The organism is Rheinheimera oceanensis, assembly GCF_018831085.1.
GTDB lineage: Bacteria > Pseudomonadota > Gammaproteobacteria > Enterobacterales > Alteromonadaceae > Alishewanella > Alishewanella oceanensis.
On sequence record NZ_JAGPNM010000002.1, the window covers coordinates 115,344 to 346,029 of the forward strand.

Genomic DNA, 230,686 nt, shown 5'->3' on the forward strand with positions numbered 1-230,686 from the left:
GCTGTTGGTTGTATGCCTCAAGGTTAGATGATGCACTGCTGTAATCGGTATCAGAGTAAAACACCTGGCCGCCCAGGCTCACACCATCCAGCGTAAAATACGGGTTAGTGTAAGTTGTGCTGATTGATTTCTGGTATTTATTGGTACTTAAGCTGATACCGGCACTATTACCACTACCGAAGAAGTTCTCCTGCTGCACACCAATCTGAAATGACATGCCCATGTCGTTGCCATAAGAGATACCGGCATTAAAACTGCCTGATGGTTGCTCTTTAATCGTAAAGCCAATATCAACCTGATCATCAATACCGGCTACCGGTGCTGTAGCAAAATCAACAGATTCAATATAGGGCAAACGCTGAATACGTTGCTTAGACAATTCAAGAGCATCATTGGATAACCAGGCTCCTTCCATTTGCCGCAGCTCACGGCGCAGTACTTCATCTTTAGTGCTGCTGTTGCCTGACATATTAATACGGCGTACATATACACGCTTGCCAGGATCAACACTGATAGTTAATTCAACTTCTTTGGTATCGTCATTGATATCCGGAATAGTGCGGACTTTAGAATTGGCATAGCCAAAACGCGCCAGCAGCTTGGCAATACTTTCTTCGGTATAGGTAACCAGAGCACCATTATATAGCTGCCCTTGTTTTAACGGCATGATCTGACGGATAAATTCATCCTGGCCAATTAAATCGCCGACAAACCTGACACCACTAATGGTGTATTTTTCCCCCTCAGTGACATTCAGCGTTACATACACAGATTCTTTATCCGGGCTAACCGATACCTGTGAAGAATCAATATTAAAGCGCAGATAACCGCGGTCCAGATAGTAACTGTTAATCTTTTCGATATCGCCCTGCAGGGTTTGCTTTTGGTAGCGGTCTGACGATAAAAAGCGCCACCAGGGTAGGTCCTGCTTTGATTCAATATCGCTGAGTAATTCTTCATCAGAGAACAGTTTATTACCCACCACATTGATTTGGCGGATAGAGGCAGCGTCACCTTCATCAAACTTGATCTTCAGATTAACCCGGTTACGCGGTAAATAAGTGACTTCAATTTCAACAGTAGCCTGATATTTACCTACACCGTGGTAAAACTCAGTAAGACCATTCTCAATGTTCTTCAGAATCGTTTTATCCAGCGGCTCACCGACTTCAATGCGGTTACCTGCCAGGCTCTCACTCAGCTGCTCTTCTTTGATGTCTTTATTACCATCAAATTCTATCGCGTTAATGGTTGGCCGCTCACGCAAACGATAGATAACCGTATTACCATCACGCAGCACCTGAATATCATCGAAATGCCCGGCGCTGTACAGCGTGCGGATACTGCGTGACAAGTTATACTCTGTCACGGTATCGCCAACGTTAAAAGGCAGATTATTCAGCGCAGCACCCAGCGCTACACGTTGCAAACCTTCAACTTGAATATCCTGAACCGTAAATGATTCTTCAGCGAGCACCGAGTTGCTTGCCGAAGCAAGAAACATCGCAGCTACTAATCGTTTAATTGTCATTATTTGAACTACTTATGATTAGTTATTTACAAACGAGAAATATCGTTGAGCAGCGCAATTCCCATCAACATCAGCAGGATCAGCGCTCCGAACCGGAAACCTGTTTCCTGCGTCTTTTCAGAGACAGGTTTGCCTCGTATTAGTTCCACCAGCATATACATTAAGTGGCCACCATCCAGCACCGGCAATGGCAGCAAATTGATAACGCCTAAGTTAACACTTATCAGGGCTAAAAACGATAGAAATGCTACTAAACCGAGGCTTGCCGTTGTACCTGCGCCTTGCGCAATCGAGATAGGGCCGCTCAAATGTTTGACAGAAACATCGCCTGTTAGCAGCTTGCCAATCATCGATACACTCAGGCGGATAAATTGCCAGGTATGGGCCGCACCGGCGCTAAAAGCGTCAATAACACCATACTGCCGGGTATAAAGCACTCCTTCCGGCCACTCGCTTACTTTAGGTGTAATACCCAGCACACCCTGAGAAAAACCATCAGCAGTAATAACAAGTGTCGGTGTAACATCAATGCTAAGTACTGTGCCGCCGCGTTCTACTTCAACAGCCAATGATTGTTCAGCCGCATTACTGATTAACGTTTGTAGCTGCATCCATTGCGTAATATCCGAGCCGTCAATCCGTATAATCTTATCGTTTACCTGCAGGCCTGCCTGCTCTGCGGCCGAGCCTGGTGCTACCCGGGCAATTTCTGTCAAAAGCTGTGGCCGGGCTAAATTCAGCCCAAGGCTGTCAAAAACGCTTTGTTTTTCCGGGTCGAACTGCCAGTCAGTCGTATTCAGTGTTACCGAACGCTGCTGCTGCGTAATAACGTCCTGCAAACCCAGCGTAATGCTGCGGCTGCCAATTTGCTCTACCAACAGCAAATTCACGCTGTTGGCATCAGTTGCCGTATGCTGATTAACTGAAATAATTTGTTGCTGTGGCGTAATACCCGCCTGGGCTGCAATAGATTGCGGCGCCACACTGGCTATCACCGGGCGCATAGTTTGCACACCGAGCAAATACATCAGCCACAGGGCAAATATAGCGAAGATAAAGTTGGCAGCAGGGCCGGCGGCGATAATAGCCATACGCTGCCACACGGTTTTATGGTTAAACGCCAGATCTTTAAACTGCGGCAGCACCGGATCGACCCGTTCGTCCAGCATGCGTACATAACCACCGAGCGGAATAGCCGCAATAACAAATTCTGTGCCTTGCTTATCACGCCAGCTTAACAACGCTTTGCCAAACCCGATGGAGAAACGCTTAACCAGCACGCCATTTTTACGCGCGACCCAGAAATGGCCAAACTCATGTACGGTAATTAATACGCCCAGCGCGACGATAAACGACAGCAAATTCCAAATCGCACCCGACATCAAGTTAGTTTCCTCAGTAGTGCCTGCGCATAATGGCGGGCTTCATTGTCCAGCGCCAATATATCATCCAGCGTACTGACACGAAAGTCAGCAAAATGTTCAAGGCCCAGCTCATTAACACGCGCTATATCGGTAAAACGAATTTTTTGCGCTAAAAAAGCGGCTACTGCTAGCTCATTTGTCGCATTCAGCGCTGTTGTTGCCCCTTGTCCACAGCCGCAGGCGGCCATAGCCAGATACAAATTCGGGTAGCGTGCTTTATCAGGTTCGGTAAAGGTAAAATCACGCATCTGCTTAAAACTAAGCGGCGCTACCGGGCTGGCAATACGTTTTGGAAACGCCAGTGCATGGGCTATTGGCGTGCGCATATCCGGCTGGCCTAATTGTGCCAGCACAGAGCCATCTGTGTATTGCACCATGGAGTGAATAATGCTTTGTGGATGAATAACCACTTCTATATCTGCCGCCTGGCAATTAAATAACCAGCGCGCTTCAATAAACTCCAGGCCCTTATTCATCATGGTAGCACTATCAACGGAAATCTTGTGTCCCATACTCCAGTTTGGGTGTGCTACGGCCTGCGCCGGCGTAATACTGTCAAATTCAGTTAAAGGTGTCGTCAGGAAAGGCCCGCCACTACCGGTTAGTAATAGCTTACTGATACCAAAATCAGCAATTTGCTGATCATGGGTATGCTGTTGTAAGGGCGCGGGTAAACATTGAAATATTGCATTGTGTTCGCTGTCTATCGGCAGCAACGTGGCACCATGGTGTTTCACTTTGCTGATAAACAACTCACCACTCATCACCAGCGCTTCTTTATTAGCAAGCAGTACCGTTTTACCCTGCTCTACTGCGGCCAGTGTTGGCAGCAACCCGGCAGAGCCCACGATAGCCGCCATCACGATATCGGCGTCAGGGTGCGCCGCCAGCTGGCATAAGGCATCAATGCCGCTTAGCACTTCTGTACGGCTACCAGCCAATTTTAATTCTGCTGCCAGCGCACTGGCAGCAGAATTGTCGAGCATAGCAGCATAACGTGGCTTTACTGCCAGACATTGCTCTAACAGCTTACCGGTTTGACTGGCAGCGGTAAGTGCCAGCACCTGATAATCCTCCGGATGAGCAGCCAGCACAGACAGCGTGCTGATACCAATAGAGCCGGTTGAGCCGAGGATCACCACATTACGCATTAATAAAAACCGCCGTAAATGGCCACAATAATGGCAAACAGTGGTGCTGTGGCAGTTAAGCTGTCAATACGGTCTAAAATACCGCCGTGGCCGGGCAAAAACGCGCCACTGTCTTTTTTGCCGGCAACGCGCTTAAACATGCTCTCAGTTAAATCACCAAATACCGACAGAATTGTCAGTAAAAATGCCGCGATATACCAAATACCTACCTGCGGCGGCCAATCCTGTAATTGCGCCACAACAGTAACGACTACAGCTACTAACGCCAGGCCACCCAGCATACCTTCTATGGTTTTACCTGGGCTGACTTTAGGCAGCAACTTATGCTTGCCAAAGGGTTTGCCTACAATATAGCCGCCAATATCTGCCGCCCAAACCAGCAACAGTAAGCAACAAATCAGCCAGGCACCGGTAAACGTGGAAGCGGCATAATCGGTAGAGCGGATAAACATTACGGCAGCCCAGGCTGGTATTAATGTCAGCCAACCCATTAAGGCTTTGCCCCAGTCGCTTTGGGCCCATAATTTCTGGCTGCGCGGATAGGTAAGCACTAATACCACCGCCAGCAGCCACCAGGCATTACCGGCAAGCAGCAAGCTGGTTAATAAGGTATTAGCCTCTACTGGCCAGTTAGTTTGTACCGGCAGTTGCCAGTATAGTAACGCCAGGATCAGTGCCGTTAAAACTACATAAACCCAACGCATAGCTTTAGTTGCCAGGCCGCAAAAACCGCTCCACTCCCAGGCTCCCAATAAAAATGCCGCAGAAATAAATACCGCAAAGCCAGGCAGAGGCAGAAAAAATACAGCCATTAACGCTAATGGCGCTAGTATCAGCGCAGTAATAACCCGTTGTTTAAACAATCTCGTTATCCTTTACCCAACATCGCCAGCTGCCGGATTTGTTCTCCGGTACAGCCAAAACGACGCTCTCGGTTGACAAAGGCGGCAATCGCTTCTGAGAAAACCTGCTGATCAAAGTCTGGCCAGAGTGTTTCAGTAAACCAGAATTCGGCGTAAGCGGCCTGCCACAATAAAAAATTACTGATGCGTAAATCACCACCAGTACGGATGAGTAAATCCAGCTCTGGCTGCTCGTGCATCTGCACCTGCTGAGCAAATACCTGCTCGTTAATCTGATCTACAGCAAGAGTACCTTGCTGTACTTGTGTTGCCAGCGCCCGGGCAGCATTTACCATATCCCAGCGCCCGCCGTAATTGGCGGCGATATTCAGTGTTAAAGCCGTGTTCGCTGCTGTCAACTGTTCAGCTTTATCAATGCTGGCTCTTAGCTTGTCACTAAAGGCAGATAAATCTCCAACTATCTTTAGCCGGACATTATGCTTGTGCAAGGTCTTCACCTCGCTTTGCAGCACCATCAGAAACAGCTGCATCAGTGTGGAGACTTCATCTTCCGGCCGGCGCCAGTTTTCACTGCTAAAAGCAAACAAAGTTAACGATTTAATACCCAGCTCACGGCAAAAACTTACGCTACGCCGTACTGCTTCCACACCTCTCTTATGGCCCCACACCCGTGGCTTACCCTGGCGTTGTGCCCAACGGCCATTGCCATCCATAATAATTGCCACATGCTGAGGTAAGCTGTGCGGTTTGAGCTGCGACTCTGCAGTCATACAGTGCGACCTGTCCTTAAACTTTGTGATAACCAGTCTGCTGCTGATTTACTGAATTATGTTGTGACTAAAAAATCGGCCAAATAGAAAAAAGCGCCGTAATGCCCAAGCGTCACGACGCTGTAATGTTAACAGAAGGCCGAATCAGACTTCCATTAATTCCTTTTCTTTATCAGCCAGTACTTCGTCAATTTTCTTGACGAAAAGATCAGTGATTTTCTGAATTTCCTCAGCAGCACGGCGCTCATCATCTTCACTGATTTCTTTATCTTTTTGCAGTGCTTTTAAATCAGCGTTGGCATCACGGCGAATATTACGCACCGCAACACGGCCGTTCTCGGCCTCACCACGCACCAGCTTAACCAGGCTTTTACGCCGCTCTTCAGTTAAAGCTGGCAGCGGCACACGAATAATAGTGCCGGCAGACATTGGGTTTAAGCCCAGATCAGACGCCATAATGGCTTTCTCTACGGCTGCAGTCATACTTTTATCAAACACGGTAATAGCCAGCGTACGGGCATCATCAATAGATACGTTGGCAACCTGGCGCAGCGGTGTGTCGGCACCATAGTAAGATACGGAAATACCATCTAATAAGCTTGGGTGCGCGCGGCCGGTGCGCACTTTGGTTAATTGCACTTTAAGCGCTTCAACGCTTTTTTCCATCCGTACTTTGCTGTCTGTAATAATGTCGTTAATCACGATCGGTATCCTTTTTATTCATTGCCTGTCTTCAACACAGCGGCTCTAAAGGCGCTAGTTTACTGTAAATTTTCGGCGTGGTCGATGACTGTGCCTTCCGGCTCGCCCATAATTACCCGCTTTAACGCGCCTGCGGTGTTCATATTAAACACTCGAATTTGCAGATTATGATCCCGCGCCAGCGTAAAGGCAGCTAAATCCATCACTTTAAGTTCTTTATCCAGCACTTCATTATAAGTCAGCTGGCTGTATAGCGTAGCGCTAGGATCTTTTACCGGATCGGCTGAAAACACCCCATCAACTTTGGTGGCTTTTAATACCGCATCGGCTTCAATTTCAATGCCGCGTAAACAGGCTGCAGAATCAGTGGTAAAAAACGGGTTACCGGTACCGGCAGAGAAAATCACCACCCGGCCTGACTTTAACAGGCTGATTGCCTCCGCCCAGCTGTAATTGTCACACACGCCATTTAACGGAATAGCACTCATCATACGGGCATTTACATAAGCACGGTGCAGCGCATCGCGCATGGCCAGCCCATTCATTACCGTAGCCAGCATACCCATATGGTCGCCTACTACCCGGTTCATACCGGCTTTGGCCAGGCCTTCACCACGGAAGATATTACCGCCGCCGATCACAATGCCAACCTGCACGCCCAATTCAACCAGTTCTTTAATTTCCTGCGCCATCCGGTCAAGCACTTTGGGATCAATACCAAAGCCCTCATCACCCATCAGTGCTTCGCCACTGAGTTTTAATAAGATCCTGCGGTAAGTTGGTTTTGGATTCGTGCTCATGAGATCCCCATAGTGCGTGGTTAATTAGGATTATTACGGGTAAAAAAAACCGCGACTCAAGCCTTGTCAGACTCAAAGTCGCGGTTATTCTAGCGGGTTTTGCCAGTTTGCAGAAGAATAAATTACTTCTTGGCCGCCGCGATTTGGGCTGCAACTTCAGCTGCGAAGTCTTCTTCTTTCTTCTCGATACCTTCGCCTACTTCTAAGCGAATGAAAGAAACTGCTTTAGCACTGTTTTGTTTCAGGAAATCGCCAACAGAAACTGATGGGTCCTTCACGAATGGCTGACCGGTTAAGCTCACTTCACCAGTGAACTTGCTCATACGGCCTGCAACCATTTTCTCAGCGATTTCCTGTGGCTTACCAGAGTTAACTGCGATATCGATTTGAATAACACGCTCACGCTCAACAACATCAGCCGGTACGTCGTCAGGTGTTAAGAAGCCTGGGTTATTCGCAGCAACGTGCATAGCAACATCTTTAGCGATATCTTCGTTACCGCCTTCCAGTACGGCTAATACACCGATACGGCCAGAGTGCACGTAAGAACCAATTACAGCGCCTTCAACTACTGCTGCACGGCGTACGTTGATGTTCTCGCCGATTTTAGCAACTAAAGTTGCACGGGTGTCTTCAACTGAAGTGCCGTTTAAATCAGCTGCTAAAATGGCTTCAGCAGTGAACAGCTTGTTAGCATGGGCTAAATCAGCAACAGCGTTAGCAAACGCCAGGAAACTGGCATCACGTGCTACGAAGTCAGTTTCACAGTTAAACTCGATAGCTAAACCGTAACCATTAGCTACGCGGGTTAAAATAGTACCTTCAGCGGCAATACGGCCTGCTTTCTTGGCAGCTTTGGCCAGACCACTTTTGCGCATCGCATCAATTGCAGCTTCGATATCACCTGCAGTTTCTTCCAATGCTTTTTTACAATCCATCATGCCAGCGCCGGTGCGCTCGCGAAGTTCTTTTACTAAAGCGGCAGTTACAGCCATGGGAGCTTCCTCGTAATAATTCGGGTTGGACAAACAGGGGCCGGGGCCCCTGTCGCAATTTTGCACTGTGTTAGCGCAAGCTTAACCTGCGCTAATGACAGAGAAATTACTCTGCTTCAACAACGAAGGCTTCGGCTTCAGCCTGTACTTCGATGTTTTTGTCACGACCTTCCAGGATAGCCTGACCTACAGCAGCCAGATATAACTGGATAGCGCGAATAGCGTCATCGTTACCTGGTACTACAAAGTCAACGCCTTTTGGATCAGAGTTGGTATCAACGATAGATACAACCGGAATACCCAGGTTGTTAGCTTCTTTGATCGCAATATGTTCATGGTCAGCGTCGATCACGAACAGCACGTCTGGCAAGCCGCCCATGTCTTTAATACCGCCTAAGCTCTTTTCCAGCTTTTCCATTTCACGGGTACGGTCTAAAGCTTCTTTCTTGGTCAGCTTGTCGAAAGTACCGTCCTGGCTTTGCGCTTCCAGATCTTTTAAACGCTTGATTGACTGACGAACAGTTTTCCAGTTAGTCAGCATGCCACCTAACCAGCGGTGGTTTACATAGAACTGATCAACTTTGCTTGCCGCTTCTTTGATTGCTTCAGAAGCCGCACGCTTAGTACCAACGAACAGGATTTTGCCCTTTTTCGCTGCTACCTGCTGAATGAATGCCAGTGCATCGTTCATCATAGGAACAGTTTGTTCCAGATTGATGATATGTACTTTGTTACGCGCACCGAAAATGAATGGCTTCATTTTTGGGTTCCAGTAACGGGTTTGGTGACCGAAGTGCACGCCCGCCTGGAGCATGTCGCGCATAGAAACTTTTGCCATGATTTATTTTCCTGTAAAAGGGGTTAAGCCTCCATGTATCCCATATGCCGACTCTGGTCTGGCTGTTGTTCAGCGCAAAGCAAAGCACCCCGGAATATGTGTCGATACATGTGTGTTTTGGTTAAATTCCGCCTATCAGCCCGCATTTATCTCTATCTAAGAACAAAAGGTTCTGCAATAAAAGACAAAGCGATTTGCTAATTTGCGGCGCGCTTTATACCATAGGCACCTTACAAACACAATAAAATGTGTATTTTTGCAGCAGTACAACGGGCCGCAATGCCCTTTGGTACCAAAGAGAGAACAGGCATGACAGCAACCATCAAAACCCCGGCCGAAATTGAAAAAATGCGTGTCGCCGGCCGCCTCGCCGCCGACGTGCTGGAAATGATTGAGCCTTACGTAAAAGCCGGTGTTACCACCGATGAGCTGAACACTATCTGCCACAACTATATCGTTAACGAGCAACAGGCAATACCGGCACCGCTGAACTACCACGGTTTTCCCAAATCTATCTGCACCTCGGTTAATCAGGTAATTTGCCATGGCATACCTGGCGACAAAAAACTTAAAGAAGGCGATATTGTTAATATCGACATTACTGTCATTAAAGATGGCTACCACGGCGATACATCAAAAATGTTTGTCGTCGGCAAGCCCAGCATAATGGCCGAGCGGCTTATCCGGGTTACACAAGAATGTATGTACCTTGGCTTAAAGAAAGTAAAAGACGGTGTGCGTTTAGGCGATATCGGCCATGTTATTCAGCAACACGCTGAAAAACACAGTTACTCAGTGGTGCGCGAATACTGCGGCCACGGCATCGGGGCAGTATTTCATGAAGACCCGCAAGTACTACATTACGGCAAGCCTGGTACCGGCGAAGTATTAAAAAGCGGTATGTGTTTAACTATAGAGCCGATGATTAATGCCGGTGCCCGCCACAGCAAGTTATTAGCCGACGGTTGGACAGTAGTCACCAAAGATCGTAGTTTGTCTGCCCAGTTTGAACATACTATTTTGGTTACCGATACCGGTTGTGAAATTTTAACGCTGCGCAGTGACGATACCATAGAGCGCATTCTGACTGCCGAGTAAGCTCGCCCGCTATATAGGAGTAAGCGACATGCCCCAGACCGTAACCTTTAGCAAAGCGCTGCCTGACAGTTACAGTCTGGAGAGCTACAAAAAACATTTCGCCGACTTTCATGACTGGCTTAGCCGCAGCTTCTCACAACACCCGGTGAATACACTTGTCAAAGCCCGGGCGCATTTTATTGACGAAATACTGGTGCAGCTGTGGCACAAATATGAGCTGCATAAAAGCAAAGAGTTAAGCCTGATTGCCGTAGGTGGCTATGGCCGCGGCGAACTGCACCCCAGCTCTGATATCGACTTACTGATCCTGGCTGATGGCCGTTTATCAGTGGCCCAACAAGAGGCTATTGCCCAGTTTATTACCACATTGTGGGACTTACGCCTTGAAGTTGGCCACAGCGTACGCACGGTAAAAGAGTCAGTTAAACTGGGTAAAGACGATATCACCATCGCCACTAACCTGCTGGAAATGCGTTTGTTAGCCGGTAATAAGCTGTTGTTTGAACAGCTGCAGCTTGAAGTCAGCAAAGACAGCTTCTGGACTAGCCAGGCTTTTTTTCAGGCCAAACGGCATGAACAACAACAGCGCCATGCCCAGTATCATGGCACCGCTTACAACCTTGAACCCAACTTAAAAGCTAATCCGGGCGGCCTGCGCGATATTCAAACCATCGGCTGGGTAGCCAAACGCCATTTTCAAACCCGCACTATGCGTGAGCTGGTGGCCTATCAGTACCTGACCGAAGATGAGTATCAGGAACTGATGGAGTGTGAAGCTTATTTGTGGCAAATGCGCTTTGCGCTGCATATGGAAGCCGGGCGCAACGAAAACCGTATTTTGTTTGATTACCAACCGGCAGTGGCAGAACGGCTGGGCTTTGGCGCTGATGGCAAAGCCTCGGTTGAACGGATGATGAAGCGGTTTTTCCGCACTGTGCAGCGCGTAAGCGAACTGAACGAAATGCTGCTGCAACACTTTGATGGCAGCATTTTAAACCATAAAGAAAAAGTTAAGACACTGATCCTGGATGACTACTTTGAGCTGCAGGGCCATTTGATCGTCGCCCGCGACAACGCCGTGTTTGCCAGGCGCGACAACCTGCTGCGCCTGTTCTGGCACATTGCCAATAACTCCAATATTACCGGTGTGCATTCTTCGACTATGCGGCTAATTCGCCAGGTACGGCGCCGCTTAATGGGCGATTTACAGGACTATGAAGCCTGCAGGCAACTGTTTTTAGCCATTATCCGCCATCCGCGCGGCATGGATAAAGCCATTACCTTAATGCACCGCTACGGTGTGCTGGCGGCGTATTTGCCACAGTGGCGTAATATTGTCGGCCAGATGCAGTTTGACTTGTTCCATGCTTACACTGTGGATGAACACACCCACCGCCTGCTGAAAAACCTGTATAAGTACACGCTAAGCGAACATGAAAGCGAGTTTCCGCTGTGCAGTGATATCGTCAGAAAAATGGAAAAACCGGAACTACTGTATTTAGCCGGTATCTTCCACGATATTGCCAAAGGCCGCGGTGGTGATCACTCAGAGCTTGGTGCTATGGATGTGCGTGAATTCGCCAAGCTGCATAAACTCAGTGAGTTTGACAGCAAACTGATTGCCTGGCTGGTAGAGCATCATCTGCTAATGTCGGTCACGGCACAGCGCCGTGATATTCACGACCCGGCAGTAGTGGCCGAATTTGCCGAAAAAGTGCGCGACGAAACCAGGCTGAATTATCTGTACTGCCTGACTCTGGCCGATATCCGCGCCACTAACGATAATTTATGGAATGACTGGAAAGGCTCCTTACTGCGTGAGCTGTTTTTAGCTACGCAAAAAGCCTTTCGCCGCGGGTTGGAAAAGCCGATGGACCTGCGCGATCTTATTCGCGAAAACCAAAGCGAAGCCATGCCGCTGCTACTGAAGCAAACCTTTAGTGAAAGTGAAATTCTGCAGCTATGGAGCCGGATTAAGGCCGATTACTTTGCCCGCTACAGCGCACGGCAAATTGCCTGGCACTGCGAGCATATTTTACGGCATAAAAACCCGGACGAACCGCTGGTGCTGATCAGCAAAGCGCCGATCCGTGGCGGCACTCAGGTATTTATTTACACTAAAGATCAGCCCAAATTGTTTGCCCGTTTAGTAGCGGCGCTGGACAGCAAAAAAGTAAATATTTTTGATGCCCAGATCATGACCAATAAAGACGGCTATGCCATGGATACTTTTGTTATTCTGGAACAAAACGGCGAGCCGGTTAATTCCCCCTCGCGCCAGCAAAGTATTAAACGTGCGCTAGAGCTGTATATTCTGGACAAACCCGACTTGTCACGGCAAAAAACCAAATTATCGCGCCAGATGCGCCAGTTTAATGTGCCACCCAAAGTGGTATTTTTACCCGGCAATACCAGTAAACGCACTATGATTGAATTAGCTGCACTGGACACGCCGGGTTTGCTGGCCAATATCGGCGAGGTGTTTCAGCGCTGCGATGTTAATATTCACGCGGCTAAAATCACCACTATCGGCGAGCGGGCAGAAGACTTTTTTATGATTTCAAATAGCGACGATCAGGCCCTTAGCAGTGAACAGCAAAGTGCACTGAAGCGGGCACTGATCGAGCAACTATCACAGCAAACAGAAGGCTAACAAAGACAATGTCAGAGTTAAAAAACATTATCGAACAGGCATTTGAACAACGTGCCGATATCACCCCAGGCACGGTATCAGCAGAAGTGAAACAGGCCGTAGAAACGGTAATTACTATGCTGGATAACGGTAGTGCCCGGGTGGCAGAAAAAATTGCCGGGGAATGGGTAGTGCATCAGTGGCTGAAAAAAGCCGTATTGCTATCGTTTCGTATTAACGACAACCAGGTAATGGACGGCGCCGAAAACCGCTTTTTTGATAAAGTGCCAATGAAGTATGCCAGCTACACTGATGCACAATTCCGTGCTGACGGTGTACGCGTAGTACCACCAGCTGCCGTACGTCGTGGTAGTTATGTGGCAAAAAATGTGGTGCTGATGCCCTCTTATGTAAACATTGGCGCCTATGTTGGCGAAGGCACTATGGTAGATACCTGGGCCACGGTAGGCAGCTGTGCACAAATTGGTAAAAACGTGCATTTATCCGGCGGTGTCGGCATTGGTGGCGTGTTAGAGCCATTGCAGGCTAATCCAACCATTATTGAAGATAACTGCTTTATCGGTGCCCGCTCTGAAGTGGTAGAAGGCGTTATCGTTGAAGAAGGTGCAGTACTGTCGATGGGCGTATACATTAGCCAGAGCACCCGTATTTATGATCGTGAAACCGGTGAAATCAGCTATGGCCGGGTACCTGCCGGCGCCGTTGTCGTGCCAGGCTCAATTCCGGCAAAAGATGGCAGCCACAGCTTATATGCCGCTATCATTGTGAAAAAAGTCGATGCACAAACCCGTGCTAAAGTGGGTATTAACGCCCTGCTGCGCAGCGTCGAATAATTTACGGTTATAAAAGTAAAACGGCAGGTTGTTCCTGCCGTTTTTTATTGCTCAGCAACCACTTTAGCCGATATACAGCATTACCGCAAAACTGACTAAGCCCACTGCAGCAAAGATGCTATATTCGAGGCGCTTTTCAAATTGCTTCTCTGCGCCCTCTGCCGCAGGTACCAACAAGGCCGAAATAAGACAGGTTAACCCTGCCAGTAAGCACAGTGTGGTTACCCCAAATACCAATGCAGAACCTAACATCGCCATATATCACCCTTAGTTGCTGTCAAAAGTTGCTGTTAAAACCGGTTAAACCGCGCCGCGGCAAAAAACAGCGCGCATTCTAGCATAAAAACCCTGCCGACACGCCAGCTCTGTGTTACAGCGTTATATTCTGTTACCAAAAAACCTGAGCCAGTACAGCAGAATTAAGGCCAGACACCTTATACTGCCAGCATAGCGGTTACCGGTATTTTAACTGAGGTTTTAATGTACTACTTTTTTCGTGGTTTAACTTTGATCCATACCAAAGGTTTGAAGCGTTTTGTATTGATCCCACTGCTGATTAATCTGCTGCTGTTCTCTTTAGCGTTTTATGTTTTATTACAGCAAGTCAGTGCTATGGTGGCCGCTGTGCAACAGTACCTGCCCGACTGGCTGCATTGGCTGGAATATTTATTAATCCCGCTTGGTGTAATGTCGCTGGTAATAGGCCTGGCCTACAGCTTTACCATGATGGCTAACTTTATTGCCGCACCTTTTAATGGTCTGCTAAGCGAGAAAGTAGAAGCGCATTTATCCGGCAGAACAATACCTGACACCGGCCTGGCCGGTTTTATTAAAGATATACCGCGTATGCTGGCGCGCGAATGGCAAAAGTTTATTTACGCCCTGCCTCGTGCCATTGTGTTGTTTGTGCTGTTCTTGTTTTTACCTTTTATCGGCCCAATCCTGTGGTTTTTATTTACCAGCTGGTTGCTGGCGATACAGTATTGCGACTACCCATACGACAATCATAAAATCGATTTTCGCACTATGCGCGCACAATTGCGCACTCAGCCCGGCAACAGCTTTGCCTTTGGCATTACAGTAAATATTGCCTGCATGATCCCGCTGTTTAATCTGTTTGTGATGCCAATTGCAGTATGTGGAGCTACCGCCATGTGGGTAGACAAACTGGCAGCACAAAACGACCCGGCATTAAAAGCTCCGGGTGCTAAGGCTTATAACAAACTGGATAAATATTGCTGATACGTATTGTTGATAAGTACTGTTAGCTTTAGGCACTAAGATGTTGTTTAAGCCACGGCAAGGCAACACTTTCCGGCTCCAGTGTTTCTCCGGCATCGATGCGCAACATCGGCACAATTTCCGTACCCTGAATTTCCAGTAACAACTCGCGAAACTTCTCCCCGGCAGCACAAAAGGTATCATAGCTGCTGTCTCCCAACGCAATAACCGCAAACTTTTTGCCGGTTAACAGCGGAAAACGGTTTTGTACATCAAGGTAAAACGGAAACACATTGTCAGGTATGTCACCCTGGCCGGTAGTGGAGCTTACTACCAGCCAGATATCGGCATTAAAGCTCAGCACATCATCCAGCTTAGCTTCATCATAAAGCGCTACCTCATGCCCAAGGCCGGTTAATAATGGTAGTGCTTCTTCTGCAACATATTGGGCAGCGCCATAGACGGTGCCGACAATCAGGGCTATTTTTGCCATTTTTTCTCCATAAAAAGTTCTGCAAATTGTTGCTGATAATAAGCGTCATCTACCGGCCAGCCAAATTGACCAAATAACGGTTCAAGCCCGTTCAGACCAGCACTGAGCTGCAAAGTTTCCGCCGTAACCGGATGCGGCAACTGTAACTGCTTGGCAACCAGCAATAAACGGCGGCAATTGAAATGCTGTTTAAACAGCGCATTATGCTTACCGTCACCGTGACTGGTGTCACCCACTATCGGATGGCGTAAATGTGCCAGATGGCGGCGCAGCTGGTGTTTACGCCCGGTTAAGGGTTGCAACGCCACTAAGGAGTAACGTGCAGCCGGGTATTTACTTACCGGTATTGGCAGTTCTACCTGCTGCAACGGCTGATAACGGCTAATGGCCTGCTGCGGCGCTTTATCATTACGGCTGAATTTGTCGGCAATTTTATCCAGTTCTTCTTTGAGCGGGTAATCCAGCTCACCGCCCTGCGGTAAAAAACCGCGCACTACTGCCAGATAATACTTACGCCACTGTTGTTTTTCCTGCTGCGCCCCTAACAACCGTGCAACCTCGCCGGATAAGGCAAACACCAACACGCCGGACGTTGGCCGGTCTAACCGGTGTACCGGGAACACATGGCGACCGAGCTGGTCGCGCAGAGTTTGCATAACAAATACGGTTTCGTGTTTATCAAGAAACGAGCGGTGTACCAGCATACCACTGGGTTTATCTATCGCTACTATATGCTCGTCCTGATATAAAATACGCAGTGGCGCATTCAGCACAAAAGGCTCGGCTGCACTCATTTCGCACCTGACAAAGTGCTATCTATACGTGCAATAATACTTAGTAATGGCGCCACACGTACGCCATGTGCTTTAAATGCCTCGATTGCAACCGGCAGCACACTGATTTTATTGGGCAAAGCTGATTTTGCATCCAGCAATGCCTGCATCCGTGGTAAAAAGATAAATTGTAACCACTGTTCAAGCGCCATAGTGTCGTAGCAAAACGGTACTGTGCTGGCCATGGCAGCAGGTTGCGGCGCTACTGCACTCCAAAGCTGCTGCTGTTTAAGCTCGTTTTCCAGTTCAATAAGCAGGGTTTTAACCACGTCTGACATAACTACCTCATAATAAGCGGCACAGTTTAACATAAGCTAAAGCTGCAGCCAGCCCTTGTAAAAAGCGTGATGAATCAGCATTATCTGCCAATACTTTCGGGAGTTATCTATGGGTCCAGTATTACTACTGTTGATAATCAGCAGTATTTGTTATGCCTTCTGGCTGCAACGTAAACAAGATGAACGCGCCGTAGTAGTGGCGCGTCAGCTTTGTCAGCAACAGCAACTGCAAATGCTTGACTGTGGCCGCAGTGGCCATAGTTTTCGTAAGATAAATGGCCGTTTACGCTTTATTACTTCTTATCAGGTAGATTTCAGCGGTGACGGCGAAAGCCGTTATCAGGCAGAATTGTTACTTAGCGGTATGCGGCTGGCAGAATTTAACCTGCCGGCCTACCGTATCAACTAACCAGATTTAACCGGTAGCTTGTGTTTTAGCTGGCCGGTTAAAAAATCTTTAAACATTACCCAGTCAGCCGCCAGGCTGTAAAACGGGTATTGGAAGGTGGCAGGCTTATTGTGCTCGAACAAAAAATGCCCCAACCAGGCAAAGCCGTAACCAATCACCGGTAACAGCCATAGCCAGACCCACTGCTGCGTAAACAGCACATACAACAGCACTGCAATGACTAAAGTGCTGCCTATATAATGCAGCACACGGCACACCGGGTTTTGGTGTTCGCTTAAATAATACGGGTAAAACTCTGCGAAACTGCTGAATTTATTCATCGGCGTTCTCCCCTGCTAAACTACCCGGCCAGCTGTTGCCGTGGTCTAAACATCAGGGTACCACTTACGGTATTAAACGCCAGCTCGGTCACTGGCTGATATTTATCATCGGCAAAAAATGCCTGATATTTTTCCAGCGTAACAAAGACACCAATGCCAGCAGATTGTTGATCTTTATCCACTATCGAATCCACCGCATGAATAAGGTAATGTCCCAACCCGAGGTGTTGCTGCCTGGGGGCAACGGCAATAAACGCCAGCATATGGTACCGCTCTGCCGGCATGGCGGCATGAATTTTTTGCTCTTTCTCCAGCAACTGTTTAGTAGAAACATAGCCAGCAGTCAGCAACATTTTAAGCCGCCAGTGCCACAACCGGCTGGCACCAATACCTGAATCCGGCGTGATAACACAGGCTACCCCCAGCAACTGCTCAGCAGAAAACAAACCAATTATTGGCTGCTTTGCCTGCCAGAAGGTATTTAACTCTTCACGGATAGCAGCGCGCAGGCGTTGCTCGTAATCCGCCTTGTCGGCACGGAAGATTTCCATAAACAACGGATCATCATGATAAGACTGATACAGCAAGGATGCCGCCAGTTTTAATTCATCAGCACTGAGCAAAATTGCTTTTAGCCGGTCCAGCTCTACCGTATTCAATTCAGCCAACATACATACCCCGTCTGTTATTGTTGATTTTTTATCCATTTTTTATCCACAATAGCAGCAAGGCTTTGCATTGCCAAGCAGCGGTTTTACAGCACAACCCGCTGTACCGCAAAACTACTTTCTAACGAAATATTGTGCAAAGGGCTATGCTGTATAAATTACTATATCGACGAGGCTAAGTTATGGACACATCACAACATGATCTGCACACTTTGTTTGCGCAGCTGGGGTTAGATAATGATGAACAAGCTATCCGCCGGTTTGTCAGCCAACATAAACTGCCTGCCAATACAACTATACAGGATGCACCATACTGGAATCAGGCCCAGGCCAGCTTTTTACGTGAGTCACTTAAACAAGATGCTGAATGGTGTGAAGTTATTGATGAGCTAAACACCTTGCTACATTAACGCCGCATGATAACTGCAGCTTGGCTGTGTAACAGATAAAACAAAGCCACCTAGCGGTGGCTTTGATTCTTTACCTGATAACAAGGTAACAGTCAGTCATTACTGGCCTTTAATTTCGCTGCGGCCTTTGTACGGCGCTTTGCTGCCCAGCTCCTGCTCAATACGCAGTAACTGGTTGTATTTAGATACGCGGTCAGAGCGGCAAAGTGAGCCGGTTTTGATTTGACCTGCAGCAGTGCCTACCGCTAAGTCGGCAATAAAGGCATCTTCGGTTTCGCCACTGCGGTGCGAAATAACAGCAGTAAAGCCAGCATCTTTGGCCATTTTAATCGCGGCCAGAGTTTCGGTTAACGAACCAATCTGGTTAAACTTGATCAGGATAGAATTACCAATGCCCTGTTCGATGCCGCGGGTTAAGATTTTGGTGTTAGTAACAAATAAATCATCACCTACCAGCTGTACTTTGTTGCCGATTTTGTTGGTTAAATCTTTCCAGCCATCCCAGTCGCTCTCATCCAGACCATCTTCGATCGACACTATAGGATAACGCTGGCTTAAGCCGGCCAGGTAGTCGTTAAAGCCGTAAGAATCAAAGCTCTTGTTCTCGCCGCTTAGTACATACTTACCGTCTTTATAGAATTCAGACGCCGCACAGTCCAGCGCCAGGGTAACGTCTTTGTCCATCTGATAGCCAGCGGCTTTTACTGCTTCAACGATCACAGATAAGGCTTCTTCATTTGATTTTAAATCCGGCGCAAAGCCGCCTTCATCGCCCACGGCGGTATTTAAGCCACGCTTTTGCAGCTCTTTTTTCAGGCTGTGGAAAATCTCGGCGCCCATACGCAGTGCTTCGGCAAAGGTTTTGGCGCCGACCGGCTGTACCATAAACTCCTGAATATCAACGTTATTATCAGCGTGCTCGCCACCGTTGATAATATTCATCATCGGCACAGGCATGCTGTACACGCCAGAGGTACCGTTTAAATCAGCAATATGCTGGTATAAAGGGATTTTTTTATCGGCAGCGGCTGCACGGGCTACCGCTAATGACACAGCCAGAATAGCATTTGCACCCAGCTTGCTCTTGGTTTCAGTGCCGTCTAAATCGATCATGATCTGGTCGACTTGTGCCTGGTTATACGCGTTTTTACCTTTTAACGCCGCCTGAATTGCGCCGTCGATATTCGCTACTGCTTTAGTTACACCCTTACCTAAATAACGGCTTTTATCACCGTCTCGCAGTTCTAACGCTTCGCGCGAACCGGTAGAGGCTCCGGACGGGGCGCAACCGCGGCCCATGGCGCCGCTGGCTAAGTACACATCAGCTTCTACTGTTGGGTTACCGCGTGAATCCATAATTTCGCGGGCGATAATTTTTACAATCTCAGACATGCTTTGAATCCCCTGTTCTAAAACGAAAAAGCCGTGTTAACTGACACGGCTTAGCACAAGTTATACGCGTTGCTGTTTCTGCGCTTTGTACGCGGCTGCGACAAAGGCCTGAAACAACGGGTGACCATCCCGTGGTGTCGAGTTAAATTCCGGGTGGAATTGCCCGGCAACAAAAAACGGGTGTGATGGTATTTCTATCATCTCTACCAGTTGGTTGTCGGCAGACAAACCTGATACCACTAATCCTGCCTCTTCTAATTGCGGCCGTAAGTTGTTATTCACTTCATAGCGGTGACGATGCCGCTCCTGAATAACCGCTTTGCCGTAAATTTCGCGGGCTTTAGTATTGTCTATAAGGTTACAGTTCTGGCTGCCAAGACGCATGGTGCCACCCAAATCAGACTTGTCTGAGCGGGTTTCCACTGAGCCGTCAGCATCGCGCCATTCGGTAATTAAACCCACTACCGGGTAAGGTGTGTCTTTGTTAAATTCAGTAGAGTGCGCATGGCTCATACCCACTACGTTACGGGCAAACTCAATCAGTGCTACCTGCATACCTAAACAGATACCCAGATACGGAACTTTGTGCTCGCGGGCATATTGCGCAGCCAAAATCTTACCTTCGACACCGCGCTCGCCAAAGCCACCCGGCACTAAAATACCATCCAAGCCAGCTAAAATGCCAACGCCTTTACTTTCAACATCTTGCGAGTCGATATATTTAATATGCACGCTAACACGGTTTTTCAGCCCGGCATGGCCCAGCGCTTCGTTAACCGATTTATACGCATCCGGCAGTTCAACGTACTTACCTACCATACCAATGGTAATTTCGCCGGTTGGGTTTGACTCCTGGTACAGCACCTGTTCCCACTCAACTAAATCAGCCTCTGGCGCTTCAATATAAAAACGGCGGCAAACTAAATCGTCCAGGCCCTGTGATTTTAACAGCGCCGGAATTTGATAAATACTGGACACGTCTTTTAACGAAATAACGGCTTTTTCTTCAACATTAGTAAACAGGGCAATTTTGGCGCGCTCGTTCGATGGAATAGCACGATCTGAACGGCACACCAGTATATCCGGCTGAATACCGATAGAGCGCAGCTCTTTTACCGAGTGCTGGGTAGGTTTGGTTTTAATCTCGCCGGCGGTGCCTAAATACGGCACCAGCGTCAGGTGCATATACAAAGTACGCTCGCGGCCTACTTCGGTGCCTAACTGGCGGATGGCCTCTAAAAACGGCAGCGACTCAATATCACCGACAGTACCGCCAATTTCAACGATGGCAATATCGTAGCCTTCGGCACCGGCGACTACACGGCTTTTAATTTCGTTGGTAATGTGCGGAATAACCTGAATAGTGGCGCCCAGGTAATCACCACGGCGCTCACGGCGCAGCACATCGGCGTAAATACGTCCCTGAGTAAAGTTATTGCGCTTGGTCATTTTGGTGCGGATAAAGCGCTCGTAGTGGCCAAGGTCAAGATCAGTTTCTGCACCGTCTTCGGTAACAAATACTTCGCCGTGCTGAATAGGGCTCATGGTACCCGGGTCAACGTTAATGTAGGGGTCAAGTTTGAGGATGGTGACCTTAAGGCCACGCGCTTCCAGAATAGCTGCCAGTGATGCTGCAGCAATGCCTTTACCTAAGGAGGAAACCACGCCACCCGTCACAAAGATATATCTTGTAGTCATGAGACCCCTGAGACAATGTTAATCAATAGATGAATACCAAAACAGAAAAACACCAAGCGCCCGGTGCGTAAACACTGGGGTACAACGGTTGTTCAAGAATTGGTATCAGGACGGGAGGAAAGTATAGCAAAGCGCGCAACGGCACTCAACGTAAAGCTGCTGGCTAATGTGATTTAGTTAGTTAATCAGTCTCTTCGATACGAACCGGTTTGCTCACACCAACACGCCGTAAACCCGTCCCTGGGGGCTCGATTATAAACTTCATCCATGAAGTTTATCCTGCGGACCAGCTTTGCTGTTCAAATTCGTTCCGGACGAATTTGTCAGCACATCCTGGCCTGCAACGGTTGGCTTAGAGCAAACCGGTTCTCACTCTATTTGCACTCAACAAACACCTGCCTTACAGCAAAAGTTTTTAATTCATTCCCCCTTGTGTGTAGCGCTCAGAGTCTCCAGATAAGTAATAGCAATGGAAACCATCCGACAGCGGCGGGGTCTGTAAATTGTGTACCCCGCTAAAGAGTCAACAACAGGAGTAGCCTATGCAAATTCAAATTAATACAGACCGTAATATCCAGGCCGACGAGCGGCTGGCTGAGTTTGTTCGTGATGCATTGTACAGCAAGCTCAATCGCTTTACTGATCACGTAACCCGGATTGAAGTGCATTTAAGTGACGAAAACGGCAGCACAAAACATGAAGGCCATGATAAGCGGTGCTTACTTGAAGCGCGCCTGGAAGGGCTGGATCCTGTAGCAATTACAGAGCATGCTGCTACTGTTGGCCAGGCCATTACCGGCGCTGCAGATAAACTGCAGCGTAAACTCAGCTCATTAGTGGGAAAATTACGCGATAAACACATCCGCTCCGGTAGCCCGGACTTTGCTGAACCGGACGAAGCTATTCAATAGCAGCTGTTTAATATAAGTTGTTTAATATCTGAAAAAACCGGGGCGTAAATTTCGCCCCTTACTTCCCTTGAGTTTTAACCTGTTGCCACAGCGCTTCCATTTCAGCCAGGTTAGATTGCTGTGCTGTTTTACCTTCTGCCGCTAATGCCTGTTCTACTTTGCGAAAACGCATTTCAAATTTACTATTGGCGGCACGCAGCACTGCTTCCGGGTCCAGTTTATGTTTACGCACTACATTAACCACAGCAAACATTAAATCACCCAGTTCTTCGGCCAGTTCTTCACTATCAGCCTGCGTTTGCTCTACTTCAAGAATTTCTTCTTTTACTTTATCCCAACAGCCGTCAACATCGGGCCAGTCAAAACCGACATTAGCGCAGCGTTTTTGTAGCTTGTAAGCCCGGCTTAACGCCGGCATTGCCTGAGGAATATTATCCAACACACTGTGCTGGCCGTTATCTTTACGCTCGTTACTTTTCAGCGCTTCCCAGTTTTGCAGCACTTTTTCTGCATTGAGGGTATCAGTAGCATCAGCACTTAGGTTGCCAAACACATGCGGATGGCGCCGCTCCAGTTTGTCGCAAATCGCCGCTACGCAATCATCAAATTCAAAGCGGCCTTCTTCTTTGGCGATTTGGGCATAAAACACCACCTGAAACAGTAAATCGCCCAGTTCATCTTTTAACTCGTCAAAGCTCTCACGCGCTATGGCGTCGGCCACTTCGTAAGCTTCTTCCAGCGTGTACGGCACTATAGTGGCGTAGCTTTGTTTTAAATCCCACGGGCAGCCGCGTTGCGGGTCGCGCAAGCGGCTCATAATGTTTAACAGCCGGGTAATATTATCTGACACGCTAATCTCTTTATATTTTTTACCGCTACGGATTAATGATGGAAGCGCTTGGCTTCTACCACATCATCTATCTGACTGATTTTACTTAATAACTTATTAAGTGAATCAAGATTATACAGCTCCATTGTCATATTAATTACCGCGGTTTGCGCTTTAATATCCGAGCTGCTGCTCATCTTGGTAACGTTGGCTTTTTCATTGGCTAAAATGCTGGTGATGTCCCGCAGCAAACCATTGCGATCGTGCGCTACGATACGGATATCCACCTCATAGCCGGAGGCGTATTTATCGCCCCAGGTGGCATCTACCACCCGCTCGGGGTGGCTGTCTTGCAGGGTTTTAAACTGGTCGCAATCATCACGGTGAATAGCAATACCGCGGCCCTGGGTAATGTAGCCGATAATGGCATCGCCCGGCAGCGGATGGCAACAACCGGCCATATGCGTCAGCAGGTTACCCACGCCCTGCACTACCACATCGCTTTTCGCTTTAGTTGCAGGCAGTGGCCTGGTAATTAAACGCGGATCAATTTCCGGCTCTTCCGGCTTGGCATATTGGCTTTGAATAAAATGCACCACCTGGGTCACTTTAATTTCGCCGCCGCCAATGCCCACCAGCAGCTCATCCATACTGTTAACGTTAAACCGGGTCAGTACTTTAGCCGGGTACTCCATCACCAGGTTCAGCCGCGTCAGTTCAGTATCCAATAACTCTTTACCGGCAGCCAGGTTTTTGTCTCTGTCCTGCAGGCGAAACCAGTACTGCACTTTTGACCGGGCGCGGCTGGATTTTAAATAACCCAAATGCGGGTTTAACCAATCACGGCTGGGGTTAGGTTCGCGCCCGGTAAGTATTTCTACCTGATCGCCGGTTTTTAGCTGATAGGTAAAGGGCACAATACGGCCGGACACCTTGGCGCCGATACAGCGATGGCCCACGTTAGAATGCACATAATAGGCAAAATCCAGCGGTGTTGAACCCATCGGTAAATCGACGATATCACCTTTGGGGGTAAAGACATAAACGCGATCTTCAATCACCTGATTACGCAGCTCTTCAGCTAAATCGCTGCTATCGACCACATCTTCCTGCCATTGCAGTAATTTACGCAACCAGCCAATTTTCTCATCATTGGCACCGTCTTTACCGGCCACAGCGCCCTCTTTATAACGCCAGTGTGCCGCTACACCCAGTTCTGAGTCTTCATGCATCTGCCGGGTGCGGATCTGAATCTCTACCGCCCGGCCCTGCGGCCCCAGCACCACAGTATGAATAGACTGGTAGCCATTTTGCTTAGGTGTGGCGATATAATCATCAAACTCTTTTGGTAAATGCCGCCAGCTGGTATGCACTATGCCCAGCGCACCGTAGCAATCCTGTACTTTGTCAGTCACAATGCGCACTGCACGGATATCGTACAGCTGATCAAAAGCCAACTGCTTTTTCTGCATTTTTTTCCAGATACTGAAAATATGCTTCGGCCGGCCATACACTTCTACGGCCAGATTAGCATCGGCCATTTTTTGCCGCACGGCAGCGACGAAGTCTTGCATATACTGTTCGCGATCAAGGCGTTTTTCTTCCAGCAAACTGGCAATTTGTTTGTACAATTGCGGATGCAAATACCGAAACGCAAAGTCTTCCAGTTCCCACTTAATTTGGCCGATCCCTAAACGGTTGGCCAGCGGGGCAAAAATAGCGTTGGTTTCTTTGGCAGCCAGTACCCGGGTTTCTTCGTCGGCGTTTTTAACCTCACGCAGGTAGCAAATTTGTGCGGCCAGTTTAATCACCACAGCACGTACATCTTCTACCATAGCCAGCAGCATACGGCGCAGGTTATCGGCCTGCTGCGGGTTAACACTCTGATTAGGGCCGGTAGGAATACTACGGATAGCCTCCATCTGCTGTACTGCACGCAGCATGGTTAATACATGAGACGGAAAAGCTGATTCCAGTTGCTCCAGACTAACCAGTTCTGCTTCCAGTAGCGGAAACAGCAAAGCAGCCAGTAAAGAGTCGCTATCCATCCGCAGCTCTGCCAGAATTTCGACCATTTCCCAGCCGGTACGAACAGCCAGTATGGGTTCTACCAACTGATGCTGTTTCAACCACTCGGCCGCGGTCATTAAACTGCTGATTTTCTTTTCAGTCAGCCCCAGTGAGCATAACCATTCCAGCGTTTCACCACTGTTGTAATCAGTGCTGTGCGACTGGCGAACCCTAACCATGTGCTGTTCCCTCTTTTTTACTACCGGCTGAACAACGCCATTAATTCAAGATGGCTGGTATGCGCAAACATATCAACACCACCTATTTTATCCAGCTTGTAGCCGCTTTGCAGTAACACTCTGGCATCACGGGCGAAGGTGGCGGCATTGCACGACACGTACAATATCTGTGCCGGTTTTAGCTTTGCTATCTGCTCTGTGGCCCCCTGCGCGCCGGCACGGGCCGGATCTAGTAGTACTTTGGTATATACCGGCTTGTTCCATTGCGCTTTTGGCCAGGCCAGGTGCAAATCGGCCTGATACGCTTCTACGTTGCTAAGACCGTTTAACTTAGCATTGGTTGCCAGTTGTTGCACCATTTTGGCAACACCTTCTACTGCCCGCACTGTTTTGGCACGCTGTGCCAGTGCCAGAGTAAAATTACCAATGCCGGAATATAAATCCAGTACGGTGTCATTAGCCGAGATATTCAACCAGTTAACAGCTTGTGTCACCATCTGCTGGTTTAGTGCAGCATTAACCTGAATAAAATCATCTGGTGCAAACTGCAGGCTAAGCTGCTGCTCTGTCAACTGATATTGCGGTACCACAGGCTGCTGCCAATAGTTGAATATACCCGGCTCAGCTTCCCCCAACCAAACAGCCTCCGGCCAGGCATCAACAAACAATTGTTGTTCAGCATCAGTAAGTGCTTTGATATGCCGCAGTATTACAAAAGCCTTGCCGTCAGCTTCAAGCACTTCAGCATGGGTTACCGCGGTTGGATCTTTCAGCTGGCTTAACACTTTATTCAGCACTGTAAATACTGGTGCCAGCAGCGGTGACAACACCATACAGCTGTCTATCGCTACAATTTGCTTATCAGCACTCTGGCGAAAACCTACGTTAAAACGGCGCAGCTTTTTGTCATACCAAATGCCAATGCGGGCACGGCGGCGATAACCGCTATCAGAGGCCGTTAACATAGGCTGCCACGGCAAAGATTTTAAACCGGTTTGATGGCAGATCAGCTTATCAATGCCCTGCTGCTTTAACTCACGCTGGCTGGCAATACTGATATGCTGCAACTGGCAACCGCCACATTGCGCCGCAAACTGGCAAGGCGGTGTAATACGAAGCGTCGAAGCCTGCAACACTTTCACCGTACTGGCTTTAAGAAAACCGGCTTTATCTTCCAATACCTTAGCCTGTACTTTTTCACCCGGTAGCGCAGCACTGACAAAAGCAATTTTTTGCTCATGCTTGCTGATGCCATGCACCTCATAATCACTGTCATCTATGTGAAAGGTAAAGGTTTTGCCCAGTAAACTGGCTTTAGGTCTGGCTTTATATACGTTAAGCATGGGTTCTCTATCGGGTTATAGGCAAGCGCGACGTCTTATGTCATTATCGCAGCAAGAGTCTTTACTAAACAGCCTGCATAGATGACGAAAATGGGTTTGCGTTCCTGGTTACTGCTCTGCAGTTTGCTGCCAGCTGTACTGGTAAGTGTATTCTGCGTCGGCTATTTTAGCTATGTTCGCTATCATGAGTTAGCACTTTCTTTAGCTGACCGCGCCAGACATATCGCCCTGCCACTGGCTATCAGCAGTCAAGATTTACTCAGCCGTGACAACACTGCCGCATTGCAGCAATTACTGGACAGCAGCCATAGGCTAAACTCGCCGCTAATCAGCAACATCAGCCTGATTAACAGCGATAACCAATTGATATTCAGTACCAATCCGCAGCATTTTAATAAGAGCCAGCTTCTGGCAGCCCCAACATTACTCAACAACACGGATATGGTGATATCTGATGGCAACAGCTTACTGTTATACCAACCGTTAGCCACAGGTACCCTGCCGGGGCAACCGCGTGATACTGCCTATCTGCTGGTGCAGCTACAGCAATCTCAGTTGCAGTTGCAACAGCAGGCGGTGCGCTTTACTGCTTTACTGTTACTGCTGGCATGTCTGCTGGTGGCAGCTATACCAGTATGGTATTTACTGCGCTGTATTCACAGACCTGTTCGTCAGTTACAGGCACATTTGCAGCAACTGCTCAGTGGCAATACCGCGCCGCGTAGCATAGTTATGGTACAGGAGCTGGCCCAACTGCAACAGGGGTTAAACCAGTTAGGTCATTTTCTGGCCAGCCAGGAACAGGATATGCAGCAGCAAATTGAGCAGGTTACCAGCGATTTGCAGCAAAGTATGGAGCAACTGGAAGTACAGAATATTCAACTTGATTTTGCCAAACGCAAAGCACAGGAAGAAAACCGACAAAAATCTGAATTTTTAGCCAAAATGAGCCATGAACTGCGCACGCCGTTAAATGGTGTAATTGGTTTTACCCGTCAGTTACTAAAAACCCAATTATCCAGCAGCCAGCACGATTACCTCACCACTATTCAAAAATCAGCCAATAGTTTGCTGCATCTGGTAAATGATGTGCTGGACTTCTCCAAGCTGGAAGAAGGCCGCTTATCTGTTAACCCTGAGCCCTTCTCACTGCGTGATGTGCTGAACGATGCCACTGAATTGCTCGCTGCCAATGCCTTTGATAAGCATCTGGAGCTGGTGCTGATGATTGAACCAGACTGCCCGGACGATTTAATTGCGGATCCGGGGCGTTTCGTGCAGGTACTGATGAACATCGCCGGTAACGCCATTAAATTTACTGATCACGGCAGTATTGTTATTCGTGTATCGGGCACCTTACTTAACGAAGATCAGCTTATCCTGCACTGCTCTGTGCAGGATACCGGCCGCGGTATCAGTACCGAGCAACAGCAGCTATTATTTCAGGGTTTTACCAGCAAAGACCCACGCAGCCATCAAAGTGGCTCAGGCCTGGGTCTGATGATCTCACAGCGCTTAGTGCAGGCCATGGGCGGCAACCTTGGCTTTGAAAGCAAACAGGCCGAAGGCTCAACCTTCTGGTTTACCATTAAATGCCAGCGCCATCATTTGTCGGTTGCAGACAGCCTGCCGCTTGATGTCCTGGACAACAAACAGCTGCTGTATTTTGAACCCCAGCAACACTCCCGTGAAGCTACATTAAGTTTGCTGCATCACTGGGGGCTGCAGGTTACTGCCTGCGCTACCAAAGGCCAGTTGCAGCAAGCTCTTGCGCATCAACAACATTATGATATAGGCCTGATTGGCCGTACTATTGCTATTAATCAGGTAAATCAGGTGCTGGATCTGATCCACCAGGTAAAACTGCAGTGCGATAATACCTATTTGCTGGTTAACACTCTGTCACCACACCTGCGCGAAACGCTGCTTAGCTCAGGTGCCAATGCCTGTTTGTCTAAACCACCACATATCCGCAAACTGGCGCTGACACTGGCACAGCCTTATTTGCAGCAGTACAGTACGATATTGCCGCAAGCAAAACAGAAAAAAGTGAGCCTTAAAGTACTAACCGTTGACGATAACGACGCCAACCTGAAGTTAATTAATACCCTGCTGGCTGAGCATGTTGATCATATTGATTCTGCCCGCGACGGTGCCGAAGCATGGCACAAAGCCACCCAGCATGCTTACGACATTATTTTTATGGATATTAATATGCCGGTAATGGACGGTGTAACCGCCTGCCAGCGTATCAGGCAAAGCTCACTGAATGAACATACTCCGGTGATTGCCGTAACGGCACAGGCAGTTGAAGGTGAACGGGATCGTTTGTTAACGCTGGGTTTTGACGATTTTTTAAGTAAACCGCTGGACGAAACCATGCTGCATTGCAGCTTGCAGGAGTTTTGCCCCGCCAGTCGTTTACAACAAAGCCACCCGGCATGGCCCAGCAGCAAACTGATACACTGGCCCACTGCCATAGAGCGGGCCGCAGGCAAGCACGATTTAATGAAAGAGATGCTGCAAATGCTGATTGCCAGCATTACACCTACCCGCAATGCGCTGCAGCAGGCACTGGCACTACATGATGAAAACCAGGTATTGCAGCAGGTGCATAAATTACATGGTGCCTGCTGTTATACCGGTGTACCGCGGCTAAAAAATCTGGCAGAGCTGTTGGAAACCCAGCTAAAGCAAGGAAAAAGCCTGGCTGAACTGGAACCCGAATTGCTTGAACTGGATGACGTATTGCAGGCGCTGTGGCAGGAAAGCCAGCAATGGCCTGACTGGTAAAACCGTTATTGCCGCTCCAGAATAACTGTTGCGGCAGCATAAGCCTGTTCATCAGTAATCGACAACCAGATATGACTGACGCCCATAGCCGCTGCCAGTTCGCTGGCATAATCCGTTAAGGCCAGCCTGGGTGCCCCATCGGCATTGTTGCTGATGCTGATATGCTGAAACGACACCCCGCGGCCAATCCCGGTGCCCAGCGCTTTAGCTGCAGCTTCTTTAGCAGCAAAGCGTTTGGCAAAATAGCGGGCAGCATTAGCCGGGTGGTTTTCTGCCAAACCAGCATAAATAGCCTGCTCTTCTGATGTCAGCACCCGCTTTACCAGTGCCGGGCTGCGGGCCAGGCTCTGCTCAATGCGGGCAATTTCAACAATATCAGTGCCAAGGCCAACAATTGCCATTTAGCTGCGCGCCTCAATCATTAAACGTTTCATTTCGCGTACCGCAGCATCCAGGCCACTGAAAACCGCACGGGCCACAATGGCATGGCCAATGTTCAGCTCATGCATTTGCGGTATAGCGGCAACAGGTTGCACATTATGGTAGTGCAAACCATGGCCGGCATTGACAATTAAACCTAAAGACGAGGCAAACTCAGCCGCCTCGCGAATGCGCGCAAGCTCTGCAGCCTGCACTGCAGCATCTTTAGTCTCGGCATATTTGCCGGTATGTATTTCAATATAAGGTGCACCGGCTTTGGCGGCTGCTTCAATCTGGCGGTGATCCGCATCAATAAACAATGACACCAGAATGTCCTGCTCATGCATCCGGCTTACCGCCTCGGTAATACGGCTTAACTGGCCCGCTACTTCAAGCCCGCCTTCAGTCGTAAGCTCCTGGCGTTTTTCCGGTACAAAACAGGCAAAGTGTGGTTTAAGTTCGGTGGCAATAGCTAACATTTCGTCGGTCACTGCCATTTCAAAATTCAGCCGGGTAGCAATAGTCTGGCGCAATATAAATACATCGCGGTCAACAATATGCCGGCGGTCTTCGCGCAAGTGCACGGTAATGCCGTCAGCACCGGCCTGCTCTGCCATTAAGGCCGCATGTACCGGCTCAGGGTAGTAGGTACCGCGGGCCTGACGCAACGTAGCTACGTGGTCAATATTGACACCAAGAAAAACAGGATTAAACATACCAGACTCCGGACGATAAAAAGAAAAATCAACCGCCTTCAAACAGCGCTCTGCTGGCCAGTGGTTTACTGCCAAGTAAAGGAGCCAGAATTTGCCGGCTTAACTGTTTGGCACAGCGGCGGGTGTCAGCACTTTGCCACTGGCCATTGCCAATATTTAACAAGTGCATGCCTGCAAAGCCATTAGCTGCAGCAACAAAACCCTGCTCATGTTGCCACTGATAACACCAGGCTGTATTCAATGGGTTACCGTCAGCATCCTGTTGCCAGTCAATCGGCTGACCAAGCTCCGTGAGCAGCGCAAACTCAAATTCACGCAAACAGGGTTCAAGCTCACCGCTACCCTGCTGTACCAGCATCAGTTGTTGCAGGCTGTGCTGATAAACATTAAACAGTTGTTCAGCCGCCAGGTTATCCGGCCATAAACGGCATATCAGTTCATTAAGATAAATGCCGCTATAGAGCACCTTGCCGCTAAATAAAAAAGCCGCTGCGGCTTCGTCAATGCTTTTTACCGTTTTTAGCTCAGTACGGCCGCTAAGCTGTAGCATAAACGGCTGAAACGGCTGTAACGCCAGGCGCTGCTTGCCCTGGCGTTTGCGTACCACAGCAGAAACACGGCCCTGCTCTGGCAGCAATAATTGTAAAATCAGCTTGTCTTCACCAAGCGGGCGGCTGTGTAAAATAAAAGCAGGCCAAAGTTCAGCGTGCATACCGCTTTAATCTTCGCCGTAACCCAGGCTACGCAAGGCCCGCTCATCGTCAGCCCAGCCAGATTTCACTTTAACCCATACCTGTAAAAATACCGGCTGCTCAAGCATCGCAGCCATATCAATACGGGCTTCGGTGGCAATGGTTTTTATCCGCTCGCCTTTATTACCGATAACCATGCGTTTTTGGCTTTCGCGCTCAACCAGTACCAGTGCTGCTATGTGGTAATGCTTTTCTTCCCACTTAAAGCGTTCAATTTCTACTGTAACCGAATACGGCAATTCGTCGCCTAAAAAGCGCATCAGTTTTTCCCGCACAATCTCTGCAGCCATAAAACGCATAGAGCGGTCAGTTACGTAATCATCTGGGAAAAAGAATTCACATGGCGGTAAATGCTGTTGCACCACGGCCCGCAGCGCCTCTACGTTGTCGCCGGTTTCTGCTGACAACGGCACCACATCAACAAAATTAAGCTGTGCACCCAACCATTGCAAATGCGGCAACAGGGTATCTTTATCACGAAACAAATCCACTTTATTGACAACCAGGATCACCGGCTTTTTCGCGGCAATCAGCCGGTTTAGTACCATCTGATCATCATCGGTCCAACGGGTGCCTTCAACAACAAACAGCACAAACTCCACATCTAAAATAGAACTGGCAGCGGCTTTGTTCATCAGCCGGTTAATAGCACGTTTCTCCTCGCTGTGCAGGCCAGGAGTGTCTACATACACCGTTTGATAATTGTCGCGGGTATCAATACCAACGATACGATGACGGGTAGTTTGTGGCTTTTTTGAGGTAATACTGACTTTCTGCCCTACCAGCTTGTTCAGTAATGTCGATTTACCCACATTAGGCCGCCCCACAATCGCCACCAAAGCAGCATAGGTTGGCGTTTGAGTGTTATCTGTCATGCTTGATTTTTTCCAGCGCCATATGAGCGGCGTCTTGCTCTGCCTTGCGGCGTGAACTGCCGGTAGCGGTAAAAGGTGCCATGCCAGCGATAGTACAGCGCACGGTAAAGGTTTGCTGATGTGCTTCGCCAGCGGTTGCTACCACATCGTATTGCGGTAATGCTAAGCGTAGCCCTTGCAGGTGTTCCTGCAACAGCGTTTTAGAGTCTTTCTGTTCACCAGGTGTAATAGTATTAAGGCGTGAGCCAAACCAAAACAGAATGCGCTCTTTACAGGCAGCCATACCACTGTCAAGGTAAATAGCCCCCAAAATGGCTTCAACAGCGTCAGCTAAAATAGATTCACGGCGAAAACCACCGCTTTTAAGCTCACCCGGCCCAAGCCGTAAATGGTCTGACAACCGCAGTTCCTGAGCAATTTCAGCCAACGTCACGCCCTTTACCAACGCTGCGCGCATACGGGTTAAATCGCCTTCGCGCGCTTTAGGGAAGTTATCGTATAAAGTTTCTGCAATCACCAGGCTTAGTATTGCGTCGCCAAGAAACTCCAGCCGTTCATTATGCTGACCTTTGCAACTGCGGTGGGTAAGCGCTTGCTCCAGCAGCGCCGGTTGGTGAAACTGATAGCCCAAACGGGCCATCAGTGGTGTTAACGATTTTTGCATGCTTGTCTCTTAGTGCTGGCTGTACCGCTTAGTGAATAGGGCCAAGCCGGTCAAAACGCACACCCGTTGGCACCCAACCCGGTAACCAGCTGTTGGGGTCCTCATTGAACTCAAAACTCATCCAGATAAATACCGCTTTACCAACCATATTGTCTTCTGGCACAAAGCCCCAGAACCGGCCATCGCGGCTGTTATCGCGGTTATCGCCAAGCACAAAATAGTGGCCTTCCGGCACGACAAACTCATCAATTGCGGTACCGCGCTGTTTAAAGAAAAACTCGGTATGCTCACGCCGCGCCGGTGTTTGCAGAATATCATGCGTAACTTTACCAAGTTGTTCAGTGTAACGCCGCTGCGGGCTTTGATCATGGTAAAACTCGCCCTCGTTTTTCAGGCTCAACTCTACAATTTCCAGCTTGCCGCAGTCTGCCTGCTCTGCGCCGGTACAGGCTTTTTCAATAAACAGTTGTTTATTACGATAAATAACTCTGTCGCCCGGCACACCGATAACCCGTTTAATATAGTCGATAGTAGGTTGCTCCGGGTATTTAAACACCGCCACATCACCACGCTGCGGCTTGTTGTTACTGTATAAGGTTTTGCGCCACACCGGGTCTTTAACATCGTAAGAGAATTTCTCCACCAGAATAAAGTCACCTACCAGCAGCGTTGGCATCATTGAGCCTGACGGGATCTGAAACGGCTCATAGATAAAAGAGCGGAAAATAGTGATAAGAGCTATAACAGGAAAAATAGATTTTGCTGTTTCTACCAGTTGCGGCTCTTTAAGCAACTCTTCACCGGCTTCAAGCGGCAATTCACCGCCAGCAGCGGTTTGAGCGCTAACCAGTTTTTGCTGGCGTTTTGGCGCCAGCACTAAAGCATCCAGCAACCAGATTAAACCGCTGGCCAGTGTCAATAACACCAGAAAGATTGCAAAATAGCCTGCCATGTAAATCCCTTATTTATTTACCCACTTTCAGAATGGCGAGGAAGGCTTCCTGTGGAACTTCCACATTACCTACCTGCTTCATGCGTTTTTTACCTTCTTTTTGCTTTTGCAGCAGTTTTTTCTTCCGGCTGATGTCACCACCATAACATTTCGCCAATACGTTTTTACGCATCTGCTTAACGGTAGTACGGGCAATAACGTGGTTACCTATGGCTGCCTGAATAGCAATATCAAACATTTGGCGTGGGATCAGCTCTTTTAGTTTTTCCGCCAGTTGCCGACCACGGCTTTGGGCAAAATCAATATGGCTGATAATAGCCAGCGCATCTACCCGCTCGCCGTTAATCAAAATATCTACCCGCTGCATATTCGAGGCCTGGAAGCGTTTAAAACTGTAATCCAGAGAGGCATAGCCGCGGCTGGTTGATTTTAAACGGTCAAAGAAGTCCATTACCACTTCAGCCATCGGCAGCTCATATACCACGGCCACCTGACGGCCGTGGTAACTCATATTTACCTGCACACCGCGTTTTTCAATACACAAGGTAATAACATTACCCAGGTATTCCTGTGGCACCAGAATATGGGCTTCTACTATAGGTTCGCGAATTTCATCAATATCGTTTACGGCAGGTAACACACTGGGGTTATCTACCATTACAATATCGCCGTTCTTTTTCAGCACTTCGTACACTACGGTAGGGGCAGTGGTGATAAGGTCCAGATCATATTCACGTTCCAGCCGCTCCTGAATAATTTCCATGTGCAACATGCCAAGGAAACCAATACGGAAGCCAAAACCCAGTGCACCGGAGTTTTCCGGCTCATAAAACAGCGACGAATCATTCAGGCTAAGCTTGGCCAGCGCATCACGGAAGTCTTCGTAATCATCACTGGATACCGGAAATACTCCGGCATAAACCTGGGGCTTAATACGCTTAAAACCCGGCAGTGCTTTTTCGGCGCTGTTTTTCGCCAGCGTTAAAGTATCACCTACCGGAGCACCTTTAATCTCTTTAATACCGGCAATCACAAAGCCTACCTCACCGGTTTTTAACTCGCCGGTGTTAGTGGCTTTGGGGCTGAATACCCCCACTTTGTCTACTTCATAGCTTTGGCCGGTAGACATGACTTTAATTTTATCTTTGGCTTTAATACTGCCGTGCTTCACCCGTACCAGTGACACAACGCCCTGGTAAGAGTCAAACCAGGAGTCAATAATCAGGGCCTGCGTTGGCTGCTCAGGTTCACCTTCCGGTGGCGGGATTTTCTTAACAATGGTTTCCAGCACATCTTTAATGCCCAAACCGGTTTTAGCCGAGCACTGCACAGCACCTAAAGCTTCAATACCGATAATATCTTCGATTTCTTCTGACACCCGGTCTGGCTCAGCCTGCGGCAAATCAATTTTATTCAGTACCGGCAACACTTCTAAATTCATATCCAGCGCAGTGTAGCAGTTAGCTACTGTTTGCGCCTCTACGCCCTGGCCGGCATCAACTACCAGCAACGCGCCTTCACAGGCGGCCAGTGACCGGCTTACCTCATAGGTAAAATCGACGTGGCCTGGCGTATCGATAAAGTTCAGCTGATAAGTTTCACCATCGTCTGCTTTGTAATACAGCGTAACACTCTGCGCTTTAATGGTAATGCCGCGCTCACGCTCCAGATCCATTGAGTCCAGTACCTGTTGCTGCATTTCACGATCAGATAAACCGCCACAATACTGAATTAAACGATCAGACAGCGTAGATTTACCATGGTCGATATGGGCAATAATAGAAAAGTTTCTGATGTGATTTAGTTTAGGCATGTTGTCCGCAAAACTGAGGGCGTAACGCTAAGCGGCAAACTCGATATGGGCAAGTTGCAACCTCCTGCGCTGACGCGGGTTATTCCGAAAATTAGCGCGAATTGTACTCTATCCGGCGGCAGCTTGCTATGTGTTATTAACGGCGTGTTGTTGTACACCAAGTGATGGCAGCACGCCGAGGATAACAATACGGCTATGTTTTTCCTGCAGCTGACCATAGCGCCGTGCCAGCATAAAACCGCTTGCAGTACCGCCCAGCGCCAGCAGCATAACCCAGCCTTCCGCTAAACCCGCGGCATTGCCAAGCAGGGCCAGCAGCATTAGCAGCACTAAAGGTAATAAATATACCATCAGCGCGGCCATGATCAGGCTTTGTTCGTTCAGGCCAATTTTAACCTGCTCTCCGGGCAATAATGGTAAAGCGGTAGGAACAAAAAAACGTTGTTGTCGGGGTGTCATGGTTTTAGCGACTATGCCGGTACCGCAGTCATCGCTTACATTACAGGCATTGCAACTGGCAACAGGTGTTGTGGTTAACCAAACCCCATCGCCCTCACAAAATACCACAGTAGCAATTTCTTCTACCATCAGTGCACTGCTGCTGCCAGTTGACGTGCAGTGTCAATACTCACCGGCCCGATAACGGTCACTTCAAGCTGATTACTGGTTTGCACATAAATAGTCGTGGCGCCATCGCGGTAAGCCTGGGTAGGTAATTGTTGTGAGTTCTGTACAAAAACCGATACCTGATGCAAGCCATCACTTAACAGCCAATAGCTCAACAAACTGTTTTCAAGCTGCGGAATACCCACCGGGTCAACAACAGGCTCATATCCTTGTGGCACCCAGGTTAGTTTATGCCGGGCTTGCGGCGCAGCCTTAGTAGCGCTATCTGTCGGTTGCGGTAATTCTGCTGCCATCAGCGCATTTAAGTTTTCTGGCAGTTCAGGGCTGATTTGCATATGAGTAACCAGCCAACGCTCCAGCGCAGTTTGCTGATCAGATAAGGTGTCAATGCGCAGTGGAAAACCGGTTTCATCGTCCAGCCATAACCAGTAACTGTAACGGCCGGCATCTTTAGCAGTCAGGCGCAATAATTGTGCACTGCGGCCAGACATAACCAAACTGCTGCCGGCTACAGCATTGTATAAACGGCTGATATTATCTTTTGCTTCAAACAGTAATGCCGGTAATTCAGGAATACTGCTGCCCTGAGTGACAAAAGCCGGCCGGTCAGTCAGCAGATAATAAATTTGGTTATTGCGGCGCAAAATATCTACGCCATTAGTGTCCAGCGGAATAAGGTGTTCAATTTCCTGCTCAGCGGTGCGGCCATGTATCCAGCGGTAAGTGTCAACTTTACTGCCCTTTAACACCACAAAAGAGGTATCAAAATTATACTGTTTTACCGCATTTTGTACTTTGTCGAACAAGGCCCATGCCGACTGCTCTGCCTGAACCAGCCCGGATACTACAACCAATACTATGGCACTGCAAAAGCCAGCAAATCGCATCATTGTTGCTCGTTTTGATCTTTTCCATCAGCGTTGTTGCTATTGTGATTAGCCTGCTGAGACTGCTCCATCACACGAACCTGTTGGCGATGCGCATTTAACAGCGCCTGCAGGCGTTTTTGTTGCTCCAGCATTGCCTGCTGTTCCTGCTCGGCAAAACGGTCGTTAACAGTGGTCTGGCTTAAGCTTACCGGCGTGGCAAAGCCTGCTATCGGCTGGGTTTGTAACACCGGCAATGGCGCAAAAGCGTCCTGCTGTGGTGACTGTTGATACTGCTGTACACCAAATACAGCCATTAATGCGACACCAGCAGCGATAGCCCCTTGAGCTACCGGCTGTAACCAGCGGCCATTCGCAGCCACAGACACAGTATTACGTAACCGCTTTAACAGGCTACGATCAGATTGCAGCTGATACACCGGTTCATCGGCCAACCGGGCAGCAAAGTTATCGGCAAAATCAGCCGTTAGCGGGCTTTGCGGTTCACGGCGAAGCACAGCACCGATCAAGTGATAGCGTTCAAGCTGGTGTTGCGACTGAGCATTATTAAGCAAACTGTCCAGTTGTGCTTTACTCAGTGGCTGATTATCACTGGCAGCAGAGAGCCAATCCTGATTTTCTGACGACATAATGTTTCCTGTCTTAAAATTACTGGTTTTTGCCCTGACTGCTAGCTTATTAACGGCTTAAGCTGCATATCAATTGCCTCACGCGCCCGGAAAATACGGCTTCTTACGGTGCCTATCGGGCAGCCCATTACTTCCGCAATTTCTTCATAGCTTAACCCTTCAAGTTCACGCAGCGTAATAGCAGTGCGAAGTTCGTCGGGCAATTTTTCTATGGTGCTGAACACCACATTACGAATTTCATCGGACAATAACAACTTTTCCGGTGAATCTTGTTCCTTTAATGCATCGCTGCCTTCAAAGTATTCAGCATCTTCTGCATCAACGTCTGTTGCCGGTGGCTTACGGCCATTAGCAACCAGATAATTCTTGGCACTGTTTACCGCAATGCGGTAAAGCCAGGTATAAAACGCGCTTTCGCCACGAAAGCCAGGGATAGCCCTGTACGCTTTAATAAAGGCTTCCTGCGCCACATCAGCTACGTCTCCGTGATTAGAGACATAACGGGAAATTAAGTTCGCGATCCGGTGCTGATATTTTCGCACCAATACATTAAACGCCGCTTTATCGCCTTGTTGTACACGCTGGACAATCTGCCAGTCCAATTCTTGCTCGCTCATATCCGAGCTAATCCCCTGTAATACTAATCGTTCTATTAACTGGCGCTGGTCTAGCGTGTTGCTATGACTCTGCTGCACAGAAATAGTTCTGCTAAGTTTGGCAAAAAAGCTACAATAGCCCGACATTGACTGATGGCAAGTGTATCGCATGACGCAAGCAAAAGAATATCTCTGTGATGTATTAATTATCGGCAGCGGTGCTGCCGGGTTATCACTGGCGCTGCAACTGGCAGATAAAGCCCGCGTACTGGTACTGAGTAAAGGCCCGCTACGTGAAGGTTCTACTCTCTATGCTCAGGGTGGCATAGCTGCTGTTTTCGATGAAAACGACAGCATTGCATCGCATGTTGATGACACCCTGATAGCCGGAGCCGGCCTGTGTGACGAAGCCGCAGTGCAGTTTACCGCCGGTAATGCCAAGGCCGCGATGGAATGGCTGATTGCGCAAGGCGTACCCTTTGATCAGTATAAAGATGAAGACGGCAGCCTGAAGTACCACCTTACCCGCGAAGGTGGTCACAGCCACCGGCGTATTTTGCATGCGGCCGACGCCACCGGCCAGGCTGTACAAATCACGTTGGTAGATAGGGTTAAAACTCACCCGAATATTCAATTACTGGAAAACTACAACGCCATCGATTTAATTAACGGCCGTAAAATTGGCCGCGATGCAAAACGCTGCTATGGCGCCTATGTCTGGAATAAAGCCGCAGCCAAAGTTGAACTGGTGCGGGCCCGCTTTATTGCCCTGGCTACCGGCGGCGCCAGCAAGGTGTATCTGTACACCAGCAACCCTGATGTTGCCAGCGGCGATGGTATTGCCATGGCATGGCGTGCTGGCTGTCGGGTAGCGAACATGGAATTTAACCAGTTTCACCCCACCAGTTTATACCACCCGGATGCGCCTAATTTTTTAATTACCGAAGCTATGCGCGGTGAAGGTGCCTATTTAAAACGGCCCGATGGTAGCCGCTTTATGCCGGATTTTGACGAACGTGCCGAATTGGCCCCGCGCGATATCGTCGCCCGCGCGATTGATTATGAAATGAAACGCCTTGGTGCCAACTGCGTTTATCTGGATATCAGCCATAAACCAAAAGACTTTGTTATTGAGCACTTCCCCACCATTTACGCCAAATGCTTAAGCGTAGGTATTGATATTACCCGCCAGCCTATTCCGGTGGTGCCGGCCGCACATTACACCTGCGGTGGCGTAATGACCAACTTAAATGGCCAAACCGATATCAGCAACCTGTATGCTATTGGCGAAGTGGCCTATACCGGCTTACACGGTGCTAACCGTATGGCAAGTAATTCGCTGCTCGAATGCGTAGTGTTTGCTCAGGCCGCAGCCAGTCATATACTGGCAGAATTAGACAGCAACAGCGAGCTGCCGGTATTGCCGCCGTGGGATGACAGCCGGGTCAGCGATTCAGACGAAGAAGTCGTCATTACCCATAACTGGCATGAGCTGCGCTTATTTATGTGGGATTACGTTGGCATAGTGCGTACCAACAAACGGCTGGAACGCGCATTGCATCGGGTAGAATTATTACAACGCGAAATTCAGGAGTATTACAGCCATTTTCGTGTCAGCCATAATTTGCTGGAGCTGCGTAATCTGGTGCAGGTAGCAGAACTGATTATCCGCTGTGCGCTGCAGCGTAAAGAAAGCCGCGGCCTGCATTACAACCTGGATTACCCGGACACCCACCCTGACAGCAAACCAACGGTACTTGCGCCCAAAGCCAGTGTTTAATACTGCGCCTTAGCTACACGCCAGAGCCCGACTGCCAGTTTTGCTGGCTGATGGCTCTGGCCAGCGCCCGAAACTGCATCTCAGAACATTGGTCGGCAAAAATCCACTTGCGGTAACAGCGCTGATCGGTATCGGCCTGCCACTGCAAACGCAGCATATGCTGGCTAACCAAGCCGCCGGGTAATAACCGGCCAGGTGGTAAATTACTGTTAAACCAGTGTAGTTGGCTATTATCGGTTATTGTCAGCGCCGCGTTTTGCTGCAACTGTTGCAAAACACCGTACCAGTGCCAATAAAATAGCGGTAATACCACAGCAACCAGAACAACGCCGGTTATGCCCAGCGGCGTAACCGCCAATACCGGCACCGGCCATGCCGCCAGCAGTAACATGCCACGCTGACACCAGCGGCTGGGCGACAAGTTGCAGTTATACGCGGACACGATCCAGAATAACCTGGATCAATGCCTGAATAGCCGCATCAGGCGATTTGGCATGGCCCATAAACCAGGCAAACAGATCCGGATCATCACACGCCAGTAAACGCTCAAAATCCTGTTTTTGCTGCAGTGTCAGCCCGTCATAACCGTCTTCAACAAAAGGAGCCAGCAGTACATCCAGTTCCAGCATGCCGCGACGGCATGCCCAGCGTAACCTTGGTTTAATCATTAACTCTGCCATATTGTTCCTTTGTAAATAGTTTTCCAGTGCAAAAGGGCGTTTGAAATATCGAACCCGACAGGATAGCTGCTGATTCTAACAAAAATTAGCGAACGGGGTTGAGCTTTTCCGGCTTTCCCCCAATGATAGCAATATTCGTTATAATACTGAGCTTCGCTACGGCACACTATGCACACATCCTGGTTAACAGCAGAACAATACGCCGCATTATCCACTCAGGTTCAGGGCGCTTTTATTTCACCGCTACCGGCATTTGAAAGCCTGCTGATAAGCGGGCCTGACAACCGTAAATATTTGCAGGGGCAAACTACCTGCGATTTAGATCAGTTAAACGACAATAATTTTCTGCACGGTGCCCATTGTGACGCCAAAGGTAAAATGTGGTCGCAGTTTTATCTGGTCAGTCAGGCTGAGCAGCTGATCAGCATTGCCTTCAGAGATGAACTTAACGCCTCAGCCATACAGTGGAAAAAATTTGGCGTGTTTTCTAAAGTTAGTTTTGAAGCAGGCCAGCAACACTTTGCCGTATTTGGCCTGGGTGGCGAAAACGTTGTGACACTGGTTACGCAACTGGGCTTTGCTCTACCGCAACGTGGCGAACTGGCACGGCACAACAATGCTTTATTGCTGGCACTGGCCGACGACCATTTTATACTGCTAATGCCGGTAGCAGAAGCACGGCAGCTAATGCAGCAAACACTGCCCTTTGCCGCCCCTAATGTCTGGCTGGCACAGCACATTCAGCATGGTTTTAGTTACCTTGAGCAGGGTTTAATTGGCGAGTTTGTGCCGCAAATGCTTAACTTACAGGCACTGAATGCCATTAGTTTTACCAAAGGTTGTTATATCGGCCAGGAAACAGTAGCCCGGCTGAAATACCGTGGCGGCAATAAAAGAGCCGCGTACATTTTAACCGCCAACACAGACGAAGTGCCAAAAGCAGGCACTGATATAGAAATTCAACTAGGTGAGAACTGGCGCCGGAGTGGCCAGGTTGTCAATGCCGCAAACATACATAACCAATTATGGTTAATTGCGGTATTACCTAACGACATAACACCGGCAGACACGTTACGGCTTAACAGCGACAGTGCCCCGGCACTTCGCATAGTGCCGTTACCTTACTCGTTAAATTAAAGAGGTTTTCATGACCATATCTCAGGACAAAGTTGTCGCCATGCACTACACCGTTACCGATCCACAGGGTAACGAACTGGATTCTTCCGTTGGCGGCGAGCCTTTAGTCTTCTTATTTGGCCACGGTTCACTTATTCCGGGTTTAGAGCAGGCATTAGCCGGCAAAGCCACAGGTGACAAGTTTAAAGCCGATATCGCCGCAGCTGACGCTTATGGCGAGCGCCATGATGCGCTGACGCAAGCCGTGCCAAAAACCATGTTTGACGGTATGGACGTTGCCGTGGGCATGCGTTTTCGTGCTGCGGGCCCGGATGGCCGCGAACAATCGGTTATTGTGCTGGAAGTAACAGAAGATGAAGTGGTAGTTGACGGTAACCATCCGTTATCCGGTATTGATCTAAGCTTTGATGTTGAAGTACTGCTGGTACGTGATGCTACTGAAGAAGAGCTCAGCCACGGCCATGTACATGGCATAGATGGCCACGCCGGTCACTAATAAGCTCCACCGGAGAGCCGGCCCGGCAAGGCCGGCTCTGCCCCTAGCCATTATTTTTTTCTTTCGCCTGTAGCCTGCCCGACAGTAAAAAAACTAATTCAGATCAAGCCCTACTTTGGCGCATAGCATTTTTCCGGTTAGTAACAGCTTATTAGCAGCCGCAGTAAATTCTTGACACTGAGCGCAAAGCCACATATTTTTACCCACTGTCAGAATTTTTTCCATTGAGAGCGACCGGCCTGAATGAAAGATCGTATTATCATTTCTGTCTCAACTATCAATGGGACCCGCCATTTTAACGTCAGTAAACTGTTTAAACGCAACGCCGTTATTGCAATGTGGGCCATGCTGTTTGGCCTGATCATTACTGCCGCCGTTATAGATTACCTGCTACGTACTGTTGATAAAAGCCAACATCAGCGCACAGCGCTTACCGAACAGGCCGCCAGCCTGCGTGCCGAAATTGAAATACTGAACAACAGCAAACAGCAGTTAGAGCAGGAGTTAAGCACCAAACAGGATGAAATGCTGCAGATAGTAAACCGCGTTGGCGAAATTGAACTGGCGCTGGGGCTGGAACAGCAATATCCACAAAATTTAGAAAACCGGCTTGATACTGCCAGCATAAACTCAGCGGCCCGTCAGGCCATGCTGCAACTGGTACCTAATGGCTCGCCGCTGGAGTTCCGCCGCCGCTCGTCACGCTTTGGTGTGCGCGAACACCCTATTATTGGCAAGCAGCAACACCACAAAGGGGTAGACTTATCCGCCAGCCGCGGCACACCTATATACGCACCGGCAGACGGCGTAGTTGAAGTTGTCCGGCCAAACAAACAAGGCTACGGTAATTTGTTAAAAATCCGCCATGCGTTTGGTTTTTCAACACTTTATGCGCACCTGGACTCTTTTAAGGTAAAAAGTGGCCACTTTGTGCATAAAGGCGAGCTGATAGCCACCTCAGGTAATACCGGTTTATCCACTGCACCGCATTTACATTACGAAGTACATTTCCTTGATCGGGCACTTAATCCGCAAAGCTTTATGGACTGGGATGCCACTAATTTCGATCTGGTGTTTGAGAAGGAAAGGAGCATTAAATGGGATTCTTTAGTCAGCATGCTGGAAACCAAGGCAAGCACGCAGTTACAACTGTCATTGCACAAGGATGCACAGTTAACGGCAGTCTCCGACTAAACTGTGATATGCAGGTAGACGGTTATATAGAAGGCAAAATTGTCAGCGAAAAAACCTTAGTGATCAGTGGCACCGGCCGCATAAAAGGCGAGCTTACTGCCGACAAAGTGATTATTAACGGTTTGTTTGAAGGCGATTGCTTTGCCAATACAGTAGAAATACTGCCGCAGGGCAAAGCGCACGGCGTGATCCATTGCGACGATTTAAGTATTGAGCGCGGCGGCAGTTTTATTGGTAAAACCATGCCAACCTCCACCGAGCAGGTTATAAGCCTGCCTAAAACTGAGCCTGCCGAGCGTAATACGCCCTCGCTGCAGAGCAAAACCGAAACCGGTTAATACCGCCCTGCTATAGCCATTGGTCGCAAAGGCTGGAGTTTTTTTCATAGCACCGTTAAGTTGATAACGTCTTTAAAACTTAACGGCGGTATAACAATGAAAAAAACGCTTCTGGCCAGTTTACTTTGCTTTAGCAGCCTCAGTGCTGTTGCGGCAACCTCCTTAGCTGAACAAATTAAGCAAGATTACCAGCAACATCTGGGGGCGCTGTTTACCCATTTCCACCAACACCCTGAACTGTCACATATGGAAATCCAAACCGCTAAGCGTCTGGCAAAAGAGCTGCGTGATGCCGGTTTTGACGTTACCGAAGGCGTAGGCAAAACCGGTGTGGTAGCCATGCTGAAAAACGGCCCCGGCCCGCTGGTAATGATGCGTGCCGATATGGATGGCCTGCCGGTAGAAGAAAAATCCGGCCTGGCTTATGCCTCTAAAGCAAAACAAACCGACTGGGACGGCAACGAAGTATATGTTATGCATGCCTGTGGCCACGACGTACATATTACCAGCCTGGTAGGCACAGCAAGGCGTATGGCCGCGATGAAAGATCAATGGTCCGGCACCCTGATGCTGGTAGGCCAACCGGCTGAAGAAAGGGTTGGCGGCGCCAAAGGCATGATGCAGGACAATATCTGGGGCCGCTTTGGCCAACCCGATTACGCACTGGCGTTTCATGTTTCATCTGAAATTGAAACCGGCAAAATTGTGGCAGTAGAAGGCTCGCCATACTCTGGCGTAGACAGCGTGGATATTATTGTGCACGGCGTGGGGGCCCACGGTGCCAGCCCGCACCGCGGTAAAGACCCTATAGTGCTCGGCGCACAAATTGTGCTGGCACTGCAAACTATCGTCAGCCGTGAAGTGGCACCAAAAGAGCCGGCATTAATTACCGTAGGTGCTTTTCACAGCGGCACCAAGCACAATATTATTTCTGACAAAGCCCATTTACAGCTAACCGTGCGTAACGACAACTGGGAAACGCGGGAATATTTAATCGCCGCCATTAAGCGGGTTGCTGAAAACCTGGGCCGGGCAGCCGGTCTGCCGGAAGATAAACTGCCAGAAGTACGTATTACCGACGAGCCCACCCCACCTACTGTAAACGATATTCCGCTGACACAACGGCTGAAAAAAGCCTGGGCGGCCAAAATGGGCGAGCCGGTGTTTGATGAAAACTACAAACGCTTAGGCATGGGCGCAGAAGACTTCCCGTTTTTTACCACTAAGCCGTATATCCCCAGCACTTACTTTGCCGTAGGCGGCACACCGGCTGAAGCTTTTGCAGCCGAGAAAGCTGGTGGCCCGGCAGTACCCAGCCACCACAGCCCGCTGTTTAAAATCAGCCCTGAGCCAGCGGTAACCAAAGGGGTAGAAGCCACTGTGATCGCCTTGCTGGATTTAATGCCAAAGCAATGATGTCATTAAAAGACACATCGCAGGTTATATCCGAACAGAGCAGAATCGGTTTGCTCTAAGCTAACCGTTGAAGGCATGGATGCCTGAGTCGAGCCCCCATGGATGGGTTCACGGCGTGTTAGCGTGAACAAACCGATGGCAGCGAGTTACATCATCAGGCTTAGCTGCTTTTTTCACCATCAAACTAATGCAAAGCCGCACCATTCTGCTACAATGCCGCCCCTTTTGCAGGCCAAGGCCCGCAGTTTTTTATTTTGCGGAGCACCAGCATGAGCAACACCTGTTTTTCCAGCCTGAATTTACCCGACGCCTTAGTCAGTAATCTTAACGATTTAGGCTACAGCAGCATGACAGCCATACAGGCGCAGGCTCTGCCGGCAATTTTGGCCGGGCAGGATGTTATCGGCCAGGCAAAAACCGGTTCAGGCAAAACGGCCGCCTTTGGTTTAGGCCTGCTGGCTAAATTAGATGTTAAGTATTTCCGTGTGCAAACACTGGTACTCTGCCCCACGCGCGAGCTGGCCGACCAGGTGGCGGCAGAGCTGCGTAAACTTGCGCGCAGTATTCACAATATTAAAATTCTTACCCTGTGCGGTGGTGTGCCTGTTGGCCCGCAAATCGGCTCACTGGAGCACGGCGCCCATATTATTGTCGGTACGCCGGGCCGGGTGGTTGATCATTTAGACAAAGGCCGGCTAAAGCTGGACGACTTAACCACGCTGGTGCTGGACGAAGCCGACCGCATGCTGGAAATGGGCTTTCAAACCGATTTAGATAATATTATTGCCAAAGCTCCGGCTAAACGCCAGACACTGTTATTCAGCGCCACCTATCCTACTGCTATTGCCAGGCTAAGTGAGCGCCTGCTAACTAACCCGCTGCAGGTAACGGTAGCAGAGCAGCACAACACCAGCAGCATACAGCAGCAGTTTTTTCAGGTGGCCGACAACAGCGCCCGCTTAAGTGCACTGCGTGCCTTATTACTGCAGTATCAGGGCCAAAGCAGTATGGTGTTTTGTAATACCAAGCGCGAAACACAAGACGTTGCCGATACCCTGCTCGGTTACGGTTTTAGCGTACTGGCACTACATGGCGATATGGAGCAAAAAGACCGCGATCAAACTCTGGTGCAGTTTGCCAATGGCAGTGCCTGTATTTTAGTGGCAACCGACGTGGCCGCCCGTGGCCTGGATATCAGCAGTGTAGATGCGGTATTCAACTACCAGCTGGCGCACGATGCCGACACCCATATCCACCGTATTGGCCGCACCGGCCGCGCAGGCCAAAGTGGTATTGCGCTGAGTTTATTTACCGCCGCTGATGCCGGTAAACTGATCCCGCTGGAAGATGGCTTAGGTATTAAAATTGACACCGCTGAACTGCCGGTTGTCGATATCGCCGCGTTAAAACCAGCCAAACCATTAATGGCCACGCTGCAACTGGATGGTGGTAAAAAACATAAAATCCGTGCCGGTGACATAGTCGGCGCCCTCACCGCCAGCAAGCAACTGACTAATGATGACTTAGGTAAAATTCAACTGCACGATATCTGGAGCTTTGTTGCGGTAAAACGCACAGCCGTAAAGCTGGCACTGCAGTTAATCCAACAGGGCAAAATTAAAGGTAAAAGTATCCGCGCCCGGGCGCTGTAATAACGACGCCATTGCCGCCGGAGTAAGAACCGGTTTGCCCTAAGCGAACCGTTGAAGGCATGGATGCCTGAATCGAGCCTACAGGGAGGTATTTACGGCGTGTTTGCGTGGGCTAACCGGTTCGCGCATAAACCTCTCACCGTTCTGCACACTAGATCTGCGGTTTCCCCTGGCGCAAAGCCTTAGTAGCACCACGCTGCTTTTTATGTTCCAGCCGCCGCTGCTGGCTGCCATAGGTAGCTTTGGTAGCAATACGTTTTTTTGCTACCCTGGCGGCTGACTGCACCAGCTCAATAAACTGCGCCAGGGCCTGCTCGCGGTTCATCTCCTGGCTGCGGCTTTGCTGGCATTTAATAATAATTTTGCCACTTTGCGTAATGCGGTGATCTGATTTTGCCAACAGCTTATCTTTGTAAAACTGCGGCAAACTACTGGCATTAATATCAAAAATAAGCTGCGCCGCCGTAGACACCTTATTCACATGCTGGCCCCCGGCACCACTGGAGCGGATAAACTGCCATTCCAGCTCATGATCATTAAGAACCACACTACCTGAAATCTGAATTGCCATGCTATTGCTACAGGTTGCTGCGTTAATACTCCGATCAGACCACAAGCACCGCCGTGACACAAGTTTAACGGCCTACGCCTAAAGTCTATGCACCTTAAGTCTAAGTTCGTTAACTGCAATTTTTAGCTACAGTAATGCCATTGTCGTTACCACTACCGACGTAAGGATACCAACATGGCCAGTACCAGCCCCTATCACAATGAATATCAACGTGCTATTAACGCCCCTGAAGCGTTCTGGCAGCAGCAGGCCGCTAAACTAAACTGGTATAAAACACCGCGTACTATTTTACGGCAACAAGATACGCATCATTACCAGTGGTTCAGCGATGGCGTGCTTAATACCGCTTATCTGGCGCTGGACACCCACATTGAGCAAGGCCGTGGTGAACAAACCGCACTGATTTACGACTCGCCGGTAACTAACAGCAAGCAGCAATTCAGCTACCGCGAACTGCGCGATGAAGTGGCCCGCTTTGCCGGGGTATTAAAAGCGTTGGGCGTGAGCAAAGGCGATCGCGTAGTAATTTATATGCCAATGATCCCACAAGCTGCTATTGCCATGCTGGCAGTAGCACGTTTAGGTGCCATACATTCGGTGGTGTTTGGTGGTTTTTCAGCCCATGAGCTGGCCATGCGGATAGACGATGCCACACCCAAAGTCGTGGTAAGCGCATCCTGCGGTATAGAAATCAGTAAACTTATCGCCTACAAACCCCTGCTGGATGACGCCATCAGCAAAGCCGTGCACAAACCACAACACTGTATTATTTATCAGCGGCCACAACTGCTGGCTAGCCTGCAGGACGGCCGCGATCTGGACTGGCGCCAGGCCATGGCCGCAGCAGAAAGCGCACCCTGCGTACCGGTAAAAGCTACCGATCCGTTATATGTGTTGTACACCTCCGGCACCACCGGCAAACCCAAAGGCGTAGTGCGCGACAACGGCGGCCATGCGGTGGCGCTTAATTACAGTATGCAGGCGGTATATAACGCCAAACCGGGCGATGTATTCTGGGCCGCGTCTGACGTTGGCTGGGTAGTGGGCCACTCTTATATTGTTTATGCACCGCTTATTGCCGGTTGCACCAGCGTATTGTATGAAGGCAAACCAGTGTTTACCCCCGATGCCGGTGCCTTCTGGCGGGTATGCGCCGAGTATAAGGTTAATGTTTTATTTGCCGCACCTACTGCGTTTCGGGCCATTCGCAAAGAAGACCCTGAAGCGGCACTGCAGCGCTACGATTTATCGGCCCTGCGCGCCGTGTTTGTTGCCGGAGAGCGGCTGGACCCGGCCACTTACCAGTGGGTAGCTGAAAAACTGCAAAAACCGGTGATTGACCACTGGTGGCAAACTGAAACCGGTTGGCCCATTGCCGCCAACCCGGCCGGGTTGGAGTTAATGCATGCCAAACCCGGCTCTGCTACTGTGCCGGTGCCGGGCTTTAACGTACAAATACTGGACGACAACGGCAAAGCCCTGCGCGCGAATGAACAGGGTTTTATTGCCCTGGCTCTGCCACTGCCACCGGGCTGTTTAACCACTATCTGGGGTAACGACGAGCGTTTTGTTGCCGGTTATCTGGACAGTTTTCCCGGTTACTACGCCAGCGGCGATGGCGGTTATATCGACGAAGACGGCTATCTGTTTGTTATGGGCCGCACAGATGATGTGATCAACGTTGCCGGGCACCGCTTATCTACCGGCGAAATGGAACAAATTGTTGCTAACCATCCGGCAATTGCCGAATGCTGTGTGATTGGTATTTACGAGGCCATTAAAGGCCAGCAACCGCTGGCGCTGGTATTGCTGAAAAATGGTATTGATATTGATGAAACCATACTCGAAGCTGAGCTGGTTGCCATGGTACGGCAGGAAATAGGTGCCCTGGCCTGCTTTAAAAAAGCCATAGTAGTAAAACGCCTGCCCAAAACCCGCAGCGGCAAAATTCTACGTAAATTACTGCGGCAAATTGCACAAGGCAGCGAATACAGCATACCGTCTACCATAGACGATCCGGCCAGCATTGCTGAAATTGCCCAGCTTATGGCATTCAAGGGCCTGATTAGCCAGGCCTGATCCGTCAAGCCAGCGCAGCCATGCTCAATCTGCGCTGGCAATTAAGCGGCTAAACAGCTTATGCTACACCGTCTGAATTAGGTTGAATTTGCGCCGCCCCGGCGGGCAGTAAGGAGCGGTTGCCCGGATGATTTCGCCAGTAAACCTGATGCACAAAACCATTACCTTTATGCAGCGCTGGCCGGGTTTAATGGCAATATTGGCCTTTGCCGGTGGTGTAGCCAGCTATATTCTGGTTGAACGCAAAGAATCACTGGCCCAGCTGATAGCGGTATTTTTATTGCTAAGCTGGTTGTGGCTGTTGCTGGACAACTGGCTGCGCGAGCGCATAGAGCAACGTTTTGGCATCACCTTATCACCTGTTCTGGTACGTTTTGCCCTGCAAACCGTGCACCAGGAAAGCCTGTTTTTCGCCCTGCCGTTTTTTCTTGCCGTTACCAGTTGGCACCACGGCCAGGCAGCCTTTACCGTACTGATTATTTTTTGTGCGCTGGTATCAGTGGTAGACCCGCTGTACTACAAAAAGCTGGCTCCACATCGCACAGTGTTTGTGGTGTTCCATGCTTTTGCGCTGTTTGTGGTGCTGTTAATTGTGCTGCCGGTGTTAATGCAGCTTACCACCAGCCAAAGTATGGCTGCCGCCTTGGGTATTGCCGTATTACTGAGTTTACCCAGCCTGGGCGCAATAATGCCGGCTGGCCGCTGGTGGCGGGTGCCGTTTTTACTCTGTTTACTTACCGTACTTAGCGCCGGTTTATGGCAACTACGCAGTTGGGTGCCCCCGGCAGCACTGCGCCTTAACGCTATAACCCTGTCGCACGAAATGGATTACGAGCAACGCAAGCCCGGCAACAATATCAGCCAGATCAGCAACCACGATTTACAGCAGCAAGGCTTATACAGCTTTACCGCAGTAACCGTGCCCCGTGGCCTTAACGAGCAAATATTTCATGTCTGGCTGCACAATGGCAAAGAGGTAGATCGTATTAAACTGAATATCACCGGCGGCAGCACCAGCGGTTATCGTGCCTGGAGCCACAAGCTGAATTTTCCGGCCAACGCTGAAGGTAAATGGCGGGTAGAAGTAGTAACAGAATCAGAACAGCTTATCGGCCTGGCCCGCTTTACAGTAACGGCTGCTGCACCGGCGCTACAACCGCAGGCGGGTTTTTAACCGGCTTGCGGCAATGTTGTTTTAGTAACTGCTCAAGCTCCTTCAGCCGCGCCTGCAACTGCTGGCCATGATCAGGGTTATAAGGCTGGCGCAACTGCCTGCGGATCTCAAGCCGCTGTTCATTTAGCATCTGGCATTCCGCCTGGGTAAATTGTGGCGTGGCCTGGGCCATGCCAATGGGTAGCAATAATAAGCAATATAAAAACAGCCGCATCGTTGTGCCCCCGGTTAATATAATAGTATTCTGCCGATAGCATTACGTATAACCACGCTGTATGCAAACAGATGTTGGTTATTTACCTTTGCCAAAGTAAATTGATCGCCCCCAAAGACTAAAGCCACCATTCTTTTAAGCCATAAAATTATTTAACCCAGCTTGTGCTTTAAACCCATCGAATTCGACGGGTTTAAAATTTGGGTTACTACAGATTGGCCAATGCGTTTCAATCCACGCACCTGCGTTAGGCGCGACGTAACAGGTACAAATAGAAAAGTATTTTCCGACAGTTGACGGCCACACCGGCATTACAGTAATTTAGCCTCTGTTTTGCACTGTGATGTGCTGCGGGTGTAGTTCAATGGTAGAACGAAAGCTTCCCAAGCTTTAGACACGGGTTCGATTCCCGCCACCCGCTCCAGTGGCCGCCTGCAGGCGGCCAACTGCAAAACATCAGGCTAATTTACGCAACCGCAGTATGTCCCGCACTACTTCCCACAGCGGAAACATGGCAGTGATCACCAGACCGGTAACAGCAACGCGTTCCAGTTGCTCTAGCTGCAATACGCCTTGCCACACTTCAGGTTCCAGTTTTAACAACGGGTCGCTGGCAGCAAGCATCAATATTACTGCGACAAAAGCGCCGTTCAGTACAATATTACCCAGCAACATGGTTTGGCTCCAAAATCGCTTACGCAACTGCCACAAGCTGCTTGCAATACCCAGCAGCGCCAGTGGGCTAGCCCATTTTAATAGTTGATGCGCATTGTCGGTAAACAAAAAACTGCTGTTGGCCAATTGCTCCGGCGACAACCATAGCGGATACCAGATCACGATCAGTAAAAATACATAGGTTGCCAGATCGGTAAAGATGTCCTGCAGTGAAATATGCTGCCAGCTGTGCCCCGCATCCGGTAATTGCTGCGGCTGCCAGTTATCGTTTTGCGAGGTAGTGGCCTTAGCGGTATCAACTGACATCAGCGCAAAGGTAATAGTGATCGCAGTAAAAGCAAAGCAACCATCTTTAAGAAAACCGCTGGCGACACTTTTAAGGTACAACAACAAGCCAAAATCACCTGCCAGCCAGGCACTGGTACTGCCAACTATCTGCAGCACAAATAAAATGCCCAGTACCATAAACAAGGTGTAACGATATACCGGCATATAGTGCAGGCTAATCAGTGGCTGCGGCGGTACAAACTGCTGCGCTACCTCACGCGGGTGGCCCATTTGCTTTAATACTGCGGCAATATCAGTGTCTGCCAGCCCGCCTTGCTGCTCAGACAACATATCCAGTTGATCCATAATATTGGCGTTTAACTCGCGGCCAATTTCGTCGCGCTTTACTTCGGGTAATTCACGCTGCACTGCAGCGATATAACGCTTAACCAGTTCCATTATTTTGTCTCCTGTGATGCCGTGCCCAGCAAATTGCTAAGGGAATTATTAAGTTGCTGCCACTCGTCCGTTAGCTGGCTAAGCAGTTGTGTGCCCAGCTCTGATAACTGATAGTAGCGCCGCTCGCGTCCCTCCCCTTGCTGCCATTCGCTGTCGAGCAGGCCTTGCTCGGCCAGACGGCGGATTAACGGGTATAAAGTGCCTTCATCAATATCAATGCCGCCATCCTGCAGCTGCTTACGCAACGAATAGCCGTAATGTGGCTGCTTTAACGATGCTAATACCGCCAGCACCAGCACGCCGCGGCGCAGTTCCAGCCGCATTTTATCCAGTTGTGCAGTTGTCATAACCTTTGCTTCCTATACTGTGCACCACATACTGTGCGACACACAGCAATATACTAGGTGCCACACAGTATAAAAGCAAGCCATTAACGCAAAGAAAAATTGCATAAAAAATAAGCTGATTATTTTCAGTTAGTTGGGGGAGTTTAGTATCAGAAAGCTGAGCTAAAGCAAGCTATGGCTATGGCAGAGGTATAGCTAACTGTTTTATCGTCCAGCAGTGTTAACCAATTTGGCGCTATATCCAGGTGGCTGGCAATAATTTTCAGGCATACCAGCAGCAGAACAGCGATCAATACCCCTACTTGTTGAACAGACCAAGAGCATCGTGGCCCCAACCCACAAAATATAACCAATTCGCATTGACATGTATTACACAATATGGTGGCATACGCATAATTGATAATAACAATTGGTAATACTAAAAGGGGATTTATACGATGTTCCAGATTCTATTAAGTATCTTGTTACTGATAGCCCTGCTGCTAAATGCCCGTGGCTTACAGGCTGAGGAATTTCAACCGGTTCAGTACCCGGATGGTTACAAGGCTCAGCTCAATCAGGTATATGTTGAAATAAATAACTGGCAAGGATTAATGGACCTGTATCTGCCGCCGCGCGGTGAAGCACCGACACCGGTGGTGATCAATATTCACGGCGGTGGTTGGAATAAAGGCCGCAAGGAATCCCAAAGAGGCTTCGGTTCCTTCTTTCGTCGTGGCTATGCGGTAGCCAACATTAGCTACCGCCTGGTTCAGGTGGCTCCAGCGCCAGCCGCCGTTGAAGACGTGCGCTGTGCGCTGATTTACCTGATCAACAATGCTCCTGATCTGAATATTGATACCCAAAAAATTGTCTTTACCGGCAGCTCTGCCGGTGGTCACCTGGCTTTGATGGGCGGCTTGTTGGGTAACGACCGACGTTTTGACGGCAACTGTCCTGCTGTGGAACAGGAAATTCGCGTGGCCGCCATCATTAACAAATATGGTATTGCAGATGTGGGGGACTGGGCACACGGCAAACACACCAGCCGGTCGGCGGTGATGTGGTTGGGTGAAGGCGTAGACGATCTGGCGTTTCGTCGCTCAGTTTCGCCGATCACGCATATCAAACCTGACAGCCCGCCAGTGTTTACTGTGCACGGAGATGCCGACCCGATAGTGCCATACCAGCAATCTGTGGATTTACATAAGAAGCTGGATGAGATGGGGGTGAGAAATCAGTTTGTCACAGTTGAAGGTGGTGCCCATGGCCGCTTTCCTAAAGACAGAAACCGGGAAGTCACCAACATGTCCATGCAATTTCTCGACTCCTTGGGGCTTTAACACATAATACACAATAGATAGCTTACCAAATCAACAAACAATGTAATACCAATACTGATAAATTGGTTGACAATTAAATCTGCAAGGCCTACTTTAATAGCCAACCATGTCATATCTGGTGTTTAACCATTTAGTGAGTTTGCCAATAACCTGTTTTAATCACTCGACTACTAACGTTTGATAACTGTTTGGCAACAACAGACATAAACATGAAACCAGTGCATATCGCTATAAGATTGCTGAGCTTGATCAACGAGAGGTAATACAATGTCGCCATTTGAGTGGAGTTTCCCAACTAAGCTAATATACGGCCCAGGCCGGTTGAAGGAAGTCGGTAAAATTGCCGCCGAATACGGTAAGAAGGCCATGATAGCTACCTATGAAAAAGGCAGTCCGTTAGATCCCGTTATTGAAACGGTATCAGCCTCACTGAAAGCTGCAGGCTTAGACGTTGTGCTATTTACCGGTATCGAGCCTAACCCTCGCGCTCAAACCATTGATAAAGCAATTGAAATATTCAACGCCGAAAAATGCGATCTGGTTATTGCCTTAGGAGGCGGCAGTGTTATAGATGGTTCAAAATACATTGCAGCCACCGCCTTCTCTGGTGGTAAGTCCTGGGATTATGTCGTGCTGGGTGAAAGAACACCCCGCGAATATACCGGAGCTTTCCCGATTATTTCAATCCCAACTATTTCAGCAGCTGGCTCTGAAAGCAATGCCGGTGGAGTAATTCAAAACGCTGAAACTAATGAAAAAAGTTTCTCCCGCTCCCCTTATCGTTTACCAAAAGTCGCCATTGTTGATCCAGAGATCCTAAAATCGGTACCACGCCGCTTAACACAGGACAGCTGCTTAGATATCTTCTCGCATTTAATTGAACATTACTTATCTAGTCCAGATGAATCAGACTTTGCCGACCGCATGACCGAGGCGATGATTTTATGCTTAATCGACAATCTGGATAAAATATTGGAGGATTTAAGCAACTTAGAAGTCAGAATGCAGTTAGCACTATGCTCACAATTTGGCTGGTCAGGCTTACAAGCCTTAGGCCGCTTAGGTTCTATCCCGATGCATTCAATCGAAATGCCGCTAAGCGCGCACTATGATTTACCGCATGGCAAAGGCATGGTAATAGTTATGCCGGCTTACTTAGAATATATGTCAGATGCCCTGCCACACCGCTGGGCAAAACTGGCCCGGCGCTGTTTTGGTGTAACCGAACAGGATGATGCAATTGCAGCTAAGTTATTACCAGTTAAAGTAAAAGAGTGGTTTAAGCGCACAGGCTCTTACCTAACCTTAACCGATGTGGGTATTCCAAACGACAAGTTTGAGCAAATGGCTGAAGATGTTGTCCGCATGTTTCCAATAAAAGGTACTGAAACCACAGCCGGTGCCAGACCCATCAACAAAGAAGATGTAATTAACATGTACAAGTTAATGGCTTAACGGTGCAACCTGTTCTAAAGAGGTTGTATGTAAGCAACAGCGGGAGGCCGTTCTTCGACAGGGCCTCCTAAAAGCCATGCCGCCAGCCTGCAGTTATTGTGCGGTGTGTTTTACCAGATTAGTGATCGAATATAAACCGCGTTTTTCGTTGTTTTTGCGTCGAATTTCTTCCAGTGCTCTGGCTTCAGTTGCATCAAATAACGTATTGATAAGCCGATTAAAGTGATTGTGCATTGCTACCCTGGCTTCTGCCGGGTTACGCGCTTTTAACGCATTATAGATGGCAGTGTGCTCTTCTAAGGTCAGATGACTATCTTTGCTACAGACACTGGCATAATCATCAATAATAGCGGCCGTCGACTCGCGCAATGACCATAACTGACTTACCGACAGGATCATAGCGCCATTGCGCGTTGCACCGGCAATAATGCTGTGAAATAGCCGATCCGCTTCTTCGGTATCACCACGCTCCTGCATCATTACTAAGGTGTCATGCAAGCGTGTTAACTCATCATCAGTAATGCTCACTGCAGCTAACGCCGCAACCTCACCTTCAACCAAGGCTCGGGCTTGGGTTAACTCAAAGGCATTAACAACAGGCTGTTTCGCGCCTTTCAGCGCTCCTTCTAATACATAAACACCTGAACCCGTTTTTACTTCAACCTTTTCCCGCACTTCCAATGCAATGATCGCTTCACGGATCGTAGGCCGACTGACATCAAATTTTTCGGCCAACTCGCGTTCTGGGGGCAAGCGGCTTCCTACCGCAAAATTACCATTATCAATTAACGCTTCTATTTCATCTACGATGCGCCAAAACATTCGTCGGCTTTTCATAACGGCTCTCTCACATTGTCTAACCAATATCGTGCATTAGTATCGTGCATTTATATACGATGCATATTAGCGACTAAAAAAGTCGTAAGCAAAAACAAAATCACTATTTTGTAGCGAAGAGCTACACATCACTTCAACGCTGGCAGCCCCGCTCAAACTGGTAATAACAAAAGGCAAACATAAGCCAGATATTGGTAATACATCTTGGTTGACATAAAATGAGATATTGGTTAGATTCTACTCAACGCATGATGGTTAAAACTAAAGCGATTAAATCGCAATATATAAAAACCGGGGATAGACATGAAGCTAAGTAAATTAAGTATAGGGATCTGTGCCGCAAGTCGTGGCATCCGTACCACACAATGGGTTGTCTGTTCGACTCTGCTGGCAACACTCGCTATGCCAGCTGTGGCACAAGAGACTCCAGAGCCAACACCTGCAGTCAATGGCCAGCAACAAACTGAAGATGTTGATGTAGAGATTATTCAGGTATCAGGTATGCGTGCCACTATGACACGCTCGTTAGCGCTGAAGAAAAACACCGAAGCGATCACCGATTCTATTGCTGCTTCGGATTTCGGCGATTTACCCGGTTTATCTATTTCGGATGTTATCGAAAACATCACCAGCGTATCTGGCCACCGTGGTAAAGGTAGTGCGTCTGAAATGTCTATCCGCGGGTTGGGCCCCTTCTTAGGTTACAATACGTTTAATGGCAGAACGATAACCAGTGCCGGCTATAGCCGGGCGGTAAACTTCAAAAAATTCCCTTCTGAGTTTTCTGACAAAGTAGTGGTATATAAATCACAGCAAGCTGATTTAGTTGAAGGTGGCGTTGCCGGTACTATCAATATCGACTCTCTGCGCCCGTTGGATTTCGGCAAAGATCGCGTTTCACTTGAATTACAGGGGATCTACAACAATCATACAGCCCACACTAAGGGCGAAAATGGCTTGGGTAATCAGATCACCGCCTCTTTTGTCAAACAACTGAATAACAACGCCTTAGGAAACTTTGCTATTACGGCCGGTTATCAACGTACTGATTCCTCTAACCCGGAAGAAAGTATGCTGACCAGTTCGACCATGTATTCTTGTGCAACCCGATTAGCCGACGGCACGGCGCTGCGCACTGTTAATGATTGTAACAGCAACAGCAGTGGCACAAACACTAACGTGACACGTGAAAATATTGGCGATTATGATCGCAGCTCAGTCTTTCTAACACCATCAAGCTGGACTTACCGCAACCAGGAAGAACAAGATCAGCGTGATGCTTACGTCGGCGCCTTTCAATGGCAGCCTAACGATGCCTGGAACATTAACTTCGATATTGCCTACTCTAACAACCGTTATACTGAAGATCGGCACGATTTTGTCATCACTAGTGCCCGCCGCAACCTACGTAATCATGTAATAGATGACGAATTTAACCTGTTGTACCGCGAAGGTGACTCCAGAATGGAAACGCAGGGGTTATTTCGTAGTGAGGATGAAACCTATACGGGCTGGGGTTTAAATATTGAGCATAACTTAACGGACAATTTAAAACTTTCAACGGATATTTCTTACTCTAAATCATTCCGGAACCGCACCGACTGGCAATCACGCGTGATAACCAACGGCTACTGGAAATATAGCCTTGATAATCGTGAGCACCGGTTAACTGAGCTAACCTTTTTAGATGCAAATTGGAACAGCCCGGAAGATGTGGGATATGACAGCAGCACCGCCTTCGATCCAACTAATCTGGCCTCCTGGAGTGCACCGTTAAATAATAACGTTGGCCCAGAAGCGAGATATAGGCGCTTGATGGAAGAGCGCGATGATCGCTTATCTGCCATTCGCTTTGATTTAGAATACTATTTAGGCGGTGAAATATTCTCTAGCCTGCAAACCGGTGTTCGATATTCTAAAGAGAAATTATTCTCCGATTTAGATGCCACCCGGGCAATTAACCCCCTCACCGGTGCCGAAGTGAGTGAGTTTGCCACGCGTGATACAACCTTAGTTAATGGGGTAGTTAACAACTGCTTTATTGACTGGAACAATCCCAAATGGTTGAGCAGTGAATCCGGTAATGGCTTTCAGGGCGGTCAGTTTGCGCAATTAGACGGCCGCTGCGGCTTCGGTGCGTTGTCGGGGGTAAATGCAGATGGCTCCTTTACTGATATCGGACCTTATGCCGACCGGCGCAGTACCGGTGACATTGATATTGTTGAATCTATTACTGCCGCTTATATGATGGCCAGATTACAAACTGAGCTATTTGGACTACCTGTTTCAGGTAATGTTGGTTTACGCGTAGTACAAACCAAAATCGATTCCAACGGTATACGTTCTGGCTACCATATCGTATCTAGTAGTACAGGTTCATTGACTCTTGAGCCTACTGGCGATCTCGAAGAGTTTAATATCAAAAACGATACTATCGACCTCCTGCCCAGTGCCAATATTACCTTTCATTACACTGATACTTTTTTGATCCGCACCGCGGTTTATCGCGCACTATCCAGACCACAGTTACTGGAAATGAGTGCAGGCCGTAATATCAATGTCAATAATGAAGAAACCATTACCAATCCTGATGATTTGATTCGACAGGTGAGTGGTGGCAATCCTTATCAAACGCCTCTAATGTCAAATAATGTTGATTTATCGTTTGAATGGTATCCATCAAGAGATACGGCCATGTCAATTGCCTTTTATGGCAAGCAATTTGAAGCTAATTTCCGTGATGTCATGCTTGAAGAAACGTTGGTAATAGATGGTCAACCGATCAATGTACAATTAGCTACCGGCAGTTATACAGACGATCGCAGCTACTTGCGGGGCTTCGAAATCAGTGCTCAGCATAACTTTATTAAATTACCCGCACCTTTTGACGGTTTAGGTGTGAAATTATCTTATAACTATGCGAATTCGTCATTTGAAAACCAGGACGGTACCTTTGGTGACGTTTATGATGAGAATGGCGTACTGGTACAGAATGGTTTTGTTGAACCAGCCAACGTCTTTGGTTTATCTAAAGATGTGTTCTCCGGTTCAATTTACTGGGAGGGCAAAAGGCTCTCTTTGCGAGCACTGTACAAATATCGCTCACAATATTTCCAGCCCAATACCGGATCGGCATCCAACCGTTATGTTGAGCCATTCAACTATGTTGACCTCAGCGCGAAATATAAGCTAACAAGAAACACCTCCATCTCGCTCCAGGTATTAAATGTTACAGATGAACCGCAATATATGATACGCGGTGCCAGCAACACCCCAACATTAATTTCCAGTTCGGGGCCTAAGTACTTCCTAAGCCTGAAAACGGTGTTCTAAATACATGACGGTATCAGCACCCATTACGCCCCTAATAGGTGCTTTTTTCTTAAATCACAGCATATGGTTAATATGAAAAATACAAAGTTAAGATACCTCATTGGCATGCTCCTTGGCTGGTGCAGCCTGTTCTCCGCCACGGCAGCAGAGCATCTGGTTGCCAACAAAGCGGAATTTGATCAAGCGGTCAGTGCGGCCAGGCCTGGCGACACCATCATTTTAAAAAATGGTGTGTGGCGTGATGTTGAAATTATTTTCACTGGCGAAGGCACAGCTGCAGCGCCTATTACCTTAACGGCACAAACTAAAGGTAAGGTGATTTTATCCGGCCAGTCTAACCTGCGCTTAGCAGGAAACTATCTTGTTGTTTCCGGCCTGGTGTTTAAAGACGGTTATACCCCCAGCAACGAAGTTATCTCATTTCGCCGTAACAAACACCACCTGGCCAACCACTCCAGAGTTACCGAGGTGGTGATCGACAATTACAGCAACCCGGATCGGCATGAAAGTGACTATTGGGTTGCGCTGTATGGCAAAAATAATCGGTTTGACCATAACTACTTAGTGGGAAAACACAATAAAGGCGTCACACTGGCGGTTCGACTGGATAGTGAACAAAGCCAGCAAAATCAGCATCGGATTGACTACAATTACTTTGGCCATCGCCCACCGCTAGGCTCAAATGGCGCTGAGACTATCCGTATAGGTACCAGCCATTACTCGATGAGTGACTCCAATACCCTGATTGAAAACAATTATTTTGACCGCTGTAACGGTGAAGTTGAGATTATCTCGGTTAAGTCGGGTAAGAATACGCTACGCAACAATACGTTCTTTGCTTCACGCGGCACACTCACGCTGCGACATGGCAATGGTAACATTGTTGAAGACAACGTGTTTTTTGGAAATGGTGAACCCCATACCGGCGGCATCCGGGTAATTAACCGCGACCAGGTAATTCGCAATAACTATATGGAAAGCCTAACCGGTTATCGTTTTGGTAGCGGCTTTACTATTATGAACGGTGTACCGGACTCGCCACTTAATCGCTATCATCAGGTGGTAAATGCACAAATCAGCCAAAACAGCTTTATCAATGTCGATAATATCTATCTTGCTGCTGGTAGCGATGCAGAACGCAGTGCTGTACCTATCGACAGTAGCGTACGGGGAAATTTATTTTTCCAGCAAAATCAGCGATCTCCTTTCACTATTCTTGATGATATCAGTGGCCTGGCCTTTAGCAACAATGTAACTAACCCGCTGACGCAAGGCGAACCACTTAAAGGCATTCAGGCCACGCCGATTACCTTACAGCGCGCTGCCAATGGCCTACTTTATCCAACTGATCCCACCTTAGCCCGTTTTGGCGTATCAGCGGGGCTGGTACCGGTTAGCAAGGAAGCGACAGGCCCCGCCTGGTACGACAAACCTACCGCCATCACACCTTTTGACTCCGGCAACATCATATCCGTGGTGCCGGGTGATAACGTTCTCACTAAGGCTATTGCAGCAGCACAAGATGGTGATGTACTGGAACTGCAAAGTGGCAACTACTCAGTTAACAGCGTGCTGCAGATTGCAACCACCCTGACCATTAAAGCCGCAGCCAATGCGCAGGTAACCCTATATCCGGAACGAAGCAGCTTATTTGAGATTACAAACGGCGGCAGCTTAAAATTAGACCGGTTACATATTAACGGTAAATCTGCTCCGGATGCAGCCGGTAATACCCTAATCCGTACTAGCAAATCTGGTATGTTGCGTAATTATCGTTTTGTTATGCAGCACTGTCAGATTGAGCAATTAAATATCAATCATTCTTTTCATTTCTTTGACGCCGGTAGCCATTCGTTCGCCGACGAAATTACCCTTCGCCATAACCGCTTTGCCAACATCAGTGGCGACCTATTTCGTTTAGATAAAGAAACCGACGATTTAGGCATCTACAACGTTGAGTATTTCACCGCAGCGCAAAATCAGTTTAGCGATGTAGGCGGCGCATTGCTCAAAGTATACCGGGGAGGTACCGATGAAAGCACCTTTGGCCCGCAAGTCTATTTCAGTGAAAATAAACTACACAATACCAGCTTAAGTAGCCGCAATAGCCAGCAAGCCAGCCTCTGGCTGCATGGTGCCCAGGTATCTGAAATTAAAAATAATACTTTTATAGATTCAGCCAAAGTGGCTGTCGTGGAAACACTTGGCGAGCCCATCACCCGTTTGCGCGCTAACCGCTTTACAAACACCCCGCAACCACAAGTTATCTCTGCAAAGGTACCCAAAAAATGATTAACGTTAATCTGACAGCACTTAGCACCGTCTGGCGGCAGGTTTGCCAACTGACAGCCTTGCTGCTGATAGTTGCTATGCTGTGCTGGACTAATGCGGCAGCCGCCCGACCCCATCCTAATTTAGTGTTAACCGAAGCTGATATCGTTGAGATGCGGGCGGCCATTAAAACACCGGGCCTATTTAGCCGCACCTTTGAAAAAACCAAAAACCGTATTGATCAGCAATTAACCTTCAATATTGACGTGCCGTTACCCAAGGATGCCGGCGGGGGCTATACCCACGAACGGCACAAGAAGAATGCCATGTTAATGTATGACGCCGCCATTGTGTTTCAATTAACCAAGCAAGCGCGCTATGCCGGCTATGTACGCGATATGCTGCTGCAATATGCCGAGCTTTATCCAACGTTGCCACAGCACCCCATGCGTAGAAGCAGTAATGTCGGTAAGTTATTCTGGCAAGGGTTAAATGAAGCGGTGTGGTTGGTCTATACCATTCAGGCTTATGATCTTATTTATAACGCACTAAGTGCCGATGAACGCCACACGATTGAACAGGGCATTATCCGCCCGGTGGCCAGGTTTTTATCGGTTGAGTCACCGCAAACCTTCAACAAAGTTCACAATCACGGTACCTGGGCAACCGCGGCTGTCGGCATGACGGGCTATGTACTGTCTGAGCCAGAGTGGGTTGAAATGGCCCTACTGGATCTGAACAAATCAGGCAAAGGCGGGTTTTTACGTCAACTACAGGTACTGTTTTCCCCGCAAGGTTATTATAACGAGGGTCCCTATTACCAACGTTATGCTCTGCTGCCTTTTGTTACCTTCGCCAAAGCTATTCAGGTGAACCAACCGGAATTGGATATTTTTGGCTATCGTGATGGTGTGTTGTTAAAAGCCATTGATACCACAATCCAGTTAAGCTACAACGGCCTGTTCTTTCCGCTGAATGATGCCCTTAAAGATAAAGGTATCGACACTATCGAATTAGTAACCGGTGTGGCTATGGCATATGCTTTAACCGGTGACACCAGCCTGTTAGATATCGCACAGCGCCAAAATACCATCTTGTTAACCGGTGATGGCCTGAAAGTCGCACGCGACCTGAGCAACAACAAAGCCACCTCTTACCGCTTTAACAGTGTTGCTTATGGCGATGGCCCGGCAGGGAATGAAGGTGCCTTAGTGGTGATGCGCAGCGCCACCCCCAAACCGGCCGCGTTAGTATTTAAGGCTACAGCGCAGGGTTTGGGTCATGGCCATTTTGACAAGCTGAACTGGCAATTTTACGATGCCGGTGCCGAGATTGTTACCGACTATGGCGCGGCACGTTTTCTGAACGTGGAAGCCAAAAACGGTGGCCGTTATCTGGATGAAAACGAAAGCTGGGCTAAGCAAACCGTCGCGCACAATACCTTGGTGGTGAATGAACAAAGTCATTTTAATGGCAATACCGCCACCGGTAATAAACATCATCCAACCTTACACTTCTTTGCCAAAAATGTGCATGGCAGTATCGCTTCGGCCAGTATTGATACTGCCTATGAAGATGCCAGCTTTACCCGGACCATAGCACTGCTCACCCTGCCAGACAGCAGCCTACCCTTGGTGGTCGACATTCTGACCGCCCAGGCACAAAGCGACAAGCAATTTGATTTACCGGTACATTATAACGGTCAGTTAATTGAAACTAACTTTGCCCGTGACACAGCACTGCAACAGATGCAGGCACTGGGCAAGGCCAATGGCTATCAGCATCTGTGGCTAACTGCCACCGGTAAGCCTGATGCTGAATTAGCGAAGATCACCTGGCTCAATGATAATGGCCGCTTTTATACCTTAAACACATTAAACCGCACCAATTTACAGGTGTTGTTCACCCAATTAGGGGCAAATGATCCAAACAATAACCTGCGTAACGAACGGGCCTTTATTTTACGCAGCAACGGCAGCCATGAGCAGCGTTTTATCAGTGTGTTAGAACCGCACGGCGAATATAACCCGTCGCAGGAATTTACCTTAGATGCCAACAGTAAATTACTGGCCATTCACACTACCAGCATAAAAAACATCGAGATCATTGATTTACAGTTTGTTGATCAGCGCCGCTTCCTGCTGGCCTATCGCACAGATAGCGTTAAGGATTCAACTAACAGCCAGTTCACGCTAAATGGCAAGCGTTATAGCTTCAGTGGCCGCTTTGCGCTACTGCAAGCAACAGAGTAAACAGGAGATCAGTATGAAACAGTCTGCACATTTTTCATTTGGTGAAGAAAGTGAAATAAAAGACCTGGGCGGCGGTTTAAAACGGCAAATGCTCGGTTTTAACGAAGAATTAATGGCGGTCAAAATCTGGTTTGATAAAGGTGCTGAAGGCTATGTGCATGCCCATCGCCATTCTCAGGTGTCATACGTGGTAGAGGGCGAGTTCCATGTTAATGTCGGCGGGGTGATTAAGGTACTAACAGCCGGTGACAGCTTCTTTATACCGCCTTTTGTTGAGCACGGCGCCGTTTGTCCTACTGGCGGTATTTTGATTGATACCTTCAGCCCACCGCGGGAAGACTTTTTAGAGGTAGCAGAATGATAGTTAAACATTTACGTTGGATTATTGTTTCTTTAGTCGCCCTGGCCACTGTGATTAATTATATTGACCGCTCTGCGCTGGCAGTAATGTGGCCGGGTATTGCAGAAGATTTAGGGCTGAATAAAAGCGATTACGCCAATATTATTACCGTATTTATGATCGCCTATGCGATAGGGCAATCGTTATTTGGTAAAATTTTTGACGCTATCGGTACCCGCTTTGGTTTTTTGCTGTCTATTATGGTCTGGTCGGCATCAATAGCTCTGCATGCGGTGGCTACTACCGTTCTGTCTTTTAGCATCTTCCGGGCGCTGCTTGGCTTAGGGGAAGCAGGCAACTGGCCAGGTGCCACCAAAGCCAACGCGGAGTGGTTTCCGGCACGTGAACGCGCCCTGGCACAAGGCATTTTTAATGCCGGAGCCTCTTTGGGTTCGATAATAGCGCCCCCTTTTATTGCCATGCTTTATGCCTTCCTGGGCTGGCAAGCCACCTTCATTGTAATTGGTGTACTCGGTTTTTTATGGATAATTCCCTGGTTAATTATTTACAAATCAGCGCCTGATACCCACCCCTGGATCACACCTGAAGAAAGAGCTCATATCCTCAGTGGCCAACCACACAAAATCGCCGAGGACGTAATACCAGAATATGTACCAACCATGCGGGAGCTATTACAACATCGCCAATCCTGGGGCGTTATTAGCGCACGCTTTTTTGTAGACCCCATTTGGTGGCTGTTCGTCGCCTGGCTACCACTGTATCTAAATGAAAAGTTTGGCTTTGATATTCAACAAATTGGGGCCTTTGCCTGGGTACCCTATGTTGGCGCAGCTATAGGTGCAATCTTTGGCGGCTGGTTCAGTGGTCACCTGTTAAAACGTGGCTACTCAGTTAACTTTGCCAGAAAAACCGCCATTGCGCTCGGTTGTGGCATCATGCTACCGGCTCTGCTGTTTAGCGCCGTAGCCGCAACACCGATGCTGGCCATGCTGTTAATTGCAGTCATTCTTTTTGGTTTTCAAACCACTATTGGCAATATACAAACATTACCAAGTGATTATTTCTCCGGTAAAACTGTCGGAACACTGGCCGGCATTAGCGGTACCTCGGCAGTGGTGAGTGTGATTATCACTATCCAACTGGTGCCAATGATGACCGAAGGTGGCAACTATGTACCATTCTTTATTTTAGGCGCACTATTATGTCCGCTGGCTCTGGCCGCTATCTGGTTTGCCGGCCCGATCACCCCTGTGCTAAGGAAGCCATAAACCGTGAACAAAGTATTCGTGATAGGTGAATGCATGATCGAGCTGCAGCGTTTAGCAGACGGCCAGATCCGGCAGGGCTTTGCCGGTGATGTATTTAATACCGCTGTTTATTTAAAACGCGCGTTTCCCGAAATCGAGTTGCAGCTTATTACGGCTATCGGTGTGGATAGTTTTAGTGATGATATGCTGCAGTTTTTCGGGCAGGAAAGTCTGGGCACAGCTAACGTTTTTCGTTCACAAACAAAGGTGCCTGGTTTGTATGCAATTCAAACAGATAATAAAGGTGAGCGCAGCTTCACCTATTGGCGCGAAAACTCGGCGGCGCGCCACATGATGCAATTTATTGATCAGGCGCTGCTCAGCCAGTTTAGCAAAGGCGATATGCTAGTGTTCTCGGGCATTTCGCTGGCAATTATACCCGCAGCACAGCGCCCTGCCCTGTGGCAATTATTAAACGCACTAAAAGCAGCCGGAGTCGTGATGGTGTTTGACCCTAATTATCGGCCGCGACTATGGCAGAATGCTGAAGACGCCAAACAGCAATTCGCCCTCGCCTGGCAGATAGCAGATATTGCCCTCCCCGGTATTGATGACTTTGCCCAGTTGTATCAGTTAACATCCCTTGAAACCGTACAACAGTTTTGTGCGCCATTTAACATCACGGAGCTAGTAATTAAAGATGGCAAAAACACCGTTTACTGCCTGGCTGAGCAACAAGTCACGCCGGTAACTATTACCCCGGTAAGCAAGGTGGTAGACACCACCTCGGCCGGAGATGCGTTTAACGGAGTTTACCTGGGCGCCCGCTTAACAGGGAGCAGTATCACCGAGGCAGTTACGTTGGCCTCAATAGCCGCTGGCGAAGTGATCCGGCATAAAGGAGCTATTACGCCACGCGCCAGCTTTGAAGCACTGATGACAACTGAGAAAAGCAAGCTAGCCTATACAGCCAAACAATTTCGGGATGCCGATTTCAGCAGGAGATAAAAACCAACAGGAGTCGGCAGACACTTCCGCTACTGCGCCCCAGATCCAGCCCCGGATAAACATCCAGATCACCGGCAGCAGTGGGTTTATATTAAAACGTTTTCCCAGCACTAACGGTGTAATAAGCTGTGATTCAATGATATTCAGCGGCAAAAGTAAAAGGTGTAGGCAAGTGCCAATGCAGCTAACAGCTGCATTGCATTGGTAGAAGCGTAATGCCGCAACCTGGTGGGGCTTAACGGCGGTTCAGCCATACAGTGCTACTAAAGCCACTTTGTTATCCAGCGAAAGCCAACAATACTGCGCAGCAGTTTTACCGCGCTGTTATGCCGTAGCTGAAATAAACAACCAACGCTAAAGCTAAGCATTAAGCCGGGAGCCGAACCGATAAAAGATTTAGCACGCTGACCAAGCAGCCAGCTCTCAGCCAGCAACAGCTTTTGTTGCTGCCGCCCTTGCTCTGCCAGGTCAGCCACCTTCATTCGCTGCTTTATCAGTAACTGATCAATCAGCATTTTTATCTTCCTCTTCAGCTGCAAAAAATAAACGGCGTATTTGTTGCCAGGTATGTGAAAAGCCCACCTGCAACAACACATGGCCCAAACTGCGCCAACACCAGAACAACAACGCAAACTGCAACAATAGTAATGCTGCTGCGGTAATAAAAACTGAGCTGGTAAGCTGCAACAACACATAACCCAGCAACAGCAAAATGCTGCCCCAGAGTAAAATCATGCCAGCACCAAAGCACACCACCAGTGCTGCAGCAACCGTCAGGCTGCGCGCAGTTAACTGCCATTCTGCTTTAGCCGTTTTACCGGCCAGTTTTACCTGGCCAATATAACGTTGCTTCACCGACAAACTCAGGGCTGCCATTTCTGCCAGTTGGTCCAGTGTTTGTTCGGCCAGTGGCTTTTGCGGTTTAGTTGGCTCTGATGTGGCCTGCTGTTGCTCAGCAGCGTGGCCTGGCGCCCCTGAAGGCGCCCCGGAAGCTTCGCGGCTTTGCATGCGACAACCTTAAGAGCGACGTAGCAAGGCTGTAACCAGCATACCGGCAACAAAAGCAATACCAGCAGTTGCTATCGGGTTTTGCGCTGCAAACTCGTGCGCTTTGCTGTAGGTACTTTGCAGTTGCTGTTTAATTTCTTCCTGCTTATGCGCCAGAGTTTCCTGCGAGCTGGCTGCGGTTTTACGCAGCGTATCTTCTGCCACTGCGGCTTTTACCGCCATGGCATCAACTGCGTGATGCGCGGCTTCACTGGCTTTGGTTGTTACCGGTGAATTTAAACCGCTGTTGGTAGTACCAGAAGTCTGGGCTGTAGCGCTTTGTGAAGTAGCCATAATATGTCTCCTTGGTTAACACGAGGAAAGCAGCAAAATGCTGCAATATGCCAATAAGGTAAATGCAATGGCCATACCAGTATAGAATAAAATAATTAAAACAGATGCTTATTAGATTTTTATTGTTTTTTCAGCGTGGCAAAACAGCAGCATAAACTGTAGAAGTTACCCACTATCAGTAATCTTTACCGGGTATCAGAATGCAAAAGCCAGGCATCAGCCTGGCTTTTTCATCAGTTGAAAGAGTTACTTGTCGTGGTGCAAACGCATATGCGGGAACAGAATAACGTCGCGGATTGAGGCGGCGTCGGCCAGTAACATTACCAGACGGTCGATACCGATACCCTGACCTGCCGTTGGCGGTAAGCCGTGCTCTAACGCCGTTACAAAGTCTTCATCGTAGAACATGGCTTCATCGTCACCGGCGTCTTTTTGCGCGACTTGTTCACGGAAACGCTCAGCCTGATCTTCAGCATCATTCAGCTCGCTAAAACCGTTACCCAGCTCGCGCCCGCCGATAAAGAATTCAAAGCGGTCGGTAATTTCCGGGTTGTGGTCGTTACGGCGTGCCAGTGGCGACACTTCTGCCGGGTATTCGGTAATAAAAGTTGGGTGGCGCAGCTTGGTTTCTACCAGCTCGTCAAACACTTCCATTAAAATACGGCCGTGGCCGTAGTTGGCTTTTACTTCAATACCCAGTGATTTAGCAAGCTCTGCTACCGCTTCACGTGTTGCCAGTTGCTCTTTAGTAATCTCTGGGTTGTAGTGCAGAATCGATTCGGTAACCGACATACGCGCAAACGGCTTGCCAAAGTCGAACACTTCGCCCTGATACGGCACTTCAGTGCTGCCCAGCACATGCTGCGCCAGGCCGCGGAATAACTTTTCAGTTAAGTCTATTAAGTCATTGTAATCGGCGTAAGCCCAGTAGAATTCCAGCATAGTAAATTCCGGGTTGTGGCGGGTTGATACGCCCTCGTTACGGAAGTTACGGTTAAGCTCGAACACTTTTTCAAAACCACCAACCACTAAACGCTTTAAATACAGCTCGGGGGCAATACGTAAAAACATCTGCATATCCAACGCATTGTGATGCGTTTCAAACGGCCGCGCTGAAGCGCCGCCCGGAATAGCCTGCAGCATGGGCGTTTCTACTTCTAAAAAGCCTTCTTCATTAAAGAACTTACGGATATAGGCCACGGTTTTACTGCGTACTAAAAACGTATGGCGCGACTGCTCGTTAGAGATAAGATCCAGGTAACGCTGGCGGTAACGCGCTTCGTTATCGGTAAGGCCGTGGAATTTATCCGGCAGCGGGCGCAGGGCTTTGGTCAGCAGGCGGATATCGCTTAGCCATACCGTTAGCTCGCCGGTCTGGGTTTTAAATAAATGGCCGGTAGCGCCGATAATGTCGCCCAAATCCCATTTTTTAAACTGGTCGTTGTATACGCCCTCGGCCAGGCTGTCGCGCGCGACATACAGCTGAATTTTGCCGCCCATATCCGAGATAGTAACAAAGCTGGCTTTACCCATAATGCGGCGTGTCATAATACGGCCGCCTAAGCTTACGGTAATTTTCTGTGCTTCCAGTTCTTCTTTGCTTAAATGGTCATATTTGGCAATCACTTCGCTGGAGATGCTGTCACGGCGAAAGTCGTTCGGAAACATAAAACCGTCTTCACGTAATTGCGCCAGCTTGTGTTTTCGCTCAGCAATCAGTTTATTTACGTCCTGAATTTCTTCTTGTGGTTGCTGTTGGTCAGACATAGTGTGTTTCCTGATTGAAGTCGAAGTTTTAGTTAATTAACAATTACAGCCCGGCTTTTAAGCTGGCTTCAATAAATTTGTCCAGATCGCCGTCTAACACCGACTGGGTGTTACGGGTTTCGATACCGGTACGTAAATCTTTAATGCGCGAGTCATCCAGCACGTAAGAGCGAATTTGGCTGCCCCAGCCGATATCCGATTTGGTATCTTCCAGTGCTTGCTTCTCGGCATTTTGCTTTTGCAATTCAAACTCGTACAGCTTGGCACGCAGTTGCTTATAGGCGTTGTCGCGGTTTTTATGCTGCGAGCGGTCGTTCTGGCACTGCACCACGATATTGGTGGGTAAGTGAGTAATACGCACAGCAGAGTCGGTACGGTTAACGTGCTGACCACCGGCACCTGAGGCGCGGTAGGTATCAATGCGTAAATCGGCCGGGTTGATATCAATTTCGATATCGTCGTCAATTTCCGGCGACACAAACACCGAAGCAAAAGAGGTATGACGGCGGTTGCCGGAATCGAACGGGCTTTTACGTACCAGCCGGTGCACGCCGGTTTCAGTACGCAGCCAGCCGTAGGCGTATTCGCCGCTAAATTTAATGGTACAGCCTTTAATACCGGCCACATCGCCGTCGGTTACTTCATATAGTTCAGGTTTAAAGCCTTTATCTTCTCCCCAGCGCAGGTACATACGCATTAACATGCTGGCCCAGTCTTGCGCTTCAGTACCACCGGAACCGGCCTGAATGTCCAGGTAGCAATCGTTTTGGTCATGTTTACCGGAAAACATACGGCGAAATTCCAGCAGGCTCAGCTGTTTGTCTAAGTCGGCAAGCTCGGTTTTGGCTTCTTCGAAGGTTTCTTCGTCTTCTGCCTCTACTGCCAGCTCAACTAAGCCTTTAACGTCTTCCAGGCCTTGGTCCAGCTTGTCGATGGTGCCAACTACCTGTTCCAGTGCCGACCGCTCTTTACCCAGTGCCTGAGCTTTGTCCGGCGTATTCCAGATAGCCGAATCTTCCAGCTCGCGTGAGACTTCTTCTAAGCGTTCTTTTTTGCCATCGTAGTCAAAGATACCCCCGAAGCACGTTAGTGCGTTCAGTCAGATCTTTAATGCTGTTGTACACCGGATTAACTTCAAACATGCTGTTAGCCGTAACCTTGAATATTGGGAGAAAAAACAGGCGGCGATTGTAGCAAATTTATCGCAGGCAGTGCAGTCATCTGTAGTGGATTTTTCCGGCAGCATAAATTACGCCGGAATTTGTCGCTGTTAACTTGCCTGCAACAGAGTTAAGCCGCTATGCTGTTTGGCAAAAGCTCAGCAGGGACACTGTATATTGCGCTCCTACCTCACCATACAGCAGTATCTGTTCTTCATAATGCTGATTAGTGCCCTGCGCTGTGCTGCCGAGCCGGTGATTTACTCCTGGCCTGCTACTATGCTGGACGATCCACGCGGTCATTATCCGATAGCTTTACTGCATTTGGCACTGGAAAAGTCCGGCAGCCATTACCAGCCGGTACCCAGCAAGCGCGATCAGGCGCAGTGGCGTACTTTGCGTCAGTTGGAAAGCGGTAATGGTATGGATGTGGTATGGACTTTTGCATCAGCAGAACGTGAGCAGAATCTGCTGCCGGTGCGGATCCCGATAGACCGGGGTTTATTGGGCTGGCGTTTGCTGTTGATACGCCAACAAGATAAGGCCAGTTTTGCCAGCATTACCACTGCTGCGCAATTACAAGCACTGCGCGCGGTGCAAGGCCACGATTGGCCAGACTTGCCGATACTGCAGCATAATCAATTTAATGTTACTCCCAGCACCTATTACCACGGCATGTTTGCCATGCTACAACTGGGGCGGGTTGATTATTTTCCCAGATCACTCAGCGAAATACAGTCTGAGTTGCAAACAAAGGCCGGGCACCATTTAGCTATCGCAGACAATCTGGTGCTGTATTACCCGGCACCGCTGTATTATTTTGTTAACCCCAACCGACCACAGCTGGCCCAGGCGATTGAACAAGGCCTGCGTTCTGCTCTGCACGATGGCAGCATGCGGCAGTTATTTCTGCAGCATTTTGCCGGCACTATTGCACAGGCTGAGCTAGCCAAACGCCGGGTTATCCGCCTTAATAATCCGTTTTTGCACCCGGATACGCCACTGCAGGATGACAACCTGTGGTTTAACCCGGAGCTTGGATACTAATGCCCTACAGCTTACCCTCACAGCCGCTGCACCATCACCTGGCTACCAGAGTGGTTATTACTATGGTGCTGGCAGCTTTGCTGCTTTCAATCTTACTGACAGCTGGTTTAAGTTACAGCCTTTACCGCCATGAAATGGCCACCGTACAGCAGCAGTTTGACAATATTGAAAAAAGCTATCTGCCAAGCCTGGCTGCAGGTCTGTGGGAGGTTGATATCCACCGTATTCATACCTTGCTGGACGGTATTGCCCAACTGGAGCATGTCGGTGCAGTCAGCCTGAAAGATGAGTTACAACAACAGATCAACCGGCAACATCCGCAGTTCAGCACCACTCTGGTTAGCAAACATTACCCGATTTACTATCAGATTGATGGTGAACAACACCCGGTCGGAACACTGCAGGTACAGTTAATGGCCGATGGTATTGTGCAGCATTTATGGCAGCAAAGCCGCAATATTGCTTTGGTTACGGTCAGTGCTTTATTGCTCAGTACAGGGCTGATGTTACTGATTTTTCGCTTTGCTGTTAGCCGTCACCTGCGCTCTATGGCGCAGTTTGCCAGCCATCTGGACCTGAACCGGCTGGAACACCCGTTGCAATTACGACGGCCGGTGCGACACGACGAACTGGACCAGGTGGTTGACGCCATTAACCGGCTGCAACATCGTATTAAGCATGAACTAGCCAGGCGTAATGAAATAGAACTACAACTAAACAACAATACCGCTCAGTTAGAGCAGCAGGTGGCGCGGCGTACCACCGATTTGCAGCATAAAAACAGTTTACTGCAGCAACAATCGGCAGAGTTAGCCAGACAAAATGAAGAACTCGATGCCTATGCTCATACCGTGGCACACGATTTAAAACATCCGTTAACCAGCCTGATAGGTATGAGCCGCTTACTTAATGCCACCTTTATCGAGCTGTCGGAAGAACAAAAACACGCCGCCCTGACTACCATTGATACCACCTCCCGCAAAATGAATGACATTATCAATGCCCTGTTGTTATTGGCCAGCATGCGCGAACAGCAGAATGTCACACTGCAACCACTGGATATGGCGCAACTGGTCAACAACGCGCTGCAGCGCTTAGAAAACTTTGCCCGCCAACATCAGGCCGCTATCGAAGTGGCCAGCAGCTGGCCGATAGCAACCGGTTATCCGCAGTGGGTAGAAGAAGTCTGGATAAACTACCTGTCTAACGCAATTAAATACGGCGGCCAGCCACCGGTTATCCGGCTGAGTGCTGATACTACGCCGGACGGTATGGTGATCTTCTGGATCCGCGACAACGGTGTGCCGCTCAGTGCACAACAACAAGCAGGCTTATTCAGTACTTTCCAGCGCTTCTCACCCAAAAGTGCCGATGGCCATGGTTTAGGCTTATCTATCGTAAAACGTATTGTCACCCGTTTGGGTGGCGAGGTTGGCTACCGTGTAGCAGAAGAAGGCGGTAGCCTGTTCTGGTTTAGTTTACCTCAGGCATCTGCGGCCGCTTTGCCTGACCAAAGCGGAAAATCAACATAAAAACAGGCGCCTGCACCGGTGCTGGAGCTAAAACCAATACTGCCATGCATGGATTCTGTCAGTTGTTTTGACAACGCCAGCCCAAGGCCGGTACCACCTTTTTGCCGCGTGTCGCTGCTGTCAGCCTGCGAAAAACGCTGAAAAATTGCCGCTTTAAAAGCATCAGCTATACCCGGCCCGATATCAGTAACACTGATCCGTACATGCTGGTGTTGTTGCTCTATCTGCACCAACACGGTGGCAGCATCAGGTGAGAATTTAATAGCATTGGACAACAAGTTAGCCATTACCTGGGAAAAGCGCAGGCTGTCGACATTAATTAACAACTGCTCATCACAACCTGTTTGCAGCTGTAACTGAATGTTCCTGTCCCTGCCGTACGGGCTGTTATCAACCACACTTTGCCGCACCAATGCCACTACCGGTTGCGGTTGCAATACTATCTGCATCATGCCGGCAGATAACTTTTCTATATCCAGTAAGTCGTTAATCAGGCTGGTAAGGCGCTGGCAATTATTGTTGGCCAATTGTAGCAACTGCGCCACCTGGTCTGGTAACTCACCGACGCAGCCAGACATTACCAGTGCCAGAGCACCGTTAATCGACGTTAGTGGTGTGCGCAACTCGTGGCTGACTGTAGAGACAAACTCATTTTTTATCCGCTCCAGTTGCAAACGTTCGGTAATGTCCTGCGCCGAGGCATATAACTTGTCACTGGCGGGGTCGAGCACCGAAGACCATTGCAAGGTAATATAGTGACCGTTTTTGTGCCGGTAGCGGTTACAAAAGCCAGAGGTTACCCGCCCCTGTTGCTGCTCGTTTACTTCAGCATCGGTGCTGATTAAATCATCCGGATGAATAAAGTCGGTGTAGGGCCGGCTTAGCAGCTCGGTTTCGCTATAGCCTGTTATCCGGCTAAAAGCAGCGTTAACCCGCTCAAAATAATTTTGCTTATTGGCAATGCAAAGAATGTCGCGTGACAATGAGAAAAACTGCTGCAGTTCACAGCGGGTTTGTTGCTGTTGGGTAATATCCTGTACTGAGCCTATCAGCCTTGCCGGTTCAGAACCCTGCGGCGAGGTCCATTTTGCCACTTCATGTACCCAGCGCATACTGCCATCCGGCAGCACTATCCGATGCACTACATTCTGTTCACCCAGTAGCTGTGCTTGTAACTCACTCTGCTGCACCATGGCCCTGTCATCCGGATGTACCAGCTGATAAAACAGCTCCACGCTGGGGGAGAACTGCTGTGGGTCAACACCAAAGATGTCGTACACCATTGGTGACCACCACAGTTCGCCATTACTGACGCTGGCCTCCCAAAAACCAATGCGGGCATTGCGGCTGGCCATGTCCTGACGCTCCAGCACTAACTGATATTCGCGCTGCAGCTGTAAGTGCAGGCTAAAGGTGTGTACGGTGCTGGCCATCGATGCCATAGCGGCAATAAAATGCTGTTCATCTACCGACCAGCAGCGCCGGCTGCTCACCTGCTCGACACAGATCACGCCGCTAAGCCCCTGCTCAGACTGAATAACAGCATCTAACATTGAGCGGATACCGGCAGTTTGCAAATAACCATCATTAAACTCGGCCATCGCAGGATGGCTGGCCGCATCCGACGCCGCGATCAGCGCATGTTGCTGTAAGGCGCTAAAGTATTTCGGATAGTTACTGCGCTGCAAACATACGTCGCTGCTGTGGCTGTTAAGCTTGTACTGGTATAAATCGATGCACTGTAGCACATCGCTTTGACTAAACAGCCAAATACTAACGCGGTCGGCGTACAATGCCTTGCTGATTTGTTTAGTAAGAAATTGCCAGGCCAGGTTGGTGTCACTGGAAAACAATAACGGTGAGGCCAATATTCTGGCCTGCAGTGCGAGCAATTGCTGCCCCTGCCGCGCAGTAGCAGCAGAGGTGTTTGCAGCTGATGTCGAGTCCATTACTACTTCCTGAGCAATTTCCTTATATTCAGCTTAAGGTTTAGCAGGGCACTTGGGTTACAGCAAGGCTTTTGCTCTGGCCGGTTAAACTGCAACCATATGCCGCACGATTAACTGCAAACTTTGCTTGTCACGGTATTCGTTAATATCCAGCTGATAGGCCAGCTGTACTTTTTGTACGTTAACATCCGGCCAGGCTTTATTGTCGGCATTAAACCAGATGGCATCTATCAGCTTGCCATCAGCAGTTTGCAGCATCATTTTTAAATGCCGGTCAGCCAGCATTTTTTGGCTTACCAGGTTAAATTCGCCATCAAATACCGGTTCAGGAAACGCCTGGCCCCAGGGGCCGGCACTTTGCAGCAACCGGGCAAAGCCAAGATCAAAACACTCTGCCGGCAGTTCGCCATCGCTGTAAATCACTGCTGTAAGCTGCTCTGCTGTCAGGTATTTTTTTGCTGTTAAGCTAAGCGCCAGTTTAAACGTATCTAAACGATCTACACTGATGGTTAAGCCTGCCGCCATGGCATGGCCACCGAATTTTTTAATTAAACCAGGGTATTGGCTGGAAATTTCCTCCAGCAGATCGCGGATATGCAGCCCGCTTATTGAACGCGCCGAACCTTTAAGCTCGCCCTCATCGCCCTGGGCAAATACGATAGTAGGCCGGTGAAACTGCTCTTTAATACGCCCGGCTAAAATACCAATCACGCCCTGGTGCCAGTCGTGCCGGTATAAGCACAATGCCTCAGGCAGTTCGGTGCCATCAAATGACAACTGGCTTAAAAACGCCTGCGCTTCTGTCTGCATACTTTGCTCTATCGCCCGGCGCTCAACATTTAAGCTGTCCAGCTCAGCAGCATACTGGCGGGCTAAGCCTAAATCATTCGCCAGCAGGCAACTTATACCCAGTGACATATCATCCAGCCGGCCGGCGGCATTTAACCGTGGGGCTAAGGCAAAGCCAAAGTCGCTGGCGGTCAGTTTAGCCGCATTACGGTTGGCGACATCAATTAACGCCTGAATACCGGGGCGGCATTTGCCACTACGAATACGCATTAACCCCTGATGCACCAAAATGCGGTTGTTGCTGTCCAGCGGCACCACATCGGCCACCGTGCCCAGCGCAACTAAATCCAGCAATTCTGCCAGGTTGGGCTCGCTCAGCTGACGTCCGGTAAAATACTGTTGCTCGCGCAGTGCGGCGCGTAGTGCCAGCAGCAAATAAAAGGCAACACCAACACCTGCCAGCGCTTTGCTCGGGAAGCTGCAGTCTGGCTGATTCGGGTTTACAATAGCATCTGCGTTGGGCAACTCGTTGCCAGCCAGGTGATGATCGGTTACCAGTACCTTAACACCGGCTTTTTTTGCCAGTGCAACACCTTCGATAGCCGATATACCATTGTCCACAGTTACTATCAGCTCGGCGCCCTGCGCTACGGCAAGCCCGGCCATTTCAGGGGTTAAACCATAGCCGTATTCAAAACGGTTAGGCACCAGATATTCCAGTGATTTAAAGCCAAAAGCACGCAAGCCACTCATAAGCACCGCTGTACTGGTAGCGCCATCGGCATCAAAATCACCAACAATGACAATATGTTGCTGCTGTTGCAGAGCGTTAATTAATAACGCTGTGGCGGCATCTATGCCTTTGAGTTGCTGAAACGGCAATAAACAGCCCGCGCCACGCTCAAGCTCATCGGCATGCTTTACCCCGCGACAGGCATACAATTGCTTAAGCACAGGGTGGGTGTTATCAGGTAAGTCAGGTAATACGCCGGGCATAACCCGGCGTTGAATAAAACGCTTTACTGCAGACATAGGCGGCTGTTATTCCGCCTGCAGTTGGGCTAACAATGCCTGAGCAGGCTGATAACCAGGAATTAAGCGCCCGTTTGGCATAATAATGGCCGGTGTACCGCTGATACCAAAAGACTGGCCTAATTCATACTGCGTTTTTACCGGGTTATTACACATAGCGGGTTTAACATTTTTACCCTCTTTTGCTGCGTTCATCGCGCCCCGGCTGTCTTTTGTGCACCAGATGTGCTGCATTTGCAGATAGGTTTCAGATGTCAGGCCACCGCGCGGAAATGCCATATAGCGTACTGTAATGCCAGCGTCGTTATAGTCTTTCATTTCGTTGTGTAACTTGCGGCAATAACCGCAGCTGGGATCGGTAAATACGTTAATAACGTATTTTTCGTTTTTGGCTTTGTATTCGATAGTGCCGCTTTTATTTGCCGCAACCTGTTGCTGAATATAAGGCCGCATTTGTTCATCGTTAACCAGCACTTTGTTGGTTAAGTCGTAAATATTACCTTCAATAAAATACTGGCCGTCTTTTGAGGTAAAAAACAGGCCTCTGTTGGTAAATACCTGCAACAACCCATCCAGCGGCGCCTCAGAGATGGCATTCACTGATAAATTCAGCATCGCAAACTGTTGCTTAACCAGGTTATGCTGCGCATCAATATCAGTGCTTTGCGCACTGGCTGCGGTAATAAATCCAAGGCTACATAACGCTAATACAAACTTTTTCATACTGTTTCCTGTTTTCCGCCTAAGGGCGCGGATGATGTTGCTGATGCAGGCTTTGTAACCGCGCCTGCGCGACATGGGTATAAATTTGTGTGGTAGATAAGTCGCTGTGGCCCAGCAACATTTGTACTACACGCAAATCTGCGCCATGGTTCAGTAAATGGGTGGCAAATGCGTGGCGCAGCGTATGCGGCGACAGCTCTGCCTGAATGTGCGCTACTTTGGCATAAAACTTAATACGGTGCCAGAAGGTTTGCCGTGTCATCTGCTGCGCCCGGTTGCTTGGAAATACCACATCCAGCATTTGTCCGCCAAGTAACTGTACCCGGGCCTCGCGTAAATAGCGTGTCAGCCAGTGTGCGGCCTCTTCGCCCATAGGTACCAGCCGTTCTTTCTGGCCTTTGCCCGTTACCCTTACCAGACCGTGCTGCAGGTTAAGTTGTTGCATCGACAGCCCAACTAATTCAGACACCCGCAAACCGCTGGCGTACAAAAGCTCCAGCATGGCTTTATCACGAAACTGAATAAGATCCGTTAAATCCGGTGCATTAAGCAGCGCCTCTACGTCTTGCTCCGACAGGCTTTTAGGCAGGCTGCGGCCCAGTTTAGGGTTTAGCAACTGCGTTAGCGGGTTGTCGGCTATTTTACCGCTTTGATGCACATAGGCGTAAAAACGGCGCAAACTGCTTAACGCGCGTGAGGTGCTGCGCGGGCTGTATTGCTTGTCGTAACGCTGTGCCAGATAGCGGTTTACCAGCATGCTGTCGGTGCTGAGTAAATGCCGGTTTTGCCCGGCGATAAAAGCGGCGAACTTTTTTAAATCGGTGCCGTAAGCGCTCAGTGTATGCTCACTGACACCTTTATCCAGCCACAGCTGGTCAAGAAACTGACTGATCAGCTGCAGATCTGTTGCATCAGGTTGTACTGCTGTTGTTGCCATCGCTGCCTACTCTGAAAACTCAAACTATGTTAGCGCATGGCGGCTTTGGCGCAAAGCCGGGATTTTGAAGGTAGCATGATTCTGTTACACTGCGCGTCTTTGCTGCTGGCGCTATGGTGTAATAAGACAGACATGAAAATCGGTTTATTTTACGGCTCAACTACCTGCTATACCGAAATGGTCGCGGAGAAAATTCAAGCATTAATTGGTGCCGACACAGTAGAGCTGCACAATATTAAACAGGTGCCATTAAGCCAAATGGCCAACTACGATATTCTCATTCTTGGCTTGTCGACCTGGGATTTTGGCGAAATTCAGGAAGACTGGGAAGCGCACTGGGATGACATTAGCAGCGTAGATTTAAACGGCAAAATTGTCGCCATTTACGGTATGGGCGATCAGCTTGGTTATGCTGAGTGGTTTATTGACGCCGTGGGTATGCTGCACGACGCCATAGCACCGCAAAACCCGAAGCGCATTGGTTACTGGCCTGCAGCCGGCTACGACTTTATTGCCTCTAAAGCCCTGACAGCAGACGGCGGGCTGTTTTATGGCCTGGCACTGGACGATGAAAACCAGTACGACTTAACCGATGCACGTTTAAACGACTGGGTAAGCCAGATTTTGCAGGAAATTGCCAGCCAGCTGTAAATAAGCCTGGCTAAAACTTCAGATAAAAATCTCGTAATAACGCTTTGTACTGCGCGCTGTAGTCACCACCGGCCTGATGAATAGTCAGGCTGGTATGTTCGGTATCCGCCGGATAACGGCTTAAACATAACAACAACCGCAACACAGGTTTAGTGTCGCTGCTGCGCACTGCACAATATTGCGTGACAAACCAGCCCTGCGTCTGTGCCAGTGCTAACAGGTTTTGCGCACTGCCAGGCGGTAATATCAGTGCAAAAACACCTTCGCTGTGTAATAGCTCAGCTGCTTTTTGCAACAACGCAGCAAAAGGTAACCTGTCGTTGTGGCGCGCCTGGTGCCGCTTTGCATCTGTGGCGCTGAGCGCCTGCTGAAAAAAAGGTGGGTTAGACACAATTAAACGGTAACGTTCGCCGGGCTGATACGTTAGAATATCGCCCTTTATCAGCCGTATAGTGTCGGGCCAGCAGCTAAGTGCCACATTTTCGCAGGCTTGCTCTGCGGCGTCGCTGTCCAGTTCAATTGCGGTAATAGGTAAAGCTCCGTTACTGCGCTGTGCCAGCATCAGGCTGATAAGGCCACTGCCGCTGCCAATATCCAGAATATTGCCTGCTGCAGGCACTGGTGCCCAGGCGCCAAGCAATAAACCGTCGGTGCCTACTTTCATCGCGCACCGATCATGAGCGACATAAAATTTTTTACATTGAAATCCGGCTGACATCAGCACCTCCGCCGCCAGTTTACGGCGAAGCAGGCGTAGTGTCACCGGGCAGGCAACCATGCTGAGGACAAAATGACAACATTCGCAGATTTTCAACTGGACGATGATATTAACCGCGCTATTAGCATGCGTGGTTTCGAGGCGCCCACGCTGATCCAGGAAATGGCGATCCCATTAGCATTGGAAGGTAAAGACTTGCTGGCCAGCGCCCCTACCGGCACCGGTAAAACTCTGGCGTTTGTGCTGCCTGCCATTCAGTACCTGCTCGACTTTGGCCGCAAAGATCCGGGCTTTGCCCGCGTACTGGTGATGACACCAACCCGTGAGCTGGCGTATCAGGTATATGACGAATTTAAACACTTTACCCAGTTTACCGAGCTTAATGTTGGCGTGATCACCGGTGGTATTAACTACGGCAGCCACAAAGATACGCTGGAAAAAAACAACGATATTCTTATCGCCACGCCCGGCCGGTTAACCGAATACCTGGATGAAGAAAGCTTTCAGGCTGATGAAGTAGAACTGCTTATTCTGGATGAAGCCGACCGCATGCTGGACATGGGCTTTATTGGCGAGATGAACCGCATAGTATTGGAAGCCCGTCGTCGCCGGCAGACATTTTTATTCTCAGCCACGCTGGAGGGCGCTAATTTAGAACGTTTTGCCGCTCGCGCGTTAAAAGAGCCGGAACGTATTGAAGCCATACCATCGCGTAAAGAAAATGCCAAAATTCTGCAATGGGTACATTTAGCTGACGACGCCCAGCATAAACTGGCACTGCTTATTCATCTGCTAAAACAACCGGATGTAACCAAAACCATAGTGTTTATTAAAACCCGCGAGCGCCTGGCAAGCCTTACCGGCCAGCTGGAAACTGCCGGTTTGCGCTGCGGCTGGTTACAGGGCGAAATGCCGCAGGATAAACGTATGCAGGCGGTTGAGCGTTTCAGCTCTGGCCGGGTAAATATTTTACTGGCAACCGATATTGCCGCCCGCGGCCTGGATATTGATGATGTAAGCCACGTGATTAACTTTGATATGCCACGCAGTGCCGACGTGTACCTGCACCGCATTGGCCGCACCGGCCGCGCAGGCAAAAAAGGCACCGCGATATCACTGATTGAAGCGCACGATATGGCCATTCTGGCTAAAGTAGAACGCTATGTAGAACAAAAACTAAAACGCCGGGTGATAGAAGCGCTAAGGCCGAAAAACAAAGAAGCCAGAGTGCCGGTAAAAAAGAAAAAGCCCACCAAGGCCGCAGCGAAAAAAGCCGCTAAAAACACAAAGAAATAAGCTTAACCACCGGCAACCGCCGCTCGCAAAAACAGCGGCGGCTATCGCATTTTTGCTGTGCAATCTTGGAATTATTTAGTTAAGCTGCTATTGGTAGTTTGAATAAATTATTAGCCCAGTGAATTGATAGCCAGTGGAGTTGCTTAATGGACAAAAGACAATTTATAAAAAGCTGTGCCCTGACCGCCGCCCTGTTACCGCTGGCCGGTTGCAGCAGTGTATTGGCCGCACCTACAGGCGGTAATAACAAGCGCCTGTTACCACTGGCGTTAAACAAAGGCGATACCGTCGCCCTGGTTAGCCCCTCTAAAGCCACCGATGAAGCCCTGGATTTACAGATTGCACAGGAGGTGATGCTGGCGCTTGGTTTTAAGGTAAAAACCGGCAAACACCTTGCCGCCCGCCGTGGCCATTTGGCCGGTACCGACGCAGAGCGTGCTGCCGACATTAATGCCATGTTTGCCGACAAAGAGGTAAAAGCCATTATCTGCCTGCGCGGTGGCTCAGGTGCAGCCCGTTTACTGCCTTTGCTGGACTACAAGCTTATTCGCAACAACCCCAAGGTTTTACTGGGTTATTCCGACATTACTGCGCTGCATAATGCTATTCATGCCCAAACCGGTTTAGTCAGCTTCCATGGCCCTAATGGCACCGGTAGCTGGAACAGCTTTAATGCTGATCAGTTTCAGCGGGTATTTTTCGATCGCGAGTTAATGCAGTACCAAAATGTGCTGGACGCCAAAGACGAGCTGGTAGCCCGGCAAAACCGTACGGTAACCATTACCGGCGGTAAAGTGCAGGGTGAACTGGTAGGGGGTAACCTTACGGTGTTAACCGCACTGGCAGGCTCACCTTATTTGCCTGATTTCAGCGGTAAAATTTTGTTTTTAGAAGATGTAGAAGAAGCCCCCTACCGCGTAGATCGCATGCTAAGCACACTAAAACTGATGGGCGCACTGGATAAAATTGCCGGTTTTATTTTCGGTGAATGCACCGCCTGCCGCCCCAGCGGTGGCTACGGCTGGCTGACAATGGATCAGATTTTTGACGATCATATTAAACCGCTGAATATACCGGCCTACCGTGGCGCCATGATTGGCCACATACGCCAGCAGTTTATTGTGCCGGTAGGTGGCCGCGTTGAGCTGGATGCCGATGCCGGCAGCTTCCGTTTATTGGAAAGCGTGTTTCAGAGTTAATGCTGACCAGTAGAGGATTCGGATTACTCTAAGCCGACCGTTGCAGGCCAGGATGCTGACAAATTCGCCGGGAGCGAATTTGAACAGCTGTGCTGGTCCGCAGGATAAACTTCATGGATGAAGTTTATAATCGAGCCTACAGGGAAGTATTTACGGCGTGTCGGTGTGAGTAATGCGGATCCTCCTACTACTGAACGTCTAAGCTGGAAATCCCGCTATGCTCGCCACTGCAACTATGATGGGCAATCCTGCCCATCCCCCTTCGGGCCAGCTAACGCTGTTTAAATTCTTTCCCTAAGAATTTGTCGCAAGCCATCCTTGGCTTGCTCAGACACTCTGTGGCTGCGCTATCGGGACACCAGCTTAGCGCGTTGCGCAGCGTCACCACTGCATCATGCCTGAATGATTATCTCTCCCAGTAAGCCTCTTCCAGGCTGTCTTCCCGCTCAGGTAAGCCCTTGGATAAACGCGGTGCATTTTGTACCAGAATTTCATAGCTAACCCGGTTAGCGTACTTACAGATCTGTGCAAATGAGGAATACGCCAGATACGGCTGCTCATGCTTGCCTGACAACGGCTGCACCTGCTTGTGAAAATGATTTGCCGCCATATCATGTAATATTGCCGACAGCGCCCCATCGCCAGCGCCGTTAGTGTTTTTAATCCGCTCCGGCCCGCCTAAATACGGGTCGATATGCGAATATACTTTTAGTGGCTTGACACAGTTGGCATGCAGCATCGGCCGGCTGAACTCATACTGGTTAAAATCGGCCAGGCTGGCCGATTTAATCGGGTTACTGCTTTCACGTTTTACATTGTCGTCGGTATGGCCACACAGGTACAAGCCCTCAGGCCCGGCAGTGATCAGCACCATATCTGTGTGATCCAATATTGCCTCGGCGGCTTTAAGCGGATCGGCAAAACCGGTTAAGGCTTCAGCCTCCAGTTCGTTCATTGCCAGTACGTTAACGTAATCTTTAATGGTGAGCAGAATTTGCCCGCGGTTTTCTTCTACCAAATGCCGGGTGCCCAGGCTCATTACCACCGGCACATTATGCGCTTTGGCATCCTGCAGGGCTTTTAACATCGCCTGCTGAATGGGCTGATCTTTAGCGCGTAGCGGGTAAGCACTAACCACAAAGGCCGCAGCCCCGGCAATGATCTCAGTAGGAATGTAATCCGGGCTTAGCTCGTCCATATCGCTGGGGTCAATAACAAAGGTACGCTCGCCGTCCGGTGTTATCATGGTAATACCCCGGCCAATATCACCGGCCACGCCCTGTAAATGGTTCATATCTACTTTCGAGCTGGTGTGGCAAACATAGTGATACGCCGGTGAGCCCAGCGCAATATTGGCCGACATAACCCCCAGCAGCACTGATTTATCATCAGCCAGTACAGAATAATTGTGAATAGTATTGCCGATAGTACCACCGGCGAAATGATCTGATATGGCCTGCTGCGCTACCAGTTCCTGATAAATAAGGTTGGCTTTACCGTGCTCAACAAGGTTAGATAAACCTTTGCGGATATTATACTTTTGCAGAAATTCATCGCTAACGCTGGCAACTACATCAACAATAGTTTGATCCAGGCCAACGATATAAGTATCCAGCTCCGGCCGCACTTCAAAGCTGGGTAGCTGAGGTTTGGGCTGGGACACCGGGAAATAATGTTTAATTTTACGCAGGCCGGGAAATTTCATTTGTTACAACACCACTGGCACGCCGTTACCGGCAAAGAGCGGCATTGTAACAAAAAAACGGTTGAACGTAATGTTGAATCAGTCAGCAGAACCGGCTTGTTCCACAGATAAAAACTATTCTGTGCTGTGGCGTAAAAATACCGGTTCGTCAGCGCTTGATTGCTCAGCACTATATTGATATCCCGCTAAATCAAAGCCTTTCAGTTGTTCTGCTGTAGTCAGACGCTTTTCAATGATATAGCGCGCCATCAGGCCGCGGGCTTTTTTGGCAAAAAAGCTGATAATTTTATACTGGCCGTTTTTAAAATCTTTAAACACCGGTGATATCAACCGGCTCTGCAGCAGCTTAGGTTTGACCGCCTTAAAATACTCTTGCGACGCCAGGTTAACCACTACCTCAGTTTGCAATGTACTAAGCTGCTGGTTTAACTGTTCAGTAATACTGTTTTGCCAAAACGCATATAAGTCTTTACCATGTGGGTTTGCCAGTTTGGTGCCCATTTCCAGCCGGTAAGGTTGCATTAAATCCAGTGGCCGCAGTACACCATATAAGCCACTTAAAATACGCAAATGCTGCTGGGCAAAGGCAATGTCGTCTGCAGTTAAACTGGCAGCATCCAGCCCCTGATACACGTCACCGTTAAAGGCAAATAAGGCTGCTTTGGCATTGTCTTCTGTAAAAGGCAATTGCCACTGCGCAAAACGGGCAGCATTTAAGCCCGCCAGTTTATCGCTGATATGCATCAGTGAGGATAAATCAGCCGGAGTCAGGGTTTTACAAATTTCGGCCAGTTGCTGGCTTTGTGCCAGCATATCCGGCTGGGTAACAGGCAGTGGCTTTGCCAGCGGCTGAAAATCAAGATCCTTTGCAGGAGATATAAGCAACAACATAGATAATTCCGGTATTCTTCAAGCTCTATTAATCGGGGTACTGTTAATCAAACCTGTGCAATCAGGCTGGTTAATCAAGCTGCCTAATCAAGGTACAGCTCTGGCAACTGCGGCAACAGCTGAGCCAGACGCTGCTGGTTAGCATGGGTTAAAGCAGTGTTTTCCAACGCACTGAGCACTGCCTTAGCCAAAGGCAACAAGGCTTTATGTGCCGGCAACTGGCCTAGTACCTGTAGCAGGTTAAGTGCCAGCCCGGCATTACACGGCATCAGCAAAAACGCCTGGCGTAGTTTTACCAGTGCGGCTTTTACATTACCTTTTTGCACAGCGTCCATACCGGCCTGGTTTAAATCGCGCAGTTGCGCTCTGAGTTCTGTTTCACGCAGCACAGCTTGTTTGGCTAGTAAACGCTGGCAACAACCCGACAGATCATCCGCAGCAAAATCAGCACTTTTTAGCACGGCAAGGTGCGCTTCAGCCTGTTTAGTATCGCCCAGAGCAAAAGCCAGACGGGCTTTGTCCAACTCGGCGCCAACATGCACAGGTTTGCTGGCAACGGTAACAAGGTTTAATTGCTGTCTGGCATCGGCCACATTGCCCTGCAATAAACTGATACGCGCCCGTAGTACAGCTATTTCGGGCTCTATAATATCTGTGACCAGCTTTTGTGGCATATTCGCCAGGGCTTCACTGCTTTTTTTCAGTGCGCCGGTAAAGGCAGCCAACTCGGTGTATTGTGCCTGCTCCAGTAATAAGCGGCTTAATTGCAGATAGCAATCAGGTGCGTCAAAAGCGGAAAAACGAAACTGCTGAACCAGTTTTTGTAAATATTTACTGCTATCTTCCTGCTGGCCGTTAAGCTGTAATACATCTGCCAGGGCGTAATGTGCCGCCATATTGGTAGGTTGTAGTTTTAGCAGTTCGGTTAGTTGTTCCTGTGCTTTGGCTAAGTCAGCCTGCAACAAATAACACCGGGCCAGCCACTCTATAGCTTCAGGGCGAATATCATCCTGCTCCGCCAGCTGCAGTAATAACTGCTCAGCATTGTCCCATTGCTGTAGTTTTACCATGGTGGCGGCAGCACCCAGGCGGGCCCAGCTAAAATCGCGTTGTTGCTTAATTTTGCTGTACAGCTGTGCTGCAGCGTTATATTCGCCTTGTGCCAGCAGCAGTTCGCCTTTTAAGCGCAGGGCCTGCAAGGGGTTTGCTGAACCGGCTTTTAGGGCTTCATCCAATTCCAGCAAGGCGTTGGCTAAATCGGCCTGCTTGATGGCCTGATAAACCTTACGCAGTGCAGTGCGGTTTTGCCAGGCTTTAGCCAGCCGTTTTTCCAGCTCTACATAGGAGAACGGCTTTAATACAAAATGATCGGGGGTACCCTGCAATACACCAAACATTGGTAAACGTTGTGGCTCGGTACTCATCAGAACAAAACAGCAAGCGGTTTTAATCGCCCCAAGTGCAGATAACTCGTTAAACAACTGCAGTGCGTCTTTACCGTCGCCCAGATTAAAATCAGCCAGAATAAAGTCAAAGCTGTGCCGTCTGGCCGGAGATATAGCCTGCATTGCGTCGGCAACAGCGGTAATATCATCGAAACCTATTTGCTGTAACATGCCCTTAATAGAGGCACGCACCGGCTCACAGTCTTCGATTAACAGAAGTTTTTTACTTTTATAAAAGCTGGTTTGGAAGATCATCGAGATCCTGTGCTAATTTACACCGAAACAGACTATGGACTTTTAAGCCCGGCAAAAACAGGCAATATAGTAACTTACTTTACGTCACGCAACGCTAATGTAGTTAAAATCCGGTTAGCACCGAACTTTGTTGTAATATTCCTACATTAATTGCTTATTAAACGCTACATCACTAGAATGTGATCAAAAATACGGTAATAAAACAATATGAGCGACTTACTTACCCAGCTAAAAGCAGTGACCACCGTAGTGGTCGACAGCGGCGATTTGACCGCCATTGAGCAGTTCCGTCCGGTAGATACTACCACTAATCCCAGCTTATTGTTAAATGCCAGCCAACTGGAATTTGCCAAGCCTGTGTTAGCCGGTGCGGTGGCCTATGCCAAAAGTAAAGCCAGCACGGCTGAAGCCCGGCTTAGCCTGGCATCAGACAAATTTGCCGTTGATATTGGCACAGCCATCAGTAAGCTGGTGCCGGGCCGGGTATCTACCGAAGTTGATGCCCGCTTGTCTTTTGATACTGATGCCACCATAGCTAAAGCCCGCCAATTAGTTGCGTTGTACAAAGAAAACGGCATAGGCACTGAGCGCATTCTGATAAAAATTGCCTCTACCTGGGAAGGTATTCAGGCTGCACGCCAGTTGGAGCAGGAAGGTATTCAATGTAACCTGACGCTGCTGTTTCATATGGCTCAGGCCCGCGCCTGTGCTGAAGCCGGTGTCTATTTAATTTCACCTTTTGTGGGCCGCATTCTGGATTGGTACAAAGCCAGCACTGGCCAGGATTACACCAGCGAAACGGATCCCGGCGTAATATCAGTACGTGAAATTTACCGTTTTTACAAACAACATGGTTTTAAAACCGTGGTGATGGGCGCCAGCTTCCGTAACGTAGGCGAAGTATTAGCTCTGGCCGGTTGTGACCGCTTAACCATCAGCCCCGGCTTACTGGCTGAACTAAGCCAGCAGCAAGGCAAGCTGACCGTGCATTTAACCGATAACGGCGCCTCCAGCCCTGCACCGGAACAACTGAGCCAAAGCCAGTTCCGCTGGGCATTAAATGAAGATGCTATGGCCACAGAAAAACTGGCTGAAGGTATTCGCAAGTTTGCTATTGACCAACGTAAGCTGGAGCAACTGATCCAGCAGGCACTTTAATCACACATTTTTCAGGGGAGTAGAGTATGTCAGGTTCCACATTGTCTGGTCTTAAACAGCTGGCAGCAAAACACTTTTCGTTACGCCAGGCGTTTAATACCGATCCCGGCCGGGCCAGCCGTTTTAGCACTGAAGCTTGTGGTATTACCCTTGATTACTCGAAAAACCTGATTGATGACCAAAGCTGGCAGGCGCTGCAACAACTGGCGGCACAAAGTAATATTAAGCCAGTGCTGCAGGCAATGCTGGCGGGCGACAAAATTAACAACACCGAACAGCGCACAGTATGGCATACCATGCTGCGAAAAACTGATGTGACAGGGCTTGAGCTTGATGGCGAAGATATCGGTAGCGCTATCGCCGATTGCCGCGCCAGAATGACAGCGCTGGTCAGCCAGTTACACCGGGGTGAATATAAAGGTTACAGCGGCAAAGCCATAACTGATCTGATCTGGGTTGGCATTGGTGGCTCGTTACTTGGCCCGCAAATGGCGGTAGAAGCATTAACACCTTATCACTGCAGCCCGGTTAAACTGCATTTTGCCGGTAATATTGATGGCGCTGTAGTATCCGATGTGGTGAAACACCTCGATCCGGCTACTACCCTGGTGTTTGTTGCGTCTAAATCATTCGGCACTGAAGAAACCAAGCAAAACGCGCTGGCAGTGCGCCAATGGTTTAAAGACAATGGTGCAGATGCCGCTGCTATTGCACGGCATTTCTGGGCTACGTCGTCTAATATTGCCGCAGCCGCAGAGTTTGGTATTGTCGAGCAAAATATTCTGCCGATGTGGGATTGGGTTGGCGGGCGTTACTCGTTATGGTCAGCCATTGGCTTGCCGGTAGCACTGATGATTGGCAACGAACATTTTGCCCGGTTGCTTAACGGCGCTGAAGCCATGGACGAGCACTTTATCAACGCGCCGCAGGCTGAGAATATGCCACTGACACTGGCACTGCTGGGCATTTGGTACATTAACGGCTTTGGCTGCCAGGCGCAGGCTTTACTGCCGTACAGTCATTATCTGCGCTTGCTGCCCTCTTATGTGCAACAACTGGACATGGAGTCTAATGGCAAGAGCGTTGATACTAACGGCCAGCCATTAACTGACGCTACCGCACCGGTAATCTGGGGCGACGCCGGTACTAACGGCCAGCATGCCTACCATCAGTTATTGCACCAAAGCGCGCTGGCTGTGCCGGCCGATTTTATTTTGCCACTGAAACCGGCGCATAGCTTAACCGATCACCACCAGCGTTTGGCGGCGCATTGTTTTGCCCAGACACAGGCATTAATGCAGGGTAAAACACTGCAGGAAGCCACAGACGAATGCCTGGCAGCAGGTATGACGGCCCAACAGGCTGCAGAGTTAGCGCCGCATAAAGTATCACCGGGTAATAAGCCCAGCAATACTCTGCTATTGCCGGAATTATCGCCTTACTATGTTGGCGCTTTAATCGCGTTGTATGAGCATAAAGTATTTTGCCAGGGCGTGTTATGGCGCCTTAATTCGTTTGATCAGTGGGGGGTGGAGCTGGGCAAACAGCTGTCCGGCCCGATTTATCAGGCATTAAGCGGAGCTGATGCCACTAAACTGGACAGTTCGACCCAGGCATTAGTTAAGGCATTTTTACAATCTAAGTAAGCTAAATAATCTGGGCCTGTCATAGTGTTGTCACTTAGTTGTTTTATTTTGATGCAAAATGTGGTAAATCATTTGTTGAAAATAACAACAACTATCGAACAACTATCAGAGAGGCCAAACTATGGAAAGCTTCGAAGACTTACTGAATATGTTGGAACGCCCCGCCGCGAAACCGCGTACGGTAAAGCGTAAGTGGCGTGAAATTGAACAGCTCAAAGAGCGCCAGCGCCTGAAAAGGGAACTGAGCGATATTGACTGGACCATTGAACCTGAATTAGCTGATATCGAATTGTAAAAAAACGCCCACTGGCAACAGCGGGCGTTTTTTGCTTTTGAGCCAGATTGGATTACAGCTGCCAGTTAACCGGGGTTTTACCTTGCTTAACCAGTAGCTCATTTGCCAGTTTAAAGTGGCCACAACCTAAAAAGCCGCGATGAGCAGACAGCGGTGACGGATGCGGTGCTTCCAGCACAAAATGGCGTTGCCGGTCGATCAGGCGGCCTTTTCTCTGCGCGTGTGAACCCCAAAGCAGAAATACAATACCTTGGCACTGTGCACTGATTTGGGCAATCACCTTATCGGTAAATTGCTCCCAACCTAAGTGACGGTGTGAATTAGGCTCAGTTGCCACCACAGTAAGCACGGTATTAAGCAGCAATACCCCTTGCCGCGCCCAGCTTTCCAGACAGCCATGCTGCGGGATCTGAAAATCGGCATATTCCAGTGCCAGCTCTTTATACATATTTTGCAGTGATGGTGGCACCCGAACGCCCTGGCGCACAGAAAACGCCAGGCCATGCGCCTGGTTCGGTCCGTGATAAGGATCCTGCCCCAGGATCACCACTTTAAGGTTATCCGGCTCGGTTAGTTTAAAGGCATTAAATACATCACTTTCAGGCGGATATATCACCTGTCCGGCCTGACGCGCCTGTTTTACCTGCTCCAGCGTAGCAATAAAATAAGGTTGGGTTTTCTCCTGCCCTAACAGCTGTTGCCACGGCATCAGACTTGCTCCAGCTTTAACAGCTCTTGCTGCAACACGGTAAAATCTGCCGGAATGTCTTTACTCAGCCCCTGCTCTGAGGCACAGCGCGCCAACACTTCCGGCAAGGCTATCGGGGTACCCAGAATATTTTCAACCTGCTCTTTAAACTTAGCCGGATGAGCAGTACCGAGGAAAATACCGTATTCGCCTTGCTGCAGGCTGCGTTTTAATGCTTTAAAAGCCACCGCGGCATGCGGCTCGCTTAAATAGCCAAGCTGAGATAATTGCCGCACACCAAATACGGTGTCATCTTCGTCTACCATTACCGCCTCAATATCAGTGCGTTTAATGACGCCTTGTGCCAGTAATGCCTCTACTCTTGGCCAGTTGTTTGGTGCCGCAACATCCATCGCATTTGACAGTGTGGCAACGGTTGTTTTTGGCTGCCAGTTACCACTGCGCCAATAACGCGGCACGGTGTCATTCGCATTAGTCGCCGCAACCATACGTTTAATGGGTAAGCCCAGCGCTTTGGCAATTAAACCGGCAGTTAAATTACCAAAGTTACCACTGGGCACCGCAATCACTATCTGGCTACGCTTATCGGCAGGCACTTGTGCTACCGCTTCAAAGTAATAGCAAATTTGGGCAAATAAACGGCTGATATTAATAGAATTAGCCGAGTTAATACTGAGTTTTTCTACCAGTGCTTTGTGATCAAACACCTGTTTCACCAGTGCCTGACACTGATCAAAATCGCCCTCTACCGCCAGCGTGGTGATATTTTCACCCAGCGTGGTAAACAGCTTTTCCTGTAACGGGCTGATTTTACCTTTAGGGAATAAAATCACCACCTGCACACCACTCTGGCGGTAAAAAGCATGCGCCACGGCCGCGCCGGTATCGCCCGACGTTGCCGTAACAATAGTGGTTTTCTTTCCGCCCTGCGCCTTTGCCAGCGCCTGCGCCATAAAGCGGCCGCCAAAATCTTTAAATGCCAGAGTCGGGCCGTGAAACAACTCAAGGCAACTTACGTCGTCGGTTACCGGCACCAGTGGCGCAGGAAAAGTAAAAGCACTGCTAACCATCTGCGCAACTTCTGCCTGGCTTAATTCGTCACCGATTAACGCCTGTAAAATAACGCTACTGCGTTCAACTAAAGGCATATCCAGCAGTTTATCAATATCCAGTTCAGGCCAACTGGTGGGGAAAAATAAACCTTGCTGTTGCCCCAGCCCCTGGCGTACTGCCTGTAAAAAACTCACCTGCTCAGCAGGTACTTTAATATTTGTTAACATCGTTATTCTTTCCTACAGCGTCCGTGCGCCAGCCAATGATAAGCGACAAATTTGTGTAGTCGCGTCCTGATTCTTTTCATAATGCCGCGATAAATAGCCAGCAGCAAGCTGAGCCTGCGCTTCATTGCGGCATAATGCAAATAAGGTAGGGCCAGCCCCTGAGATACCCACATGCAACACCCCTTCAGCCATTAACGCGGCTCTTAGCGAAGGCAGTTCAGGTATCAGCGGTGTGCGCGCAGGCTCAGCCACCAAATCCTGCAAGGCTGCACCGGCGTCTGTTTCATCCCCAGCATACAGCGCACTGACAAAACGGCTTAACATACCGGCAAAAGCAATGCTGTGGGGCAAACTTAACTGCTGTGGCAATACTGCGCGTGCAGCCTTGGTCGATAGCACCGTGCCGGGGTAACTCAGTACCACCCGCCAGTGTTCAAACCAGGGTAAAGCACGACAAATATGCGGGCTTTGCGGCAACATCAGTTGCAGTCCCCCCAAATACGATGGTGCGACATTATCATAATGCACGCTGCCACTGACACCGCCTTCCGCCTGCGCCATCAGTTGCAACAATTCAGCTTCAGATAACGGTTTACCAAAGTATTCATTAAATGCATAACAAGCTACAACTATTGAACAGGCACTTGAACCCAGGCCACTTCCCACCGGCAGGTTTTTATGCAACCGCAGCGCCAGGCGCGGTAAGGTACGCCCCAGCTTTTGTTCAAAGGCATAAAAGCAGCTGAGTACCAGATTATCCGTAGTGTTTGCCGGTAACTGATGCAGATACCGGCCAACAATATCTAAGCTCAGCTCTGCCTGCTCAGCGCAAATATCCAGTACATCGCCAAATAATTCACCATTTACCGGCTCAAAAGCAGCACCTAACAGGTCAAAACCAACCGAGAAATTACCGGTAGAGGCCGGGGCGTAATAACGCTTTACATAAGAAAACTGCTGCATCGTTATTACACCTGTTGTTGCCAGCCGAGGGTACGCATAATATCGCTGAATACCCCTGCTGATGTTACCGCCGCACCGGCACCATAACCACGCAGTACAAACGGAATAGGCTGGTAATAACGGGTATGAATAGCCAGCGCATTTTCACCGTCTTTCACTTTGGCCAGCGGATGGTCTGCCGCCAGCGCCTTAATCGCTACCCGGCATTTGCCGTCTGCAATTTCGCCGATGTACCTCAGTACTTTACCTTCGGCTTTGGCGGCGTCAATCCGTTTGGCAAAGTTGTTATCAAGCTGCGGTAAGGCAGCGATAAAATCATCTGTGCTGGCACCTGCAGCAAAATCTGCCGGCAATACCGATTCTACCTCAACATCGCTAAGCTCCAGCGCCATGCCAGCTTCACGCGCCAGAATTAACAGCTTGCGCGCAACATCCATGCCGGATAAGTCATCGCGCGGATCCGGCTCGGTAAAGCCCATTGCCCGGGCTTTTTTAGTGACATCAGACAGGCTGACACCAGCCTCAAGCTCGCCAAAAATATAAGATAACGAGCCTGATAATATCCCTTCAAAGGCCAGCAATTCGTCACCGGCATTGAGTAACCCCTGTAAAGTATCAATAACCGGTAAACCGGCACCAACTGTGGTTTCATACAAAAACCGGCGCCGATGTTGCTGTGCCAGCTGTCGCAGTTGCTGGTAATAAGCATAAGAAGCCGTATTGGCTTTTTTATTTGGGGTTACTACATGAAAGCCCGCAGCAATAAAATCTGCGTACTGCGCAGCCACCTGCTCTGAGCTGGTGCAATCTACCAATACCGGATTAGTCAGATGATGTTGCCGGGCAAACTGGTTCAGTGTATCCAGAGAAAACGCCTGTTTCGCCTCTGCCAGCTGTGGCTGCCACTGCGATAAATCAATACCGTCACTGTGCAACAACACCGCCTTGCTATTGGCTATGCCGTACACCGTTACTTTAACCTGGCGGCTATGCAAAAAAGCCTGCTGGCGCTGAATTTGCTGCAGCAGCTCGCTACCTACCACACCGCAGCCAACCAGAAACACATCAATACTGGGGATATGGCTGAAAAAGTTTTCATGGCACACTTTTACCGCGTTTTTACAGGCTGCCTGCTCAATAACCGCCGAAATAGAACGCTCGCTGCTATCCTGCGCTATAGCAACAACATTAACCCGCGCCTGCGCCAGCGAAGCAAAAAACTTCGCTGCAACACCACGGTGCTGGCGCATACCGTCACCAACCAGGCTGACAATGGCCATGTCAGACAAAATACTCAGCGGGCGCAGCAAACCGGTTTGCAATTCTAATTCAAACTCTTGTTGCAGGGCATTTTTGGCTGCCGTTAAATGCAACTGCGGCACGCAAAAGCTGATGCTGAATTCTGATGATGACTGAGTGATCAGGCTGACAGAAATATGCGCCCGAGCCATTGAAGCAAATACCCGGCTCGCCATTCCCACCACACCTTTTAAACCCGGGCCCGATACCGTAACCAGCGCCAGATGCTCAAGGCTGGAAATACCTTTAACCAAGGCATCACCTTCACCGTTATTATCTATACAGGTGCCTGGCGCTGATGGATTAAGGGTGTTTTTAATAAAACAGGTAATATTGTACCGCGCCAGTGGGCCTATAGTTTTCGGGTGTAATACCTTGGCACCAAAATATGATAACTCCATTGCTTCGTCGTAAGACAATCGGTCAATTAGCTTGGCATTTTTGACCTGGCGTGGATCAGCGCTATAGACACCATCTACGTCGGTCCAAATCTCGCAGGCGCTGGCGCGGATACTGGCGGCAACAATAGCACCGGAGTAATCAGAGCCGTTACGCCCCAGCAAGCATGTTTCGCCCTGTGCATTACTGGAAACAAAACCGGCAATCACGTACACCTGTGCACTCTGGCTGGCAATAGCATGTTGTAACGTCAGTTCTGATGCAGCAATATCTGCCGTGGCGTTTAAATAATCACCGCTGCTTTTCACCAGTTTTACACCATCCAGTGCAACCACCTGCAGCTGTTTAGCACTTAAGAGCGCAGTCATCAGGGCAACGCTGAATTGCTCGCCCAACCCCAGAATTTGCGCTTTAATATGGTCCGGACAATGTCTGAGTAACTGAATACCGGTAAGCTGGGCCTGCAATTGCTTATGTTGCTGGCTGATAACCTCTTTTAAACCGCTTAATTCCGCTGTGGGAAATAACGCCAGAGCTTCGCTGGCCAGCGCCTGATAGCGCTGCTGCAACTGCAGCAATAACGGGCTGAAATCCGACCCCAAATAAGCTAAATCGGTTAGCTCAACCAGCGTATTGGTTACGCCCTGCGGCGCTGATAACACCAGACAAATACTGTCTGTTGCCGTTTGCTGTTGCGCTATCTGTGCAACCCCGGCAAAACGGCTTACTGACGCCAGTGACGATCCGCCAAACTTGAGCACCCTCATTTTAAACTCCTTCGCTTAATTTACTGTTATTGTCAGTTATCGCGAGACCTGGTTATTCGGCAACAGCTCCGCATAACAGAGCCAAAAAAAAGACCCGTGACATTTGAGGTCACGGGTCTTTTTTACAGACAACACACCGCCGACCTCCTACCCCGAAGGGTTGGTGGTAATAATAATGGTGGTGAGTGTCGTGGTTTTTATTTTCATGGCTTCACTATGCACAGACTTGTAGACGTCTGTCAACGGCTAATTTTTAGCTGTGATTATTTTACCTTTTTAAGGTACCCTTCCAGCTCAGGCTGGTAAACAACCGCTCTGTTGCGTCCCTGACGTTTGGCACAGTACAGCGCTGTGTCGGCGCGCCGGATCAGCTCATCAATGCTTTGGTCAAAATAAGACACCACACCAATACTGATTGTGGCTTTAAGTGTCTGCTGGTTGTACAACATTTTATGCCGGGCGACAGTGTCGCAAATCCGGTTAGCCACTTGCAATGCACCTGTCATGCCGGTATCAGGTAAGATAACGCCAAATTCCTCGCCGCCATAACGGCCGAATAAATCTGTGTCTCTGAGTAATGAACCAATTAAACGGGACAATTCAACCAACACAAAATCGCCGCCCTGGTGACCATATTGATCATTAATATCTTTAAATTTATCCAGGTCAAACAACAACAAAGATAGCGGATGCTGATAACGCCCGGCACGCTGAATTTCATATCCCAGCTGCTGCTGCCAGTAGCGGCGGTTATACACCCCGGTTAAACCGTCGGTGCGGTTAGCGTGTTCCAGTTGCATGACACTTTGCTGCAATTGCTGCTGATACACATAAGCGTCGGTAGCATCTTCAATCAACAAACAAATGTAGCGCGATACGCCATCAGGCGCAGTAAGAGGCAGCATACTGCAGTTCTGCGCCATATACTGGCTGTCACTGCTAAGGGGCCGCAGGTGGGCAAGTTTAATAATGTACTGTCGCTGCTCCCAACTGCTAAACGCCGGTACCTGCAAATGCAATACGCTGTCCAGTTTGCGCTTGAGCCAGGCTATCGGTAAATCTGCAAACACATCTTCCAGTAAGTTACCCTGTACTTTAGCCAGATCAAGCTCAGCACGCCGGGCAATAAACTGGTTAAAAAATACCACCCGGTATTGCGCATCCAATACCAGCACACCGGTATTAAGCTGAGTGAGTAAAGGTTGCAGAAGCCAGTCCAGTTGCATCAAAATTCTGCCAGAATGTTATCCAGCGTCTGACGCAGCCGCAATACCGCCTCTCCGGGAATAAGCAGAATCATGTCGCAGTTGAAACTGTAATCGGTTAACTGATAACGGATATCAACCTGCAGTGCCAATTGCCACTGCTCAGCCGTGTAGGCCAGTTTGTCAGCAAAATACTGATCGCGGCTTGATAAAATACGGGGCGCAGCGTAAGAAAAACTATTTTCCAGTTGCTCTGCCAGCCCGCTTAAAAAGGTGGTTGTCAGCACTGAGCTGATATCGGTCAACATTTCAGCTTCAGAAACGGCATCATCGCTGTAACCCAGCAAGCGGGCAATAACCCCGGCATTGGCCAGCTGGTACAGCATAATGGTTTCACCGCGCAGCCCCTGATCACCAAAAAAACCCAGGCTTACCAATGTTGCGCTTTGTTGCTGATAGCGGTTGGCAAAATGCTGCGATAACAGTGTGGCCTCTACCAGAGCAATAGACGGCACCTGCAAATGCACAAAAGTACCGAGGTAACGCGCCAGCTTGTCACTGGCCTGCCCCATAGCCACATTGACCAACTCTTGCAGGCAATCACGCTGTACATCACTGAAATGCAGTTCTGTCATATCAAACCGTACTTGTGCATAACAGCAGCAAGTTTATCGGCTGTGGCCGGTTTCTGTACAAATGCCAGCGCGCCAAGCTCCATAACGCGTTTTTGCATTTCCGGCTGAATATCAGCAGAAACCACAATAACCAGACAGTCCATAGCCTCAGCTTTGATGGCCTCCAGCACTCCCACCCCGTCAAGCTCCGGCATCGTTAAATCAAGAAATACCAGCCCAACTTCACGTGTTCTCAGGATAGTAAGGGCTTCTACTCCGTTACCGGCGGTAAGAATGTCGGCATCAAAAACTGATGGCAGAGATTTTTTCAGTTGATTCCGGGCAAGCAGGGAATCGTCACAGATAAGTGCGGTTAAAGCCATTTACAGCAGCCTGTATTATTATAATGAATTGGCGTAAACAGGTTAAAAAATATATACAGGGTGCCGCTATAAAGCAATATCTGAGCTATAAATAGCTGACATAAGCTGCAACAACTAACCGTATCCCACTGTAATGCTATTTTCAAAGTTCAGGTTATTGGTTATGGTAGCGGTATAATACTAATAATGTTTCGTTACTCAAGGTTAATTCATGCAACATAAAAGCTTATCCCGTAAGCTCCTGACTAAGGTGTTGTCAGTTTATTTTATCCTGACATTTGTAGTAACACTGGGACAAATTGTTGCGGAGTATTTTAATACTAAGAATCATATCAACGGCGAACTTGAAACCCTGCAACAAACCTTCTCTGGCAGCCTGACGCGTGCAATATGGGAGCTGAATACCCAGCAGGCATTGATTATTGCCGATGGTTTACTGGCAATACCGGCAATAGAAGGCATTATCGTACGGGATGACAGCGGCGCAGTCATCACTCAACTGGGCCGTTATATTGATATAAAAGAGCGTTTTAGTACCCAGTTGGTCAGGGAAGGCGTACGCCTTACCGAGCAGCAATCCGGTATTTTTGGCTATACTTTCCCACTTATTTTTGAATTTTCCGGCCGGGCAACCCAGGTAGGCGATGTCACGCTGTTTTCCAGCCGCGCTGTGGTGATCGACAGAATAAAAGTGGGTATTTATTTCCTGATCGGTAATGCGATGCTTAAAACCACTTTTCTTATTATATTGTTTTTACTGGCGTTTCGCAGACAACTTACTGTACCACTAACAGAGCTGACACAACAGATTGAAGATTTAGAACTGGACCAGCTTGATGGTGCCAAAGTCGAAATACAACATGGCGACACGTCAGAATTAAGTGTTATGGCAGATGCTTTTAACCGTTTGATTGGCCGGGTACAAGACTACAAACATCAGTTAGAAACCACACAAAAACAGCTGATGCTGTCAAATGAGAAGCTGGACCAGCAAAACCTGATGTTAGAGCAGGAAGTTGCGCGTAAAACCTCAGGCCTGAGCCAGGCAATGATGGACTTGCAACAACAAAAACAAGAGCTGGAAGTAAAGCAACAAAGCCTGCGTGAAGAAATAGAGCGCCGCCGCCATACTGAAGATGCACTGCGCAGTAAGCAAACCGAGCTGGAAAAAATTGTCGATAATTTAAAACAGGCGCAAGACAGGCTGGTACAGTCAGAAAAAATGGCTGCGCTTGGCGGCCTGGTCGCTGGTATTACCCATGAAGTGAATACTCCTGTTGGCATAGGCGTTACTGCAACCAGTTTCCTGGCTGAGAAAATTCATGCGCTGGAACTGGCATATCATGACAAAACCTTGTCGCCCAAAGCACTGGAGCATTTTATCGAAGAGGCCAAGCAAGGCTCTGAACTGCTGCAATCAAACCTGATCCGTGCCTCAGAACTGATTGCCAGCTTTAAGCAAATTGCCGTAGATCAAACCAGCGAAGCCATACGAACGATAAATCTGGCTGAATACCTGCACGAAGTTATCCGGTCCTTGCAGCCTAACTTTAAAAAGACCCACCACCACATCGAAGTAAACTGCCCGGACAACATTATGCTGAATTGCCCGGCTGGCGCAATTTCGCAAATTTTTACCAACTTACTGATGAACTCCCTGATCCATGGTTTTGAAGATATGGACAATGGTCTGATCCGCATTACCGTGCTGGACGAAGATGACAATGTGGACATTAAGTACAGTGACAATGGTAAAGGCTTGCCCCCGGAGCAACTGGAAAAACTGTTTCATCCTTTCTTTACCACCAAACGTGATCAAGGCGGCAGTGGCTTAGGTACCCATATCACTTACAACCTGGTACGCCAGACATTGGGCGGCAGTATTCAGGTAGACAGTGAACCGGGCAAAGGTTTGCACTACCATATCTGCTTTCCAAAAAACCTGAAAATCTCAGGCTGATCCACGTTATACTGCCGCTCCGGATTTATTGTTCAGAGTGAATTATGTGGTTTAAGAATGTTCGTGTTTATAAGCTCAGTGCACCACTGAGTACTGATGTTGCTGAGTGGGAGCAAGCCCTTACTGAATTCAAATTTACCCCGCTCACCGCGCAGGAAGCGGTCAGAACGGGGTTTAGTTTTCCGCTGCACCATAGCATTAAACAATACTGTCATCAGTGCGAGCACTTAGTATTTTTTGCAGTAAAACGGCAGGAAAAAATACTGCCGGCAGCGGTAATAAACGAAGAAATGCAGCCTAAACTGGAGGCGCTGGAACAGGAAAAAGGCCGGCCACTCAGCCGCAAAGAAAAACAAAGCCTGAAAGAAGAGTTGCAGCTGAGCTTGTTACCAAGAGCCTTTAGCCGCTCTTCTTTAACACAGGGCTACTATGACCCACAAAACCAGTGGCTGGTGATCAACACCAGCAGTGCCGGCAAAGCAGAAGATGTATTGGCATTGTTACGTAAAGCACTGGGTTCGCTGCCTGCGTTACCATGGCTTGATAACCATAAGCTAAATGCCAGTTTACAACTGTGGTTGCAAAATCAGGCATTACCGCAAGGTTTTGTGCAAGGTAGCGATGCTGAACTTAAAGCACCCGATGAAGAAGGTGCCAAAGTTAAATTCAGTAATCATCTGTTGACTGCTGATGAAGTGCAAAGCCACTTACAGGATAAACTGGTAACCAGCATCAGCCTGGAACAAAGCGAAGGCTTGTCACTGCAAATCACCGATGACGGTGCAATAAAACGGATCAAATTCCACGATTTGCTAACCAGCCAGAACGATGAACTGGGCTGGGAAGATCTGCCAGCAAGGCTGGATGCCGATCTGATGTTAATGGCTGCAGCGCTGAATAAAGCATTACTGAACATCAGCCAGCAACTCAGCACGGCTGAATAGCGGTTCAGCCTAACTGAAAACAGCACGCACATCCTGATATACTGCTTGTATATCAGGATGTTGCATAAAATCTTGCTGGGGTACCATCTGCATCGTCATATAATACCGCAGTAAACGCTGCTGCAGCTCTTTATCTGCATAGCCATCTCTGGCAATTACCGCCAAACGGATAAAATCAGTGTACCCAGGCCCTGGTTTGTCTGGCTGCAGTTTTTGCCAGCTTGATGCCATCTGCTGAAATGGTTCAGCGAAAGCCCAGGCATACATGATCCGAAGACTGACATCAGCAGACAAACTGGTTGCCAGATGCAGTAAGAAACGCGGATCACCAAGTAGTGCTTCCTGCCGCTCTGCTTCGGCAACGATAGGCAAAGCGCCAATATTGTGCACCAACGCCATTAATGTCAGTACGTCTTTATTTAAACCGGTACGCGCCTCACGGCTATTGTAGTAAGACAAACACGCCACTGCGACACTGGCTACCTGTACACTGCTTTGCCACAATGCATCCAGTTGTTGCTGCACTTGTTTATGTTTAGATACAAATACCTGCTCCAGTGCCATAGCAATGGCAATATTACGGATCTGGCTAAGCCCAATGCGCGTGACAGCCTGATTCAGCGTAGAAACCTTGATCGAACGGCCCATAAAAGCACTATTAGCCACTTTTATCATCCGGGCTGCCAGTGCCGGGTCTTGCGCTATAACATCTGCCATCTCCTGCAGGCTGACATTTGGCTCAGTGGCCCTGCGCCGTACTGTCAATGCAACATCCGGTAATGTCGGCAATATCAGCTGATCTTGTTGTATTTTACGTTCAAGGATCTGAAGCAACTGCTGCTGTGCTGGCATAAAAAGGCTCCGGATTAGTAGGCAAAGACAGAATTAACTGCCTGATCAATATGTTGTACTATCAGCTCAGTATAGGTGCCATGGTTCACTTTGCACTCTATAAACGCTGGCAGGTGGTTATTGTGCGCCAATTGTGGGGCATATGTAAAATTATCAGACATCAGAAACGGTGTTATTCTCATTATCTGCCTGAATATTCACTAGTATCTGTGTCAGCAGTTGCCGGCATTCGTCCTGCTGTTGCCTGTTGGCCGCCACTTCAAGTTCGCCAGCCAGCCGGGTAAGCTGCGGATATCCCATACTACCCGCACTGCCTTTAAGGCTGTGAGCTGCAAATGCCAGCTCACGCCACTGTGTGGTGTTAAAGTACTGTTCCAGCTCTTGATACAATTGCGGTAACTGGTTAGCAAACTGGCACTTTAACGCTTGCATTTGCGGATCCTGTGCCAATTGCTGTTCCAGGCTGTTTAAAGCTGATATCGTCTGGTTAGTATACTTTGCCAACAGTGCCATAAGCTCTTTATGGTTAACCGGTTTTGCCAGCAAGCTTTGGCAACCCGCCCGCTTGTAGCGCTCAAGATCTTCGGTCATCACATTTGCTGTTACAGCAATTACCGGCGTATCAATACCGGCATGACGGATTAACTGCGTTGCTTCTTCGCCGCCCATTAACGGCATTTGCATATCCATAAAAATCAGATCAAAATCTTCCGCCAAAGCTCGCTCTACTGCCTTATGGCCGTTATCTACCAGTACGCAGCTGGTATTGGCTTTTTCCAGCATTAGCTGCAGTAGTAGCTGATTGTCCGGGTTATCTTCGGCCACTAATATATGCAGTTGCTGCACCGCAACGGTTTGGGCATTTTGCGAAGCTACCTGAGTCTCTCTTGAAAAAGACTGCACCAGCTCAGTTAACTGGCCTGAACAGTCAAATTGCAGCTCAAAACAGCTACCAATACCTTTTACACTTTCAACCTGTATATCACCACGCATTTGCTGCATCAGTTTTTTTGAAATACACAAGCCAAGCCCGGTACCGCCGAAATGACGGGTTACCGTGGCATCTGCCTGCACAAAAGGCTGGAAAATGCGGCCCTGCTCTTCTGCAGACATTCCGATCCCGGTATCTTTTACTTTAATTGACAGCTGTTGCTGAATGGCGTCGAAAGACACACTGATAACTATTTTGCCTTTTTGGGTAAACTTGACAGCGTTACTGGTTAAGTTTAACAACACCTGCCGAAAGCGTAATACGTCGTTATACAGCATCAGCGGTAACGGAAATTGCAAGTCTAGCTGACAGGTCAGCCCTTTCGCTTCGCCCTGACTACGGGTTAACTGAAAAACATCATCAATCAATGCTAAGCAGTTAAAATGCTCGTGCAACAGCTCCAGTTTTTCTGCTTCTATCTTAGATAAGTCCAGAATATCATTAATTAATCCAAGCAAGTGATCACCGCTTTTCAGTACCCGCTGCAAATAATTTTGCCGCCTGTCGTTATCAGGTTCGGTCTGCGCTTGCTCTGAGAAGCCAATAATGGCAGTAAGCGGAGTACGGATCTCATGGCTCATATTAGCCAGAAACACGCTTTTCAGCCGGTTAGCCTGTTCGGCTGTTTCACGGGCCAGGATCAATTCCTGGTTCGCTGCGGCTAAGTCATCATTGGCGCGGGCTAAATCCTGCGTACGGCGCAGTACTTTGTCTTCCAACTGCTGTTTATAAGCACGTTCCCGTTCGCGATACACCCGTAGCTGACGGACCATAACATTAAAAGCAGCGAACATGTCGCCCAGTTCATCCTGCTTGGTCACTTCCAGTAAAGTAGACAGATCTCCCCGCCCTACTGCTGTTTTCGCCGCTGTCAGTTGTTTAATCGGTTCAAATACATTGCGGATCAATAGCCAGTACACCAGCAAGGGCAACATAAGGCAAACCAGCAATGTCATCAGCACCAGTACCAGCGACAGCATTTTCTGCTGGCGGTACAGTTCGCTCTCATCCAGGCCATATAACAGCTGAAAAGAGCCCGGCAGGCTTTTGCCCAGCAATAGCCGTGTTTGCCCAAGCAAGATCACCGGCTTGAACTTATCAGCATCAATACTTTGCTGGATAGCGCGAAAATTAGTCGGCGCAAAAGCACTGCCAATTAATGCCGGTGTGTTGGCATACGTCACTGTGGCGCTTTTACTGATCAATAAGGTAACGCTGTTAGGCGTATGTTGATACTTAACAATATCAGACAGCAGTTGCGGTTTGACAGCAACCACCAGATATCCCCACAACCGGCGGGACTCACTAACTGAGCCGGCATACAGCTTATGCGCAAAAAACAGCTGCAGGTTTTTGCTGTCGTTGTCACGGGCTAAAAAATAGCCTGATTCATCTACCATAGCCTGCAGTGACGAGAAGTATTCATTACGAAACCGGTTGGGGATACCGGACACTTCGGCTTTGGCTGGTAACTGGGTTTCGTACTCACCGTTCAGGTTCACCAGCTTAAGGGCCACAATATGCTGATCAGCCATTACATATTGATTAAACTGCTGCTCTAACGGTGTCAGTGTAGTATTGCTACGTTGCACGATATGCTGCTGTAGCAGGGGGCTTTGTGCCAGCATGGCAAGCCGGGTTTGTTGCTGCAACAAAAACTGCGTTAGCTCGGTTTGTTGTCTGAACAACGCCTGCTCTGCTTTAAAATAAGCTTCCTGTTGTAAATGTTGCTTGCTGAACTGGTACGCCAGATAGCCAAAAGCCATTACCGGTAATACCAGCAATGGCAACATATAAGCAACGAGCGTTTCGCGTAACCTCATCCCTGTCCTGGCTCACAGGCAAAGCCTTACCGGCTTTGCATATTTTTCATCGCTACAGCATAACCAGCATATGACAACGCCACAAGCGCTAGTTTACATCGGCATGATACAAGGTTTTGATCCAGCGCTCTTCGGTAATAAAGTTCCAGTGCCAGCCTTGCCATTGCTCGCCCAGCCCCTTGTCTACCGCCTGCTGCTCGGTCATACCGGCTGCTTTATACCCTTGCACCACTGCCAGCGTGGCTTCCATCATATCCAGAGAACGTTGCACACCGGCTTTGTCTGTTAACCGGCCATGGCCGGGGATAACTTTAGTCTGCTCGTTTAGCATGCCGATAAGCGTGCGGGTATTGTCAATATAACCTTTAACCGAACCGCCGTTGCTGACATCAATAAACGGAAACCGGCCTTCAAACAACAAATCACCGAAATGTACCGCATTGGCTTGTTCAAACCAGACCACAATATCACCGTCAGTATGGCTTGGCGGCATGTAGTCCAGCCTGACTGTCTGGCCGTTTAACTGTAAGCTAAGCTGGTCACTAAAGGTGATTTTCGGCAAACCATTGCGCGGAAATTTTGCATCCTGTGTTAAACGGCTTAATACGTTGCTATGGGCAATAATATCAATATTGGCTGCAAGTACACTGTTACCGCCGACATGATCACCATGCAGATGAGTATTAATGAGGGTTGTCAGGGGTTTATTTGCGCTTAACTGCAATAACTTAGTTTGAATTTTACCCGCTAATTCAGCATATTGCGTATCGACCAGCAACACCTTATCACCGGCAATTAAGGTAGCCATATTGCCACCGGCACCAGACAACATGTACAGGTTGTCTGCCAGTTTCGTTTCTTCTATCTGTATATCTTTAAAACGGTCAGCCTGTAACGGTAAAGCCGCTAGCAGCAATAGCAGTGTAGTAGTAACTAAGCTAAGTTTCATTGCTTATTATCCCCAGATAAATTTGGCCAGAAATATCAGTGCCAGTATCCAGACACTGAGTGTAGTTTGCTGTAACTTACCAGTAACTAAACATAACACAGCATAACTGATAAACCCCATACCGATACCATCTGAAATAGAGAACGTCAGCGGCATCATAATTAACACAACGCACACCGGCACGGCTTGGATCATATCGTCCCACTCTACATGCTTCAGGCTGCCAAGCATTAAAGTAGCCACATACAGCAAGGCACCGGCTGTAGCGTAAGATGGCACCATAGCGGCCAAGGGTGAAAACCACAATGTGGCCAGAAATAGCAAACCAGTCACTACTGCCATAAGCCCGGTACGGCCACCTGCTGCTACCCCACTGGTACTCTCTACATAGCTGGTGGTGGTGGAGGTACCAAACAGTGCGCCGGCAATGGTAGCACTGCTGTCTGCAATCAGCGCTTTGTTCAGATCCGGTACTGTGCCGTTTTTTTGCATTAAACCCGCTTTATGGCTTACCGCGACCAGAGTGCCGGAGGTATCAAATAAATCCAGAAACAGCAGGCTTAAAATAACCGGTAACATACTCAACTTAAGGGCTGCGGCAAAGTCCAGTTGCATAAAAGTAGGGGCTATTGATGGCGGTAGCGCGACTATACCGGTAAACCGGGTATCACCAAGCCACCATGCAGCAGCAGTTACCAGCAAAATACTGATTAACACCGCACTGTGCCACCCCCGGTGTGCCAGAGCAAAAATAATAAAAAAACCTGCCACGGCTAATAATACTTGTGGGCTGTGTAAATCTCCCAGGGTTACCAGCGTAGCCGGGCTGGCCACAATAATATTGGCGGTTTTAAGCGCTATCAGCGCCAGAAACATACCAATACCGGCAGCTATGCCCATCTTCAGCGGCAACGGTATACTGTTGATAATCCACTCACGGATTTTGAAAATACTCAGCAGCAAAAACAAACAACCGGAGAAAAATACACACGCCAGTGCGGTTTGCCAGCTATGCCCCTGCTCAATCACTATCACATAAGTGAAAAAGGCATTCAGCCCCATACCCGGTGCCAACGCTACCGGCAAGTTGGCCAGCAGGCCCATTAACAGGCAACCTAAGGCAGCAGCCAAACAGGTAGCAACAAAGACTGCCGCCTGATCCATACCAGTTTGTGCCAGCATGGACGGGTTAACAAACAACACATATGACATAGCCATAAAGGTCGTTAAACCCGCTACGGCCTCACGTTTAACCGATGTGCCGCGGGCACTAAGTGCAAAGAGTCTGTCCAGCAAGGTGCTCTTCCTCTAATGTAAAAAGCTGGCAAGATGCCAGCTTTAGTAAAAACGGATAAAATAATTTGCTCAGATAATTTTATTCTGCTGCCAGAATTTTTCTTTATCCAGCCGCTGTTGCCGTTTTTCGCAAGGTTTATCGCAGTCACAGGCTTTTTCTATACCTACTGCGCCCAGGCCACCACAGCTACCGGCAATTGTTTTACGCTGTAACAGATAACCAACGGCCATAGCGATCATCACCAGCAAAAACAAACCAAAAGTTAATAAAAAAATAGTCATAACCACTCCGCTATTGTTTTAAATAAGGCTCAAAAGCTTCAGAGCTAAGCTCTGTATAGCCATCGTCTGTTTTAACCACCAGTAAAACCGCAATACCATGCTGGTTGGCAAAAGCCAGTGCCTCTTGCGAATCCATGACATTAAGCGCTGTAGCATAGCCGTCTGCTGTCATACAGGACGGGTGTAATACCGTAACCGATACGGTACGGTTGTTAATTGGTTTGCCAGTACGCGGATCGAGTAAATGCGAATAACGTATGCCATTCTCTTCAAAGTAATTCCGGTAGTCACCGGAGGTTGCCACACCGATATCGCCAGGTACTAAAATACGTTGCACGGCACGGTCGTTATTAACGGGCTTTTCAATCGCAATTTTCCACGGCTGTTGCTCAGGCTTAACGCCCTTTAAACGCATTTCGCCACCAATTTCTACCAGATAATTAGTAATACCGTTTTGTTCCAGTATCGCCGCTACCTGATCTACACCAAAACCTTTTGCTATGGTAGATAAATCAACGGCAAGTTCAGGTACAGTTTTTTGCAAACCTTGAGCTGTAAGCGCCAACTTATCATAGCCAACCGCAGCACGGGTTTGTTCTATTACCGCATCATCCGGAGCATGCTCTATACGGCCTCTGGCACCAAAGCCCCATAGCTCTACCAAGGGGCCAACTGTCACATCCAACACGCCCTGTGTCTGCTGTGCAATACGTAGCGCTTCTGCCACTACAGTGTGGGTTTGTGGCGACAGCGGAAAAACGCTGCCGTCGCGGTGGCGGTTAAAACGCATTAGCTCCGATTCAGGCCGGTAGGTAGACATTAAGTCGTTTACCAGTTCCAGTTCAATATCAATCTGCTGTTGCAAGGCCGTTTTATCAACTGCAGTGTCGGAATAAAATTTCACCACATAGTAAGTGCCCATCGTGTTACCGTTTAACTGATATTGCTCAGTCGGCGGAGTTGACGGGCTGCATGAAACTAAAATGGCCAGCCCGATAAGAGCCAGCCAGTTTTTCAGCAAAGAAACACGGGACATAAAGGTTCCTGATAGCAGAAGGGGCAACCTGTTACGGTGCCCCTGCTGGTTTTACTTAACTGTTAACCACCGAAGTCGTCTAACAGAATGTTTTCATCTTCTACGCCAAGATCTTTAAGCATATTGATAACCGCTTTATTCATCATCGGCGGGCCGCACATATAGAACTCACAATCTTCCGGCGCTTTATGATTTTTCAGATAGTTTTCATAAATAACATTATGAATAAAACCTGTATAACCGGTCCAGTTATCTTCTGGTTGTGGATCTGATAACGCTACATGCCACTCGAAGTTGTCATTTTCTGCCGCCAGCATATCGAAATCTTCTACGTAGAACATTTCACGCTTAGAGCGGGCACCATACCAGAAGGTAATTTTACGTTTCGATTTTAACCGGCGTAGCTGGTCAAAAATGTGCGAGCGCATTGGCGCCATACCGGCACCACCACCGATAAACACCATTTCTGCTTCAGTTTCTTTGGCAAAGAACTCACCAAAGGGGCCAGAAATAGTCACTTTATCGCCTTCTTTCAGGCTCCAGATATAAGATGACATCTTACCGCACGGTAACGTTAGATTATTTGGCGGCGGCGTAGCAATACGCACGTTCAGCATAATAATGCCTTCTTCTTCCGGATAGTTCGCCATTGAGTATGCACGAATAGTTTCGTCGTCTACTTTTGACTCCAGGCTGAAGAACTTAAAGCGTTCCCAGTCACCACGGTATTGCTCAGGGATGTCAAAATCCTTGTACTTTACATGGTGGGCCGGCGCTTCAATCTGAATATAACCACCGGCGCGGAACGGCACAGACTCGCCATCCGGGATCTGCAGTTTCAGCTCTTTAATAAAAGTGGCCTTGTTATCATTAGAAATAACAGTACAGTCCCATTTTTTGATACCGAAGATTTCCTCTTCAACTTCAATTTCCATGTCAGATTTTACATTCACCTGACAGGACAAACGGCAACCTTCGCGGGCTTCACCTTTAGTAATGTGGCCAAGTTCAGTGGGCAGAATTTCACCGCCACCGGCTTTTACGTGCACCCGGCACTGACCACAAGAACCACCACCACCACAGGCAGATGACAAGAAAATACCGTTATCTGCCAGTGCTCCCAGCAATTTGCCGCCAGCTTTGGTTTTTATCGCTTTACTTGGGTCGCCATTAATACTGATGGTAATGTCACCTGAGGCTACCAGCTTGGATTTAGCTACCAGTATGATAACCACCAAGGCCAGAACCACCAGAGTAAACATGGCAACGCCAAGAATAATATCTAAGTTTTCCATCTTGTGTTCCCTTACCCCTTACAGTGATACGCCAGAGAATGACATAAAGCCAAAGCCCATCAAACCCACTACTAAGAAAGTAATACCCAGACCACGTAAACCATGTGGAATATCTGCGTACTTTAACTTCTCACGAATACCTGCCAGCAGTGTAATAGCCAACATCCAGCCAATCCCGCTACCCAGGCCAAACACTACGCTTTCACCGAAGTTGTAATCACGCTCAACCATAAAGGCTACCGCACCGAAAATAGCGCAGTTAACGGTGATTAACGGCAGGAAGATACCTAAGGCGTTGTACAATGCCGGGAAAAACTTATCCAACGTCATTTCCAGAATTTGTACCAACGCAGCAATAACACCGATATAAGTTAAAAAGCCCAGGAAACTTAAATCAGCCTCCGGGAAACCAGCCCAGGCTAATGCACCCGGAGCCAGCAGATTTTGATACACCAGGTTATTGACCGGTACCGAAATACCTAAAACCACAACCACTGCCACACCCAAGCCAAAAGATGTGGTGATTTTTTTCGATACGGCAATAAAGGTACACATACCAAGGAAGAACGACAACGCCAGGTTTTCAATAAACACTGCGCGGATAAATAAGCTTATATAATGTTCCATCTACAGCTCCTTATGCCTTCTCGACTTGTTCAGTGCGGAAGGTGCGCAGTACCCAGATAAACGCCGCGATAATAATAAAGGCACTTGGTGGCATTAACAGCAAGCCCATTGGCTGATACCAGCCGCCATCTTTTACCAGTGGCATAACTTCGATACCAAATACCGTACCTGAACCACCTAATTCGCGGATAAAAGCTACTGTCATCAGCACCACGCTGTAACCTAAACCATTACCGATACCGTCAAGGAAGCTGATACCTGGCTTGCTCTTCATTGCAAAGGCTTCAGCCCGACCCATAACGATACAGTTGGTAATGATAAGACCAACAAATACCGATAGTTCTTTGGCCACATCGTAAGCAAAAGCTTTTAACAGCTGGTCTACTACGATTACCAGAGATGCAATAATGGTCATCTGCACGATAATGCGCACGCTGGACGGTATATGATTACGAATTAACGAGATAAAAAAGTTAGAAAAAGCCGTTACCAGCGTAAGTGCAATACACATTACCAGGGCTTTATCCATTTTTGTGGTTACCGCCAGTGCAGAACAGATACCCAGTACCTGTAGTGCAATGGGGTTATTAGCAAATACCGGTCCAAAAAGAACGGTTTTAATCTCTTTTGCATTAGCCATTGTTTAATGCTCCATCACGAACTTTGGCCAGGAAAGGCGCAAAACCTTTGGAACCTGCCCAGAAATCGAAAGTGTTCTGTACACCATTAGCCGTTAACGTTGCGCCTGATAAGCCGTCAACTTCATAGGTTGAGTCAGGGCTGGCATTACCCGGTTTGCGAACTTTAATGGCAGGTGAACCAGAGGCATCTAACAGTTTTTTACCTTCAAACTGCTTGACCCAGTTTGGGTTTTGCACTTCGCCACCCAAGCCGGCGGTTTCACCCTGCTCATAGTAGTTAAGGCCTTGTATAGTCGCGCCATCCGGAGCCAGAGCCAGGAAAGCATGCATAGTAGACCATAAACCGTAGCCATGAATTGGCAATACAATTGACGTTAACTCACCAGAGTCAACACCGTTTTCATAGGCCAGGTACACAGGTGCGATATTTGCCCGGGTTTTGATCGAGGCTAAGTCATCCTGCCCTACCAGGCGCGTGCTTTCTTTCGGGTCTTTCATAAACTTGCGGTAATCATAATTTGCTGGCTTTTCAACAAAATCGCCGCTGTCCAGATCAACAAAACGCTCAACAATGTGTTTGCTGTAAAGCTCAGCAACATTGCTACCCGTCAGCAAACCGGTCACTGCCAACACGTTTTTTTGTGAATCGAGCAGTTTATTTGCTGTTTGCTGCGGGCGTAGTTGAACCGCTGCAGTGGATACCACAACCGCACAGACTAAACATAGAGAGATGACTACGATCAGCGTTTTGCTGATGCTATCGTTATTACTAGACATTACGTGCCAGCCTCCGCTTGATATTGGCCTGAGCCACGAAGAAATCGAATAATGGCGCAAACAGGTTCGCGAACAATATGGCTAACATCATACCTTCAGGGTATGCCGGGTTAGCTACACGGATCATCACCACCATAAAGCCAATTAAAATACCGTACGCCCATTTACCCTGATCGGTAAAAGAGGCTGATACCGGATCGGTTGCCATAAAGAACATACCAATAGCAAAACCACCCAGTACTAAGTGCCAGTGCCACGGCATAGCAAACATGGCATTAGATTCAGAGCCAATAGCATTGAACAAGTACGCTGTTAACACCATACCGACCATTACACCAGCAACAATGCGCCAGGAGGCAATGCGGAAGTAAATCAGGGCTAAACCACCAATTAACAGTGCTAATACTGAGGTTTCACCGACAGATCCCGGAATAAAACCATAGAAAGCGTCCCACCAAAGTTGCATATTGGCAGAGTAATCTAAATCACCTGAAGCCGCTTTACTTAACCAGGTCGCACCTGAGTAACCATCAGCGACTGTCCACACTGCATCACCGGAAATTTGCGCCGGGTAAGCAAAGAACAGGAAAGCACGGCCTGCTAAGGCAGGGTTTAAGAAGTTACGGCCAGTACCACCAAACACTTCTTTGGCTACCACAACACCGAAAGTAATACCCAGTGCTACCTGCCACAGCGGAATGGTTGCCGGTAGGATCAGGGCAAACAGGATAGAACTAACAAAGAAGCCTTCGTTCACTTCATGCTTACGCACTGAAGCAAACAATACTTCCCAAAAACCACCAACAATAAAGGTTACGGCATAAATAGGCAGGAACCAAACGGCACCATACCACATTTTACTGCCCCAGCCTGACTGTGCTGTCAACTCACCACCTAAGGCCTGATAAATAGCAACCTGCCAGGTATCTGGTGTACCAAAACCAGCCTGCAGAGCGATAACTGCCTGATGACCAATATTGTACATACCAAAAAACAGCGCCGGGAATAACGCCAGCCAGACAAAGATCATGATGCGTTTTAAATCGATACTGTCACGCACGTGAGTACCGTTTTTCGTAACAAGACCCGGAGTATAAAGGACAGTGGCAATAGCTTCATACAGCGCATACCACTTTTCATATTTACCGCCTTTCTCAAAAGACGGCTCAATGCGCTCTAAAAAATGCTTCAAACTCATGATTAGCCTTCCTTCTGAATGGTCGTCAGGCAACTACGCAAAATGGTGCCATAGTCATACTTACCCGGACACACAAAGGTACACAACGCCAGATCTTCTTCGTCTAATTCCAGACAACCTAAGGATACTGCACCGTCAGTGTCACCCGACACCATATCACGCAGCAGCAGCGTAGGCAGAATATCCAGTGGCATCACACGTTCATAGTTACCAATCGGTACCATGGCACGGGCTGAACCATTCGTGGTAGTAGTCATATTGAACAACCGCTTCGGATTCAGATGCGACAAATAAGCACGGGTTACTGAAAACTTCGTTGCGCCCGGAGCAATCCAGCCCAGGAACTCTTTCTCAGTACCTTCAGCCAGCACAGAAAGCTGGGTATGGTAACGGCCAACATAGCCATGCACGCCATGTGCCGTGGAACCGGCTAACACTGAACCGGAAATAATACGGTTCTGGCCATCTGCCAGTTCACCTGCCGTCAGTTCGCTGGTTGAAGCCCCCAGTACGGTTTTAACCAAACGCGGGTTTTTCACAACCGGGCCGGCAATGGCGATGACGCGCTCACTGTTTAGCTCACCGGTGGTAAATAACTTGCCGATCGCAATAACGTCCTGATAACCGATGTGCCACACTATCTTTTTCGCACTTACCGGGTCCAGCAAGTGAATATGTGTTCCTACCAGACCTGCAGGGTGCGGGCCATCAAACTCTGCAACTTCAGCTTTGCTGATAGTGGGTACTGTAGCGCCGGCTTTCTTACACAGGTATAGCTTACCGCCTGTCAGCGTGGCTAACAGGGTTAAACCCTGGGTAAATGCGTCGCTGTCAGCAGCAATAACTACCGCAGGATCAGCTGCCAGAGGATTGGTATCCATGGCATTGACAAAAATCGCACGCGGAGTACTTTCAATAGCGGGGGTCTGGCTAAACGGGCGGGTGCGAAATGCTACCCACAGTCCTGAGTCCACCAGATTTTGCACCACTTGCTCACGGCTTAACCCAGCGAGCTGATCGGCAGAATATTTGGCAAACTCAACGGCATCATTACCTGCTGCAGCAATCACTACAGATTGTAATACCCGCTTAGCACCACGGTTGATCTCTTTGACGGTGCCCGCTAACGGTGCAGTAAACTTAACACCCGGATTTTTCTTATCTTCGAAAAGTACCTGGCCTTTCTTTACTGTATCGCCAACTTCAACCGACATGGTTGGACGCATACCAATATACTCTTCGCCTAATACAGCGACAGTTTTAATGGTATTGCCCGCACTGATCTCTTGTTTAGGACTGCCCGCGAGGGGAATGTCCAAGCCTTTTTTGAGTTTTATCATACGTACTTGCACTACTATTTTGGGAAGAAACAGGGCCTAGTTTTTCAGCTGCTCACCGCGCAGCGCATCCGGAGTTATTTATCAGGGTTTCCCACTGTTTATTTTTAAACCAGATACACGTATTAAAGTCGCGGATTCTAGCACTAATACAGCTGCCTATCTATGCTGTTACGCAAATTTTCCGGTAAACCAACCGGGCTATATGGCCGTTGGTCTACCTTGGCAGCGCCGCGACATTAGCGTTTTACTGCTGCAAATTCTAGTCAACTTTAGTCCATTTGCGCATAAACAAAAGCCGCCCGTAGGCGGCCTGGTAAAATTAACCGGCAATGTTTTGCAGTGGTACCATGGGTGAGACATCTGCATCATAATCAACATGGCTGTAGCCAAAGCCAAATAGCCTCAAGAATTCATTATGATAGCCTTTGTAATCAGTCAATGTATCAATACTGTCTGTTGTTACCTGGCCCCATAACTCTTTTACTGCCTGTTGAATATGTGCGCTAAGCTCTTTACCGTCCATACGTAAACGGCCGGCCTCGTCCATTACAGGTGTATCACTGTACAACCCCTGACGGAATAAACCATCAATCTGCTCAATACAACCCTCATGTGTGCCTTCTTCTTTCATGACACGATACAGCAGAGAGATATACAACGGCATAATAGGAATAGCAGAACTGGCCTGAGTAACCAGCGCTTTTAATGACGCTACGTACGCCTTACCTTTCTTACCGGCTAACCGAGCAGTAATGGCCGCAGCAGCACGATCTAAATCTTCTTTCGCTTTGCCGATAGTGGCTTTACCATAAATAGGCCAGGTCAGCTCTTTACCAATATAGGTGTAAGCTACTGTCTGGCAGTTATCTGCCAGTACGCCGGCGGCATCCAGTTGATTTAACCAGCGCTCCCAGTCTTCACCACCCATTACTTTTACTGTCTGATAAATTTCATCGTCGTTTGCCGGCTCAACTGACACCTCTTCAATTTCACGCTTGCTGGTATTGAGCGTTCTGGCGGTGTACGACTGACCAATAGGTTTTAATACTGAACTGAATATTTCGCCACTGACCGGGTCTTTGCGCCGCGGGGCAGCCAGGCTGTACACCACCAGATCGATTTTACCCATTTCATTGCGGATAATATCAATGGCCTGTGCTTTTAACTCGTCAGTAAATGCATCACCATTAATATGTTTATTCCACAGCCCCTCAGCCTGAGCGGCTTGTTCAAATGCGGCCGTGTTATACCAACCGGCAGAGGCCGTTTTGCTCTCTGTGGGTTCCTTTTCAAAAAATATACCCAGGGTTTTAGCACCAGAGCCAAAAGCTGCTGTAATACGTGAAGCCAGGCCGTAACCGGTAGAGGCGCCAATCACCAGCACATTTTTCGGCCCGTTGGCTACAGGGCCGGCTTTTTTTACATACTCGATTTGTTCTTTTACATGCTCGGCACAGCCGACAGGATGGGCGTTAGTACAGATAAAACCACGAATTTTCGGTTGAATAACCATGACAGCTCCTGCTGTTGTCTCGACAAAATTGACGCTAGTGTAAAACTTTACCGCAGAAAACAGGTCTGATCAGCACGTTTTACCTGCCAGATTAAAATTAATATACGCCGGACAGAAAAAAAGCGTCATACCGACGCTTTTTCAGTTTTATTGCCACCATAGCATCGTGGCGACACCGGTGGTTTTTCGGCGTAGTATTCGTACCACTCAGACGGTGTGTACGTATGTAACGCCAATGCATGTATCTTCTCTGCCAATTCCTCTGCCACTATGGCATTAACTGCCCGGTGGCGTTGTAACAAGCGCATACCATTAAAAGCCGGTGTTACAATAACCACTTTAAAATGCGATTCAGACCCCTGAGGCACATTATGCAGGTGGCTTTCATTCACCACATCAAGGAACACAGGATCAAATGCACTAAGTAACTTCTGCTCAATAGCTGTATGAATCAACATAGCCCTAATCCTTTTTTATTCCTTTAATTAACTCTAGATGCCTGCGCTAAACTTGCCAGCAGGTTTTGCTGTCAAGTTAAATAATCCGAACTAACGGGCTGGTGGCGTTACTAAAAATAAATTTGTCTAAACCTTTGGCGCAATATAACGAAAGGTCAGGTTTAGCCTTGCCTCCGTTACCCGACTTTGCTTTGGCAAGCGGTGCAACCAGTGCTGCTGGCAGCCCCGGCCCATCAGCAGCAAACTACCGGGCGTTAAATCCAGCGCCAGTTGCCAATGCTGCCGGCGGTGTTTTAACTCAAAACGCCGCGCAGCGCCAAGACTGACAGAGGCGATAACAGGATCATCGCCCAGTTCAGCTTCATTGTCAGCATGCCAACCCATATGTTGCTGACCGTTTGCATATAAATTCAGCAATACGCAGTTAAGCGGCTGCTGCAAAAACCGGCTTACCTCGTCAGTAAGTTGCTTTACCGCCGGATGCCAGGGCGCTGGCATAAAAGTAGTGCCTGAATAACGATAACTGCAGTGACTGTCGCCCATCCATACCTGTTGGCGCGGTATTTTTACTTTTTTACCAAACATCATAATGCTGTCCTGCGCCCAGACTAACTGAGTACCCAGTTCAGCTTGTAGCGCCACACTTTCAGTGGCATTTAGCCAGCCCGGCCATAATATCACTTGCGCATCAGGTAACTGAAATACTTGCCCGGGGTATTGCTGGTTGTCGGTCTGGCGTGGCCGTGTCAAAATACTCATCTTATTTCATCACTCGTGTTTCTATGAATACCACTTTTGTGCATTCTCAAGGCAGCCTGCAATTGCACCGCTGGCCGCTTAACCAACCTAATAACAGCTTACAGGCATGGGATGCAGCTGACGAGTTGTTGATCCTGCACGCACAGGAAGCCATTGCTCAATTTACAGCGCAACATCAACGCCAGCCTGCTTTGTTGCTTATTAATGACAGTTTCGGTGCATTATCCTGTGCACTGTCTGGCTGCCCGCAGGTTCAGGTAAATGACTCTGTACTGGCAGCAAAAGGCACTTTATATAACCGCCGGCAAAACAATATTGCAGATAGCGGCCTGCAGCAACTCTCCAGCCTGGCGCCCTACCCCGCACGGCCAGACATAGTGCTGCTAAAGCTTCCCAATAATCACAGTTATCTGCAATATGTATTGCAACAGCTTGCCGGTGTAGTTACGCCGCAAAGTATCATTCTGGCCAGCGCCAAAGCAAAAGATATCAGCCGTAATGTGCTGGCAATGTTTAACAGTACGCTGGGCCCGGCCACAGCGTCGCTCACAGTAAAGAAGTGCCGGCTGATCCAATGCAGCTTTAGCGCGCCGCTGCCGGGAGCGGCAGCAGTAGAGTTTCCGTTAGCCTGGCCGCTGGAGCAGACCGGGTTTACCGTGATAAACCATGCAAATGTGTTTTCCCGGGAAAAACTCGATCAGGGTGCACGGTTCTTTTTACAGCATTTGCCCGAAATTAAAGGCGCCCAGCGTGTTATAGACTTAGGCTGTGGCAATGGCGTATTGGGGCTTGCACTGTTAAATCAGCACAATGATTTTCAACTGCTGTGTTGTGATGAATCTTATATGGCGGTTGATTCGGCCCGGCAAACCGTAGCAAACAACTTGCCAGACAAATTATCGCGCTGTGAGTTTGTTGTAGATGACTGTCTGAGTCTGCAGGCAGACAAATCGGCCGATATTGTGCTGTGCAACCCGCCTTTTCATCAGCAACACGCCGTTACCAGCCATATTGCCAGCCAGATGTTTACTGATGCCAAAAGGGTGCTAAAACAAGGCGGCCGCTTGCGCATAGTAGCAAATCGTCATCTGGGGTATGCTGATGTACTTAAGCGTTTATTCGGCAATTGCCAACAGCTGGCGGCCGACCCTAAATTTATTATTTTAGAAGCCATAAAAAGGAGCTGAACATGCGCTACATACTTTTAACTTTGCTGTTGCTTGCCGGTTGCAGCGCCCCAACACCCAAATTTATTCTGTCGCCGCAAGTATTCTGGCCGCAATCCAATCAACTGCAACAAGCAAGGTTCGCTTTTGCCGTGTCTGATGAACGCGGCAGACCATATTCATTGCGGATCCAAAAAGGCTCTGACATACAGCAGATTAATGCCAGCAACAATATCAGTGCTGACATACAAAACACTATGGCACAAGCGCTGACAGAGCAGGCGGCGATACTTGACCAAAACAGCAATACCCAAATGACCATAAGAATAACCCTGCTACAGGCCCTGGTAGATCAGCGCTCGCTGGAGCACGCTGTTACTAATCAGGTTTCGTTAACTGTGTTTGTACAGAACGATCAGGGAACCTTTAGCAAAACTTATTCCGGCGACAGTAGCTATACAGCACCATTTCGCATGGATGTAGCTGCAGTTGAACGCGAATTACGTGTATTAACAGAACAAGTGCTTGGCCAAATTCTGCAAGACAGCAGCTGGCACCAGGCCGTTCGGGGGTAATATGCGTAGCTGGATCACATTAACGCTGCTGTTGTTTACTCTGCTAACGAGCAAAACTGAGGCCGGACAATTTATCCAGCCTAATAATTTATATCCCAAAGTAAAACTGATGACATCGCATGGTGATATTATTGTTGAGCTGGATCGCAGCCGTGCTCCGCTTAGCGTCAATAATTTTCTCAGTTACGTTAAAAAGAAAAGTTACGACAACACACTGTTTCACCGGCTGGAACCTGAATTTGTCTTGCAGGGCGGCGGTTATGATGCAAACTATAAACCGGTAGAAGAACAAAAACCGGTGTTCAACGAATCAGGCAACGGCATGAAAAACCAGCTGGGCACTATTGCCATGGCACGCCTGACTGATCCGCACAGTGCCACCAGCCAGTTTTTCTTTAATCTGCAGGATAATCCACACCTGGATCCCGGCCGCAACTGGGGTTATGCAGTATTTGGCTACATTATTGAAGGTAATGATGTGATTGAGAAAATCAAAGCGGTGGCCACAGACACATCAGCAGAACTTGGTTGGCCAAACGTGCCGGTAGAAAAGGTGTTGTTAAAAACTGCTATTGTACTGCCAGAGCAATAAAAGCGGCTATACTTTGCCTTAACAGTCTTGTCAGTAAGAGGCCGCTGTTAAGGCAATATATGTTAAACCACTTTATTGAACAAAAATCGCAACAGCTGATTTTCTACATTTCCCGTTACTTTCGTGGCCGCTTACCACACAGCGAGCTGCACCTGTTTATTTGGGATACATTGGAAGAATGGGCACAACTCAGTGCCTCTTTGCAGCAACCATGCAGCAGCCGGGAACGTGTGTTCTGGCACTTAATTCATCAGTTAGAATTCTGGCCCGATAGCATACTGCAGGAAGACAAACTATTACGCCGTAATATTCAGGATTGCCTCTGTTACCTTAAGGGCTATGGTGTGGCACCACCAGATTGTGTTGGTATCAGGCCCTAGACCGGATACTCTTGCGCAGTTTACAGAGCTTGACCAGAATAATCCGCACTGTAAGCTAGGCCTACAAGCGTGTTTTAGCGGATGTCCGTTTTGCCTAATTACCTAGCCTGGCTATCTGGCCTGAGTATCTATTTCCAACGTCGTGTACTGAGTATCTTTATACTGGGCTTTTCCAGTGGTCTGCCGCTAATGCTGGTGTTTGGTGTACTGTCTTTTTGGTTACGTGAAGCGCAGGTATCGCGTTCCGATATTGGTTATTTCAGCTGGGTAGCAATGGCATACGCCATAAAATGGCTGTGGTCACCGCTGGCTGATCATCTTAAAATTCCGATTTTACATCAAAAACTGGGCAGAAGGCGCAGCTGGCTGCTGCTATCCCAGCTTAGCGTAATGATTGCAATTTGCTGTATGGCATTAACCGACCCGCAGCAGGATTTAGCCCTGATGGCTGCTTTTGCTGTCGTGCTGGCTTTTGCATCAGCAACCCAGGATATTAATGTTGATGCCTTTCGTATTGAAAGTGCACCTGAAAAACTGCAGGCTGCGCTGGCGGCCGCCTACCTTGCCGGCTACCGGCTGGCAATGATTATGGCATCAGCGGGTACCTTGTGGCTGGCTGCTATCTTCTCCAATGGAAGTGCTTATGATTTAACCGGTTGGCAACAGGCCTATTTGGTTATGGGGCTATGTATGCTGCCGGGCATCATCACCACCTTACTTAGCAAAGAGCCTGTCAGTGGCCTGCAACAGCAACAGTATACCAATGGCACCTTATTACAGCGTACTCTGTCCTGGCTAAAACAAGCTGTGGTAGCGCCCTTTATTGACTTCTTCAGCCGCTATAAATGGCATGCTTTACTGATCCTGTCGCTGATTGCGTGTTACCGCCTTAGCGACGTTGTAATGGGCGTGATGGCAAATGCGTTTTATGTTGATATGGGCTACAGCAAAGAAGAGGTTGCCAGCGTATCGAAAATTTATGGTGTTATTATGACGTTGCTCGGCGCTGCCCTCGGCGGAGTACTGATTAATAAGTTTGGCGTAATTAAAATTCTGTTTATTGGTGCGCTGCTAAGTGCAGTAACTAATTTGTTGTTTTCTGCATTAAGCCAGATTGGCTATGATCTGGTATGGTTAACCTTAGTGATCTCAGCAGATAATTTAAGCGCAGGCATCGCTACCAGTGCCTTTCTTGCTTATTTGGCTTCTTTAGTTAATCTGGCGTTTACCGCCACCCAATATGCGATATTCAGCTCGCTGATGTTGTTGCTGCCTAAATTTACCGGTGGCTTTTCCGGGGTATGGGTAGAGCAGCTGGGCTATAGCCAGTTTTTTGTTATGACGGCGCTGATGGGAATACCGGCATTAGTACTAATTGTATTGTTGGCGCGTGCTGAGCGCTTAAAACAGAACGCCGCACAGTAGCGCGGCGTTGCTGACATAGCTAAATGGATCAGGCTGATAATACTTGTTTTAATCCTTCCGTGGGATCAACGTCCAGTGCCTGGCAGTAACGTACGTATTCAATTACATCTAAACGCCGTTCCTGGTTTTCTACTTTACCTATAAAAGAGTGCGGTGTACCCAAAATTTCAGACAGGCTGCGCATAGTATGACCTTTTTCCTGACGCTGCCGTTTTAACCAGACACACAGACGCTTATTTTCATCAGAAATTACGCTTTTTGTACCTTTCATGTTTTTTTCTTCTCCCAGCGTGTTACGCTTTTATTATGTCAAAAATACTTCCTGCAAAAATCAAAACCCTATTGCAAACGCAATAAGCAATAAAAATCGGTTAATTAAACCACAGGATGCGACAAGCGTACAGCCACAACTGTTAAAATATGTATTACGACTTTACAATCGTCAGAACTGGCGTAATTTTCAGCAACAGAGTAACGCAAACCCAGGCAAAGCCATGCCAGGTATCTAACAGAGATCAAGATGATAAAATTATTTTATTTAATGCCAATACTGATGTGTGCACTTTGGTACTGGTACCTAAAGCAATCAGGCTGGACTATCCGCCAGGGTAAAAAAGGCTTTGCTTACATTATTGCTTTTAATGGCTGCATTGCGCTGGCATTGTGGGGCATCATGCTGCTGACTCAACGCTGAGCCAGCAACATACTTAACATAAGGATGTGTAGTTTTTATTTTACAAAAACAACTGCCGCTTATACTGAAAAAGACGAGCCACAACCGCAAGTTGTCGTCGCGTTGGGGTTTTGTACAATAAAACGGCTGCCTTGCAAACCTTCGGTATAATCTACCACACCACCCATCAGATACTGCAGGCTCATAGGGTCTACGACCATGGCAACACCCTGTTTCTCTACAACGAAATCGCCATCATTCACTTTCTCGTCGAAGGTAAAGCCATACTGAAAACCAGAACAGCCACCACCAGTAATATACACCCGTAGCTTTAACTCAGGGTTTTCCTCTTCACTGACCAGCAATGCTACTTTGCGTGCTGCCGCTTCAGTAAATTCAATTGGTACAGCTGGTTCTGACATAACAACTCCACAGGTTTAGCTAAGGGGCAAATTATCTAATACCTGACTAATTTATTCAAGTATTAGCCCTGTTCAGCGCAGATTAGTTATCCCCTTCGATAATTAAGCCGAGTTCTCAGCAACTTATGTTAAACTCTGTATTAACTATTACGGGTGTTATGGCTTATGCAGCGCTGGCAGATCTGGCTTCCGTCTTTACAACGTCGTTTAGCTTTACCGCAAACCTCCTTGCAACTCTGTGTACTGGGGGTGTTGGGCGGGCTGGCGGCCTCCATTCTGATTATTTTATTCCGCTTAGCCATTATTGGCCTGCAAAGCTTTTTTTTAGATCGTACCGACGACTTTTCTACTGTTGGTACAGATATTCGCTGGATGCTCCCGCTTGGCGCTGCGGTATTAATTGGCATTATCGCCTGGATCACCGGCTATAAACATTACCGTCTCGGCATTCCCTTTGTTATTCATAGAATAAAGCTCAAATACGGCATGATGCCAACCCGCAATACCCTAAACCAGTTTTTTGGCGGCATACTGGCACTGGCAGGTGGCTTTTCTGTTGGCCGGGAAGGCCCATCGGTACATTTAGGTGCTTATGGTGCCAGCACCCTGGGTAAGTATCTGCAATTGCCATACAACAGCATTCGTATTCTGGCAGGCTGCGGTATTGCCGCTGGTATTTCAGCCTCTTTTAATACTCCGTTGGCTGCAGTTATTTTTGTAATGGAAGTAGTGCTGCGTGAATACCGCGTGCATGTATTTATTCCTATTATGCTGTCATCCGTAGTGGGTGCTCTGGTGACACAAACCGTTTTTGGCAGCGACAGAGAGCTGGCACTACTGAATATAGTGTCTATCAGCGGCTGGCATATACCCTATCTGGTGCTGTGTGGCGTTGTGTTCGGTGCAATCGCTTTTGTGTTTAACAAAAACATGATGCGTCTGATCAAACTGTTTAAAAGCTGGCCTTTGATATTGCGTTTATGCCTCGCCGCTGTGCTTACTGCGGCTGTGGGTTATGTTATTCCGCATGCAATGGGTTCTGAAACAGGTGCTATTTACTACGCTGTAAATGCCCCCAATGACATAGCCCTGTTGCTGACCATTTTTATCGGTAAAATGCTGCTAACTTTGTTTGCCCTGGGCTTAGGTGTACCCGGCGGTGTTATTGGCCCGGTGTTTGGTATCGGCATTGTGCTGGGTACTTTGCTGGCTATTGTTCCGTCTGCCATTATTGGTGATAACAGTATTGCCGGTACTTATGCGGTGCTGGGCATGGCCGGGTTGATGGCAGCCACTATGCATGCACCACTGGCTGCCCTGGTAGCCGTAATGGAGCTGGCACATAATCCCGGCATTATTGTGCCCGCCATGGTGGTAATAACCACGGCTTATATTACCGGTGTGCAGTTTTTTAATAACAAATCTATTTTTTTACTGCAGCTCGACTTTTTACAAATGCCTTATAAGCTGTCTCCTGCTGACGATGTATTACAAAAAGTAGGTGTGCTGGCACTTTTGGACAATCAGTATCAGCTGCTTGATAACCCCGACGAGTCACAAGTGCTGCAGGCTCTGGATAAGCTGGAACCGCCGCATCAATTACTGGTAAAACGTGATTCAGGCGCTCAGAGCACCTTTTTGCTGGCAAGTTATGATGTGCAGCTGTCAATGACAGGTGCCAGTGCCGTGCAGTACTTGCCGCTAAAGGGCTTAACGCATCAGGCTACTATGGCCGAGGTGTTTGCCATTTTAGAAGATAAGCGCGAAGGCGCAGTATATATATATCGCGAAGAAGAACCACAACAGCTGATCGGCATTATCCGCTGGGATCAGGTGCGCAGTTTATTGGTAAAACAGAACAACTTACTATGACAATTATACTTGTATACAAAGCCTTACATGTGTTTTTTATGGTTGCCTGGTTTGCCGGCATCTTTTATTTACCACGCTTGTTTGTTTATCACGCTGGCACAACCAGCCCCGACTGCGATGCCGAGTTTAAGGTGATGGAGCGCCGCTTACTCTACTTTGTCACACCTTTTGCCTTACTTACACTGGTATTTGGCTTACTACTTATTCACAGTTATGGCGCGGCCTGGTTTAAGGCCAGCCAATGGCTGCACTATAAACTGCTGTTGGTGATGTTGCTGTATGGGTATCACGCTTTTTGTTTTAAATTACTGGCTGATTTTAAACACAACCGTAACCGGCGCAGCCCGCGTTTTTACCGTATTTTTAATGAAGTGCCGGTACTGGTTTTGTTGGCTATTATCCTGCTGGCGTACTTAAAACCTATGTAGCAACGTATTCGCTTTTAGCCGGTGGTTTCGCGTATAATGCCGCCGTTTATTGCCGGTGCCGGGCCAGCTCCGGCCCGGGTTAATTCTTAGTGAAAAGAGCACTGACTATGAGCTTTAAAGGCGAACACATCCTCTCGGTAAACCAGTTTGACCGTGACACCATTCAGCACGTTTTTCAGATAGCCCGCAACATGCAGCCTTATGCCAGCCGGCAAAAACGTACCAAGGTACTTGAAGGCGCTATTTTAGGTAACCTGTTTTTTGAGCCCAGCACCCGTACCCGGGTGAGTTTTGGCTGTGCATTTAACTTACTTGGCGGTGAAGTACGCGAAACTACCGGTATGGAGTCGTCAGCGTTATCTAAAGGCGAATCGTTATTTGATACTGCAAGGGTGATCAGCAGCTACAGCGATGTTATTGCTATGCGCCACCCACAGGCAGGCTCGGTTGCCGAATTTGCTCTGGGTAGCCGGGTACCGGTATTAAATGGCGGAGATGGCGCCAATGAGCACCCTACTCAGGCCCTGCTGGATTTATTCACTATTGAGCGTGAGCTGGCATCTTCAGGCCAAAGCATCGATGGCATGCATATCGCTATGGTGGGCGACTTAAAATTTGGCCGCACCGTGCACTCGTTATCCAAACTGTTAAAACTGTATAAAAATCTGCGCTTTACGCTTATTTCACCCAAAGAACTGGCCATGCCGGATGATATTGTCAGCGCTATTGAAAATGCCGGCCATCAGGTAAATGTTACAGATGTGCTGGAAGGCAACCTGAATGCAGATATTGTTTACCAGACCCGTATTCAGGAAGAGCGTTTTCCGTCAAAAACAGAAGCCAATTTATATCGTGGAAAATTCCGCTTAAACCAGGAAATTTATACCCGCTACTGTAAATCCAACACCGTGATTATGCATCCGCTGCCGCGTGATTCACGCATTGAGGCCAATGAATTGGATAACGATTTAAACCTGAACCCCAACCTGGCTATTTTCCGCCAGGCAGATAACGGTATTCTGGTGCGAATGGCCTTATTTGCCTTAACGCTGGGCGTTGAAGGAATTATTACCAACTACGAATGCACTGTGCCCTGGTATAGCAATAAACACAGTGGCTAGTACAGCATATAGCTGTTTCAACTTATTTATCGGAAACTGATTTATGTCTTTATCTGCAGAACTGTTTCAACGTGCCCAGCACACCATACCCGGCGGTGTAAACTCACCTGTGCGGGCTTTTAAAAGTGTCGGGGGTACACCGGTATTTATCGACCGTGCCGACGGTGCTTACCTGTTTGATGTGGATGGCAAACGTTATATTGATTATATCGGCTCCTGGGGCCCAATGCTGTTGGGCCATAACCACCCGGCTATCCGTAATGCCGTTATTGAAGCTGCCGCCAAGGGCTTAAGTTTTGGTGCGCCCTGCCCGGCAGAGGTAACCATGGCTGAGCTGGTAAGCAAACTGGTACCATCAATGGAAATGGTGCGGATGGTTAGCTCAGGTACAGAAGCCACTATGAGCGCCATTCGCTTAGCGCGTGGCTATACCGGCCGCAATACCATAGTTAAATTTGAAGGCTGCTACCATGGCCATGCTGACTCATTGCTGGTAAAAGCCGGTTCAGGCGCACTGACGCTTGGCGTACCAAACTCACCTGGTGTGCCAACCGATTTTGCCAAATACACGCTCACCAGCGAATTTAACAACCTGTCACAGTTAGAGCAGTTATTCGCACAGCACGGCGACGATATCGCCTGTATTATTGTCGAGCCTGTAGCTGGCAACATGAACTGCATTCCGCCCGCCCCCGGCTTTTTACAAGGCCTGCGCCAGTTGTGCGATCAATATGGTGCTGTACTGATATTTGACGAGGTAATGACAGGTTTTCGTGTAGCACTGGGTGGAGCTCAGGCCGTATATAACGTTAAGCCGGATTTAACGACACTGGGTAAAATTATCGGTGGCGGTATGCCGGTTGGTGCCTTTGGCGGTAAACGCGAGATTATGCAGCATATTGCTCCGCTGGGACCGGTGTATCAGGCCGGCACATTGTCGGGCAATCCTATTGCGATGGCTGCAGGCCTGGCTGCATTAACTGAGATCAGCAAAGCTGGCGTTTATCAGGCTTTAACAGCTAAAACGACACAGCTCATTAATGGTATCAGCGCAGCTGCGGCAAAACACGGCGTGCCACTGGCAACCAATCAGGTGGGCGGTATGTTTGGTTTTTTCTTTACAGCTGAACCCACTGTAACTAACTTCATTCAGGCAACACAGTGTGACGTTGAAGCATTTAAACGCTTCTTCCACCTGATGTTACAACAAGGTATTTACCTGGCACCTTCAGCCTATGAAGCCGGTTTTTTATCGCTGGCACACAGTGAAGAAGATCTGGCACAAACTATTTTTGCGGCAGAGCACAGCTTTAAACAACTTTAACGACGGTTTTGCAGCCAGACAATATCGGTATCGTACGGCCGTTGCCGTACGATATAGCCAAGACCATCGCCATCGCTGTATATTGCCACCGGCATTTCCTGTTCTGCTACCAGTACTGCATTCACTTGCTGTGATAACCAGTCAAAACGATAAACCGTGATATTGTCATCTGCCAGCCAATAAATACCGGTGTTGTCAGTAAACCATTGTTCGCCAGTGCTGCTACGCCAGTTAATTTGCACCGGCAAGCTGATTAGCTCCTGTGCCGGCGTGAATAAAGCCAGGTTTACAGTATCAGAAAATTGCAGCACTAAACTCTGCTCTGGGCCACAACGCACATCTGTAACGCCTGGCATAATACTCTCAGGCATAGCACCTTTTTCTGTCATTAAAACCCAGCCATCTGCTGTAAGAGCTGTCCAGTATAACTTGCCGTGGCAACTGGCGTACCGCCCTGCTGATGCTACATTGTGATACTGCAGTAGCTGGCCTGATGCTAAATCAAGCTGATACAGGCTGGTGTTAATTAATACCAGTAATTGCTGCTGATGCCATAACATTTGCTGTACATGCTGTTGTTCAGTAAAGCGGGTGATTTGCATACTATCGCGCTGTTGCGCCAGCCAGATTTGGCTAAGCCCGGCACGCTCTGATACAAATGCGGCCTGGCCAGTACCGCTCACGGCCAGCAGGCGCTCGCTACGGTTACTGACATGCCATGGCAGCAACTTAATGCCACCGGTTACTGCCGGGCCATTCTCCACCCTGAGGATATCTGTGGTGTAGTCTAAAAACTGTGTTGCCAGCACCTGGCCCGGATACCTTGATGCCTGGGTCAAGTCACGTGTCAGTGGCCCCAGCCCCTGCCTGCTGTTTGATTTTAGCGAGACAATTTGTAGCTCCTGCTGCCCGGCAGATAACAATAACTGCCGCTCATCCCACCAGCTAAACTGGGTAATAACATAAGGAAAATCCAATAATTGCTCAAATTCACCGTCTGGCAGTGTTAACTTCAGCAAAACTGACTGATTGGGCGTTTGCTGAGCAACAAAGTACAGGGTGTCATTACGAATTAACATATGCGAAATATCGCGCCAGTGATTATCCTGTGACAGCAACAGCTCAGCGGCTTGTCCGGGCAATGCACTCCAGAGCTGCAGCTGATTAGTAGCAGCATCGGTATCCAGCCACAGCAACTTCTGCTGCCACATTGCAGCCCCCTGAGGCAGCACTTTCTGACAGGGCCAGAGTAATTCAGGCTGAGTTGCCGGTTTTACATGCTGACGATAAAAGTAACAACCATTGTCTTGATGTTCGCCACGAAAAATGATGCGCTCCGGGTCCAGCCACAACGCCTGAGACAACTGGCGGTATTTTTGTGGCATATGCTCAACCCTGAGATCTGTCAGGTTCTGCAAGCTCCAGTTAAATAAAGTACTGTCTACAGCTTTATGCTGATACAACACATGAGCACCATCAGGTGTTAATACCGGCCAGTATTCCTGCCCGCTTAACGCACTTATAGGGGTAATGGTATCAGGTAACTTTATCAACGGCGTTGAGGTATAGGTTGCCAGTACGTATGCCAGGCTGGCACAGCCAATAATCACCGCTACCGCAGTACCGGCAATAAAGCGCCAGGCTGGTCGTGGCTTTTCATCAGTATCAATGTCGATCGCTGCTGTTGTTACAGCAGTATCCGCTGTAACAACAGCTATATCCTGTAATTTGGCCGGTTTAATAGTCGCCAGCCAGCGATAACCTTTTTTTGATGCCGTCTCTATATAGCTTGGCGCACGTACATCGTCGCCAAGCACTTTGCGTAATGCGCCAACAGCACGCATAACTGCAGCATCAGTACCTTCATCTGCAGGCCAGACTTTTTCAATCAGTGTGTCTTTGGCCAGCAAAACACCGGGGTGTAGTAAAAAGTAATTCAGCAGGCTGTGTAAACGGGGCTCCAGCCGGACCATATCGTCTGCACTAGTGGCATCAACCGGCCACAGCTGACCATAGATCACCTGATAATACCAGTTTCCAATTTGTACCACGGGGTCAAGATTTGACATTAAGGTCCGCCCGACAATTGATTGTCTGGGCGGATTATACCTTAACTATAAGAAATGTTTAGCGTTGTTAATTAAGGGACGTTTAAGCCAGTTTCAACTTATCGCTGCTGGTATCTTCGGCTTTATCTTTACTATCTTTTATCGTCATCGGCGAATAATTATCGGGTACGGTACAAATCGGATAAAAAAAACAAGCATAGAGTTGCTGATCATTTGCGCCTGAGGTATTGAGAATATCTGTTTTTTTTGCAGCAATGCCGGTAGCGCCCAGCAAAACGACAAACATAATTGTAAGTGTAGTTTTCATTTCCAGCTCCTGAGTTATTGTTGGCTTACAGGCCAACCATAGGAGCATCAACTCGTTATAACTCGATGACTTTCAGATAAATTCTTTATAAAACATCGACGTCGCTGTCAATTATGGCAATATCCATATCACCAAAATCATATTCCAGCATAAAAATAAATTTTTCGTCAGCACTGATACTAAAGCGGCCAAATTGGATCGGCTCCAGCACGTTGATAATTTCATCTGTGGCAAAATCAAGATAATTCAGCCGGTAGTTGAGCTCATCAACAAGATAAGAGTAATAAATACCTGTTTTTCGCAGCTCAAATTTCAGCATAACTTGTGTTTCGGGCAATTCTATTTTTAGTTTTTCCGGCTGTTCACCAGGCCACTGTATGTAAAATTGTTTATCTCTGCTGCTACGCCAGAAGGCATAGCCGGCATAATAACTTTCATAATAATACTCTTTGTCATTGGCAAAAATTTCGCGTTTGCCAAGATCATTAATATCACGTTGTATAACCTGCCAGCGTCCTTGCCGGGCCTCAGAATAAAACAGTGATTTACCATCTCTGGACCAACTGGGCGAAGCCAGCACAGCACCTTTCTCGCCGGCTATTTTTAGTGGGTTACCCTCAATATCAAATAGCCATAACTCGTCATTTAGCTGCACCATTAACCTGCTGCCATCCGGTGAAAACATTAAACTGCGAATACGCTGATCATCATTAAAATTTGTTAGCTGTTTTTGGCGGCCATCATTATAAAACAGCCATACCTGCTGCGAGCCGGAACGCCTTGATACAACCGCCGTTGGGCTATTATCTAAAGGATTGGCCTCGACAAACGTTTCATTGCGGTTAGAGCTAAATACCGCTTCATTATGAGCTTCATTATTTTTTATGCGGTTTGCCACTTTTTTAGGATTGATTCTGGAGAAATTACCGATAGATGCAACAATTTTGCCTGAGGTTGTAACTTGCAGCTCGCTGGCATAAGCGTCCGTGTAGGCGAGAATAGTAGGTTCGCCTTTATCAAGCCATACCCGGCCAAGCGCATTCGATGCCGATGGATAAATAACAGAGCGGTCTGTTAAATCCCAGTCTACATTACCTGGAACAGTATCAGGTATTTTTGTTAATAACCGTGTTGATCTGTCGGCAAGGTTAAGCAACCAGATTTGTGCAGAGCCAGCTGCTTCTCTTAAAAAAACCAGCTTATCCCCCGAGCGGGAATAACGCGCGGCATAGTCACCAAAACTGCTTGAAGGCGGTACCGTCAGCACTTCGGAGATAGTGTTATCAACCGATGTCATCTGTAAAACCAGCTGCTTTTTTACTTCATCCATATTTGGGTAAACAATATAGCGGCCATCCGGTGACCAGGTAATTCTGATCGATACCGATTTTTCACCACAGTGTTTGAGCAGGTTATCTTCCTGCACCTGCATTTTATCCGCGCTAAGTGACATTAGCCGGATTTCGCATTTCTCATTCGGATAATAACGCTGGTAAGCTATTTTAGTTCCATCAGGGCTAAATACTGCACCCAAACTGTTGTATGATTTATCAGTTAGCTGCACCCTTTTATGTTCCTGTAAATCCTGCAGCATCAGTACAGAACCAACAGTAGCATCAGGCGCTGCATAGCTGTAAACCAGATATCGTTCATCCACAGACACATTATGATAAAACTCCAGGCCATCCAGTGAGGTGACAGGGGTATAACGCCACATAGGGATGGTACCGGCGCTATCATCAGTTGCGGTATGATCTGCCGGCCATAGCCACCAGATAACAGCCATTACCAGCAATGCCGCCAGAGCAAATATGCTAATGAGTATCGGTTTTGATTTTAGTGGGGTGGTATCGGTGCGCGCCGCACTAAATACAAGCTCGGTATCTTCTTTAGCGGCCAGTGGCACTATTTCAGATACGGGTGCGATAAAGCGATAACCGCGCTTAGGAATAGTTTCAATATAACGGGGCTCTCGGGTGTCATCACCCAGCGCGACCCTTAATACCCTTATAACACGGGTTACCCTGCCGTCAGACACATCGCGGATACCCCATACATCAAGCAGCAGCTCATCTTTTGTAACCAGCTTGCCTGCGTTGACAATAAAGTAGTTTGCGACCTTCTGACACAGGTTATCTAAATCTGCGGTAATACTCAGCCTACCCTCTGCATCAAACTTCATCAGCTTGTCCTGCTCAGGTATATACTGCCATTCACCAACCTGTAACAGCTGGTTTGGTTTTATCGCCATAGGTTCAGACAATCGTTGTTATTCTTCTATACATTCGGTTGGTAATGGCATTTCAACTGAAATCGCAGGCAATAACAATACGTTAAGGCAATTTTGTGGCTGCGGATAGCCAGTTTTTACAGAGAATGCCTGTAAAGATACCTGTTCAGGCATGGCTCTGAGTAGTGAATTCACGCCTTGCAACGTAAAATAGCGGCTAAAAACATTTAACGCTCCGCTAGCCCCGGTTAGCCCTATAGCTTTATTATCATCCCGGCCTAACCACACTGTCATCAGCGTTTGCTGATCAAAACCGCTAAACCAGCTGTCCCGGTAATCGCTGGATGTCCCTGTTTTACCCGCCAGAATTTCACCGGGAAACACCGAACTCAAAGCCCGGGCCGTACCTGTTTTTGCTGCCTGGATCAGCGCATACTGCAGTAAATACACTTCTTGCTCATTATAGCGCCGCGTAAGTTGGTGATCGCGCAGATGCAGTGGGTGGCCGTTTGCATCAGTTACTGCATATAAGGTGCTAAGCTGCTGATGCATACCATTGTTGGCCAGCGTCTGGTACAGCTGTGTTACCTCCAGCGGGCTTAGCTCAACAGCCCCTAACAAGGCCGCCGGATGCAGTTTTACTCTACGCTTTAATCCCAGCTTACGTAAACCGTCACTGACAGCAGGCAGGCCAAGCTGCAATCCCAGCCTTACTGTGGGAATATTTAATGAATTAACCAGTGCATCCAGCAAGCTTACCTGGCCTCTGAATTTTTTATCAAAATTCTGCGGCTGCCAATCCTGATCGTTGCTACGTAAGCGGATCGGGCTATCGTCCAGCGGTGTGGCTAACGTATAGCGGCCACGTTGAGCCAAAGCTTCAAGAAAAATAACCGGCTTTACAATGCTGCCAATCTGGCGTCTGGCATCGGTAGCACGGTTAAAACCGCCCTGTACCGCCACTTTACTTCCTACCATAGCGTTAATTTCTGCCTGCCGGTAGTCTACTACTACAGCAGCAGCCTGTAATTCCGGGTCCAGCGGGGCAAGCTGGCTGCTAACAGCCTGCTCAATTGCAGCCTGGGCCTGAGTATCAAGATAAGTAAATACTTTGATGCCTTTGTCACGGTACTGCTCGTCAATACTCAACTGGCGCAGCTCTTTTTTTACCGCATCCAGATAAGAAGCAAAACCGGTATTCATATACTGGTTGCGCGAAATCACGGCTACCGGCTGCTCTACCGCCTGCTCGTATTGCTTACGGTCAAGAAATTTTTGCTCAAACATCAACCGCAAAACCAAATCACGCCGCTCTTTAGCCCGTGCCGGAAAACGGCGGGGATCAAAGTACGACGGCCCCTTTAAAATACCGATCATCAAGGCGTATTCTGCTGTCGTTAATTCAGTCAGCGGCTTGCCAAAGTAAAACCGGCTACCCAGGCCAACGCCATGCACGGCATTGGCATAATTTTGCCCGACAAACACTTCATTCAGATAGGCTTCAAGAATTTGATCTTTGTTAAAGCGATAATCCAGCACCAGCGCGATCATGGCCTCATTGATCTTACGCCACAAGGTGCGATCGCTGCTAAGGTACATATTCTTTGCCAATTGCTGTGTCAGCGTTGATCCCCCCTGCACAGTGCGCCCGGCTGTAATATTTACCCACAGCGCCCGCAGTACTGCCAGCGGCGACACCCCATGGTGGTGATAAAAATCACGATCTTCAACCAATAGCAAGGTATCTTTAAATATCTCAGGCACTTGCTGCAGCTGCACCAGTTCGCGGTCTTCCTGCTGTGCAGATACCAGGTGGTCAATCAACTGAGGTTCAAGCCGGGCAAAGTTCAGCGCTTCTTTTTGCTGGCGCTGAGTAATGCGGTTAATGCCACCCCGGTTAAACTCGACACTAAACTGCTGCGCCGCCTCATAGCCTTCGACATACATAAAGGGGCGCCGGTAAACTGAAACATGATTGCGCGACACGCTATATTGGCCGGCGCCCGATAACGCCGGATTACGCTGATACTGCAGTGAGTTCAGTTGCTGAATAAACTGCTGCTGTGTCAGAATTTTGCCCGGATACAGCTCTATACTCTTGGCATAAATTTGTGCCGGAACCTGCCATTTCTGGCCACTAAACTTTTTACTTATTTTGCTATCCAGATACAGAAAATAAAAAGCCAGCAGCACTAGCAGCAACACCACCACTTTAGCCAACAGCCACAATGGCTTATGCCACCAGACTGTACGCAGCACACCGGGCGCAGCACGTTTTTTACTGCTGCGCCCGGAGCTGGTTTTTTTACTGCTCATCGTAACATAGCCTTTTTAGTTTTCGTTGTCGGCATGGCCTGCGCCGGATCTTCCGGCCAATAATGTTTAGGGTAGCGTCCGCGCATTTCTTTTCTGGCCTCCTGCCAGGCATTTTGCCAGAAACTGGCTAAATTCTGCGTTACCTGCAGGGGTTGTCTGGAGGGTGACAACAGCTCTACCGTGACCGTTATTTTGCCCTGCAATAATGTTGGCGACTGCATCTGACCATACATTTCCTGAACCCGCACTGAAAGTCTGGGGCCGCCCTCAGCCAGATAATTAATACTCAGCCTTGAACCGGTGGGTGCCTGCCAGTGTGTGGGTAATAACTGGTTCAATAGCTGTTGTTGCTGATAACTTAAACATTGCAGCAGCGCCTCATACAGTGGGATCTGCGCTAAAGCCGTGCTTTTACTGATTTGTGCCAGATAACTGCCAAGCCATACCGGTAAAGCGGCCAGTAAAGCATCATCAGAAAAATCCGGCCAGCCAGCATCGCTCTGCTGTTGCTGCAGTAACATAACTCTTGCGCGCAGCTGTAATGCAGTGTCGGTCCAGTTCAGGCAACTCAGGCCTTTATTACTAATATAGGTTTGCCACGCCAACTGCTTTTGCTCTGCAGTTAACTGTAAAGCCGCAGGTTTAGCCGCCAGTAAACACTGACCAAACTTTAGTTGTTGTTCGGTAAAAAAGCTGCCGCTTTTATCATCCCAGAAGGTTTGAATTTGCCAGCTAAGCTCAGCCTGCCAGTCAGATAACACCGCATCAGGGCTGATACTGACCGCATGGTAAATGCGGTTTTCGCGGCCAAACTGCTGCATATGTAATACTACCAGCCAGGGCTGGCCGCTAAGACTGTGATTGTCCTGCAGCACTGCGCCGATGCCATTAGCTAACTGATATCCCTGGCCCCGGCGTTTGGCCAGCCGGTCCGGAAAGGCCCGCAGAGCCAGTACTGGCAGTAATTCCAGCGGTAATATTTCGCTTAGCTGACAACCAAGCAAACGGGCAAAATTTTGCGCCTGCTGCCATTGTTGCGGCAGTGTCTGCTTAACACGGCCTGGCAGGCTGTATATATCGCCCTGCAGCACGCGCGTATCTTCAAGTATTGCCGCCAGTATACAAGCCAGTGCTTGTGCATGTTGACTCCCTTGCAGCTCCAGGTGCTGCGCATGCAGCAACATAGCGGCTAATCTGGGATCCGTACCCAGCTTGTGCGCCTGGCGGCCGCTGGTAGTAATAATACCTTTATTGTCCATAAAACTCAGTTGCAGCAACAACTGCTCTGCCACAGCTACATTTGCGGCCGGTGGCGGTGTTAGCCAGTGTAAATCGTTTACCTGACAACCCCAGGCCGCAACTTCCAGCCGCAGGGCGGTTAAATCGCTTATTTCTATCTCGGGGGCGTCAAACCGGGCGCGGCGCTGCCATTTTTCTGCGGTGTCCAGCCGGTAGCAATGGCCGGGAGACAAACGCCCGGCGCGCCCGGAACGCTGCGTGGCGGCGGCCTGGCTAATAGCGGCAGTTTCCAGCACAGTTAACCCCTGGCGCGGGTTAAACCGGCTTTGCCGGCACAGGCCGCTGTCTATCACCACGCTAATGCCATCTATGGTTAAGCTGGTTTCTGCCAGATTAGTTGACAATACAACTTTGCGCACACCTGCTGGCGGCGGTGCAATAGCGGCCTGCTGCTGCGCCAGTGTCAGGCTACCCAATAAACGGTGCAGTTGCACATTAGCAGCTAACCCCTGCTGCTCCAGCAGTTGGGCACTTTGGTTAATTTCAGCCTGGCCAGGTAAAAACACCAGAATATTGCCGTTATGTTTATTCAACGCCTGCTGCACTAAAGCAGCAATCTGCTGTGCCAGAGGTTGACTCCCCGGCAGGGCATATTCCACCGTTACCGGGTAACTACGCCCCTCACTGGCTATTACCGGTGCATCAAGTTTATTCGCCAGCTGCGCCATATCCAACGTGGCCGACATAATTAATAACTGCAGTTCAGGCCGTAATTGTTGTACTTCCAGGCATAGTGCCAGTGCTAAATCAGCATGTAGTGAACGCTCGTGGAATTCATCAAACAGCAAAAGATCCACAGCTGTCAGTTCAGGATCTTGCTGTAATTTGCGCGTGAGTACGCCTTCAGTAACAATAAGCAACCGGGTTTTACTGCTGTATTTTTGCTCCTGACGGATCTGATAACCGACGGTTTCGCCGACAGCTTCACCCAGTTGTGTCGCCAGGTAAGCAGCAATACTCTTGGCCGCCAGGCGGCGCGGCTCCAGCATTAACAGCTTTTTATCTGAAAAATCAGCATGCTGTAATAAGTACAACGGCAGATACGTCGATTTGCCAGCCCCGGGCGGGGCTGACAAAATCACTTTATTATGTTGCTGCAACAGTGACAGCAATTGCGGAAAAATTTCAGCGACAGGTAACACAACTTAACCCGGAAAAACCCTATTGGCGTCAGTTTACCCTGTTTTAGGCTGACGCCCCATACTTGTTAAGATGTTGGGTTAAACTTCCTTGTTAAACTTCAGGCTTCGCCAAGTAAGGTCGCACTGATGGTACGAATACCCTGCCCGGTAGCACCGGCGGCCCAATAAGCATTGTTGTTGTTATTAAAAGCGGCCGCCAAATCAAAGTGCAACCAGCCTTTGCCTTCGTCAGGCACAAAGCGGCTTAAAAAACCGGCTGCGTTGCTGGCACCACCGGCGCCCCCACCTTTTACCGGCCGGCTGTTGGCCGTATCGGCATAAGCTGACGGGCACTGTTGTTGATGCCACAGTTCCAACGGTAACTGCCAGGTAAGCTCCTGCACTTGCTCAGCATAAGCCAGGGCTTTTTGCGCTAACGCTTTATCCAATGCAAACAGCGCATTATATTCTGCGCCAACCGCTGTCATAGCTGCACCGGTTAACGTAGCAGCATCAATAATAAGCCCGGCACCACTTTGTGCTGCGCACATCAGGCCATCGGCCAATACTAAGCGGCCTTCGGCGTCGGTATTGACAATTTCAACGGTAGTACCGTTTTTGTAGGTAATAATATCGCCCAGTTTATAGGCATTGCTGCTGATCAGGTTTTCCGCACAGCATAAAATCAGCTGTACGCGTTTATTCAGGCCCTGCAATATCGCCAGTGCCAATGCTGCGGTAACAGTAGCCGCGCCGCCCATATCACATTTCATTGTCAGCATGCTTTCGGTGGCTTTAATTGAGTAACCGCCGCTATCAAAGGTGATCCCCTTACCCACCAGCGCAGCGCTGACCGGTGCGTCGACATGGCCTGTCGGGTTATAGTCCAATACCAGCATTGCCGGTTTGCGGGCACTGCCGCGCCCTACAGCATGTAAGCCATTCCAGCCTTGTTCTAACAACTGCTCATCCAACAAGATATGGCTGCTAACCGTGCCTTCAGGGGCAATATCTTTAATAAAAGCTGCCGCCTGTTTTGCCAGTTGCTCAGGGTATAATTCATCCGGCGTTTGGTTTATCAGTTGTTTGGCCCAGCTAAAACACTGTGCCAGTTGTTCCAGTTGAGTCTGCGCGGCATCACTGTTAAACAACACTCCACCTTGTTTTTTGGCGTTGCAGAAGCCCTGATAAAATGCCCATTGCAGTTCCAAAGTCCAGTTATCACCGGTTAACTGCACCTGTGTCAAACCCAAATTATCTAAACTGCGCGCCGCCTTTTGCACACTGCGCTGTGCGTCTTTGGTATTAAAATGGATCTGAAAACCATTTTCGGTGGGCGTCAGTAAAGCTTTACCCCATTTGCTTGCTACTGCAGTTGCCTGTAGCTGAATTTGCACAACGTCTGTCATCTGTCACCCTTTTCATCAGTGCTGGTTTGCGTTAAATGCGATGCCGGTCAGTGTATCACAAGGCTTTACCAGCGAAACCCAGCCTCGTTATTCTGCAGCTGCGTTAAGCTAAAGTGACCGTTAAATTGGCGTAAATTAAATAAGATGACGATATGCCCGTCAGTCTGTATACTTCTGCGTCTTTTTAAATCTGATTGCGATGCCAGCAATATTCTGCTATCTATAGCCGCCATATTTTTTGCTTGGCATTATACAGGAGATGATTATGCCAGAAGGCAATACTACCAAAACGCTGGGCTTACTTGCCCTTGCAGGCGTAGCGCCATATCAGGAAGCTGTCGGGGAAGAGTATATGAACCCGAAGCAACTGGAACATTTCCGCCGCATTCTCGACGCCTGGCGTCAGCAGCTGCGCGAAGAAGTTGATCGCACCAAGAACCATATGGCAGATGAAGCTGCTAATTTCCCGGACCCGGTAGACCGTGCCGCTCAGGAAGAAGAATTCAGTTTAGAACTACGCGCCCGTGACCGTGAGCGTAAGCTGCTGAAAAAGATTGAAAAAACCTTGCAGAAAATCGAAGATGAAGACTTTGGTTACTGCGATACCTGCGGTATTGAAATTGGTATCAAACGCCTGGAAGCCCGTCCAACGGCTGACATGTGTATCGATTGCAAAACCTTAGCTGAAATTAAGGAAAAGCAGCTGGGCGGCTAAAGTGCCCGCTACAATGCCAGTTTCCAGCCCCGCTTATATCGGCCGGTTTGCGCCTTCGCCTTCCGGCCCACTTCATTTCGGTTCTCTTGTTGCTGCAGTTGGCAGCTATCTGCAGGCAAAAAGCCAGCATGGTCAGTGGCTGGTACGAATGGAAGACATCGACACGCCTCGCATGGTGCCAGGCATCGACAGTGATATTCTGCGCACACTGGAGCAATTTGGTTTACTGTGGGATGGTGGGGTGCTGTATCAAAGCCAACGTCTTGCGCGCTACAGTGAAGTTTTTAACCAGTTACAGCAGCAGCAACTAATTTATGCCTGCCAGTGCAGCCGCAAGCAAATCAGTGCTATGGGGGGTACTTACGACAATCGCTGTGCCACAAAGAATTTAAGCAGTAACAACCTGGCCTGGCGTCTGCGCAGCAACAATGTCAGTACCCACTTTACCGATCTGCTATATGGCCCGCAGCAGATAACAAGCCAACTGGCACAGGAAGATTATATTATTAAACGCCGCGATGGCTTATTTGCTTATCAACTGGTGGTAGTAGTGGATGATATCGACCAGGGTATCACCGAAGTGATCCGCGGTGCTGATTTACTGCAGATGACACCACGGCAACAAGCATTATTTAATTTGCTTGGCGCTGTACAGCCCGGATACGGCCACTTGCCACTGGCGGTGCTGGAGCCCGGATTTAAGCTCAGCAAACAAAATCACGCTGCCGCGATCAGCCAATGGCCCAAAGCACAGGTAATGAGTAAAGTATTGTGTTTTCTTGGCCACCCGCTACCAGCAGAGTTAGAGCAAGCCCCGGTTACGGAACAGTTAGGCTGGGCTATTAGCAACTGGCAGCTTGCCAACGTGCCGCGGCAAATGGAAATAAGCAATACAGAATTTCGTTAAGCCGGCCCGGTTTAATTCTTTTTTCGTTTCGGCTGCGGTATTATTAGCCGTTTTTAAAACAATGCAGCTCGGGGCTGTCTTTAGTCAGGAGAATTATCATTATTTCGCGAGTGTTAGATTTTTGCCGCCGCACTTTTGGCGGCAAGGCCACTAAGGCAAACAGCCAGAAAACCAAAACTGCAAGCAAAGTTCAACAGGCGCCCCGCCCGGCTCCGGGCGCCAGCATGCTACCTGCAGTGCAGCGTTTAAGCCGCGATCAGCATGCTATTTCACGTAAAGATATCAGCCCAAATGCACTTAAAGTGCTGTACCGGCTTAAAGACGCTGGTTTTGATGCTTATCTGGTTGGCGGCTGTATCCGCGATTTATTGCTCGGCCTTAAACCAAAAGATTTTGATGTGGTCACCAATGCCAAACCCGAGCAGGTAAAACAGGTGTTTCGTAACTGCCGTCTGATTGGCCGCCGTTTTCGTTTAGCCCATGTTGTATTTGGCCGTGAAGTGATTGAAGTTGCCACCTTCCGCGGCCACCACAGTGGCGCCGATGACGAAGCCGACACCGCACCTAAGTTAAAAACAGCCAGTTTAAGCGATCATGGCCAAATTTTACGTGACAACGTATACGGCACTATTGAAGAAGACGCTGAGCGGCGCGATTTTACCGTTAACGCATTGTACTACTCGGTAAATGATTTCTGTGTTTATGACTTTGCCAATGGCATACAGGCTATAACCGAACGAAAAATCGAACTGATTGGCGATCCGGAAACTCGTTATCGCGAAGATCCGGTGCGCATTTTGCGGGCGATCCGCTTTGCTACCAAGCTGAATATGCAAATTGCCCCAGCCAGCGCAGAGCCAATAGCACAACTGGCAGTATTATTGAAAAATATCCCGCCACCGCGTTTGTTCGACGAGCTGGTAAAGCTGCTACTAGCCGGTAAAGCCTTTGATAACTTTATGCTGATGCGCGACAGCAAAGTATTAAAGCAGTTGCTGCCGCAACTGGATAAACTGTTAAAACAGGAACCGGAAGGCAAGGCGTTTCAGTTAGCCACTAAAGCTCTGCAAAACACCGATGAGCGGGTTGAAGCTGATAAACCTGTCACACCAGCCTTTATTTTTGCCGCCCTGTTATGGTACCCGGTAGAGCTGCGCAGCCAAATGCTGATAACCGACGGTTTAAGTGAAATTGATGCAATGAATATCGCCATGACCGAAGTGCTGGACGATATTCAGCGCACTATTGCTATCCCTAAGCGTTTTACACTGTCAATGCGCGATATCTGGGCGCTGCAAAGCCGTTTAACCAAACGCGCCGGGCGCCGGGCCTTTAAACTGCTGGAACAACCTAAGTTTCGTGGTGCCTTTGACTTTCTGCAATTACGTGCCGAAGCCGAAGGCGGCAGCTTAGTTGAGCTGGCATTATGGTGGGAAAGATTTCAGTTTGCTGACGAAACCGACCGCCTGCAGCTGATCAACCAGCTGGGTAAAGAAGGCATCGACAAAGGCCCCCGTCGCCGTCGCAGCTATAAACGTAAACCCACGGTAGAATGATGACTCCGCTTCGCTGTTATATTGGTTTAGGTGCTAATCTGGACGAACCCGTGGCGCAATTGCAACAAGCGGTACAGGCACTGAAGCAGTTAGCCGGTAGTAAGTTGGTTGCTGTGTCTGGCTTTTACGGCTCTAAACCTATGGGGCCGCAAGACCAACCCGATTACGTCAATGCCGTAGCCGCGATAGACACCACACTAACGGCAGAGCAGCTACTCGATGCGCTGCAACAGATAGAACAGCAGCAGGGCCGTAAACGTAAAGCCGAGCGGTGGGGCCCACGCACACTGGATTTAGACATTCTGCTGTACGGCAATCAGGTTATCGCCACTGAACGCTTAACCGTGCCGCACTATGGCTTGCGTGTACGTGAGTTTGTACTGTATCCCCTTTACGAAATTGCACCCCAGCTTAACCTGCCGGACGGTACTGTATTATCCTCTTTACTGGCGCAGGTATCACAAAATGGCCTGCAAAAACTTCACAGCAGTTGCAGCTGATCGCACTTTGTGCGATCTTGCGCGTCCTGCGTTAATGGTCGGATGAGAAGATTATGGCTAAGATCACCACTGCCGTATTACAGAAAATGAAGCAGCAAAGCGACAAGATCACTATGCTGACAGCCTATGATGCCAGCTTCGCTAAATTATTTGCCGAACAAGGCGTAGAGGTACTGCTGATTGGCGATTCCTTAGGTATGGTGCTGCAAGGCCACGGCGATACATTGCCGGTTACCGTTAACGACATTGCTTACCATACCCGCGCCGTGCGAGCCGGTGCACCGGATGCGTTTGTCATCGCCGATATGCCGTTTATGAGCTATGGTACTCTGGAGCAAGCATTACAAAGCGTAGTGCCGCTGATGCAGGCCGGTGCCAATATGGTGAAACTCGAAGGCGGCGACTTTTTGCTGCCCACCGTAAAAGCCTTAACCGAGCGCGGCGTGCCGGTATGTGGCCATTTAGGTTTAACACCGCAGTCGGTGCATATCTTTGGTGGTTATAAAGTGCAGGGTAAAACCGATGCTGCTGCCAATACCATGGTTGCGCAAGCCAAAGCCCTGCAAGACGCTGGCGCCCAGTTGCTGGTGTTAGAATGCATTCCTACCGCCTTAGCTAAACGCATTACCGAAGCGCTGAGCATTCCGGTTATCGGCATTGGCGCCGGTAATGTTACCGATGGCCAGGTGCTGGTAATGCATGATTTACTTGGCATTAGCAGTGGCTATATCCCCAAATTCTCCAAGAATTATCTGGCACAAACCGGCGAGATCAGAAGCGCTATTGCCGCTTATGTCAGCGAAGTAAAAAGCCAGACTTTTCCTGCCAGCGAACACAGTTTTTAAGCCAGATGAAAATACTCAACTCTATTGCTGCGCTACGGGCACAAATCAGTGCCTGGCGCCAAAACGGCGAGCGTATCGCCTTTGTGCCCACGATGGGCAACCTGCATAATGGCCACTTAAAACTGGTTGATGTCGCCAAAAGCCACGCCGACCGGGTGATTGTCAGCATCTTTGTTAACCCGATGCAGTTTGGCAAAAATGAAGATCTCGATAGCTACCCGCGTACGCTGGAAGCAGATTGTGCCGGGCTAACCACCCATGGTACCGATGCGGTGTTTACTCCCACTCCGGATATCATGTACCCGCGCGGCCTCGATGTACAAACCTTTGTTGAAGTGCCTATGCTTGGCGATTTACACTGTGGTGCCAGCCGCGCCGGCCATTTCCGTGGTGTGTCGACTATTGTTTGTAAGCTGTTTAATCTGGTGCAGCCGGATATTGCCTGTTTTGGCCAGAAGGATTACCAGCAACTGGCCATTATCCGCCAGATGGTAACCGATTTATCCTTACCCATTGAGATTATCGGTGTGCCCACCGAACGGGCAGAAAATGGCCTGGCGCTGAGCTCGCGCAATGGTTATTTAACGCCAGAGCAATTGGCTACAGCCCCTCAGCTATATCAAGTGTTGCAACAACTGCGCGCACAAATTCTGGCCGGTAACCATGATTACCGCAGTCTGGAGTTGCAAACTAAACAACAACTGAGCGCTGCCGGTTTTACACCGGACTATATTGATATCTCTGATCAAACCGATCTAACGCTGGCAACCACTGCAGAGCAGGCTAAAGTGATTCTGGCCGCAGCCTGGCTGGGCAGTACCCGGTTAATTGACAACCTGGAAGTGTAAAAAACCTGCAGCAGATCAATACCCGTCACGTTATGTGCCTATACTCTAGCCTTATTGGCAACAGGAAGGCACTATATGTTCAAAGCGTTAGCGGGCGTAGCCCGACTTAATTTCCTTACCTTAACCGTGACTTGTATTGCGCTGGCAGCCGGGGCAAGCTGGCAGGCCGGGCACGCTTTACATCCGGGCACACTTGCACTGGTAACAGCAGTAGGATTAAGCGCTCATATCAGCGTAAATGCTTTTAATGAGTACTTCGACTTTAAATCCGGATTGGATTTTCTCACCGAGCGTACACCGTTCAGCGGTGGCAGCGGCACCCTTGTCCGCTACCCGACAGCCAGTACCTCCGCTTTAACATTGGCAATTGTCAGCCTGCTGCTCACCATTTGCGGCGGCCTGTACCTCAGCTATCAATTAAACTGGCTACCCTTAATGCTTGGCATGCCGGGCGTAGTACTTATTTATGCGTACACTCAATATGTTAACCGTTGGCCACTGCTGTGCCTGCTGGCACCCGGCATCGGTTTTGGCGTTTTTATGACACTGGGCAGCTACTGGGTATTGGCCGGCAGCGTCAGTGCCGCGGCCTGGGTGCTGGCGGTTATTCTACTGTTACTGATCAGTAATTTGTTGCTGCTGAACCAGTTTCCGGATGTCGATGCAGACCGGCGCGTGGGCCGGCGCCACTTACCTATTGTTATCGGCCGGCGGCGCAGTGCCATCGTTTACACCCTGCTGCTGTTGCTAAGTTACCTGGTGTTGTTAGCCGCGGTGGCAGGCGGCATTTTGCCCCGCCAGTGCCTGTTAGCACTACTTAGCCTGCCACTGCTGATAAAGCTGCTGCCGGGCCTGTTCCGCTACGCCGATCAACCCAAACAACTCACGCCCTACCTGGGCCTGAATGTACTACTATGCCACCTGTATCCGCTGCTGTTGCTGGCAGGGCTGATTTGGGCCGGTATTGGCCATAAGGCACTTTGATGCAAATACTGCAAACCGACATTATTGTGGTTGGTGGCGGTGGCGCCGGTTTACGCGCCGCCATTGCCGCAGCTGAGGCCGCACCGCAGCTAAGTATTACTTTGCTGTCAAAAGTCTATCCAATGCGTTCGCACACAGTGGCTGCCGAAGGAGGCGCAGCGGCGGTAACCTTAAGTAGCGACAGTGCAGCCGCGCATTTTCACGATACCATTAGCGGCGGTGACTGGCTGGCCGATCAGCCGGTGGTGGAATTCTTTGTGAAGCAGGCTTATAACGAGCTGGTACAACTGGAACACTGGGGTTGCCCCTGGAGCCGCCAGCAAGATGGCAACGTTGCCGTACGCCGTTTTGGCGGCATGAAAACCGAACGCACCTGGTTTGCCGCCGATAAAACCGGCTTTCATATTTTGCATACCTTATTTCAAACCAGCCTGAAATACCCGGCCATTAAGCGGCTGGATGAATACTTTGTGCTGGATTTACTGCGGTTAGGCGAGCAGGTAGTGGGAGTATTAGCTCTGGCACTGAACAGCGGCGAGCTGGTGCAAATTCAGGCTAAAAGTGTCATTTTTGCTACCGGCGGCGCCGGCCGGGTGTTTCATTACAATACCAATGGCGGCATTGTTACCGGTGATGGTATGGCACTGGCCTATCGCCACGGTGTGGCACTGCGTGATATGGAGTTTATGCAATATCACCCCACCGGTTTACCGGGATCCGGTATTTTAATTACCGAAGCCTGTCGTGGCGAAGGTGCGGTATTACTGAATAAACACGGCAAACGGTATTTACAAGACTATGGTCTGGGGCCGGAAACACCGTTAGGCCAGCCACAAAATAAACAAATGGAGCTGGGCCCGCGCGATAAACTCTCGCAGGCATTCTGGCATGAACAACAAGCCGGCCGCTGCGGCGACTATAACGGCCATGCGGTGGTGTATCTGGATTTACGCCACTTAAGCCGCGCGCATTTACAGCAGCGGCTGCCGTTTATCTGTGAGCTGGCTAAAGCCTATGTTGATATTGACCCGGCGCTGGAAGCCATTCCCATCCGCCCGGCGGTGCATTACACCATGGGCGGTATTGCTACCGACATCAACTGCCAAACCTCACTGCCGGGTTTATATGCCGTGGGCGAATGCGCCTCGGTCGGCTTGCATGGTGCTAACCGGCTGGGATCAAACTCGTTAACAGAACTGCTGGTATTTGGCCGTGTTGCCGGTGAGCAGGCAGCGCACTATGCCAGCCAATGTCCGCCGGCAGACAGCAAAGCACTGGGTGTACAAAGCGAAATGACACAGCGCTGGCTTAACCGTCGTTTTGGCACTAACACTACGGATTCGGTGGCACAACTACGCCGGGATATGACACTGGCCATGGAGCAAGGCTGCGGTATTTACCGCACCGGTGAGGGCCTGGCGCACTGTCAGCAACAGTTGCAGGCGCTGCAACAGCGTTATCAGCAGCTTAAAGTTACCGACCGCAGTAAGGTGTTTAACTCTGAGCTGATGCAATATCTGGAACTGGGCTTTGGCCTGGACGTGGCGCTGGCTATTTGCAGCGCAGCCATGGCCCGCACCGAATCACGCGGTGCGCATCAGCGGCTGGACAGCGGTATGACTACGCGCAACGACGCCGGGTTTCTGTGCCATTCGCAGCTGTATTATAAGGCGAACAGCTTACCCCATCTTAGCTGGCAAGCCGTGCAGATCAGCAGCCTGCCACCGGCACTGCGCAGCTATGGAGCGGATAATGCGATTGCAGAAAATAGTACTGATAGCACACAAGGAACACAGCCATGACTGAATATCAACTGTTGGTCCAGCGCTATGACCCGGAGCATGACAGCAAGCCGCAGCGGCAGCATTATACTGTACCGGGCGATCACACCACCTCAGTGCTCGATGCGCTGCTGTATGTGCAGCATCAGCTGGACCCGACACTGGGTTTACGCTGGTCATGCCGGATGGCCATTTGCGGCTCATGTGGTGTTATGGTTAACGGTATACCCAAACTGGGATGCAAAACCTTTTTACGTGACTATCACACAGACATCATTATCGAACCGCTGGCCCACTTTGCGGTAGAGAAAGATCTGATAGTTGATATGACACAGTTTCTGGCACATTTATCAGCTATCAAGCCCTATCTGATGAACGATTACAGCGGCACTGCGGTACACAAGCAAACACCGGCGCAACTGGCAAAGTACCAGCAGTTTTCTAACTGCATTAATTGCGGCCTGTGCTATTCGGCCTGCCCGCAATTTGGCTTAAACCCGGAATTTTTAGGCCCGGCAGCTATTACGCTGGCTCAGCGCTATAACCTCGATAGCCGTGACAACGGCAAAGCCGCACGTATGCCACAGTTAAACAGTAAAAACGGCGCCTGGGGTTGCACCTTTGTTGGTTTTTGCTCAGATGTTTGCCCTAAACAGCTCGATCCGGCCGCAGCGGTGAATCAGACCAAAGTGGAATCGGCAAAAGACTTTATTATCAGCATGTTTAAACCTTAAGGAACACGGCGATGAATATACCTGACAGCGCACGCAAACCTTATCAGAGCGAACTGAGCCGCTGGTGGTGGTTAAAGCACCGCGACTACCGGCTGTATATGCTGCGCGAAGCCACTGTGCTGCCGCTGCTGTTTTTTATCGGTTGTTTACTCTATGGCCTGTACTGCTTAACGCAAGGGTCAGCCTACTGGCAGAGCTTTCAGCTATTTATGCAACAGGGCTGGGTAATAGCGCTTAATCTGCTGGCTTTTGCGGCCAGCCTGTTTCACGCCAAAACCTTTTTTGCCTTGTTCCCGCGGGTTATGCCGCTGGCACCGGCAGCTCTGATGATCAGCGGCCAATGGCTGGCAACATTGCTGATAGCTACTGGCGTATTCCTGCTGTTTGGTGGTTGGCTATGAACAGTCCGAAACGTTCAGATGAACCTATCTGGTGGGCACTGTTTAGCGCCGGTGGCGTGTGCTTTGCGGTATTTCTGCCGGGGTTAATACTGGCACTTGGGATCCTGTGGCCGCTGGGGCTGCTTAATTCGTCCGTTCTGCAATATGCTCAGCTGCTGTCATTATTGCAAAGCGGCTACGGTTTAACCGGGCTGGCGTTTACCGGCGCGGTAATTTGCTTACCGCTGTTTCATGCGGCACACCGTATTCACCATGGCTTACATGATTTAAAGTGCGGTTATCGCAAGTCCAGCAAGCTGTTATGTTATGGCACAGCAGCTGCGCTTAGTATGCTGGCATTGTATTTAACCTTCCATCTGATACTAGCTGACTAAAAACTGCTGCCGGTTAATTTCAGCCTGTCGCTAATCAGCAACAGACCATGTATTTGATTTATAAAAATAAAATATCAGTACCAGGTTAAGTGACGCCGATTTGCGACAACCTGGCCTTGTCACTTCGCCAAACACCTGGCAAAATCAGGTTAACTTACTGTATTTTATTGTTTTTTTTATTTCTGGCACGGCATCTGCTATGGCTATAGTAAGGTTGCAAACAAGCCGGAGACGGAAAATGAAAAAAGCCCTTATTACTGCCCTGTTGTTACTAAGCGCGAATCTGGTACTGGCAAACGAATTTCTGAATAAAGTGAATCAGCAAGCTCAGCCACAAACAGCGATGATGTCTGAGGCTGAATTGGCGGCTCAGGAAGAACTTACTGCTGCATTATTTGCAAATGCAGAATTGCCTTAAAAAAGGCGGGAGGTAAGCCAACCGTTCGGCTAAAAACCGCTTCTGAATTTGGCTGCATCGATAATGGCCCAAAGATGAACAATAACCGCAATAATGCCGGGTATCACCAAAAACCACAGTGCATAGCCCACTACACATACCAGAAAAAACATAATTGCAGCAAGTATACGGCCCTGCACTAACTGACCTAAGCCCGGAATAAACACGTTACATAGTGCGGCAATAACATTGCCACCTGAACCCTGACCTGCCATAACCTTCCCCTATCTGTTGCTGTTTAATATATTGCTGCTTCAATACTGTGACGCATTGCTGTAACCGTGTAATAACGTTAAGCATATTGTCAATTAATAGCCTGTCGTAACGCTTAGAGCAACCCCCGGTGTCAGGCGGCAAGCTCTTTGGCCAGTTGCAGCAGCTTGGGGTAAAACTCTTTGTCTAACTGCGCCAGCTGATCCTGCTCTACCAGTACATCATGCAGAATTTGCTCGGTGGTGAGCGGGTTAGCCAGCACCACCCGGAATACGATCGTTTCCTGGCGCTGATACCGTGCCGGAGTTAACCGCGTACGCGAGACAAAAGACTTACCCTCTTCGCGTTGGCGTTTCTGAATAAACTTTGTCAGGCCGTTTAGCAACTCGTTAAAGCGCTGCAGTTGCTCCGCGCTGGCGGTAGCCATGGCTTTTTGCACCTGTGCCGGTACGTAACGGTAGGTTAGCAAACACAGCTCGGGTTCAGTGATCAGCTCAAAATCAATATTGTGTGCAATTAAGGTGGCAAAATAACGCGCTTTTTCCAGGCTACGGTTGATCAGAATTTCATAACCATCGCGGCCAATGACCTGCAAACAGGCATGCACCAGCATCGCCATGCCGGGGCGTGAGCCTTCCAGCGTTTGGCTGCCTAAATCTTTTGAGCCTTTACGCAGGATATATTCAGCGTGGTGCTCAATAGCATGCGCAGCTGAAGGGTGCTTAAACACCACCATGCCAGCGCCCATTGGTACATACATTTGTTTGTGTGCATCTATGGTAACTGAATCAGCGCGCTCTATACCGGCCAGTAAATAACGGTATTTGTTGGATAACAAAGTCGCACCACCCCAGGCGGCATCAACATGAAAATGGCATTGATACTGCTCGGCTAAATCGGCCAACTGGTGTAATGGATCAACATTACCGGTTTCGGTAGTACCTGCCACGCCAACAATAGCCAGTACGCGGATATTAGCCGCACTGAGCTCAGCCATTTTTTCGGCCAGCAAGGCAGTATCAATTTTATTATTGGCGTCAGTTTTAACCGCGATCAGTGATTCACGGCCTATACCCAAGACATCGGCGGCTTTACCTAATGAGTAATGGCCGCGCTCAGACACCAGGATCGCCAGGCCATCATAGCCATAGTGCTTCATCGCCTTATACAAGCCTTCGCGGGCGATACCTTTAAAGTCGCCGTCAGCTTTTAGCAGGCGGTTACGCGCTATCCACAACGCTGTAATGTTGGCGATAGTACCGCCAGAGCAAAACGCTCCCAGCGAATGGTTGGCACTGTGCATCCACTTTTTATAAAAGCCATCACCTTCGCCGTACACCAGGTGATGCATCATGCCCAGCACCTGGCGCTCCATCGGCGTAAAGGCTTTGGAAGTTTCAATTTTTACCAGGTTCTGGTTCAGCCCTACCATCATTTTCGACAGCGACAATACAAAGTAAGGCAGTGCCGACGTCATATGGCCGATAAAGCTCGGCGCTGCGGTATGTACCGAGTGCGCTACCAGCTTTTGCATCAGGCTTTCGGCGTAATCCGACACAAAGTTCGGCATTTGCGGGATTTGATGGGCTTGAAAATCGCGCTCTATTTGCCACAGCGGTTTTTCTACCGCCACAATACTTTCACGCAAAAAGCCCGCCAGATTCTGCGACAGGTTTTGCTCAATAATACTCAGCGTTGAGTCTGGCGCTTCCGGCACCGTAAAGATGCGCCATAAAGCTTCTTCAGAAGCGGTTGCCTGGCGTTTACTGGATTCTGTCATGCGCTTGCTACTCTGCATACGGTTTCAGCGGTTACTAAAACAGCCGGAAAATGGCGCTCACTTTACTGCAAGCGCCGAAAAATGTCTGCAAAAAAGTGGCGGCTTAGCTTCGCAGGCCAATGCCACGGTTAATCAGGTACATGGCATAGCTAAACAGCACGACAATAAAGCCCACCACTACAGCCAGCGCCAGCCACAGGCTCACGTCAGTTACGCCCAAAAAGCCATAACGAAACGCATTAACCATATATACCACCGGGTTTAACGCCGCCACATGCTGCCAAAAACCGGGCAGTAAGGTTAACGAGTAAAACACACCGCCTAAATAAGTAAGAGGCGTCAGCACAAAGGTAGGAATAATACTGATATCGTCAAAGGTTTTTGCATACACAGCGTTAATCAGGCCGCCCAAAGAAAACAGCATCGAGGTTAGCGTAACGGTAACGATAATTACCGCCAGATTATGAATTTGAATAGTAACGAAAAACAGCGACAGAATAGTGACTATCAGCCCCACCAGCATACCACGAGCCATACCGCCGCCAACAAAACCGAGCACAATAATGTAGTTTGGTACCGGCGCTACCAGCAGCTCTTCCACATTGCGCTGAAACTTGGCACTGAAAAACGACGACGCCACATTAGCGTAAGAGTTGGTAATCACCGACATCATAATCAGGCCGGGTACAATAAACTCCATATAAGTAAAGCCGCCCATATCGCCGATGCGCGAGCCGATTAAACTGCCGAAGATAACAAAATACAGTGTCATGGTAATAGCCGGTGGCACCAGAGTTTGCACCCAAATGCGCAAAAAGCGGTTGGTTTCTTTATCCCAGATACTTTTTAACGCTACCAGATAATTGGCTTTGCTCATTTTGCACCTCCGCGGCCGTTTTCTACCAGCGACACAAACAACTCCTCCAGCCGGTTGGCTTTATTACGCATTGATAACACTTTAATATTCTGGGTGCTAAGCTGGGCAAAAATGGTATTTAAGCCCTGTGCTTTTTCTACATCAACTTCAATACTGTTGCCATCCAGCGAGCGCCAGTTAACACCTTCCAGTTGAATTGCTGCCGGCATCGTCGCCAGATCCAGCACGAAGGTTTCCCGCGTCAGTTTAGCCAGCAAGGCTTTCATAGTGGTATTTTCTATTATCTGCCCTTTGTCGATAATGGCGATATTGCGACACAAGGTTTCAGCTTCTTCCAGATAATGGGTAGTTAGAATGATCGTAACGCCCTGCTGGTTAATTTTGCGCAAAAACTCCCACATTGAGCGGCGCAATTCGATATCGACACCCGCTGTCGGTTCATCCAGAATCAGCAGTTTTGGCTCATGCATTAAAGCGCGGGCTATCATTAAACGCCGTTTCATACCGCCGGATAATTCGCGGGCGCGTGCTGTGCGTTTTTCCCACAAACCCAACTGGCCGAGGTATTTCTCAGCACGTTCAAGCGCCAGCTTTTTTGGCACACCGTAATAACCGGCCTGATTCACCACTATCTGCAATACGGTTTCAAACTGGTTAAAGTTAAATTCCTGCGGCACTAAACCAAGCTGGCTTTTTGCCGCTTCAAGCTGGGTATCAATATCGTAATCAAATACTTTAACGCTGCCGTGCGACTTATTTACCAATGAACTGATAATACCAATAGTGGTACTTTTGCCGGCGCCGTTCGGGCCTAACAGTGCAAAAAAGTCGCCTTGTTTTACCTGTAAGTCGATACCGCTTAATGCCACAGTACCGCTTTTATAAACTTTATGCAGCTCTTTAATATCTAACGCTAAACTCAATGCTGTTCTCCTGCTTTTGTCGCATCACCACTGTAGCCCCACCGGTTAAGCAACTGATGTGGCAATTTAAGATGGTCTAAAATGCGCGCTACCATAAAATCGACTAAATCACTGATCTGCTTCGGCTGATGATAAAAGCCCGGCGCCGCAGGCATAATAGTCACGCCCAAACGCGCCAGCTTAAGTAAGTTTTCCAGGTGAATGGCACTAAGCGGGCTTTCACGCGGCACTAAGATCAGCTGGCCGCCTTCTTTGATCACTACATCCGCGGCGCGCTCGATCAGGTTATCGCTGGCACCGGTGGCAATGGCTGATACGGTACCGGTAGAACAGGGGCAAATCACCATTTGCTGCGGTGCAGCCGAGCCCGATGCCACCGGTGAGAACCAGTCATCTTTGCCGTACACTTTAAGCAAACCAGCATCACAGGCAAAATGCTGCTGCAGCATCTGGCCGCATTTGTCCGGTGCGGCCGGCAGTTTAATATCATGCTCGGTGGCAAATACTACCCGCGCTGCGCTTGATACCAGCAAGTGTACTTTAACGCCCTGTGCCAGTAATAACTCAAGTAAACGCCAACCATAAGGTGCGCCCGAAGCACCGCTAAAAGCCAGTGTGATCTCTTTTGCAGTTGTCATTAGCCTTCCCATTTGCGTTTTAGTGCGCTAATCAGCTTATCGTGAATGCCACCAAAACCGCCGTTACTCATAATTACAATACTGTCGCCCTGCTCTGCCTGCTCAGATAACAGACTGACCAAAGCATCAATGTCTTGCGTTAATGTTGCTTTGGGTGTCAGCGCGCGGGTTAAGGCATCCAGCGACCAGTTAGCGTTGGCCGGTTCATATAAAAAAATCAGATCAGCCAGTGCCAGCGACAAGGGCAGCGCCGCCTGATGCACGCCCATACGCATGGTATTAGAGCGTGGCTCCAGTACGGCCAGCAGCCGGTTTTGGCCTACTTTATTACGAATGCCCTGCAAGGTGGTGCTGATAGCAGTAGGATGATGAGCAAAATCGTCATATACCTTAATACCAGCCACATCGGCTTTTAGCTCCATCCGCCGTTTCGGGGCAACAAAGCGCGTTAAAGCTTCCAGTGCCACGTCAACCGGTACGCCGGCATGACGTGCTGCAGCAATAGCCATTACTGCGTTATCAACATTATGCTGGCCACTGAGTTGCCAGTTTAGCTCACCGAGCGGTTTGCCCTGATAATATAAGGCAAAGTGGCTGCCATCATTGCTAATCAGCTCTGCGCGCCAGTCAGTACCATAACTTTGCCGCTCACTCCAGCAGCCCATATCCAGCGTTTGTTTAACGGCTGGTGTATCTTCCGGCGACAGCACCAAACCATTAGCCGGCACCATGCGCAGCAAATGATGGAACTGGCGCTGAATGGCTGCTAAGTCAGGAAAAATATCGGCGTGATCATATTCCAGGTTATTAATCACCACAGTGCGTGGCCGGTAATGCACAAACTTAGATCGTTTATCAAAAAAAGCCGTGTCGTACTCATCGGCTTCAATAACAAAAAACGGCGACTCGCCTAAGCGGGCCGAGCAATCAAAGTTCTGCGGGATACCGCCGATTAAAAAGCCCGGTTTTAACCCGGCACACTCTAAAATCCAGGCCAGCATAGTGCTGGTAGTAGTTTTACCATGGGTACCGGATACAGCCAGCACCCAGCGGTCAAATAGCACCTGTTCTGCCAGCCACTGCGGGCCTGAGGTATAGCGTAAATTCGTATTTAATACATACTCTACCGCCGGGTTACCACGCGACAAGGCATTGCCGATAATTACCATATCCGGCGCTGGCTCCAGCTGTGCCGGGTCCCAGCCCTGGGTTAATTCAATGCCCAGTTGCTGCAGTTGGGTACTCATTGGCGGGTAGACGTTAGCATCAGAGCCAGTCACTTTGTGGCCCATTGCTTTGGCAATAGCAGCAATACCGCCCATAAAGGTGCCACAAATACCGAGAATATGAATATGCATAAGTTATCCTGAAAATTAACCGCAGCCATTGTAGCAAATGCGGACGCGGCACAGCCGAAAATAGAATTTGGGGTGCAACACCTGCAATTTGCACAGAAATTCTTTAAAATACGCCAGCCTCTATCGCATTAGCAAAAATAATTACTGAGAAGGAACCACCAGCATGCGCCGCATCTCGCCAGTATTGCAACAGGACGGAGTCGACAGCGACCTGATTTCACTGATTAAAACCATACTGGCAGCCTGCCGGGAAATATCCTTCCGCGTAAGTCAAGGCGAACTGGCTGGGGTATTAGGTTCTACCCTGGGGGAGAATATTCAAGGGGAAACACAGAAAAAACTCGACATTATTGCCAATGAATTACTAAAAGAAGTGATTCTGGAAACCGGCGTAGTAAAAGCCATTAGTTCAGAAGAGGAAGATAACACCGTAGCCGGTAATCCAAATGGTAAGTACTTAGTTACCTTCGACCCGCTGGATGGCTCATCTAACACTGATATCAACAGTTTAATTGGCACTATTTTTTCTGTTTTACCAGCGCAAGCCGATAAGGCCGCCGATGATGCCAGTCAGTTTTTACAGCCCGGCACAGCACAAGTTGCGGCAGGTTATGTGCTGTATGGCCCGTCTACCATGTTGGCCTTAACCACCGGCAAAGGTACACGGATTTATACACTAGACAAAACCTATGGCGGCTTTCTGCTTACCGAAGAGCAGGCTGCTATTCCGAAATACACCGCCGAGTTTGCCATTAACATGTCCAACCAGCGCTACTGGCAGCCGGCCATGCAGGCCTATATCGCTGATCTGCTTAAAGGCAAAGAGGGCCCGCGTGGTAAGAACTACAATATGCGCTGGATAGCCGCCATGGTAGGTGATGTGCACCGCGTATTATGCCGCGGCGGTATTTTTGCTTACCCGCGTGACACCAAAGATGCCAACAAGCCGGATAAACTGCGGCTAATGTATGAAGCTAACCCAATGAGTTTTTTGGTAGAACAGGCCGGTGGTGCAAGTTCTACCGGTTATGAGCGGATTATGGACATAGTGCCTGCCGATATTCACCAGCGTGTTGCGGTGATACTCGGCTCAAAACATGAAGTGGAAAGCTGCATTGCCTATCATCAGCGATAGCCATTTTTATTGCCGGCGCTATAATAAGTGCCACTTTTAACCAAGCTTTTTATCATTTAAGGACCAGGCCATGAGCTTAAGCGATGTTGCAGCAGGTAAAAACCTGCCAGAAGAAATTAACGTTATTATTGAAATTCCGGCCAATGCCGATCCAATCAAATACGAAGTTGATAAAGACACCGGTACTGTGTGGGTAGACCGCTTTATGGCCACGCCAATGTTTTATCCGTGCAACTACGGCTTTGTAAACCAAACCTTGTCACTGGATGGTGATCCGGTAGACGTATTAGTACCAACGCCCTACCCGCTGGTACCCGGCGCAGTAATTAAATGCCGCCCGGTGGGCGTATTGTTTATGTCAGATGAGTCTGGTGAAGATGCCAAAGTTATCGCCGTGCCGGTAAGCAAGCTAACCAAGCTGTATGACCATATTAAAGACATCAACGACGTTGATGAGTTGCTGAAAAAGCAAATCCAGCACTTCTTTGAGCGCTACAAAGAATTAGAAGCCGGTAAGTGGGTTAAAGTAAACGGCTGGGGCGATGCAGCTGCCGCCAAAGCTGAAATCGTTAGCTCGTTTGAACGGGCGAAGAAATAACGCTCTGCTTTTTGTAGTCAAGCCCGACACCGTTCGGGCTTTTTCATAGCTTGTACCCGACAAACATAACCACAAGCATTTGCTTAAATAAAGCACTATACTGCGCGTAAATCTATTCTAATAATAATTAACAAATTTACAGAGGCCTGCAGTATGGATGTGTTACGACGCCTGTCTATATCAAAGAAAATCTACCTGATACCTTTTATCGGCACCCTGAGTTTTATCATTTACCTTATTCTTGCCAGCAACACTGCGCTGAACAACGTTAAAACACTGGAGCAAACCCGTGATGTACAGTTCCCGGTATTGCAATCGGCTCAAAGCTCGCTGGTATTGCTGGAACGGATAAAAGACTCGCTGGCCAGTGCAGTAACCACAGGCGATGAGGAAGCGCTGGCCGCTGCTGCGGGGTTTAGCCGCCAGCTGACTCAGGGCTTAAATGACATTTCCCGGCTAAACCGTGACTATGCCCGTGATGTCAGCAATATTCAGCAAAGCTACGACGCTTATTATCAGGTAGCTTATAAAGTGTCGCAGGAAATGATTAATAACACTGCCGATTTCAGTACTTTGGCCCAGCGCTCAGAAAAAATGAATGCCGATTATGACACCACTGCCCTGCTGCTAAGCCAGTTCCGTGATGTGCGGCTACAGGAATTCACCTCAGCAATTGACGACGCCAGTGAACAGGCCGGTACCCTTATCACCGTTGGTATTATTATGGGCGTGATTACCACGCTGGTGCTGTTTGGCACTGCGTTTCCGGTTGCACGTGGTATTCAAAGCAGCCTGGGCAATATGATTAACTCGTTACAGGATTTGGCCAAAGAAAACGGCGATTTAACTGCCCGCATTAATACCAATAGCAAAGACGAGCTGGGCGACCTGGCATATTGGTTTAATACCTTTATGCAAAAGCTGCAGCACGTAGTAAAAGACATTGTTAATACTGCTGTACCGCTGTCAGCACTGGCAAAAGACTTACACGAACTCACCGACGATACTAATAAAACTATAGCGCAGCAACGTAAGGCGGCTAATCAGGCCAAACATGCTGTAGATGATATGAGTGCCAGCGTAGTGGCTGAAGTTAGCAGTGCTAACGAGGCAGCAACTGCGGCCAATCAATCCAGCGAAGCAGCAGATCAGGGGCAGCACACCGTAATTGCAACAGTACAGAACATTCAGCAGTTGGCGGGCAATGTACAGGATGCTTCTGATGTGATTACCCAACTGGAGAAAGATGCCAATCAGGTAGGCACTGTACTAAGTGTGATTAAAGGTATTGCAGAACAAACTAACCTATTGGCACTAAATGCGGCTATTGAAGCGGCACGGGCAGGTGAACAGGGCCGGGGTTTTGCGGTGGTAGCCGATGAAGTTCGTACGCTGGCATCACGCACGCAAAAATCGACCGAAGAAATTCAGCGTACCATCGAACAATTGCAAACAGCAGCGCGGCTGGCAGTGCAGAAAATGCAGCAGAGTACCTCGCAGGCAGAGCATAGTGTGCAATCGGCCAATAAAGCCGGTGACGCTTTGCAACTGATCACTAAAAGCATTGCGCAAATACGGCTGATGAACCAGCAAATTGCCGATGCTACGGATGATCAACAAAAAATGGCCACTGATATCGTTGGCCATGTAGACGCTATTTTCAAAAATACAGAGCATAGCTCAGAAAGTGCCGGTCATATTGCTAAAGCCAGCAGTGAGCTGGCGTCGCTGGCACAGAATCTGGAAAGCATTACCAAATTATTCAGAGTGTAAAAGTTGCCTGACCACAAGCCCGGAACACTCCGGCTTGTGGTTAGCTATCAGCTCTTTTGCTGTTGCAAAAAAGCCAGTAACTCTGCTGGCGGCATAGGCCTGGCATACATAAAGCCCTGCACTTCGTCACAGCCCATAGCTACAATAACCTGCTCTTGTGCCTGAGTTTCCACGCCTTCAGCAATAGTGGCTAAATTCAGCCTTTTACCCAGGTTAATAATGGTTTCAGCTATTACTTCACCTGCTGGCTTATCAATATCACGAATAAAAGCACGATCTACTTTTATCCGATCCAATGGCAGTTGCTGCAGATAATTCAGGGATGAAAAACCAATACCAAAGTCATCTATCGCCACCTTGATACCAAAATTCTTCAGTTTTTGCAGTGCGTCTATCACTATCTTCGGCTCGTCCATCACTACCGACTCGGTAATTTCCAGTTCAAGCAACTGCGGATCTATTTGTTGTGCTGTAACACAATCAATAACCGACTGCACAAAACCGTGGCTTCTGAACTGTGGCATCGACACATTAACAGCAATACGCAAGCCAGTGTAGCCTTGCTTTTGCAACTGCTTAATCTGCAGACAAGCCTGATCCATTACCCAGTAACCTATTTCCACAATCAGGCCGGAATACTCTGCCAGCGGAATAAACACCGCAGGTGAAATAAACTGCCCGTTTGGTTGCGGCCAGCGTAACAACGCCTCCATTCCCACCACCTGTTTTGTGGTTAAAGAAACCTGAGGCTGATACCACAGCTGCAATTTATCGTTGGCAAAGTCCTGACGTAACATACGTAGTAACGCCAGCCGTTCAGCCATTTCATCCTCCATCTCTGCCTGATAATACTGAAAATTCTGGCCGAGATGCTTTTTGGCTTTATTCAGCGCAATGTAGACGTGCTTAAGGATTGTCAGCCCCTGTTCGGCGGTGTCTGTTAAGTGGCAAAAACCAAAGGTGGCACTGATTTGCAACGAATGCTCTGATGCTTTAAACGGCTCGTCAAATACTGCCTGTAAACGCTCTGGCGTCAGCTCTGTGTCTGGCCCCACCAGACCAAATACGTCAGCGCCAATACGGCCCAGCTGGGCGTATGTACCAAACTCCTCAATTAATCTGAACGTGACTGCGATCAGTAGCTCATTACCAACGTCCTGGCCTAAGCCATCGTTAACATCAGAGAAGTGATCAATATCAATTAATACCGCAACATTGTGCTCGGCCTCATAGCGACGGGTATCCTGCAAAATCTGGATAAACTCGTTGCGGTTTGGCGTTTTGGTAAGTGGATCTATATAGGCTGCATGCTTAAGCTGCTGAAACAAAGTAACATTTTCGTAGCCAATAGAAATATTACTTAAAAATACTTCTATCAGTTGGCGATCGAAATTCTCTATCGGCCGGTTAGTTTCAATATATACCGCAGCGCTGTGGATTTCGTTGCCTAAATACAACACTGTTTCCTGATCGGTAAAAATATGTTCATGTGTACGTAAGCAATTCGTAATTTGCTGCACAATACGGGGGTTGTCCAGCTGTCGAGCTGACATTTAATGTAAGGAGCGTAGTTACCGGCTGCTCCCAGTACATAAATTGTTTCGCTGGCACTGCCGTCATCTTCTATCTGGGCACACAGCACCCCTTCGGCATGCAAACCAATTAATGAAGATATCTGTGTAACAACACCTTCGGAGAACTCATGTAATGAGTGCTGCTCCAGCAGATTTGCTCCGGCATTGATAATTTTTTGCAAACCCAGCCGGTTCTGATTAATAGTACGGATCTGCTGATAAGAACGCAGAGAAGAAATGATCGATGTAACCAGTTTACTACGGGTCAGTTCCGTTTTGGTTTTATAATCATTGATATCATATTCTTTTATAACACTTTCTTCTGGCGCATAGCCTGGCTGCCCGGTGCGTAACACAATACGGATCTCATCCATGCCAAGCTCGTCACGGATTTGTTTCACAACCTTAAGACCGGCGTCATCCGATTCCATCACCACATCAAGCAGCACAAGTGCCACATCAGGGTATCGAGTTAAAAAAGCAATGGCCTCTTTACCAGAATATGCATGATGAAATTTCAGTTGCTTACCTAAAACCGTAAGATCACTCAGTGCCAGCTTGGTCACTGTGTGGATCTCTTCATCATCATCAACAATCAACAGGTGCCACTCACCCAATGTGTGCTCCTGCTCCTGCACCGGCTCCGGTTCGTCTTCTGCTAAAAACAGAAAATCTTCATCTGTTTCTTTTGGCACCATTATTCAGCCTTATTTAATGATTCCATTTAAATATACATGTTTAATCTGTTAAATAGTAAGGTATAACAGATTTTATTTTACACAAATAACATAGCTTTACTTGCCGCACATTGCAGCAGATGCCAAGATAACTTATGTTCCACTTTCGGCTGCCAGGCTGTTGTTATGGTTAAAATTAGTGCATTAAACAGCCAACAGCGTTTGCTGCAATTGGCTAAATCTCAGCTGGGTAGCATAAACAGTGTCAGCCCGGTCACTGAAAGCGAGCCCTCTGAACAACAAGGTAACTTTAGCGATAAACATCATCTTCTGGCGGCCCGCTCCGGTGCGGCAAGTTCAGCCGCGCTGACTTTAGCGCAACGGGCAGAGCGCAGGCTACAAATGCAGCGGGAGCGGCAACAGTATAATCTTGAAAGTATTATGACTCTGGCACTGGAGTACTGCACCGATCAGGTTTCAACTCAGGATGTTGATCCAGACTGGTTCCAACAATTCTGTGAACTGGTGCTGGAGATCTCGAATAAAAGCATGCAACAGCTATGGGCTAAAATTCTGGCCGGAGAAATCGCCAGCCCGGGGAGGTTTTCGCTAAAAACCCTGCATACGCTAAAACGTATGAGCTACAAAGAAGCTCTGGCATTGCAGCAGGCAGTAAATCTGAGTTGTAAAACCCGGCAGGATCCCAGTGCCAGAATTTACTTTGGTTATATCCGTAAACCCTCACTGTGGCGTGTACTGACAGGAAAAAGCCGTGCTGTACTTAACCTGAACCAGTTTGGCTTATCTTACCCGCAAATACTCAGCCTGATAGACATCGGCCTGTTGCACAGCTCCGAAATTGAAAGTGGTGAATTACCAACAGGCCAGGTGCTTAACTGGCAATACCAGCAATTACACCTCAATGGCACTATCAACGGTAAGGGTGTAGTACTGCAGTATTACAAATATACCGCCAGCGGTGCGGAGCTGCTGCCATTACTTAGCAGCCAGCCGAATCAGGCTTATATCAGTGCGTTAAAACAGTTACTGACCGGCATTATCAGTTTTAACTGACGAGCACCAGTGCAATATTTGCTGCAGTTTGTTTACCTCCAATGGTTTAAAAATCACATCATTCATACCCGCAGCTTTAAAACTGGCCACTTCATCAGCCAGAGCATGAGCGGTAAATGCCAGTATCGGCGTTAGCTGGTATGCCTGCATTTGCCGCAATTGTCTGGCAACCTCAGTGCCATGCAGATCTGGCAGCTGAATGTCTAATAAGATCACATCAAATTGCTGTAAAGCGCATAACTGCAGCGCTTGTTGCGCACAATTTGCAGTGGTCAGTTCCAGTGGCTGCAATTTCAGCAGCATCTGAATAAATGCCAGATTAGTTGGGTTATCATCAACCACTAAAAGCTTTGGTAGTTTAGCTGTATCAGCTGTTTCTAACTGCTGCAATTCTGCCAGGCAAAACGGCTCTGCTGCTATTACGACACCCAATGCCTCACGCCACATCTGAATACAATCGGCCTCAGCGTAACATAACACTTTGGTTTTCTCTTTCAGCGTTTGGATCAGCTCAAGCCATACTGCCAGCTCGGTAGGTTCCGGTAAGAAAATTAACGCCGCATCATAATGATACTGTTTAGCTTTACGTTGTAGCTCAGCCAAATCAGAAGACTGCGCCACATTAGCAACCAAACTGCCCAGCGCTGCTTTGCGCTCGGATAACCGGGGTAGCTGCTGCTCGAATAGCAACAGATGATTTAACCGCTTAACCTGCACCGGCTGACAATCCGCAACAGAGATGCGCACCGAAACAGTGCTGCCAAGCCCGTCGAGGGATTGCACTTCAATACCAGCATTAAGTTTAGTGGCTATCAGCGTAACAATCTGGCTATCAATGTCCTGCCAGTCTGTACTGTGCAGGCCTGGGTTAACTAACTGCTGCTTAACAGAGGCCAACAAGCCGTCGCCATTGCCTGTTACACTGAGCAATAAACTGCCTGTAGTGCCGGTAACACTAAGCTGCATATTCAGCGTCAGCTCTGTGATCCCATCAGAATGGCTGCTTACGCGTAACAAAGCTGTCAGCAGCGTTGTTAGTAAACTCTCAGGTAATGCCAGTTGATACACCGCATTGGCTGCAGCCTCATTTAGCTGTAAAGTCAGATTTTGCGTAACCAGTATATTGCGGTAATGCGGCAGTTGCCGGGCAACATATTCAGTTAATACCAGCGGTTTCAGTGGTTCAGGCTCGCTTGCCAGTGTTAACTCTGCCAGCGTTAACTGGCTGCGAAGTACCTGCTGCAGCAGTTTGTCCGGTATGGCTGCCTGCTGTTGCGTCAGTTGCCTTAGCTGTAAAATCTGTTGCTGCTGTTGTTGTTTGCTCTGTTCATATAACCTTTGTAACTGTGCAGATTGCTGTTTCTCGCTGACAAGCAATTGGTTTAATTCGGTTATCTGCTGTTTAAGCTGGTTTTTTTCTGTGTCCTCACGGGAACGGTTGTTTAGTTGTTGGCCGGCAAGTTCGTTCAGTGCTAATTTTAATGGCGCCAACTCTGATACCAGCTCTTCATCTAACCGGCTGTTTAACTGGCCCTGCTTTAACTGACTGAGTTTATGCACCAGCAAACTGATATCGGTTTGCTGGCGCTGTGATACCCGGCCAATAGCGCTATGCATTACCAGTATGGCTCCCCAGCCTAACATGGCCACTACCAGCACTGGCACTAACCAGACACTGTAGTTACCCGGCGCATCAAGCTGTACCACAACATAGTAATTATCGTTCTGTCCTGCCATAACGTCGTCATAGCCGCTGCTGGCTGCAGACGACGACATTGGTTGTACCGCAATTAATGTACCGGCCTCATGCACTAAATGAAACTCATGTTGCATTTGCTCAGGCTGGAACCGGGGTAGCAAGGCAGCTTTATCTGTACCACTTATTAACCTGCCGGTATCGCTGTACACGGCAATAGCACTAACAGGCAGCACACTGGCGTACCGTAAATGATTCAGCTGGGCTTTGAGTAGATCAGGATTTTTGTTGGCAAGCAAAGGCCGGATACTAAATTGCAGACTAGAGGTATATTGCTGCACCTGTGCACGCTGCATAATTTTGCTTTCGTAGTGGTACCACAACGCCGTAAATAACAGCATCAGGCTAAGTGCAATAAGCCAGGGCAGAGTTAACTGTCTGAAGTAATTTGTCAAAACTTAGCCTACCCGGACAATGCGTGAAATAACTATAAAACGATTTACCAGACCCCACAAGGCAAGCCTGGTAAATGCCGGCCAACTGCGGCAGCCAGCATGTATCACTGTGTTTAAAAATGCAGTTCTACACCGGCAAAGATACCTTTAAAGTCGAGATCGGCATGTAAATTGTCAACATCATCCAGCCGCAGGTTCATGGCTCTGTATCCCAGTTTCAGCCGCATATTCACCGCCAGATTATCCAGCACGGCATAAGCTACACCAGCCTGAACATCATAGATACGATTGCTGTCCAGCGACACATAACTCCCCTGGGTAAACACATCCAGCCCGGTCAGCGGTAAGCCAACCTTAGCAGACGCATACAACATAGGAATAAGCTGTGATGCCCGTTGCGACGCCGCCATGCCGTTCGCATCAGTTTCAGCAACAGCAACGGTACCATTAATGTATTTACCGTTTATGCCCAGATCCAGGCTGATCAGATCATTATCCAGAATTTCGTAGTACAACACATAGTCAGTGTTAGTCAGCTCGGTTTGGTTTTGTAGCTCAGTGCCCGCAGCAAAGGTGGTACCGGCAAAGCTGAAACCGGTACTCAGACTGGTTGAGCCTGAAGACTCTAACTGGTTATGCTGCAGCCGGATATTCGGGATAAAAGGTAACGGATGTTCCAGCGCAACATAGTAAGATTTCTGCGTTTTGTCAGAGAAATTAAAACTTTGTAACTGGCTGCTATTAGCAAAGCCACCATCTGCAGAAGTGCGCCAGCCGTCTGCGCCAATGTATAGCCCAAGCAGCGTATCTGCCTGTACAGGTACGGTAAATAAGAAGCCGCTAACAGATAAGATTAATGCGGTTTTTTTCATGCTGTAACTACCCTTGTGATAACAATTCAGAGAGATCAATTAACGCGGCATTAGCGCGGGAGATATAATTTGCCATGACCAGACTGTGGTTTGCCATCAAGCCGAAACCACTACCGTTGAGCACCATAGGGCTCCATATTGGCTGTTGTGTTGCTTCAAGTTCACGGATAATTTGCCGTAAACTGATCATGGCATTTTTACGTTGTAATACGTCATTAAAATCAGTTTCTATGGCTTTTAGAAAATGCAGTAAAGCCCAGGCAGCGCCACGGGCTTCGTAAAACTCATCATCTATTTTCCACCAGCTGGTTTTGATATTCCGCTGCGCCGGCGTTTCTGTTGACTGGCGTGCAGACGCATCTCCGGCCAGATCAGTGTTAATGCGTTCCTGCCCCACGCTGGCGCTTAAACGCTGTGAGTAACTGCCAAGCCGCTTTTCTACCGCTTTTAACCAATCACGCAGATTATCCGCGCGGGCGTAAAACTGGCTGTCTGGTTTGGCGGGATCTAACAGCTCAGCACGATACAAATATAGTTGCTCTATCGCCTTGGCATACTCGGCTTCAGCACTGGGGATTGCCCAGCTTTTGTGATCAATATTAAAACGCGGCTGGGCTACTTTCAGAAATACATTTTCTGTTGACTGTGACTGAGAGCGGCTAAATTCTTTGCGCAAGGCCAATGCCAGATCGCGTGACATCTCCAGCACACCTAACTCCCAGGCGGGCATATTATCAAGCAGGCTGAACGGCGGCATAATATCATTTGCCAGATAACCACCGCTTTTATACAGCAAAGTTTCACTGACACGGATTAACGCAGTAGTGGTGCTATAACCGGTTATAGCGTCATCCCCTAACTTGCGCTGCTCTTGTTTAATTTCTGCTATCAGCATGGCAGGTTCGCGGCTTACCCACCAGGCAGTACCATACATAAGCAGCAGTATTGCTAATACTGCTGTACTGATTAGTTTAGTATTAACCATAAAGCTGCCCTCAGCGTTTAGGTGTGGCAACTACCGGCACCGTCAACATCAGCTGCTGCCCGTCAGCAAACTCTAAAGTTAGCGGTATTTGCTGGCCAATTTCCAGTGTGTCTGTAGGTTCAAACAACATCAAGTGCAAACCACCCGGTTCAAATGCAACGCTGCCACCGGCATCAATATTAATTTCACTGATTTGTTCCATGCGCATCATACCGTCTTTATGGGTATGCTGATGTAACTCAACCCGCGCAAACTGGCTGCTGCTGGCTGCAACAAGTTTAGCCGCTTCTGCAGAACGATTATATAACGTCAGATAACCTGCTGTTACCGTGCGCCCCGGCATCGGCTGACGGATCTGGCTATCTTCGACACTGAATACAGGATCAGCCTTGGCAAACATAGCGCAGCTTAACATCAACATAGCAGCAAAAAACCATCGCATCTTGTTTCTCCTTTATAGTCACGGCCTTATCTTACACCAGTTTCAACCAGTTAACAGCCCGTAACTTACCAGGAACAGTGTCAACGGTTTGGTAGCACCACCGCTGCGACCAGATAGGCCAGTATTGCGGCAACGGGAAACATTACTAATAATATCACCGCCAGCAGGCGGATCAGCCAGCGTGGTTGCTGATAATAACCGGCAAAACCTGCACAAACGCCAGCAATTTTGCGATAGGCCCGGGCACAATACCAACGATCAGTGTCATAAGTTGCCATTTGTCTGTACTCCATCAAGGTGTTTTTTATTTATCTGACTCAGCTGTGCTAACAGCAGTAAAGCCACAAAAACAGCAAAAGCGCTCAGTTCTATTGTTACCCAACTCATATCTGCATTCCTTTTCTGCAACTTGTCTGTTTGCTACAACATGCCTGACGCTTTGTGCCCCAAACCAAACAGTGGCATCAGCCAATGCCACAGCAGCACAACAGGAATGATGCTTAGCACCGGGCTGAGAAACAGCAGCAGTAACCAACCGGATGACAGCAACATAACTTACTCTGCTACCACTGCAGCGGTGTGCACTGCCTGATATGCCAGTAATGCCGTTGCAGCGTCCTGTTCAGCGGTTTGCCGGGCCAGCAGCTCCAGCGCAGTTTTATGCAGTGCAATTCTGGCCTGTTGCTGATTGAGGCTATGCAGCTCCTGCAATTGCTGTTGGGCCGCACCACGAATTTGATCCGTCAATTCATCAGCCATTGCATTGTTAGCCAGCAAAGCTCCGGCAAAAGCTGCAGTTAAAGTTAAAGCAGTCAGTGTGTTCATTATCGTCTCCTTGAAAGTGGTTAGTCTGTACTACACAACCGGTATTTCAAGTGCTATGCCAAGTCAGCGAAATAGCATAACTAACTGATATTGATACATAAAATAATAAAGGCGGGTAACCTTCGTTATACCCGCCTTTTATTGAAAACCAAAAAATGGTGAAATTAACTAATCAGGTGGTTAAATCTGCTACAGGTGCTACTTTTGCCAGTGCCTGCAGCATTAGCTCTGGTGTGGCATCAGCAAAATGGCCCCGCTCGCTTAACAAACGCCGCCATTGTCTGGCACCCGGCATACCCTGAAATAGCCCCAGCATATGGCGGGCAATATGCCAAAACCGCGCGCCCTGCTGCATTTGCCGCTCAATATAAGGCAGCATATCCAGCACCACCTGATGCGGGCTGCGGCTGTAACCGGCTTTACCATATATCAGCCCATCAACACTGCTTAGCAACATAGGGTTTGAATACGCTTCGCGCCCCACCATTACGCCATCCAGGTACTGCAACTGTGCTTTGGCTTGCTCAAGTGTTTTAACACCGCCATTGATGCTGATATTAAGCTGCTCAAATTCGCGCTTTAACTGGTATACCCGCTCGTAATTCAGTGGTGGCACTTCACGGTTTTCTTTCGGGCTTAAGCCTTTAAGCCAGGCTTTGCGGGCGTGGATAATCAATTGCTGGCAACCGGCATCGGCTACTGTTGCGACAAAATCCTGCAAAAACTGATAATCGTCGGAATCGTCAATACCAATGCGGGTTTTCACTGTTACCGGAATGCTGACCACATCCTGCATTGCTTTAACACAGTCGGCTACCAACTGAGGCTGTGCCATCAGGCAGGCACCAAACATGCCGTTTTGCACCCGATCAGACGGGCAGCCAACATTAATATTTACTGCATCATAGCCGCGCTGCTCTGCCAGCTTAGCGCAGTGCGCCATATCAGCCGGGTTAGAGCCGCCAAGCTGCAGCACCACAGGATGCTCTTCTTCATTAAAAGCTAAATAATCACCGCTACCATGAATAATAGCGCCGGTGGTGACCATTTCGGTGTACAGCACGGCATGCTGACTCAGCAGGCGGTGAAAGTAGCGACAATGCTTATCTGTCCAGTCCAGCATAGGGGCAATGGAAAACTTATGGTCGATAAGCATAGTCATTAGTTACTTCATATCCGGCAGGTTGCGACCGTAGAAAATTTCGCGCATTTCGCGGAACACTTTCTTGCTGATTGTCTTTTGCTCTTCCGGCGTCATTGAATCTTTGCCCATACCAAACAGGTAATTATTCAAATCGGCTTCTTTTAGCATCATCTTGGTGTGAAACAGGTTTTCCTGATACACGTTAACATCAATCATCTGGAAGGCACGTTTGGTGTCTTCGTCCATAAAGTTCTGAATAGAACTTATAGGGTGATCGATATAATGCTTGGTGCCACTGATATCGCGGGTAAAACCACGCACACGATAGTCGATAGTAACAATGTCAGATTCAAAGCTATGGATCAGGAAGTTCAGTGCTTTCAGTGGCGATATAATACCGCAGGTAGAAACCTCAATATCGGCACGGAAAGTACAGATGCCATCATGCGGGTGAATTTCCGGGTAGGTATGCACGCAAATGTGGCTTTTATCCAGGTGTGCTACTACCGCATCTGGCCGGGGGCCAGGATTCTCTGAGTTGTCCGGATCAACCAGTACCGGCTCTTCACTTACCAGTATAGTAACGCTGGCGCCTTGCGGATCATAATCCTGGCGCGCCACATTCAGAATGTTAGCACCGATAATATCAGTGACTTCAGTCAGAATATCCGTCAACCGGTCGGCATTATATTGCTCGTCGATATATTCGATGTATTCCTGCCGGTGTTGCTCAGTTTTGGCATAACAAATGTCATAAAGGCTGAAACTCAGGCTTTTTGTCAGGTTATTAAAACCGTGTAGTTTCAATTTTTCAAAAGGCTTAACCACTTAACATTGTCTCCGCTAAAAAACCGGTTACCGGTTTTGACTAATTTACTGCTGTTATTCTGCTGCTGGCGTGAACTCAGCAGCTATAACACTGAATGAATGTGTTACGGCTACACTGCCGGATAACATAATGGATACCGAACAATATTTATCTGCCGACAGCTGCACTGCCCGCTCTACCTGCTTTTCACTGAGATTAAAGCCGGTTACAACAAAATGCAGATGTAATTTGGTAAATACTTTAGGTACGGTGTCGGCGCGCTCGGCACTTAGCTTAACTTCGCAATCCAGCACCTGCTGGCGGGATTTCTTTAAAATACTGACAACATCAACAGATGAGCAGGCACCTGCGGCCATCAGTACCATCTCCATCGGGCTGGGGGCAGTGCTGTCATCTTTATTGCCGTCAAAGACCACTGCATGACCACTGCCAGAGCGGCCTATAAAGGTATTGTTGTCGTGCCATTTAACCGTTGCTTCCATCACAAACCCCAGCCAGAAAAAGAAGGCCGATATTCTACGTAAAAGCTGCTCAGGTATCTAGCACATTTGCAGTAAGGTGTGGTGTTAATCCATCAGATCGGCGATAGCCGTATCGAACAGGTTTTTGATTAACAGAGAGATTTCATTGATAAGTTCAGCCTGCTGGCGGGTGGCTTTTTTATCCAGCACACTGGCCAGTACTTCCTGAAAGTCGTACATGATGCCGTCAACTTCGCGGATAATCATGCTGCGGTGGTTCATCTCCAGCTCGGTATGCTGGGTGCAAAGCGTGATAATCTGCTCTGCGATAGACTCTTCCAGTAAGGCACCAATAGTTTTATCTGCATCACCCGAGCCGGTTTGCTCAAACAGCGACAAATGCTCTGTCAGAAACTGGATCAAATGCTCGTATCCGGGTTTATCTGTGACCATAAGCTGTTTTACACCTGACTGTTGGCAAGAGATGCATTAAGTATGCGTTATTTAAGCAAATACTGCAGCAGAAAACAAATCGGGGCGCCAGCCCCGATAAGATTTATTTACTGCCAGACTTAAAAAGCCAGGCCCGGCGATAATTGCTCTGGCAATACTACCTGCTCAAGCTCCACAGACGCCACCGGATAAGCGCAGTAATCTGCGGCATAAAATGCACTGGCCCGGTGATTGCCGCTTGACCCCACACCACCAAAAGGTGCGGCCGAACTGGCGCCGGTAATCGGCCGGTTCCAGTTAACAATACCGGCACGGATGCGGCGGAAGAAATGCTGATATAACTCAGCGCTGTCACTTAACAGCCCGGCAGATAAACCAAACTGGGTGTTATTGGCCGCATCAATCGCCTGATCAAAATCAGTAAAACGAAACACCTTCAACAGCGGGCCAAAATGCTCGTCATCCGGATAGTCAGTTACATTGCTGCATTCGATAATACCCGGGCTCACCAGCGCTGTATTGACATCAATATGCTGCATTTCAAGCAGCACTTTACCACCGAGCTCAACTAACTGCTGCTGCACAGCCAGCATACCTTTAGCTGCGGCAACAGAAATCATTGAACCCATAAAAGGCTGTTCGGCGGCGTCGTACACACCTACCTTGATATTGCGGGTGACTTCAAGCAGGCGCGCCAGAATCGCATCGCCCTGTGCATTAGCCGGTAAAAACAATTTACGGGCGCAGGTACAGCGCTGGCCGGCAGAAATAAAAGCCGACTGAATAATATCGTGCACTGCAGCATCAATATTACTGACATCCTGTACAATCAGCGGGTTATTGCCGCCCATTTCCAGCGCCAGAATTTTATCAGGCCGGCCGGCAAACTGCTGGTGCAGGTAATGGCCGGTGCGTGAACTGCCGGTAAAGAAAATACCATCGATACCATTGTGGCCTGCAATGGCCTTACCGGTATCAACTTCGCCTTGCAGTAAAGCAATAACGCCAGCTGGCAAACCGGCCTGCTGCCACAGTTTTACAGTTTCTTCAGCCACTTTCGGCGTTAACTCAGACGGCTTAAATATTACGCTATTACCTGCCAGCAAGGCCGGTACTATATGGCCATTTGGTAAGTGGCCGGGGAAATTATAAGGCCCGAATACCGCGACTACGCCATGCGGTTTATGCCGTACAAAAGCCCGCCCTTGTGGCATCGGGTTTTCTTTGGTTCCGGTACGTTCCTGATAAGCCCGCACAGAAATATCAATTTTGCCAATCATCGCCGCCACTTCGGTGCGGGCTTCCCATAGTGCCTTACCGGTTTCAGTGGCAATAGTCAGCGCCATGGCTTCTTTATTATTGCTAAGCTGCTCAGCAAACTTTTTTACCACAGCTACACGCTCATCAAAGCTTAAGCCTGCCCAGTCATATTGCGCTTTACGCGCGACCTGCACGGCAGTATCTACCTGCGCAGCAGTTGCCGCCTGGCCTTGCCATACTTGCGTGTTCTTTACCGGGTCCAGTGAGGTAAATGCTTTACCTTCACCACTAAGCCATTGATTATTAATAAACTGTACTGCGTTATTCATATCTCTCCCCTGATTAAATTCTCGTAACCCGAACCCAGTCGCCCGCGCTTACCCGTAGCGCCGCAGCAACATCAGCCGGCAGGGTTACCTCTGCGCTGTGTTCATTTACGTCAAGTACCAGCCAGGTAGCACGAAAGTCTGCAACGCTGGTATTACATATCAGATAAGGCAGGCCGTTACTGACATCGCCCAGCCGTACCTGCAAGCGCTGGCTGTTTCGCACTGAACGGATATGCTCCACTCTGGCTTCTACGGTAGGGCCGGCATCAAAAATATCGACATAACCACGATGCGAAAACCCTTCAGATTGCAGCAACGCCAGCGCAGGTTTGGTTTTATCATGTACCTGGCCAATTACTGCCTGTGCCTGTTTGCTTAGCAGGCTGACATAAATCGGATATTTAGGCATCAGTTCTGCGATAAACACCTTCTGGCCTATGCCAGTCAGATAATCTGCGGTAGGAAAATCCAGTGAGAAAAAATGTTCCTGCAACCACTGCCAGAATGGCGAACTGCCGTCGGTATTGGAAATACCCCGCATTTCGGCGATCACTCTGTCGGAAAAACGCTGCGGAAATTCAGCCATAAACAAAAAGCGCATTTTTGACAGCAAACGGCCATTGTTTTTCTCACGGCGGCTTTCACGCAAAAATAACGTGCATAACTCACTCACGCCGGTGTAATCATTACACAGGGTTAATATGTCGGCTGTTTTATATACCCCGAGTGAGCGCGAGCTGTGTACCACCTTGCCCAGGTGGTAATGATAAAACGCATCATCCAGCCCCACGGCCGCTTCCAATGCGCTGGTGCCGCATACCTCACCGGTAAGCGTATCCTCCAGCACAAACAGATAGCCTTCATCACCCGGCGAACTGACCTGTTTATTAAATGATTGCTCAGAGCGGCTTATTTTGCGCATCAAGAGTTCATCATTTACCGGTAACGAGGTAAAACCGTGCCCCGATTCAACCGCAATGCTATACAGCGCCGGGTAATCATCCGCACGGATTGGGCGAATCACCATCATCGTCGCTACTCCACTTTTACGTTATTGTTTTCGGGGCTCTGAGGCCCCTTAGCTTCATTTTTGCAGTCTTGGTGCTGCTTTATAGTAGTGAGCAGTGTCAGGCATTAACTACCTGTTTTACTGCCTGTTCAAAACGCTGCATTCCTGCCGTAATATCTTCCGGTGTAATAACCAGTGAAGGCGCAAACCGCACTACATCGGGGCCTGCTACCAGTGCCAGTAAACCTTGATCTGCCGCAGCCAGAAAAAACTCGCGCGAACGGCCTTTGTATTTTTCATTTAATACCGCCCCCAGTAGCATACCTTTGCCGCGTACTTCGCTAAATACCTGGTATTTTTCATTAATGGCAGCAAGCTGTTGGCGGAATAACTGCTCATTACTGAGTACCTGCGCCATAACTTCCGGCTGGTTTACCGTTTCCAGCACGGCTTCTGCTACCGCACACGCCAGCGGGTTACCACCATAAGTGCTGCCATGAGTACCTACTTTCAGGTGCGATGCTATATCGTCAGTGGTAAGCATAGCGCCAATAGGGAAACCTCCGCCTAATGATTTTGCACTGGTAAGAATGTCCGGCGTGACACCATAGTGCATATACGCATACAGCTTACCGGTACGGCCTACGCCGGTTTGCACTTCGTCCATAATTAACAACGCATTGTGTTGGTTACATAGCTCACGTACCCCCTGTAGAAATTCAGCAGTGGCAGGAATAATCCCGCCCTCGCCCTGAACAGGCTCCAACACAACTGCGCAGGTATTGTCAGAAATTAACGCTTTAACGCTATCAAGGTTATTAAACTCGCCGTGCAATACTGCACCGGGCTTAGGGCCAAAACCATCAGAGTATGCCGCCTGGCCACCTACCGTTACGGTGAAAAAAGTACGGCCGTGAAAGCTTTTATGAAAAGAAATGATCTGATCTTTATGCGCACCGAATTTTTCCAATGCATAACGCCGCGCCAGTTTAAAAGCGGCTTCGTTAGCCTCAGCACCTGAATTAGCAAAATAGACTTTGTCAGCAAACGTAGCATCGACCAGCTTTTTCGCCAGCCGCAGCGCCGGTTCATTAGTCATCACATTGCTTAAATGCCACAGCTTGTCGGCCTGCAGTTTTAATGCATTAACCAGCGCCGGGTGGCAATGCCCCAGGCTACTTACGGCAATGCCTCCGGCAAAATCAATGTATTCGCGCCCTTGCTGATCCCATACCCGAGAACCTGCCCCCTTTACCGGAATAATATTGGCAGGCGCGTAATTGGGCACCATCACTTCATCGAACAGAGCACGGTTTACTTGCATTTGGCCAGTCATTTTATTTTCCTTTTTATTCCGCTTAGGTTAGCCCGCTACACAACCAGCACATAGCTGGCGGTGATATAAGTTTGTCGCATTATTGCAGATTTAACAGCCCTTGTCTTGCATGCAGACCGCAAGCAAACCCAGAAAACACAAGGGCTACAGATAGATTTGCATAGGATGTGAATAAGTAAGCACTGTACAGCGGCCTGCTAAAATAACGCTGATTTTGCCGCCAGACTTTACAACAAGCGCTGGCTTAAGCACTGGCGGTAAAAATATCAGCTTTATTGCATTGCATGTTTATGGCCGTTTTTTTTATTACAGCTTCGCACTTACAATTCAATACCTAAACGCTTAAGGTTGGTTCTTGCCAGAATATCCAGGCTGTCGCTGTTTAATTGTACTGCCGCAAACCACTCGCTGGTTTCCTGCTCAGATATCTGTTGGTTTTTGCGCAATGTTTGCCATTGCACATAAGTTTGTGCCTGCAATACCAGCCGGGCCAGAGGGCTGCATCCGGCAAAACCGGCACCTTCCGCCAGTTGATCCAGCGTCTGGCATAGTGGTAATGTACGTAACTGCCAGCGCGAAGTGATGTCTGCACTTAATACCGCAGCGAACTCGGCAAGGCTTTCACATAAAAAACTGGCATCAGCTTCAAGCTGATCCAGTGCATTGGTAAGCTGGGTATCGCGGTTTTCTCTGGCATGCAATAGCTGCTGCTGGCGTACCTGCAGGTAAGTACGCAGGTAGTTGCGGGTAACTACGGTATGACCGGTGGTATGAAACAAGCCGGCACAAAATGCGTTATAAGGATGCTCGGCGCTATTTTCTGCCAGCGCACGCGCAGCAATGGCAACGGCCAGTGTGTAGTCCCACAACCGGCTTTTTAACGGCGTAAAAGGGTCGGTTGAATGCGGTATCATCCGGCGCATAGCGTATACCGGGATAATCAGCTGTAAACTTTCAACGCCTAAAAAACGTAACGCCGTTTTAATATCTTTGATCATCGCACCCGATGCGGTACGGTTACGGTACTGCGGCTGATTAACCAGGCGTAATAGTTCTTCTTTTAACCATGGCACTTTTGATACCAGCGGGTCGAGCTTGTTAACCGTTACCACTTTTTCACTAAGTACATCCAGCACCGGAAAAAACGCTTCGCCCGGGTCAAATAACGACGCCATTACCTGTTCAATATTGTGCAATTTGCGTAGCAGCTCATCGGCCACTTCATCATGCAAATGCGCCTGAGCAAACTCAGTAAACTGGGCTTTAGCCTGCTCGCCGGCCTCGCGCAATTGCTGAGCCTGGGCCTCAACGGCCAGCAAGGTGCGCTGCGTATCTGCCTGCCCCGCCCGGATTTGGTAGCCAAGGCGTTTCTTTTGCGGGTTCACTCCAACTAACTGGTCAAAAAAGCGCTGCACCATCACATCTGCAAAGGCCACTAAATGCTCCATCTGAATTCGGTGACAGTTATCATCTGCACTGCCTGCTGCCAATACTGCAACCGGACTCTGGCAGAGTCAAGCCAGCAGGCTTAGCCAGGTTTGGTCAAGGTTAAAAAATTATCTAACAGCTGTTTACCCTGCTGGCTAAGAATAGCCTCCGGATGAAACTGCACTCCGTGCAATGCCAGCTCTGGGTGCATTAAACCCATAATGTCGGCTGTTTCCTGGCTGGCATCATCTGTCCAGGCCGTTTGCACCAGCTCGCCGGGCAGGCTGTGTTTATCTACCACTAAAGAATGATAGCGTGTTACATCCAGCGGATTAGCCAGGCCATGAAATACCGATTGATTATTGTGCCGTACCAGCGAATTTTTACCATGCATGACCTGACGGGCCCGTACCACGCGGCCACCAAATACCTGCGCAATAGCCTGATGGCCCAGACAAACCCCCAGCATAGGAATTTTGCCGGCAAACTGCTCAATAGCCGCCAACGACACCCCGGCATCATCCGGGGTTTTCGGCCCGGGTGAAATAACCAGATACTGCGGCGCCAGTGTGGCTATCTGCGCCACATTAATATCATCGTTGCGCCGCACCATAACCTGCTGGCCTAGTGCAGCAAAATACTGCACCAGGTTATAAGTAAAAGAGTCGTAATTATCGATTATCAGCAGCATTCGGCCGTCTCTGTTTTGTAAGCCCATAACGAATAACGGGCTATTTTGCCACAAGCAACTGTTTTTTGCTGCGCTGCTAAATAGCAGCGGTCAGCTTTGGATATTTTTACAGCAGTTGATTGACAGCCTATTAATCATACAATAGGATGATTAATAGTTCGTACAATAGCACGAATAATAAAAACACATAAAAAAACGCCTCCATTGTCAGTTTTCTCTGGCCAGGAAGGCAGTAACATAAGTGACAAGGGGAGTTATGCTCATGTTTAAACCTTCGGTTTTAAGCAGTGCTGTCGCCATGGCGATAACATTGTCTGCCCATCCGTTATACGCTCAGCAAAGCAGTGACGACACCACAGTATCGCCAGATGAGGTTGAAGTTATTCTGGTAAAAGGTATTCGTGGTAGCCTGGCCCGTTCAGTTGATCTGAAGCGGGAAAATATGCAAATCGTCGATTCAATTATCTCAGAAGATATCGGCAAATTTCCCGATAACAACGTAGTAGAAGCCCTGCAACGCTTATCCGGCGTACAGGTAACAGACCGTGGCGCCGGTGAGGTTAGCACTGTGTCTATCCGCGGCTTAAATGACGTAACCACCACCGTTAATGGCCGCAATATTTTTACAGCCTCGGGCCGCTCAGTGGCACTGGCAGATATTCCCGCCAGCTTGCTAAACCGGGTAGATGTGTATAAAACCCGCTCTGCCAGCCTGATAGAAACCGGTATCGCCGGCCAGATTGATATTCATACTCAGCGCCCGTTCGATTTTGACAGCAGCAAGCTGGTCGTGGCTGGCCGGGGTATTCACTCAGATCAGGCCGATAAAACTGACCCGAATATCAGCGCTTTATTCAGCAATAACTGGGATATTGGCGATAGCCGCTTTGGCGCGCTGATTAACCTGTCTTATGCGCAAACGCATTATCGCGATCAAAGCGTTACTGCCGGCGCTATGATGCCATTTGCCACCAATAATCCACCGGCCGGCTGGGCTCCGTATGAAATTATCCGCAGCACCGATGGCCGGGCTAGCGAAAACCCGATCTGGCAACCGGGCCTGGAAGCCGGTTTGCCCTTTGCCCCCGGCTCGACCATAGATGTTAATGGTGTACCAACAGAATACTTGCTGTCACGTGATGCGGTGTTTGCCAGCGATCTGACCGGTAAACGCGAGCGCCCGGCAGTAAATGTGGCTTTTCAGTTTGCCCCAAACGACTCTTCTGAATATATCTTTGAAGCATTTTACAATGGCTTTCGTGACGACTCTTATAACTCGTTGTTGTTTTCCTTTGTCGACTGGTGGGGCAACTTAGGCGACAACCCGGACATCAGCCTGTTCGAAGGCACCAACATTATTAAATCCCGCACTGTGGGCTCGCCGTATATGTTTACCAGTGGCGATTTGCGTAGCGGCAAAACCGATAGCTATGTGTATGCACTGGGCGGAAAATGGCTGATTGGCGACAACCTGCAACTGCGCTCTGAAGTGGTGTATCAGGACAGCCAGTACGATGAAAGCTTTTTTGCTATGCGTACTGAGCGGGTAGCAGACAGCATCACGGTCGACTTTAACAGCGGCGGCGGTCTCCCGGCTTTCCAGTTTGGGCCGGCAACCGATTTAACCGCCCCGGATCAGTGGGCTATGGCCCAGCTTTATGATCAGGCCTATAGCCGTGACGGAGATGCACTGACCTTTACCTTAGATGCCGACTACACCCTGAATAAGAGTATTATTACCAATATCAGCTTTGGTGGCCGTTATGACAAACGCAAAGCCTCCGAAGCCCAGCTGTTACAGGACGCAGGTTTGTGTAACTCTGGCAACGCGGCGTGTCAGTTAGCCACCTATGAGGGGCTGCTGCATACCAACAACGGTTTCTTTGATGGCGAATCGGATGTGCCTACATCATGGTTAGCAGCCAATGGTTATTATATCCGCGATAACGCCGATATGTTCCGCACTATATACAACACTGAAACCGGATCTAATCTTGCTGTTGGTGAGCAACGTGTGCTGGCACAAACCTTTGAAGTGACCGAAACAACCACTGCGCTGTATGCGCAGGCAGATTTTGAAACTGAACTGGGTGGGCGTTTGTTCGATGGCCAATTTGGCTTACGCTACGTTGATGTTGATACTGATATGGCGTTTGCCGGCAATACGGCCTCAACCAGTGCCAGCAAGGTATTACCCAGCCTGATGTTGCGTTACAACCTGACCGACGATTTGCTGGCCCGCTTTAGCTACGGCGAAACGCTGCGCCGGCCGGGCTTTGCCCAGCTAAACCCCACTATTAACTATGTGCGCGATGTGACCAATATTGGTTATGGTACAGCCAGCGGTGGCAACCCTGAGCTAAAACCAACCGAATCTAAAAACTACGATCTGTCGCTGGAATGGTATTTTGCTGAAGGCAGTGCACTGTACGCCACCGCCTTTAAACGTGACATTGAAGGCTTTGTCGTCGATTTTCGCCGCAGAGTTATCCATGATGATGGTCAGGGTGAGTATCCCTACATTCTGAACCAGCCGGATAATGCCTCAAACGGTAAACTGGATGGTTATGAATTAGGTGTAGTGTACTTCCCTAAAGGGTTACCGGATTTACTGGACGGCATTGGTATACAAGCCAGTTACACTATACTGGATTCTTCGCAGGATATTCCGATCACCAACAGTGAAGGTATTGTAGTGGGTACTGATACCACACCATTATTCGGCGTATCGGATTCATCTTACAGCGTGGTACTGGCCTATGAGAAAGAACGTTTCGATATGCGGTTGTCCTATGTCTGGCGTGAAGACTTCCTGAATAACTACGAAGCGGCGCAATTTGCCAACCCGCTGGGTATATACCGTAACCCGGAAAAAAGCCTGGATTTTCAGTTAAGTTACCATGTAACCGACAACCTGATGCTGACGTTTGATGCCACTAACCTGACTAACGAAATTTTCCAGAGTTACTACGAGTACCCCTCCACGCATAACTTTGGCTCGTCATTGTTTAGCCGAACCTTTGCGCTGGGGTTCCGGTACAGCCTGTAATCTGGCTACACTAATACAAAGCCCCTGCAAGTCAGGGGCTTTTGTTTATGTTAAAAAAACCATGTCAGTTGTACCCTAACTCAACCTGCTGCTCCAGTTCAGCTTGCGGCTCAGCCGCAGGTTGTTCTGCTTCAGAGGCCGGGGCAGCAGCGTCTGGTATAGATGAAGCTGTCATTTTTATTCACCTGTGATCTGGCAGCAGAGCCCAAAGCGGCTCTGCTGCCGGGGGTTAGTTGATGGCGCGGATATGAAAACGCTGACAAAAGCTGTCTGCTGCCAATGGTGCCTGTTTTAATTCAGTATCATCCGCCAGGGCACAGGCCGGCACTTCCAGCACCGCTTTACTATGCGCCGACACTAACCGCATACTGCCGTACGCGTTAGGCTGCAGCAGCCAGTGGCTGGCTTTGGCATCGCAACTGGCCATCACCACAGGCGCCCCTGCTGCCAGAGACTCTGCTTCTACTGCCATACAAAGCTCAGCATTACTCGCATTACGCAGTTGCAACGTACCTTGCTGCGTCTGGCTAAACTGCCAGTGTTGATCGGGCCGGTTTTGCCAGCCTGTCTGGCTGACTTTGGCCGTGCCGGCAGGCTGCCCGGTTGCCACTGATAACACCTTACCACTTTGGCTGCTGCTGAGCGCCACCTTGCCCGCCGGCAGTAACTGCCAGTCGCTACACCCTTGCTCTGTATTACACCCCGGTATTTGCAACGCTGTATCACCGGCTTTATTGATTAATTGCCAGGTAGTTGTCTCAGTAGCCGCAAAACGCCACTGCTGGCGTACTTTATTGCGCCATGGCCCGGCTTCAGCCGCACCATTAAGCCCAAGGCCAATATACTGGCCCTGCCGGGTGACTAAACGGTAATATTCACCCATGGTCGGGTCTATTTTTAAAACACTCTGTGCAGAGCAATTAACAGCCGCCGGTGCACCATCAACCACGCTCAGACATTGGCCCTGGCCGTTACGCAGTAACCAGTCAGCCCCTTGCGGCACTGCCGTTACAGGGCCGTTTTCGCCGGACGGTGCCGCTATTACCTGGCCTTCCGGTACCGGCTGGCCAAAATTTGGCGTACCGTCATCATGCCAGCTAAACGGCTGAGCCCGTAACGAACGGGTTGCACTGCAGCCGTCGGTTTCTTTATTGTTACCATGGTAAACCAGCCAGTCTTCGCTGTTATCCGGCGATTTAAAAAAGCCATTATGGCCAGGCCCGTAAACACCATTGGCGCGTTCAAATACCGGTTTGTCGTATTTTGTCCAGTCTGCCGGGTTCAGCGGGTCATCGCCGGTCAGTTCCAGCAAACCCAGTTTGTAATCGGGCGTGTCGCAAAAGCTGGCGGAATACACCACAAAGGTGCGGCCGCTACGTTTCAGCACTTCAGCACCTTCATTCACTTTACGGCCGGATATTTCCCACGGTAGCTCTGGCCGCGAGAGCACCACTCTGGGCCCGGTAATGGTCCAGGGGTTAACCATTTCGGCAATCCAGTTCAGTTGCTCATCGCCCTGCCACTCTGACCACAACAAATATAATTTGCCGTTGTGCTGCAGGTAATTACCGTCAATATTCCAGCTATCCGGCATTGGTGAGCCTTTAAACTGATAAGGCCCCATAGGATCATCACCGGCGCTTTCCAGTACCGACAAATGCTGGCCATCGAGGTTTTCCTGCTTACCGGAGGTAAACATCATGTACCAACGATAACCATCCGGCCCTTTGAGGCGGTGAAACTCATAGGCCCAGAAATTACAGCAACGGGCCGGCTCAGTTTCTGACCATAAATAAACCGGCGTTGCCTCTGCCAGCCCGGCCAGCGTAGGTGCTTTGCGCATAACTAACTGCGAGGTCCAGGTGGTGGTGGTCAGGTAATAATTGCCGTCAAAATATTCCAGCCAGGGATCGGCGCCATTGTTATACAGCGGGTTGGTAAAGCTCTGACCTTCATAGGCATCACTGATCAGGGTCTTATTGGCATCATTTGCCTGCTCCAGCGACTGCTGGCAGCCACTTAGTGACAGCACTATGGCGCTGGCCAGTAATGCCGGTTTAAGTATTGGTTTAATATTATGCATCTTCTATCCCCGTTTTTATTTGTCGCGTTATCCACGCTATTTTTGCTTTGCCGGCAGTAATACGCTGCGATAATCGCTCAGCACACGGTCACTCAGCAGTGGCCATTTGGCGTCATCCCAGTTTATTTCGGCTATTTTTAGTTTTTGTAAGCCATTATCGGCCGCTTCATAGGCATGAAACACCAGATAGTCTTTACCATTAAAGGTGTAGGCACTGTTATGGCCCAGGCCCGGCCAGTCGCGGTTACCTTTAAGGAGCACAGTGCCGCCGCCTTCGTTTAGCGACTTACCGTCTTTATCCAGATAGGGCCCGGTAACATTTTTTGCGCGACCAACAACCAGATGATAGGTACTGTCGGCACCACGGCAGCATTTACCGTACGAGACAAACAGATAGTAATAACCATGCTGTTTAAAGATAAAAGGCGCTTCGAGCTCGCCCGGGCCTGGCTCGGCGTCATCAATAAAGGCCGGGCGCTGTGCTTTGGCAATGGTATGCCACTGCTGCGGCTGTGCCAGTGATACCAGGTCATCTGCCAGTTTGACCAGTTTTAACCCACCCCAGAATGAGCCAAAGCTCATCCAGATATCGCCGTTATCATCGGCAATAATGTTCGGATCTATCGCGTTCCATAAATCGCGCTGCGGCACCGACTGCAGCACTATACCTTGGTCCTGCCACTGATAATCCGGGCTGCTTTTATCCAGCGTTTTATTAACGGTAACGCCAATGGCCGAGGTGTTTTTGCCAAAAGCCGACACCGAGTAATACAAATAGAACTTACCCTTGTGCTGATAAATATCCGGCGCCCAGATATGGCCATCAAAGCCTGGCGCCACCTGTTTAGCCCACTGGGGTTCATCAGCAAATACACGACCGGCCAGTTGCCACTGCAACATATCGTCAGAGCGATAATAAGTAATACCCGGCCCGGTACTGAATAAATAGAAGCGGCCATCTTGCTGTGCCATCACCGGATCATGGATACTGAGTTGTGGCAGTGCTTGCTGTTCATCTGCGCAGGCGGTTTGCCCGGTTAATAACAGGGCCAGCGCTGAAACCCTGCCCACGCCAGCCAGCCATTTTGTTGTCGTTACCCCGTTTAACATCTGCGCCTCCTTAAGGCTGCAGACCCCACCCTCTATAGGGGTAGATATCTGCTTTCATTTTGGTAGTATTGTATTACTATTTATCATATATTATTCGGCAGTGCAAAACTCAGCCAGGCAAACTGTGGCAGTTTTGCGAATAAAAAATATAAAAACCGGCGCTATGCAGGAATAATCACAGGCTTGAACCTGCCGCACAGTACCGGGAACGACAGGGAACTTTATGCAAACTCACAAACTTTCTGTACTGGAGAAAGTCGGCTTTGGCGCCGGCGATATGGCGGTCAATGTGGTGATGTCATCTATGATGCTGATCATCACGTTTTTCTACACCGATATTTTTGGCTTAAAGCCGGCCGACTTAGCAGTGCTGTTTTTAGTGGTGCGGCTGGTAGACGCAGTTACCGATCCGCTAATGGGCATGATTACCGACCGTTTTACCAGCCGCTGGGGCCGCTACCGGCCCTACTTCCTGTTTTTAGCGGTACCCTTTGGTATTGCGGTATACCTTACCTTCAGCACGCCCGACTGGGATTACAACAGTAAACTGGTGTGGGCCTATGCTACCTATATTCTGGTCACGGTGATTTTTACTGCGGTGACCATTCCGTATATCTCTATTATTGGCGTACTGACTGATAACCCGAAAGAACGCTTATCCGCCAACGGCTACCGGTTATTTTTTGCCAAAATAGCGGCTTTTCTGGTGACTATTATTGTGCCTATTCTGGCAAAGCATTGGGGCGGAGAAAACCTGGCCAGCGGTTATCAGTCAGCAATGGGTGTAATGGCATTAATGGCCACACTGCTGTTTTTATTCTGTTTTTTCACCACGACCGAACGTATCCAGCATACCGTAGAAACGCTGCCGTTTTTGCAACAGCTAAAATACCTGCTGAAAAATGATCAATGGCTGGTGCTGTGCGCCGTTTGTGTAACCGGCACCATTGGCTATGTAGTGCGCGGCTCTGTCGCCGCCTACTACGCCAAATACTACCTTGGTGGTGACGCCGCTATGCTGTCAGCGTTTTTATCTACCGGTGTTGCCGCAGCGATATTAGCCATGGTGGCGTCAACCTGGATCACCAAGCATTATTGCAAGGTAAAACTGTTCCGCTACAGCCAGATCTTAGTGGCAATATTAAGTGTGCTGCTATATGTGCTGGTAAACCCCGGTGATGTGATGCTGGCCTTTGTGTTGTATTTTTTGCTGTCATTTGTCGTCGATTTGCACGCCCCGGTATTCTGGTCAGCTATTCCGGAGGCCGTTGATTATGGCGCCGATAAAACCGGCCAGCGTGTGTCCGGCCTGGCTTTTGGCGGTATCTCTTTTTGCCAGAAAGCCGGTATGGGTGTTGCCGGTTTTTTAGTTGGTACCCTGCTGGCCGGTTTTAACTATGTACCGGATCAACAACAAAGTGCGCTGGCGTTAACCGGCATTGCCTTAATGCTGTCGGTTATTCCGGGCGTGTTTCATTTGCTAATGGGCTTGCTGATGTTCCGCTACCGCATTACCGATAGCTATTACCAACAGCTGGTCGGGAAAACCAGCGTCGTTAAGCCCACTACTATCTGAGGAGTTTATTGTGAGATTACAGCAGCCATTAATTGAACAGCGCGCCGATCCGTGCATTTATAAACACAGTGACGGCTTTTACTATTTTACTGCATCGGTGCCGGCTTATAACTTAATTGAACTGCGCCGCGCCAGCACAATAAATGAACTGGCCAGCGCCCCGGCGGTAGCGGTATGGCATAAGCCCGACAGCGGCCCCTGCTCTGAGCTGATCTGGGCACCGGAGATCCATTTTAATCAGGGTGCCTGGTATATTTATTTTGCCGCTGCACCCAGCCGCGAAATTAAAGATAAGCTGTTTCAGCACCGGATGTATGTACTGCGCTGCACTGACGCCAATCCGGTTGGTGGCCAATGGCAGTTTGTCGGCCAGCTCGACAGCGGCATAGACACCTTTTGTCTGGATGCCACCACTTTTAGCCACCATGACCAGCTGTACTATGTCTGGGCCCAGAAAGACAACGCCATCGAAGGCAACAGCAATTTATATATCGCGACGATGGACACACCAGACAAGTTAAGCGGTACGCCGGTTATGCTGAGCAAACCTGAGCTGGAGTGGGAAACACGCGGTTTTTGGGTTAATGAAGGCCCGGCAGTACTTAAGCGTAATGGTAAAATCTTTTTAACTTACTCAGCCAGTGCCACCAACGAAAACTACTGTATTGGCCTGTTGTGGGCCGCTGAAAATGCCGACCTGTTAAACCCCGCCAGCTGGCATAAATCGCCACAGCCGGTATTGCAAAGCTGCTTTGAACATGGTGTTTATGGCCCGGGCCATAACAGCTTTACCGTATCAGAAGATGGCCGGCTCGATATGCTGGTGTATCACGCCCGCACTTACACCGAAATAGTCGGTGATCCGTTATGGGACCCAAACCGCCATACTTATGTGAAAGCCATACGCTGGGATGACAATGGCATGCCGCTATTTGGCAAAGCGTCTGAGGCCTGAAGCTTAACCCTGAGTGAGGAAGCAAGATGAAAGCTTGGCTTAGCCTGTGTATGTTGCTGCTGGTACTGCCGGTCAGTGCCGCTATAGACACTTTTGCGCTTAATCAGGTTCGGCTGCACAGCGGGCCTTTTTATCAGGCGCAGCAAACCAATATCGGCTACCTGATGGCGATGAACCCGGACCGTCTGCTGGCGCCCTACCGGCGCGAAGCAGGCCTGCCGCCACTGGCCGATCCTTACCCGAACTGGGAAAGCTCTGGCCTGGATGGCCATATTGGCGGCCACTACCTTAGTGCACTGGCATTAATGTACAGTGCCAGCGGTGAGCCGCAACTGCTCGAACGGCTGAATTACATGATTAACCAGTTGCACAGTTACCAGCAACAACACGGCGATGGCTACCTGGGCGGTATTCCAGGCGGCAAAGCCAGCTGGCAGCAAATCAGCCGGGGCCAGATAGACGCTGATTTATTTGTGTTAAACAAGCAATGGGTGCCCTGGTATAACCTGCATAAAACCTTTGCCGGTTTGCATGATGCTTATGTTTACGCCGGTAATCAGCAGGCTAAGCAGATGTTGCTGCAACTGAGCGACTGGGCGCTTAAATTAACCAGCCAGCTAAGCGATCAACAACTGCAGCAAATGCTGATCACTGAATATGGCGGCATGAACGATATTCTGGCCAAAGTGGCCGAACTTAGCGGCGACGACAAATACCTGCAACTGGCGCTGCGCTTTTCTGAACTGCGTATTATGCAGCCGCTGTTGCAACAACAAGACGTACTGGATGGCCTGCATGCCAATACCCAGATCCCGAAAATTATTGGCATGGCGCAGATAGCTGGCCAAACGAATAACAACAGTTGGTACCAGGCCGCCGATTTTTTCTGGCAACAAGTAGTGAATAAACGCAGTGTCGCCATAGGTGGCAACAGCGTGCGCGAACATTTTCACCCGTCAGACGATTTCAGCAGCATGCTAACTGATGTAGAAGGGCCGGAAACCTGCAACACCTACAATATGTTAAAGCTAACCAAGCTGCTATATCAGCGCACGCCAGAACCGCGCTATATGGAGTATTACGAACGGGCGCTGTATAACCATATTTTATCATCGCAGCACCCGGAGCATGGCGGCCTGGTGTATTTTACGCCCATGCGGCCCAATCACTACCGTGTCTATTCATCGCCAGAGCACACCATGTGGTGCTGCGTTGGCTCCGGCATTGAAAACCACGCTAAATATGGCGAAATGATTTATGCCCATAAAGGCGACCAGCTGTATGTGAATTTGTTTGTCGATTCCAGCCTGAACTGGAGCCAACAGAGAGTAAAAATTCGCCAGACTACCACCTTTCCCGATCACGGCAGCAGCCTGATCACGATAGAACAAGGCGGTAAATTCGGCCTGAATATCCGTGAGCCGCAGTGGGCCGCCGGTAAAATGCAACTGACACTAAACGGCAAAGCGGTGAAATTCACATCAACCACTCCAGGCTATTTAAGCCTGCAGCGCCAGTGGCGTAAAGGCGATAAGCTGGCGATCACTCTACCGATGCAAACCACGCTGCAGCAACTGCCGGATAACAGCAAGCACTATGCTATTTTGCATGGCCCTATAGTGCTGGCCGCGCGCAGCCAATGGCAGGACAAACTTAATTTTATTGCCGACAGCAGCCGTATGGGCCATATCGCCAGTGGCGAGCAATGCCCGGTCGATCAAACGCCTACCTTTATCAGTGAGAATGCAGATTTTGTCCGCCATATTAAACCGGTGGCCGGTAAGCCATTAACCTTTACCACGGGGGATGCAGTACTGGCCGGTGTTGAGGGGCCGTTAGAGCTGGTGCCGTTTTTCCGGCTGCACGACAGCCGCTACACGCTGTATTTCCCGCACAGTAACGCCGGCCAGTGGCAACACCAACAACAGTTATTGCGCCAGCAAAGCCAACTTGACAGCCTGCTGGCAGCTAAAACCATCGATATGATCCGCCCCGGCGAGCAACAGCCGGAAGCCGATCATCAGTTTGCCGGCGAACAAACAGAAGCCGGGGTGCACCAGGGCCGGCACTGGCGCCATGCTGCCGGCTGGTTTAGCTACCGCTTAAACACTGGCGGGCAACACGCGCTACAGCTGCGACTGACTTATTTTGGCGCCGACAGCAACCGGCATTTTCAAATTTTGCTGAATAACCAGTTACTGACCAATGTCAGCCTGACAGGTGAGCGGGGCGATAACTTTTACCATGTCGATTACCCGATCCCGGCCCGGCTGTTAAACACGGGCGATAGTATAGAACTGAAATTTGTTGCTGCTCCGGGCTCTGTGGCCGGTGGCATTTATGAAGTGCGTTTAATGCAGATTGATTAATATTACTCAGCTGAAAAAAGCCAGTCCGGCTGCCGGACTGGCTTTTTACTTACTACGGCAGTTTACTGCCCCATACTGAAACACCCTGTGCCGACTGAGCGCTAAAGGTCACGACAAACTGCGCCGGTGTTTCGTGCCACTGGCGTGATAATACGCCTTCGTACAGGTCAGTATCACCGAGGTTTAGCGTGATCTGCTGCTCAGTGCCAAAATGCCAGCTGCCACTGATATTGCCCGCACCGCTGCTAACGCTGCCATCAGCAGCTAAGGTAATCAGCTGCGAGTTTTTAATGGTGGCAGAGATATCTTTACCGTGATTAATAAACTTATACTGGCCAGCAACCTCGTCTTCGCTAATGGTCGCGTTCAGTTCAGTTGAGGCGGTGCTCAGCGGTGCATAGCGATGCGGCGCCACCACCGGCCAGCCGTCTTTATTAATAAAAAACTGGTGCACCCTCAGCTGATGTTGCTCGCCCAGCCCAGGAAAACGGGTATGAAACAGCAAAAAGTACTGGCCGCTGGCCGAGTCAAAATAGGCTGAATTATGCCCCGGTGACACATAGCCACTACCCGCCCCCGTGCCTGGCTCACCGGCGCCGCGGACAAACAAATGGTTACCCATAATTTTCTGGCCAAAAGGTGCGATAGAGGCATCATCAAACAGCGGCAGCGCCGGGTCTGATTTTACCGCCGCCATATCGTTACCCAGCGCATCCAGATAAGGGCCATCCGGCGCACTGGAACGCGCCACCCGCATATTGTAAGCGCCGTTGGCATCCAGGCCGCCAAAAGAGCTGAACAGATAATAATAATCGCTATCCGGGCTGTACAACACATAGGCGCCTTCAATCCGGCTGTGGTTGCCGCCCATCAGATGCTTGCCATAGCCCTGCCCCGGCAGCGTCAGGCCAGTCGCCTGATCCATTTCCAGGATAAACAGGCCGCCGGAATAAGAGCCATACACCAGCCATAATTTACCGTTTTTATCAAAAAAAGCTTGAGGGTCAACTACATTAGGGTGAATTTGCGCGTTGTAGATAGTGCCGTCTTCACTGATTTCATCCCACATACCGGATTTCAGCAAAATTTGTTTATTAACATAAGGCCCTTCTATATTATCAGCCACCGCCACACCCAGTGCCGAGCGCGGCGAGTCACCCTTACAGGCGTTGTAATACATATAGAACTTGCCATCAGCCAGTTGAATCACATCAGCAGCCCACAGGGTGTCGGTTTGCGCCCACTCAAACGTTTCTTGTAGCTCAGCCAGCACATCATCAAATAGCGGGTTATTGCTGTTTACGCCATCGGCGACTTGTTGCCAATGCATCAGATCGGTCGACTTTGCCGCGGCCAGATGCGAGCCAAACACATAATAGGTGTCGGCCACTTTAATCACTGACGGGTCGTGTACACCAACATTCGTAAACGTCGGGCCACCTTGCTCTGCTGGCGGCGGTACTGGCGGAGCTGCTGATACCGGTGGATAAGCCACAGCCGCCGGTGGTGAGTTATTGCTGTCGTTACAACCACTGAGCAGCAGCGCCGTGGTAATAAGGCTTAACGAAAAAAAGCTGGCATTACGTTGTTTCATATCGTACCCCTGTCGTCTGTTGTTATGGCGGGTAAGTTCTGTTGTTGCTATAACCTCCAACAATGCGGCTAAAACAACGTAATTTGGCTGCACTGGTGACAGAATCACCCTTTTCTCACTAATATTATTGTATTACTTTTTAAATTTAAGCGAAAAACTCCGCTTAAACCGCGATTACAGCGCGGCTATTGTGTTACTACTTACAGCGAATTAATCCGGTAGATGATCGTTAAATAACGGTAAGCCAGCGGCTGACCAGTGTATTTGCCGCCAGCGGGTATGGCGGTTACCGTCGGTTAGCGGCGAGCCTTGCAGTTGCAAAGTGTCGCGGGCATGGTAAAACATCAGATCTTCACCGTTATCACCAACCACAAAGCTGTTATGGCCGGGGCCATAGCGGTTAAATTCCGGCCGGGTCTGAAATACCGGCTCAGGCGCTTTATGCCAGCTTTGCGGGTCAAGCAAATTGGCATTTTCATCGGCCCACAACAGCCCCATGGCATAGCGGTGATCAGTCGCACTGGCTGAATACGCGATAAAGATTTTGCCATGGCGGATCAGTACCGCGGCACCTTCATTGACTTTATAGCCCTGCTGCTCCCAACTGAATTCCGGCTGGCTGATAATTACTTCAGGCGCCTCCAGCCGGGTTGGCGTGGCCATTTTTGCCAGCACTAACGCACTGTTATAGCTGCGCGCGGCATCCTGCTGCGCCCACACCATATAATGCTGGCCGCGATGGCTAAATACGGTGGCATCCAGGGAAAAACTGTCCAACGCGCTTTGCATCTGGCCCAGCTCTTGCCACTGCCCCTGCATGGGATCGGCGGCGCTATTGGCCAGCACATACATCCGGATCTGAAATGGCCGTTCAGCCTCGCCGGCAGCAACATATAAATACCAGACGCCATCTATCCGGTGTAGCTCTGGCGCCCAGATATTGGCGCTCATCGGCCCACTGGCTTTTTTGCGCCATACGGTTTTCGCCTGCGCGTTGGCCAGGCCGGCGATATCGGGGCTAAACCGCAGCTCTATCCGGTCAAACTCCGGCACCGAAGCGGTAAAGTAATAACCGTTGTCGGCTTTATACACCCAGGGATCAGCCCGGCGCGGAATAAAAGCCGCAGAAACCGCGTTATTTACTGCCACAGGCTGTGTTGCTGTTAAGTTGCCAGTTGTCATGTTAACAGGCTGGCAGCCGTTTAGCCCCGCCATGCCTGCGATTACTACTAACCATGGTAAAACCCTCATTCAGCACCTCCGTGATAGCGCTTTGCCAATTGCTGCCACGGCATTACCGCCAGTTGTGGCTCGGTCAGGCCCTGGTGCGGGTACTGATAAACCAGTAAATTCCCTGCCTGTGGTTGCTGGCTAAGCTGCTCAGCGCTTAATCCCTCTGTCGCAGTAGTCACAAATAAAATATCCAGCTTGTCGCCACCGAGCGCTACACAAGTAGGTTGTGATACCGGTAAGGAATACAGCGCCGCCAGGCTGCCATCGGCTGCATAGCGGGCCAGTGCACTGCCGCCCCATAAGGCACATAGCAGGTGATCATCAGCATCAATAATGGCGCCATCCGGCTCGCTGCCTTGCGGCACTGTCGCAAACCGCTCAGCCCTGCCAATATCACCGCTGGCCGCATCAAACCGGTAGCGGTTAATTTGCTGCAGTGGTGAATCAGCGTGGTACATCACTCTGCTGTCGCGGTTCCAGCATAGCGCATTAGGAATACGCAGGCCGCTCAGTATTTGTTGACAACCGTGTTGGTCTAGCCGGTACAGGCTGCCGCTGGCAGCGGTATCTTCTGTTGATTGTTCTACCATAGTGCCGGCCCAGAACCGGCCCTGCCGGTCGACCCGGCCATCGTTAAAGCGGTTGCCGCTTAATTGCTGCTGCGGTTTTGCCAGCCACAAGGTAGCGCCGCTATCGGGGTTATACAGTGCAAAGCCGCTGGCAAAGGTCACCAGCAAGGGGTAGCGGCTTGCCATCGGATCAGCCGCATTTAACAACGTAAAGCAGCTGATACGCTCGGGCAGTGGCCACTGGCGCAGGGTTTGCTCAGGCCAGCGCAGTTGAAATAACGCTTTACCGTGAATATCAGTCCACCACACGCTACTGCTGGCAGCATGCCAGAAAATACCTTCGCCCAGGCGGTTTTTTACGCTGATACTGGCTAATAGTTGCAGGTTTTCGCTGTTAGCCATGAGCAGTACTCCCTGCCGCTGCTGTTAATGCAGTACGCCGGCTGAGTACTTTTTGCAGCACAATAAAGCCGAACAACAGCAAGCCGATAACAATTTTGGTCCACCAGCTGCTTAAGCTGCCGTCAAAAATAATATAAGTCTGGATCACGCCCATCAGCAGCACCCCCAGCACGGTACCGATAACAAAGCCGCTACCGCCGGTCAGTAAGGTGCCGCCAATTACCACCGCGGCAATCGCATCCAGCTCCATGCCAACACCAGCCAGGGCATAGCCGGAGAAGGTATAAAAGGTAAACACTATGCCAGCCAACGCCGCCAGCACACTGCTCAGCGCGTAGATAGCAATAGTCGTACTTGCCACCGGCACGCCCATCAGCTGTGCCGACTGGCTGTTACCGCCAATGGCATAAACACAGGCACCAAAACGGCTGTAGTGCATCAGCATAATTACCAGCACCAGCACCACCATAAAGATCAGCGTGGAGCTGCCGATCCAGCCGCCACCGGGCAGCGCAATACCAAATTCGGCGACGGCATCGTAAAAGCTGTGGTCAATAGCTATAGATTCTTCACTGAGTGTAGTTGCCAGACCACGTGCCAGAAACATCCCTGCCAGGGTGACAATAAACGGCTGCAGTTTGTACACGTGGATCAACACCCCCATTAGCGCGCCAAACAATGCCGCAGCCGGCACAATAAGCGCAAAGGCCAGCAGCGGGTGCCACTGGTACTGGCTAATCAGCAAACCGGCTGCCACGCCACTGAGCGCAATCACTGCACCGACCGATAAATCAATGCCGCCGGAGATAATCACCAGCGTCATACCCAGCGCGACAATCAGTAAAAAGGCGTTGTCACTAAACAAATTGCTCACCACCGCCAGCGAGGCAAAGCCGTCAAATTGCCAGCCACCTATGCCAAACAGCAGGCACAGTAATGCTGCGGTGATCCATAAAGGTAAGTAGCGTAGCGACATCATGCCTGGCCTCCTTTACGCCACTTTCGCAACTTGGGTAACCAGCTGCTTAGCTGGCGGCGAAACTTATCTGACTGCAACAACAGCACCAGCAGCACCACCAGGGCTTTAATCAGTAAGTTAAATTTGGCTGGCAAACCGCTGACAATAATAGTGGTGCTTAAACTTTGAATAATCAGCACGCCAATCACCGACAGCAACAATGAGAAACGTCCGCCGCTGAGCGCTGCGCCACCAATTACCACGGCTAAAATTGCATCCAGCTCCAGCCATAAACCGGCGTTGTTGGCGTCAGAGCCCTGAATATCGGCAGCACTGATCATACCGGCCAGCGCCGCGCAAAAGCCGGCAAAGGCATAAACAAACAGCTTTATCGCTTTATCGTTGATCCCTAAATAACGGCTGGCGGTAGCATTACAACCTACCGCCTCAATAAACAGGCCCAGCGCGGTGCGCCGCAGTAACAACTGGCTTAAGCCAAACATCGCTATTACCAGCCATACCGGCACCGGTACCCCCAGCCAGCTGCCGCTGCCAAGCCAGGCAAAATCGGGCCGCAAAAAAGTGACAATCTGGCCCTGATTAATTAGCTGGGCCACGCCGCGCCCCGCCACCATCAGCAATAAGGTTGCCACAATCGGCTGAATTCTCAGATAACTGACCAGAGTGCCATTAATCAGCCCGGCAGCAATACCGGTGGCCAGCCCGGCTGTAATTACCAGTACCAACGGCAAGTCGGCCTGCAGTAATAAGTTCGCGCATATGCTACCTGCGATAGCCATCACGGCCCCGACCGACAAATCTATACCGCCGGTAGCAATTACCAGGCTCATCCCTATTGCCAGCAATGCTACCGGCGCACTGCGGTTTAAAATATCAATTAACGAGCCATACAAACGGCCATCCTGGAAACTCAGCTGAAAAAAGCTGGCATCCAGCAGCAGGTTAGCCGCCAGTAACAGGATTAACGCTGCCAGTGGCCACAGATAGCGCGCGGATGCCTTTGTACTGCCGGGGCTGTAACGTGCCAGCCGGGCCTGTTGTAAGCTGTCGGCGCAAGGTTGAGTCTGTTTCATTTATCCCTCTGCAATTGCCTGCATAATATGCTGGGCTGTCATGTTATCGCCGCTTAATTCCGTTACTTTTTGCCGGTCACGCAACACCACCACTTTACCGGCAAAAGCAACCAGCTCTTCAAGCTCAGACGAGGTGACCAGCAGCGACATACCTTGCTGACACAGGCTTTTGATCAGTAATACAATTTCGGCATGGGCGCCGATATCAATGCCGCGGGTGGGTTCGTCCAGAATAAGTAATTGCGGATTAATGGCCAACCAGCGCGCCAGGATCACCTTTTGCTGGTTGCCGCCGCTCAGCTGCTCAATAGGTTTGTCGGCATCCGGCGTGGCAATTTGCAGCTTGTCGATGTAAAACGCTGCCAGTTGCTGCTGTTGTTTAACCGGCAAATAGCGCCACCAGCCACGGCGTGCCTGCAGCGCCAGCATAATATTTTCCCGGATAGACAACGGGCCGATAATGCCCTCGGTTTTGCGCTCTTCCGGGCACAATGCAATACCGGCTTTTATTGCATCAGCAGGCTGCTGCAATATCAGCGTTTTACCGCCAAACTGTATTTCACCGCCGCTTAACACATCTACACCATACACCGCGCGGCACACTTCTGTGCGGCCAGAGCCGAGCAAACCTGCCAGCCCCACGGCCTGGCCTTTGGCCACCGTAAGCGAAATATCACTTAGCGAACCTTTTACCGAAATCTGCTGCAGTACCAGCAAGGGTTCAGCCTGTTTTGCCACGGCTGTTGCAGCCTGCTGTTGGGTCAGCTGTTGCAATTCTTTACCAAGCATGGCTTCAATCAGCTGCGAACGCGGTAAGTCTGCTGTCAGATACTCGCCAACTTTACTGCCATTGCGCAGCACAGTAATGCGATCACTGATTTGATACACCTGCTCAAGAAAGTGGGTAATAAACACTATCGCCACGCCCTGCTCACGCAGCTGACGCATCACATCGAACAGCATCTGCACTTCACTGCTATCGAGGCTGGCAGTCGGTTCGTCCAGCACCAGCACTTTGGCTGACATTGCCACGCCGCGGGCAATGGCGATCAGCTGCTGCACGGCAACAGAATATTGCGCTAATGGCGCGGTAACATCGATATTAAGCTTAAAACGCAGCAATAACTGCTGTGCCTGCTGTTGCATTTTTTTATGCTGAATTAAACCGAAGCGGCGTGGCTCGTGGCCCAAAAACAGGTTTTGTGCCACGCTAAGGTTGGGCAATAAATTAACTTCCTGATATACCGTACTGATCCCCGCGCGTTGTGCTGCCGCCGGGCTGGCAAAGTGGCACTGCTGGCCGTTAAAGTAAATGTCACCGCTGCTTTTGGCTAAAGCACCGGTCATTACTTTTATCAGCGTCGATTTACCGGCACCGTTTTCGCCGAGCAGCGCGTGTACTTCACCGGCAAATAAACGTAAATCAACATTTTGCAGCGCCTTAACACCGGGAAAATGCTTGCAGACCTGTTTCAGCTCTAATACCAGAGATGGCGTAGTCATAAATGGCTCCTGTACATAGCGACAGCGCCGGCATTAACCGGCCTGCCGGCAGTCAGTTATTTATTAGTCCGCTTTTGGTATTCGGCTGCTGCAGTATCCTGGCTGAATAGCTCGCCGGTGTTATTAATGTATTTAGAGATGTCTTTATCTCCCCGCAGGTAGGCGGCTATTACATCGAAAGCCGGGCCGCCCAGGTGCGGATCAAGCTCTACGGTGGCATTGGCTTCACCGTCAGCCATGGCTTTGAAGTAATCCGGCACGCCGTCTACCGCCACGACCAGAATATCCTGGCCCGGTTTTAAGCCGGCTTCTTTAATTGCCTGAATAGCCCCCAGAGCCATTTCATCGTTGTGAGCCCACAAAGCACAGATGTTCCGGCCGCCCTGCTCGGCTTTAAGAAAGCTTTCCATCACTTCTTTGCCTTTACTGCGGGTAAATTCAGCGGTTTGGCTGCGGATAATTTTGGCGTTGGGGTAAGCAGACAATACCTCGTTAAAGCCTTTAGCGCGGTCGATTGCAGCGGTGGCACCCACGGTGCCCTGCAATTCAACTATGTTGCATTTACCATCGGTTTTTTGCATCAGCCAGTTAGCAATTTTGCGGCCTTCCTCGGTAAAGTCTGAGGCAATGCGGGTTAAATATAATGAGTCGTCATTAACCTGAACATTGCGATCGACAATGACTACCGGAATACGGGCACGTTTGGCTTCACGCAGTACCGGTGCCCAGCCGGTTTCGACCACCGGCGCAATAATAATGGCATCCACGCGCTGGGCAATAAAACCGCGTACTGCCCGGATCTGGTTTTCCTGTTTTTGCTGCGCATCAGCAAATTTCAAATCAATATTGCGTGCAGCAGCTTCGCGTTTTACTGACTCGCTGAAACTACTGCGCCAGCCGCTTTCTGAGCCGACCTGCGAAAAGCCAATAGTAGTAGCCCTTGCCAAAGAAGATAGTGCCAGTGAAGAAGACAGCGCCAACATAGCTGTGGCGCCTAAAAGACGTTTAATGTTCATATCTTGCCCCCGTTGGCCGGGTTGCCCCGGCGCTATTATTTGTTATGCGATGCCTCTTTATGCAGTGCATCGCGTTGCGACGCGGGGTCTGTGCCCCGTTGCTTTCGCCAGTAGCTGTTTAGCCAGACCTCTTTGTATAAAAACAATAAATAGTGCGCTGCCGGTAAGGCTGCGCCGGTGAAATTAAAACCGATGGAAACTGCGGCAGATTTACGGCGTTAGGGTAATCGTGCGTTTCCAGACATAGCCCGGCAAATTTAGTAAGTGGCACACCATCGGCGCCATTAAGACTGCCATCGAGAAAATTACCGCTGTAAAACTGCATACCGGCCTCGGTGGTCAGTATTTCCATCACCCTGCCTGAGCTCGGATCAGACAGCACCGCCGCCAGTTGCGGTTGCTGTTTACCGGCATTGCTCTGCACAACATGGCTCGGCACAACATGGCTTTGCGCAAAATCGTTCAGTACAAAAAAGTGATCATACCCATTGGCCAGTTGTCTGATATCGCGGCCTATGGTTTTGGCCTGCTGAAAATCAAAGGCTGTACCGGCCACCGCCAGCAAGTTACCGTTAGGCACTAACTGCTGATTAACCTCTAAGGTATGGCCGGCGTTAAGCCATAACGTATGCGCCAGCACATCAGCACCGGGTTTAGCGGCCAGATTCCAGTAACAATGGTTAGTTAACGATAGCGGCGTAAGCTTATCGGTAGTGGCGTAATAGTCGATGCTAAGCTCGTTATCGCGGTTAAGCCGGTAGCAAACTTCCAGCGCCACATTACCTGGATAGCCCTGATCGCCATCGGCACTTTGGCAGCTGAAGATCACCGCCACACTGTCGGCCTGTTGCTCAGTGCGGTATTGCCAAAAGCGGCTACCCAGCCCCTGTGGCCCGCCGTGTAACTGGTTACGGCCCTCGTTGGCGGCAAGCTTGACCTGCTTGCCATCAAGCTCAAACGCCGCATTCGCAATGCGGTTAGCAACCCGGCCGATGCTGACGCCAAAATAATACCGGTTAGTGGCCCACTGCGCCGGGTCCTGATAGTTCAGCACCAGTTCGGCCGCTGTACCGCTTTCATCAAGCTGGGTAACCGACCAGATGCCGGCACCCAGCGTCGACAGCGTAGCTGTTAAGCCATTGCCATTATCCAGCGTGATCAGCTGTACCGGTTGTGCCAGGGCAGGATGCACCAGGCTGCGGCTACTGACTGACATTAGCGCTGCCATTATCCGGCGCCCGCCAACGCGGCTTCTACCGCAGCCGTGGTGCGTACACCATTGACCAGCCGTGAGATTTGCAGCGGGTTGCTATCCTGCAGCTCTTGCGGTAACAGTGCCTGTGGGTAGTTTTGGAAACATATTGGCCGGATAAAACGGGCAATTGACGCTGTACCTACCGAGGTAAAACGGGCATCGGTTGCTGCCGGGAAAGGTCCGCCATGCATCATGGCATCGCACACTTCCACCCCGGTAGGGAAGTTATTGATCACCAACCGGCCCACTTTACTGCGCAGTAATTGCACCAGTGCGCTTTGCTGCGCCAGTTCTGCCTCAGTGCAATGAATAGTGCCGGTAAGCTGGCCTTTAAGGCTGCTAACTACCTGTAACAGCTGCTTCTGGTCGTCACAGACCACCACCACCGAGGTATGGCCAAACACTTCTTCCTGTAAATGCGGGTTCGCCAGAAAGGTCGCGGCATCAACCTGAAATAATTTGGCCTGGGTATAAAAGCCCTGCTCAGCGGTGACACTGGCACCACAGCCCGCTAAAGATACCCCGGCTTGTGCTGCAAGATGCGCAGTGCCTTTATCGTAGGCGTCGGCAATATTATCATTCAACATTACGCCAGCCGGAATTTTCGCCAACGCTTCGCCAGCGCTTTGCATAAAGCTATCCAGCTCTGGCCCGGCTATCGCTACGGCTACGCCGGGGTTAACACAAAACTGGCCACTGCCCAGGGTTAACGAGGCCACATAGCCCTGCGCCAGTGCCGTCGCTGACTGCTGCAGCGCCTGTGGCAAAAATACCACCGGGTTAACACTGCCCATTTCAGCAAATAACGGTATTGGCTCTGGCCGGTTATTCGCCAGTTTAAACAGCGCCATGCCACCGGCCAGAGAACCGGTAAAACCCACGGCTTTCACGGCCGGGGCAACCACCAGATCAGAGCCGATTTCCCGGCCCGAGCCCATTAATAAAGAGAATACACCAGCGGGTAGCCCACAGGCTTTTACCGCATTATCCAGCGCCTGTGCTACCAGCTCACAGCTGCCGGGGTGCGAATTATGGCCTTTTACCAACACCGGGCAACCTGCTGCCAGCGCTGCAGCGGTATCGCCACCGGCGACAGAAAACGCCAGTGGAAAATTGCTGGCGCCAAATACCACTACCGGCCCCAGCGGCTGGTTCATAAAGCGGATATCAGGCCGTGGCAATGGCTGACGCTCTGGTAACGCTGTATCAATGCGGATATCAAGATAATCGCCGGTGCGGATCGAGCTGGCAAACAAGCGCAGCTGATGGCAAATACGGCCACGCTCACCTTCCACCCGGCCACGCGGGTAGCCGGTTTCCTGCATTACCCGTTCAATAAGTTCATCACCCAACGCCATTACTTCTTCCGCACAGCGCTGTAAAAACTCTGCCCGCTGTGCCGCGCTGGTATTGGCATACAGCGGCGCCGCAGCTTCTGCGGCTGCTACAGCCGCCGCCACCTGCGCCTTGCTGGCATAGCTTAATAGCGGCGCTATTTTCTGGCCGGTAGCCGGATTAATGGCCTGATATTGCCCTGCCTCACCTGCCAGCCATTGGCCGTTGATCAGTTGTTTGCCGGTAATACGCATAATCTGTGTCCTGTTAAGTTAGCGCTGCTGGTTAAATCCAGCCGCCGTCTACAATAAAATTTTGTGCGGTGCACAGTTTGCTGTCGTCAGAGGCCAGAAACAGCGCCATCGCTGCTACATCTTCTGGCATCACGCTGTCTTTAAGGCACTGGTTTTTTTCAATGTCTTTTGCTGTTTCAGCGGTAACCCAGTGGGTTAACTGGCGCTCTGTCATTACCCAACCCGGCGTCAGCGTATTAACACGGATTTTATCCGGGCCTAAATCCCGTGCTAAGCCACGGGTTAACCCCAGTACCGCCGCTTTGGCGCTGGTGTAGCCTGGCATGCCCCCCTGGCTCTCGTACCAGCTCATTGAGCCAAGGTTGATAATTGAACCACCACCCAGTTGTTTCATTTGCGGATACACCGCCTGAATAGCAAAAAACTGATGCCGCAGGTTTATCTGCATGCGCTGATCCCAGTACTCCTCGGTTACGTCCAAAAAGTGATGGCGGGTATCACTGGCGGCGTTGTTGATCAGTACGGCAATGGCCCCTAAATCCTGCTCAGTCTGGCTGATAACCTGCTTTAACCGGTCGATATCAGTTAAGTCACACGAATAAAAACGCAGCGCACCGTATTGCTGCCCGCTAGCTGGCAATGCCTGTAACCGGCTAACCAATGCCTGGGATTCAGCTTCGAGAATATCGACAAACGCCACTTTGGCACCCTGACGATAAAAGGCTTCAACCAGGCAGGCACCAATGCCCGAACCTCCGCCGGAGATAAATACGGTTTTATCCCGCAAGCTGGGATAGTTGTTGCTTAATGTCATAGCTAACCCTGTTTAAGCGCCTGCGGCCACAGGCGCGGTTTTATTTAATGTGAATGTGCCGGTACCGCAGCGCCACGACAGCCCACCAGAAAGTCAAAGTCGCAGCCTTCATCAGCCTGCAATACCCGCTCGCGGTACATTTCCATATAACCGCCGGTGCGCAAAATAACCTGAGTGGATTTTAATTTTTCCAGCCTTGCCGCCAGCTCAGCATCGGACACCTCCAGTTGCAACAGGCCGTTTTCAGCGTCCAGCTGAATATAATCACCTTCCTGCACTGCCGCTAACGGGCCCAGCTCCATCGCTTCGGGTGTTACATGCAGTACCACGGTACCAAAGGCCGTGCCGCTCATCCGCGCATCAGATATGCGAACCATATCTTTAATGCCCTTTTTCAGCACCTTGGGCGGCAGGCCCATATTGCCCACTTCTGCCATGCCGGGGTAGCCTTTGGGGCCACAGTTTTTCAGTACCATGACGCTGTTTTCGTCAATATCCAGCTCAGGATCGTTAATCCGCGCTTTGTATTGATCGAAGTTTTCAAATACTACCGCTTTACCCCGGTGTTTCATCAGGTGCGGGCTGGCAGCAGAAGGCTTTAATACTGCGCCACGTGGTGCCAGATTGCCGCGCAAAATGCAAATGCCGCCGTTAGCCACCAGCGGGTTATCCAGCGAGCGAATGACATCATCGTTATGACACTGCGCATCTTTGACGTTATCCCAGATGGTTTTGCCGTTTACTGTCAACGCGTCTTTCGTCAGCATGCCCAGCTCCGCCAGCCGGCGATGCACTGCCGGTAAACCACCAGCGTAATAGAATTCTTCCATCAGATATTTACCGGATGGCTGCAAATTAACTATGGTTGGCACACCGCGGCCATGCTGCCAGTCGTCCAGGCTTAAATCGACGCCGATGCGCCCGGCGATGGCTTTTAAATGAATCACGGCGTTAGTAGAACCACCAATGGCGGCATTGGTGCGGATGGCATTTAAAAATGCGTCTTTGGTTAACACTTTTGACAGCCGCAAGTCTTCATGCACCATTTCAACAATGCGCATGCCAGACAGATGCGCCAGCACATAGCGGCGCGAATCTACCGCCGGAATAGCCGCATTATGTGGCAGGCTGGTACCGAGCGATTCAGCCATACAGGCCATAGTCGAAGCAGTACCCATGGTATTACAGGTACCGGCAGAGCGTGACATACCAGCTTCAGCACTTAAAAACTCGTTCATATCAATATTGCCGGCTTTTAAATCTTCGTGCATGCGCCACACCAAAGTGCCGGAGCCGACATCCTGGCCTTTATGTTTACCATTTAACATAGGGCCGCCGGTAACCACGATAGTAGGTAAATCGCAGCTGGCAGCCCCCATCAGCAACGCTGGTGTGGTTTTATCACAGCCCACCAGCAGCACCACGCCGTCTATCGGATTACCGCGGATAGACTCTTCAGTATCCATCGCAGCCAGGTTACGGGTTAACATTGCCGTTGGCCGTAAGTTCGATTCACCATTAGAAAACACCGGAAACTCAACCGGAATACCACCGGCTTCACGGATACCATTTTTTACCCGCTCGGCAATTTGCCGAAAGTGTGCATTGCACGGCGTTAATTCTGACCAGGTATTACAGACACCAATAACAGGTCGTCCCTGAAAGTGGTGATCCGGAATACCCTGATTTTTCATCCAGCTACGATACATAAAACCGTTTTTGTCATTAGTGCCGAACCAGCTTGCTGATCGTAACACTGTCTTGTTGTCACTCTTTTTGTCGTCGTTATCTGCCATGGTTGCATCTCGCAATAGCTTAATTTAATATTATTGTATTACTAATACTAAAACCTTGGAACGGTTACAAGTGATTTTTTCTCCGGCAGCAAAATCTGCAGTTTGCTAATGGGGTAAAACTGCTGTCAAAGCAGTATATTAGTAATACTATAATTCAAATATGGCAATTACAAATACCGACAGGGGACTTATGAAAAAACTACTACTGCTAGTTGGCTTGTGCTGGGCACTGGCCGCCAGCGCTAACCCTATTTTTAAGGATGTGCGTACCGCCGACCCGGCTGCGATAGTGCATAACGGTACCGTATACTTGTACACCGGCCATGACGAAGCGCCAGACAACAAAGGCTTTTTTGTTATGCATGACTGGCTGATATTTTCTTCCACCGACATGCTGAACTGGCAACGCCATGGGCCAGGGCTTAGCACCAAAGACTTTAAATGGGCCAAAGGCGATGCCTGGGCTTCTCATGTAATAGAAAAAAACGGCAAGTTTTACTGGTACGTTACTGTGCGCCACGCCAGTATTAACGGTTTTGCGATTGGCGTGGCGGTATCTGACACACCACTGGGGCCGTTTAAAGATGCGTTGGGTAAAGCACTTATTACCAATGATATGACTACCGACACCGACATTGACTGGGACGACATTGACCCGGCCGTGTTTACCGACGATGACGGCCAGTCTTATCTGTTTTGGGGTAATACTAAAGCCCGCTATGCCAAACTAAAGGACAATATGATTGAACTGGACGGCCCGATTAACACCATCGATGTGCCCGATTTTACTGAAGCCTTATGGGTGCATAAACGTGGCGATATTTATTATTTGTCCTATGCTTCCGGCTTTCCGGAAAAAATTGCCTATGCCACCAGCAACAGTATTCATGGCCCCTGGCAGTATCGCGGCATTCTGAACGAAGTGGCCGGCAATTCACCGACTAACCATCAGGCCATTATCGAATTTAAAGATAAATGGTTCTTTATCTACCACACCGGCGCATCGCAACCGGATGGCGGTGAATTCCGCCGCGCGGTAGCGATAGACCCACTGTACTACAACGAAGATGGCAGCATTAAACGTATCATTATGACATCGGAAGGCATTACCGAAGCGGTGAAATAAGTTATTGGCTGACTGCAGGCTAGTACGCCGCAGCCAGCGTTTTTATACTACTTTTTGCAATAAGAGGAATACCATGCGTCTTATTCAGTTTTATACCTCAGACAAGCAGCGCACTGTAGCCATTGTTAATTCTGCCGACAGCGTTACGCCGTTGCACAGTGTCAGTTCGGTTTATCAGTTGGCGCAGCTGGCGCTGAGCAACCAACTGTCGCTGCAACAGCAAAGTCTGGCCCTGAAAAGCGATACAACGTTGAGTTACAGCGAGATTATGCAACAACAGCGCATATTGCCGCCCTATGATCACCCGGACGATGCCGCCCACATGCTGGTAAGCGGCACCGGCCTGACGCATTTAGGCAGTGCAGATACCCGCGCCACTATGCATGCGCAAACCTCCGGTAAAGCCGACTCTGAGCTGACCGATACCATGAGAATGTTCAAACTGGGTGTTGAAGGCGGCAAACCTGCAGCTGGCCAGCAAGGTGTGCAACCGGAATGGTTTTATAAGGGCGATGGCAGCATCGTGGTTGCACCTGGCGCGGCGCTGATGTCACCCGGCTTTGCACTGGATGGCGGCGAAGAGCCGGAAATTGCCGGCTTGTATATTATTGACCCGCAAGGCCAACCACACCGGCTGGGGTTTGCTATTGGTAACGAGTTTTCTGATCATAAAACCGAGCGGCAAAACTACCTGTATCTGGCGCACTCCAAACTACGGCCATGCTCGTTTGGCCCTGAGCTGCTGGTAGGCGAGTTACCGGCTGATATCCGCGGTCATTCACGCATTATCCGTAATGGCGAAACGGTGTGGCAAAAACCTTTTGTCAGTGGCGAGCAGAATATGTCGCACAGCATTGCCAACCTTGAGGCGCACCACTTTAAATACCGGCAGTTCTGCCGTCCGGGTGACGCCCATGTGCACTTTTTTGGTACCGCCACCTTAAGCTTTGGTGACGGCTTTGCAACACAGGCCGGTGATGTGTTTGAAATTGGCGCGGCACCATTTGGCCTGCCACTGCAAAATACGCTGGCTATTGATAATGATGTCAGTGTGCAGGTTAAAGCGCTGTAACTGTAGCGCCCGGATGGCAAAGCAGTAAGCCCAAATTTTGGTTAACAACTATTGGTTTACTGCTTATTTTTAGCGTACAGCTTAGGGTTTTATGCGCCGCTGCCGGTAAAGTTGGCCAGGGCGTAATCGAGGTTTTCTTTTGACCGGCTGAGCAAACGCGACATCGCCTGTTTCGCACCCGGCGCATCACCTGCAGCTATCGCTTCATATACGGCTTTGTGCGCAGGCAGCGCTTCGGTATATTCATCACCAATTGAACTGCTTAGCCGGAATAACCCCATCAACGCCGTTTGAATGGTCATACCCAGCGAAATCATAAATTCATTGTTAGTCGCATTCAGCACACAAAGGTGAAAATTCAGATCGCTGGAGAACACCTCATCAGTGCCCAGCTTAGCTTTTTCCATATCCTTATAAGCTTTGGCCAGCAATTTTATCTGTTCAGCAGTGCTGTTCTTCGCTGCCAGCTCTGCCGCAGCCGGTTCAAAAATCTCCCGTACTTCAAACAAGGACACAAAAAACTTAGGTGTAGGCTTAGACTCAAAGCACCAACTGAGTATTTCGGTATCGAACATATTCCAGTACTGCCGCGGCCGCACACGGGTACCCAGTTTGGGCCGGGCTTCAATTAAACCTTTAGCAGTAAGAATTTTAAAAGCTTCACGCAGCGCCGTGCGCGAGACATCCAGCTCTGCACCAATAGCAGCTTCATTCGGAATATATTCGCCCGGTGTATAAACCCCGCTGACAATACGGGTTCCCAGCTCTTCAGCAACCCAGCCATGGATACTTTGCGGACGATTTCTGCCTGCAGCCATTTAATTCTCCTTGCTCACACCTGCGCTATCAGCCGCAGCCGCTTAGCTGCACCAATACTACTACAATAATATATATCCTATCTTATTAATGTAGAAAAACCCATAAGCTAAATCAACTTAGCCAGCCGGTGGCAGCCTAACTGCAACTGCCACCCGCTGCTGTTCGCTGTCCGACAGGTTGCAACAAGTACGGTTATCAGCTACTGAACGTTATGGCAGCACAAAGCCAACAGCATCATTTACTTTCGCCAGTGTTGCTGCGGCGCGCGAACGGGCTTTTTCTGCGCCAGCCCGCATAACAGTGGTTAAAGTAGTCTGATCAGCACGCAGCTCGGTAAAGGTTTTCTGTACCGGCTCTAATAAAGCAATGACAGCATCGGCAACATCGCCTTTTAAATGGCCGTACATTTTACCTTCGTATTCCGCTTCCAATGCGGCGATAGTTTTGCCGGTTACACCGCTTAGAATGCTTAATAAGTTGGCTACGCCCGGTTTAGCGTCAAGGTCAAAGCGTACCCGTGGCGGGTCTTCTGAATCTGTCATCGCCTTTTTAAACTTTTTGCTGATCATTTTTGGATCTTCAAGCAAACCCACGAAGTTCCATGGGTTTTCATCCGATTTAGACATCTTCTTCGTTGGGTCCTGCAAGCTCATTACCCGTGCTGCTACTGGCGGAATAAAAGGCTCAGGCACGGTAAAAATATCACCATGTACTGCGTTAAAGCGCATAGCAACGTCACGGGCTAACTCTAAATGCTGCTTTTGATCATGGCCAACCGGAATTTGATTGGCCTGATACAATAAAATATCGGCAGCCATCAGTACCGGATAAGTAAACAAGCCGGCGTTGACATTGTGGGTATGACGCTCTGATTTATCTTTAAATTGTGTCATCCGGCTTAGCTCGCCAAACTGGGTATAGCAGTTCAGCACCCAGGCCAGCTGGCTGTGCTCAGGCACATGTGATTGCATAAACACCGCAGAGCGCTTTGGATCGATACCACAGGCCAGATACAACGCCAGGCTGTCGAGCGAAGCGCTACGCAGTGCCGCCGGTTCTTGCCGTACGGTAATAGCATGCAAATCCACAATACAGTACAAGCAATCATAGTCATCCTGCATTTTGTCCCACTGGCGCAGCGCCCCCAGATAATTACCGATGGTAAGTTGTCCGGATGGCTGTGCACCACTTAGCACAATTGGCTTATTGCTCATAGTTGTATCCACTTTAAAAGCTGTATTGTTAATGACAGGCCGGTATTCACCGGTTTGAAGTGCAGCATTATAACCATATCAGCACGTTGCAACAGTAAAAAAGCCGCTTAGCGCGGCACTTTTGCCAATTGCTGGCGCATCTTATTAATCACTTCGGCATAATCCGCTGCATTAAATATTGCCGAACCGGCGACAAACATATCGGCGCCAGCTGCAGCAATGTCAGCAATATTGTCTGCGTTTACGCCGCCATCAATCTCCAGCCGGATGGGTAAGCCGCTGTGGTCGATAATGTTGCGCGCTGCTGCCAGCTTATCCAGGGTGGCAGGGATAAATTTCTGCCCGCCAAAGCCCGGGTTAACCGACATCAGTAAAATAACGTCGACTTTATCCAGTACGTAATCCAGGTAACTTAACGGCGTAGCCGGGTTAAATACCAAACCAGCCTGACAACCGTGGCTTTTAATTAGCTGTAAGGTACGGTCGATATGGCGCGATGCCTCAGGATGAAAAGTAATAATACTGGCACCGGCCTGGGCAAACTGCGGTACCAGGCTATCTACCGGCTCAACCATCAAATGCACATCTATCGGTGCAGTAATGCCGTAATTTCTCAGCGCCTGACACACCATAGGCCCCATAGTCAGGTTTGGCACATAATGATTGTCCATTACATCAAAGTGCACCACATCGGCACCAGCCTTTAATACCGCCGTCACATCGTCTCCGAGCCGGGCAAAATCAGCTGACAAAATAGAAGGCGCAATTAAATAGGGTTGCATAGCAGATTTCCGTTTAAGCACAGTAGGCGAACTTTACTGAATTTGACATAAAAATGCACGGCTATGCCGCAGCGCGTTAGCGCCCAAAAAATGAGCAGCAACGCACCAATTTAGCACAAGCTGTTACATAAGTTAAAACGAAAATCATTTATCCACATGAATTAAAACAATAAAACTACATGGCATATATCTTGGAACTTAAAAATGAGGGAACAGAGAAAAGGGCGAATAAAATGAAAACAGCAACAAAAATGACGACGTTAGCAACAAGCATGATGTTACTTGGATTATCGGCCGGCAGTTTTAGTGCCAGTGCAGTAGAGCTTAGCGGGGATATTACTTTCACCTCAGACTATGCCTTTCGCGGTATTTCACAAACCGAAGAAGCTCCGGCTATACAAGGTGGCTTATCGCTGGCCTCTGAATCGGGCTTTTATGTCTCGGTATGGGGCTCAAACGTCGATTTTCTGGCCGAAGGTACACTTGAGCTGGACGTAATGCTGGGCTGGAGTGGCGCTATCAATGACGACTGGTCAACAGATGTGGGTATTATGCGCTACGGCTATCCGAATGCAGAAATTGAAGGATCAAACTTCTGGGAGATTTATGGCTCTTTATCTTACAAAGATTTAACCTTTGGCCTGGCATACAGTGATGATTACTATGCCAACAGTGGTAAATTTTATTATATATACGCTAACTACAGTTATGCCTTAACTGAAAATTTCAGTTTAGACCTGCATGTCGGTCAGAATGAATATGATGACAGCAGTGCCAGCTATCTGGACTGGAGTGTGGGTATCAGCACTGAGGTGTTAGGTGCAGGCCTGAGTCTGGCCTATGTAGATACGGATATTAATGACTTATATCTGGCAGACCGCCGGGTAATATTTTCTATTTCAAAAAGCTTTTAACGCCGCTGTTAATCTACCGGTGTAATTACACCGGTAGCCACCTCGCTTAAATCATATTGTTCAGCTGATAATAAAGTGGCGAATAAATAATCAGCTTGAATCAAAAAGCCAGATGCTTTATTATCGGGTGTGTTTACAAGAGCAAATGGAATTAACATGAAATTTACCCCCCCGTTAAAAGCGGTTGTAATTTCAGCTGGTATTATTGCCGGCGCTCTGAGCCTTGCCCTGCCAGGCTGGGTTGCCAATCATCACTGTCAGCAACTGACTCAGTCAGCTATGCCCTGTACTGAAGTTGATCAACAAAACTGGTTAAGCTGGTTTACCGGAAAAAGCCGCTCGACTCAGTTTCACTTTGTTGATTTACTTGAACTTCTAAGCCGGTTTGCTCCGGTACAAAAGTCTTGATAAACCAAAAACCGTCTGTGCTACAAGTGATTAAAGCTGTGTTAGGTGCTTTAGTGGGTGTGCAGTCAGAGCAACAGCGACAACAAGATTTCAGCGCGACCAGCCCGTTGCCTTACATTGTCGTGGGAATTATTGTCACCCTGCTTTTTGTGGTAACACTGCTACTTGTAGTGTCCTGGGTACTTTCTTAGGCTGATATACCGCAAACAGCTCTGCAACCTTACCGCGTGTTGCACCATTTTGGCTAATTGAACGCCCTACCTGCAAACTATGCAGTTGCGCCTGCTGATAAATCTTCCGTGTCAACGTTGTATCATGGTTACTAATCACCACTGTAACACCACGCTGTTGTGCCTGTTCGGCTAAATTAGCCAGTTCAGCCTGATCATCTAAATTAAAACCTTCTGTGGCATAGCTGGTAAAACTGGCCGTTTTGCTCAGCGGCACATAAGGCGGATCGCAATACACCACAGTGCCACTTGGCGCCTGTAACATGAGTTGCTGATAACTGGCACAGCTAAACTCAGCCCGCTGCGCTTTCTCAGCAAAAAAATACAATTCAGCTTCAGGGAAATACGGCTTTTTATAACTACCAAAAGGTACATTAAACTTGCCAGATAAATTGTAGCGGCACAGACCGTTGTAACCATGCCGGTTCAGGTACAAAAATAACTGTGCCCGCTCGTAGGCGTTGTCACTGAGGTTGAATTGCTGACGCAGTTGAAGATACGCATCACGCTGGTTAGTCATTACCGTAAACAAGGTTTTTGCATCTGCAATAAAGCGCTCAGGCTGGGTCTTAACCAGTTGATATAAGTTAATTAAATCTGCGTTGATATCATTTAGCTTGTAGTTTGAGTAATCCGTATTAAGAAATACTGAACCGGCACCAACGAAAGGTTCTATCAGAGTATCACTGTCTGGCAGATGCTGTTGTATTGCATCTACCAGATTATATTTCCCACCCGCCCACTTAAGAAATGCCCGGCTTTTTTGCCTGCTTTTAACCATTGCTTGCTATTCCGGCACACTTTGCTGATTACGCTGCAAGGCATTAATTTCTGTTTGTATGGCCTGTAATCTTTTAACAAAAGGCCCGCCAGCCCTTAAAGCTTCTGGCAGCTGTGCCAGTTGTTGATTAGCTGCAGCAGCATTACTAAAAGGTGCCAGTAATATTACCCATTGCGTTTTACCCTGCCAGTTACGCTGATAAACCAGGCTATCCAGTTGCGGGTAAGTCTTGTTAAAACGTTGCAGTGATGCATTACTGGACAATACCGCAAGTTGCAATGCTACCTGCTGCCTGTCCATCTCCAGCAGTTGCGCTTCGTCATATTTGAAAGCTCCCGCCGCTATCGCGCTATCTTTTACAACCGGCTCTGGTTCTACCGGCTCTGTTACAACCTCAGTGGTAATGTCTTCCACTGCTGAAGACTCAACCGGAGGCGGGATAACAGGGATCAGCTCAGGCTCTGGCGTAACATCTATAACAGGATCGTTCTCAGCACTAATCTCAGGCTCAGCGTTAACCTCAGGTTCAATGGTAACGGCCGGTACCTGTACCGGTATACGTACCGGCGTATCAGCTGTTTTGCTTTCAGGCCAGAAAAAATACAGCAACATAGCTACCATTACTGCCGCTATCACCATATATACGGCTTTAAACGGCGGCATAGCCGGTTTTGTATATTCAGGTTCTGCTACAGGCTTGACGGCTGCAGGGCGTAATAATAAGTGCAGGTTACCATTAGCCTCCGTCAGGCGGTTGCTCATTTCCAACGGATTAAGCTGCTCTGCCTGCAGCAAGTACTCTGCATCGGCAGAGGTGGGTGGGCTAATGGTAAGCGTTAAGCTGTTGTCCAGCAGGGGTTTAGTGGAAAAGCTGAATAGCAGACAGGGTAAATTCTGCAGCTGTGGTAAAACAGAGCTAAATTGTTCAGTATTATCAACAATAAGCAGCAACGGCGTTACGCCATCCTGAGCCGCAACTTGTTCTGATAATGCCACCCCCGCCTGCGCCGGCAAGCCAAACCATTGCTGCATTAACTGGCTGGCAACTTGCGCCTCGTCCGCCGGCGTATTAAGCAGGGCAACGTTATACTGTTCTGAAAACAGCTCAGCCAGTGTCAGTGCCAGCGTTGATTTACCACTGCCTACAGCACCGACAGCTTCAATATGATCAATATTGTTAAATGCCAGCTGAAACAGCAATCTTTCTGTCCATTCCCGCTGTGACGGCAGCAAGTGGTCAAATAATGCCAATCTTGCCTGTAGTTCAGTTGTTTCCATCAGCAAATACCCTGAAAAGTTCCGTTTCGGTTACGTTATCTACCACAGCTGTGGCGCCAAACGCGGTTGGTAACACAAAACGCATACTGCCGTTTTTCACTTTTTTATCTGTTTTCATATAAGGCATAAAATCGCGAATATGCATACCGGCAGGAGGTTTAACCGGCAATGAAAATGCTGACAATAATGCTTTAATACGCGATAAATCTGCGGCGAGTATATCGCCCCGGCTTACAGCCACTTCCGCTGCCATTACCATGCCGACAGCTACAGCTTCGCCATGCAGCCATTCACCGTAGCCCAGATAAGCTTCTATAGCATGGCCAAAAGTATGGCCTAAATTAAGCAGAGCTCTTTCGCCTTGTTCTGTTTCATCGCGGCTGACAATATCTGCCTTCATCTGGCAACAGTAGCGGATCATCTCGGCCAGTGTAGCAGCATGCTGTTGCTGAATAAGCTGTTGGTTCTGCTCCAGCCAGCTAAAAAAATCAGCGTCTGCTATCAAAGCATACTTGATCACTTCTGCCATGCCTGCGGCAAACTCACGCGCAGGCAACGTCGATAACACTGAGGTATTAATTAATACCTGAGCAGGCTGCTTAAAAGCACCGATCATATTCTTGCCAAGCGGGTGATTTACTGCCGTTTTACCGCCTACAGAGGAATCTACCTGAGATAACAAGGTGGTTGGAATTTGTAAAAACGGCACACCGCGCTGATAACAAGCCGCGACAAAGCCGGTAAGGTCACCTATTACACCACCACCCAACGCAACCAGCAGTACATCGCGTGACATACGCTGTTCCAGCAGAAACCCCATAACCTGCTCAAACGAACTTAAGGTTTTGTAAGCTTCACCATCCGGCAGTAAGAAATGCAGTGTTGTGCAACCGGTAAACAATTGCTGCACCGACTGTAAATAAAGCGATGCCACGGTAGGGTTGGATATAATGACGACCTGGCGACAATTTGCCAGAGCGGTATCTAACCCTTGAAAATTATCAGCGATAGAGATGGTGTAGCTGCGTTCGCCAAGTTGGACTTCAACTTTCTGCATCAGCAGCTCCCTGGTAGATATTGGCTAAAAACCCAGTTGGTCTATGATCTGACTCGCTACAGCACGAGCGCTTTGCTCGTCAGTACGAACAGTGAAGTCAGCAATTTCTGCATAAAGCGGATTACGCTCAGCCGCCAGACGTTCCAGAACTTCTTTTGGTGCCTCTTCAGTTTGCAGCAGAGGTCTGCGTTTATCACGCTGAGTGCGGGCAACCTGTTTTTCAATTGGTGTCTCAAGATACACTACAATACCGCGTGCAGACAAGCGGTTGCGGGTTTCTTTACTCAGTACTGAACCACCGCCAGTGGCAAGTACAATGCCCTGTAGTTCGGTCAGATCCTGAATGACAGTTTCTTCACGTACACGGAAACCTTCTTCACCTTCCAGATCGAATACCCAGGCAATATCAGCACCTGTGCGGCGCTCGATTTCCTGATCCGAATCGTAGAACTCAAGATGAAGCATGTCTGCTAAGTGACGGCCAATTGTGCTTTTGCCTGCACCCATTGGGCCAACAAGGAAGATATTACGTTTTTCTGCCATAGGTAGTATTACTAATCAGCTAACTCAGTGAAAAGTTGAATTCAAGGACCAAAAGGCTCCCACGAAAATTTGAAGCGCTGAATTATGTCAGGAATAGCCTTTTGTTGGCAAGCTAATTCTCAAACCTCCGGCACTGCCGCCAGCGCAGCTACAGCAGTGCTTATGTTGTTAGTTCAAAGACCATCTGTAATGATTTTCGGTGTCACAAAAATTAGTAACTCATTCTTTTCATTAACTTCACGCTTTGATCTGAACAAAACTCCCAGATAAGGAATGTCGCCGAATAACGGTACCTTATTTACCGTCGACAGAATTTGCTGCTGATAAATACCCCCCAAAACGATGGTTTCGCCATTGTCGACTAATACCTGGGTTTGTATTTGCTGTGTATCAATAGCTGTTGCCGGTCCGGTTGGGGTTTGCACCGTTTCACCACGGGTATTCTGGGTAATAATCAGATCGAGAATAATCTTATTATCCGGGGTAATTTGCGGCGTTACCGTTAAACTTAATACCGCTTTTTTAAACTCTACTGTGGTTGCCCCACTGGATGCAGCCTGTACATAGGGTATCTCAACACCCTGTTCAATACGGGCCTGCTTCTGATTGGCCGTAGTAATACGCGGGCTGGCGATAATTTCACCTTTATTTTCCTGTTCAAGTGCTGAAAGCTCAAGATCCAGTAAGGTGCCATCTGCCAGACGGGCAATATGAAAAGCAATACTACCGGCAGGGTTACTGGCAGGTAAGTTAACGTTCCAACGATTATCGAGCGATGGGATCACACCGTTAGCAATACTGTTAGCACCACCCGCGGAGCCTGACGTTCCCTGGTTAGTACTGCCACTGCTTTGCTGATCGCTAAAGCCCCAGCGGATACCCAGTTCATCGGTCACACTATCACGCACGGTAACCATGCGCGATTCAATCAGTACCTGGCGTACCGGAATATCCAGCCGCTCTATTAACTTACGTACACTTTCAATATTGCGGGCAGTATCTTTAATTAAGATGGTATTGGTACGCTCGTCAACATTTACAGAACCGCGCGATGACAGCATGGTTGCATCTTTGTTCGATAATAAACCGGCTAAATCCGCCGCTTTAGCATAGTTAATTGATAAGAAATCTGAGTACAGCGGCTCCAGATCAGCCACAGTTTGTCTGGCCTCAAGCTCCCGTGCTTCACGTGCTGCCAGCTCATCTGTTGGCGCAACCATCAGAATATTACCTTCCATCCGCTTATCCAGACCTTTAACCCTAAGCACGATATCCAGTGCCTGATCCCAGGGCGTACCGTCTAAACGCAAGGTAATATTGCCGGTAACCGAGTCGCTGGTTACCAGGTTAAAGCCGTTATAATCAGCAATAATTTGCAGTACAGTACGTACAGGAATGTCCTGAAAATTCAATGAGATTGCGCGGCCTTTGTATTCTTTCCCGCCGCCGAGAATGCTGCGGTTAGTGGTATCACGTTCAACATTCAGCGTAAAAATGTTATCGATTTGCTGATAGGTAAAGGTAAATTCTGCAGTGGTATCTACCACCAAACGGGTAGAGCCACTCTCTTTAAAGGTTTCGATACCTTTTACAATAGTGCCAAAATCAACTACATCCAGCTGGTATAATAATTCATCGAGAATATCAGTGTTATGGAACTCAACTTCCAGCTTACCTAAACGCTCGGCAACATCCACCGCAGCAGTGTTGTCGCGCAAAAATACCAGCACCCGGCCTTCGCCTTTATCACCGCGGCGAAAATCTATTGCGTTTACCCGGTTGATATAAGTAGGAGTGACATCGGCAACTGAGCCAAGATTGCCAGAAGTAGGGTTATCGGAAATATGAATATGAAAAACGTTACCTCTGACCCGGGTACGATAAATCTTCAGATAATCCAGATAGATAACGGTTTTAAACCCTTCGCCGACAAACTCAGAAGTAACACGCTTTACCCCGGCTTTGTCTATCAGCACTTCATTTAGTTTTTCTTCGTAATCTGAGTTATCAAAAAATAATTCAATACGGGCAGGTTCATTAAATACCTGGATCCCCGGATCGGCGTACAACTCTTCATCAAAAATGAACTCAATTTCTGTTTCGCCTGTGAGCAAAGGGTTGTATCTGACATCATATAACAGAGGCACAGCTGCTGCGGGTAACGACAGTAACATTAAGGCTGCAAAACACACTGCCGTGTGCCGGAGTCTGCCAGACATTATTTTGATTATTTTATCCATGATTTACTCGCATACCTGTCAATTACTCGCTACTGATGACATATCAATCATCTGTAACATGGTCGTCCGTTCTTTCCAGCACCCTGCACCATCGGGGATCAGTTCCAGCAACTCTATATGAGTAGGCTCAACATTAATGACCCGGCCATGAAACAAGCCCACGTGGTTGTTCAGGGTCACCCGATGTAATGTTTTGTCAGAAGCCTCAATCAGCGCCCAGATATTACCGGTATCGCCCAGGGTGCCACGCATCTTTAGGTTATCCAGCGCGTATTTCTCTAAAGGTTCTTTTCTGCGCCTTGGGTCTGGATGTAAACAGTCCTGCACCTGCAAAAACTTATCCTGCACAGCCTCAGGCCTTGGCGCAGCAAAGGGGCTGCGTAAGTTTTGAGAACGATAAGGAATATGAACAAATTCCTTAACTTCCGGCAGTGGTTCAACGCGGGCTCTGGTGCTGGCTTTTACCTCAGCAATGTACTGCTGCACACCGCTCAGATCATTAAAACAACCGCTTAACAGCAAGCTTAGCGTAACAACAGACAATGGCCTGATCATGGCTGAACCTCTTTATAACGATAGGTTTTTGCCACTACGTTAAAGCGTAGCCGTTCATTTGGTTCGGTCTGAATAGAGAAGTCATGCAGGCTTACAATACGTGGCAGCTTAGCGACTTCACTGACGAAATTACCAAACTGGTGGTAGTCACCGACTACTTCTATTTTTATCGGTAATTCAGTATAAAATTCTTTTTCTATTTCCGGTTCCCAGTTGATGCGGATAAAGGTTAAACCGCTGGTGGTTCCAACATAGGTAATATCATCCAGCAAGCCAGGCGTTTCATGCGTTGTTGGTAACTGTTTCAACAGAAATGAAAATGTCTGCTCCATTTCAACCATTTGCTGTTTATACAGATCCAGATTTACTGCAGATGCATACTTGTTGCGATACAGCTGGCGTAACTCAACCTCTTTTTTTTGTGCAAAAGCTAACTCATCAATCTTGCTGTCAACCAGCAGGAAATAACTGAGTGCCAAAACCAGAAGCGCAAGCACTGCAGCAAAAATGATCTTTGCTGCCACAGGCCATGACCCCATATTCTGAAAATCTAAATCATTGATATCAATTTCAGATAAATTCAGATTCATTTAGCACCGCCTTTTGCCGGAGTTACAGTAGCATCAGAGCCCTGCACTGCTTCATAACCTTCAACTTTGAGGTGCATCTTAAAATTACTTAATAAACTGGTATTGTCTTTGCCAGCTTCAATAAATTCCAGCAAGGGGCTGGAAAGTAATTCCGATTCTTCTGCTTCGCGTAACAAATTCGACAAACGGTTATTAGATTCGCTTTTACCTATCAACAGCAAAGCGGTACCTTTTTTATCCAGTTGAGTCAGGTAAACTCCGGCAGGTACAGATTTGGCGATAGCATCCATAATTTGCGTACCCAAATTACGGCTGCCCTGCAATTGTTCAATCAGCGACATACGCTGCTGTAAGTTTTTCTTAGTATCATTTAGTGTACGGATCTCCGCTATACGTTGATCCAGCACCTTAATTTCATTTTCCAGATAACGATTACGCTGCGTTTGTCCGTCAATACGGGCGTTGTAAGTTATGTTTACCAGAAACATCAGCAAAAAACTCATCACTGCTGTTGCCGTAAGTACAGTCAGGTATTGCTTTTGTTGCTCTTTACGCGCAGCTTCCCGCCACGGCAACAGGTTTATATATGCCATGAGGAAAAACTCCTTAACGCCAGACCGCTGGCAACCATCAGCTGGGAGGAATGACGATTAAGCTGCTCACGATCTACAGAAGTCGCCACTTCCATCGCTTTAAAAGGATTAGCAACCACAGTATGAATACCCAGTTCATCAATCAGCAGTTTATCAATGCCTTCTATCAGCGCTGTGCCACCAGACAGCACCAGATAATCCACACTGTCTTTACCACTGCTGGTAAGGTACATCTGAATACCCCGGCGAACCTGCTGCAGCAACATAGTCTGAAAAGGTGCCAACACTTCAAAGGTGTAGTTTGGCGGTAAATCGCTGTTCACTTTAGCCTGTTCAGCTTCGTCATAACTTTTATTGTAATAAGATAAAATACTGCGGGTGTATTGATCGCCACCAAATACCTGGTCGCGGGTATAGAGGGTTTTGCCATTCTCCATAATGCTTAGTAATGTCATAGTGGCGCCGATGTCTACCATAGCAACCACCTTTTTATGTGCATCGTCAGGTAACTGCTTCAGACATAGTTGTGCTGCGCGGCTTAGGGCGTAACTTTCAATATCCACTACCTTGGCAGTAAATCCGCTATTTTCTAAAGCGGCAACGCGCGCTTCTATGCTCTCAGTGCGGGCAGCACTTAACAGTACATTAACTTTAGAAGGATCGGCTTCGTTAACATCCAGCTTTTCAAAATCCAGGCTAACTTCATTTAACGGGTAAGGAATTAAGGTATCAGCTTCTACTTCAATCTGGCTTTCCAATTCAGCATCCGTTAAGGACACATCCATGAAAATGATTTTACTGATCACGGTAGATCCGGAAACGGCGGCAGCAGCAAATTTTACGGAGCGGGGGATCTTTTTACGGATCTTGCTAAGCACATTACCTACGGCTTCTATGTCCTGGATCTCCCGATCAGACATAGCACCTTTTGCCATGGGTTCAACTGCAACGGCTTCTACTTTGTAAACGCCATTATGCTGGCTAAGTAACACCGCTTTGACGGAGTGCGCACCAACGTCAATCCCAACCATCATGGGTGTTTGTTTGCTAAACAGGCGATTTATCATAGCACCCTGCGATCAATTTATAGTTATGATTATAATTGTCTCATTGATAGCTTAGTCGCTAATTTTTGGCAAGAAAAAGCGTTTAATCTAATGCTAATAAATATATACTAGCAGCGTTGTAAAGGAATTGGGAGTAAAAATTGGGGCTATTCAGTGTCTTGGGTTAAAAAATTCTTAATTCTTAGCCTGCTGATGATCGTTTTTGGCATCATTTCGATCGCTGGGATCTACTTTTATCTTAAAGATGATCTTCCGGACGTCACCACCTTGCAGGATGTAAGACTACAAACGCCAATGCAGGTATTTACTGCAGATGGAGAACTGATCTCACAATTTGGTGAAAAACGCCGTATTCCGCTTAAACTGGAAGAAATGCCGCCTTTGTTGGTAGAAGCATTCTTAGCTGTTGAGGATACAAGGTTTTATGAACACCCTGGTATAGATATCATTGGTATCTTCCGTGCTATTTCAGTAGTCGCCTCCTCTGGTGATTTCAGCCAGGGCGCCAGTACCATTACGCAGCAGTTGGCACGAAACTTCTTTTTAAGCCGCGAAAAGAAAATAGTCAGGAAAATCAAAGAAATTTTTCTTGCTATTCATATAGAACAATTGCTTACCAAAGATCAGATCCTTGAACTTTATCTGAACAAAATAGAGCTGGGCCAGCGATCTTTTGGTGTTGGCGCGGCAGCTCAGGTTTATTTTGGCAAAACGGTACATGAATTAACCCTGGACGAAATTGCCATTATTGCTGGTTTACCTAAAGCGCCCTCTGCACTTAACCCTGTACGCTCAGCGTCTAATGCCAGAGCCCGGCGTAATGTCGTGCTTGGCCGTATGCTGGAAACCCGGGTGATTGACAAAGCCGCATACGATCTTGCCATTGCCGCCCCGGTTACCAGCCGCCTGCACGGTGCCCAGATCACCGCCTCTGCCCCTTATATTGCTGAAATGGTGCGCCAGGACATGGTTAACCGCTTCGGCGAAGAAACCGCCTACTCTGCTGGTTTACAGGTATTTACCACTATTCAAAGCGTTCAGCAGGCAGAAGCCAAACAAGCGTTGCAGCAAAACCTGTATGACTATGACGAACGCCATGGCTACAGAGGGCCGGTAGCAGAGGTATGGCAGTCAACTCTGGTAGAAACTGACAACGCAGAGCACAAATTTGAACAGGAAAATCCGCTTAGCACAGAAGAAATCCTGGCATATCTTGATAAACAAAGCAGTATTGAGGATTTACGCCCGGCCATTATCACTGCGGTGCATGAACAAAGTGCTGACGCCGTTATTGCCGGCGGCCAGCAAGTAACCTTGCCATGGGACGGCCTGAAGTGGGCACGCACTTTTCAGACTGATGAACGCCAGGGTGTAGCCCCTAAAACGGCTTTTGCTATTGTTAAGCCCGGACAACATGTCCTGCTACGTCAGCAGAACGACCAATGGCGCCTGAGCCAGGTACCCCAGGCCAGCAGCGCCATAGTCGCGCTTGACCCGCACGGTGGTGCAATCCGCTCGCTGGTTGGTGGTTATAGCTTTAGCCAAAGCCAGTTTAATCGTGTTACTCAGGCCAAACGGCAAGTGGGTTCAAACATCAAACCCTTTATTTATTCTGCAGCTTTAGAACACGGGCATACACTGGCAACTATTATGAATGATGCACCTATTCATCAATGGGACAGTAATGCCGGTATTGCCTGGCGGCCAAAAAACTCTCCGGCAGTTTACGATGGCCCAATCCGCATCCGTGAAGCACTGGCTAAGTCGAAAAACGTGGTATCTGTCCGCCTGCTCAGAGCGGTGGGTATAGACAATATTATTGCCCATTTGCAGCGGTTTGGTTTTACCGCCAGTGATTTACCACGCAATGAAACCCTGTCATTAGGTTCGGCTTCCTTAACACCTCTGGAACTGGTAACAGGCTATGCCGTATTTGCTAATGGTGGTTATCTGGTTAGCCCTTATATTATTGAAAAAATACTGAGCGAAGACGGTGAATTGTTGTATCAGCACAAGCCGGTAACCGCCTGTCGCGACTGTGAAACTGCATCTGTTGCAACCCGGCAAACTGCAGAGCAACCTGTTGATGCCGAAGCACAAATGGATCAGTTATTTAATACGTTGTCGCTGGATACGCCATTAAACCAGCAAGCCAGCGTAGAACAGTCAGCAAAACAGGCTGAGCAGGTTATCTCAGAGCAAAATAGCTTTCTTATTGCTGACGCACTGAAAAGCAGCATTTGGGGTGGCGGCAGCTGGCAACACGGTACCGGCTGGAATGGTACAGCCTGGCGGGTGCAGCAATTAAAACGGCGCGATATCTCTGCCAAAACAGGTACCACCAACGATTCGAAAGACACCTGGTTCTCCGGCTTTACGCCTGATCTTGCCGTCACAGTATGGGTGGGTTTTGACGATGCCAACCGCAGCCTGGGCCGTGCTTTATGGCATGCGAATATGGGCCAGCAACAAAGCGCCGGTACAGAATCAGGTGCCCGCACCGCGTTACCTGCCTGGCTTGCCTATATGAAAACGGCTTTACCGCAATATCCCGAGCAGCCTATGAATGTGCCTGTTGGCTTGTCCTCCGTGCGGATTGATTTGCAAACCGGCCTGCTGACTAACCGTACCGATCACACCAGTGCTTTTGAGTACTTTAAGCCCGGTACTGAACCTAAGCAGTATGCTACCGCCAATATTCAGCAAATCAGTTTTGATAAAGCGCAGGATAAAAAGCAGGACGAAGAGGAAGTAGAGTTATTCTGATTTGTTCTATTGCCTTTAGCTGATTAAAAAGCCCGCATTGCGGGCTTTTGTCTTTATTATCAACGTGACAACAATCAGGCTGATTCAAACCACTGCTTTGCCTGTGCCAGGGCCGCGAGCACTTGCTGCGGTGCGGTACCGCCCAGGGCAGCGCGTTTTTGTAAACCAGCTTCCAGTTGCAGTGCCGGATAAACATCTTCGCTGATTAATGCGCTGAATTGTTTAAGCTCACTTAGCGGCAAAGCTTCCAGCGCCAGCTGTTGCTTGGCAGCATGTACAACCAGCTCACCCACTACCTCATGTGCATCACGAAACGGCATACCTTTGCTGACTAAGTAATCAGCCAAATCGGTGGCGTTGCTGTAGCCCAGCTCTGCCGCCTGACGGCACTGCGACTCGTTGACACTTAAATGTGGCAATACGGTGGCCAGTACCAGTAAAGATTGTTGCCAGGTGGCCATCAGGTCAAAAAAGCCCTGTTTGTCTTCCTGCATATCTTTGTTGTAGGCCAGCGGTAAGCCTTTCAGTACATGTAAAATGGCGACCAGGTGGCCCAATACCCGGCCGGTTTTACCGCGCAGCAGTTCAAACACGTCAGGGTTTTTCTTCTGTGGCATTAACGATGAGCCGGAGCTTATCGCATCACCCAGTTTGAAAAAGCCCGCTTCGCCGGAGCAGAAGAAAATCACGTCTTCAGATAAACGCGATAAGTGCGTCATGCAAATGCTGGCAGCGGCGGATAACTCCACCACGTAATCACGATCTGATACCGCATCTAAGCTATTTAGTGCAGCGCCGGCAAAGCCCAGCCGCTGTGCAAGTAGCTCGCGGTCAACCGCCACACCGGTACCGGCTAAGGCGCCGCAACCGAGCGGACAAACATCCATCCGCGTTAAAGCATCGTCTAAGCGGCTGACATCGCGTTTAAACATCTCTACATAGGCCAGTGCCCAGTGCGCTACTAAAACCGGCTGAGCCCGCTGCAAATGGGTAAAACCCGGCATTACCGCAGTACCAGCACGCTCGGCAAAGGTCAGCAAGGCTGCGATGGCACCCAGTATTGACTGACGCACACTTTGCGCATTCAGTTTGCTCCACAAGCGCAGATCCGTAGCCACCAAATCATTACGGCTACGGCCGGTGTGCAGCTTTTTCGCCACTGCACCCAGTTTAGCCGTTAGCTGTGCCTCAACCCAGCTGTGAATATCTTCTTCGCTGGTTTGCAGCGGCAGTTTAGCGTCTGCATCTATCGCCACCGCTAAATCGGCCAACCCGGCATCGAGCTGCGCTGCCTCATCGCTGCTGATAATACCGGCGTGTGCCAGTTGCTGTGCCCAGGCCCGTGAGGACTGAATGTCCTGTTGCGCCAGCAGATAATCAAAGCTTAGCGAGTCGTTAAAGTCGCGAAACTCAGCAAGGGTTGCTTCCTGAAACCGTCCGCCCCACATTGCCATAATAATTAACCTTTTTGTTGCTGATGTAATGCCCGGATCCGGCTTGCCAGGCTGTACAAGCGGATAAAGCCGGCCGCGTCTTTCTGGTTGTACACTTCATCACCTTCAAAGGTAGCAAAGGCCTCTGAGTACAGCGAGTTGGGTGAACGACGCTTAGCCACGGTAACATTACCTTTGTATAGCTTAATTACCACATCACCGGTTAATTGCTCTGCCAGCGAAGTTGCCGCTGCCAGCAATGCATCTTTTAATGGCGTAAACCAGCGGCCATCGTATACCAGTTGGGCAAATTCCTGACCGACTTCTTCACGGTATTTCAGTGATGTGCGGTCATACACCAGCGCTTCTAACCCCTTTAATGCAGCCATTAAAATGGTACCGCCTGGTGTTTCATAACAACCACGCGATTTCATACCAACTAAGCGGTTCTCGACGATATCAATGCGGCCAACCCCATGCTCTGAACCAATTTCATTCAGTAATTCAATCGCAGCTACCGGTGCAATATCATGGCCGTTAATCTTAGTTAGTTCGCCTTTGGCAAAACTCAGTTCAACATAGGCAGCATGATCCGGCGCCTGCTCGGGTGACTTGGTCCACATCCACACCTGCTCTGATGGTTCACACCAGGGGTTTTCTAACTCGCCGCCTTCATGCGAGATATGCCAAAGGTTGGCGTCGCGGCTGTATATTTTGGTTGCAGATGCTGTAGTTGGCACCTTCTTCTCTGCCAGATAGTTCAGCAGTGACTGACGTGAATTAAACTGCCACTCACGCCAGGGGGCTATAACTTTCAGTTGTGGTGCCAGTGCGGCAAAAGCGCCTTCAAAACGTACCTGATCATTACCTTTACCGGTACAGCCATGACACAAAGCATCAGCGCCCAATTCCAGGGCCAGTTTTACCTGAGCACGGGCAATGACCGGCCGCGCCATAGAAGTACCCAGCAGATACTGACCTTCGTACACGGCACCGGTTTTCAGTGTCGGGTAAATCACTTCTTTAACAAACTCTTCGCGCAAGTCAACGATATGGCAGCTGCTGGCACCGGAGTTAATAGCTTTTTGCTCGACACCGGCCAGCTCTTCATCGCCCTGACCAACGTTAGCAACAAAGGCGATAACTTCACAGTTATAGTTGTCTTTTAACCACGGCACTATGGCCGAAGTGTCCAGACCGCCGGAATAGGCTAAAACGACTTTTTTGATACTCATAGTGTCCTCACGCAAATAAACTGATTAATACAGCATTCTGGGCATGCATGCGGTTTTCCGCCTGCAATAAAACAAGTGACGCTTCGCTGTCGAGTACCTCGCTGGTAACCTCGTGTTCACGATGCGCCGGTAAACAGTGCATAAAATATTTCACCGCCAGGCGTTGCATCACGGCAGTGTTGATCTGGTATGGCTTAAACACACGTTCAATCTGCTCCGGATCTGCTTTATCGCCCATCGATAACCAGGTGTCGGTATAGATAGCGTCAGCACCGGCTGCGGCAGATAAATGTGGGCTTAGTTCCAGCACAGCGCCGGTTTCAAAGGCTATTTTTTGTACCCGTAATAATACCTGGGCATCAGGCGAGAAACCTTGTGGGGTTACTACCGTCATTTTCATGCCGGATAAAGCCGCGCCAATCATTAACGAATGGCATACATTATTGCCATCGCCAACATAGGCCAGATGTACTTTGGTCAGATCGCCAAAACGCTCTTTTAACGCCAGTAAATCGGCCAGCGCCTGGCAAGGATGGTATAAATCACTCAGCGCATTTATCACCGGTTTGTGGCTGGCCTGTGCCAGTTGTTCTAATGTCTGCTGCGAAAATACCCTGGCTACTATCGCATCGGTCCAGCACGCCAGATTACGGCCAAAATCGGCTACCGTCTCGCGCTTACCCATAGCACCATTTTGCTGGTCCAGATACACGCTGTGGCCGCCAAGCTTGTAAATACCCACATCGAAACTGACACGGGTACGCAGCGATGGCTTTTCAAAAATCAGCGCTATGCTTTTCCCCGCCAGGGCCTGGGTGTATTTCTCCGGTTGTTGCTTTACCTTTAGTGCTAAATTCAGCAAATCGTTTAGCATGGCCGGGCTTAATTCAGCCAGACTCAATAGTTGTTTCAGTTTACTCATTTTCAGCTGACCTGCCGCCAGTGCGGCATCCTTGTTTAAGGGACTAACAGACGATGCGCGTGCCTACGGCTTGCTGTCGCATCAGATTTAACAGATCTTGCGGGTGTTGCCAGCCCGCGACAGTGATACTTCGTCGCAGTGCCTGAGCAGTGTCTAAAGCGGCATCCAGTTTTACTTTCATGCCGCCTTTGATAATACCTTGGGTTACTAATTCTGCAGCCTGACTGCTATTGAGCTCGTTTATCAGCTTGCCTTCGCCATCTAAAATGCCGGGTACGTCTGTTAACAGTACTAACTGGCCTTGTACCAGCTGGCAAATAGCCGCAGCTGCTAAATCGGCATTTACATTTAATAATTGCGCCTGCTCGCCATGGCCAACAGAACTGAATACCGGTGTAAAACCAGCAGATAATAAATTTTGTAATAAGCTGCCGTCTTGTGGTTTAGCCACACCGACAGCACCCAGTTTAGTATTTAATTCAAAGCGGCAGCTGTTACCGGCTGACAAGGTTAACCCGACAGGATTTAAACCCTGTAACGAAGCGCGCGCTACCATATGCGCATTGACGGCACCGGCTAAAGCTCCGGCAATCACCGGCATTTGCTCCGCCGGGGAAATACGCTGACCATCAAGCTTTTCAGTATGAAAACCGAATTTGGCCAGCCACTGATCAACCTGATCACCACCGCCGTGCACCAGCACCAGTGGGTACTGCTGTTTTAATTCGGCACACACAGCCAGTAAAGCATCCAGCGCATTGTTATCCTGCAACAACCGGCCGCCCATTTTCAGTACCAGAGGCGTATTACTCATGGCTCACCCCGGCAAACAAACCAGCCGTTTCCGGCTTACCAAAACGCACATTAGCTGCCTGCATAGCCTGAGCCGCCGCACCTTTTAACAGGTTATCGATAGCCGACACCACCACTAACTGCTCACCATCCTGCTGCCAGTGAATATCACAATACGGTGTACCGGCAACGTCAGCCACATTAGGTGAATGCGTAACTAAACGAACCAGAGGTTTACCTGCATAGGCGGTGCTAAATGCACTGTTTACCTGCTCAACAGTAACGCCGGTTTTTAATGTCACTACACTGGTAGCTAAAATACCGCGTTTAAAATTGCCCAGATGCGGCGTAAACACCACTTTGCAGCCCAGGTTTTGTTCAATTTCCGGCCGGTGGCGGTGTTTAAAGAAACCATAGGCATTTAAGCCTACTTCACAAAATGAGGTGTTAAGTGCAGCTTTACGGCCAGCACCGGATACACCGCTGGTAGCATTAATTACCGGGATGCAGTTATCCGCGACCAAGCCAGCTTTAAGCAGTGGTAACAGCGCTAAAGTACAGGCTGTCGGGTAGCAGCCGGGTACCGAAATTAACCGCGGTAATGGCGCACTTTGCCATTCCATTAATGAATACACCGCCTCTTCCAGCAATTCAGGATGCTGGTGCTGATAACCATAATACTGCGGATAAAGCTGCGGTTGTTTCAACCGGAATGCGCCGGATAAATCCACCACATCTATGCCTTGTGCTAACAGCAACGGCGTAACGGCTTCGCTGGCTTCATGCGGCAGCGCCAGAAATGCTACATCAATTTTTCCGTTTAAACCGCTGGCCAGTTCGTCTGTCCACGGCTGCACCATTATATCCAGCTGCTGTTTGTAACGCGGATATAAAGAAGAAAACAACTCTGCACTGCGCCCGGCCGAAGCATAAGCAGCAACAAGTTCAAAATAAGGATTGCGCGCTAAAATCACTGCCAGTTCAGCACCGCTGTAACCGGCAGCACCTAATACAATGCTGCGTACTAAAGAAGAAGATTTGTCAGTTGATAACATCGGATACGGCTCTCGAACAGTAAATAACGTATAGGTATAGCACGAAACAGCCGCTAGTGTAGAACGGCCGCCATGCAGTTTCAAGAATTATTATTCTGTTTTTATGAATTTTTATACAAACACTATTAATAACAATAACGCTTAGACAGCGATATCGACCCGATTACGGCCGTTTTGTTTCGCCTTATACAGCGCACTGTCAGAACGAGATAACAACTTATCATAGTGCGCCTCTCCGGCAAACTCAGCAATGCCCATACTTACTGTAATACGCAGTTTTGCGGCAAAAACAGCACAGTCAATCTGCATAACGGCCTGGCGCATGCGTTCACAAATATCCTGCGCTACTTTTAGCGTGGTGTTTGGCAGCAATATGGCAAACTCTTCCCCACCCCAGCGCGCTACGGTATCGTCGGTCCGGCAGTGGCTACTAATTTCAGCCGCTACCAACTTAAGAATTTCGTCACCAATGCTATGACTGTAACTGTCATTTACCTGTTTAAAATGATCAATATCCAGCAGCACCAGGCAAAGAGGTAAATTATTGCGCCGTGAACGCGCACATTCACGCGCCAGCGCTTCATCAAAGGCACGGCGGTTTGCCAGCCCGGTTAATGCATCACACCGGGCCTGCTGCTCAAATTCTTCAGCCTGACGTTTTAATTGCACCAACAGTGCCGAGCGCTCTTGATCTACAGCCTGCAAATGATCTGCCTGCTGTTGTAATTCAACGGTTTTTTCCGCTACCTGCCAACGTAGTAATTGCTCACGCCGGCGCAAAGTGTTAAGACGCCAGCGCAGTATTATCAGGCCAAACAGCGTGATCAAACCTACTATAGCCAGCCAGAAACCTGGCCTTTGCCAGATATAAGGAAAGATAGTAAAGCTCAGGCTGGCTTCGTCTTCACTCCAGCCCCCTTGCGGATAAGCTGCGCTGACTAAAAAGCGGTACTCACCGGGTGGCAGATTGGTATATTCGGCTATATTTTGTGAGCCGCGCTCAACCCAGTCAGAATCAAACCCCTGCAACTTAGTACGATATTGAATGCGCTGTGGCATAACAAAGCCTAACCCGGCAAAGGCAAATTCCAGCCGGTTGACTCCGGCAGCTAACTGAATTGAAGAAGTTAACTGCCTTTCAGTACCATTAACTTTCAAGCTTTCGATCACTATCGGTGGGATATTTGCCGCAAAGCGTTTTAACACCAGAGGTTGCACCTTACTGGCACCTTTGGAGGTAGCAAACCACACTGCACCATCCTGAGCCAATGTAGCGGCAGGCATAGAGCCGCCATTGGCCTGGGCACTTTGCATACCGTCACCTTCGCCAAATAGCTCATAGTCAAGATGCTGATGCTTACCGTTTAGCACGGCTGCAATATGCTCGCGCTCGAGCCGCAGTATGCCCCTGTTGCTGCTAATCCACAGGTGCTGTTGTCTGTCAATCACCACCTGAAATAGCTTATCAAACGGTAAACCAACATTGCGGCCGAGCATTTTCAGCTCACCGCTGTTCAAAGCGTAATAAACCAGGCCGCGGTCGGTTGTCATCCAAATGGCATCCGCGCCAGTATCCAATGCAAAACCAAATGCGTACTCAGCGCCGTCCAGATTGCTGAAATCAACCTGTGTTATGCTGCCATCTGGTTGCATAATGGCCACACCAGCCCCGGTACCGATAAACAACCGGCCGTCGCTATGCTGGTACAAAGCCATAATAAATGGTGCCGGCAACCCCTCTGCAGTGGTAAAGTTTTTTATGCCATCAGCACCTACATAATTAAGCCCCTGCGCAGTTCCCACCCAAAGCCCGCCATCTTTTGCCGGTAACAGTGCCCGGACCTCGTTGGCCAATAAACCATTTTGCCGATCCAAGCGACGGGTAACCTTGCCATCCTGCCACAGCAACACACCGTCTGTGTAGGTACCAATCCACACTGAGCCATCAGTAGCCTCTGCCAGGCTTAATACCGACTGGCCACGACTGGCTGCAGATAAATCCAATGTTTGCAGTTGTTGCCCCGCTAAACGGCTTACACCCTGGCTGCTGCCAATCCAGACTGAACCATCGCTGTGCGCCATTACGCTGCGGACATAATCTCCGGCCAGGCCAAGTTCGGCGGTGTAAGTAACAAAAGGGGCATCGCGTAAACGGAATAAACCACCGTTAGTGCCAACCCAAACGCTTTGCTCACGATCCAGATACAGCGACAAAATACGGTTATTTGGCAACCCACCCGCTATTGTTAACTGCTCTAATCCCAGCTCGCTGTATCGCAATAATCCCCGGTCAGTGGTTCCTATCCAGATTTGATTGCCATTTATCAGTAATGAAGATACTGGCAAATCTGCTAACTCTGCATCCAGCAACACAGCCTCGCCGTTAAACCAGCTAAACAGCCCCTGTTCAGTACCCGCCAGAATTTTCTCTTTGTGTATAGCCAGCACAAATACCGGCGCGGCAGGCATCTCTTTAACAGTTATAATGTCAGGCTGTGTTGCTGCGGTATCCAACCAGGATAGCCCCCGGCCAGAACCAATCCATAGCAGGCCATTGTTATCAATCAATAAGCTGTGAATAACGTCACTGGGTAAGCCATCAGCCTGAGTGTAACGTATGCGGCTGCCATCTGTTGCCTGCCGGAATAACCCCTGCCCCTCACTGGCCAGCCAAAAAGCCCCGTGCTTATCCTGAACAACCGCATTCAGTAATACATTAAACGGCGCCCAGCTACGCCAGCTGTTTGGCGAACGCAAGCTGAAACCTCCGCGCGATCCTGCAATCAGCACATTACCGTCGTTATCTTTATTCAATACCCGGATACCGGAGTCAGGCAGCCCTGTAAGCTCCCCCCGGCCAAAAATACTGAACTCCCGGCCATTAAAGCGGGCAAGACCTTCCCAGGTGGCTATCCACAGGTAGCCATCTTCACTTTGACTGATACTGTTTATGGTGTTGTGCGGCAGGCCGTCGCGGGTAGTCCAGCTTTCCTGAAAATAATTACTTAATTTGGCCGGGCTGGCACTGGCAAAAAAGCTCAGGCTGATGCACAGCAGTACCAGCCAGCTTTGGCGCATTAATGAGTGTCTGGCAGCAAAGCGCCAGCTAAGAACTTCAGACATTACTACTCATCCCTGTTCATTAAGTAATTGCTAAAGCAATAATGCCGCTCAGATTAACCCAATTTTCAATTGGCGCCAACCCGGCAAAAGTCCGTTTATTAATGAAAAAAGCCCGTTTTATCACGGGCGCAGGTGTGTTAAAGCAGTTTATACCGCAGCTTGTGGTCTGACTCCCAGTAAGTGGCAAATGGCATAACTCAGCTCGCTGCGGTTAAGCGTATAAAAATGAAAGTGATCCACACCTTCACGGCTTAATACCTTTACCATTTCCATAGCAATATTAGCCGCCACCAGATTACGGGTGGTGGTGTCGTTTTCCAGGCCCTCATAGGCTTTATGCATCCAATGCGGCACCGCTACGTTAGTCAGAGCAGCAAATTTTTTCAGTTGCTGAAAATTAGTCACCGGTAAAATGCCCGGCACAATGTCAACATCAATGCCTATGGCAGCACAGCGATCGCGGTAGCGTAAAAATTTCTCGCTATCAAAGAAAAACTGCGTAATAGCACGTGATGCTCCGGCTTCAACTTTGCGCTTTAAATTAAGCAAGTCAAACTGGGCATTAGGCGCTTCGGGGTGTACTTCAGGGTATGCCGCTACCGAGATATCAAAGTCAGCTACTGAACGCAGTATTGCTACCAAATCTGCTGCGTACAGATCCGGCTTTGACGTACTGCCGGGCGGTAAATCGCCGCGTAGCGCCACTATATGCCGGATACCGTTTTGCCAGTAGTCCCGGGCAATATCAATCAGCGCTTCTTTACTGGCATCGACACAGGTTAAATGCGGCGCGGCAATTAAGCCGGTACGCTGTTTAATCGACTTAATAATATCGTGTGTACGATCACGCTCACCGGAGTTAGCACCATAGGTTACCGAAACAAAAGATGGCGCCAGCGGCGCCAGCCGTTCAATTGACTGCCACAGGGTTTGCTCCATCTGTGGCGTTTTCGGCGGGAAAAACTCAAAACTGACGTTAACCTTGCCCTCGACATCCTGCAGGTTGCGGTTAATTGCGTCTAAATATTGTGCATTTGCAAATGCCATAACGACTCTCTTTCTGTTACGTCAGTGAGGCAGGCATAGCAGCCTTGCCAATAAGTTGATTAATCAGCACGGCCAGATCTGCATGCAAACCACCGGCAGTAACTACCCGGCCAGCGCCCGGACCTTTCAGTACCAACGGGTTAGCATTGTACCAGCCAGAGCGGATCACAAAGACGTTATCGCAAGGCGCTATTGCTGCCAGTGCGTGATCCTGACTAACCTGCTGCAACGACACACTGGCCCTTACCTTGCCATGCTGCAGCGATAAAACAGCCACATAGCGTAATACTCCGCCCTGAGCTTTTGTCGCAGCAAACACTGCCGCAAGCTCTGTATCAAGTATGTCACGCTGCGCCCAGAAATCCTGCCAACTGCCTTGTTCCAGCCCTTCTGGTAATAACGGTTGCAATTTAATGTCGTCCAGCTCCAGTGTTACCCCCAGCTCGCGGGCCAGCACCAGTAGTTTGCGCTGTACATCTTTGCCGGATAAATCATCGCGTGGATCCGGCTCTGTCAGGCCTGCTTGCTGTGCATCCAGTACAAAATCAGAAAACGGCTTGCTACCATCGTACTGGCACAATAACCATGACAGCGTACCGGAGAAAATACCGCTGACTTCTGCTATTTGATCACCGGCGCTTAACAATTCTTGCAAGGTACGTTGCACCGGTATACCGGCGCCGCAGGTGGTGTTGCTCAGCCATTGCCGCTGATGCTGCACCAACGCCTGCATAATCTGCTGATACTCAGCACCCGGCAAGGTTACGCCCTGTTTATTGGCACTGATAATATCGCAACCGGCAGCGATAAATGCAGGGTACAAACGGGCAAAGTCACTGCTGGGCGTAATATCTACCAGCACTTTAGGCGCAGGTAAGGCCTGCAAATAAGCCGTTAACTGCTCTGCATGCCAGCTGTCGCCTGCAGCCAGTGCAGTTTGCCAGTCAGTCACTGCTATATTGTCTGCCAGCACTGCGCGGCGCGAATTCAGTACAGCTGCCAGATTCAGCTTCAGCTTAGCGGCAAAACGTTGCTGCTGCGTTACCAGCATGCTGAGAAATTCAGCGCCTACATTGCCGGCACCGGCTACCACCAGCTGTAACGCCGGTGTTGGCAAAATTAACTGCTGATGCAACTGCTGTAACACTGCTACAGGCAAGGGCGCACCCAGTAGCCAAATCAGTTGCCGGGCATTTTCATAGCGGTGTAATACCGCATGCTGCTGTAACAGTTGGTCAGCCACTGCGGCCTGTTGTGTCTGATCCGCTTTTAGCCATGCCACAGCGTAGTAACGCTGCGTATCCCATACCGCATGTACGTTTAACTCTGCCAGCCAGGCCAGTGCCTGCTCTGCACAAGCTGCGGGCAGCAACCAGCACAGATTGTCGCCTTGCTGTGACAGCTCAATAACCGGCTGTTGCAGTTCTAACGCCAGTCTGGCTGCAGTAATGGCAGTGTCCTGATGTAGTGTTAATAAAGTAACGTCATTCAGTTCAGTAATAAAACCCTGCTGTGCAGCGCCCGGTTCAGTGAGGCCTGGCTGCACTACGCAACAGCCACCTTGTGCCGGTTCATAGCTGCTGCGTACCTGCAATACGGTATTTGTACCGGTCAATGGTGCTAAGGTGCGGGCATGCAATACCGGGTTACCCAGTTGCGCCAACTGACAGGCCTGCTGCCAGCTAACCTGGCTGTATGGTACTGCACTGGCCACTTTGCGCGGATCTGCACTATATATAGCTTTAACATCGGTCCAGATTGTTACTTCTGCGGCCTGCACCAGCGCACCAAGCAAGGTAGCGGAATAATCACTGCCATTACGCCCCAGAGTAATGCTGTGGCCTTTATCATCACGGGCTATATAGCCGGTAACAACATGAATACAGTCTGGCTGCGTTTGTTCAGCCAGTAATGCTGCTGATGCTGTCCAGTCTGGCTGATGCTGTTTTAAACGCAGAAAATCACGCGCATCCACCGCAACGGCATTAAGCCCGCGCTGTTTCAGTAATTCACTCAGTAATAACGCCGACAAACGCTCACCAATTGCCAGTACATCATTTAGCTGTTGCTGTACCAGTGCGTCCGGCACAGCCGCCAGCCATTGCCGTAGTTGCCCGGAGACAATTGCAGCGGCCTCTGCCGCTAATGTTTGCTGCACTATTGCCGTCAGTTGAACTTGCAGGGCATTCAGCGCCGCATCACGCACGGCTATATTTTCTGCCGCAGCAATAATAGCCAGTAAGGCATCGGTAGTATCACCCGGCGCCGATACTACCACCCACAGCGCCTGCTGGGGGTTTTGTTGCTGTAAAATATCAGCCACTGCAGCAAACCGCTGTGCACTGGCTAAACTGCTGCCACCAAATTTATGCACCTGGGCTGCCGGGCTGAATTGTTGTTTTACTTCAATTTGCATTATGCGTTACCAAAAAGCGCTGAGTGCCGGGTTAAGCCGGAACTGCTGTTGCTGTTCATTCTGTTGTTTTAACCTGTCAGCCTGCGGATTAAGCTGTTGCTGATGGTTCTGCTGATTATGTTGCGCCACCGCGTTAAAAGCCTGCTGTAAATCGGCCAGCAAATCATCAGCGTTTTCAATACCTACCGACAAACGGATTAACGTTGGGCCTATCCCGGCAGTTTTCTGCGCCGCGGCATCCATTGATGCATGCGTCATGCTGCCCGGATGGCATACCAGGCTTTCAATGCCGCCCAGTGATTGGGCCAGGGTAAATAAGCGCAGCGCAGAGAAAAACACCGGCAATAAGCTTTCGTCAGCGGCCAAATCAAAACTGCACATCGCACCAAAGCCACTTTGCTGGGCTTTGGCAATAGCATGGCCCGGATGCTGCGGCAGCCCGGGGTAATACACTTTAGCCACCAGGGGCTGTTTGGCCAGAAAATCTACCAGCCGGGCAGTATTGTCCTGCTGCAAACGCAACCGCGGCTCCAGTGTACGCAGGCCGCGCAGTGTCATATAACTGTCAAACGGCGCGCCGGTAATACCCAGGCAATTGGCCCACCATTTTAATTCATCACCCAACTGCTGCGATTTTGCAATCAATACCCCACCCACTATATCACTGTGGCCGTTAATATATTTAGTGGTGGAATGCACGACAATATCAGCGCCCAGCGCCAGAGGTTGCTGTAATACCGGCGATAAAAAGGTGTTATCCACTACTACCAGCGCTTGTAATGCTTTGGCCAAATCACATACGGCACGCACATCAGTAATTTGCAGTAATGGGTTAGACGGCGTTTCCAGCCAGATCATTTTCGGCTTCACAGCCCGGATCTGCTCAGCCCAGTCAGCTTGCTGAAAATTTACTACCAGCAGTTTAAAAGCACGTTTGCGCTGTGCCAGATTAACAAACAACCGGTAGCTACCGCCGTAACAGTCATGCGGGATCACCAGCGTATCATCCGGTGTCAGCAGTTGCAGCGCCAGCAAACAGGCAGACATGCCGGTACTGGTAACAATGGCTTTTACCCCGCCTTCAAGTTCAGCAAGCGTTT

Annotated in this window: 211 protein-coding genes, 1 tRNA gene and 1 pseudogene (2 of these 213 only partly in view); 72 read left to right on the forward strand and 141 right to left on the reverse strand. The window is 49.1% G+C overall.

All coding sequences use genetic code 11. The features are described 5' to 3' along the window. The 9 genes from bamA to rpsB all read right to left on the reverse strand — a co-directional run. On the reverse strand, window positions 1-1,531 hold the 5' portion of the coding sequence (gene bamA / locus J3B89_RS05135; RefSeq protein WP_251372258.1) for an outer membrane protein assembly factor BamA. The gene continues 959 nt to the left of window position 1, outside the view; only the first 1,531 of its 2,490 coding nucleotides appear in the window; the start codon lies at window positions 1,529-1,531; its stop codon lies off the left edge, out of view. Between the two features lie 26 nt (window positions 1,532-1,557). Further along, entirely contained in the window at window positions 1,558-2,913 is a 1,356-nt protein-coding gene (gene rseP, locus J3B89_RS05140) for a sigma E protease regulator RseP (RefSeq protein WP_215396447.1), read from the reverse strand. After that, complete coding sequence (ispC, locus tag J3B89_RS05145) at window positions 2,913-4,106, reverse strand: 1-deoxy-D-xylulose-5-phosphate reductoisomerase (RefSeq protein WP_215396448.1); 1,194 nt, start codon at window positions 4,104-4,106, stop codon at window positions 2,913-2,915. The genes rseP and ispC overlap by 1 nt, the downstream gene beginning before the upstream one ends. Then, window positions 4,106-4,969: a phosphatidate cytidylyltransferase gene (locus J3B89_RS05150; RefSeq protein ID WP_215396449.1), complete on the reverse strand. Its 864-nt coding sequence runs from the start codon at window positions 4,967-4,969 to the stop codon at window positions 4,106-4,108. Before J3B89_RS05150 ends, ispC begins: the two co-directional genes overlap by 1 nt. 5 nt (window positions 4,970-4,974) lie before the next feature. After that, window positions 4,975-5,739, reverse strand: coding sequence for a polyprenyl diphosphate synthase (gene uppS, locus J3B89_RS05155; protein ID WP_215396450.1), 765 nt, complete (start codon window positions 5,737-5,739; stop codon window positions 4,975-4,977). 144 nt (window positions 5,740-5,883) lie between these two features. Further along, window positions 5,884-6,441 carry a ribosome recycling factor gene (gene frr, locus J3B89_RS05160; protein ID WP_215396451.1) on the reverse strand — a complete coding sequence of 186 codons (558 nt, stop codon included), beginning with the start codon at window positions 6,439-6,441 and terminating at the stop codon, window positions 5,884-5,886. Window positions 6,442-6,500: 59 nt separating this feature from the next. After that, window positions 6,501-7,241 (reverse strand): UMP kinase, encoded by a 741-nt coding sequence (gene pyrH, locus J3B89_RS05165; RefSeq protein ID WP_215396452.1) that lies wholly within the window; start codon window positions 7,239-7,241, stop codon window positions 6,501-6,503. Window positions 7,242-7,363: 122 nt separating this feature from the next. Next, on the reverse strand, window positions 7,364-8,236 hold the full coding sequence (gene tsf / locus J3B89_RS05170) for a translation elongation factor Ts (RefSeq protein WP_215396453.1): 873 nt from the start codon (window positions 8,234-8,236) through the stop codon (window positions 7,364-7,366). A gap of 106 nt (window positions 8,237-8,342) precedes the next feature. Then, window positions 8,343-9,074: a 30S ribosomal protein S2 gene (rpsB, locus tag J3B89_RS05175; RefSeq protein WP_068232391.1), complete on the reverse strand. Its 732-nt coding sequence runs from the start codon at window positions 9,072-9,074 to the stop codon at window positions 8,343-8,345. Window positions 9,075-9,383: 309 nt separating this feature from the next. Between rpsB and map the strand changes: the two genes are divergently transcribed. Genes map through dapD form a run of 3 tightly spaced genes read left to right on the forward strand, consistent with a single transcriptional unit; the run spans window position 9,384 to window position 13,658 of the window. After that, window positions 9,384-10,172: a type I methionyl aminopeptidase gene (gene map, locus J3B89_RS05180; protein WP_215396454.1), complete on the forward strand. Its 789-nt coding sequence runs from the start codon at window positions 9,384-9,386 to the stop codon at window positions 10,170-10,172. Between the two features lie 28 nt (window positions 10,173-10,200). Beyond that, the gene (gene glnD / locus J3B89_RS05185; RefSeq protein WP_215396455.1) at window positions 10,201-12,825 is read left to right on the forward strand and encodes a bifunctional uridylyltransferase/uridylyl-removing protein GlnD; all 2,625 of its coding nucleotides are present in this window, start codon (window positions 10,201-10,203) and stop codon (window positions 12,823-12,825) included. Window positions 12,826-12,833: 8 nt separating this feature from the next. Then, window positions 12,834-13,658: a 2,3,4,5-tetrahydropyridine-2,6-dicarboxylate N-succinyltransferase gene (gene dapD, locus J3B89_RS05190; RefSeq protein WP_215396456.1), complete on the forward strand. Its 825-nt coding sequence runs from the start codon at window positions 12,834-12,836 to the stop codon at window positions 13,656-13,658. 63 nt (window positions 13,659-13,721) lie between these two features. Here the strand turns inward: dapD and J3B89_RS05195 are convergent, their stop codons facing one another. Continuing rightward, window positions 13,722-13,916, reverse strand: coding sequence for a hypothetical protein (locus J3B89_RS05195; protein WP_215396457.1), 195 nt, complete (start codon window positions 13,914-13,916; stop codon window positions 13,722-13,724). Between the two features lie 222 nt (window positions 13,917-14,138). On the opposite strand from J3B89_RS05195, the gene cysZ reads away from it, so the two are divergent. After that, window positions 14,139-14,900, forward strand: a complete 762-nt coding sequence (gene cysZ / locus J3B89_RS05200) for a sulfate transporter CysZ (RefSeq protein WP_215396458.1) — start codon at window positions 14,139-14,141, stop codon at window positions 14,898-14,900. A 28-nt stretch (window positions 14,901-14,928) separates the two neighbouring features. Here the strand turns inward: cysZ and J3B89_RS05205 are convergent, their stop codons facing one another. The 3 genes from J3B89_RS05205 to J3B89_RS05215 are packed head-to-tail and all read right to left on the reverse strand — an operon-like array spanning window position 14,929 to window position 16,483. Further along, entirely contained in the window at window positions 14,929-15,372 is a 444-nt protein-coding gene (locus J3B89_RS05205; protein ID WP_215396459.1) for a flavodoxin, read from the reverse strand. After that, window positions 15,360-16,166 carry a tRNA pseudouridine(65) synthase TruC gene (gene truC / locus J3B89_RS05210; protein ID WP_215396460.1) on the reverse strand — a complete coding sequence of 269 codons (807 nt, stop codon included), beginning with the start codon at window positions 16,164-16,166 and terminating at the stop codon, window positions 15,360-15,362. The genes J3B89_RS05205 and truC overlap by 13 nt, the downstream gene beginning before the upstream one ends. Then, the gene (locus J3B89_RS05215) at window positions 16,163-16,483 is read right to left on the reverse strand and encodes a YqcC family protein (RefSeq protein WP_215396461.1); all 321 of its coding nucleotides are present in this window, start codon (window positions 16,481-16,483) and stop codon (window positions 16,163-16,165) included. The genes truC and J3B89_RS05215 overlap by 4 nt, the downstream gene beginning before the upstream one ends. Window positions 16,484-16,592: 109 nt before the next feature. Here J3B89_RS05215 and J3B89_RS05220 point away from each other — a divergent pair, with 109 nt between their 5' ends. Further along, window positions 16,593-16,892: a DUF3301 domain-containing protein gene (locus J3B89_RS05220; protein ID WP_092793101.1), complete on the forward strand. Its 300-nt coding sequence runs from the start codon at window positions 16,593-16,595 to the stop codon at window positions 16,890-16,892. On the opposite strand, the gene J3B89_RS05225 is transcribed toward J3B89_RS05220, so the two are convergent. Beyond that, window positions 16,889-17,212, reverse strand: a complete 324-nt coding sequence (locus tag J3B89_RS05225) for an Mpo1-like protein (protein WP_215396462.1) — start codon at window positions 17,210-17,212, stop codon at window positions 16,889-16,891. The two genes, J3B89_RS05220 and J3B89_RS05225, sit on opposite strands and share 4 nt — an antisense overlap. A gap of 20 nt (window positions 17,213-17,232) precedes the next feature. Further along, window positions 17,233-17,883: a GNAT family N-acetyltransferase gene (locus J3B89_RS05230; protein ID WP_215396463.1), complete on the reverse strand. Its 651-nt coding sequence runs from the start codon at window positions 17,881-17,883 to the stop codon at window positions 17,233-17,235. A 179-nt stretch (window positions 17,884-18,062) separates the two neighbouring features. On the opposite strand from J3B89_RS05230, the gene J3B89_RS05235 reads away from it, so the two are divergent. Then, window positions 18,063-18,290, forward strand: a complete 228-nt coding sequence (locus J3B89_RS05235) for a DUF2789 domain-containing protein (RefSeq protein ID WP_215396464.1) — start codon at window positions 18,063-18,065, stop codon at window positions 18,288-18,290. 99 nt (window positions 18,291-18,389) lie between these two features. On the opposite strand, the gene eno is transcribed toward J3B89_RS05235, so the two are convergent. Together eno and pyrG are read right to left on the reverse strand one after the other, a co-directional pair. Then, on the reverse strand, window positions 18,390-19,682 hold the full coding sequence (gene eno, locus J3B89_RS05240; protein ID WP_215396465.1) for a phosphopyruvate hydratase: 1,293 nt from the start codon (window positions 19,680-19,682) through the stop codon (window positions 18,390-18,392). 60 nt (window positions 19,683-19,742) lie between these two features. After that, window positions 19,743-21,380 carry a CTP synthase gene (gene pyrG / locus J3B89_RS05245; protein ID WP_215396466.1) on the reverse strand — a complete coding sequence of 546 codons (1,638 nt, stop codon included), beginning with the start codon at window positions 21,378-21,380 and terminating at the stop codon, window positions 19,743-19,745. A gap of 542 nt (window positions 21,381-21,922) precedes the next feature. Here pyrG and J3B89_RS05250 point away from each other — a divergent pair. Next, window positions 21,923-22,291, forward strand: coding sequence for an HPF/RaiA family ribosome-associated protein (locus J3B89_RS05250; protein ID WP_215396467.1), 369 nt, complete (start codon window positions 21,923-21,925; stop codon window positions 22,289-22,291). Between the two features lie 58 nt (window positions 22,292-22,349). Here J3B89_RS05250 and mazG read toward each other — a convergent pair whose 3' ends face one another. Genes mazG through rlmD form a run of 3 tightly spaced genes read right to left on the reverse strand, consistent with a single transcriptional unit; the run spans window position 22,350 to window position 26,712 of the window. Beyond that, the gene (gene mazG, locus J3B89_RS05255; RefSeq protein WP_215396468.1) at window positions 22,350-23,141 is read right to left on the reverse strand and encodes a nucleoside triphosphate pyrophosphohydrolase; all 792 of its coding nucleotides are present in this window, start codon (window positions 23,139-23,141) and stop codon (window positions 22,350-22,352) included. A 32-nt stretch (window positions 23,142-23,173) separates the two neighbouring features. Next, complete coding sequence (relA, locus tag J3B89_RS05260) at window positions 23,174-25,369, reverse strand: GTP diphosphokinase (protein ID WP_215396469.1); 2,196 nt, start codon at window positions 25,367-25,369, stop codon at window positions 23,174-23,176. A 20-nt stretch (window positions 25,370-25,389) separates the two neighbouring features. After that, complete coding sequence (gene rlmD / locus J3B89_RS05265; RefSeq protein ID WP_215396470.1) at window positions 25,390-26,712, reverse strand: 23S rRNA (uracil(1939)-C(5))-methyltransferase RlmD; 1,323 nt, start codon at window positions 26,710-26,712, stop codon at window positions 25,390-25,392. An 81-nt stretch (window positions 26,713-26,793) separates the two neighbouring features. Here rlmD and barA point away from each other — a divergent pair, with 81 nt between their 5' ends. Next, on the forward strand, window positions 26,794-29,505 hold the full coding sequence (gene barA / locus J3B89_RS05270; RefSeq protein ID WP_251372259.1) for a two-component sensor histidine kinase BarA: 2,712 nt from the start codon (window positions 26,794-26,796) through the stop codon (window positions 29,503-29,505). A 5-nt stretch (window positions 29,506-29,510) separates the two neighbouring features. On the opposite strand, the gene acpS is transcribed toward barA, so the two are convergent. From acpS to rpoE, 11 genes are all read right to left on the reverse strand, one after another. Then, window positions 29,511-29,906 carry a holo-ACP synthase gene (gene acpS / locus J3B89_RS05275; protein WP_215396471.1) on the reverse strand — a complete coding sequence of 132 codons (396 nt, stop codon included), beginning with the start codon at window positions 29,904-29,906 and terminating at the stop codon, window positions 29,511-29,513. Further along, window positions 29,907-30,641, reverse strand: a complete 735-nt coding sequence (pdxJ, locus tag J3B89_RS05280) for a pyridoxine 5'-phosphate synthase (RefSeq protein ID WP_215396472.1) — start codon at window positions 30,639-30,641, stop codon at window positions 29,907-29,909. A gap of 28 nt (window positions 30,642-30,669) precedes the next feature. After that, complete coding sequence (recO, locus tag J3B89_RS05285) at window positions 30,670-31,353, reverse strand: DNA repair protein RecO (protein WP_215396473.1); 684 nt, start codon at window positions 31,351-31,353, stop codon at window positions 30,670-30,672. Window positions 31,354-31,359: 6 nt separating this feature from the next. Continuing rightward, entirely contained in the window at window positions 31,360-32,268 is a 909-nt protein-coding gene (gene era, locus J3B89_RS05290) for a GTPase Era (RefSeq protein ID WP_215396474.1), read from the reverse strand. Continuing rightward, window positions 32,258-32,932, reverse strand: coding sequence for a ribonuclease III (rnc, locus tag J3B89_RS05295; RefSeq protein ID WP_215396475.1), 675 nt, complete (start codon window positions 32,930-32,932; stop codon window positions 32,258-32,260). The genes era and rnc overlap by 11 nt, the downstream gene beginning before the upstream one ends. Before the next feature lie 28 nt (window positions 32,933-32,960). Then, on the reverse strand, window positions 32,961-33,884 hold the full coding sequence (lepB, locus tag J3B89_RS05300; protein WP_215396476.1) for a signal peptidase I: 924 nt from the start codon (window positions 33,882-33,884) through the stop codon (window positions 32,961-32,963). A 13-nt stretch (window positions 33,885-33,897) separates the two neighbouring features. Then, window positions 33,898-35,697 carry a translation elongation factor 4 gene (gene lepA / locus J3B89_RS05305; RefSeq protein ID WP_215396477.1) on the reverse strand — a complete coding sequence of 600 codons (1,800 nt, stop codon included), beginning with the start codon at window positions 35,695-35,697 and terminating at the stop codon, window positions 33,898-33,900. A 126-nt stretch (window positions 35,698-35,823) separates the two neighbouring features. Continuing rightward, window positions 35,824-36,285: a SoxR reducing system RseC family protein gene (locus J3B89_RS05310; protein WP_215396478.1), complete on the reverse strand. Its 462-nt coding sequence runs from the start codon at window positions 36,283-36,285 to the stop codon at window positions 35,824-35,826. Then, complete coding sequence (locus J3B89_RS05315; RefSeq protein WP_251372260.1) at window positions 36,285-37,214, reverse strand: MucB/RseB C-terminal domain-containing protein; 930 nt, start codon at window positions 37,212-37,214, stop codon at window positions 36,285-36,287. The genes J3B89_RS05310 and J3B89_RS05315 overlap by 1 nt, the downstream gene beginning before the upstream one ends. Beyond that, the gene (locus tag J3B89_RS05320) at window positions 37,211-37,840 is read right to left on the reverse strand and encodes a sigma-E factor negative regulatory protein (protein ID WP_215396479.1); all 630 of its coding nucleotides are present in this window, start codon (window positions 37,838-37,840) and stop codon (window positions 37,211-37,213) included. Before J3B89_RS05320 ends, J3B89_RS05315 begins: the two co-directional genes overlap by 4 nt. A 41-nt stretch (window positions 37,841-37,881) precedes the next feature. Continuing rightward, on the reverse strand, window positions 37,882-38,457 hold the full coding sequence (rpoE, locus tag J3B89_RS05325) for an RNA polymerase sigma factor RpoE (protein ID WP_215396480.1): 576 nt from the start codon (window positions 38,455-38,457) through the stop codon (window positions 37,882-37,884). Between the two features lie 148 nt (window positions 38,458-38,605). Between rpoE and nadB the strand changes: the two genes are divergently transcribed. Next, window positions 38,606-40,216: an L-aspartate oxidase gene (gene nadB / locus J3B89_RS05330; RefSeq protein WP_215396481.1), complete on the forward strand. Its 1,611-nt coding sequence runs from the start codon at window positions 38,606-38,608 to the stop codon at window positions 40,214-40,216. A 13-nt stretch (window positions 40,217-40,229) separates the two neighbouring features. Here the strand turns inward: nadB and J3B89_RS05335 are convergent, their stop codons facing one another. Both J3B89_RS05335 and J3B89_RS05340 read right to left on the reverse strand, forming a co-directional pair. After that, the gene (locus J3B89_RS05335) at window positions 40,230-40,607 is read right to left on the reverse strand and encodes a protein YgfX (protein WP_215396482.1); all 378 of its coding nucleotides are present in this window, start codon (window positions 40,605-40,607) and stop codon (window positions 40,230-40,232) included. 37 nt (window positions 40,608-40,644) lie between these two features. Further along, window positions 40,645-40,896, reverse strand: a complete 252-nt coding sequence (locus J3B89_RS05340) for an FAD assembly factor SdhE (protein ID WP_215396483.1) — start codon at window positions 40,894-40,896, stop codon at window positions 40,645-40,647. A gap of 168 nt (window positions 40,897-41,064) precedes the next feature. Between J3B89_RS05340 and ygfZ the strand changes: the two genes are divergently transcribed. From ygfZ to dbpA, 6 genes are all read left to right on the forward strand, one after another. Continuing rightward, window positions 41,065-42,033, forward strand: a complete 969-nt coding sequence (ygfZ, locus tag J3B89_RS05345; protein ID WP_215396484.1) for a tRNA-modifying protein YgfZ — start codon at window positions 41,065-41,067, stop codon at window positions 42,031-42,033. A 10-nt stretch (window positions 42,034-42,043) separates the two neighbouring features. After that, window positions 42,044-42,529, forward strand: coding sequence for an FKBP-type peptidyl-prolyl cis-trans isomerase (locus tag J3B89_RS05350; protein ID WP_215396485.1), 486 nt, complete (start codon window positions 42,044-42,046; stop codon window positions 42,527-42,529). Between the two features lie 243 nt (window positions 42,530-42,772). Further along, entirely contained in the window at window positions 42,773-43,723 is a 951-nt protein-coding gene (locus tag J3B89_RS05355; protein WP_215396486.1) for a M23 family metallopeptidase, read from the forward strand. An 8-nt stretch (window positions 43,724-43,731) separates the two neighbouring features. Next, window positions 43,732-44,061 (forward strand): bactofilin family protein, encoded by a 330-nt coding sequence (locus tag J3B89_RS05360; protein WP_251372261.1) that lies wholly within the window; start codon window positions 43,732-43,734, stop codon window positions 44,059-44,061. Between the two features lie 96 nt (window positions 44,062-44,157). Next, window positions 44,158-45,477 (forward strand): amidohydrolase, encoded by a 1,320-nt coding sequence (locus tag J3B89_RS05365; protein ID WP_215396488.1) that lies wholly within the window; start codon window positions 44,158-44,160, stop codon window positions 45,475-45,477. A 269-nt stretch (window positions 45,478-45,746) separates the two neighbouring features. Next, window positions 45,747-47,129, forward strand: coding sequence for an ATP-dependent RNA helicase DbpA (gene dbpA, locus J3B89_RS05370; RefSeq protein WP_215396489.1), 1,383 nt, complete (start codon window positions 45,747-45,749; stop codon window positions 47,127-47,129). Between the two features lie 151 nt (window positions 47,130-47,280). Here the strand turns inward: dbpA and arfB are convergent, their stop codons facing one another. Continuing rightward, the gene (gene arfB / locus J3B89_RS05375; RefSeq protein ID WP_215396490.1) at window positions 47,281-47,700 is read right to left on the reverse strand and encodes an alternative ribosome rescue aminoacyl-tRNA hydrolase ArfB; all 420 of its coding nucleotides are present in this window, start codon (window positions 47,698-47,700) and stop codon (window positions 47,281-47,283) included. A gap of 174 nt (window positions 47,701-47,874) precedes the next feature. On the opposite strand from arfB, the gene J3B89_RS05380 reads away from it, so the two are divergent. Together J3B89_RS05380 and J3B89_RS05385 are read left to right on the forward strand one after the other, a co-directional pair. Next, window positions 47,875-49,779: a propionyl-CoA synthetase gene (locus J3B89_RS05380; RefSeq protein ID WP_215396491.1), complete on the forward strand. Its 1,905-nt coding sequence runs from the start codon at window positions 47,875-47,877 to the stop codon at window positions 49,777-49,779. A 127-nt stretch (window positions 49,780-49,906) separates the two neighbouring features. After that, complete coding sequence (locus J3B89_RS05385) at window positions 49,907-50,953, forward strand: DUF5924 family protein (protein WP_215396492.1); 1,047 nt, start codon at window positions 49,907-49,909, stop codon at window positions 50,951-50,953. Here J3B89_RS05385 and J3B89_RS05390 read toward each other — a convergent pair. Then, window positions 50,904-51,167: a hypothetical protein gene (locus J3B89_RS05390; RefSeq protein ID WP_215396493.1), complete on the reverse strand. Its 264-nt coding sequence runs from the start codon at window positions 51,165-51,167 to the stop codon at window positions 50,904-50,906. The two genes, J3B89_RS05385 and J3B89_RS05390, sit on opposite strands and share 50 nt — an antisense overlap. Before the next feature lie 350 nt (window positions 51,168-51,517). Between J3B89_RS05390 and J3B89_RS05395 the strand changes: the two genes are divergently transcribed. Continuing rightward, window positions 51,518-51,591: transfer RNA gene (locus J3B89_RS05395), tRNA-Gly, on the forward strand. A 32-nt stretch (window positions 51,592-51,623) separates the two neighbouring features. Here J3B89_RS05395 and J3B89_RS05400 read toward each other — a convergent pair. The 3 genes from J3B89_RS05400 to J3B89_RS05410 form a co-directional block, all read right to left on the reverse strand. Continuing rightward, on the reverse strand, window positions 51,624-52,568 hold the full coding sequence (locus tag J3B89_RS05400; RefSeq protein WP_215396494.1) for an HAAS signaling domain-containing protein: 945 nt from the start codon (window positions 52,566-52,568) through the stop codon (window positions 51,624-51,626). Further along, window positions 52,568-52,915 (reverse strand): PadR family transcriptional regulator, encoded by a 348-nt coding sequence (locus J3B89_RS05405; RefSeq protein ID WP_215396495.1) that lies wholly within the window; start codon window positions 52,913-52,915, stop codon window positions 52,568-52,570. The genes J3B89_RS05400 and J3B89_RS05405 overlap by 1 nt, the downstream gene beginning before the upstream one ends. A gap of 149 nt (window positions 52,916-53,064) precedes the next feature. Next, window positions 53,065-53,208, reverse strand: coding sequence for a hypothetical protein (locus tag J3B89_RS05410; protein WP_215396496.1), 144 nt, complete (start codon window positions 53,206-53,208; stop codon window positions 53,065-53,067). 144 nt (window positions 53,209-53,352) lie between these two features. On the opposite strand from J3B89_RS05410, the gene J3B89_RS05415 reads away from it, so the two are divergent. Further along, complete coding sequence (locus J3B89_RS05415) at window positions 53,353-54,237, forward strand: alpha/beta hydrolase (protein WP_215396497.1); 885 nt, start codon at window positions 53,353-53,355, stop codon at window positions 54,235-54,237. Between the two features lie 267 nt (window positions 54,238-54,504). After that, the gene (locus tag J3B89_RS05420) at window positions 54,505-55,692 is read left to right on the forward strand and encodes an iron-containing alcohol dehydrogenase (protein ID WP_215396498.1); all 1,188 of its coding nucleotides are present in this window, start codon (window positions 54,505-54,507) and stop codon (window positions 55,690-55,692) included. A 93-nt stretch (window positions 55,693-55,785) separates the two neighbouring features. On the opposite strand, the gene J3B89_RS05425 is transcribed toward J3B89_RS05420, so the two are convergent. Then, a complete protein-coding gene (locus tag J3B89_RS05425) occupies window positions 55,786-56,529 on the reverse strand; it encodes a FadR/GntR family transcriptional regulator (RefSeq protein WP_215396499.1) in 744 nt (247 codons plus the stop codon). Window positions 56,530-56,832: 303 nt separating this feature from the next. Here J3B89_RS05425 and J3B89_RS05430 point away from each other — a divergent pair, with 303 nt between their 5' ends. The 6 genes from J3B89_RS05430 to J3B89_RS05455 all read left to right on the forward strand — a co-directional run bounded on the left by J3B89_RS05430 (window position 56,833) and on the right by J3B89_RS05455 (window position 67,001). Next, entirely contained in the window at window positions 56,833-59,862 is a 3,030-nt protein-coding gene (locus tag J3B89_RS05430; protein ID WP_215396500.1) for a TonB-dependent receptor, read from the forward strand. A gap of 72 nt (window positions 59,863-59,934) precedes the next feature. Next, window positions 59,935-62,154: a polysaccharide lyase 6 family protein gene (locus J3B89_RS05435; RefSeq protein ID WP_215396501.1), complete on the forward strand. Its 2,220-nt coding sequence runs from the start codon at window positions 59,935-59,937 to the stop codon at window positions 62,152-62,154. Next, window positions 62,151-64,385 (forward strand): alginate lyase family protein, encoded by a 2,235-nt coding sequence (locus J3B89_RS05440; protein ID WP_215396502.1) that lies wholly within the window; start codon window positions 62,151-62,153, stop codon window positions 64,383-64,385. Before J3B89_RS05435 ends, J3B89_RS05440 begins: the two co-directional genes overlap by 4 nt. Before the next feature lie 13 nt (window positions 64,386-64,398). After that, a complete protein-coding gene (locus J3B89_RS05445) occupies window positions 64,399-64,746 on the forward strand; it encodes a cupin domain-containing protein (RefSeq protein WP_215396503.1) in 348 nt (115 codons plus the stop codon). Then, window positions 64,743-66,014, forward strand: coding sequence for an MFS transporter (locus J3B89_RS05450; protein WP_215396504.1), 1,272 nt, complete (start codon window positions 64,743-64,745; stop codon window positions 66,012-66,014). The genes J3B89_RS05445 and J3B89_RS05450 overlap by 4 nt, the downstream gene beginning before the upstream one ends. 3 nt (window positions 66,015-66,017) lie before the next feature. Next, entirely contained in the window at window positions 66,018-67,001 is a 984-nt protein-coding gene (locus J3B89_RS05455) for a sugar kinase (protein WP_215396505.1), read from the forward strand. Between the two features lie 263 nt (window positions 67,002-67,264). Here J3B89_RS05455 and J3B89_RS05460 read toward each other — a convergent pair whose 3' ends face one another. The 5 genes from J3B89_RS05460 to prfB form a co-directional block, all read right to left on the reverse strand. Further along, entirely contained in the window at window positions 67,265-67,516 is a 252-nt protein-coding gene (locus J3B89_RS05460) for a hypothetical protein (RefSeq protein WP_215396506.1), read from the reverse strand. Then, window positions 67,506-68,009 (reverse strand): hypothetical protein, encoded by a 504-nt coding sequence (locus J3B89_RS05465; RefSeq protein ID WP_215396507.1) that lies wholly within the window; start codon window positions 68,007-68,009, stop codon window positions 67,506-67,508. Before J3B89_RS05465 ends, J3B89_RS05460 begins: the two co-directional genes overlap by 11 nt. Before the next feature lie 9 nt (window positions 68,010-68,018). Continuing rightward, the gene (locus J3B89_RS05470) at window positions 68,019-68,342 is read right to left on the reverse strand and encodes a DUF883 domain-containing protein (RefSeq protein ID WP_215396508.1); all 324 of its coding nucleotides are present in this window, start codon (window positions 68,340-68,342) and stop codon (window positions 68,019-68,021) included. Window positions 68,343-68,588: 246 nt separating this feature from the next. Further along, window positions 68,589-70,109 carry a lysine--tRNA ligase gene (lysS, locus tag J3B89_RS05475; protein ID WP_215396509.1) on the reverse strand — a complete coding sequence of 507 codons (1,521 nt, stop codon included), beginning with the start codon at window positions 70,107-70,109 and terminating at the stop codon, window positions 68,589-68,591. 43 nt (window positions 70,110-70,152) lie between these two features. Further along, a protein-coding gene (gene prfB / locus J3B89_RS05480; RefSeq protein ID WP_215396510.1) for a peptide chain release factor 2 occupies window positions 70,153-71,251 on the reverse strand; the annotation gives its coding sequence in 2 pieces (ribosomal slippage) (window positions 70,153-71,175 and window positions 71,177-71,251; 1,098 coding nt in all). Between the two features lie 195 nt (window positions 71,252-71,446). Here prfB and J3B89_RS05485 point away from each other — a divergent pair. Both J3B89_RS05485 and J3B89_RS05490 read left to right on the forward strand, forming a co-directional pair. Further along, window positions 71,447-72,316 (forward strand): substrate-binding periplasmic protein, encoded by an 870-nt coding sequence (locus J3B89_RS05485; RefSeq protein ID WP_215396511.1) that lies wholly within the window; start codon window positions 71,447-71,449, stop codon window positions 72,314-72,316. Further along, the gene (locus J3B89_RS05490; protein ID WP_215396512.1) at window positions 72,316-73,848 is read left to right on the forward strand and encodes a sensor histidine kinase; all 1,533 of its coding nucleotides are present in this window, start codon (window positions 72,316-72,318) and stop codon (window positions 73,846-73,848) included. The genes J3B89_RS05485 and J3B89_RS05490 overlap by 1 nt, the downstream gene beginning before the upstream one ends. Here J3B89_RS05490 and J3B89_RS05495 read toward each other — a convergent pair. The 4 genes from J3B89_RS05495 to xerD form a co-directional block, all read right to left on the reverse strand. Continuing rightward, entirely contained in the window at window positions 73,800-75,797 is a 1,998-nt protein-coding gene (locus tag J3B89_RS05495; protein ID WP_215396513.1) for a sensor histidine kinase, read from the reverse strand. The two genes, J3B89_RS05490 and J3B89_RS05495, sit on opposite strands and share 49 nt — an antisense overlap. A gap of 84 nt (window positions 75,798-75,881) precedes the next feature. After that, window positions 75,882-77,618, reverse strand: coding sequence for a single-stranded-DNA-specific exonuclease RecJ (gene recJ / locus J3B89_RS05500; protein WP_215396514.1), 1,737 nt, complete (start codon window positions 77,616-77,618; stop codon window positions 75,882-75,884). A 9-nt stretch (window positions 77,619-77,627) separates the two neighbouring features. Continuing rightward, a complete protein-coding gene (dsbC, locus tag J3B89_RS05505) occupies window positions 77,628-78,341 on the reverse strand; it encodes a bifunctional protein-disulfide isomerase/oxidoreductase DsbC (RefSeq protein ID WP_215396515.1) in 714 nt (237 codons plus the stop codon). A 19-nt stretch (window positions 78,342-78,360) separates the two neighbouring features. Further along, a complete protein-coding gene (xerD, locus tag J3B89_RS05510; RefSeq protein WP_215396516.1) occupies window positions 78,361-79,278 on the reverse strand; it encodes a site-specific tyrosine recombinase XerD in 918 nt (305 codons plus the stop codon). Between the two features lie 36 nt (window positions 79,279-79,314). Between xerD and fldB the strand changes: the two genes are divergently transcribed. Beyond that, window positions 79,315-79,929 carry a flavodoxin FldB gene (gene fldB / locus J3B89_RS05515; RefSeq protein ID WP_252349447.1) on the forward strand — a complete coding sequence of 205 codons (615 nt, stop codon included), beginning with the start codon at window positions 79,315-79,317 and terminating at the stop codon, window positions 79,927-79,929. 10 nt (window positions 79,930-79,939) lie between these two features. Here fldB and J3B89_RS05520 read toward each other — a convergent pair whose 3' ends face one another. Further along, entirely contained in the window at window positions 79,940-80,593 is a 654-nt protein-coding gene (locus J3B89_RS05520) for a tRNA1(Val) (adenine(37)-N6)-methyltransferase (RefSeq protein ID WP_251372262.1), read from the reverse strand. Between the two features lie 126 nt (window positions 80,594-80,719). Between J3B89_RS05520 and srmB the strand changes: the two genes are divergently transcribed. Together srmB and J3B89_RS05530 are read left to right on the forward strand one after the other, a co-directional pair. Further along, complete coding sequence (gene srmB, locus J3B89_RS05525) at window positions 80,720-81,943, forward strand: ATP-dependent RNA helicase SrmB (RefSeq protein ID WP_215396519.1); 1,224 nt, start codon at window positions 80,720-80,722, stop codon at window positions 81,941-81,943. Between the two features lie 146 nt (window positions 81,944-82,089). Continuing rightward, window positions 82,090-83,142: a S66 peptidase family protein gene (locus J3B89_RS05530; protein WP_215396520.1), complete on the forward strand. Its 1,053-nt coding sequence runs from the start codon at window positions 82,090-82,092 to the stop codon at window positions 83,140-83,142. Window positions 83,143-83,548: 406 nt separating this feature from the next. Here the strand turns inward: J3B89_RS05530 and J3B89_RS05535 are convergent, their stop codons facing one another. The 3 genes from J3B89_RS05535 to J3B89_RS05545 all read right to left on the reverse strand — a co-directional run bounded on the left by J3B89_RS05535 (window position 83,549) and on the right by J3B89_RS05545 (window position 87,438). Then, window positions 83,549-84,847 (reverse strand): inosine/guanosine kinase, encoded by a 1,299-nt coding sequence (locus J3B89_RS05535; RefSeq protein WP_215396521.1) that lies wholly within the window; start codon window positions 84,845-84,847, stop codon window positions 83,549-83,551. Between the two features lie 114 nt (window positions 84,848-84,961). Continuing rightward, a complete protein-coding gene (gene yaaA / locus J3B89_RS05540; protein WP_215396522.1) occupies window positions 84,962-85,738 on the reverse strand; it encodes a peroxide stress protein YaaA in 777 nt (258 codons plus the stop codon). A gap of 83 nt (window positions 85,739-85,821) precedes the next feature. After that, window positions 85,822-87,438 carry a tetratricopeptide repeat protein gene (locus J3B89_RS05545; RefSeq protein WP_215396523.1) on the reverse strand — a complete coding sequence of 539 codons (1,617 nt, stop codon included), beginning with the start codon at window positions 87,436-87,438 and terminating at the stop codon, window positions 85,822-85,824. 207 nt (window positions 87,439-87,645) lie between these two features. Here J3B89_RS05545 and tal point away from each other — a divergent pair, with 207 nt between their 5' ends. The 3 genes from tal to J3B89_RS05560 all read left to right on the forward strand — a co-directional run bounded on the left by tal (window position 87,646) and on the right by J3B89_RS05560 (window position 90,537). Continuing rightward, on the forward strand, window positions 87,646-88,596 hold the full coding sequence (gene tal, locus J3B89_RS05550; protein WP_215396524.1) for a transaldolase: 951 nt from the start codon (window positions 87,646-87,648) through the stop codon (window positions 88,594-88,596). 26 nt (window positions 88,597-88,622) lie between these two features. Beyond that, window positions 88,623-90,242, forward strand: a complete 1,620-nt coding sequence (pgi, locus tag J3B89_RS05555) for a glucose-6-phosphate isomerase (protein ID WP_215396525.1) — start codon at window positions 88,623-88,625, stop codon at window positions 90,240-90,242. A gap of 121 nt (window positions 90,243-90,363) precedes the next feature. After that, window positions 90,364-90,537: a DUF3545 family protein gene (locus tag J3B89_RS05560; RefSeq protein ID WP_215396526.1), complete on the forward strand. Its 174-nt coding sequence runs from the start codon at window positions 90,364-90,366 to the stop codon at window positions 90,535-90,537. Between the two features lie 52 nt (window positions 90,538-90,589). Here the strand turns inward: J3B89_RS05560 and ung are convergent, their stop codons facing one another. The 7 genes from ung to J3B89_RS05595 form a co-directional block, all read right to left on the reverse strand. Further along, window positions 90,590-91,246, reverse strand: coding sequence for a uracil-DNA glycosylase (ung, locus tag J3B89_RS05565; RefSeq protein ID WP_215396527.1), 657 nt, complete (start codon window positions 91,244-91,246; stop codon window positions 90,590-90,592). Next, window positions 91,246-92,526: a threonine synthase gene (thrC, locus tag J3B89_RS05570; RefSeq protein WP_215396528.1), complete on the reverse strand. Its 1,281-nt coding sequence runs from the start codon at window positions 92,524-92,526 to the stop codon at window positions 91,246-91,248. Before thrC ends, ung begins: the two co-directional genes overlap by 1 nt. Window positions 92,527-92,538: 12 nt before the next feature. Further along, window positions 92,539-93,489, reverse strand: a complete 951-nt coding sequence (gene thrB, locus J3B89_RS05575; protein ID WP_215396529.1) for a homoserine kinase — start codon at window positions 93,487-93,489, stop codon at window positions 92,539-92,541. A 5-nt stretch (window positions 93,490-93,494) separates the two neighbouring features. Next, on the reverse strand, window positions 93,495-95,954 hold the full coding sequence (thrA, locus tag J3B89_RS05580) for a bifunctional aspartate kinase/homoserine dehydrogenase I (protein ID WP_215396530.1): 2,460 nt from the start codon (window positions 95,952-95,954) through the stop codon (window positions 93,495-93,497). 263 nt (window positions 95,955-96,217) lie between these two features. After that, window positions 96,218-97,180 (reverse strand): sensor domain-containing diguanylate cyclase, encoded by a 963-nt coding sequence (locus J3B89_RS05585; RefSeq protein ID WP_215396531.1) that lies wholly within the window; start codon window positions 97,178-97,180, stop codon window positions 96,218-96,220. Then, window positions 97,180-97,794 (reverse strand): chemotaxis protein, encoded by a 615-nt coding sequence (locus J3B89_RS05590; RefSeq protein ID WP_215396532.1) that lies wholly within the window; start codon window positions 97,792-97,794, stop codon window positions 97,180-97,182. Before J3B89_RS05590 ends, J3B89_RS05585 begins: the two co-directional genes overlap by 1 nt. After that, window positions 97,791-98,156: a response regulator gene (locus tag J3B89_RS05595; protein ID WP_215396533.1), complete on the reverse strand. Its 366-nt coding sequence runs from the start codon at window positions 98,154-98,156 to the stop codon at window positions 97,791-97,793. The genes J3B89_RS05590 and J3B89_RS05595 overlap by 4 nt, the downstream gene beginning before the upstream one ends. 211 nt (window positions 98,157-98,367) lie before the next feature. On the opposite strand from J3B89_RS05595, the gene J3B89_RS05600 reads away from it, so the two are divergent. Together J3B89_RS05600 and J3B89_RS05605 are read left to right on the forward strand one after the other, a co-directional pair. After that, window positions 98,368-100,116, forward strand: coding sequence for a sensor histidine kinase (locus J3B89_RS05600; protein ID WP_215396534.1), 1,749 nt, complete (start codon window positions 98,368-98,370; stop codon window positions 100,114-100,116). Window positions 100,117-100,160: 44 nt separating this feature from the next. Then, window positions 100,161-101,060 (forward strand): recombination-associated protein RdgC, encoded by a 900-nt coding sequence (locus tag J3B89_RS05605; protein ID WP_215396535.1) that lies wholly within the window; start codon window positions 100,161-100,163, stop codon window positions 101,058-101,060. Window positions 101,061-101,069: 9 nt separating this feature from the next. Here the strand turns inward: J3B89_RS05605 and J3B89_RS05610 are convergent, their stop codons facing one another. The 15 genes from J3B89_RS05610 to J3B89_RS05680 all read right to left on the reverse strand — a co-directional run bounded on the left by J3B89_RS05610 (window position 101,070) and on the right by J3B89_RS05680 (window position 116,897). Beyond that, window positions 101,070-101,912, reverse strand: a complete 843-nt coding sequence (locus J3B89_RS05610; protein ID WP_215396536.1) for an HDOD domain-containing protein — start codon at window positions 101,910-101,912, stop codon at window positions 101,070-101,072. Window positions 101,913-102,065: 153 nt separating this feature from the next. Continuing rightward, a complete protein-coding gene (locus J3B89_RS05615; protein WP_215396537.1) occupies window positions 102,066-104,726 on the reverse strand; it encodes an ATP-binding protein in 2,661 nt (886 codons plus the stop codon). Between the two features lie 88 nt (window positions 104,727-104,814). Further along, on the reverse strand, window positions 104,815-105,675 hold the full coding sequence (locus J3B89_RS05620) for an MBL fold metallo-hydrolase (RefSeq protein WP_215396538.1): 861 nt from the start codon (window positions 105,673-105,675) through the stop codon (window positions 104,815-104,817). A gap of 6 nt (window positions 105,676-105,681) precedes the next feature. Then, entirely contained in the window at window positions 105,682-106,971 is a 1,290-nt protein-coding gene (locus J3B89_RS05625) for an NCS2 family permease (protein WP_215396539.1), read from the reverse strand. A gap of 69 nt (window positions 106,972-107,040) precedes the next feature. Beyond that, window positions 107,041-107,253, reverse strand: a complete 213-nt coding sequence (gene nqrM, locus J3B89_RS05630) for a (Na+)-NQR maturation NqrM (protein ID WP_215396540.1) — start codon at window positions 107,251-107,253, stop codon at window positions 107,041-107,043. 10 nt (window positions 107,254-107,263) lie between these two features. Beyond that, entirely contained in the window at window positions 107,264-108,289 is a 1,026-nt protein-coding gene (locus J3B89_RS05635; protein ID WP_215396541.1) for an FAD:protein FMN transferase, read from the reverse strand. A gap of 62 nt (window positions 108,290-108,351) precedes the next feature. Continuing rightward, entirely contained in the window at window positions 108,352-109,584 is a 1,233-nt protein-coding gene (gene nqrF / locus J3B89_RS05640) for an NADH:ubiquinone reductase (Na(+)-transporting) subunit F (RefSeq protein WP_215396542.1), read from the reverse strand. An 18-nt stretch (window positions 109,585-109,602) separates the two neighbouring features. Then, complete coding sequence (nqrE, locus tag J3B89_RS05645; RefSeq protein ID WP_215396543.1) at window positions 109,603-110,211, reverse strand: NADH:ubiquinone reductase (Na(+)-transporting) subunit E; 609 nt, start codon at window positions 110,209-110,211, stop codon at window positions 109,603-109,605. A 10-nt stretch (window positions 110,212-110,221) separates the two neighbouring features. Next, window positions 110,222-110,851, reverse strand: coding sequence for an NADH:ubiquinone reductase (Na(+)-transporting) subunit D (locus tag J3B89_RS05650; protein WP_215396544.1), 630 nt, complete (start codon window positions 110,849-110,851; stop codon window positions 110,222-110,224). Then, entirely contained in the window at window positions 110,844-111,629 is a 786-nt protein-coding gene (locus tag J3B89_RS05655) for a Na(+)-translocating NADH-quinone reductase subunit C (RefSeq protein WP_215396545.1), read from the reverse strand. The genes J3B89_RS05650 and J3B89_RS05655 overlap by 8 nt, the downstream gene beginning before the upstream one ends. Further along, window positions 111,622-112,827, reverse strand: a complete 1,206-nt coding sequence (locus tag J3B89_RS05660) for an NADH:ubiquinone reductase (Na(+)-transporting) subunit B (RefSeq protein WP_215396546.1) — start codon at window positions 112,825-112,827, stop codon at window positions 111,622-111,624. The genes J3B89_RS05655 and J3B89_RS05660 overlap by 8 nt, the downstream gene beginning before the upstream one ends. Before the next feature lie 2 nt (window positions 112,828-112,829). Then, window positions 112,830-114,167, reverse strand: coding sequence for a Na(+)-translocating NADH-quinone reductase subunit A (locus J3B89_RS05665; RefSeq protein ID WP_215396547.1), 1,338 nt, complete (start codon window positions 114,165-114,167; stop codon window positions 112,830-112,832). Between the two features lie 319 nt (window positions 114,168-114,486). Continuing rightward, window positions 114,487-115,680, reverse strand: coding sequence for an enoyl-ACP reductase FabV (gene fabV, locus J3B89_RS05670; RefSeq protein ID WP_215396548.1), 1,194 nt, complete (start codon window positions 115,678-115,680; stop codon window positions 114,487-114,489). Between the two features lie 125 nt (window positions 115,681-115,805). Next, entirely contained in the window at window positions 115,806-116,138 is a 333-nt protein-coding gene (locus J3B89_RS05675) for a BolA family protein (protein WP_215396549.1), read from the reverse strand. 126 nt (window positions 116,139-116,264) lie between these two features. Further along, window positions 116,265-116,897 (reverse strand): alpha-ketoglutarate-dependent dioxygenase AlkB family protein, encoded by a 633-nt coding sequence (locus J3B89_RS05680; protein ID WP_215396550.1) that lies wholly within the window; start codon window positions 116,895-116,897, stop codon window positions 116,265-116,267. 23 nt (window positions 116,898-116,920) lie between these two features. Between J3B89_RS05680 and J3B89_RS05685 the strand changes: the two genes are divergently transcribed. From J3B89_RS05685 to J3B89_RS05705, 5 genes are all read left to right on the forward strand, one after another. Further along, window positions 116,921-118,084, forward strand: a complete 1,164-nt coding sequence (locus J3B89_RS05685; protein WP_215396551.1) for a methyltransferase — start codon at window positions 116,921-116,923, stop codon at window positions 118,082-118,084. 2 nt (window positions 118,085-118,086) lie between these two features. After that, window positions 118,087-118,638, forward strand: coding sequence for a YajG family lipoprotein (locus tag J3B89_RS05690; RefSeq protein WP_215396552.1), 552 nt, complete (start codon window positions 118,087-118,089; stop codon window positions 118,636-118,638). A 1-nt stretch (window position 118,639) separates the two neighbouring features. Next, entirely contained in the window at window positions 118,640-119,230 is a 591-nt protein-coding gene (locus J3B89_RS05695) for a peptidylprolyl isomerase (protein ID WP_215396553.1), read from the forward strand. A 59-nt stretch (window positions 119,231-119,289) separates the two neighbouring features. Continuing rightward, a complete protein-coding gene (locus J3B89_RS05700; protein ID WP_215396554.1) occupies window positions 119,290-119,610 on the forward strand; it encodes a hypothetical protein in 321 nt (106 codons plus the stop codon). A gap of 90 nt (window positions 119,611-119,700) precedes the next feature. Then, window positions 119,701-121,035 (forward strand): AmpG family muropeptide MFS transporter, encoded by a 1,335-nt coding sequence (locus tag J3B89_RS05705; RefSeq protein ID WP_433915364.1) that lies wholly within the window; start codon window positions 119,701-119,703, stop codon window positions 121,033-121,035. Between the two features lie 28 nt (window positions 121,036-121,063). Here J3B89_RS05705 and J3B89_RS05710 read toward each other — a convergent pair whose 3' ends face one another. Continuing rightward, on the reverse strand, window positions 121,064-121,306 hold the full coding sequence (locus J3B89_RS05710) for a helix-turn-helix domain-containing protein (protein ID WP_068232674.1): 243 nt from the start codon (window positions 121,304-121,306) through the stop codon (window positions 121,064-121,066). A 249-nt stretch (window positions 121,307-121,555) separates the two neighbouring features. Here J3B89_RS05710 and J3B89_RS05715 point away from each other — a divergent pair, with 249 nt between their 5' ends. Beyond that, window positions 121,556-121,729 carry a hypothetical protein gene (locus J3B89_RS05715; RefSeq protein WP_215396556.1) on the forward strand — a complete coding sequence of 58 codons (174 nt, stop codon included), beginning with the start codon at window positions 121,556-121,558 and terminating at the stop codon, window positions 121,727-121,729. A 59-nt stretch (window positions 121,730-121,788) separates the two neighbouring features. Here J3B89_RS05715 and erpA read toward each other — a convergent pair whose 3' ends face one another. Then, window positions 121,789-122,130 carry an iron-sulfur cluster insertion protein ErpA gene (gene erpA / locus J3B89_RS05720; protein WP_215396557.1) on the reverse strand — a complete coding sequence of 114 codons (342 nt, stop codon included), beginning with the start codon at window positions 122,128-122,130 and terminating at the stop codon, window positions 121,789-121,791. A 165-nt stretch (window positions 122,131-122,295) separates the two neighbouring features. Here erpA and J3B89_RS05725 point away from each other — a divergent pair, with 165 nt between their 5' ends. From J3B89_RS05725 to hemL, 4 genes are all read left to right on the forward strand, one after another. Beyond that, window positions 122,296-124,002, forward strand: a complete 1,707-nt coding sequence (locus J3B89_RS05725; protein ID WP_215396558.1) for a chloride channel protein — start codon at window positions 122,296-122,298, stop codon at window positions 124,000-124,002. Further along, a complete protein-coding gene (locus J3B89_RS05730) occupies window positions 123,999-124,430 on the forward strand; it encodes a CopD family protein (protein WP_215396559.1) in 432 nt (143 codons plus the stop codon). Before J3B89_RS05725 ends, J3B89_RS05730 begins: the two co-directional genes overlap by 4 nt. A gap of 107 nt (window positions 124,431-124,537) precedes the next feature. Further along, a complete protein-coding gene (locus J3B89_RS05735; RefSeq protein ID WP_215396560.1) occupies window positions 124,538-125,551 on the forward strand; it encodes an aspartate carbamoyltransferase in 1,014 nt (337 codons plus the stop codon). A gap of 43 nt (window positions 125,552-125,594) precedes the next feature. Then, window positions 125,595-126,875, forward strand: coding sequence for a glutamate-1-semialdehyde 2,1-aminomutase (hemL, locus tag J3B89_RS05740; protein ID WP_215396561.1), 1,281 nt, complete (start codon window positions 125,595-125,597; stop codon window positions 126,873-126,875). Here hemL and J3B89_RS05745 read toward each other — a convergent pair. From J3B89_RS05745 to pepB, 6 genes are all read right to left on the reverse strand, one after another. After that, window positions 126,872-128,944 carry a winged helix-turn-helix domain-containing protein gene (locus J3B89_RS05745; RefSeq protein WP_215396562.1) on the reverse strand — a complete coding sequence of 691 codons (2,073 nt, stop codon included), beginning with the start codon at window positions 128,942-128,944 and terminating at the stop codon, window positions 126,872-126,874. The two genes, hemL and J3B89_RS05745, sit on opposite strands and share 4 nt — an antisense overlap. Window positions 128,945-129,026: 82 nt before the next feature. Continuing rightward, window positions 129,027-129,251 (reverse strand): hypothetical protein, encoded by a 225-nt coding sequence (locus tag J3B89_RS05750; RefSeq protein WP_215396563.1) that lies wholly within the window; start codon window positions 129,249-129,251, stop codon window positions 129,027-129,029. Window positions 129,252-129,336: 85 nt separating this feature from the next. Further along, entirely contained in the window at window positions 129,337-131,514 is a 2,178-nt protein-coding gene (locus tag J3B89_RS05755) for a winged helix-turn-helix domain-containing protein (RefSeq protein WP_215396564.1), read from the reverse strand. A 6-nt stretch (window positions 131,515-131,520) separates the two neighbouring features. After that, entirely contained in the window at window positions 131,521-133,797 is a 2,277-nt protein-coding gene (gene mrcB, locus J3B89_RS05760) for a penicillin-binding protein 1B (protein WP_215396565.1), read from the reverse strand. Next, window positions 133,794-136,238, reverse strand: coding sequence for an ATP-dependent helicase HrpB (gene hrpB / locus J3B89_RS05765; RefSeq protein WP_215396566.1), 2,445 nt, complete (start codon window positions 136,236-136,238; stop codon window positions 133,794-133,796). Before hrpB ends, mrcB begins: the two co-directional genes overlap by 4 nt. A 98-nt stretch (window positions 136,239-136,336) precedes the next feature. After that, the gene (gene pepB / locus J3B89_RS05770) at window positions 136,337-137,626 is read right to left on the reverse strand and encodes an aminopeptidase PepB (RefSeq protein ID WP_215396567.1); all 1,290 of its coding nucleotides are present in this window, start codon (window positions 137,624-137,626) and stop codon (window positions 136,337-136,339) included. Between the two features lie 265 nt (window positions 137,627-137,891). Here pepB and dksA point away from each other — a divergent pair, with 265 nt between their 5' ends. From dksA to J3B89_RS05830, 12 genes are all read left to right on the forward strand, one after another. Continuing rightward, window positions 137,892-138,341, forward strand: a complete 450-nt coding sequence (gene dksA, locus J3B89_RS05775; protein ID WP_008217905.1) for an RNA polymerase-binding protein DksA — start codon at window positions 137,892-137,894, stop codon at window positions 138,339-138,341. 13 nt (window positions 138,342-138,354) lie between these two features. Beyond that, the gene (gene gluQRS, locus J3B89_RS05780) at window positions 138,355-139,248 is read left to right on the forward strand and encodes a tRNA glutamyl-Q(34) synthetase GluQRS (RefSeq protein ID WP_215396568.1); all 894 of its coding nucleotides are present in this window, start codon (window positions 138,355-138,357) and stop codon (window positions 139,246-139,248) included. A gap of 224 nt (window positions 139,249-139,472) precedes the next feature. Continuing rightward, a complete protein-coding gene (gene pcnB, locus J3B89_RS05785; RefSeq protein WP_215396569.1) occupies window positions 139,473-140,804 on the forward strand; it encodes a polynucleotide adenylyltransferase PcnB in 1,332 nt (443 codons plus the stop codon). Then, window positions 140,804-141,304 carry a 2-amino-4-hydroxy-6-hydroxymethyldihydropteridine diphosphokinase gene (gene folK / locus J3B89_RS05790; protein ID WP_215396570.1) on the forward strand — a complete coding sequence of 167 codons (501 nt, stop codon included), beginning with the start codon at window positions 140,804-140,806 and terminating at the stop codon, window positions 141,302-141,304. Before pcnB ends, folK begins: the two co-directional genes overlap by 1 nt. A 53-nt stretch (window positions 141,305-141,357) precedes the next feature. After that, a complete protein-coding gene (gene panB / locus J3B89_RS05795; protein WP_215396571.1) occupies window positions 141,358-142,149 on the forward strand; it encodes a 3-methyl-2-oxobutanoate hydroxymethyltransferase in 792 nt (263 codons plus the stop codon). Window positions 142,150-142,154: 5 nt separating this feature from the next. Next, the gene (gene panC, locus J3B89_RS05800) at window positions 142,155-142,997 is read left to right on the forward strand and encodes a pantoate--beta-alanine ligase (RefSeq protein ID WP_215396572.1); all 843 of its coding nucleotides are present in this window, start codon (window positions 142,155-142,157) and stop codon (window positions 142,995-142,997) included. Between the two features lie 75 nt (window positions 142,998-143,072). Next, a complete protein-coding gene (locus tag J3B89_RS05805) occupies window positions 143,073-143,981 on the forward strand; it encodes a prenyltransferase (RefSeq protein ID WP_215396573.1) in 909 nt (302 codons plus the stop codon). Next, window positions 143,981-145,783, forward strand: a complete 1,803-nt coding sequence (gene frdA, locus J3B89_RS05810) for a fumarate reductase (quinol) flavoprotein subunit (RefSeq protein ID WP_215396574.1) — start codon at window positions 143,981-143,983, stop codon at window positions 145,781-145,783. Before J3B89_RS05805 ends, frdA begins: the two co-directional genes overlap by 1 nt. After that, window positions 145,780-146,496 carry a succinate dehydrogenase/fumarate reductase iron-sulfur subunit gene (locus J3B89_RS05815; RefSeq protein WP_215396575.1) on the forward strand — a complete coding sequence of 239 codons (717 nt, stop codon included), beginning with the start codon at window positions 145,780-145,782 and terminating at the stop codon, window positions 146,494-146,496. Before frdA ends, J3B89_RS05815 begins: the two co-directional genes overlap by 4 nt. An 11-nt stretch (window positions 146,497-146,507) precedes the next feature. Then, window positions 146,508-146,897 carry a fumarate reductase subunit C gene (locus J3B89_RS05820; protein ID WP_215396576.1) on the forward strand — a complete coding sequence of 130 codons (390 nt, stop codon included), beginning with the start codon at window positions 146,508-146,510 and terminating at the stop codon, window positions 146,895-146,897. Continuing rightward, window positions 146,894-147,271 (forward strand): fumarate reductase subunit FrdD, encoded by a 378-nt coding sequence (gene frdD, locus J3B89_RS05825; protein WP_215396577.1) that lies wholly within the window; start codon window positions 146,894-146,896, stop codon window positions 147,269-147,271. The genes J3B89_RS05820 and frdD overlap by 4 nt, the downstream gene beginning before the upstream one ends. A gap of 238 nt (window positions 147,272-147,509) precedes the next feature. Next, window positions 147,510-147,689, forward strand: a complete 180-nt coding sequence (locus J3B89_RS05830) for a hypothetical protein (RefSeq protein ID WP_215396578.1) — start codon at window positions 147,510-147,512, stop codon at window positions 147,687-147,689. A gap of 29 nt (window positions 147,690-147,718) precedes the next feature. Here the strand turns inward: J3B89_RS05830 and J3B89_RS05835 are convergent, their stop codons facing one another. The 6 genes from J3B89_RS05835 to mpl all read right to left on the reverse strand — a co-directional run bounded on the left by J3B89_RS05835 (window position 147,719) and on the right by mpl (window position 153,517). Next, entirely contained in the window at window positions 147,719-147,943 is a 225-nt protein-coding gene (locus J3B89_RS05835; protein WP_215396579.1) for a hypothetical protein, read from the reverse strand. Between the two features lie 131 nt (window positions 147,944-148,074). Further along, window positions 148,075-149,721 carry a pyridoxal-dependent aspartate 1-decarboxylase PanP gene (gene panP / locus J3B89_RS05840; protein WP_215396580.1) on the reverse strand — a complete coding sequence of 549 codons (1,647 nt, stop codon included), beginning with the start codon at window positions 149,719-149,721 and terminating at the stop codon, window positions 148,075-148,077. A gap of 103 nt (window positions 149,722-149,824) precedes the next feature. Next, window positions 149,825-150,598 (reverse strand): ABC transporter permease, encoded by a 774-nt coding sequence (locus J3B89_RS05845; protein WP_092793290.1) that lies wholly within the window; start codon window positions 150,596-150,598, stop codon window positions 149,825-149,827. Continuing rightward, on the reverse strand, window positions 150,595-151,521 hold the full coding sequence (locus tag J3B89_RS05850) for an ABC transporter ATP-binding protein (protein WP_215396581.1): 927 nt from the start codon (window positions 151,519-151,521) through the stop codon (window positions 150,595-150,597). Before J3B89_RS05850 ends, J3B89_RS05845 begins: the two co-directional genes overlap by 4 nt. After that, entirely contained in the window at window positions 151,518-152,159 is a 642-nt protein-coding gene (locus J3B89_RS05855; RefSeq protein ID WP_215396582.1) for a flavin prenyltransferase UbiX, read from the reverse strand. The genes J3B89_RS05850 and J3B89_RS05855 overlap by 4 nt, the downstream gene beginning before the upstream one ends. Then, window positions 152,159-153,517, reverse strand: coding sequence for a UDP-N-acetylmuramate:L-alanyl-gamma-D-glutamyl-meso-diaminopimelate ligase (gene mpl, locus J3B89_RS05860; RefSeq protein ID WP_215396583.1), 1,359 nt, complete (start codon window positions 153,515-153,517; stop codon window positions 152,159-152,161). Before mpl ends, J3B89_RS05855 begins: the two co-directional genes overlap by 1 nt. Before the next feature lie 163 nt (window positions 153,518-153,680). Between mpl and J3B89_RS05865 the strand changes: the two genes are divergently transcribed. The 3 genes from J3B89_RS05865 to J3B89_RS05875 all read left to right on the forward strand — a co-directional run bounded on the left by J3B89_RS05865 (window position 153,681) and on the right by J3B89_RS05875 (window position 157,023). Further along, the gene (locus J3B89_RS05865) at window positions 153,681-154,652 is read left to right on the forward strand and encodes a class 1 fructose-bisphosphatase (RefSeq protein WP_215396584.1); all 972 of its coding nucleotides are present in this window, start codon (window positions 153,681-153,683) and stop codon (window positions 154,650-154,652) included. Window positions 154,653-154,722: 70 nt separating this feature from the next. Beyond that, window positions 154,723-155,250 (forward strand): inorganic diphosphatase, encoded by a 528-nt coding sequence (ppa, locus tag J3B89_RS05870; protein ID WP_215396585.1) that lies wholly within the window; start codon window positions 154,723-154,725, stop codon window positions 155,248-155,250. 153 nt (window positions 155,251-155,403) lie between these two features. Then, window positions 155,404-157,023, forward strand: coding sequence for a methyl-accepting chemotaxis protein (locus J3B89_RS05875; RefSeq protein WP_215396586.1), 1,620 nt, complete (start codon window positions 155,404-155,406; stop codon window positions 157,021-157,023). Between the two features lie 47 nt (window positions 157,024-157,070). Here the strand turns inward: J3B89_RS05875 and J3B89_RS21465 are convergent, their stop codons facing one another. Together J3B89_RS21465 and J3B89_RS21470 are read right to left on the reverse strand one after the other, a co-directional pair. Next, window positions 157,071-157,859: a putative bifunctional diguanylate cyclase/phosphodiesterase gene (locus J3B89_RS21465; protein WP_349814202.1), complete on the reverse strand. Its 789-nt coding sequence runs from the start codon at window positions 157,857-157,859 to the stop codon at window positions 157,071-157,073. A gap of 93 nt (window positions 157,860-157,952) precedes the next feature. Then, window positions 157,953-159,295 (reverse strand): annotated as a pseudogene (locus tag J3B89_RS21470) (DUF3369 domain-containing protein); the annotation flags it as partial. 165 nt (window positions 159,296-159,460) lie between these two features. Between J3B89_RS21470 and J3B89_RS05885 the strand changes: the two are divergent. Continuing rightward, a complete protein-coding gene (locus tag J3B89_RS05885) occupies window positions 159,461-160,348 on the forward strand; it encodes a TIGR03899 family protein (RefSeq protein WP_215396587.1) in 888 nt (295 codons plus the stop codon). On the opposite strand, the gene J3B89_RS05890 is transcribed toward J3B89_RS05885, so the two are convergent. The 16 genes from J3B89_RS05890 to J3B89_RS05960 all read right to left on the reverse strand — a co-directional run bounded on the left by J3B89_RS05890 (window position 160,319) and on the right by J3B89_RS05960 (window position 174,563). Further along, window positions 160,319-162,499 carry a response regulator gene (locus J3B89_RS05890; protein WP_215396588.1) on the reverse strand — a complete coding sequence of 727 codons (2,181 nt, stop codon included), beginning with the start codon at window positions 162,497-162,499 and terminating at the stop codon, window positions 160,319-160,321. The two genes, J3B89_RS05885 and J3B89_RS05890, sit on opposite strands and share 30 nt — an antisense overlap. A 113-nt stretch (window positions 162,500-162,612) precedes the next feature. After that, entirely contained in the window at window positions 162,613-163,371 is a 759-nt protein-coding gene (locus J3B89_RS05895; protein WP_215396589.1) for a TIGR04219 family outer membrane beta-barrel protein, read from the reverse strand. 7 nt (window positions 163,372-163,378) lie between these two features. After that, on the reverse strand, window positions 163,379-164,356 hold the full coding sequence (locus J3B89_RS05900; protein WP_215396590.1) for a DUF2333 family protein: 978 nt from the start codon (window positions 164,354-164,356) through the stop codon (window positions 163,379-163,381). A 10-nt stretch (window positions 164,357-164,366) separates the two neighbouring features. Beyond that, entirely contained in the window at window positions 164,367-164,798 is a 432-nt protein-coding gene (locus J3B89_RS05905; RefSeq protein WP_215396591.1) for a copper chaperone PCu(A)C, read from the reverse strand. Window positions 164,799-164,878: 80 nt separating this feature from the next. Beyond that, window positions 164,879-165,076, reverse strand: coding sequence for a PspC domain-containing protein (locus J3B89_RS05910; protein WP_215396592.1), 198 nt, complete (start codon window positions 165,074-165,076; stop codon window positions 164,879-164,881). 142 nt (window positions 165,077-165,218) lie between these two features. Further along, the gene (locus tag J3B89_RS21365) at window positions 165,219-165,350 is read right to left on the reverse strand and encodes a hypothetical protein (RefSeq protein WP_285895593.1); all 132 of its coding nucleotides are present in this window, start codon (window positions 165,348-165,350) and stop codon (window positions 165,219-165,221) included. Window positions 165,351-165,353: 3 nt separating this feature from the next. Then, window positions 165,354-165,623: a hypothetical protein gene (locus J3B89_RS05915; RefSeq protein ID WP_215396593.1), complete on the reverse strand. Its 270-nt coding sequence runs from the start codon at window positions 165,621-165,623 to the stop codon at window positions 165,354-165,356. A 172-nt stretch (window positions 165,624-165,795) separates the two neighbouring features. Then, entirely contained in the window at window positions 165,796-166,785 is a 990-nt protein-coding gene (gene dusA / locus J3B89_RS05920; protein ID WP_215396594.1) for a tRNA dihydrouridine(20/20a) synthase DusA, read from the reverse strand. A gap of 3 nt (window positions 166,786-166,788) precedes the next feature. After that, on the reverse strand, window positions 166,789-167,595 hold the full coding sequence (speD, locus tag J3B89_RS05925; RefSeq protein ID WP_215396595.1) for an adenosylmethionine decarboxylase: 807 nt from the start codon (window positions 167,593-167,595) through the stop codon (window positions 166,789-166,791). A 54-nt stretch (window positions 167,596-167,649) separates the two neighbouring features. Then, window positions 167,650-168,078 (reverse strand): OsmC family protein, encoded by a 429-nt coding sequence (locus tag J3B89_RS05930; RefSeq protein WP_215396596.1) that lies wholly within the window; start codon window positions 168,076-168,078, stop codon window positions 167,650-167,652. 84 nt (window positions 168,079-168,162) lie between these two features. Beyond that, window positions 168,163-168,510, reverse strand: coding sequence for a DUF3802 family protein (locus J3B89_RS05935; protein ID WP_068232778.1), 348 nt, complete (start codon window positions 168,508-168,510; stop codon window positions 168,163-168,165). A 119-nt stretch (window positions 168,511-168,629) separates the two neighbouring features. Then, window positions 168,630-170,099: a succinylglutamate-semialdehyde dehydrogenase gene (gene astD, locus J3B89_RS05940; protein WP_215396597.1), complete on the reverse strand. Its 1,470-nt coding sequence runs from the start codon at window positions 170,097-170,099 to the stop codon at window positions 168,630-168,632. A gap of 13 nt (window positions 170,100-170,112) precedes the next feature. Continuing rightward, window positions 170,113-171,129 (reverse strand): arginine N-succinyltransferase, encoded by a 1,017-nt coding sequence (gene astA, locus J3B89_RS05945; RefSeq protein ID WP_215396598.1) that lies wholly within the window; start codon window positions 171,127-171,129, stop codon window positions 170,113-170,115. Between the two features lie 97 nt (window positions 171,130-171,226). Then, window positions 171,227-172,444, reverse strand: a complete 1,218-nt coding sequence (locus J3B89_RS05950) for an aspartate aminotransferase family protein (RefSeq protein WP_215396599.1) — start codon at window positions 172,442-172,444, stop codon at window positions 171,227-171,229. Window positions 172,445-172,764: 320 nt separating this feature from the next. Then, entirely contained in the window at window positions 172,765-173,880 is a 1,116-nt protein-coding gene (locus J3B89_RS05955; protein ID WP_215396600.1) for an HDOD domain-containing protein, read from the reverse strand. A 92-nt stretch (window positions 173,881-173,972) separates the two neighbouring features. Further along, on the reverse strand, window positions 173,973-174,563 hold the full coding sequence (locus J3B89_RS05960) for an aminodeoxychorismate/anthranilate synthase component II (protein ID WP_215396601.1): 591 nt from the start codon (window positions 174,561-174,563) through the stop codon (window positions 173,973-173,975). A 262-nt stretch (window positions 174,564-174,825) separates the two neighbouring features. On the opposite strand from J3B89_RS05960, the gene J3B89_RS05965 reads away from it, so the two are divergent. Continuing rightward, a complete protein-coding gene (locus J3B89_RS05965; RefSeq protein WP_215396602.1) occupies window positions 174,826-177,612 on the forward strand; it encodes a TonB-dependent receptor in 2,787 nt (928 codons plus the stop codon). Between the two features lie 229 nt (window positions 177,613-177,841). Here J3B89_RS05965 and J3B89_RS05970 read toward each other — a convergent pair whose 3' ends face one another. Both J3B89_RS05970 and J3B89_RS05975 read right to left on the reverse strand, forming a co-directional pair. Next, window positions 177,842-179,695 (reverse strand): family 43 glycosylhydrolase, encoded by a 1,854-nt coding sequence (locus J3B89_RS05970; RefSeq protein ID WP_215396603.1) that lies wholly within the window; start codon window positions 179,693-179,695, stop codon window positions 177,842-177,844. Between the two features lie 36 nt (window positions 179,696-179,731). Next, window positions 179,732-180,805, reverse strand: a complete 1,074-nt coding sequence (locus J3B89_RS05975) for an arabinan endo-1,5-alpha-L-arabinosidase (RefSeq protein ID WP_215396604.1) — start codon at window positions 180,803-180,805, stop codon at window positions 179,732-179,734. Window positions 180,806-181,028: 223 nt separating this feature from the next. On the opposite strand from J3B89_RS05975, the gene J3B89_RS05980 reads away from it, so the two are divergent. From J3B89_RS05980 to J3B89_RS05990, 3 genes are read left to right on the forward strand one after another with little or no spacing between them, the layout of a single operon-like run. Further along, window positions 181,029-182,381 carry an MFS transporter gene (locus tag J3B89_RS05980; protein ID WP_215396605.1) on the forward strand — a complete coding sequence of 451 codons (1,353 nt, stop codon included), beginning with the start codon at window positions 181,029-181,031 and terminating at the stop codon, window positions 182,379-182,381. Window positions 182,382-182,391: 10 nt separating this feature from the next. Next, window positions 182,392-183,336: a glycoside hydrolase family 43 protein gene (locus tag J3B89_RS05985; RefSeq protein WP_215396606.1), complete on the forward strand. Its 945-nt coding sequence runs from the start codon at window positions 182,392-182,394 to the stop codon at window positions 183,334-183,336. A 26-nt stretch (window positions 183,337-183,362) separates the two neighbouring features. Beyond that, window positions 183,363-185,705 carry a glycoside hydrolase family 127 protein gene (locus J3B89_RS05990; protein ID WP_215396607.1) on the forward strand — a complete coding sequence of 781 codons (2,343 nt, stop codon included), beginning with the start codon at window positions 183,363-183,365 and terminating at the stop codon, window positions 185,703-185,705. Window positions 185,706-185,757: 52 nt separating this feature from the next. On the opposite strand, the gene J3B89_RS05995 is transcribed toward J3B89_RS05990, so the two are convergent. From J3B89_RS05995 to J3B89_RS06045, 11 genes are all read right to left on the reverse strand, one after another. Beyond that, window positions 185,758-187,299: a glycoside hydrolase family 43 protein gene (locus J3B89_RS05995; protein WP_215396608.1), complete on the reverse strand. Its 1,542-nt coding sequence runs from the start codon at window positions 187,297-187,299 to the stop codon at window positions 185,758-185,760. Between the two features lie 210 nt (window positions 187,300-187,509). Next, on the reverse strand, window positions 187,510-188,481 hold the full coding sequence (locus J3B89_RS06000) for a glycoside hydrolase family 43 protein (RefSeq protein WP_215396609.1): 972 nt from the start codon (window positions 188,479-188,481) through the stop codon (window positions 187,510-187,512). 65 nt (window positions 188,482-188,546) lie between these two features. Further along, window positions 188,547-189,503 carry an SMP-30/gluconolactonase/LRE family protein gene (locus J3B89_RS06005; protein WP_215396610.1) on the reverse strand — a complete coding sequence of 319 codons (957 nt, stop codon included), beginning with the start codon at window positions 189,501-189,503 and terminating at the stop codon, window positions 188,547-188,549. Further along, window positions 189,496-190,482, reverse strand: a complete 987-nt coding sequence (gene yjfF, locus J3B89_RS06010) for a galactofuranose ABC transporter, permease protein YjfF (protein WP_215396611.1) — start codon at window positions 190,480-190,482, stop codon at window positions 189,496-189,498. Before yjfF ends, J3B89_RS06005 begins: the two co-directional genes overlap by 8 nt. Then, window positions 190,479-191,555 (reverse strand): ABC transporter permease, encoded by a 1,077-nt coding sequence (locus J3B89_RS06015; protein ID WP_215396612.1) that lies wholly within the window; start codon window positions 191,553-191,555, stop codon window positions 190,479-190,481. The genes yjfF and J3B89_RS06015 overlap by 4 nt, the downstream gene beginning before the upstream one ends. Next, complete coding sequence (locus J3B89_RS06020) at window positions 191,556-193,058, reverse strand: sugar ABC transporter ATP-binding protein (RefSeq protein ID WP_215396613.1); 1,503 nt, start codon at window positions 193,056-193,058, stop codon at window positions 191,556-191,558. Window positions 193,059-193,114: 56 nt separating this feature from the next. Continuing rightward, window positions 193,115-194,074 (reverse strand): ABC transporter substrate-binding protein, encoded by a 960-nt coding sequence (locus tag J3B89_RS06025; RefSeq protein WP_215396614.1) that lies wholly within the window; start codon window positions 194,072-194,074, stop codon window positions 193,115-193,117. Window positions 194,075-194,192: 118 nt separating this feature from the next. Then, window positions 194,193-195,302: an aldose epimerase family protein gene (locus J3B89_RS06030; protein ID WP_215396615.1), complete on the reverse strand. Its 1,110-nt coding sequence runs from the start codon at window positions 195,300-195,302 to the stop codon at window positions 194,193-194,195. Further along, on the reverse strand, window positions 195,302-196,918 hold the full coding sequence (locus J3B89_RS06035) for an aldehyde dehydrogenase (NADP(+)) (protein WP_215396616.1): 1,617 nt from the start codon (window positions 196,916-196,918) through the stop codon (window positions 195,302-195,304). The genes J3B89_RS06030 and J3B89_RS06035 overlap by 1 nt, the downstream gene beginning before the upstream one ends. A gap of 31 nt (window positions 196,919-196,949) precedes the next feature. Then, a complete protein-coding gene (locus J3B89_RS06040; RefSeq protein ID WP_215396617.1) occupies window positions 196,950-197,732 on the reverse strand; it encodes an SDR family NAD(P)-dependent oxidoreductase in 783 nt (260 codons plus the stop codon). A 44-nt stretch (window positions 197,733-197,776) separates the two neighbouring features. Further along, window positions 197,777-199,528 (reverse strand): IlvD/Edd family dehydratase, encoded by a 1,752-nt coding sequence (locus J3B89_RS06045; protein ID WP_215396618.1) that lies wholly within the window; start codon window positions 199,526-199,528, stop codon window positions 197,777-197,779. Window positions 199,529-199,718: 190 nt separating this feature from the next. On the opposite strand from J3B89_RS06045, the gene J3B89_RS06050 reads away from it, so the two are divergent. Next, a complete protein-coding gene (locus J3B89_RS06050; protein WP_215396619.1) occupies window positions 199,719-200,654 on the forward strand; it encodes a glycoside hydrolase family 43 protein in 936 nt (311 codons plus the stop codon). Between the two features lie 73 nt (window positions 200,655-200,727). Next, window positions 200,728-201,726: an AraD1 family protein gene (gene araD1 / locus J3B89_RS06055; RefSeq protein WP_215396620.1), complete on the forward strand. Its 999-nt coding sequence runs from the start codon at window positions 200,728-200,730 to the stop codon at window positions 201,724-201,726. A gap of 89 nt (window positions 201,727-201,815) precedes the next feature. Here araD1 and J3B89_RS06060 read toward each other — a convergent pair whose 3' ends face one another. The 3 genes from J3B89_RS06060 to rpe all read right to left on the reverse strand — a co-directional run bounded on the left by J3B89_RS06060 (window position 201,816) and on the right by rpe (window position 204,541). Beyond that, complete coding sequence (locus J3B89_RS06060) at window positions 201,816-202,544, reverse strand: FadR/GntR family transcriptional regulator (RefSeq protein ID WP_215396621.1); 729 nt, start codon at window positions 202,542-202,544, stop codon at window positions 201,816-201,818. A 210-nt stretch (window positions 202,545-202,754) separates the two neighbouring features. After that, a complete protein-coding gene (gene trpS / locus J3B89_RS06065) occupies window positions 202,755-203,759 on the reverse strand; it encodes a tryptophan--tRNA ligase (protein WP_215396622.1) in 1,005 nt (334 codons plus the stop codon). Between the two features lie 107 nt (window positions 203,760-203,866). Next, a complete protein-coding gene (rpe, locus tag J3B89_RS06070) occupies window positions 203,867-204,541 on the reverse strand; it encodes a ribulose-phosphate 3-epimerase (RefSeq protein ID WP_215396623.1) in 675 nt (224 codons plus the stop codon). A gap of 233 nt (window positions 204,542-204,774) precedes the next feature. Here rpe and J3B89_RS06075 point away from each other — a divergent pair, with 233 nt between their 5' ends. Further along, window positions 204,775-205,455, forward strand: coding sequence for a TorF family putative porin (locus J3B89_RS06075; RefSeq protein ID WP_215396624.1), 681 nt, complete (start codon window positions 204,775-204,777; stop codon window positions 205,453-205,455). A gap of 8 nt (window positions 205,456-205,463) precedes the next feature. Here J3B89_RS06075 and J3B89_RS06080 read toward each other — a convergent pair whose 3' ends face one another. Further along, entirely contained in the window at window positions 205,464-205,613 is a 150-nt protein-coding gene (locus J3B89_RS06080) for a hypothetical protein (protein WP_215396625.1), read from the reverse strand. On the opposite strand from J3B89_RS06080, the gene J3B89_RS06085 reads away from it, so the two are divergent. Together J3B89_RS06085 and J3B89_RS21475 are read left to right on the forward strand one after the other, a co-directional pair. Further along, a complete protein-coding gene (locus tag J3B89_RS06085) occupies window positions 205,612-205,863 on the forward strand; it encodes a hypothetical protein (protein ID WP_215396626.1) in 252 nt (83 codons plus the stop codon). The genes J3B89_RS06080 and J3B89_RS06085 overlap by 2 nt on opposite strands. 59 nt (window positions 205,864-205,922) lie before the next feature. Further along, entirely contained in the window at window positions 205,923-206,054 is a 132-nt protein-coding gene (locus J3B89_RS21475) for a DUF2970 domain-containing protein (protein WP_349814203.1), read from the forward strand. Here J3B89_RS21475 and J3B89_RS06095 read toward each other — a convergent pair. The 9 genes from J3B89_RS06095 to J3B89_RS06135 all read right to left on the reverse strand — a co-directional run bounded on the left by J3B89_RS06095 (window position 205,999) and on the right by J3B89_RS06135 (window position 214,797). Continuing rightward, entirely contained in the window at window positions 205,999-206,874 is an 876-nt protein-coding gene (locus J3B89_RS06095; protein WP_215396628.1) for a Dam family site-specific DNA-(adenine-N6)-methyltransferase, read from the reverse strand. The two genes, J3B89_RS21475 and J3B89_RS06095, sit on opposite strands and share 56 nt — an antisense overlap. Before the next feature lie 6 nt (window positions 206,875-206,880). After that, window positions 206,881-208,152 (reverse strand): SPOR domain-containing protein, encoded by a 1,272-nt coding sequence (locus J3B89_RS06100; RefSeq protein ID WP_215396629.1) that lies wholly within the window; start codon window positions 208,150-208,152, stop codon window positions 206,881-206,883. Beyond that, on the reverse strand, window positions 208,139-209,209 hold the full coding sequence (gene aroB / locus J3B89_RS06105) for a 3-dehydroquinate synthase (RefSeq protein WP_215396630.1): 1,071 nt from the start codon (window positions 209,207-209,209) through the stop codon (window positions 208,139-208,141). The genes J3B89_RS06100 and aroB overlap by 14 nt, the downstream gene beginning before the upstream one ends. 24 nt (window positions 209,210-209,233) lie before the next feature. Further along, entirely contained in the window at window positions 209,234-209,752 is a 519-nt protein-coding gene (gene aroK, locus J3B89_RS06110; RefSeq protein WP_215396631.1) for a shikimate kinase AroK, read from the reverse strand. A gap of 173 nt (window positions 209,753-209,925) precedes the next feature. Then, window positions 209,926-211,926: a type IV pilus secretin PilQ gene (locus J3B89_RS06115; RefSeq protein WP_252349448.1), complete on the reverse strand. Its 2,001-nt coding sequence runs from the start codon at window positions 211,924-211,926 to the stop codon at window positions 209,926-209,928. Window positions 211,927-212,010: 84 nt separating this feature from the next. Then, entirely contained in the window at window positions 212,011-212,547 is a 537-nt protein-coding gene (locus J3B89_RS06120; protein ID WP_215396633.1) for a pilus assembly protein PilP, read from the reverse strand. Then, on the reverse strand, window positions 212,544-213,137 hold the full coding sequence (locus J3B89_RS06125) for a type IV pilus inner membrane component PilO (protein ID WP_215396634.1): 594 nt from the start codon (window positions 213,135-213,137) through the stop codon (window positions 212,544-212,546). Before J3B89_RS06125 ends, J3B89_RS06120 begins: the two co-directional genes overlap by 4 nt. Next, entirely contained in the window at window positions 213,134-213,730 is a 597-nt protein-coding gene (locus tag J3B89_RS06130; RefSeq protein ID WP_215396635.1) for a PilN domain-containing protein, read from the reverse strand. Before J3B89_RS06130 ends, J3B89_RS06125 begins: the two co-directional genes overlap by 4 nt. Next, window positions 213,718-214,797 carry a pilus assembly protein PilM gene (locus J3B89_RS06135; protein ID WP_215396636.1) on the reverse strand — a complete coding sequence of 360 codons (1,080 nt, stop codon included), beginning with the start codon at window positions 214,795-214,797 and terminating at the stop codon, window positions 213,718-213,720. Before J3B89_RS06135 ends, J3B89_RS06130 begins: the two co-directional genes overlap by 13 nt. A gap of 153 nt (window positions 214,798-214,950) precedes the next feature. On the opposite strand from J3B89_RS06135, the gene J3B89_RS06140 reads away from it, so the two are divergent. Then, window positions 214,951-217,563, forward strand: coding sequence for a penicillin-binding protein 1A (locus J3B89_RS06140; protein ID WP_215396637.1), 2,613 nt, complete (start codon window positions 214,951-214,953; stop codon window positions 217,561-217,563). 74 nt (window positions 217,564-217,637) lie between these two features. Here J3B89_RS06140 and argH read toward each other — a convergent pair whose 3' ends face one another. The 9 genes from argH to metB form a co-directional block, all read right to left on the reverse strand. Beyond that, entirely contained in the window at window positions 217,638-219,017 is a 1,380-nt protein-coding gene (gene argH / locus J3B89_RS06145; RefSeq protein WP_215396638.1) for an argininosuccinate lyase, read from the reverse strand. Window positions 219,018-219,022: 5 nt separating this feature from the next. Continuing rightward, window positions 219,023-220,231 (reverse strand): argininosuccinate synthase, encoded by a 1,209-nt coding sequence (locus J3B89_RS06150; protein WP_215396639.1) that lies wholly within the window; start codon window positions 220,229-220,231, stop codon window positions 219,023-219,025. A gap of 7 nt (window positions 220,232-220,238) precedes the next feature. After that, complete coding sequence (locus J3B89_RS06155; RefSeq protein ID WP_215396640.1) at window positions 220,239-221,153, reverse strand: ornithine carbamoyltransferase; 915 nt, start codon at window positions 221,151-221,153, stop codon at window positions 220,239-220,241. Between the two features lie 43 nt (window positions 221,154-221,196). Further along, entirely contained in the window at window positions 221,197-221,967 is a 771-nt protein-coding gene (argB, locus tag J3B89_RS06160; RefSeq protein ID WP_215396641.1) for an acetylglutamate kinase, read from the reverse strand. Then, the gene (gene argC / locus J3B89_RS06165) at window positions 221,960-223,000 is read right to left on the reverse strand and encodes an N-acetyl-gamma-glutamyl-phosphate reductase (RefSeq protein WP_215396642.1); all 1,041 of its coding nucleotides are present in this window, start codon (window positions 222,998-223,000) and stop codon (window positions 221,960-221,962) included. Before argC ends, argB begins: the two co-directional genes overlap by 8 nt. Window positions 223,001-223,141: 141 nt before the next feature. Then, on the reverse strand, window positions 223,142-226,123 hold the full coding sequence (locus J3B89_RS06170) for a diguanylate cyclase (RefSeq protein WP_251372265.1): 2,982 nt from the start codon (window positions 226,121-226,123) through the stop codon (window positions 223,142-223,144). Between the two features lie 147 nt (window positions 226,124-226,270). Continuing rightward, complete coding sequence (gene metF / locus J3B89_RS06175) at window positions 226,271-227,170, reverse strand: methylenetetrahydrofolate reductase (protein WP_215396643.1); 900 nt, start codon at window positions 227,168-227,170, stop codon at window positions 226,271-226,273. 16 nt (window positions 227,171-227,186) lie between these two features. Then, complete coding sequence (gene metL / locus J3B89_RS06180; RefSeq protein ID WP_215396644.1) at window positions 227,187-229,586, reverse strand: bifunctional aspartate kinase/homoserine dehydrogenase II; 2,400 nt, start codon at window positions 229,584-229,586, stop codon at window positions 227,187-227,189. Window positions 229,587-229,592: 6 nt separating this feature from the next. Continuing rightward, on the reverse strand, window positions 229,593-230,686 hold the 3' portion of the coding sequence (gene metB, locus J3B89_RS06185) for a cystathionine gamma-synthase (RefSeq protein ID WP_215396645.1). Its footprint extends 178 nt past the window's final position; the window shows 1,094 of its 1,272 coding nt (coding positions 179-1,272); the start codon falls outside the window, past its right edge; it ends in the stop codon at window positions 229,593-229,595.

What these genes read in the sequence shown, in the direction of transcription:
- rseP (WP_215396447.1), bottom strand. Translation starts at nt 2,913, where the DNA reads ATGTCGGGTGCGATTTGGAATTTGCTGTCGTTTATCGTCGCGCTGGGC.
- ispC (WP_215396448.1), bottom strand. Translation starts at nt 4,106, where the DNA reads ATGCGTAATGTGGTGATCCTCGGCTCAACCGGCTCTATTGGTATCAGC.
- uppS (WP_215396450.1), bottom strand. Translation starts at nt 5,739, where the DNA reads ATGACTGCAGAGTCGCAGCTCAAACCGCACAGCTTACCTCAGCATGTG.
- pyrH (WP_215396452.1), bottom strand. Translation starts at nt 7,241, where the DNA reads ATGAGCACGAATCCAAAACCAACTTACCGCAGGATCTTATTAAAACTC.
- tsf (WP_215396453.1), bottom strand. Translation starts at nt 8,236, where the DNA reads ATGGCTGTAACTGCCGCTTTAGTAAAAGAACTTCGCGAGCGCACCGGC.
- rpsB (WP_068232391.1), bottom strand. Translation starts at nt 9,074, where the DNA reads ATGGCAAAAGTTTCTATGCGCGACATGCTCCAGGCGGGCGTGCACTTC.
- map (WP_215396454.1), top strand. Translation starts at nt 9,384, where the DNA reads ATGACAGCAACCATCAAAACCCCGGCCGAAATTGAAAAAATGCGTGTC.
- glnD (WP_215396455.1), top strand. Translation starts at nt 10,201, where the DNA reads ATGCCCCAGACCGTAACCTTTAGCAAAGCGCTGCCTGACAGTTACAGT.
- dapD (WP_215396456.1), top strand. Translation starts at nt 12,834, where the DNA reads ATGTCAGAGTTAAAAAACATTATCGAACAGGCATTTGAACAACGTGCC.
- J3B89_RS05195 (WP_215396457.1), bottom strand. Translation starts at nt 13,916, where the DNA reads ATGGCGATGTTAGGTTCTGCATTGGTATTTGGGGTAACCACACTGTGC.
- cysZ (WP_215396458.1), top strand. Translation starts at nt 14,139, where the DNA reads ATGTACTACTTTTTTCGTGGTTTAACTTTGATCCATACCAAAGGTTTG.
- J3B89_RS05205 (WP_215396459.1), bottom strand. Translation starts at nt 15,372, where the DNA reads ATGGCAAAAATAGCCCTGATTGTCGGCACCGTCTATGGCGCTGCCCAA.
- truC (WP_215396460.1), bottom strand. Translation starts at nt 16,166, where the DNA reads ATGAGTGCAGCCGAGCCTTTTGTGCTGAATGCGCCACTGCGTATTTTA.
- J3B89_RS05215 (WP_215396461.1), bottom strand. Translation starts at nt 16,483, where the DNA reads ATGTCAGACGTGGTTAAAACCCTGCTTATTGAACTGGAAAACGAGCTT.
- J3B89_RS05220 (WP_092793101.1), top strand. Translation starts at nt 16,593, where the DNA reads ATGGGTCCAGTATTACTACTGTTGATAATCAGCAGTATTTGTTATGCC.
- J3B89_RS05225 (WP_215396462.1), bottom strand. Translation starts at nt 17,212, where the DNA reads ATGAATAAATTCAGCAGTTTCGCAGAGTTTTACCCGTATTATTTAAGC.
- J3B89_RS05230 (WP_215396463.1), bottom strand. Translation starts at nt 17,883, where the DNA reads ATGTTGGCTGAATTGAATACGGTAGAGCTGGACCGGCTAAAAGCAATT.
- J3B89_RS05235 (WP_215396464.1), top strand. Translation starts at nt 18,063, where the DNA reads ATGGACACATCACAACATGATCTGCACACTTTGTTTGCGCAGCTGGGG.
- eno (WP_215396465.1), bottom strand. Translation starts at nt 19,682, where the DNA reads ATGTCTGAGATTGTAAAAATTATCGCCCGCGAAATTATGGATTCACGC.
- pyrG (WP_215396466.1), bottom strand. Translation starts at nt 21,380, where the DNA reads ATGACTACAAGATATATCTTTGTGACGGGTGGCGTGGTTTCCTCCTTA.
- J3B89_RS05250 (WP_215396467.1), top strand. Translation starts at nt 21,923, where the DNA reads ATGCAAATTCAAATTAATACAGACCGTAATATCCAGGCCGACGAGCGG.
- relA (WP_215396469.1), bottom strand. Translation starts at nt 25,369, where the DNA reads ATGGTTAGGGTTCGCCAGTCGCACAGCACTGATTACAACAGTGGTGAA.
- rlmD (WP_215396470.1), bottom strand. Translation starts at nt 26,712, where the DNA reads ATGCTTAACGTATATAAAGCCAGACCTAAAGCCAGTTTACTGGGCAAA.
- barA (WP_251372259.1), top strand. Translation starts at nt 26,794, where the DNA reads ATGACGAAAATGGGTTTGCGTTCCTGGTTACTGCTCTGCAGTTTGCTG.
- acpS (WP_215396471.1), bottom strand. Translation starts at nt 29,906, where the DNA reads ATGGCAATTGTTGGCCTTGGCACTGATATTGTTGAAATTGCCCGCATT.
- pdxJ (WP_215396472.1), bottom strand. Translation starts at nt 30,641, where the DNA reads ATGTTTAATCCTGTTTTTCTTGGTGTCAATATTGACCACGTAGCTACG.
- recO (WP_215396473.1), bottom strand. Translation starts at nt 31,353, where the DNA reads ATGCACGCTGAACTTTGGCCTGCTTTTATTTTACACAGCCGCCCGCTT.
- era (WP_215396474.1), bottom strand. Translation starts at nt 32,268, where the DNA reads ATGACAGATAACACTCAAACGCCAACCTATGCTGCTTTGGTGGCGATT.
- rnc (WP_215396475.1), bottom strand. Translation starts at nt 32,932, where the DNA reads ATGCAAAAATCGTTAACACCACTGATGGCCCGTTTGGGCTATCAGTTT.
- lepB (WP_215396476.1), bottom strand. Translation starts at nt 33,884, where the DNA reads ATGGCAGGCTATTTTGCAATCTTTCTGGTGTTATTGACACTGGCCAGC.
- lepA (WP_215396477.1), bottom strand. Translation starts at nt 35,697, where the DNA reads ATGCCTAAACTAAATCACATCAGAAACTTTTCTATTATTGCCCATATC.
- J3B89_RS05310 (WP_215396478.1), bottom strand. Translation starts at nt 36,285, where the DNA reads ATGGTAGAAGAAATTGCTACTGTGGTATTTTGTGAGGGCGATGGGGTT.
- J3B89_RS05315 (WP_251372260.1), bottom strand. Translation starts at nt 37,214, where the DNA reads ATGATGCGATTTGCTGGCTTTTGCAGTGCCATAGTATTGGTTGTAGTA.
- J3B89_RS05320 (WP_215396479.1), bottom strand. Translation starts at nt 37,840, where the DNA reads ATGTCGTCAGAAAATCAGGATTGGCTCTCTGCTGCCAGTGATAATCAG.
- rpoE (WP_215396480.1), bottom strand. Translation starts at nt 38,457, where the DNA reads ATGAGCGAGCAAGAATTGGACTGGCAGATTGTCCAGCGTGTACAACAA.
- nadB (WP_215396481.1), top strand. Translation starts at nt 38,606, where the DNA reads ATGACGCAAGCAAAAGAATATCTCTGTGATGTATTAATTATCGGCAGC.
- J3B89_RS05335 (WP_215396482.1), bottom strand. Translation starts at nt 40,607, where the DNA reads ATGTTACTGCTGGCGGCATGGCCGGTGCCGGTATTGGCGGTTACGCCG.
- J3B89_RS05340 (WP_215396483.1), bottom strand. Translation starts at nt 40,896, where the DNA reads ATGGCAGAGTTAATGATTAAACCAAGGTTACGCTGGGCATGCCGTCGC.
- ygfZ (WP_215396484.1), top strand. Translation starts at nt 41,065, where the DNA reads ATGCACACATCCTGGTTAACAGCAGAACAATACGCCGCATTATCCACT.
- J3B89_RS05350 (WP_215396485.1), top strand. Translation starts at nt 42,044, where the DNA reads ATGACCATATCTCAGGACAAAGTTGTCGCCATGCACTACACCGTTACC.
- J3B89_RS05355 (WP_215396486.1), top strand. Translation starts at nt 42,773, where the DNA reads ATGAAAGATCGTATTATCATTTCTGTCTCAACTATCAATGGGACCCGC.
- J3B89_RS05360 (WP_251372261.1), top strand. Translation starts at nt 43,732, where the DNA reads ATGCAGGTAGACGGTTATATAGAAGGCAAAATTGTCAGCGAAAAAACC.
- J3B89_RS05365 (WP_215396488.1), top strand. Translation starts at nt 44,158, where the DNA reads ATGAAAAAAACGCTTCTGGCCAGTTTACTTTGCTTTAGCAGCCTCAGT.
- dbpA (WP_215396489.1), top strand. Translation starts at nt 45,747, where the DNA reads ATGAGCAACACCTGTTTTTCCAGCCTGAATTTACCCGACGCCTTAGTC.
- arfB (WP_215396490.1), bottom strand. Translation starts at nt 47,700, where the DNA reads ATGGCAATTCAGATTTCAGGTAGTGTGGTTCTTAATGATCATGAGCTG.
- J3B89_RS05380 (WP_215396491.1), top strand. Translation starts at nt 47,875, where the DNA reads ATGGCCAGTACCAGCCCCTATCACAATGAATATCAACGTGCTATTAAC.
- J3B89_RS05385 (WP_215396492.1), top strand. Translation starts at nt 49,907, where the DNA reads ATGATTTCGCCAGTAAACCTGATGCACAAAACCATTACCTTTATGCAG.
- J3B89_RS05390 (WP_215396493.1), bottom strand. Translation starts at nt 51,167, where the DNA reads ATGCGGCTGTTTTTATATTGCTTATTATTGCTACCCATTGGCATGGCC.
- J3B89_RS05400 (WP_215396494.1), bottom strand. Translation starts at nt 52,568, where the DNA reads ATGGAACTGGTTAAGCGTTATATCGCTGCAGTGCAGCGTGAATTACCC.
- J3B89_RS05405 (WP_215396495.1), bottom strand. Translation starts at nt 52,915, where the DNA reads ATGACAACTGCACAACTGGATAAAATGCGGCTGGAACTGCGCCGCGGC.
- J3B89_RS05415 (WP_215396497.1), top strand. Translation starts at nt 53,353, where the DNA reads ATGTTCCAGATTCTATTAAGTATCTTGTTACTGATAGCCCTGCTGCTA.
- J3B89_RS05420 (WP_215396498.1), top strand. Translation starts at nt 54,505, where the DNA reads ATGTCGCCATTTGAGTGGAGTTTCCCAACTAAGCTAATATACGGCCCA.
- J3B89_RS05425 (WP_215396499.1), bottom strand. Translation starts at nt 56,529, where the DNA reads ATGAAAAGCCGACGAATGTTTTGGCGCATCGTAGATGAAATAGAAGCG.
- J3B89_RS05430 (WP_215396500.1), top strand. Translation starts at nt 56,833, where the DNA reads ATGAAGCTAAGTAAATTAAGTATAGGGATCTGTGCCGCAAGTCGTGGC.
- J3B89_RS05435 (WP_215396501.1), top strand. Translation starts at nt 59,935, where the DNA reads ATGAAAAATACAAAGTTAAGATACCTCATTGGCATGCTCCTTGGCTGG.
- J3B89_RS05440 (WP_215396502.1), top strand. Translation starts at nt 62,151, where the DNA reads ATGATTAACGTTAATCTGACAGCACTTAGCACCGTCTGGCGGCAGGTT.
- J3B89_RS05445 (WP_215396503.1), top strand. Translation starts at nt 64,399, where the DNA reads ATGAAACAGTCTGCACATTTTTCATTTGGTGAAGAAAGTGAAATAAAA.
- J3B89_RS05450 (WP_215396504.1), top strand. Translation starts at nt 64,743, where the DNA reads ATGATAGTTAAACATTTACGTTGGATTATTGTTTCTTTAGTCGCCCTG.
- J3B89_RS05460 (WP_215396506.1), bottom strand. Translation starts at nt 67,516, where the DNA reads ATGCTGATTGATCAGTTACTGATAAAGCAGCGAATGAAGGTGGCTGAC.
- J3B89_RS05465 (WP_215396507.1), bottom strand. Translation starts at nt 68,009, where the DNA reads ATGCAAAGCCGCGAAGCTTCCGGGGCGCCTTCAGGGGCGCCAGGCCAC.
- J3B89_RS05470 (WP_215396508.1), bottom strand. Translation starts at nt 68,342, where the DNA reads ATGGCTACTTCACAAAGCGCTACAGCCCAGACTTCTGGTACTACCAAC.
- lysS (WP_215396509.1), bottom strand. Translation starts at nt 70,109, where the DNA reads ATGTCTGACCAACAGCAACCACAAGAAGAAATTCAGGACGTAAATAAA.
- J3B89_RS05490 (WP_215396512.1), top strand. Translation starts at nt 72,316, where the DNA reads ATGCCCTACAGCTTACCCTCACAGCCGCTGCACCATCACCTGGCTACC.
- J3B89_RS05495 (WP_215396513.1), bottom strand. Translation starts at nt 75,797, where the DNA reads ATGGACTCGACATCAGCTGCAAACACCTCTGCTGCTACTGCGCGGCAG.
- recJ (WP_215396514.1), bottom strand. Translation starts at nt 77,618, where the DNA reads ATGTCTGCAGTAAAGCGTTTTATTCAACGCCGGGTTATGCCCGGCGTA.
- dsbC (WP_215396515.1), bottom strand. Translation starts at nt 78,341, where the DNA reads ATGAAAAAGTTTGTATTAGCGTTATGTAGCCTTGGATTTATTACCGCA.
- xerD (WP_215396516.1), bottom strand. Translation starts at nt 79,278, where the DNA reads ATGGCAACAACAGCAGTACAACCTGATGCAACAGATCTGCAGCTGATC.
- fldB (WP_252349447.1), top strand. Translation starts at nt 79,315, where the DNA reads ATGGCGGCTTTGGCGCAAAGCCGGGATTTTGAAGGTAGCATGATTCTG.
- J3B89_RS05520 (WP_251372262.1), bottom strand. Translation starts at nt 80,593, where the DNA reads ATGAAAGTAGGCACCGACGGTTTATTGCTTGGCGCCTGGGCACCAGTG.
- srmB (WP_215396519.1), top strand. Translation starts at nt 80,720, where the DNA reads ATGACAACATTCGCAGATTTTCAACTGGACGATGATATTAACCGCGCT.
- J3B89_RS05530 (WP_215396520.1), top strand. Translation starts at nt 82,090, where the DNA reads ATGGACAAAAGACAATTTATAAAAAGCTGTGCCCTGACCGCCGCCCTG.
- J3B89_RS05535 (WP_215396521.1), bottom strand. Translation starts at nt 84,847, where the DNA reads ATGAAATTTCCCGGCCTGCGTAAAATTAAACATTATTTCCCGGTGTCC.
- yaaA (WP_215396522.1), bottom strand. Translation starts at nt 85,738, where the DNA reads ATGTTGTTGCTTATATCTCCTGCAAAGGATCTTGATTTTCAGCCGCTG.
- J3B89_RS05545 (WP_215396523.1), bottom strand. Translation starts at nt 87,438, where the DNA reads ATGATCTTCCAAACCAGCTTTTATAAAAGTAAAAAACTTCTGTTAATC.
- tal (WP_215396524.1), top strand. Translation starts at nt 87,646, where the DNA reads ATGAGCGACTTACTTACCCAGCTAAAAGCAGTGACCACCGTAGTGGTC.
- pgi (WP_215396525.1), top strand. Translation starts at nt 88,623, where the DNA reads ATGTCAGGTTCCACATTGTCTGGTCTTAAACAGCTGGCAGCAAAACAC.
- J3B89_RS05560 (WP_215396526.1), top strand. Translation starts at nt 90,364, where the DNA reads ATGGAAAGCTTCGAAGACTTACTGAATATGTTGGAACGCCCCGCCGCG.
- ung (WP_215396527.1), bottom strand. Translation starts at nt 91,246, where the DNA reads ATGCCGTGGCAACAGCTGTTAGGGCAGGAGAAAACCCAACCTTATTTT.
- thrC (WP_215396528.1), bottom strand. Translation starts at nt 92,526, where the DNA reads ATGTTAACAAATATTAAAGTACCTGCTGAGCAGGTGAGTTTTTTACAG.
- thrB (WP_215396529.1), bottom strand. Translation starts at nt 93,489, where the DNA reads ATGCAGCAGTTTTCTTATGTAAAGCGTTATTACGCCCCGGCCTCTACC.
- thrA (WP_215396530.1), bottom strand. Translation starts at nt 95,954, where the DNA reads ATGAGGGTGCTCAAGTTTGGCGGATCGTCACTGGCGTCAGTAAGCCGT.
- J3B89_RS05585 (WP_215396531.1), bottom strand. Translation starts at nt 97,180, where the DNA reads ATGCAACTGGACTGGCTTCTGCAACCTTTACTCACTCAGCTTAATACC.
- J3B89_RS05590 (WP_215396532.1), bottom strand. Translation starts at nt 97,794, where the DNA reads ATGACAGAACTGCATTTCAGTGATGTACAGCGTGATTGCCTGCAAGAG.
- J3B89_RS05595 (WP_215396533.1), bottom strand. Translation starts at nt 98,156, where the DNA reads ATGGCTTTAACCGCACTTATCTGTGACGATTCCCTGCTTGCCCGGAAT.
- J3B89_RS05600 (WP_215396534.1), top strand. Translation starts at nt 98,368, where the DNA reads ATGCAACATAAAAGCTTATCCCGTAAGCTCCTGACTAAGGTGTTGTCA.
- J3B89_RS05605 (WP_215396535.1), top strand. Translation starts at nt 100,161, where the DNA reads ATGTGGTTTAAGAATGTTCGTGTTTATAAGCTCAGTGCACCACTGAGT.
- J3B89_RS05610 (WP_215396536.1), bottom strand. Translation starts at nt 101,912, where the DNA reads ATGCCAGCACAGCAGCAGTTGCTTCAGATCCTTGAACGTAAAATACAA.
- J3B89_RS05615 (WP_215396537.1), bottom strand. Translation starts at nt 104,726, where the DNA reads ATGAGGTTACGCGAAACGCTCGTTGCTTATATGTTGCCATTGCTGGTA.
- J3B89_RS05620 (WP_215396538.1), bottom strand. Translation starts at nt 105,675, where the DNA reads ATGAAACTTAGCTTAGTTACTACTACACTGCTATTGCTGCTAGCGGCT.
- nqrM (WP_215396540.1), bottom strand. Translation starts at nt 107,253, where the DNA reads ATGACTATTTTTTTATTAACTTTTGGTTTGTTTTTGCTGGTGATGATC.
- J3B89_RS05635 (WP_215396541.1), bottom strand. Translation starts at nt 108,289, where the DNA reads ATGTCCCGTGTTTCTTTGCTGAAAAACTGGCTGGCTCTTATCGGGCTG.
- nqrF (WP_215396542.1), bottom strand. Translation starts at nt 109,584, where the DNA reads ATGGAAAACTTAGATATTATTCTTGGCGTTGCCATGTTTACTCTGGTG.
- nqrE (WP_215396543.1), bottom strand. Translation starts at nt 110,211, where the DNA reads ATGGAACATTATATAAGCTTATTTATCCGCGCAGTGTTTATTGAAAAC.
- J3B89_RS05650 (WP_215396544.1), bottom strand. Translation starts at nt 110,851, where the DNA reads ATGGCTAATGCAAAAGAGATTAAAACCGTTCTTTTTGGACCGGTATTT.
- J3B89_RS05655 (WP_215396545.1), bottom strand. Translation starts at nt 111,629, where the DNA reads ATGTCTAGTAATAACGATAGCATCAGCAAAACGCTGATCGTAGTCATC.
- J3B89_RS05660 (WP_215396546.1), bottom strand. Translation starts at nt 112,827, where the DNA reads ATGAGTTTGAAGCATTTTTTAGAGCGCATTGAGCCGTCTTTTGAGAAA.
- J3B89_RS05665 (WP_215396547.1), bottom strand. Translation starts at nt 114,167, where the DNA reads ATGATAAAACTCAAAAAAGGCTTGGACATTCCCCTCGCGGGCAGTCCT.
- fabV (WP_215396548.1), bottom strand. Translation starts at nt 115,680, where the DNA reads ATGGTTATTCAACCGAAAATTCGTGGTTTTATCTGTACTAACGCCCAT.
- J3B89_RS05675 (WP_215396549.1), bottom strand. Translation starts at nt 116,138, where the DNA reads ATGTTGATTCATACAGCTATTGAGCAGAAGTTACTTAGTGCATTTGAT.
- J3B89_RS05680 (WP_215396550.1), bottom strand. Translation starts at nt 116,897, where the DNA reads ATGAGTATTTTGACACGGCCACGCCAGACCGACAACCAGCAATACCCC.
- J3B89_RS05685 (WP_215396551.1), top strand. Translation starts at nt 116,921, where the DNA reads ATGAATACCACTTTTGTGCATTCTCAAGGCAGCCTGCAATTGCACCGC.
- J3B89_RS05690 (WP_215396552.1), top strand. Translation starts at nt 118,087, where the DNA reads ATGCGCTACATACTTTTAACTTTGCTGTTGCTTGCCGGTTGCAGCGCC.
- J3B89_RS05695 (WP_215396553.1), top strand. Translation starts at nt 118,640, where the DNA reads ATGCGTAGCTGGATCACATTAACGCTGCTGTTGTTTACTCTGCTAACG.
- J3B89_RS05700 (WP_215396554.1), top strand. Translation starts at nt 119,290, where the DNA reads ATGTTAAACCACTTTATTGAACAAAAATCGCAACAGCTGATTTTCTAC.
- J3B89_RS05710 (WP_068232674.1), bottom strand. Translation starts at nt 121,306, where the DNA reads ATGAAAGGTACAAAAAGCGTAATTTCTGATGAAAATAAGCGTCTGTGT.
- J3B89_RS05715 (WP_215396556.1), top strand. Translation starts at nt 121,556, where the DNA reads ATGATAAAATTATTTTATTTAATGCCAATACTGATGTGTGCACTTTGG.
- erpA (WP_215396557.1), bottom strand. Translation starts at nt 122,130, where the DNA reads ATGTCAGAACCAGCTGTACCAATTGAATTTACTGAAGCGGCAGCACGC.
- J3B89_RS05725 (WP_215396558.1), top strand. Translation starts at nt 122,296, where the DNA reads ATGCAGCGCTGGCAGATCTGGCTTCCGTCTTTACAACGTCGTTTAGCT.
- J3B89_RS05730 (WP_215396559.1), top strand. Translation starts at nt 123,999, where the DNA reads ATGACAATTATACTTGTATACAAAGCCTTACATGTGTTTTTTATGGTT.
- J3B89_RS05735 (WP_215396560.1), top strand. Translation starts at nt 124,538, where the DNA reads ATGAGCTTTAAAGGCGAACACATCCTCTCGGTAAACCAGTTTGACCGT.
- hemL (WP_215396561.1), top strand. Translation starts at nt 125,595, where the DNA reads ATGTCTTTATCTGCAGAACTGTTTCAACGTGCCCAGCACACCATACCC.
- J3B89_RS05745 (WP_215396562.1), bottom strand. Translation starts at nt 128,944, where the DNA reads ATGTCAAATCTTGACCCCGTGGTACAAATTGGAAACTGGTATTATCAG.
- J3B89_RS05750 (WP_215396563.1), bottom strand. Translation starts at nt 129,251, where the DNA reads ATGAAAACTACACTTACAATTATGTTTGTCGTTTTGCTGGGCGCTACC.
- mrcB (WP_215396565.1), bottom strand. Translation starts at nt 133,797, where the DNA reads ATGAGCAGTAAAAAAACCAGCTCCGGGCGCAGCAGTAAAAAACGTGCT.
- pepB (WP_215396567.1), bottom strand. Translation starts at nt 137,626, where the DNA reads ATGACAGACGTTGTGCAAATTCAGCTACAGGCAACTGCAGTAGCAAGC.
- dksA (WP_008217905.1), top strand. Translation starts at nt 137,892, where the DNA reads ATGCCAGAAGGCAATACTACCAAAACGCTGGGCTTACTTGCCCTTGCA.
- gluQRS (WP_215396568.1), top strand. Translation starts at nt 138,355, where the DNA reads ATGCCAGTTTCCAGCCCCGCTTATATCGGCCGGTTTGCGCCTTCGCCT.
- pcnB (WP_215396569.1), top strand. Translation starts at nt 139,473, where the DNA reads ATGCTACCTGCAGTGCAGCGTTTAAGCCGCGATCAGCATGCTATTTCA.
- folK (WP_215396570.1), top strand. Translation starts at nt 140,804, where the DNA reads ATGACTCCGCTTCGCTGTTATATTGGTTTAGGTGCTAATCTGGACGAA.
- panB (WP_215396571.1), top strand. Translation starts at nt 141,358, where the DNA reads ATGGCTAAGATCACCACTGCCGTATTACAGAAAATGAAGCAGCAAAGC.
- panC (WP_215396572.1), top strand. Translation starts at nt 142,155, where the DNA reads ATGAAAATACTCAACTCTATTGCTGCGCTACGGGCACAAATCAGTGCC.
- J3B89_RS05805 (WP_215396573.1), top strand. Translation starts at nt 143,073, where the DNA reads ATGTTCAAAGCGTTAGCGGGCGTAGCCCGACTTAATTTCCTTACCTTA.
- frdA (WP_215396574.1), top strand. Translation starts at nt 143,981, where the DNA reads ATGCAAATACTGCAAACCGACATTATTGTGGTTGGTGGCGGTGGCGCC.
- J3B89_RS05815 (WP_215396575.1), top strand. Translation starts at nt 145,780, where the DNA reads ATGACTGAATATCAACTGTTGGTCCAGCGCTATGACCCGGAGCATGAC.
- J3B89_RS05820 (WP_215396576.1), top strand. Translation starts at nt 146,508, where the DNA reads ATGAATATACCTGACAGCGCACGCAAACCTTATCAGAGCGAACTGAGC.
- frdD (WP_215396577.1), top strand. Translation starts at nt 146,894, where the DNA reads ATGAACAGTCCGAAACGTTCAGATGAACCTATCTGGTGGGCACTGTTT.
- J3B89_RS05830 (WP_215396578.1), top strand. Translation starts at nt 147,510, where the DNA reads ATGAAAAAAGCCCTTATTACTGCCCTGTTGTTACTAAGCGCGAATCTG.
- J3B89_RS05835 (WP_215396579.1), bottom strand. Translation starts at nt 147,943, where the DNA reads ATGGCAGGTCAGGGTTCAGGTGGCAATGTTATTGCCGCACTATGTAAC.
- panP (WP_215396580.1), bottom strand. Translation starts at nt 149,721, where the DNA reads ATGACAGAATCCAGTAAACGCCAGGCAACCGCTTCTGAAGAAGCTTTA.
- J3B89_RS05845 (WP_092793290.1), bottom strand. Translation starts at nt 150,598, where the DNA reads ATGAGCAAAGCCAATTATCTGGTAGCGTTAAAAAGTATCTGGGATAAA.
- J3B89_RS05855 (WP_215396582.1), bottom strand. Translation starts at nt 152,159, where the DNA reads ATGACAACTGCAAAAGAGATCACACTGGCTTTTAGCGGTGCTTCGGGC.
- mpl (WP_215396583.1), bottom strand. Translation starts at nt 153,517, where the DNA reads ATGCATATTCATATTCTCGGTATTTGTGGCACCTTTATGGGCGGTATT.
- J3B89_RS05865 (WP_215396584.1), top strand. Translation starts at nt 153,681, where the DNA reads ATGCGCCGCATCTCGCCAGTATTGCAACAGGACGGAGTCGACAGCGAC.
- ppa (WP_215396585.1), top strand. Translation starts at nt 154,723, where the DNA reads ATGAGCTTAAGCGATGTTGCAGCAGGTAAAAACCTGCCAGAAGAAATT.
- J3B89_RS05875 (WP_215396586.1), top strand. Translation starts at nt 155,404, where the DNA reads ATGGATGTGTTACGACGCCTGTCTATATCAAAGAAAATCTACCTGATA.
- J3B89_RS21465 (WP_349814202.1), bottom strand. Translation starts at nt 157,859, where the DNA reads ATGGAGGATGAAATGGCTGAACGGCTGGCGTTACTACGTATGTTACGT.
- J3B89_RS05885 (WP_215396587.1), top strand. Translation starts at nt 159,461, where the DNA reads ATGGTTAAAATTAGTGCATTAAACAGCCAACAGCGTTTGCTGCAATTG.
- J3B89_RS05895 (WP_215396589.1), bottom strand. Translation starts at nt 163,371, where the DNA reads ATGAAAAAAACCGCATTAATCTTATCTGTTAGCGGCTTCTTATTTACC.
- J3B89_RS05900 (WP_215396590.1), bottom strand. Translation starts at nt 164,356, where the DNA reads ATGGTTAATACTAAACTAATCAGTACAGCAGTATTAGCAATACTGCTG.
- J3B89_RS05905 (WP_215396591.1), bottom strand. Translation starts at nt 164,798, where the DNA reads ATGCGATGGTTTTTTGCTGCTATGTTGATGTTAAGCTGCGCTATGTTT.
- J3B89_RS05910 (WP_215396592.1), bottom strand. Translation starts at nt 165,076, where the DNA reads ATGGCAACTTATGACACTGATCGTTGGTATTGTGCCCGGGCCTATCGC.
- J3B89_RS21365 (WP_285895593.1), bottom strand. Translation starts at nt 165,350, where the DNA reads ATGTTGCTGTCATCCGGTTGGTTACTGCTGCTGTTTCTCAGCCCGGTG.
- J3B89_RS05915 (WP_215396593.1), bottom strand. Translation starts at nt 165,623, where the DNA reads ATGAACACACTGACTGCTTTAACTTTAACTGCAGCTTTTGCCGGAGCT.
- dusA (WP_215396594.1), bottom strand. Translation starts at nt 166,785, where the DNA reads ATGACTATGCTTATCGACCATAAGTTTTCCATTGCCCCTATGCTGGAC.
- J3B89_RS05930 (WP_215396596.1), bottom strand. Translation starts at nt 168,078, where the DNA reads ATGGAAGCAACGGTTAAATGGCACGACAACAATACCTTTATAGGCCGC.
- J3B89_RS05935 (WP_068232778.1), bottom strand. Translation starts at nt 168,510, where the DNA reads ATGGTCACAGATAAACCCGGATACGAGCATTTGATCCAGTTTCTGACA.
- astD (WP_215396597.1), bottom strand. Translation starts at nt 170,099, where the DNA reads ATGAATAACGCAGTACAGTTTATTAATAATCAATGGCTTAGTGGTGAA.
- astA (WP_215396598.1), bottom strand. Translation starts at nt 171,129, where the DNA reads ATGATGGTGATTCGCCCAATCCGTGCGGATGATTACCCGGCGCTGTAT.
- J3B89_RS05950 (WP_215396599.1), bottom strand. Translation starts at nt 172,444, where the DNA reads ATGACTGGCCAAATGCAAGTAAACCGTGCTCTGTTCGATGAAGTGATG.
- J3B89_RS05960 (WP_215396601.1), bottom strand. Translation starts at nt 174,563, where the DNA reads ATGCTGCTGATAATCGATAATTACGACTCTTTTACTTATAACCTGGTG.
- J3B89_RS05965 (WP_215396602.1), top strand. Translation starts at nt 174,826, where the DNA reads ATGTTTAAACCTTCGGTTTTAAGCAGTGCTGTCGCCATGGCGATAACA.
- J3B89_RS05970 (WP_215396603.1), bottom strand. Translation starts at nt 179,695, where the DNA reads ATGCATAATATTAAACCAATACTTAAACCGGCATTACTGGCCAGCGCC.
- J3B89_RS05975 (WP_215396604.1), bottom strand. Translation starts at nt 180,805, where the DNA reads ATGTTAAACGGGGTAACGACAACAAAATGGCTGGCTGGCGTGGGCAGG.
- J3B89_RS05980 (WP_215396605.1), top strand. Translation starts at nt 181,029, where the DNA reads ATGCAAACTCACAAACTTTCTGTACTGGAGAAAGTCGGCTTTGGCGCC.
- J3B89_RS05990 (WP_215396607.1), top strand. Translation starts at nt 183,363, where the DNA reads ATGAAAGCTTGGCTTAGCCTGTGTATGTTGCTGCTGGTACTGCCGGTC.
- J3B89_RS05995 (WP_215396608.1), bottom strand. Translation starts at nt 187,299, where the DNA reads ATGAAACAACGTAATGCCAGCTTTTTTTCGTTAAGCCTTATTACCACG.
- J3B89_RS06000 (WP_215396609.1), bottom strand. Translation starts at nt 188,481, where the DNA reads ATGACAACTGGCAACTTAACAGCAACACAGCCTGTGGCAGTAAATAAC.
- J3B89_RS06005 (WP_215396610.1), bottom strand. Translation starts at nt 189,503, where the DNA reads ATGGCTAACAGCGAAAACCTGCAACTATTAGCCAGTATCAGCGTAAAA.
- yjfF (WP_215396611.1), bottom strand. Translation starts at nt 190,482, where the DNA reads ATGATGTCGCTACGCTACTTACCTTTATGGATCACCGCAGCATTACTG.
- J3B89_RS06015 (WP_215396612.1), bottom strand. Translation starts at nt 191,555, where the DNA reads ATGAAACAGACTCAACCTTGCGCCGACAGCTTACAACAGGCCCGGCTG.
- J3B89_RS06020 (WP_215396613.1), bottom strand. Translation starts at nt 193,058, where the DNA reads ATGACTACGCCATCTCTGGTATTAGAGCTGAAACAGGTCTGCAAGCAT.
- J3B89_RS06025 (WP_215396614.1), bottom strand. Translation starts at nt 194,074, where the DNA reads ATGAACATTAAACGTCTTTTAGGCGCCACAGCTATGTTGGCGCTGTCT.
- J3B89_RS06030 (WP_215396615.1), bottom strand. Translation starts at nt 195,302, where the DNA reads ATGGCAGCGCTAATGTCAGTCAGTAGCCGCAGCCTGGTGCATCCTGCC.
- J3B89_RS06035 (WP_215396616.1), bottom strand. Translation starts at nt 196,918, where the DNA reads ATGCGTATTACCGGCAAACAACTGATCAACGGCCAATGGCTGGCAGGT.
- J3B89_RS06040 (WP_215396617.1), bottom strand. Translation starts at nt 197,732, where the DNA reads ATGACATTAAGCAACAACTATCCCAGCTTGCGGGATAAAACCGTATTT.
- J3B89_RS06045 (WP_215396618.1), bottom strand. Translation starts at nt 199,528, where the DNA reads ATGGCAGATAACGACGACAAAAAGAGTGACAACAAGACAGTGTTACGA.
- J3B89_RS06050 (WP_215396619.1), top strand. Translation starts at nt 199,719, where the DNA reads ATGAAAAAACTACTACTGCTAGTTGGCTTGTGCTGGGCACTGGCCGCC.
- araD1 (WP_215396620.1), top strand. Translation starts at nt 200,728, where the DNA reads ATGCGTCTTATTCAGTTTTATACCTCAGACAAGCAGCGCACTGTAGCC.
- J3B89_RS06060 (WP_215396621.1), bottom strand. Translation starts at nt 202,544, where the DNA reads ATGGCTGCAGGCAGAAATCGTCCGCAAAGTATCCATGGCTGGGTTGCT.
- trpS (WP_215396622.1), bottom strand. Translation starts at nt 203,759, where the DNA reads ATGAGCAATAAGCCAATTGTGCTAAGTGGTGCACAGCCATCCGGACAA.
- rpe (WP_215396623.1), bottom strand. Translation starts at nt 204,541, where the DNA reads ATGCAACCCTATTTAATTGCGCCTTCTATTTTGTCAGCTGATTTTGCC.
- J3B89_RS06075 (WP_215396624.1), top strand. Translation starts at nt 204,775, where the DNA reads ATGAAAACAGCAACAAAAATGACGACGTTAGCAACAAGCATGATGTTA.
- J3B89_RS06085 (WP_215396626.1), top strand. Translation starts at nt 205,612, where the DNA reads ATGAAATTTACCCCCCCGTTAAAAGCGGTTGTAATTTCAGCTGGTATT.
- J3B89_RS06080 (WP_215396625.1), bottom strand. Translation starts at nt 205,613, where the DNA reads ATGTTAATTCCATTTGCTCTTGTAAACACACCCGATAATAAAGCATCT.
- J3B89_RS06095 (WP_215396628.1), bottom strand. Translation starts at nt 206,874, where the DNA reads ATGGTTAAAAGCAGGCAAAAAAGCCGGGCATTTCTTAAGTGGGCGGGT.
- J3B89_RS06100 (WP_215396629.1), bottom strand. Translation starts at nt 208,152, where the DNA reads ATGGAAACAACTGAACTACAGGCAAGATTGGCATTATTTGACCACTTG.
- aroB (WP_215396630.1), bottom strand. Translation starts at nt 209,209, where the DNA reads ATGCAGAAAGTTGAAGTCCAACTTGGCGAACGCAGCTACACCATCTCT.
- aroK (WP_215396631.1), bottom strand. Translation starts at nt 209,752, where the DNA reads ATGGCAGAAAAACGTAATATCTTCCTTGTTGGCCCAATGGGTGCAGGC.
- J3B89_RS06115 (WP_252349448.1), bottom strand. Translation starts at nt 211,926, where the DNA reads ATGTTACTGTCGTTACCCGCAGCAGCTGTGCCTCTGTTATATGATGTC.
- J3B89_RS06120 (WP_215396633.1), bottom strand. Translation starts at nt 212,547, where the DNA reads ATGATCAGGCCATTGTCTGTTGTTACGCTAAGCTTGCTGTTAAGCGGT.
- J3B89_RS06125 (WP_215396634.1), bottom strand. Translation starts at nt 213,137, where the DNA reads ATGAATCTGAATTTATCTGAAATTGATATCAATGATTTAGATTTTCAG.
- J3B89_RS06130 (WP_215396635.1), bottom strand. Translation starts at nt 213,730, where the DNA reads ATGGCATATATAAACCTGTTGCCGTGGCGGGAAGCTGCGCGTAAAGAG.
- J3B89_RS06135 (WP_215396636.1), bottom strand. Translation starts at nt 214,797, where the DNA reads ATGATAAATCGCCTGTTTAGCAAACAAACACCCATGATGGTTGGGATT.
- argH (WP_215396638.1), bottom strand. Translation starts at nt 219,017, where the DNA reads ATGGCAATGTGGGGCGGACGGTTTCAGGAAGCAACCCTTGCTGAGTTT.
- J3B89_RS06150 (WP_215396639.1), bottom strand. Translation starts at nt 220,231, where the DNA reads ATGAGTATCAAAAAAGTCGTTTTAGCCTATTCCGGCGGTCTGGACACT.
- J3B89_RS06155 (WP_215396640.1), bottom strand. Translation starts at nt 221,153, where the DNA reads ATGAGTAAACTGAAACAACTATTGAGTCTGGCTGAATTAAGCCCGGCC.
- argB (WP_215396641.1), bottom strand. Translation starts at nt 221,967, where the DNA reads ATGAGTAATACGCCTCTGGTACTGAAAATGGGCGGCCGGTTGTTGCAG.
- argC (WP_215396642.1), bottom strand. Translation starts at nt 223,000, where the DNA reads ATGTTATCAACTGACAAATCTTCTTCTTTAGTACGCAGCATTGTATTA.
- J3B89_RS06170 (WP_251372265.1), bottom strand. Translation starts at nt 226,123, where the DNA reads ATGTCTGAAGTTCTTAGCTGGCGCTTTGCTGCCAGACACTCATTAATG.
- metF (WP_215396643.1), bottom strand. Translation starts at nt 227,170, where the DNA reads ATGGCATTTGCAAATGCACAATATTTAGACGCAATTAACCGCAACCTG.
- metL (WP_215396644.1), bottom strand. Translation starts at nt 229,586, where the DNA reads ATGCAAATTGAAGTAAAACAACAATTCAGCCCGGCAGCCCAGGTGCAT.